This is a genomic window from Ruegeria sp. CI8, assembly GCF_056536865.1.
The window spans coordinates 55,908-277,538 of record NZ_JBQFQL010000004.1 but is presented as its reverse complement, the minus strand read 5'-3'; the positions used below and the strand labels follow the sequence as shown (position 1 = coordinate 277,538).

238 protein-coding genes, 1 tRNA gene and 1 riboswitch (2 of these 240 running past the window's edge) are annotated in these 221,631 nt (G+C 62.0%); of the genes, 101 read left to right on the top strand and 138 right to left on the bottom strand.

Annotated elements, in window-relative coordinates; genetic code table 11:
- The 8 genes from rimI to ACR0DA_RS16495 all read left to right on the top strand — a co-directional run.
- Nucleotides 1-335, top strand: partial view of a ribosomal protein S18-alanine N-acetyltransferase gene (gene rimI / locus ACR0DA_RS16530; RefSeq protein ID WP_170391890.1) — the 3' portion only. The gene continues 79 nt to the left of window position 1, outside the view; the window shows 335 of its 414 coding nt (coding positions 80-414); its start codon lies beyond the left edge, outside the window; the stop codon is at nt 333-335.
- Nucleotides 336-493: 158 nt separating this feature from the next.
- The gene (locus ACR0DA_RS16525; RefSeq protein ID WP_093963454.1) at nt 494-1,492 is read left to right on the top strand and encodes a BMP family lipoprotein; all 999 of its coding nucleotides are present in this window, start codon (nt 494-496) and stop codon (nt 1,490-1,492) included.
- A 112-nt stretch (nt 1,493-1,604) separates the two neighbouring features.
- A complete protein-coding gene (locus ACR0DA_RS16520) occupies nt 1,605-3,134 on the top strand; it encodes an ABC transporter ATP-binding protein (RefSeq protein WP_480754946.1) in 1,530 nt (509 codons plus the stop codon).
- 1 nt (nt 3,135) lies between these two features.
- Nucleotides 3,136-4,230 (top strand): ABC transporter permease, encoded by a 1,095-nt coding sequence (locus ACR0DA_RS16515; protein ID WP_170365357.1) that lies wholly within the window; start codon nt 3,136-3,138, stop codon nt 4,228-4,230.
- Entirely contained in the window at nt 4,230-5,198 is a 969-nt protein-coding gene (locus ACR0DA_RS16510; RefSeq protein ID WP_170365360.1) for an ABC transporter permease, read from the top strand. The genes ACR0DA_RS16515 and ACR0DA_RS16510 overlap by 1 nt, the downstream gene beginning before the upstream one ends.
- Before the next feature lie 90 nt (nt 5,199-5,288).
- Nucleotides 5,289-6,212: a sulfite exporter TauE/SafE family protein gene (locus ACR0DA_RS16505; protein WP_170343308.1), complete on the top strand. Its 924-nt coding sequence runs from the start codon at nt 5,289-5,291 to the stop codon at nt 6,210-6,212.
- 121 nt (nt 6,213-6,333) lie between these two features.
- Nucleotides 6,334-7,254: a sulfite exporter TauE/SafE family protein gene (locus ACR0DA_RS16500; protein WP_170343309.1), complete on the top strand. Its 921-nt coding sequence runs from the start codon at nt 6,334-6,336 to the stop codon at nt 7,252-7,254.
- 31 nt (nt 7,255-7,285) lie between these two features.
- On the top strand, nt 7,286-8,020 hold the full coding sequence (locus ACR0DA_RS16495) for a TIGR02186 family protein (RefSeq protein ID WP_254429443.1): 735 nt from the start codon (nt 7,286-7,288) through the stop codon (nt 8,018-8,020).
- A 3-nt stretch (nt 8,021-8,023) separates the two neighbouring features.
- Here ACR0DA_RS16495 and ACR0DA_RS16490 read toward each other — a convergent pair whose 3' ends face one another.
- The 6 genes from ACR0DA_RS16490 to ACR0DA_RS16465 form a co-directional block, all read right to left on the bottom strand.
- On the bottom strand, nt 8,024-8,752 hold the full coding sequence (locus ACR0DA_RS16490) for an SDR family oxidoreductase (RefSeq protein WP_480754943.1): 729 nt from the start codon (nt 8,750-8,752) through the stop codon (nt 8,024-8,026).
- Nucleotides 8,749-10,281 (bottom strand): ATP-dependent DNA helicase, encoded by a 1,533-nt coding sequence (locus tag ACR0DA_RS16485; RefSeq protein ID WP_480754942.1) that lies wholly within the window; start codon nt 10,279-10,281, stop codon nt 8,749-8,751. Before ACR0DA_RS16485 ends, ACR0DA_RS16490 begins: the two co-directional genes overlap by 4 nt.
- Before the next feature lie 51 nt (nt 10,282-10,332).
- Nucleotides 10,333-10,971, bottom strand: a complete 639-nt coding sequence (locus tag ACR0DA_RS16480; protein WP_170360153.1) for an acyl-homoserine-lactone synthase — start codon at nt 10,969-10,971, stop codon at nt 10,333-10,335.
- An 82-nt stretch (nt 10,972-11,053) separates the two neighbouring features.
- Entirely contained in the window at nt 11,054-11,773 is a 720-nt protein-coding gene (locus ACR0DA_RS16475; RefSeq protein WP_170342173.1) for a helix-turn-helix transcriptional regulator, read from the bottom strand.
- A gap of 362 nt (nt 11,774-12,135) precedes the next feature.
- Nucleotides 12,136-13,422 (bottom strand): crotonyl-CoA carboxylase/reductase, encoded by a 1,287-nt coding sequence (gene ccrA, locus ACR0DA_RS16470; RefSeq protein ID WP_170372225.1) that lies wholly within the window; start codon nt 13,420-13,422, stop codon nt 12,136-12,138.
- 112 nt (nt 13,423-13,534) lie between these two features.
- Nucleotides 13,535-14,920 carry a 1-acyl-sn-glycerol-3-phosphate acyltransferase gene (locus tag ACR0DA_RS16465; RefSeq protein WP_480754940.1) on the bottom strand — a complete coding sequence of 462 codons (1,386 nt, stop codon included), beginning with the start codon at nt 14,918-14,920 and terminating at the stop codon, nt 13,535-13,537.
- A gap of 146 nt (nt 14,921-15,066) precedes the next feature.
- Here ACR0DA_RS16465 and ACR0DA_RS16460 point away from each other — a divergent pair, with 146 nt between their 5' ends.
- The 3 genes from ACR0DA_RS16460 to deoD all read left to right on the top strand — a co-directional run bounded on the left by ACR0DA_RS16460 (nt 15,067) and on the right by deoD (nt 18,194).
- On the top strand, nt 15,067-17,034 hold the full coding sequence (locus ACR0DA_RS16460) for a protein meaA (RefSeq protein ID WP_170601279.1): 1,968 nt from the start codon (nt 15,067-15,069) through the stop codon (nt 17,032-17,034).
- 114 nt (nt 17,035-17,148) lie between these two features.
- Nucleotides 17,149-17,466, top strand: coding sequence for an H-NS histone family protein (locus ACR0DA_RS16455; protein ID WP_170342178.1), 318 nt, complete (start codon nt 17,149-17,151; stop codon nt 17,464-17,466).
- Nucleotides 17,467-17,483: 17 nt separating this feature from the next.
- Nucleotides 17,484-18,194 (top strand): purine-nucleoside phosphorylase, encoded by a 711-nt coding sequence (gene deoD, locus ACR0DA_RS16450; protein ID WP_170367636.1) that lies wholly within the window; start codon nt 17,484-17,486, stop codon nt 18,192-18,194.
- 29 nt (nt 18,195-18,223) lie between these two features.
- Here deoD and ACR0DA_RS16445 read toward each other — a convergent pair whose 3' ends face one another.
- The 11 genes from ACR0DA_RS16445 to ACR0DA_RS16395 all read right to left on the bottom strand — a co-directional run bounded on the left by ACR0DA_RS16445 (nt 18,224) and on the right by ACR0DA_RS16395 (nt 26,653).
- Nucleotides 18,224-19,069, bottom strand: a complete 846-nt coding sequence (locus ACR0DA_RS16445; RefSeq protein WP_480754938.1) for an urea carboxylase-associated family protein — start codon at nt 19,067-19,069, stop codon at nt 18,224-18,226.
- Nucleotides 19,070-19,385: 316 nt separating this feature from the next.
- Nucleotides 19,386-19,526, bottom strand: coding sequence for a hypothetical protein (locus ACR0DA_RS16440; protein ID WP_170601283.1), 141 nt, complete (start codon nt 19,524-19,526; stop codon nt 19,386-19,388).
- A 136-nt stretch (nt 19,527-19,662) separates the two neighbouring features.
- The gene (locus ACR0DA_RS16435; protein ID WP_170343321.1) at nt 19,663-20,442 is read right to left on the bottom strand and encodes a succinate dehydrogenase iron-sulfur subunit; all 780 of its coding nucleotides are present in this window, start codon (nt 20,440-20,442) and stop codon (nt 19,663-19,665) included.
- Nucleotides 20,443-20,454: 12 nt separating this feature from the next.
- Nucleotides 20,455-22,260, bottom strand: a complete 1,806-nt coding sequence (sdhA, locus tag ACR0DA_RS16430; protein WP_480754936.1) for a succinate dehydrogenase flavoprotein subunit — start codon at nt 22,258-22,260, stop codon at nt 20,455-20,457.
- Between the two features lie 19 nt (nt 22,261-22,279).
- Entirely contained in the window at nt 22,280-22,651 is a 372-nt protein-coding gene (gene sdhD, locus ACR0DA_RS16425) for a succinate dehydrogenase, hydrophobic membrane anchor protein (protein ID WP_093963475.1), read from the bottom strand.
- An 11-nt stretch (nt 22,652-22,662) separates the two neighbouring features.
- Nucleotides 22,663-23,049: a succinate dehydrogenase, cytochrome b556 subunit gene (gene sdhC / locus ACR0DA_RS16420; RefSeq protein WP_170343324.1), complete on the bottom strand. Its 387-nt coding sequence runs from the start codon at nt 23,047-23,049 to the stop codon at nt 22,663-22,665.
- Between the two features lie 215 nt (nt 23,050-23,264).
- Nucleotides 23,265-23,927, bottom strand: a complete 663-nt coding sequence (locus ACR0DA_RS16415) for a DUF1194 domain-containing protein (protein ID WP_480754935.1) — start codon at nt 23,925-23,927, stop codon at nt 23,265-23,267.
- 60 nt (nt 23,928-23,987) lie between these two features.
- The gene (locus ACR0DA_RS16410; RefSeq protein ID WP_480754933.1) at nt 23,988-25,016 is read right to left on the bottom strand and encodes a MaoC family dehydratase; all 1,029 of its coding nucleotides are present in this window, start codon (nt 25,014-25,016) and stop codon (nt 23,988-23,990) included.
- A complete protein-coding gene (locus ACR0DA_RS16405) occupies nt 25,016-25,222 on the bottom strand; it encodes a DUF1737 domain-containing protein (RefSeq protein ID WP_170343327.1) in 207 nt (68 codons plus the stop codon). Before ACR0DA_RS16405 ends, ACR0DA_RS16410 begins: the two co-directional genes overlap by 1 nt.
- Before the next feature lie 12 nt (nt 25,223-25,234).
- On the bottom strand, nt 25,235-25,789 hold the full coding sequence (locus tag ACR0DA_RS16400) for an NnrU family protein (RefSeq protein ID WP_480754931.1): 555 nt from the start codon (nt 25,787-25,789) through the stop codon (nt 25,235-25,237).
- A gap of 6 nt (nt 25,790-25,795) precedes the next feature.
- Nucleotides 25,796-26,653 (bottom strand): HpcH/HpaI aldolase/citrate lyase family protein, encoded by an 858-nt coding sequence (locus ACR0DA_RS16395; RefSeq protein ID WP_480754929.1) that lies wholly within the window; start codon nt 26,651-26,653, stop codon nt 25,796-25,798.
- A gap of 168 nt (nt 26,654-26,821) precedes the next feature.
- Between ACR0DA_RS16395 and ACR0DA_RS16390 the strand changes: the two genes are divergently transcribed.
- Nucleotides 26,822-27,127, top strand: a complete 306-nt coding sequence (locus tag ACR0DA_RS16390) for a hypothetical protein (protein WP_170456480.1) — start codon at nt 26,822-26,824, stop codon at nt 27,125-27,127.
- A gap of 3 nt (nt 27,128-27,130) precedes the next feature.
- On the opposite strand, the gene ACR0DA_RS16385 is transcribed toward ACR0DA_RS16390, so the two are convergent.
- Complete coding sequence (locus ACR0DA_RS16385; RefSeq protein WP_480754927.1) at nt 27,131-27,886, bottom strand: sulfite exporter TauE/SafE family protein; 756 nt, start codon at nt 27,884-27,886, stop codon at nt 27,131-27,133.
- A 160-nt stretch (nt 27,887-28,046) separates the two neighbouring features.
- On the opposite strand from ACR0DA_RS16385, the gene mdh reads away from it, so the two are divergent.
- Nucleotides 28,047-29,009 (top strand): malate dehydrogenase, encoded by a 963-nt coding sequence (gene mdh / locus ACR0DA_RS16380; RefSeq protein ID WP_170342201.1) that lies wholly within the window; start codon nt 28,047-28,049, stop codon nt 29,007-29,009.
- A gap of 104 nt (nt 29,010-29,113) precedes the next feature.
- Here mdh and ACR0DA_RS16375 read toward each other — a convergent pair whose 3' ends face one another.
- Nucleotides 29,114-30,106 (bottom strand): zinc transporter ZntB, encoded by a 993-nt coding sequence (locus ACR0DA_RS16375; RefSeq protein WP_480754925.1) that lies wholly within the window; start codon nt 30,104-30,106, stop codon nt 29,114-29,116.
- Between the two features lie 372 nt (nt 30,107-30,478).
- Between ACR0DA_RS16375 and sucC the strand changes: the two genes are divergently transcribed.
- The 7 genes from sucC (at nt 30,479) to lpdA (ending at nt 39,422) form a co-directional block, all read left to right on the top strand.
- Nucleotides 30,479-31,672: an ADP-forming succinate--CoA ligase subunit beta gene (gene sucC, locus ACR0DA_RS16370; protein WP_093963486.1), complete on the top strand. Its 1,194-nt coding sequence runs from the start codon at nt 30,479-30,481 to the stop codon at nt 31,670-31,672.
- Between the two features lie 84 nt (nt 31,673-31,756).
- Nucleotides 31,757-32,641 carry a succinate--CoA ligase subunit alpha gene (sucD, locus tag ACR0DA_RS16365; RefSeq protein WP_170342204.1) on the top strand — a complete coding sequence of 295 codons (885 nt, stop codon included), beginning with the start codon at nt 31,757-31,759 and terminating at the stop codon, nt 32,639-32,641.
- A 44-nt stretch (nt 32,642-32,685) separates the two neighbouring features.
- The gene (locus ACR0DA_RS16360; RefSeq protein WP_480754923.1) at nt 32,686-33,228 is read left to right on the top strand and encodes a DUF805 domain-containing protein; all 543 of its coding nucleotides are present in this window, start codon (nt 32,686-32,688) and stop codon (nt 33,226-33,228) included.
- Nucleotides 33,225-36,179 carry a 2-oxoglutarate dehydrogenase E1 component gene (locus tag ACR0DA_RS16355; RefSeq protein ID WP_170360118.1) on the top strand — a complete coding sequence of 985 codons (2,955 nt, stop codon included), beginning with the start codon at nt 33,225-33,227 and terminating at the stop codon, nt 36,177-36,179. Before ACR0DA_RS16360 ends, ACR0DA_RS16355 begins: the two co-directional genes overlap by 4 nt.
- Nucleotides 36,180-36,185: 6 nt before the next feature.
- Nucleotides 36,186-37,688 carry a 2-oxoglutarate dehydrogenase complex dihydrolipoyllysine-residue succinyltransferase gene (gene odhB, locus ACR0DA_RS16350; RefSeq protein ID WP_170367628.1) on the top strand — a complete coding sequence of 501 codons (1,503 nt, stop codon included), beginning with the start codon at nt 36,186-36,188 and terminating at the stop codon, nt 37,686-37,688.
- A gap of 2 nt (nt 37,689-37,690) precedes the next feature.
- Nucleotides 37,691-37,960, top strand: a complete 270-nt coding sequence (locus ACR0DA_RS16345; RefSeq protein WP_170342212.1) for a hypothetical protein — start codon at nt 37,691-37,693, stop codon at nt 37,958-37,960.
- A gap of 73 nt (nt 37,961-38,033) precedes the next feature.
- Complete coding sequence (gene lpdA / locus ACR0DA_RS16340) at nt 38,034-39,422, top strand: dihydrolipoyl dehydrogenase (RefSeq protein WP_480754922.1); 1,389 nt, start codon at nt 38,034-38,036, stop codon at nt 39,420-39,422.
- Nucleotides 39,423-39,440: 18 nt separating this feature from the next.
- Here the strand turns inward: lpdA and ACR0DA_RS16335 are convergent, their stop codons facing one another.
- Nucleotides 39,441-40,019 (bottom strand): TetR/AcrR family transcriptional regulator, encoded by a 579-nt coding sequence (locus ACR0DA_RS16335; protein WP_170436054.1) that lies wholly within the window; start codon nt 40,017-40,019, stop codon nt 39,441-39,443.
- Nucleotides 40,020-40,121: 102 nt separating this feature from the next.
- Here ACR0DA_RS16335 and ACR0DA_RS16330 point away from each other — a divergent pair, with 102 nt between their 5' ends.
- Nucleotides 40,122-40,715, top strand: coding sequence for an NAD(P)H-dependent oxidoreductase (locus ACR0DA_RS16330; protein ID WP_170456491.1), 594 nt, complete (start codon nt 40,122-40,124; stop codon nt 40,713-40,715).
- On the opposite strand, the gene ACR0DA_RS16325 is transcribed toward ACR0DA_RS16330, so the two are convergent.
- The 4 genes from ACR0DA_RS16325 to ACR0DA_RS16310 are packed head-to-tail and all read right to left on the bottom strand — an operon-like array spanning nt 40,716 to nt 43,621.
- On the bottom strand, nt 40,716-41,321 hold the full coding sequence (locus ACR0DA_RS16325; RefSeq protein ID WP_480754919.1) for a pyridoxamine 5'-phosphate oxidase family protein: 606 nt from the start codon (nt 41,319-41,321) through the stop codon (nt 40,716-40,718).
- On the bottom strand, nt 41,305-42,048 hold the full coding sequence (locus ACR0DA_RS16320) for a lysophospholipid acyltransferase family protein (RefSeq protein ID WP_170342928.1): 744 nt from the start codon (nt 42,046-42,048) through the stop codon (nt 41,305-41,307). Before ACR0DA_RS16320 ends, ACR0DA_RS16325 begins: the two co-directional genes overlap by 17 nt.
- Nucleotides 42,048-42,947 (bottom strand): cell division protein FtsX, encoded by a 900-nt coding sequence (locus tag ACR0DA_RS16315; protein ID WP_170342226.1) that lies wholly within the window; start codon nt 42,945-42,947, stop codon nt 42,048-42,050. Before ACR0DA_RS16315 ends, ACR0DA_RS16320 begins: the two co-directional genes overlap by 1 nt.
- Complete coding sequence (locus tag ACR0DA_RS16310) at nt 42,944-43,621, bottom strand: cell division ATP-binding protein FtsE (protein WP_480754918.1); 678 nt, start codon at nt 43,619-43,621, stop codon at nt 42,944-42,946. Before ACR0DA_RS16310 ends, ACR0DA_RS16315 begins: the two co-directional genes overlap by 4 nt.
- Nucleotides 43,622-43,802: 181 nt before the next feature.
- On the opposite strand from ACR0DA_RS16310, the gene ACR0DA_RS16305 reads away from it, so the two are divergent.
- A complete protein-coding gene (locus tag ACR0DA_RS16305) occupies nt 43,803-44,576 on the top strand; it encodes a zinc-ribbon domain-containing protein (RefSeq protein ID WP_480754916.1) in 774 nt (257 codons plus the stop codon).
- A gap of 9 nt (nt 44,577-44,585) precedes the next feature.
- Here ACR0DA_RS16305 and ACR0DA_RS16300 read toward each other — a convergent pair whose 3' ends face one another.
- The 3 genes from ACR0DA_RS16300 to ACR0DA_RS16290 all read right to left on the bottom strand — a co-directional run bounded on the left by ACR0DA_RS16300 (nt 44,586) and on the right by ACR0DA_RS16290 (nt 49,117).
- On the bottom strand, nt 44,586-47,129 hold the full coding sequence (locus ACR0DA_RS16300; protein WP_480754915.1) for a TIGR02302 family protein: 2,544 nt from the start codon (nt 47,127-47,129) through the stop codon (nt 44,586-44,588).
- Between the two features lie 36 nt (nt 47,130-47,165).
- Complete coding sequence (gene lysA / locus ACR0DA_RS16295) at nt 47,166-48,431, bottom strand: diaminopimelate decarboxylase (protein WP_170601137.1); 1,266 nt, start codon at nt 48,429-48,431, stop codon at nt 47,166-47,168.
- Nucleotides 48,432-48,529: 98 nt separating this feature from the next.
- Nucleotides 48,530-49,117, bottom strand: coding sequence for a TetR/AcrR family transcriptional regulator (locus ACR0DA_RS16290; RefSeq protein WP_480754913.1), 588 nt, complete (start codon nt 49,115-49,117; stop codon nt 48,530-48,532).
- A gap of 140 nt (nt 49,118-49,257) precedes the next feature.
- Here ACR0DA_RS16290 and ACR0DA_RS16285 point away from each other — a divergent pair, with 140 nt between their 5' ends.
- Together ACR0DA_RS16285 and ACR0DA_RS16280 are read left to right on the top strand one after the other, a co-directional pair.
- Nucleotides 49,258-49,689 carry a DUF8051 family protein gene (locus tag ACR0DA_RS16285; protein ID WP_480754912.1) on the top strand — a complete coding sequence of 144 codons (432 nt, stop codon included), beginning with the start codon at nt 49,258-49,260 and terminating at the stop codon, nt 49,687-49,689.
- A 93-nt stretch (nt 49,690-49,782) separates the two neighbouring features.
- Entirely contained in the window at nt 49,783-50,169 is a 387-nt protein-coding gene (locus ACR0DA_RS16280) for a glycine zipper family protein (protein ID WP_170461002.1), read from the top strand.
- Between the two features lie 242 nt (nt 50,170-50,411).
- Here the strand turns inward: ACR0DA_RS16280 and ACR0DA_RS16275 are convergent, their stop codons facing one another.
- The gene (locus ACR0DA_RS16275) at nt 50,412-50,594 is read right to left on the bottom strand and encodes a hypothetical protein (protein WP_170360096.1); all 183 of its coding nucleotides are present in this window, start codon (nt 50,592-50,594) and stop codon (nt 50,412-50,414) included.
- On the bottom strand, nt 50,591-51,982 hold the full coding sequence (gene argH / locus ACR0DA_RS16270) for an argininosuccinate lyase (RefSeq protein WP_480754911.1): 1,392 nt from the start codon (nt 51,980-51,982) through the stop codon (nt 50,591-50,593). Before argH ends, ACR0DA_RS16275 begins: the two co-directional genes overlap by 4 nt.
- A gap of 21 nt (nt 51,983-52,003) precedes the next feature.
- On the opposite strand from argH, the gene ACR0DA_RS16265 reads away from it, so the two are divergent.
- The 10 genes from ACR0DA_RS16265 (at nt 52,004) to yddG (ending at nt 60,004) form a co-directional block, all read left to right on the top strand.
- On the top strand, nt 52,004-52,570 hold the full coding sequence (locus ACR0DA_RS16265) for a TlpA disulfide reductase family protein (protein WP_480754910.1): 567 nt from the start codon (nt 52,004-52,006) through the stop codon (nt 52,568-52,570).
- Between the two features lie 81 nt (nt 52,571-52,651).
- Nucleotides 52,652-52,981, top strand: coding sequence for a hypothetical protein (locus tag ACR0DA_RS16260; RefSeq protein WP_170360091.1), 330 nt, complete (start codon nt 52,652-52,654; stop codon nt 52,979-52,981).
- Between the two features lie 59 nt (nt 52,982-53,040).
- On the top strand, nt 53,041-53,427 hold the full coding sequence (locus ACR0DA_RS16255; RefSeq protein ID WP_170391838.1) for a hypothetical protein: 387 nt from the start codon (nt 53,041-53,043) through the stop codon (nt 53,425-53,427).
- Nucleotides 53,424-54,395: a sterol desaturase family protein gene (locus tag ACR0DA_RS16250; protein ID WP_480754908.1), complete on the top strand. Its 972-nt coding sequence runs from the start codon at nt 53,424-53,426 to the stop codon at nt 54,393-54,395. The genes ACR0DA_RS16255 and ACR0DA_RS16250 overlap by 4 nt, the downstream gene beginning before the upstream one ends.
- Nucleotides 54,396-54,487: 92 nt before the next feature.
- Nucleotides 54,488-54,679: a hypothetical protein gene (locus ACR0DA_RS16245; RefSeq protein ID WP_093963509.1), complete on the top strand. Its 192-nt coding sequence runs from the start codon at nt 54,488-54,490 to the stop codon at nt 54,677-54,679.
- Between the two features lie 101 nt (nt 54,680-54,780).
- Nucleotides 54,781-55,614: an EAL domain-containing protein gene (locus ACR0DA_RS16240; protein WP_480754907.1), complete on the top strand. Its 834-nt coding sequence runs from the start codon at nt 54,781-54,783 to the stop codon at nt 55,612-55,614.
- A 196-nt stretch (nt 55,615-55,810) separates the two neighbouring features.
- A complete protein-coding gene (locus tag ACR0DA_RS16235; protein ID WP_093963511.1) occupies nt 55,811-56,986 on the top strand; it encodes an acetyl-CoA C-acetyltransferase in 1,176 nt (391 codons plus the stop codon).
- Nucleotides 56,987-57,172: 186 nt separating this feature from the next.
- Complete coding sequence (gene phbB, locus ACR0DA_RS16230) at nt 57,173-57,895, top strand: acetoacetyl-CoA reductase (protein ID WP_093963512.1); 723 nt, start codon at nt 57,173-57,175, stop codon at nt 57,893-57,895.
- Between the two features lie 298 nt (nt 57,896-58,193).
- Entirely contained in the window at nt 58,194-59,141 is a 948-nt protein-coding gene (locus ACR0DA_RS16225) for a transcriptional regulator GcvA (protein ID WP_480754906.1), read from the top strand.
- Nucleotides 59,138-60,004: an aromatic amino acid exporter YddG gene (gene yddG / locus ACR0DA_RS16220; protein ID WP_480754904.1), complete on the top strand. Its 867-nt coding sequence runs from the start codon at nt 59,138-59,140 to the stop codon at nt 60,002-60,004. Before ACR0DA_RS16225 ends, yddG begins: the two co-directional genes overlap by 4 nt.
- Here the strand turns inward: yddG and ACR0DA_RS16215 are convergent.
- The 3 genes from ACR0DA_RS16215 to ACR0DA_RS16205 form a co-directional block, all read right to left on the bottom strand.
- The gene (locus ACR0DA_RS16215; protein ID WP_093963770.1) at nt 60,001-60,165 is read right to left on the bottom strand and encodes a YdcH family protein; all 165 of its coding nucleotides are present in this window, start codon (nt 60,163-60,165) and stop codon (nt 60,001-60,003) included. The genes yddG and ACR0DA_RS16215 overlap by 4 nt on opposite strands.
- A 120-nt stretch (nt 60,166-60,285) precedes the next feature.
- The gene (locus tag ACR0DA_RS16210) at nt 60,286-61,059 is read right to left on the bottom strand and encodes a tRNA1(Val) (adenine(37)-N6)-methyltransferase (protein WP_170448524.1); all 774 of its coding nucleotides are present in this window, start codon (nt 61,057-61,059) and stop codon (nt 60,286-60,288) included.
- A complete protein-coding gene (locus ACR0DA_RS16205; RefSeq protein ID WP_093963516.1) occupies nt 61,056-61,271 on the bottom strand; it encodes a putative signal transducing protein in 216 nt (71 codons plus the stop codon). The genes ACR0DA_RS16210 and ACR0DA_RS16205 overlap by 4 nt, the downstream gene beginning before the upstream one ends.
- 56 nt (nt 61,272-61,327) lie before the next feature.
- Between ACR0DA_RS16205 and ACR0DA_RS16200 the strand changes: the two genes are divergently transcribed.
- Entirely contained in the window at nt 61,328-62,326 is a 999-nt protein-coding gene (locus ACR0DA_RS16200; protein ID WP_170529981.1) for a polyprenyl synthetase family protein, read from the top strand.
- On the opposite strand, the gene ACR0DA_RS16195 is transcribed toward ACR0DA_RS16200, so the two are convergent.
- From ACR0DA_RS16195 to soxR, 4 genes are all read right to left on the bottom strand, one after another.
- Nucleotides 62,319-63,140, bottom strand: a complete 822-nt coding sequence (locus ACR0DA_RS16195; RefSeq protein ID WP_170529980.1) for a 4-(cytidine 5'-diphospho)-2-C-methyl-D-erythritol kinase — start codon at nt 63,138-63,140, stop codon at nt 62,319-62,321. The two genes, ACR0DA_RS16200 and ACR0DA_RS16195, sit on opposite strands and share 8 nt — an antisense overlap.
- The gene (locus tag ACR0DA_RS16190) at nt 63,130-64,842 is read right to left on the bottom strand and encodes a tetratricopeptide repeat protein (protein ID WP_480754903.1); all 1,713 of its coding nucleotides are present in this window, start codon (nt 64,840-64,842) and stop codon (nt 63,130-63,132) included. Before ACR0DA_RS16190 ends, ACR0DA_RS16195 begins: the two co-directional genes overlap by 11 nt.
- Nucleotides 64,843-64,947: 105 nt before the next feature.
- Nucleotides 64,948-66,594: an electron transfer flavoprotein-ubiquinone oxidoreductase gene (locus ACR0DA_RS16185; protein WP_480754901.1), complete on the bottom strand. Its 1,647-nt coding sequence runs from the start codon at nt 66,592-66,594 to the stop codon at nt 64,948-64,950.
- Between the two features lie 136 nt (nt 66,595-66,730).
- On the bottom strand, nt 66,731-67,186 hold the full coding sequence (gene soxR / locus ACR0DA_RS16180; protein WP_480754899.1) for a redox-sensitive transcriptional activator SoxR: 456 nt from the start codon (nt 67,184-67,186) through the stop codon (nt 66,731-66,733).
- A gap of 89 nt (nt 67,187-67,275) precedes the next feature.
- Between soxR and ACR0DA_RS16175 the strand changes: the two genes are divergently transcribed.
- The 3 genes from ACR0DA_RS16175 (at nt 67,276) to ACR0DA_RS16165 (ending at nt 69,370) form a co-directional block, all read left to right on the top strand.
- Nucleotides 67,276-67,656, top strand: coding sequence for a VOC family protein (locus ACR0DA_RS16175; RefSeq protein WP_005978983.1), 381 nt, complete (start codon nt 67,276-67,278; stop codon nt 67,654-67,656).
- A 238-nt stretch (nt 67,657-67,894) separates the two neighbouring features.
- The gene (gene greA / locus ACR0DA_RS16170; protein WP_170448532.1) at nt 67,895-68,365 is read left to right on the top strand and encodes a transcription elongation factor GreA; all 471 of its coding nucleotides are present in this window, start codon (nt 67,895-67,897) and stop codon (nt 68,363-68,365) included.
- A 12-nt stretch (nt 68,366-68,377) separates the two neighbouring features.
- Nucleotides 68,378-69,370 (top strand): hypothetical protein, encoded by a 993-nt coding sequence (locus ACR0DA_RS16165; protein ID WP_480754897.1) that lies wholly within the window; start codon nt 68,378-68,380, stop codon nt 69,368-69,370.
- Here ACR0DA_RS16165 and ACR0DA_RS16160 read toward each other — a convergent pair.
- Genes ACR0DA_RS16160 through ACR0DA_RS16140 form a run of 5 tightly spaced genes read right to left on the bottom strand, consistent with a single transcriptional unit; the run spans nt 69,367 to nt 73,336 of the window.
- Entirely contained in the window at nt 69,367-69,963 is a 597-nt protein-coding gene (locus ACR0DA_RS16160; protein WP_367647312.1) for a GNAT family N-acetyltransferase, read from the bottom strand. The genes ACR0DA_RS16165 and ACR0DA_RS16160 overlap by 4 nt on opposite strands.
- Nucleotides 69,960-71,219, bottom strand: coding sequence for a molybdopterin-binding protein (locus tag ACR0DA_RS16155; RefSeq protein ID WP_480754895.1), 1,260 nt, complete (start codon nt 71,217-71,219; stop codon nt 69,960-69,962). Before ACR0DA_RS16155 ends, ACR0DA_RS16160 begins: the two co-directional genes overlap by 4 nt.
- Before the next feature lie 20 nt (nt 71,220-71,239).
- Entirely contained in the window at nt 71,240-71,749 is a 510-nt protein-coding gene (mobB, locus tag ACR0DA_RS16150) for a molybdopterin-guanine dinucleotide biosynthesis protein B (protein ID WP_170461030.1), read from the bottom strand.
- Nucleotides 71,746-72,402 (bottom strand): molybdenum cofactor guanylyltransferase MobA, encoded by a 657-nt coding sequence (mobA, locus tag ACR0DA_RS16145; RefSeq protein ID WP_480754894.1) that lies wholly within the window; start codon nt 72,400-72,402, stop codon nt 71,746-71,748. The genes mobB and mobA overlap by 4 nt, the downstream gene beginning before the upstream one ends.
- The gene (locus tag ACR0DA_RS16140) at nt 72,392-73,336 is read right to left on the bottom strand and encodes a formate dehydrogenase accessory sulfurtransferase FdhD (protein WP_480754892.1); all 945 of its coding nucleotides are present in this window, start codon (nt 73,334-73,336) and stop codon (nt 72,392-72,394) included. The genes mobA and ACR0DA_RS16140 overlap by 11 nt, the downstream gene beginning before the upstream one ends.
- Here ACR0DA_RS16140 and ACR0DA_RS16135 point away from each other — a divergent pair.
- On the top strand, nt 73,335-74,051 hold the full coding sequence (locus ACR0DA_RS16135) for an AzlC family ABC transporter permease (RefSeq protein ID WP_170365451.1): 717 nt from the start codon (nt 73,335-73,337) through the stop codon (nt 74,049-74,051). The two genes, ACR0DA_RS16140 and ACR0DA_RS16135, sit on opposite strands and share 2 nt — an antisense overlap.
- Nucleotides 74,048-74,380 carry an AzlD domain-containing protein gene (locus ACR0DA_RS16130; RefSeq protein WP_170342269.1) on the top strand — a complete coding sequence of 111 codons (333 nt, stop codon included), beginning with the start codon at nt 74,048-74,050 and terminating at the stop codon, nt 74,378-74,380. The genes ACR0DA_RS16135 and ACR0DA_RS16130 overlap by 4 nt, the downstream gene beginning before the upstream one ends.
- Here the strand turns inward: ACR0DA_RS16130 and ACR0DA_RS16125 are convergent.
- The 7 genes from ACR0DA_RS16125 to ACR0DA_RS16095 form a co-directional block, all read right to left on the bottom strand.
- Complete coding sequence (locus ACR0DA_RS16125; protein WP_170440261.1) at nt 74,369-75,001, bottom strand: hypothetical protein; 633 nt, start codon at nt 74,999-75,001, stop codon at nt 74,369-74,371. The two genes, ACR0DA_RS16130 and ACR0DA_RS16125, sit on opposite strands and share 12 nt — an antisense overlap.
- Nucleotides 75,002-75,017: 16 nt before the next feature.
- A complete protein-coding gene (locus ACR0DA_RS16120) occupies nt 75,018-75,152 on the bottom strand; it encodes an aa3-type cytochrome c oxidase subunit IV (protein ID WP_093963530.1) in 135 nt (44 codons plus the stop codon).
- Nucleotides 75,153-75,243: 91 nt separating this feature from the next.
- The gene (locus ACR0DA_RS16115; RefSeq protein ID WP_170529973.1) at nt 75,244-75,804 is read right to left on the bottom strand and encodes a hypothetical protein; all 561 of its coding nucleotides are present in this window, start codon (nt 75,802-75,804) and stop codon (nt 75,244-75,246) included.
- Nucleotides 75,791-77,629, bottom strand: a complete 1,839-nt coding sequence (locus ACR0DA_RS16110; protein ID WP_480754890.1) for a glycerophosphodiester phosphodiesterase family protein — start codon at nt 77,627-77,629, stop codon at nt 75,791-75,793. Before ACR0DA_RS16110 ends, ACR0DA_RS16115 begins: the two co-directional genes overlap by 14 nt.
- A 64-nt stretch (nt 77,630-77,693) precedes the next feature.
- Nucleotides 77,694-78,146, bottom strand: coding sequence for a DUF6173 family protein (locus ACR0DA_RS16105; RefSeq protein ID WP_170342276.1), 453 nt, complete (start codon nt 78,144-78,146; stop codon nt 77,694-77,696).
- 4 nt (nt 78,147-78,150) lie between these two features.
- On the bottom strand, nt 78,151-79,197 hold the full coding sequence (locus ACR0DA_RS16100; RefSeq protein WP_480754888.1) for an MBL fold metallo-hydrolase: 1,047 nt from the start codon (nt 79,195-79,197) through the stop codon (nt 78,151-78,153).
- The gene (locus tag ACR0DA_RS16095) at nt 79,197-80,900 is read right to left on the bottom strand and encodes an acyl-CoA dehydrogenase (protein ID WP_170342280.1); all 1,704 of its coding nucleotides are present in this window, start codon (nt 80,898-80,900) and stop codon (nt 79,197-79,199) included. Before ACR0DA_RS16095 ends, ACR0DA_RS16100 begins: the two co-directional genes overlap by 1 nt.
- A 135-nt stretch (nt 80,901-81,035) precedes the next feature.
- Between ACR0DA_RS16095 and ACR0DA_RS16090 the strand changes: the two genes are divergently transcribed.
- Complete coding sequence (locus ACR0DA_RS16090) at nt 81,036-81,986, top strand: L-threonylcarbamoyladenylate synthase (protein ID WP_480754886.1); 951 nt, start codon at nt 81,036-81,038, stop codon at nt 81,984-81,986.
- Here ACR0DA_RS16090 and ACR0DA_RS16085 read toward each other — a convergent pair whose 3' ends face one another.
- A complete protein-coding gene (locus ACR0DA_RS16085) occupies nt 81,987-82,541 on the bottom strand; it encodes a YqgE/AlgH family protein (protein ID WP_093963536.1) in 555 nt (184 codons plus the stop codon).
- A 141-nt stretch (nt 82,542-82,682) separates the two neighbouring features.
- On the opposite strand from ACR0DA_RS16085, the gene ACR0DA_RS16080 reads away from it, so the two are divergent.
- Together ACR0DA_RS16080 and ACR0DA_RS16075 are read left to right on the top strand one after the other, a co-directional pair.
- Nucleotides 82,683-83,495, top strand: coding sequence for a protein-disulfide reductase DsbD domain-containing protein (locus tag ACR0DA_RS16080; RefSeq protein ID WP_480754885.1), 813 nt, complete (start codon nt 82,683-82,685; stop codon nt 83,493-83,495).
- A 4-nt stretch (nt 83,496-83,499) separates the two neighbouring features.
- Nucleotides 83,500-83,931 (top strand): NUDIX hydrolase, encoded by a 432-nt coding sequence (locus ACR0DA_RS16075; RefSeq protein WP_170391794.1) that lies wholly within the window; start codon nt 83,500-83,502, stop codon nt 83,929-83,931.
- Here ACR0DA_RS16075 and ACR0DA_RS16070 read toward each other — a convergent pair.
- The 6 genes from ACR0DA_RS16070 to ACR0DA_RS16045 form a co-directional block, all read right to left on the bottom strand.
- The gene (locus ACR0DA_RS16070) at nt 83,898-87,299 is read right to left on the bottom strand and encodes an efflux RND transporter permease subunit (protein ID WP_480754883.1); all 3,402 of its coding nucleotides are present in this window, start codon (nt 87,297-87,299) and stop codon (nt 83,898-83,900) included. The two genes, ACR0DA_RS16075 and ACR0DA_RS16070, sit on opposite strands and share 34 nt — an antisense overlap.
- Before the next feature lie 5 nt (nt 87,300-87,304).
- Nucleotides 87,305-88,759, bottom strand: coding sequence for an efflux RND transporter periplasmic adaptor subunit (locus tag ACR0DA_RS16065; protein WP_480754877.1), 1,455 nt, complete (start codon nt 88,757-88,759; stop codon nt 87,305-87,307).
- A gap of 107 nt (nt 88,760-88,866) precedes the next feature.
- Entirely contained in the window at nt 88,867-89,409 is a 543-nt protein-coding gene (gene moaB, locus ACR0DA_RS16060; protein WP_260064020.1) for a molybdenum cofactor biosynthesis protein B, read from the bottom strand.
- 6 nt (nt 89,410-89,415) lie between these two features.
- Nucleotides 89,416-90,036: a LysE family translocator gene (locus tag ACR0DA_RS16055; protein ID WP_170456549.1), complete on the bottom strand. Its 621-nt coding sequence runs from the start codon at nt 90,034-90,036 to the stop codon at nt 89,416-89,418.
- Nucleotides 90,033-90,632 (bottom strand): metallophosphoesterase family protein, encoded by a 600-nt coding sequence (locus tag ACR0DA_RS16050; protein WP_480728419.1) that lies wholly within the window; start codon nt 90,630-90,632, stop codon nt 90,033-90,035. Before ACR0DA_RS16050 ends, ACR0DA_RS16055 begins: the two co-directional genes overlap by 4 nt.
- Complete coding sequence (locus ACR0DA_RS16045; RefSeq protein ID WP_170596143.1) at nt 90,629-91,396, bottom strand: uracil-DNA glycosylase; 768 nt, start codon at nt 91,394-91,396, stop codon at nt 90,629-90,631. The genes ACR0DA_RS16050 and ACR0DA_RS16045 overlap by 4 nt, the downstream gene beginning before the upstream one ends.
- On the opposite strand from ACR0DA_RS16045, the gene ACR0DA_RS16040 reads away from it, so the two are divergent.
- The 9 genes from ACR0DA_RS16040 to ACR0DA_RS16000 all read left to right on the top strand — a co-directional run bounded on the left by ACR0DA_RS16040 (nt 91,395) and on the right by ACR0DA_RS16000 (nt 97,592).
- Nucleotides 91,395-92,096, top strand: coding sequence for a scavenger receptor class F, member 2 (locus ACR0DA_RS16040; protein WP_480754875.1), 702 nt, complete (start codon nt 91,395-91,397; stop codon nt 92,094-92,096). The two genes, ACR0DA_RS16045 and ACR0DA_RS16040, sit on opposite strands and share 2 nt — an antisense overlap.
- Before the next feature lie 65 nt (nt 92,097-92,161).
- A complete protein-coding gene (locus tag ACR0DA_RS16035; RefSeq protein WP_480754873.1) occupies nt 92,162-93,097 on the top strand; it encodes an aspartate carbamoyltransferase catalytic subunit in 936 nt (311 codons plus the stop codon).
- Nucleotides 93,094-93,612, top strand: a complete 519-nt coding sequence (locus ACR0DA_RS16030) for a hypothetical protein (RefSeq protein ID WP_170360023.1) — start codon at nt 93,094-93,096, stop codon at nt 93,610-93,612. Before ACR0DA_RS16035 ends, ACR0DA_RS16030 begins: the two co-directional genes overlap by 4 nt.
- The gene (locus tag ACR0DA_RS16025; protein WP_367646321.1) at nt 93,597-93,983 is read left to right on the top strand and encodes a hypothetical protein; all 387 of its coding nucleotides are present in this window, start codon (nt 93,597-93,599) and stop codon (nt 93,981-93,983) included. The genes ACR0DA_RS16030 and ACR0DA_RS16025 overlap by 16 nt, the downstream gene beginning before the upstream one ends.
- Complete coding sequence (gene pyrC / locus ACR0DA_RS16020; RefSeq protein WP_480754871.1) at nt 93,980-95,260, top strand: dihydroorotase; 1,281 nt, start codon at nt 93,980-93,982, stop codon at nt 95,258-95,260. The genes ACR0DA_RS16025 and pyrC overlap by 4 nt, the downstream gene beginning before the upstream one ends.
- Nucleotides 95,260-95,865, top strand: a complete 606-nt coding sequence (gene plsY / locus ACR0DA_RS16015) for a glycerol-3-phosphate 1-O-acyltransferase PlsY (RefSeq protein ID WP_170360019.1) — start codon at nt 95,260-95,262, stop codon at nt 95,863-95,865. Before pyrC ends, plsY begins: the two co-directional genes overlap by 1 nt.
- Nucleotides 95,862-96,131, top strand: a complete 270-nt coding sequence (locus ACR0DA_RS16010) for a hypothetical protein (RefSeq protein ID WP_170360017.1) — start codon at nt 95,862-95,864, stop codon at nt 96,129-96,131. The genes plsY and ACR0DA_RS16010 overlap by 4 nt, the downstream gene beginning before the upstream one ends.
- Before the next feature lie 197 nt (nt 96,132-96,328).
- Entirely contained in the window at nt 96,329-96,802 is a 474-nt protein-coding gene (locus tag ACR0DA_RS16005; protein ID WP_170452187.1) for a YHS domain-containing (seleno)protein, read from the top strand.
- Between the two features lie 256 nt (nt 96,803-97,058).
- Complete coding sequence (locus ACR0DA_RS16000) at nt 97,059-97,592, top strand: outer membrane protein (RefSeq protein WP_093963551.1); 534 nt, start codon at nt 97,059-97,061, stop codon at nt 97,590-97,592.
- A gap of 48 nt (nt 97,593-97,640) precedes the next feature.
- Here the strand turns inward: ACR0DA_RS16000 and ACR0DA_RS15995 are convergent, their stop codons facing one another.
- Nucleotides 97,641-98,624: a quinone oxidoreductase family protein gene (locus tag ACR0DA_RS15995; protein WP_480754869.1), complete on the bottom strand. Its 984-nt coding sequence runs from the start codon at nt 98,622-98,624 to the stop codon at nt 97,641-97,643.
- 192 nt (nt 98,625-98,816) lie between these two features.
- Between ACR0DA_RS15995 and ACR0DA_RS15990 the strand changes: the two genes are divergently transcribed.
- Nucleotides 98,817-99,674, top strand: a complete 858-nt coding sequence (locus ACR0DA_RS15990; RefSeq protein ID WP_222457981.1) for a DUF2189 domain-containing protein — start codon at nt 98,817-98,819, stop codon at nt 99,672-99,674.
- Nucleotides 99,675-99,707: 33 nt separating this feature from the next.
- Here ACR0DA_RS15990 and ACR0DA_RS15985 read toward each other — a convergent pair whose 3' ends face one another.
- Together ACR0DA_RS15985 and ACR0DA_RS15980 are read right to left on the bottom strand one after the other, a co-directional pair.
- The gene (locus tag ACR0DA_RS15985) at nt 99,708-100,694 is read right to left on the bottom strand and encodes an NAD(P)H-quinone oxidoreductase (protein ID WP_480754867.1); all 987 of its coding nucleotides are present in this window, start codon (nt 100,692-100,694) and stop codon (nt 99,708-99,710) included.
- Nucleotides 100,695-100,758: 64 nt separating this feature from the next.
- Entirely contained in the window at nt 100,759-101,451 is a 693-nt protein-coding gene (locus tag ACR0DA_RS15980; protein ID WP_480754865.1) for a COQ9 family protein, read from the bottom strand.
- Nucleotides 101,452-101,562: 111 nt separating this feature from the next.
- On the opposite strand from ACR0DA_RS15980, the gene rpsU reads away from it, so the two are divergent.
- Nucleotides 101,563-101,769, top strand: a complete 207-nt coding sequence (rpsU, locus tag ACR0DA_RS15975) for a 30S ribosomal protein S21 (RefSeq protein WP_005614280.1) — start codon at nt 101,563-101,565, stop codon at nt 101,767-101,769.
- A 70-nt stretch (nt 101,770-101,839) separates the two neighbouring features.
- Here rpsU and ppk2 read toward each other — a convergent pair whose 3' ends face one another.
- Nucleotides 101,840-102,757 (bottom strand): polyphosphate kinase 2, encoded by a 918-nt coding sequence (ppk2, locus tag ACR0DA_RS15970; RefSeq protein WP_170360005.1) that lies wholly within the window; start codon nt 102,755-102,757, stop codon nt 101,840-101,842.
- Between the two features lie 150 nt (nt 102,758-102,907).
- Complete coding sequence (locus ACR0DA_RS15965) at nt 102,908-103,366, bottom strand: Lrp/AsnC family transcriptional regulator (protein ID WP_093963556.1); 459 nt, start codon at nt 103,364-103,366, stop codon at nt 102,908-102,910.
- 135 nt (nt 103,367-103,501) lie between these two features.
- On the opposite strand from ACR0DA_RS15965, the gene ald reads away from it, so the two are divergent.
- Nucleotides 103,502-104,620 (top strand): alanine dehydrogenase, encoded by a 1,119-nt coding sequence (gene ald, locus ACR0DA_RS15960; RefSeq protein WP_170342313.1) that lies wholly within the window; start codon nt 103,502-103,504, stop codon nt 104,618-104,620.
- Nucleotides 104,621-104,708: 88 nt separating this feature from the next.
- Here ald and ACR0DA_RS15955 read toward each other — a convergent pair whose 3' ends face one another.
- Nucleotides 104,709-105,515, bottom strand: coding sequence for a mechanosensitive ion channel family protein (locus ACR0DA_RS15955; protein ID WP_170367577.1), 807 nt, complete (start codon nt 105,513-105,515; stop codon nt 104,709-104,711).
- Between the two features lie 214 nt (nt 105,516-105,729).
- On the opposite strand from ACR0DA_RS15955, the gene ACR0DA_RS15950 reads away from it, so the two are divergent.
- Nucleotides 105,730-106,428, top strand: coding sequence for a glutathione S-transferase family protein (locus ACR0DA_RS15950; RefSeq protein ID WP_170360001.1), 699 nt, complete (start codon nt 105,730-105,732; stop codon nt 106,426-106,428).
- 48 nt (nt 106,429-106,476) lie between these two features.
- On the opposite strand, the gene ACR0DA_RS15945 is transcribed toward ACR0DA_RS15950, so the two are convergent.
- Both ACR0DA_RS15945 and ACR0DA_RS15940 read right to left on the bottom strand, forming a co-directional pair.
- A complete protein-coding gene (locus ACR0DA_RS15945; protein WP_170342319.1) occupies nt 106,477-106,926 on the bottom strand; it encodes a YtoQ family protein in 450 nt (149 codons plus the stop codon).
- Between the two features lie 89 nt (nt 106,927-107,015).
- On the bottom strand, nt 107,016-107,648 hold the full coding sequence (locus ACR0DA_RS15940; RefSeq protein WP_480754863.1) for a class I SAM-dependent methyltransferase: 633 nt from the start codon (nt 107,646-107,648) through the stop codon (nt 107,016-107,018).
- A gap of 84 nt (nt 107,649-107,732) precedes the next feature.
- Between ACR0DA_RS15940 and ACR0DA_RS15935 the strand changes: the two genes are divergently transcribed.
- Nucleotides 107,733-108,617, top strand: a complete 885-nt coding sequence (locus ACR0DA_RS15935) for a LysR family transcriptional regulator (protein ID WP_480754861.1) — start codon at nt 107,733-107,735, stop codon at nt 108,615-108,617.
- Between the two features lie 46 nt (nt 108,618-108,663).
- Here ACR0DA_RS15935 and pheT read toward each other — a convergent pair whose 3' ends face one another.
- The 7 genes from pheT to ACR0DA_RS15900 all read right to left on the bottom strand — a co-directional run bounded on the left by pheT (nt 108,664) and on the right by ACR0DA_RS15900 (nt 117,007).
- Nucleotides 108,664-111,060, bottom strand: coding sequence for a phenylalanine--tRNA ligase subunit beta (gene pheT, locus ACR0DA_RS15930; protein ID WP_480754860.1), 2,397 nt, complete (start codon nt 111,058-111,060; stop codon nt 108,664-108,666).
- Nucleotides 111,061-111,134: 74 nt separating this feature from the next.
- On the bottom strand, nt 111,135-112,208 hold the full coding sequence (pheS, locus tag ACR0DA_RS15925) for a phenylalanine--tRNA ligase subunit alpha (protein ID WP_093963563.1): 1,074 nt from the start codon (nt 112,206-112,208) through the stop codon (nt 111,135-111,137).
- A 73-nt stretch (nt 112,209-112,281) separates the two neighbouring features.
- Nucleotides 112,282-113,349 (bottom strand): Hint domain-containing protein, encoded by a 1,068-nt coding sequence (locus ACR0DA_RS15920; RefSeq protein WP_170461079.1) that lies wholly within the window; start codon nt 113,347-113,349, stop codon nt 112,282-112,284.
- 112 nt (nt 113,350-113,461) lie between these two features.
- Nucleotides 113,462-114,832, bottom strand: a complete 1,371-nt coding sequence (locus ACR0DA_RS15915; protein WP_480754858.1) for a glutamate--cysteine ligase — start codon at nt 114,830-114,832, stop codon at nt 113,462-113,464.
- Between the two features lie 77 nt (nt 114,833-114,909).
- Nucleotides 114,910-115,437, bottom strand: coding sequence for a hypothetical protein (locus ACR0DA_RS15910; protein WP_170448580.1), 528 nt, complete (start codon nt 115,435-115,437; stop codon nt 114,910-114,912).
- Nucleotides 115,434-116,282, bottom strand: a complete 849-nt coding sequence (locus ACR0DA_RS15905) for a GNAT family N-acetyltransferase (protein WP_480754855.1) — start codon at nt 116,280-116,282, stop codon at nt 115,434-115,436. Before ACR0DA_RS15905 ends, ACR0DA_RS15910 begins: the two co-directional genes overlap by 4 nt.
- The gene (locus tag ACR0DA_RS15900) at nt 116,282-117,007 is read right to left on the bottom strand and encodes a 16S rRNA (uracil(1498)-N(3))-methyltransferase (RefSeq protein WP_480754854.1); all 726 of its coding nucleotides are present in this window, start codon (nt 117,005-117,007) and stop codon (nt 116,282-116,284) included. Before ACR0DA_RS15900 ends, ACR0DA_RS15905 begins: the two co-directional genes overlap by 1 nt.
- 12 nt (nt 117,008-117,019) lie before the next feature.
- On the opposite strand from ACR0DA_RS15900, the gene ubiA reads away from it, so the two are divergent.
- The 3 genes from ubiA (at nt 117,020) to ACR0DA_RS15885 (ending at nt 120,289) form a co-directional block, all read left to right on the top strand.
- Nucleotides 117,020-117,982: a 4-hydroxybenzoate octaprenyltransferase gene (gene ubiA / locus ACR0DA_RS15895; RefSeq protein WP_480754852.1), complete on the top strand. Its 963-nt coding sequence runs from the start codon at nt 117,020-117,022 to the stop codon at nt 117,980-117,982.
- Nucleotides 117,983-118,047: 65 nt separating this feature from the next.
- Nucleotides 118,048-119,967 (top strand): OmpA family protein, encoded by a 1,920-nt coding sequence (locus tag ACR0DA_RS15890; protein ID WP_480754850.1) that lies wholly within the window; start codon nt 118,048-118,050, stop codon nt 119,965-119,967.
- A gap of 1 nt (nt 119,968) precedes the next feature.
- The gene (locus ACR0DA_RS15885) at nt 119,969-120,289 is read left to right on the top strand and encodes a hypothetical protein (RefSeq protein WP_093963571.1); all 321 of its coding nucleotides are present in this window, start codon (nt 119,969-119,971) and stop codon (nt 120,287-120,289) included.
- 4 nt (nt 120,290-120,293) lie between these two features.
- On the opposite strand, the gene ACR0DA_RS15880 is transcribed toward ACR0DA_RS15885, so the two are convergent.
- From ACR0DA_RS15880 to pgsA, 3 genes are read right to left on the bottom strand one after another with little or no spacing between them, the layout of a single operon-like run.
- Entirely contained in the window at nt 120,294-120,737 is a 444-nt protein-coding gene (locus ACR0DA_RS15880) for a molybdenum cofactor biosynthesis protein MoaE (RefSeq protein WP_170373118.1), read from the bottom strand.
- A gap of 4 nt (nt 120,738-120,741) precedes the next feature.
- Entirely contained in the window at nt 120,742-120,987 is a 246-nt protein-coding gene (gene moaD / locus ACR0DA_RS15875; RefSeq protein ID WP_170373119.1) for a molybdopterin converting factor subunit 1, read from the bottom strand.
- Nucleotides 120,988-120,990: 3 nt separating this feature from the next.
- A complete protein-coding gene (gene pgsA / locus ACR0DA_RS15870; protein ID WP_480754848.1) occupies nt 120,991-121,659 on the bottom strand; it encodes a CDP-diacylglycerol--glycerol-3-phosphate 3-phosphatidyltransferase in 669 nt (222 codons plus the stop codon).
- Nucleotides 121,660-121,850: 191 nt separating this feature from the next.
- Between pgsA and ACR0DA_RS15865 the strand changes: the two genes are divergently transcribed.
- A complete protein-coding gene (locus ACR0DA_RS15865) occupies nt 121,851-122,750 on the top strand; it encodes a DMT family transporter (protein ID WP_170359982.1) in 900 nt (299 codons plus the stop codon).
- Here the strand turns inward: ACR0DA_RS15865 and uvrC are convergent.
- The 8 genes from uvrC to ACR0DA_RS15825 form a co-directional block, all read right to left on the bottom strand.
- On the bottom strand, nt 122,735-124,609 hold the full coding sequence (uvrC, locus tag ACR0DA_RS15860; RefSeq protein ID WP_480754846.1) for an excinuclease ABC subunit UvrC: 1,875 nt from the start codon (nt 124,607-124,609) through the stop codon (nt 122,735-122,737). The two genes, ACR0DA_RS15865 and uvrC, sit on opposite strands and share 16 nt — an antisense overlap.
- Before the next feature lie 290 nt (nt 124,610-124,899).
- Entirely contained in the window at nt 124,900-125,679 is a 780-nt protein-coding gene (locus ACR0DA_RS15855; RefSeq protein WP_480754844.1) for an SDR family oxidoreductase, read from the bottom strand.
- 22 nt (nt 125,680-125,701) lie between these two features.
- A complete protein-coding gene (locus tag ACR0DA_RS15850) occupies nt 125,702-126,652 on the bottom strand; it encodes a calcium/sodium antiporter (protein WP_170365514.1) in 951 nt (316 codons plus the stop codon).
- A gap of 168 nt (nt 126,653-126,820) precedes the next feature.
- The gene (locus ACR0DA_RS15845) at nt 126,821-127,618 is read right to left on the bottom strand and encodes a S49 family peptidase (RefSeq protein WP_170365516.1); all 798 of its coding nucleotides are present in this window, start codon (nt 127,616-127,618) and stop codon (nt 126,821-126,823) included.
- 104 nt (nt 127,619-127,722) lie between these two features.
- The gene (locus ACR0DA_RS15840; RefSeq protein ID WP_093963579.1) at nt 127,723-128,484 is read right to left on the bottom strand and encodes an ABC transporter permease; all 762 of its coding nucleotides are present in this window, start codon (nt 128,482-128,484) and stop codon (nt 127,723-127,725) included.
- Nucleotides 128,481-129,410, bottom strand: a complete 930-nt coding sequence (locus tag ACR0DA_RS15835; protein WP_170343068.1) for an ABC transporter ATP-binding protein — start codon at nt 129,408-129,410, stop codon at nt 128,481-128,483. The genes ACR0DA_RS15840 and ACR0DA_RS15835 overlap by 4 nt, the downstream gene beginning before the upstream one ends.
- 91 nt (nt 129,411-129,501) lie before the next feature.
- A complete protein-coding gene (locus ACR0DA_RS15830) occupies nt 129,502-130,026 on the bottom strand; it encodes an SRPBCC family protein (protein WP_170359973.1) in 525 nt (174 codons plus the stop codon).
- Nucleotides 130,027-130,111: 85 nt separating this feature from the next.
- Nucleotides 130,112-131,386, bottom strand: coding sequence for a TAXI family TRAP transporter solute-binding subunit (locus tag ACR0DA_RS15825; protein ID WP_480754842.1), 1,275 nt, complete (start codon nt 131,384-131,386; stop codon nt 130,112-130,114).
- 185 nt (nt 131,387-131,571) lie between these two features.
- Here ACR0DA_RS15825 and ACR0DA_RS15820 point away from each other — a divergent pair, with 185 nt between their 5' ends.
- The gene (locus ACR0DA_RS15820; RefSeq protein ID WP_480755037.1) at nt 131,572-132,666 is read left to right on the top strand and encodes a CaiB/BaiF CoA transferase family protein; all 1,095 of its coding nucleotides are present in this window, start codon (nt 131,572-131,574) and stop codon (nt 132,664-132,666) included.
- 53 nt (nt 132,667-132,719) lie between these two features.
- On the opposite strand, the gene hemE is transcribed toward ACR0DA_RS15820, so the two are convergent.
- Nucleotides 132,720-133,754 (bottom strand): uroporphyrinogen decarboxylase, encoded by a 1,035-nt coding sequence (gene hemE, locus ACR0DA_RS15815; RefSeq protein ID WP_170372378.1) that lies wholly within the window; start codon nt 133,752-133,754, stop codon nt 132,720-132,722.
- A 106-nt stretch (nt 133,755-133,860) separates the two neighbouring features.
- Here hemE and hemC point away from each other — a divergent pair, with 106 nt between their 5' ends.
- The gene (gene hemC, locus ACR0DA_RS15810) at nt 133,861-134,823 is read left to right on the top strand and encodes a hydroxymethylbilane synthase (protein WP_170369880.1); all 963 of its coding nucleotides are present in this window, start codon (nt 133,861-133,863) and stop codon (nt 134,821-134,823) included.
- Nucleotides 134,824-135,056: 233 nt separating this feature from the next.
- Here hemC and ACR0DA_RS15805 read toward each other — a convergent pair whose 3' ends face one another.
- Together ACR0DA_RS15805 and ACR0DA_RS15800 are read right to left on the bottom strand one after the other, a co-directional pair.
- Nucleotides 135,057-137,291: a CHASE2 domain-containing protein gene (locus ACR0DA_RS15805; protein WP_480754840.1), complete on the bottom strand. Its 2,235-nt coding sequence runs from the start codon at nt 137,289-137,291 to the stop codon at nt 135,057-135,059.
- A gap of 38 nt (nt 137,292-137,329) precedes the next feature.
- On the bottom strand, nt 137,330-138,202 hold the full coding sequence (locus ACR0DA_RS15800; RefSeq protein ID WP_480754838.1) for a FecR family protein: 873 nt from the start codon (nt 138,200-138,202) through the stop codon (nt 137,330-137,332).
- 622 nt (nt 138,203-138,824) lie between these two features.
- On the opposite strand from ACR0DA_RS15800, the gene ACR0DA_RS15795 reads away from it, so the two are divergent.
- A tRNA-Ser gene (locus ACR0DA_RS15795) sits at nt 138,825-138,914 on the top strand.
- 130 nt (nt 138,915-139,044) lie between these two features.
- Here ACR0DA_RS15795 and ACR0DA_RS15790 read toward each other — a convergent pair.
- From ACR0DA_RS15790 to ACR0DA_RS15775, 4 genes are read right to left on the bottom strand one after another with little or no spacing between them, the layout of a single operon-like run.
- The gene (locus tag ACR0DA_RS15790; RefSeq protein ID WP_480754836.1) at nt 139,045-140,073 is read right to left on the bottom strand and encodes a FecCD family ABC transporter permease; all 1,029 of its coding nucleotides are present in this window, start codon (nt 140,071-140,073) and stop codon (nt 139,045-139,047) included.
- Entirely contained in the window at nt 140,074-141,027 is a 954-nt protein-coding gene (locus ACR0DA_RS15785) for an ABC transporter substrate-binding protein (RefSeq protein ID WP_170601071.1), read from the bottom strand. It abuts the gene before it with no gap.
- Nucleotides 141,024-141,830 carry an ABC transporter ATP-binding protein gene (locus ACR0DA_RS15780; protein ID WP_480754834.1) on the bottom strand — a complete coding sequence of 269 codons (807 nt, stop codon included), beginning with the start codon at nt 141,828-141,830 and terminating at the stop codon, nt 141,024-141,026. The genes ACR0DA_RS15785 and ACR0DA_RS15780 overlap by 4 nt, the downstream gene beginning before the upstream one ends.
- Nucleotides 141,827-142,225: a DUF1636 family protein gene (locus ACR0DA_RS15775; protein WP_170452149.1), complete on the bottom strand. Its 399-nt coding sequence runs from the start codon at nt 142,223-142,225 to the stop codon at nt 141,827-141,829. The genes ACR0DA_RS15780 and ACR0DA_RS15775 overlap by 4 nt, the downstream gene beginning before the upstream one ends.
- A gap of 103 nt (nt 142,226-142,328) precedes the next feature.
- Nucleotides 142,329-142,536: riboswitch (cobalamin riboswitch) on the bottom strand.
- Nucleotides 142,537-143,181: 645 nt separating this feature from the next.
- Here ACR0DA_RS15775 and ACR0DA_RS15770 point away from each other — a divergent pair.
- From ACR0DA_RS15770 to ACR0DA_RS15735, 8 genes are all read left to right on the top strand, one after another.
- The gene (locus ACR0DA_RS15770; RefSeq protein WP_480754832.1) at nt 143,182-143,481 is read left to right on the top strand and encodes a hypothetical protein; all 300 of its coding nucleotides are present in this window, start codon (nt 143,182-143,184) and stop codon (nt 143,479-143,481) included.
- A 61-nt stretch (nt 143,482-143,542) separates the two neighbouring features.
- Complete coding sequence (locus ACR0DA_RS15765) at nt 143,543-143,809, top strand: hypothetical protein (RefSeq protein WP_480754830.1); 267 nt, start codon at nt 143,543-143,545, stop codon at nt 143,807-143,809.
- Complete coding sequence (locus tag ACR0DA_RS15760) at nt 143,782-144,144, top strand: hypothetical protein (protein WP_480754828.1); 363 nt, start codon at nt 143,782-143,784, stop codon at nt 144,142-144,144. The genes ACR0DA_RS15765 and ACR0DA_RS15760 overlap by 28 nt, the downstream gene beginning before the upstream one ends.
- A 55-nt stretch (nt 144,145-144,199) precedes the next feature.
- Nucleotides 144,200-144,814 (top strand): hypothetical protein, encoded by a 615-nt coding sequence (locus tag ACR0DA_RS15755; protein ID WP_170440216.1) that lies wholly within the window; start codon nt 144,200-144,202, stop codon nt 144,812-144,814.
- Nucleotides 144,815-144,867: 53 nt separating this feature from the next.
- Nucleotides 144,868-145,173, top strand: a complete 306-nt coding sequence (locus ACR0DA_RS15750) for a hypothetical protein (protein ID WP_170391759.1) — start codon at nt 144,868-144,870, stop codon at nt 145,171-145,173.
- Between the two features lie 42 nt (nt 145,174-145,215).
- On the top strand, nt 145,216-145,389 hold the full coding sequence (locus ACR0DA_RS15745; protein ID WP_170372404.1) for a hypothetical protein: 174 nt from the start codon (nt 145,216-145,218) through the stop codon (nt 145,387-145,389).
- Nucleotides 145,390-146,219: 830 nt separating this feature from the next.
- Complete coding sequence (locus ACR0DA_RS15740) at nt 146,220-147,605, top strand: hypothetical protein (RefSeq protein WP_480754826.1); 1,386 nt, start codon at nt 146,220-146,222, stop codon at nt 147,603-147,605.
- A complete protein-coding gene (locus ACR0DA_RS15735) occupies nt 147,595-148,536 on the top strand; it encodes a metallophosphoesterase family protein (RefSeq protein ID WP_170372408.1) in 942 nt (313 codons plus the stop codon). Before ACR0DA_RS15740 ends, ACR0DA_RS15735 begins: the two co-directional genes overlap by 11 nt.
- Here ACR0DA_RS15735 and ACR0DA_RS15730 read toward each other — a convergent pair whose 3' ends face one another.
- Nucleotides 148,537-149,295: a DUF4956 domain-containing protein gene (locus ACR0DA_RS15730; RefSeq protein WP_170372410.1), complete on the bottom strand. Its 759-nt coding sequence runs from the start codon at nt 149,293-149,295 to the stop codon at nt 148,537-148,539.
- A 322-nt stretch (nt 149,296-149,617) separates the two neighbouring features.
- Here ACR0DA_RS15730 and ACR0DA_RS15725 point away from each other — a divergent pair, with 322 nt between their 5' ends.
- Nucleotides 149,618-150,382 (top strand): SdiA-regulated domain-containing protein, encoded by a 765-nt coding sequence (locus ACR0DA_RS15725; RefSeq protein ID WP_480754824.1) that lies wholly within the window; start codon nt 149,618-149,620, stop codon nt 150,380-150,382.
- Nucleotides 150,383-150,572: 190 nt separating this feature from the next.
- Here ACR0DA_RS15725 and gyrB read toward each other — a convergent pair whose 3' ends face one another.
- Nucleotides 150,573-152,990: a DNA topoisomerase (ATP-hydrolyzing) subunit B gene (gene gyrB, locus ACR0DA_RS15720; RefSeq protein ID WP_170420954.1), complete on the bottom strand. Its 2,418-nt coding sequence runs from the start codon at nt 152,988-152,990 to the stop codon at nt 150,573-150,575.
- A gap of 125 nt (nt 152,991-153,115) precedes the next feature.
- Nucleotides 153,116-153,688, bottom strand: a complete 573-nt coding sequence (locus ACR0DA_RS15715; RefSeq protein ID WP_480754823.1) for a TetR/AcrR family transcriptional regulator — start codon at nt 153,686-153,688, stop codon at nt 153,116-153,118.
- 96 nt (nt 153,689-153,784) lie between these two features.
- Here ACR0DA_RS15715 and ACR0DA_RS15710 point away from each other — a divergent pair, with 96 nt between their 5' ends.
- Nucleotides 153,785-154,351: a carboxymuconolactone decarboxylase family protein gene (locus ACR0DA_RS15710; protein WP_170365547.1), complete on the top strand. Its 567-nt coding sequence runs from the start codon at nt 153,785-153,787 to the stop codon at nt 154,349-154,351.
- A gap of 5 nt (nt 154,352-154,356) precedes the next feature.
- Here ACR0DA_RS15710 and recF read toward each other — a convergent pair whose 3' ends face one another.
- The 6 genes from recF to mutM all read right to left on the bottom strand — a co-directional run bounded on the left by recF (nt 154,357) and on the right by mutM (nt 160,982).
- Nucleotides 154,357-155,457 (bottom strand): DNA replication/repair protein RecF, encoded by a 1,101-nt coding sequence (recF, locus tag ACR0DA_RS15705; RefSeq protein ID WP_480754821.1) that lies wholly within the window; start codon nt 155,455-155,457, stop codon nt 154,357-154,359.
- Between the two features lie 59 nt (nt 155,458-155,516).
- Nucleotides 155,517-156,638, bottom strand: coding sequence for a DNA polymerase III subunit beta (gene dnaN / locus ACR0DA_RS15700; RefSeq protein WP_170342392.1), 1,122 nt, complete (start codon nt 156,636-156,638; stop codon nt 155,517-155,519).
- 221 nt (nt 156,639-156,859) lie between these two features.
- Entirely contained in the window at nt 156,860-158,251 is a 1,392-nt protein-coding gene (gene dnaA, locus ACR0DA_RS15695; protein WP_170372420.1) for a chromosomal replication initiator protein DnaA, read from the bottom strand.
- Nucleotides 158,252-158,793: 542 nt separating this feature from the next.
- Nucleotides 158,794-159,057, bottom strand: coding sequence for a 30S ribosomal protein S20 (rpsT, locus tag ACR0DA_RS15690; protein WP_093963612.1), 264 nt, complete (start codon nt 159,055-159,057; stop codon nt 158,794-158,796).
- 230 nt (nt 159,058-159,287) lie between these two features.
- The gene (locus tag ACR0DA_RS15685; RefSeq protein WP_480754819.1) at nt 159,288-160,064 is read right to left on the bottom strand and encodes an enoyl-CoA hydratase; all 777 of its coding nucleotides are present in this window, start codon (nt 160,062-160,064) and stop codon (nt 159,288-159,290) included.
- A gap of 66 nt (nt 160,065-160,130) precedes the next feature.
- Entirely contained in the window at nt 160,131-160,982 is an 852-nt protein-coding gene (gene mutM / locus ACR0DA_RS15680; protein ID WP_480754818.1) for a bifunctional DNA-formamidopyrimidine glycosylase/DNA-(apurinic or apyrimidinic site) lyase, read from the bottom strand.
- A gap of 86 nt (nt 160,983-161,068) precedes the next feature.
- On the opposite strand from mutM, the gene ubiE reads away from it, so the two are divergent.
- On the top strand, nt 161,069-161,821 hold the full coding sequence (gene ubiE / locus ACR0DA_RS15675; RefSeq protein WP_170343119.1) for a bifunctional demethylmenaquinone methyltransferase/2-methoxy-6-polyprenyl-1,4-benzoquinol methylase UbiE: 753 nt from the start codon (nt 161,069-161,071) through the stop codon (nt 161,819-161,821).
- Nucleotides 161,822-161,824: 3 nt separating this feature from the next.
- Nucleotides 161,825-163,354 carry a 2-polyprenylphenol 6-hydroxylase gene (ubiB, locus tag ACR0DA_RS15670; RefSeq protein ID WP_480754816.1) on the top strand — a complete coding sequence of 510 codons (1,530 nt, stop codon included), beginning with the start codon at nt 161,825-161,827 and terminating at the stop codon, nt 163,352-163,354.
- Between the two features lie 94 nt (nt 163,355-163,448).
- On the opposite strand, the gene ACR0DA_RS15665 is transcribed toward ubiB, so the two are convergent.
- Nucleotides 163,449-164,624 (bottom strand): acetyl-CoA C-acyltransferase family protein, encoded by a 1,176-nt coding sequence (locus tag ACR0DA_RS15665; RefSeq protein ID WP_170373225.1) that lies wholly within the window; start codon nt 164,622-164,624, stop codon nt 163,449-163,451.
- A gap of 117 nt (nt 164,625-164,741) precedes the next feature.
- Here ACR0DA_RS15665 and ACR0DA_RS15660 point away from each other — a divergent pair, with 117 nt between their 5' ends.
- The 6 genes from ACR0DA_RS15660 (at nt 164,742) to ACR0DA_RS15635 (ending at nt 170,392) form a co-directional block, all read left to right on the top strand.
- A complete protein-coding gene (locus ACR0DA_RS15660) occupies nt 164,742-165,308 on the top strand; it encodes a helix-turn-helix domain-containing protein (RefSeq protein WP_170343122.1) in 567 nt (188 codons plus the stop codon).
- A gap of 117 nt (nt 165,309-165,425) precedes the next feature.
- Complete coding sequence (locus ACR0DA_RS15655; protein WP_480633952.1) at nt 165,426-166,610, top strand: glycine C-acetyltransferase; 1,185 nt, start codon at nt 165,426-165,428, stop codon at nt 166,608-166,610.
- Nucleotides 166,610-167,560: a PLP-dependent cysteine synthase family protein gene (locus tag ACR0DA_RS15650; RefSeq protein ID WP_480633951.1), complete on the top strand. Its 951-nt coding sequence runs from the start codon at nt 166,610-166,612 to the stop codon at nt 167,558-167,560. The genes ACR0DA_RS15655 and ACR0DA_RS15650 overlap by 1 nt, the downstream gene beginning before the upstream one ends.
- A gap of 20 nt (nt 167,561-167,580) precedes the next feature.
- A complete protein-coding gene (gene tdh / locus ACR0DA_RS15645; protein ID WP_170367774.1) occupies nt 167,581-168,609 on the top strand; it encodes an L-threonine 3-dehydrogenase in 1,029 nt (342 codons plus the stop codon).
- A 64-nt stretch (nt 168,610-168,673) separates the two neighbouring features.
- On the top strand, nt 168,674-169,561 hold the full coding sequence (locus ACR0DA_RS15640) for a tryptophan 2,3-dioxygenase (RefSeq protein WP_170359924.1): 888 nt from the start codon (nt 168,674-168,676) through the stop codon (nt 169,559-169,561).
- A 3-nt stretch (nt 169,562-169,564) separates the two neighbouring features.
- Nucleotides 169,565-170,392: an alpha/beta hydrolase gene (locus tag ACR0DA_RS15635; protein ID WP_170367540.1), complete on the top strand. Its 828-nt coding sequence runs from the start codon at nt 169,565-169,567 to the stop codon at nt 170,390-170,392.
- A gap of 51 nt (nt 170,393-170,443) precedes the next feature.
- Here ACR0DA_RS15635 and infB read toward each other — a convergent pair whose 3' ends face one another.
- The 6 genes from infB to pip all read right to left on the bottom strand — a co-directional run bounded on the left by infB (nt 170,444) and on the right by pip (nt 177,766).
- A complete protein-coding gene (gene infB / locus ACR0DA_RS15630; RefSeq protein ID WP_170343127.1) occupies nt 170,444-172,924 on the bottom strand; it encodes a translation initiation factor IF-2 in 2,481 nt (826 codons plus the stop codon).
- 8 nt (nt 172,925-172,932) lie between these two features.
- Entirely contained in the window at nt 172,933-173,556 is a 624-nt protein-coding gene (locus ACR0DA_RS15625) for an RNA-binding protein (protein ID WP_170343128.1), read from the bottom strand.
- 22 nt (nt 173,557-173,578) lie between these two features.
- Nucleotides 173,579-175,198 (bottom strand): transcription termination factor NusA, encoded by a 1,620-nt coding sequence (gene nusA / locus ACR0DA_RS15620; protein ID WP_093963624.1) that lies wholly within the window; start codon nt 175,196-175,198, stop codon nt 173,579-173,581.
- Nucleotides 175,198-175,788, bottom strand: coding sequence for a ribosome maturation factor RimP (gene rimP, locus ACR0DA_RS15615; protein ID WP_170342422.1), 591 nt, complete (start codon nt 175,786-175,788; stop codon nt 175,198-175,200). Before rimP ends, nusA begins: the two co-directional genes overlap by 1 nt.
- Before the next feature lie 182 nt (nt 175,789-175,970).
- Complete coding sequence (locus ACR0DA_RS15610) at nt 175,971-176,792, bottom strand: ABC transporter substrate-binding protein (protein WP_170440201.1); 822 nt, start codon at nt 176,790-176,792, stop codon at nt 175,971-175,973.
- Complete coding sequence (gene pip, locus ACR0DA_RS15605; RefSeq protein WP_170359916.1) at nt 176,789-177,766, bottom strand: prolyl aminopeptidase; 978 nt, start codon at nt 177,764-177,766, stop codon at nt 176,789-176,791. Before pip ends, ACR0DA_RS15610 begins: the two co-directional genes overlap by 4 nt.
- Before the next feature lie 48 nt (nt 177,767-177,814).
- Between pip and ubiG the strand changes: the two genes are divergently transcribed.
- Nucleotides 177,815-178,561, top strand: coding sequence for a bifunctional 2-polyprenyl-6-hydroxyphenol methylase/3-demethylubiquinol 3-O-methyltransferase UbiG (ubiG, locus tag ACR0DA_RS15600; RefSeq protein ID WP_480754812.1), 747 nt, complete (start codon nt 177,815-177,817; stop codon nt 178,559-178,561).
- A 3-nt stretch (nt 178,562-178,564) separates the two neighbouring features.
- Here the strand turns inward: ubiG and ACR0DA_RS15595 are convergent, their stop codons facing one another.
- From ACR0DA_RS15595 to ACR0DA_RS15580, 4 genes are read right to left on the bottom strand one after another with little or no spacing between them, the layout of a single operon-like run.
- Nucleotides 178,565-179,005, bottom strand: coding sequence for a MarR family winged helix-turn-helix transcriptional regulator (locus tag ACR0DA_RS15595; RefSeq protein WP_170343133.1), 441 nt, complete (start codon nt 179,003-179,005; stop codon nt 178,565-178,567).
- Between the two features lie 14 nt (nt 179,006-179,019).
- Nucleotides 179,020-179,850: a carbon-nitrogen hydrolase family protein gene (locus tag ACR0DA_RS15590; protein WP_170367537.1), complete on the bottom strand. Its 831-nt coding sequence runs from the start codon at nt 179,848-179,850 to the stop codon at nt 179,020-179,022.
- The gene (gene grxC / locus ACR0DA_RS15585) at nt 179,850-180,107 is read right to left on the bottom strand and encodes a glutaredoxin 3 (protein WP_170342430.1); all 258 of its coding nucleotides are present in this window, start codon (nt 180,105-180,107) and stop codon (nt 179,850-179,852) included. The genes ACR0DA_RS15590 and grxC overlap by 1 nt, the downstream gene beginning before the upstream one ends.
- Before the next feature lie 37 nt (nt 180,108-180,144).
- Complete coding sequence (locus ACR0DA_RS15580; protein ID WP_480755035.1) at nt 180,145-180,849, bottom strand: double zinc ribbon domain-containing protein; 705 nt, start codon at nt 180,847-180,849, stop codon at nt 180,145-180,147.
- Between the two features lie 40 nt (nt 180,850-180,889).
- Between ACR0DA_RS15580 and ACR0DA_RS15575 the strand changes: the two genes are divergently transcribed.
- Complete coding sequence (locus ACR0DA_RS15575) at nt 180,890-181,720, top strand: methyltransferase domain-containing protein (protein ID WP_170343136.1); 831 nt, start codon at nt 180,890-180,892, stop codon at nt 181,718-181,720.
- A gap of 55 nt (nt 181,721-181,775) precedes the next feature.
- Entirely contained in the window at nt 181,776-182,825 is a 1,050-nt protein-coding gene (gene hemH, locus ACR0DA_RS15570; protein WP_480754811.1) for a ferrochelatase, read from the top strand.
- 74 nt (nt 182,826-182,899) lie between these two features.
- On the opposite strand, the gene ACR0DA_RS15565 is transcribed toward hemH, so the two are convergent.
- Together ACR0DA_RS15565 and ACR0DA_RS15560 are read right to left on the bottom strand one after the other, a co-directional pair.
- Entirely contained in the window at nt 182,900-183,082 is a 183-nt protein-coding gene (locus ACR0DA_RS15565; protein WP_005979327.1) for a hypothetical protein, read from the bottom strand.
- A 138-nt stretch (nt 183,083-183,220) separates the two neighbouring features.
- Complete coding sequence (locus ACR0DA_RS15560) at nt 183,221-183,820, bottom strand: L,D-transpeptidase (RefSeq protein WP_170365582.1); 600 nt, start codon at nt 183,818-183,820, stop codon at nt 183,221-183,223.
- A 169-nt stretch (nt 183,821-183,989) separates the two neighbouring features.
- On the opposite strand from ACR0DA_RS15560, the gene dalA reads away from it, so the two are divergent.
- Nucleotides 183,990-184,508: a divisome-associated lipoprotein DalA gene (gene dalA, locus ACR0DA_RS15555; protein ID WP_093963636.1), complete on the top strand. Its 519-nt coding sequence runs from the start codon at nt 183,990-183,992 to the stop codon at nt 184,506-184,508.
- A 60-nt stretch (nt 184,509-184,568) separates the two neighbouring features.
- Here the strand turns inward: dalA and ptsN are convergent, their stop codons facing one another.
- From ptsN to ACR0DA_RS15520, 7 genes are all read right to left on the bottom strand, one after another.
- On the bottom strand, nt 184,569-185,033 hold the full coding sequence (ptsN, locus tag ACR0DA_RS15550) for a PTS IIA-like nitrogen regulatory protein PtsN (RefSeq protein WP_170343139.1): 465 nt from the start codon (nt 185,031-185,033) through the stop codon (nt 184,569-184,571).
- A gap of 56 nt (nt 185,034-185,089) precedes the next feature.
- Nucleotides 185,090-185,653, bottom strand: a complete 564-nt coding sequence (gene hpf / locus ACR0DA_RS15545; protein WP_170342438.1) for a ribosome hibernation-promoting factor, HPF/YfiA family — start codon at nt 185,651-185,653, stop codon at nt 185,090-185,092.
- A 252-nt stretch (nt 185,654-185,905) separates the two neighbouring features.
- Complete coding sequence (lptB, locus tag ACR0DA_RS15540; RefSeq protein ID WP_093963638.1) at nt 185,906-186,664, bottom strand: LPS export ABC transporter ATP-binding protein; 759 nt, start codon at nt 186,662-186,664, stop codon at nt 185,906-185,908.
- Entirely contained in the window at nt 186,664-187,155 is a 492-nt protein-coding gene (locus ACR0DA_RS15535) for an LptA/OstA family protein (protein WP_170343140.1), read from the bottom strand. Before ACR0DA_RS15535 ends, lptB begins: the two co-directional genes overlap by 1 nt.
- A 3-nt stretch (nt 187,156-187,158) precedes the next feature.
- Nucleotides 187,159-187,758, bottom strand: coding sequence for an LPS export ABC transporter periplasmic protein LptC (gene lptC, locus ACR0DA_RS15530; protein WP_170359908.1), 600 nt, complete (start codon nt 187,756-187,758; stop codon nt 187,159-187,161).
- 12 nt (nt 187,759-187,770) lie between these two features.
- On the bottom strand, nt 187,771-188,739 hold the full coding sequence (locus ACR0DA_RS15525; RefSeq protein WP_480754810.1) for a KpsF/GutQ family sugar-phosphate isomerase: 969 nt from the start codon (nt 188,737-188,739) through the stop codon (nt 187,771-187,773).
- A complete protein-coding gene (locus ACR0DA_RS15520) occupies nt 188,736-189,350 on the bottom strand; it encodes a ribonuclease D (protein ID WP_170343143.1) in 615 nt (204 codons plus the stop codon). Before ACR0DA_RS15520 ends, ACR0DA_RS15525 begins: the two co-directional genes overlap by 4 nt.
- A 132-nt stretch (nt 189,351-189,482) precedes the next feature.
- On the opposite strand from ACR0DA_RS15520, the gene ACR0DA_RS15515 reads away from it, so the two are divergent.
- From ACR0DA_RS15515 to ACR0DA_RS15480, 8 genes are all read left to right on the top strand, one after another.
- Nucleotides 189,483-189,737, top strand: coding sequence for a metal-sensing transcriptional repressor (locus tag ACR0DA_RS15515; protein ID WP_170343144.1), 255 nt, complete (start codon nt 189,483-189,485; stop codon nt 189,735-189,737).
- On the top strand, nt 189,737-191,056 hold the full coding sequence (locus tag ACR0DA_RS15510) for an MFS transporter (RefSeq protein WP_480754809.1): 1,320 nt from the start codon (nt 189,737-189,739) through the stop codon (nt 191,054-191,056). The genes ACR0DA_RS15515 and ACR0DA_RS15510 overlap by 1 nt, the downstream gene beginning before the upstream one ends.
- A gap of 56 nt (nt 191,057-191,112) precedes the next feature.
- Entirely contained in the window at nt 191,113-191,541 is a 429-nt protein-coding gene (locus ACR0DA_RS15505; RefSeq protein WP_093963783.1) for an Lrp/AsnC family transcriptional regulator, read from the top strand.
- Between the two features lie 72 nt (nt 191,542-191,613).
- A complete protein-coding gene (locus ACR0DA_RS15500; protein WP_480754807.1) occupies nt 191,614-192,318 on the top strand; it encodes a lytic transglycosylase domain-containing protein in 705 nt (234 codons plus the stop codon).
- A 63-nt stretch (nt 192,319-192,381) separates the two neighbouring features.
- Nucleotides 192,382-194,409, top strand: a complete 2,028-nt coding sequence (gene flhA, locus ACR0DA_RS15495; protein WP_480755033.1) for a flagellar biosynthesis protein FlhA — start codon at nt 192,382-192,384, stop codon at nt 194,407-194,409.
- Nucleotides 194,406-195,179, top strand: a complete 774-nt coding sequence (locus ACR0DA_RS15490) for a flagellar biosynthetic protein FliR (RefSeq protein WP_480754805.1) — start codon at nt 194,406-194,408, stop codon at nt 195,177-195,179. Before flhA ends, ACR0DA_RS15490 begins: the two co-directional genes overlap by 4 nt.
- Nucleotides 195,176-196,264: a flagellar type III secretion system protein FlhB gene (gene flhB, locus ACR0DA_RS15485; protein WP_170601029.1), complete on the top strand. Its 1,089-nt coding sequence runs from the start codon at nt 195,176-195,178 to the stop codon at nt 196,262-196,264. Before ACR0DA_RS15490 ends, flhB begins: the two co-directional genes overlap by 4 nt.
- The gene (locus tag ACR0DA_RS15480; protein ID WP_480754803.1) at nt 196,261-196,647 is read left to right on the top strand and encodes a hypothetical protein; all 387 of its coding nucleotides are present in this window, start codon (nt 196,261-196,263) and stop codon (nt 196,645-196,647) included. The genes flhB and ACR0DA_RS15480 overlap by 4 nt, the downstream gene beginning before the upstream one ends.
- A gap of 27 nt (nt 196,648-196,674) precedes the next feature.
- On the opposite strand, the gene ACR0DA_RS15475 is transcribed toward ACR0DA_RS15480, so the two are convergent.
- From ACR0DA_RS15475 to ACR0DA_RS15435, 9 genes are read right to left on the bottom strand one after another with little or no spacing between them, the layout of a single operon-like run.
- Entirely contained in the window at nt 196,675-197,190 is a 516-nt protein-coding gene (locus ACR0DA_RS15475; RefSeq protein ID WP_170601027.1) for a flagellar basal body-associated FliL family protein, read from the bottom strand.
- Nucleotides 197,191-197,199: 9 nt separating this feature from the next.
- A complete protein-coding gene (gene flgH / locus ACR0DA_RS15470) occupies nt 197,200-197,928 on the bottom strand; it encodes a flagellar basal body L-ring protein FlgH (protein WP_480754802.1) in 729 nt (242 codons plus the stop codon).
- Between the two features lie 2 nt (nt 197,929-197,930).
- A complete protein-coding gene (gene flgA, locus ACR0DA_RS15465; RefSeq protein ID WP_480754800.1) occupies nt 197,931-198,347 on the bottom strand; it encodes a flagellar basal body P-ring formation chaperone FlgA in 417 nt (138 codons plus the stop codon).
- On the bottom strand, nt 198,347-199,132 hold the full coding sequence (gene flgG, locus ACR0DA_RS15460) for a flagellar basal-body rod protein FlgG (RefSeq protein ID WP_480754798.1): 786 nt from the start codon (nt 199,130-199,132) through the stop codon (nt 198,347-198,349). The genes flgA and flgG overlap by 1 nt, the downstream gene beginning before the upstream one ends.
- A gap of 24 nt (nt 199,133-199,156) precedes the next feature.
- On the bottom strand, nt 199,157-199,867 hold the full coding sequence (locus ACR0DA_RS15455) for a flagellar hook-basal body complex protein (RefSeq protein ID WP_480754796.1): 711 nt from the start codon (nt 199,865-199,867) through the stop codon (nt 199,157-199,159).
- Nucleotides 199,867-200,139, bottom strand: a complete 273-nt coding sequence (locus ACR0DA_RS15450) for a flagellar biosynthetic protein FliQ (RefSeq protein WP_093963653.1) — start codon at nt 200,137-200,139, stop codon at nt 199,867-199,869. The genes ACR0DA_RS15455 and ACR0DA_RS15450 overlap by 1 nt, the downstream gene beginning before the upstream one ends.
- 3 nt (nt 200,140-200,142) lie before the next feature.
- Nucleotides 200,143-200,433, bottom strand: coding sequence for a flagellar hook-basal body complex protein FliE (gene fliE / locus ACR0DA_RS15445; RefSeq protein ID WP_170372471.1), 291 nt, complete (start codon nt 200,431-200,433; stop codon nt 200,143-200,145).
- Nucleotides 200,434-200,445: 12 nt separating this feature from the next.
- The gene (flgC, locus tag ACR0DA_RS15440) at nt 200,446-200,832 is read right to left on the bottom strand and encodes a flagellar basal body rod protein FlgC (RefSeq protein WP_170372473.1); all 387 of its coding nucleotides are present in this window, start codon (nt 200,830-200,832) and stop codon (nt 200,446-200,448) included.
- A 10-nt stretch (nt 200,833-200,842) separates the two neighbouring features.
- Nucleotides 200,843-201,232, bottom strand: a complete 390-nt coding sequence (locus ACR0DA_RS15435) for a FlgB family protein (protein ID WP_170373273.1) — start codon at nt 201,230-201,232, stop codon at nt 200,843-200,845.
- An 87-nt stretch (nt 201,233-201,319) separates the two neighbouring features.
- Here ACR0DA_RS15435 and ACR0DA_RS15430 point away from each other — a divergent pair, with 87 nt between their 5' ends.
- The 6 genes from ACR0DA_RS15430 (at nt 201,320) to ACR0DA_RS15405 (ending at nt 208,562) form a co-directional block, all read left to right on the top strand.
- Nucleotides 201,320-202,657 (top strand): FliI/YscN family ATPase, encoded by a 1,338-nt coding sequence (locus tag ACR0DA_RS15430; RefSeq protein WP_480754794.1) that lies wholly within the window; start codon nt 201,320-201,322, stop codon nt 202,655-202,657.
- Between the two features lie 93 nt (nt 202,658-202,750).
- Nucleotides 202,751-203,590 carry a flagellar motor protein MotB gene (locus ACR0DA_RS15425; protein WP_480754792.1) on the top strand — a complete coding sequence of 280 codons (840 nt, stop codon included), beginning with the start codon at nt 202,751-202,753 and terminating at the stop codon, nt 203,588-203,590.
- A gap of 97 nt (nt 203,591-203,687) precedes the next feature.
- Nucleotides 203,688-204,983: a flagellar hook protein FlgE gene (locus ACR0DA_RS15420; protein WP_480754791.1), complete on the top strand. Its 1,296-nt coding sequence runs from the start codon at nt 203,688-203,690 to the stop codon at nt 204,981-204,983.
- 38 nt (nt 204,984-205,021) lie between these two features.
- Complete coding sequence (flgK, locus tag ACR0DA_RS15415) at nt 205,022-206,461, top strand: flagellar hook-associated protein FlgK (protein ID WP_480754789.1); 1,440 nt, start codon at nt 205,022-205,024, stop codon at nt 206,459-206,461.
- Between the two features lie 2 nt (nt 206,462-206,463).
- Nucleotides 206,464-207,471: a flagellin gene (locus ACR0DA_RS15410; RefSeq protein WP_480754787.1), complete on the top strand. Its 1,008-nt coding sequence runs from the start codon at nt 206,464-206,466 to the stop codon at nt 207,469-207,471.
- Nucleotides 207,468-208,562 carry a flagellar basal body P-ring protein FlgI gene (locus tag ACR0DA_RS15405; RefSeq protein WP_480754785.1) on the top strand — a complete coding sequence of 365 codons (1,095 nt, stop codon included), beginning with the start codon at nt 207,468-207,470 and terminating at the stop codon, nt 208,560-208,562. Before ACR0DA_RS15410 ends, ACR0DA_RS15405 begins: the two co-directional genes overlap by 4 nt.
- 50 nt (nt 208,563-208,612) lie before the next feature.
- Here ACR0DA_RS15405 and ACR0DA_RS15400 read toward each other — a convergent pair whose 3' ends face one another.
- The 7 genes from ACR0DA_RS15400 to ACR0DA_RS15370 form a co-directional block, all read right to left on the bottom strand.
- Nucleotides 208,613-209,257, bottom strand: a complete 645-nt coding sequence (locus ACR0DA_RS15400; RefSeq protein ID WP_170530167.1) for a DUF1523 family protein — start codon at nt 209,255-209,257, stop codon at nt 208,613-208,615.
- A gap of 10 nt (nt 209,258-209,267) precedes the next feature.
- On the bottom strand, nt 209,268-209,534 hold the full coding sequence (locus ACR0DA_RS15395) for a hypothetical protein (RefSeq protein WP_093963662.1): 267 nt from the start codon (nt 209,532-209,534) through the stop codon (nt 209,268-209,270).
- A gap of 1 nt (nt 209,535) precedes the next feature.
- On the bottom strand, nt 209,536-210,873 hold the full coding sequence (locus ACR0DA_RS15390; protein WP_480754783.1) for a DUF6638 family protein: 1,338 nt from the start codon (nt 210,871-210,873) through the stop codon (nt 209,536-209,538).
- Nucleotides 210,870-211,649 carry a hypothetical protein gene (locus ACR0DA_RS15385; RefSeq protein ID WP_170440180.1) on the bottom strand — a complete coding sequence of 260 codons (780 nt, stop codon included), beginning with the start codon at nt 211,647-211,649 and terminating at the stop codon, nt 210,870-210,872. Before ACR0DA_RS15385 ends, ACR0DA_RS15390 begins: the two co-directional genes overlap by 4 nt.
- The gene (locus tag ACR0DA_RS15380) at nt 211,646-213,577 is read right to left on the bottom strand and encodes an AAA family ATPase (protein ID WP_480754782.1); all 1,932 of its coding nucleotides are present in this window, start codon (nt 213,575-213,577) and stop codon (nt 211,646-211,648) included. The genes ACR0DA_RS15385 and ACR0DA_RS15380 overlap by 4 nt, the downstream gene beginning before the upstream one ends.
- A 21-nt stretch (nt 213,578-213,598) precedes the next feature.
- Nucleotides 213,599-214,717, bottom strand: a complete 1,119-nt coding sequence (locus tag ACR0DA_RS15375; RefSeq protein ID WP_480754780.1) for a hypothetical protein — start codon at nt 214,715-214,717, stop codon at nt 213,599-213,601.
- 251 nt (nt 214,718-214,968) lie between these two features.
- Nucleotides 214,969-216,048 (bottom strand): coiled-coil domain-containing protein, encoded by a 1,080-nt coding sequence (locus ACR0DA_RS15370; RefSeq protein WP_170583031.1) that lies wholly within the window; start codon nt 216,046-216,048, stop codon nt 214,969-214,971.
- Nucleotides 216,049-216,336: 288 nt separating this feature from the next.
- Between ACR0DA_RS15370 and ACR0DA_RS15365 the strand changes: the two genes are divergently transcribed.
- Nucleotides 216,337-217,812 carry an NAD-dependent succinate-semialdehyde dehydrogenase gene (locus ACR0DA_RS15365; protein ID WP_480754779.1) on the top strand — a complete coding sequence of 492 codons (1,476 nt, stop codon included), beginning with the start codon at nt 216,337-216,339 and terminating at the stop codon, nt 217,810-217,812.
- A gap of 142 nt (nt 217,813-217,954) precedes the next feature.
- Here ACR0DA_RS15365 and ACR0DA_RS15360 read toward each other — a convergent pair whose 3' ends face one another.
- The 5 genes from ACR0DA_RS15360 to glcE all read right to left on the bottom strand — a co-directional run.
- Nucleotides 217,955-218,422 (bottom strand): Hsp20 family protein, encoded by a 468-nt coding sequence (locus tag ACR0DA_RS15360; protein WP_170342492.1) that lies wholly within the window; start codon nt 218,420-218,422, stop codon nt 217,955-217,957.
- A gap of 124 nt (nt 218,423-218,546) precedes the next feature.
- A complete protein-coding gene (locus ACR0DA_RS15355; RefSeq protein ID WP_170365630.1) occupies nt 218,547-219,365 on the bottom strand; it encodes a trypsin-like serine peptidase in 819 nt (272 codons plus the stop codon).
- Nucleotides 219,362-220,153: a trypsin-like serine peptidase gene (locus ACR0DA_RS15350; RefSeq protein ID WP_367646623.1), complete on the bottom strand. Its 792-nt coding sequence runs from the start codon at nt 220,151-220,153 to the stop codon at nt 219,362-219,364. The genes ACR0DA_RS15355 and ACR0DA_RS15350 overlap by 4 nt, the downstream gene beginning before the upstream one ends.
- A gap of 119 nt (nt 220,154-220,272) precedes the next feature.
- The gene (glcF, locus tag ACR0DA_RS15345) at nt 220,273-221,595 is read right to left on the bottom strand and encodes a glycolate oxidase subunit GlcF (protein WP_170372493.1); all 1,323 of its coding nucleotides are present in this window, start codon (nt 221,593-221,595) and stop codon (nt 220,273-220,275) included.
- A 4-nt stretch (nt 221,596-221,599) separates the two neighbouring features.
- Nucleotides 221,600-221,631, bottom strand: partial view of a glycolate oxidase subunit GlcE gene (glcE, locus tag ACR0DA_RS15340; protein ID WP_480754776.1) — the 3' portion only. The gene runs 1,069 nt beyond the window's last position; the window shows 32 of its 1,101 coding nt (coding positions 1,070-1,101); its start codon lies off the right edge, out of view — the gene reads right to left on this strand; the stop codon is at nt 221,600-221,602.

Here is a 221,631-nt window from a genome sequence, read left to right as displayed (position 1 = left end):
ATCTGCTTGCCAGCCGCTTCACCCATGTCGTTGGAAACAAAACAGCATTTGCCCTGGTCCAAGTCATCGGCGACGAGGCTGAGCTGCTGACCATCGCGACGCATCCCGATCATCAGCGGCAGGGTCTGGGCCGCGCCTGCATGCAGGCTTGGCATGACAAGGCTCACGATCTGGGTGCGCGCCGGGCGTTTCTTGAGGTGGCATCGGACAACGCGGCCGCCATTGCACTCTACCAAAGTTGCGGCTATGCGCGCTGCGGTCTTCGGCCGGGATATTACCGGCGCGGCAAGGCTGACAAAGTGGATGCAATCTTGATGGAGCGCGCGCTACCCTGACGAAAGCCGGGCATTTCTGAGACCAAATGGTCAAAAAGCGGTTGACCATGACTGTTTCAGACGGCCTTAATTGCCGCTATCACAGCAGTTCTGCTCGCTCTGAGCGGGGCTGGGCAAAAGCCCCTGCCCCGAAGCCAAAAAAACAACGGGAGTATATGATGACCCTGATGAAATCCTTGATGGGCGCGGCCGCCGCGTTTGCACTGACCGCAGGTGCGGCGCTGGCCGAACCGGCGATCATCTTCGATCTGGGCGGCAAGTTCGACAAATCGTTCAACGAAGCAGCCCATAACGGCGCCAAGCGCTGGGCCGACCAAACCGGCAAATCCTATCGCGAAATCGAGCTGCAGTCGGAAGCGCAGCGCGAACAAGCCCTGCGTCGCTTCGCTGAAGCCGGTGCAAACCCGATCATCACCATGGGCTTTGCCATGGCTGATCCGCTGGCCGCCGTCGCACCTGACTATCCCGACACCAAGTTCGTTGCCGTCGACGTCAGCTGGCTGGACGCGCCTAACATCCGCCAGGTCTCGTTCGCCGAGCATGAAGGTTCGTACCTGGTCGGCATGATGGCCGCGATGGCATCCAAGTCGGGTACGGTCGGATTCATCGGTGGCATGGACATTCCGCTGATCCGGCACTTTGGCTGCGGCTACGCCCAGGGCGCGAAGGCCGTGAACCCTGACATCAACGTCGTAGCCAACATGACCGGCACCACCCCGGCCGCTTGGAACGACCCGGTGAAGGGCTCGGAGCTGACCAAAGCTCAGATCAGCCAAGGCGCTGACGTGATCTACGCTGCCGCAGGCGGTACCGGCGTCGGTGTTCTGCAGACCGCGGCCGACGAAGGCATCCTGTCGATCGGCGTGGACAGCAACCAGAACCACCTGCACCCGGGCAAGGTTCTGACCTCGATGCTCAAGCGCGTGGACGTGGCCGTTTATGACGCCATGAAAGCAGGCGAAGATGTCGAAACCGGCAAGTTCACCATGGGTCTGGCACAGGACGGTGTCGGCGTTGCCATGGATGAAAACAACGCCTCGCTGGTGAGCGACGAGATGAAGGCCGCCGTCGAAAAGGCGCGCCGCGACATCATCGACGGCAATGTCACCGTCGTCAGCTACTACGAGAACGACAGCTGCCCGGCACTGCAGTTCTGATATCGCGCGGGGCGGGGGAAACCTCCCGTCCCGCATCCACTCATGCCGCTGTTTCGCCACGACAGAATGATCGCGAAATCAGCGCAGCTTCTACGGCAATCGAGGACAAGACATGACAGTCCCCGCCATCGAGCTCAAAGGGATTTCCAAAGCCTTTGGGCCAGTTCAAGCGAACAAGGACATCTCGATCAGCGTCGCCCCCGGCACGATCCACGGGATCATCGGTGAAAACGGTGCGGGCAAATCCACGCTGATGAGCATTCTGTACGGCTTCTACAAGGCCGACAAAGGTGAAATCTGGATCAACGGCAAAAAGACCGACATCCCCGACAGCCAGGCCGCGATCACCGCGGGTATCGGCATGGTCTTTCAGCATTTCAAGCTGGTCGAGAATTTCACCGTTCTGGAAAACATCGTTCTGGGCGCCGAAGATGGCGGGCTGCTGGCCCCCTCGCTGGCCAAGGCCCGGAGAGAGCTGAAAGAGCTCGAGGAAGAATACGAGCTGTTCGTGGACCCCGACAAGCGCATCGACGAGATCGGCGTGGGCATGCAACAGCGGGTCGAAATCCTCAAGGCGCTGTACCGCAAGGCGGAAATCCTGATTCTGGACGAGCCCACCGGGGTGCTGACCCCGGCCGAGGCCGACCAGCTGTTCCGCATCCTCGACCGGCTGCGCGCCGAAGGCAAGACCATCATCCTGATCACCCACAAGCTGCGCGAGATCATGGAAGCCACCGACACCGTGTCGGTGATGCGCCGCGGCCAGATGACCGCCACGGTCAAGACCGCCGAGACCAACCCCGAGGAGTTGGCCGAGCTGATGGTCGGGCGCAAGGTTCTGCTGCGCGTCGACAAGGTGCCGGCCAAACCCGGCAAGCCCATCCTTGAAATCGAGAACCTGCGGGTGACGGATTCGGCGGGCGTCGAGCGCGTCAAAGGTATCGACCTAACCGTCCGCGCGGGCGAGATCGTGGGCATCGCAGGCGTCGCCGGCAACGGGCAGTCCGAGTTGCTCGAGGTGTTGGGCGGCATGCGCCCGGGATCAGGCGTGATCAAGCTGAATGGTACGCCACTGGCACTCAGCGGACCCGAGGCCGACGGTCAGGCGCGGCGCGCCCAAGGCATCGCCCATGTGCCCGAGGACCGGCAACGCGAAGGTCTGATCATGGACTTCCACGCCTGGGAAAACGTGGCCTTCGGCTATCACCGAGACCCCGCCTATCAGCGCGGGATTTTCATGAACAACGCCGCCCTGCGCGCCGACACAGAACGCAAGATCGAGAAATTCGACGTGCGTCCGCCGAATGGCTGGCTGTCGGCCAAGAATTTCTCGGGCGGGAACCAGCAGAAGATCGTCGTGGCGCGCGAAATCGAGCGGAACCCCGATTTGCTGTTGGTTGGCCAGCCGACCCGCGGCGTGGACATCGGCGCGATCGAATTCATTCACAAGCAGATCGTCGCCCTGCGCGATCAGGGCAAGGCGATCCTGTTGGTCTCGGTCGAGTTGGAAGAAATCTTCTCTCTGTCCGACCGGATTGCAGTGATGTTCGACGGACATATCATGGGCGAGCGTCTGCCCCATGAAACGGATGAAAAAGAACTGGGCCTGTTGATGGCCGGTGTTGCGGGGGAGGCCGCGTAACATGGATAAGATGCCCAAATGGGCCGACGTCATTCTGATCCCGCTCATCAGTCTGATCCTGGCCGCAATCCTGTCGACACTGGTCATTCTGGCCATTGGCGAAAACCCGGTCGAGGCGGTGAACCTGATGGTCACCGGCGCGCTGGGGTCGACCTATGGCTGGGGCTACACCCTGTATTACGCCACCAACTTCATGTTCACCGGTCTCGCGGTTGCGGTGGCCTTTCACGCGCGTCTGTTCAACATCGGCGGCGAAGGTCAGGCCATGTTGGGCGGACTGGGCGTTGCCATGGTGTGCCTCTATGTGCCTTGGCCGCATTGGAGCATCGCTCTGCTGGCTGCGATGGCCGCCGGCATGCTGTTCGGCGCGGCCTGGGCGGCGATTCCGGCCTATCTGCAGGCCAAGCGCGGCAGCCATATCGTGATCACCACGATCATGTTCAACTTCATCGCCGCGGCGCTGCTGAACTACATGCTGGTCAACGTAATGCGACCGGCCGGCTCGCAAGACCCGGCCACCGCCCGCTTTGCCGAGGCGGTACATCTGCCCACCCTGCACGAGATGCTGGCCCCGATCGGGATCACCTTCTCCAAGGCGGCTCCGGCCAACATCTCGCTGATCATCGCGGTCATCGCCTGCATCGTCGTCTGGGCGCTGATCTGGCGCACCCGATTGGGCTATGAAATCCGGGCCTATGGGCATTCGGAGACCGGTGCGGTCTATGCCGGTATCTCACCGGTGCGCATCACCATCGTGGCGATGCTGATCTCGGGCGCTCTGGCGGGCCTGATGGCGATCAACAACGTCATGGGTGAGGCCGAGCGGTTGGTTCTCAACTCGACCGAGGGCGCGGGTTTTATCGGCATCGCGGTGGCCCTGATGGGCCGCTCGCACCCGTTCGGCGTGTTCCTGGCAGCCATCCTGTTTGGTTTCCTCTATCAGGGGGGCGCGGAACTGGCCCTGTGGACGTCGATCCCGCGCGAGCTGATCGTGGTGATCCAGGCGCTGGTAATCCTGTTCACCGGAGCGCTGGACAACATGGTCCGCATGCCGCTTGAAAAGCTGTTCCTGGCCCTGCGGAAGGAGGCGAACTGATGGAGTTGTTCCTGACGATCGTCCAGGTTCTGGACTCGACCATTCGCCTGGCCACGCCGCTGCTTCTGGCCTGTCTGGCCGGCTTGTATTCGGAACGCGCTGGCATTTTCGACATCGGCCTGGAAGGCAAGATGCTGATGGCCGCATTCTTCTCGGCCGCCGTTGCCGCCGTCACCGGGTCGGTATGGCTGGGCCTGCTGGCCGGCATCGCATCGTCCTTGGTGCTGTCTGGCCTGCACGGGCTTGCCTCGATCACGTTCCGGGGCAACCAGCTGATTTCCGGTGTCGCCATCAACTTCCTGGCTGCCGGCATGACCGTGCTGGTGGCGCAGGACTGGTTCCAGCAAGGCGGCCGCACGCCGTCGCTGTTCGGGGGCGGCCGGTTCGAACCGATCAACTTCCCCTTCGCAGAAGCTTTGAGCGGTGTGCCGATCATCGGTCCCATCTACGCCGAACTGCTCTCAGGCCACTCGATTCTTGTTTACGTGGCGTTCCTGATGGTGCCCGCCACCTGGTGGGTGCTGTTCCGCACCCGCTTTGGCCTGCGCCTGCGCGCCGTGGGTGAAAACCCGGCGGCAGTGGACACTGCGGGCGTCTCGGTGGTGGGGCTTCGCTACGCAGCCGTCGCCATCTGTGGCGTGCTGTGTGGCATCGCCGGGGCCTATTTGGCTACTGCGTTGCAGGCAGGGTTCGTCAAAGACATGACGGCCGGCCGGGGCTTCATCGCACTGGCCGCACTGATCTTTGCCAAGTGGCGGCCATGGCACGCCATGTGGGCGTGTTTACTGTTCGGGCTGCTGCAGGCTGTCGCTCTGCGGTTCCAGAATATCGACCTGGGCGGCATCATAATCCCCGTTCAGGTCATGGACGCGCTGCCCTATATCCTGACCGTGGTGATCCTGGCAGGTTTCGTCGGCAAAGCGGTCCCGCCAAGGGCCGGTGGCGAGCCTTATGTGAAAGAGCGTTGATAAGGCCAGTTCAGGACTGCTTTTCAGTCCTGTTTGCTGCAAAGCGGCATGCAGAGTTGATTTTGCATGCCGCAAGCGCTCTAAGAGGGTATGCACGTCTACCTTCCCATAGCCGAAGTATCCGTTAGCCCGTTTGTCCTGCTGGCGATTGGTGTTTCCGTGGGCGTTCTGTCCGGCATGTTCGGAGTGGGAGGCGGCTTTCTGATCACGCCACTGCTGTTTCTGATTGGCATTCCACCTGCAGTCGCCGTGGCGACATCGGCCAACCAGGTGGTGGCATCCTCGTTTTCCGGGCTGATGGCACATCTCAAGCGCAGGACCGTAGACCTGAAGATGGGATCGGTTCTGCTGGGCGGCGGCCTGCTGGGCGCGACGCTGGGAATGCTCGTCTTCAACTATCTCAAGCATTTGGGGCAGGTCGATCTGGCGGTCCAGCTGTGTTACGTCGTGTTTCTAGGCCTCATCGGCACTTTGATGTTCATTGAGAGCCTGCGTGCAATTCGCCGGTCACGGGCAGCGGGCGGCACCGCACCGACCGCACGCCGCCAACGCACCTGGGTTCATGCACTGCCGTTCAAAATGCGGTTCCGCGAGTCAAACCTGTACATCTCGGTCATTCCACCCATCCTGGTCGGCTTTGGCGTCGGAATCCTGTCGGCCATCATGGGCGTTGGGGGCGGGTTCATCATGGTTCCGGCAATGATCTATATCCTGGGAATGCCGACAAAGGTGGTGATCGGAACCTCGCTGTTTCAGATCATTTTCGTGGCCGGGTTTACGACGATGATCCACGCTTCGACCAACTTCAGCGTGGATATCGTGCTGGCCTTGTTCCTGTTGATCGGGGGGGTCGTTGGGGCCCAGTTCGGCAGCATGGTCGGCGCTCGGTTGAAGGCTGAGCAGCTGCGGGTTTTGCTGGCGGTACTGGTCATGATCGTGGCCGGAAAAGTCGGGCTGGAACTGATCGTGGCTCCGACAGAATTCTATTCGCTTTCTGAATTGGCGGGGGTTTGATCGTGACCAGTTTATCCTTCGAAACCGCCATGTACCCACCAGTCCGTTTCTTCGCCCAACGCAGCGCGCCTGCCTTTGCTCGCATTAACCAGTCCACCGCAGTACGGATCGGCTAGACCACATGCATATCTACCTGCCTATCGCCGAAGTTTCCGTAAACGCCTTTCTGCTGCTTGGCCTCGGCGGCATGGTGGGAATCCTGTCCGGCATGTTCGGTGTCGGTGGCGGCTTTTTGATGACCCCGCTGCTGTTCTTTATCGGCATCCCACCCGCCGTTGCCGTGGCAACCGAGGCGAACCAGATCGTTGCCTCGTCATTCTCGGGGGTGCTGGCGCATTTCCGAAGAAAGACGGTCGACCTGAAGATGGGCACGGTCCTTCTTGTAGGTGGTCTGATCGGCGCCGCCGTTGGCGTTGTCTTCTTCAACTATCTCAAAAGCCTGGGTCAGGTCGATCTGCTGGTCAAGCTCTGCTATGTCGTCTTTCTGGGCGTCATTGGCGGGCTGATGTTCTTTGAAAGCCTCAATGCACTGCGCAGGTCCCGAAAGGCCGGTGGGGTCCCTGTCAAACGGCGCCAGAGGGGGTGGATCCACGCCCTGCCGTTCAAGATGCGGTTCCGGACCTCGGGGCTGTATATCTCGGTCATTCCGCCGGTGCTTGTCGGGCTGTTCGTCGGCGTGTTGTCGGCGATCATGGGTGTGGGCGGCGGGTTCATCATGGTTCCCGCCATGATCTATCTGCTGGGAATGCCAACCAAAGTGGTTGTGGGGACATCCCTTTTCCAGATTATTTTCGTCACTGGCTTCACCACCATGCTGCACGCCACGACCAACTTTACGGTCGATATCGTGCTGGCCGTCCTGCTGTTGGTTGGCGGGGTGATCGGAGCTCAGATCGGAACCGTGCTGGGGGCACGCATCCCGGCCGAGCAGCTGCGCGTCCTGCTGGCGGCTCTTGTCTTGGCGGTTTGCGGCAAGCTGGCCCTGGATCTGTTGTTGCAACCGGCCGAGCTCTACTCGCTTGGCACCGATGGGGGGCATTGACGTGTTGCGCTGGTTCATCGCCCTTGTATTCATGACCCTCCCCGTCCACGCCGCGGATGAGCAGGTTGTTCTTGGCCTCAGCCAGGATCGCGTAGCCATCACCGCTGATTTCGACGGATCCGAGATTCTGATCTTTGGCGCCGTCAAGCGCGAGGCGCCGATCCCGCCCGGCCCTCCGCTGGAGGTGATCGTGGCAGTCGCGGGCCCGTCCGAGCCGGTCATGGTGCGGCGCAAGGAAAAGAAATTCGGCATCTGGGTGAATACCGACAGCGTTCTGGTCGATTCCGCACCCAGCTTCTACGCAGTCGCCACAAGCGCACCGTTCACGGACATCATCACCGACACCGAAGACCTGCGCTATCGCATCTCGATCCGGCGCGCGATCCGGTCCGTCGGGGCAGCCATGCATATTCGGGAGGCTCAGGATTTCGCCCGGGCCGTCGTCAGGATTCGCGAGGATGAGGGCCTGTACTCGATCCGGGAGAACACGGTTGCCGTGGATGAGCAAACGCTATTCCGCACCTCCATCGAGATGCCGGCCGACCTGACCGAAGGCGACTACCTGACCCGCATCTTCCTGATGCGGAACGGCGAAGTCATTTCGCAGTTCGAGACGGTTATCGACGTTCGGAAAGTCGGGCTCGAGCGGTTTCTCTACAACATGTCGCGTCAACAGCCGGTCTGGTACGGGTTGATGTCCCTTGTCATTGCCATCGCAGCAGGCTGGGGCGCTTCGACGGCTTTCCGACTGTTGCGCGAAAACTGACCGCTACCCGCGCCCAATATACGGCATCGTCGTTGCCATCACGGTCATGAACTGGACGTTGGCTTCGGGCGGCAGGCTGGCCATGTGCAGGACCGAGCGCGCGGCATCTTCGACCGCCATCGTCGGATCAGGCTCTCGCCCTTCAGCAACCGCGCTATCGACCAGGGTCTGCACCATCTGGGTTCTGGCATTTCCGATGTCGATCTGCCCACAGGCGATACCATGGGCGCGGCCGTCAAGCGACAGGCTTCGTGTCAGACCGGTAATCGCGTGTTTGGTGGCGGTGTAGTGAACCGAATTCGGGCGCGGTACATGCGCCGCGATCGAGCCGTTGTTGATGATGCGGCCCCCCTGGGGCACCTGCCTGCGCATCGCGCCAAAGGCCGCGCGGGCACACAGAAACATCCCGTTCAGGTTCACGTTGACGCTCTGATACCAGTCGTCAAGTGCGATTTCGTCGATCGTGCCTGCGGGCGCGAAAATACCCGCGTTGTTGAACAGAACGTCCAACCGACCGGCCTGCACCTGAAACGCATCGAACGCCGCCGACACCGCTTGGGGGTCCGTCACGTCAGCCACCAGCGGAATGGCGGTTTCGCGCGTCGCGGCCATCTGGCTCAGCTTGTCCGCGCTGCGCGCCAGCAGGCCGACCTTCCAGCCCTGATCCAGAAACAGCTCGGCCGTCGCCCGCCCGATGCCCGAGCTGGCCCCCGTTACGATGATCGTCTTCATGGCTCTTCCGCCTCCAGCGTAAGTTTTGCGGCCGGGACCGCGCGCAGGTCATCAACCCGCAACGGGTGGCTTGGTTTCGACAGCCGGTTGCGCACCACCCAGATCAGCCGCTCTTGCGCCCGGGTGATGGCCACATAGGCCAGCCGTTTCCACAGGGGTTGCCCGGCCTCGGTCCGGCCCATGCGGGCGGCGGCGTAAAGGTCAGGGGCAAAGACCTGCACCGTGTCCCATTGCGAGCCTTGCGCCTTGTGGATCGTCACGGCGGCCCCATGCAGAAACGTGGCCCCCATGCGCGCGGCAAAGGGGATGAACGGCTCTTCCTCGTCCGGTTTTTCGATCTGCACGATCGACGCGGCGCTGACCTGCGGGTCCTCGGCCCCCATGACATGCAGCCGCGAGAACCCCGGCTTGCGCCCCGGCCCCAGATAGATCACCTGCGCGCCCTTGATCAGCCCGCGCGCCTCGAGATCCAGCCGTTTCTTGCGGTGCTTCAGCGGCAGCTCGATCCCGTCGCAGATCAACGGTTCGCCTTCCAACAATTCGGTCTCGGGCGCACCATGCACCTGACGGAAGGCCTGGATCAGCCGGATACGCGTCGCATTCCGCCAGACCAGAACCGGGCTTCGTGCCATTAGATCGACCTCGACCCGCTGGCCCCAGACCACGCGGTCATCCGTGCGGGCGGTCTGCTCGACAAGGCGTTCGAAATCCTCGAACCCCATGGCCGGATCGGCCAGCGCATGGGCCAGATCCAGAATGGGGTTGTCGGCCTCTTGCCGGTGCACCCGGTGCAGGATCAGCTTGCGCGGTTCGGGCAAAGCATCGAACACCATCGACCCGGACTGGTTCACCGGTGCCAACTGCGCCGGATCGCCGAACAGCAGCAAGGTGGGAAAGATCTCCTTGAGATCCTCGAACTGGCGGTCGTCCAGCATCGAGGCCTCATCGACGAACCCGATATCCAACGGCTCGTCGCGCCGTTTCCAGCCGGTGATAAAATCCGACCCGCGCAGGCCGGCGGCGGCCAGAGCGCCGGGGATGGACTTGTTGTTGGCATAAAACGCGGCCGCGCGGTCCAGCGCCTCGTCGGTCAGGCCTTCGATCTCGGGGCGGTCGTCGTTGCCCGCCAGCCACTCGGCGATCCGTTCGTATTCCGGATCATAGACCGGCGTGTACAGAATGCGGTGAATGGTGGTGGCCGGAACACCGCGCAACCGCAACACGCTGGCGGCCTTGTTGGTCGGGGCCAAAATGGCAAGGCTGCGCTTGTCCTTCGAATTGCGGCTTTCATAGTCGCCCGAGACGATCTGAACTCCGGTCTCGGCCAGTGCCTTGAAGAGTTCGGCCAACAGCAGGGTCTTGCCCGATCCGGCCTTGCCGATCACCGCCATGACCCCCGATTCGCCCTGGCCGGGCAGTTTGAGCAGCGCATCATCTTCCAGGTCCACGCCTGCGGTTTTCAGCATCTGGGCTATGCTGTCGAACGCGGCGGCCTGATCTTCGGAAAAAGTAACCTTGGGCAGAGACATGGCGCGACCCTACAGGGCCGCGCCAACCTGCGCCAGATGCGGAATTCAACGTCAGGCAGACAGTGCGAACCGATGCCGCGCGGCGGACCCGAACGCCGTCTTGAACCACAATCGCGACAGCTCGCGCGGGATGCCCGCCCGCTCGGCCACGCGGTTGCAATCGTCAGCGGAATAGGGCCAAAGACCGACCGAAATTTGGTCACGGCCCGCCCCCTCCGAGCCCAAGACCACCGGCGAGGAACCGATTAGCCGATAGATGCGGATCATCCTTGCATCAAAGACCCCGGCGATGTGGGTCAGACCGAAGCCTTCCATGATCTCCCCCCCGCTCAGCATGATTGCCCCGGCCGTGTGTGGATGAGCGGTGCGGGACAGGCAGAACCGCGTCACTTCCCAGATCAGCGGGCTGCGGATTGGGCTGCCGCCGGTCAGATGCCCGAACACCTCATTTACCATGACAGGGCCAGTCGTGGGCAATACCCGCATCGATCCGCCGTGACTGCCGTCCGGCTCTTCCCAGATGACATACAGCGGGTTCAGATCATCATACTGATCCCGTTCCTCTCCTTTGGAATTGACATGAACATCCCATCCGAGGCGGGTTTTGAATTGATCTGCGCGGTCGCGAAACATCCCCTCGGCCAATTTTGGAAATTTATGAAGCTCGTCAGCGTAAACATAACGCAGCATGACTTTTCCCCTTGTCGTCCAGTGCTGGAACGAAGGGGGTACAAAGTCGTGGTTAATTTACCGTGTGGCCCTCGCGCGGGCCTTAAACCACTATTAATCCTCTGCTGAGGGCAGTGGCGATGGCATGGGTTGTATTCAGAGCACCCAGCTTGGACCGGGCGCTTTCGATATAGACACGCAATGTGTGCTCGGAAATAGACAGGGAGTGCGCGACCTGCGCCCGGCTGTAGCCCAAGGCCAGCAGCGTCATCGCGTCGATCTCGCGCGGAGAGAGGCCGCGCGCGGATTCAGGTCTGCGGTCCTGCTCGAAATCCAAAGCTTTGCGGTTGAAGTAGTGGGCGAGCAGTATCAACTCGCGGCTGTAGGTCACGATGAAGGCTCCCCAAGCCTCGTCGCTGCAACTATGATTGACCGTAAAAAGCGCGAACTGGCCATTCGGCCCACGAATTGGGATCGAATAGCCCTGATTGCCGACACCATGATCCAAAGCATCTTGCAGAAAGGCTTTTGCGACCTTGCCGGACCAGTTCAGAGATTTCCAGTTGACCGGATGAAACCGCTGGAAGCAGCCCAGGATTACGGGATCTATTCGGTGATAGTTGCGTTCACGGTATCGGTCGGCCCAGGCATCCGGATAGGTGGTGTAGCCATATTGATCGCCGGCGCCATCGACCCAGTGATAGACGATGTGATCGACCTTCAGTTTGTCCCTGATGCGGACAGCAACCGCACCCAGCTCGTCAAGCGTGCTGGTGTTTTCCAAATCCTCCAGGACCTGGCTCAAATCGAACTGTGTTCCCATTCGACGGCGCTTTTGCCTCATCGTTCAGGGACGCAATTTCGGCCGCGGCGATCAGCCTGGTGTCGTCAAGCTGCTCGGCCAGCGCGGTCAACCCATTCGCAACGGCGAAGGCGTTGAGGTCCGACAATACGTCCAGTATCCACTCATTTCGCGCCATCATGGTCTCTCCGAAACAGTTAACGAAGGGTTAACACAACCATAACATGTACGCTGTTTTCTTGCCTATTCACTGCTTTCTACTCCCCAAAAACAGCGGGTCCCGAATTTGCATGGCATTGAAAAACAATATCCCATCTTCTGAACGCAAAACGCCCGCGAACCGTCTGAACGATTCGCGGGCGCTTGCTTTCAAAGCGCGGTGATCAACCGCGGGCGTCCAGAACCTCTTCCAAGGTCCGCATGCCCGTACGCGGGGCCTGAACCAAGACAGACATGTTGCCCGGCTTGTGCTCGTTCCGCATCATTTTCATGTGCGCCTCGGGCAGTTCTTTCCAAGTGAACACTTCGGACATGCAGGGATCGAGACGCCGCTCCAGCATCAGCCGGTTTGCAGCAGACGCCTGCTTGAGATGCGCGAAATGCGAACCCTGCAGACGCTTCTGGTGCATCCACATGTACCGAACATCAAAGGTCAGGTTGTAGCCGGTGGTCCCGGCGCAGATCACGACCATGCCGCCTTTTTTGACGACAAAGGTCGAGACCGGGAAGGTGCTCTCGCCGGGGTGTTCGAACACCATGTCGACGTTCACGCCCTTGCCCGTGATGTCCCAGATCGCCTTACCGAACTTGCGGGCTTCCTTGAACCACTCGGCATATTCAGGCGTGTTGACCGTGGGCAACTGGCCCCAGCAGTTGAAGTCCTTGCGGTTGATGACGCCCTTGGCGCCCAACCCCATGACGAAGTCGCGCTTGCTTTCGTCCGAGATCACGCCGATCGCGTTGGCTCCGGCTGTATTGATCAGCTGGATCGCATAGGAGCCCAGACCCCCCGACGCGCCCCAGACCAGAACGTTCTGGCCCGGCTTCAGATCATGCGGCTCGTGTCCGAACAGCATCCGATAGGCAGTGGCCAGCGTAAGCGTATAGCAGGCACTTTCTTCCCAGGTCAGGTGCTTGGGGCGCGGCATCAGCTGCTGTGCCTGCACGTTGGTGAATTGCGCAAATGACCCATCGGGCGTTTCATAGCCCCAGATGCGCTGGCTGGGCGAATACATCGGATCGCCGCCGTTGCACTCTTCATCGTCGCCGTCGTCCTGGTTGCAGTGGATCACGACCTCGTCGCCGACCTTCCAGCGTTTCACCTTGTCGCCCACCGCCCAGACGATGCCCGACGCATCCGAGCCCGCGATGTGATACGGGGCCTTGTGACCATCAAAGGGGCTGATCGGTTTGCCGAGCGAGGCCCAAACACCGTTGTAGTTGACGCCCGCCGCCATCACCAGAACCAGCACTTCGTGGCTGTCCAGCTTGGGCACATCGACCACCTCCAACTGCATCGCAGTGTCGGGCTCGCCGTGGCGCTCTCTACGGATGGCCCACGCATACATCTGTTTGGGCACATATCCCATCGGAGGGATTTCACCCATCTCATAGAGGTCTTTTTCCGGTGCCTCGTAGGACGCGATGCCGCCGTCGGTGTCCAAAGCCATTGTGGCCTCCTCTGTCAAACATGTTCGCCGCGACGCAGAATCGCGCGCTTCATAGGCTGGAATATTGACCCATGAGTAATTTTGCAACCCATTTCGGATCATTATTGAAATTTTATGACCCAGCGGCCGCAGAAATTTCTTTTGCAGTCGCAGAACCATCCGGGTCTTCGCTGATGGGCGCTGAGGCCGCATAATACTTCATCAGATCCAGCCGCTCGACCGATGGCGACAGCATACCGTTGTTTCTGCTCAGTATTCGCCGTTCGACCAGTTGTTCGATCGCTGGCGGGATGGCCTTCAGGTCTTCGTCCGTGGCGCCCTCGCGCCGCATCAGCTCGACGATCCGTGACTGAACGTCAGACTCGGAGATGGTGCCGTTTTCGCGAACGAGCCAGCACGCGGCGGGCGCTGGGACCAAAGGAATCGCCCGGCCAATCCGGCGCATCAACTCTCGAGCCAGATCCGTCATCAGGTCCGGGCCGGCTTGTTCGCGAAACTCCTGCAGCGAAATGGGCAGGCCGTATCGGACCGAGGCAAGACCGAACCGTTTGTAACGCCCGATGATACGGCGCCATATCTGTTTCAGGCTCCACCTTGTGATCACGCCGATCCGCGCGCGGAACCGCCGTTCGCTGCCCAAGGCGGCGGCGGTCAGAATCGTATCCTCCAGCACCCGGTCATAGTTCAGCGCAACCGGTACGAACACGACGTCGCGACCATCGGGACTGGTGCCGTCGATGATGTATTTCAGCAGTCCCAGTTTGGGTCGTCCCAAAGACCCGGTGAGGCTCAGACCGCCCTCGGGGAACATCGCCTGAGTCACACCGGCATTGGTGGCCAGGCGCACATAGCTGGCCAGAACCTGCCGGTAGAGTTCGCTGCCGGACTTGCGCCGGATGAAATAGGCCCCCATCGCGCGGATCAACCGGCTGAGCGGCCAGACCCGTGCCCACTCGCCCACCGCATAGGACAGCGCCGACTGTTGCGCGGCCAAATAGGTCACCAGAACATAATCCATGTTGCTCCGGTGATTCATTACAAAGACCACGGTTGCTTTGGGATCGATCTCCTTCAATGCGGCCTCGTCCTTGTGGCTGAGGCGGACATTGTAGAACGCGTTGCTCAACCATCGAGCCAACCGAATGGCAAAGCTGAAATACATGAAGGCCGAAAACGACGGGACGATTTCCCGGGCGTAGCGCCGGGCCTGCTCGAACGCGACCGCTTCGGGGATTCCATGTTCTTCGGCGTGGTGCTGAACAGCCTGACCAACCTGCGGGTCATAGATCAGGCGTTGGATCATGTCATGACGCTCGGCCAGTTTGAACGGCTGGATCGGCCGTTGCAGGCGCTGGTTCAACCGTTCAACAGCCCGTTCAAGCCGACGGCGAAAGAACCAGCGCACTGACGGGAACAGGAAATGCGAAGCAAAAGTGACCGCGGCAAACACCACGATCAGAACAAACAGCCAAATCGGTAACTCAACGGTCTGCGTCATGCCGGCACAGTGCCATCAAACCGCCGCGGTCACAATCGGCAGCACGCCTGACATGCCGCAACGCAGCGAATTGACATGTGCTGAAAATTGCGCTTTAGAACCCATGAGAGAAATATTGTTACCCATCGACGCATGAGGCTCTGACCATGACGCAGACGCAGAAAGACCGCCCCTGGCTCATCCGAACCTATGCCGGTCATTCCACGGCCAAGGCCTCGAACGCGCTGTACCGGTCAAATCTGGCCAAAGGGCAGACAGGCCTGTCGGTGGCCTTCGATCTGCCGACGCAGACCGGATACGATAGTGATCACACCTTGGCCCGGGGCGAGGTCGGCAAAGTCGGAGTTCCGGTCTGCCACCTCGGCGACATGCGGGTGCTGTTCGACCAGATCCCGCTGGAGCAGATGAACACCTCGATGACGATCAACGCCACAGCCCCCTGGCTGCTGGCGCTGTATATCGCGGTGGCCGAGGAACAAGGCGCCGATGTGTCCAAGCTGCAGGGCACGGTGCAGAATGACCTGATCAAGGAATACCTGAGCCGTGGAACCTATGTCTGCCCGCCCAAGCCCTCGCTCAAGATGATCGCGGACGTGGCCGAGTATTGTTATTCGAACGTGCCGAAATGGAACCCGATGAATGTGTGTTCCTACCACCTGCAAGAGGCCGGCGCGACGCCTGAGCAGGAGCTGGCCTACGCGCTGGCCACCGCCATCGCGGTACTGGACGAGCTGCGCCCCCGCGTTCCGGCCGAGGACTTTCCGGCGCTGTGCGGCCGCATCTCGTTTTTCGTGAATGCGGGCATCCGATTTGTCACCGAAATGTGCAAAATGCGGGCTTTCGTCGATCTTTGGGATGAAATCCTGCAACAGCGCTATGGCGTGGAAAACCCCAAGTTCCGCCGATTCCGCTATGGTGTTCAGGTCAACTCTCTGGGCCTGACCGAGCAGCAGCCCGAAAACAACGTCTATCGCATCCTGATCGAAATGCTGGCCGTGACCCTGTCGAAAAAGGCGCGCGCCCGGGCGGTGCAACTGCCCGCGTGGAATGAGGCCTTGGGCCTGCCGCGCCCCTGGGACCAGCAATGGTCGATGCGGATGCAGCAGATCCTCGCCTATGAGACCGACCTGCTGGAATACGACGACCTGTTCGATGGCAACCCGGTGGTCGACGCCAAGGTCGAGGAACTGAAGCAGGGCGCCCGGGCCGAACTGGCCAATCTGGACTCGATGGGCGGTGCGGTTGCGGCGATCGACTACATGAAATCGCGGCTGGTGGATTCCAACGCCGAGCGGCTGAACCGGATCGAGCGCAACGAGACCATCGTCGTCGGCGTGAACCGCTGGACCGAGGGCGAACCCTCGCCCCTGCAGACCGAGGATGGCGGGATCATGGTCGTCGATCCGGCGGTCGAACAGGAACAGATCGCGCGCCTGAACGACTGGCGTGCCGCCCGCGACGAGGCCGCCGTGGCCGCGGCTCTGGCCGATCTGCGCGCCGCCGCGCAATCGGGCGCCAACATCATGGAGCCGTCGATCGCCGCGGCCAAGGCCGGTGTCACCACCGGCGAATGGGCAGAAGAGATGCGCCGCGTCTTTGGCACCTATCGCGGTCCGACGGGCGTTTCGGGGTCGGTCTCGAACAAGACCGAGGGTCTGGACGATCTGCGCGCGGCGGTGGATGCGGTCAGCGACCGCCTGGGGCGTCGTCTGAAATTCCTGGTCGGCAAGCCGGGGCTGGACGGCCATTCCAACGGCGCCGAACAGATCGCGTTCCGCGCCCGCGACTGCGGCATGGACATTACTTATGACGGCATCCGCCTAACCCCCGAGGAAATCGTGAAGTCGGCCATCGAGCAGCAAGCTCATGTGATCGGCCTGTCGATCCTGTCCGGTAGCCACCTGCCGTTGGTACGGGACGTCATGACCCGCCTGCGCGAAGCTGGCTTGGGTGATATTCCCGTTGTCGTCGGGGGCATCATTCCCGACGAAGACGCGGATCGTCTCAGATCAATGGGTGTTGCCAAGGTCTATACGCCCAAGAATTTCGAGCTGAATGCCATAATGGGGGATATCGTTTTGCTGGCCGATCCAAAAACGCTGGCCGCGGAATAATCGCCCAGAATTAATTCTACTGCCCATTCCGTCTAAAGAATGGCCATTGATTGGGATTCTCCGTAACGTTGCCTGACGAGTAAAAAATGAATCAGGTGGGTACGGAGAACGACAATGGGCATAAATCTGGACAAGCTGTCGCGTAAGGAATTGCTTGAATTGCGCGATCAGGTCGACAAGGCGCTGGAAAACGCTGAGGCCAGAGAGCGTCAGGAAGCATTGATGGCCGCTGAAAAAGCAGCTGCCGCTTACGGGTTTTCCTTGTCCGACTTGGCGTCTCAGCCCACGCGGTCCGGCAAGGGATCGAAAGCCAAAGCAAAATATCGCAATCCGGCCGATCCGGCGCAAACCTGGACGGGGCGTGGGCGAAAACCGAAATGGGTCCACGAAGCGCTGAAAGCCGGGGCAGATATTTCCGATCTGGAAATCTGAACGGGAAAAGTATCAAAATGACAATTCACATTGGCGCCGAAAAAGGCGAAATCGCCGAGACCGTGCTTTTGCCGGGTGATCCGTATCGTGCGAAATGGGCCGCCGAAACTTTTCTGAGCAATGTGCGGCAAATCAACGATGTCCGCGGGATGCTGGGTTTCACCGGCGAATGGAAAGGAAACCCGGTCACCATTCAGGGCAGCGGAATGGGAATGCCGTCGCTGTCCATTTACGTAAATGAACTGATCCGGGACTACGGTGCAAAAACCCTGATCCGCATCGGGTCTTGCGGCGGCATGCAGGAAAACGTGAAGGTCCGGGATGTTATCCTGGCCATGACGTCAACGACGCTCAGCACCCCGTCCCGGGGCATCATGAAAGAGCTCAACTTTGCGCCTTGTGCAGATTGGGGCCTGCTGCAGGCTGCCGCCAAAGCAGCCGAGGCCAAGGGCACGGCAACCCATATCGGCGGCATCTACTCGTCTGACGTTTTCTATGACGAACGCCCCGACCTGAACGAACAGATGGTGCGTCACGGAATCCTGGGTGTCGAAATGGAGGCAGCCGAGCTGTATATCCTGGCCGCGCGGCACAAATGCCGGGCCTTGGCGGTTCTGACCGTGTCCGATCACCTTCTGACCGGCGAGGCTCTGCCCTCGTCCGAGCGCCAGAGCAGCTTTGGTGACATGGTGGAAATTGCGCTGCAGGCCGCCTTCCCGAACGCCTGACACAAACCGGCCCGGGTCACCCCCGGGCCTCAGCGCCCATGCGTACGGTCATAGCCATTGGGCGCTGGACTTTGCCATCCGCTCAGCGTGCCTTCGGCAGGTGCGAAAACCTCGACCAACAGCGGGTGACAGGCGGCCGTATCCGACGAATGCTCGGACGAGCAATCCCCACCCGGACAGGCGCTGAGGTCTCCCAGAAGGTCGATTTCCGCGAAGAACTCCAAGTAGTCACCCGGTCGAACCGGTGAAGCCTTCATGAAATACTGCCCCTTATCGCGGGTAAAGCCAGTGCACATGAATACGTTCAACACGTCGTGCACCAAACGCTCGGCTACCGGAATTTCCAGACCAGTATGGTCAGCCAGCGCCCGGGTCAGGTTGGAGTGGCAGCAATGATGGTATTGAGTGCCCGACAGCAAGTTTCCGGTATAGGGATCGCAACGCGTTCCGATCACGTCATGCACCGACCCGCCGTATTGATCGATTCCGTACCAGTCCAAGGTGTCCGCAACGATCGTGGCCATCGGGCGCAGAAAAGGAAAGCTGGACCATAGTCGCTCGCCGGTCGTGACATGGGTGCCATGCAATGCACGCGTCTTGCCCGAATAGAAACGTTCGTTCAGGTCGTGCAGGTTCCACAGGTTCAGGTCGCCGACCTGCGGGCCTTCGACCGAAGTGATCCGAAAGAAGTGTCCGGCCGGCACCTCAAAGCAACGGGCATCACGTGGCGGCACCAGAACTTCGGCTGTCTTTCGCGCGCTCTTTCGGGCGTCCAGCAGCAGGTCAAGGTCAACGCTGGGCAGGGTGTTATTTGGGTAGCAAATGACTGGAGCGATCCCGCGGCGGGCGGCGGCATCCGAAGGAGGATTTGGCATTCTGCATCTTTCCGCTGTTTTGCGCAGATTGACCCAGAATGACCTTTGGGAAAACCCCGTTTCCCTCAGGCAAAAAGGCTTATTTTCGTTCGCATCGCGTGGGCTGCGACTCGGAGACGGAAACCGCCCCGCAATACGCACAACTCCACGTGCCGGCTTGCCTGTGCTGCCGCCACCGGCAGTCCCGGGTCAAAGAAGACGTGCGTGAACGCCAGACGAAATAGGCGAACACGCCGGCGCCGAGCAGAAGCAGAAGAACAGGCATTTCCCTGCTTCGCGCAATATACGCCGGGACTCAAGACTTGGCTTGGTAAACTCAGGCCGCGTTGGCGTATTCAAACAGCTCCGGCTCTGCATCTTTTGCAGGCTTGACCCGCTCAGGCTCATAATAGGCCCAAGCTTGCTCAAGATATTCCAAGGCTTTGGCTGCGTCTGTTTTTTTGGATTCGTTCTTCATCGGAGTGATCCTGTTTCCAATCCGTCACTCCTCCCCGGTGCCGAACATAGTCTTGGCCGGGGCGGCACACATCCAATGATTTCGCATGTGGGCCATGCGCTTGCCGCAACGCGGCAAGCACGTTGGTCGTCATCGGTCAAACTGCGCGTTCGACCATCATCTTCTTGATCTCGGCAATCGCCTTGGCCGGGTTCAGACCCTTGGGGCAGGTCTTTGCGCAGTTCATGATCGTATGGCACCGATACAGCTTGAACGGATCCTCAAGCTGATCCAGACGCTCGCCGGTGGCCTCGTCGCGGCTGTCGATGATCCAGCGATAGGCATGCAGCAGCGCGGCGGGGCCAAGGTACCGGTCGCCATTCCACCAATAGCTGGGGCACGAGGTCGAGCAGCTGGCGCACATGACGCATTCGTAAAGACCATCCAGTTTTTTTCGGTCTTCGATCGACTGCTTCCATTCTTTTGCAGGGCGGTTGGTCTTGGTCTCCAGCCACGGCATGATCGAAGCGTGCTGCGCATAGAAATGTGTCAGATCCGGGATCAGGTCCTTGACCACCGGCATGTGCGGCAGCGGGTAGATTTTCACGTCGCCCTTGATCTCGTCCATGCCGTAGATGCAGGCCAACGTGTTGATCCCGTCGATGTTCATCGCGCAGGAACCGCAGATCCCCTCGCGGCACGACCGGCGGAAGGTCAGGGTCGGGTCGACCTTGTTCTTGATGTAGATCAGCGCATCCAGAACCATCGGCCCGCAATCGTCCATGTCGACGAAATAGGTGTCGACCCGAGGGTTCTGCCCGTCATCCGGATTCCAGCGGTAGATCTGGAACTTACGCACGTTGCTCGCGCCTTCCGGTTTCGGCCAGGTCTTGCCCGTCGTAATCCGGGAATTCGTAGGGAGGGTCAGTTGGACCATGTGTTCCTCTCCTCAGAATGTCCGCGCCTTGGGCGCGATCTTTTCAAGGCTGATACCGCCTTCAGCCTCGGTGCTCAGCGGATCCACGATGACCGGGCGATAGCTGAGTTCGACCTTGTTCCCGTCAACCCGGGACACGGTGTGAACACGCCAGTTTTTGTCATCGCGCTCGGTGAAGTCTTCGTGTGCATGAGCGCCGCGGGATTCCTTCCGCGCTTCGGCGCCGACGATTGTGGCAAGCGCGTTGGGCATCAGGTTGGTCAGTTCCAGCGTCTCCATCAGGTCGCTGTTCCAGATCAGGCTGCGATCCGTGACCTTGATATCCTCCATCTTGGCCGCGATTGCGGTCATCTTCTCGACCCCTTCGGCCAGGGTCTTGGCTGTCCGGAACACCGCAGCATCCGCCTGCATGGTTTTCTGCATTTCAAGCCGCAGATCGGCCGTCGGGATTGCACCGCTGGCATTGCGCACCGCATCGAACCGATCAAACGCCTTGTCGACCGAGGTCTGGTTCAGGACCGGGTTGGGCGTTTCGGGGTCGACGACCTTGCCCGCCCGGATCGCCGCCGCGCGGCCAAAGACCACAAGGTCGATCAACGAGTTCGACCCCAACCGGTTCGCTCCGTGAACCGACGCGCAACCGGCTTCGCCGACGGCCATCAGGCCGGGCACGACGGCGTTCGGATCGTCGGCGGTCGGGTTCAACACCTCGCCCCAATAGTTGGTCGGAATACCGCCCATGTTGTAGTGCACGGTCGGAAGAACCGGGATCGGTTCCTTGGTGACATCCACGCCGGCGAAGATCTTTGCGCTTTCCGAGATGCCCGGCAAACGCTCATGCAGGGCTTCGGCTGGTAGATGGCTCAGGTTCAGGTGAATATGGTCGCCTTCGGGACCGACGCCGCGCCCTTCGCGGATTTCCATTGTCATCGAACGCGAGACATAGTCGCGCGGTGCAAGGTCCTTGTATTGGGGCGCGTAGCGCTCCATGAACCGTTCACCTTCCGAGTTGGTCAGATATCCACCTTCGCCGCGGGCGCCTTCGGTGATCAGGCAGCCCGAGCCGTAGATGCCGGTCGGGTGAAACTGCACGAATTCCATGTCCTGCAAGGCCAGGCCGGCACGGGCCACCATGCCGCCGCCGTCGCCGGTGCAAGTGTGGGCCGAGGTCGCGCTGAAATAGGCGCGGCCGTAACCGCCCGTAGCCAGAACCACCATCTTGGCGTTGAAGACATGCATGGTGCCGTCGTCCAGCTTCCAGCAGACGACGCCTTGGCACTGCCCGTCTTCGGACATGATCAGGTCAATGGCGAAATATTCGATGTAGAATTCCGCGTTGTTCTTCAGTGACTGCCCGTACAACGTGTGCAGGATCGCGTGACCGGTCCGGTCGGCAGCGGCACAGGTGCGCTGAACTGCGGGGCCCTCACCGAATTCGGTCGTGTGGCCACCAAAGGGGCGCTGGTAGATCTTGCCTTCTTCGGTGCGCGAGAACGGCACACCGTAATGCTCCAACTCATAGACGGCCTTGGGTGCTTCGCGCGCCAGGTATTCCATCGCGTCGGTGTCACCCAGCCAGTCCGAGCCCTTGACGGTGTCATACATGTGCCACTGCCAATGGTCGGGGCCCATGTTCGACAGCGACGCCGCAATGCCACCCTGCGCCGCAACGGTGTGCGAGCGGGTCGGAAAAACCTTGGTTACGCAAGCGGTGCGCAGACCTTGTTCGGCCATGCCCAGCGTGGCACGCAGACCGGCCCCACCGGCGCCGACCACGACCACGTCATATTCGTGCGTTTCGTATTCGTAAGCAGCCATTTCATTCAGCTCCGGGGTGTTAGAGGGCAATGCGGGCGACGGCGAAGATACCTGCGGCCGCGGCGCCATATGAGAGACACTTCACGAGAATGATCAGAACCTTTTCCATTGTGCCGTGCACGTAGTCCTCGATCATCACTTGGGCACCATCAGCGAAATGCTTGAACCCAACGGCCAGCGTCAGGGCCGCCACGATCGCCGGGAATGGCCGCGAGTAATAGTCCAGCACCACGTCAAAGGGCTGTCCCAGCGTGGGGCCGAAAGTGAAGACAAAAAGCGGGACAAGGATCAGCAGCGCAACCGAGCTGACCTTCATCGCCCAAAAATGTTCGGTACCCGACTTGGCCGATCCCAGGCCTACGGCGCGTTTGCGGTCGGTAAGATAACGCATGTCAGCCTCCCTCAGGCAACGATCAACAGTGTCAGGAAAGTCAGCACAAAAGAGCCGATCACAACCGCCCAGCCCAGCTTGTAGGCTGTCGGGATATCCAGTCCGATCGCGTTGTCCCAGATCAGGTGCCGGATACCGGCCAGCGTGTGGTACCAAAGACCCCAAAGCGACAGTGCCATGACCAAGTCCCCGAGGAGCGACGTGATCACACCATTGGCGCGATCAAAGGCTTCGGGCGACGTGGCCGCGGCCAGGAACCACCAGACGATCAACAGCGCGGCCACCAACATGGCGTTGCCGGTGATCCGGGTCAGGATGGAAGTGACAGAGGTCAACTGCGGACGATAGATCGACAGATGCGGCGATAGCGGGCGGTTCCCCCGATTGACATCGGCCATGGCGGCTCCTTTTGAGGTTGGCTACCGAAGTTTTTACTCCATTTTGCGACCCTGTCACGCGCTGCGCGTGCAAAAAAGATCAAATCACCCGCAATTCGGTCGATAATTCGGAAACGTGATCACACAAAATATTCTCGTGATCACAAAATGCATTCCAACCCTCCAATGTTAGCGTTTTCAAGGGTCAAGCAATGTGATCACGAATCTTTCCGCGCTCAGCGCAGATCGGCAGTCTGCCGCGTGACTTCACGCAGAAGTTTTTTCCGGATCCGTTCGGGATAGTCCTTGAAACCGGCAGCCGATACGACGAAGGCCCCTTCGCCGACTATGACGTTTTCAAAGAAATAGGCCGTCAGGTCTGGTTCGCTCTCCTCGATCGCAATTGCGTTCACCGTGATCCCCTGACGGCGCAAAAGGTCCCGGATCTCGGTGGGTTCGACCCCTTCGTTCGAGACGCCGTCCCCCGAGATGTCAATCAGGTGACGCTTGCATTCGGGCACCTCGAGAAAGCTGTTCACGGTCATTTCCAGCGCCTCACCGATCGCGGTCGAAAAGTTCCGCCAGACACGCGGATCGGCAGACACTTTTGCGGCAAACGCATCCAGTGCGTCGAACCCGTCAATTTTGGTCCAGGGGATGGTGATCCGCTGCCGCGAGGTCCCGGTCCATTGCACCAGCATCAACCGGGCTTGGCCGCGCACCAGCGCCTCGGACACGACCGGATCGCGCAGTCCGGCCGCCAGGCCATCCATCTGGATGCGGTATTCCGAACTGTCGACCGAGCCGGACACATCCACGGCCAGCGCCAGCGCCAGATCGCAGGCCAGCGCCGGGCGGGCAAAGCAAAGTGCAGCAGCAAGGATACGCAGAAAACACATGAGCCGAACCTAGCACGGTTCGGCCCGGTCGGAATCACAAGACTGTGGGGGTCAGCCGGCTCAGGTCGGCATCAGCGCCCAATAGTCCAGATCCAGCAGGACGTCGGGGCTGTATTTTCCATCCGGGCCGCGCAGCGCAAAGGGCTCGCCGCCCTTGGTCGCCACCAGTCGCAACCGGATCGCACCCACGCCGGGCACGCCGGTTTCGGCCTTGTCCAGCACTTCGGACCACGCCTTGATGGTGTCGCCCGCGAAACAAGGGTTGGCATGGGCCCCGCCGTTCAAACCGACGATCATCTGCGCATTGGCCAGCCCGTTGAACGACAGCGCGCGCGCCATCGAGATCACATGGCCGCCATAGATCAGCCGCCCATCGGGGCGGAAGGTCAGGTCAAAATGCACTTTGGCGGTGTTCTGCCACAGGCGGGTGGCCAGCATGTGTTCGGCCTCTTCCACGGTCACGCCGTCGACATGGTCGATGGTTTCGCCGATCTGGTAGTCTCCCCAGCGGTGCGGTTCACCGGCCAGAGCAAAGTCGTATTTGCTGAAATCCAGCCCGCCCGGCACCACGAGGTCGCCGGGTTCCAGCGCTTTTTTCAGGTCCGGCAGCACGGTTTCGGGCGCCGGCACATCAAGGTTCGATTTCCGCACCATCACCCAGCGCACGTATTCGATGACCACCTCGTCGCGCTGGTTCAGCCCGCGCGTGCGCACCCAGACCACCCCGGTCTTGCCGTTCGAATTCTGCTTGAGGCCGATGACCTCGGATTCCGACCGCAAGGTGTCACCGGGATAGACCGGTTTCAGCCAGCGCCCCTCTGCATAGCCCAGGTTCGCGACCGCGTTCAGCGACACATCCGGCACCGTCTTGCCGAACACCACATGGAACGCCGCCAGATCGTCGATCGGGCTTTGCGGCAGGCCGCAGCTCCGAGCGAACTCGTCCGAGGAATAGAGCGCGTGGCGCGCGGGATAGAGCGCATGATAGAGCGCGCGCTCGCCCACCGTCACGGTGCGCGGCACCGCGTGGTGCAGCACCTGCCCGATGGAGTAATCCTCGAAAAAGCGGCCCGAATTGGTCTTTGCCATTATTGCTGTCCCAGTTTCATGTCGGGGGAATAGTCGGCCGCGACCTCCTTGGTCACAGCCTGCGCACAGCGCATCTTGCTGGTGGACGGGTCGAACGCATAGGCCGGAGAGCCGTGCAGCTCCCACCCTTTGGCCAGCGCCTCGGACACCTTGTGGCAGAAGTCCGAGGTGTCCTCTTCAGTCAGCAGTCGATAAAGTTTTGCCATCACATCACCTGCCTAGCCCGGGAAAGGGGAAGGGCCGACCAGCCCGTGAATGTAGCCGATGATGCCCAGCAGCACGATCGAGGCCACGAAGAACATCGCATCCTTGCCCAGCGTTCCGGGCTCGCCCGGGGTCCAGTCGGGCTCGGATTTGTTGATCACGATCACCTCGACCACCGCCCAAGTCAACAGGCCGCCGAACAGGATGATCGACGCCAGATCACCATTGACCAGCAGATGCGCAAAGGCCCAGAGCTTGAACCCGCCCAGCATCGGGTGACGCACCTTGTTCAGCAGTCGGCCCTTGGTTCCGGCAGGGCTCATCATCCAGATCGCGATCAGCACCAGCAGGTTGTTGATGTGGATCATGAAGCTGGGCGGCGCCCAGACATGGATGTAATCGGTCATGCGATAGCCGAAGATCATCAGCAGGATCGACAGGACCAGCGCGCCCGCGACGGCGCCCTTTCCGGCATCGCCCATGGCCGCGCGGCGCGCGGGCATCAGGCGTTTGAACAGATGCGCGGCCCACCAAAGCGCCACACCGAGAATGAGAAGAACGAAGCCCATGCTGGCTTACCCCGCTTGCAAAGCTGATATCGCCTCTGCTTTTGCCAGAATTTCGCTGGCAGTTACAACGTGCAGGTTTTCCACGATCTTGCCATCGACCACGGCAACGCCCTGCCCCTTGGCCTCGACCTCTTCGAAAGCGGCGATCTGGCGGCGGGCCAGGTCGATCTCGACCTCGGAGGGGGCGAAGGCGGTGTTGGCGGTCTCGACCTGCGCGGGGTGGATAAGGGTTTTGCCGTCAAAGCCCATGTCGCGGCCCTGCGCACATTCGACAGCCAGACCTTCGGTATCCTTGAAGGCGTTGTACACGCCATCGACGATCACCAACCCCTCGGCCTTGGCGGCCAGCAGGCACAGGCCCAGCGACGTCATCAGCGGCAGGCGGTCGGGGCGGAAGCGGGTCTGAAGCTCTTTGGCCAGATCGTTGGTGCCTATGACAAAGCCCGCCATCAGCGGATGCGCCGCGATCTCGGCCGCGTTCAGCATGCCGCGCGGGGTCTCCATCATCGCCCAGATCGGAAGGTCGCCGGTGATCGCGGCCAGCGCATCCACGTCGGCGGCCGAGTTGACCTTGGGCAGCAGAACCACGTCGGCATCCATCTGGCGCACGGCCTCGGCATCGGCGCGACCCCAAGGGGTGTCCAGACCGTTGATTCGCACGATCTTGACGCGCGGGCCATAACCGCCTGTGGCCAGAGCGGCCTTGAGCGTTTCGCGCGCATTGTCCTTTTCATCAGCGGCAACCGCGTCTTCCAGATCGAAGATAATGGCATCGACCGGCAGCGAGCGCGCCTTGTCGAGCGCCCGCTCCTTGGAGCCGGGGATATACAGAACAGAGCGGTAGGGGCGCTGGCGGGGGTCCATGGGAACCTCTCGTTGAAATAAAGTTGCGCAGAATGGGGCATTTTTTGCCGGAAACTTCAAGGCCAAAATCGCCGCATTGCAGCATGCGACGCAACGCGCGTTGGTTTTACCGCAATTGCAGAGGGTTCCGGCAGCTTTAGTCCAGTCAAAAGGCAAAGGGGGCCGGAGATGAATCAGTGGTTGTTTCAGATGACGATGGGGCTGGGCATCATGGTGCTGGCGGCGCAGCAGGTGCAGGCGCAGTCGCCGAACTGTGCGCCCCGGCCGGACGTGCTGCAGCGGTTGGCCGAGACCTATGGCGAGACCCGGCGCGGCATCGGCATGGCGCGGCAGGGGGCGGTGATGGAAGTCTTTGCCTCGGACGAAACCGGCACATGGACCATCACCGTGACCTTGCCGGATGGCATGACCTGCCTGATCGCGGCAGGCGAGGCCTATGAGGTGATCGCCGAGGCGCTGCCGCCCGATGCCTGAGGGTCAGGTCAACGCGTCCCAGATCAGTTTCGTGCCGGTCAGGGTCAGCAGAACGTAGGCGATGCCGAAGAACAGGCGCTCGGACATCATCCAGTGGGCGCGCACGCCCAGCCAGGCACCGAGGATGGCGAAGGGGGTCAGCAGCAGGTCGGCCCAGGCGGTCTGCAGGGTGAACATGCCCAGATAGGCATAGGGGACAAACTTGGCGATGTTGATGACCCAAAAGACCAGCACGGTGGTGGCCTGGAACTCGGTTTTCGTCAGGCGCTGCGACAGCAGATAGACGGCAGCGGGCGGGCCGCCGGCGTGGCTCACGAAGCTGGTGAACCCGGCGACCATCCCCGCGAACAGCCCGGCCGGGGGCGGCAGGCGGTTGGCGAAGCCACGCACCCAGCCGCCGGTTTGGGCGACGTGCCAGATCACGAAGCCCACCGAAATGCCCCCGATCAGCAGGCGCAGCAGGTCTTCGTCGGTCGCCCGGTACAGCAGCGCGCCCAGCACCACGCCCGGCACCGCGCCCAGCATCAGCAAGCGGGCGTCGGGCCAGCTCCAGCGTTTCCAGTAGGGGCGCAGCGTTGCCAGATCAATCACCATCAGGATCGGCAACATCAGCGCCAGCGCCTGCCCCGGGTCAAGGATCAGCGCCAGAATCGATGAGGACGCAAAGGCCACGCCCGAGCCGAAGCCACCCTTGGAGATGCCCGCAAAGATCACGGCCGGGATCGCCACGGCAAAAAACATCAGGTTCAATTCGACCATGCGGCGGCCCCGAAACGGCTTGTCCTGCGGGTGGTTTAGCGCAACCGGCGGGGGGCAGGCAAACGGTATGCGGTCGCATGCCGCGCTGCAGAACCCTTGCGCAACGGCGTTTTAACGACTAGCAAACCGTCGATTTCAAAACCGACCGGAGATATTCCAAATGGCCAGACCCAAGATCGCGCTGATCGGCGCAGGTCAGATCGGGGGCACGCTTGCCCACCTCGCAGCAATGAAGGAACTGGGGGATGTCGTTCTGTTCGACATCGCCGAGGGCATCCCGGAAGGCAAGGCGCTGGACATCGCCGAATCCGGCCCGTCCGAGGGCTTTGACGCCAAGCTGAAAGGCACCCAGTCCTACGAGGACATCGCCGGTGCGGATGTCTGCATCGTGACTGCTGGTGTGCCGCGCAAGCCGGGCATGAGCCGCGATGACCTGCTGGGCATCAACCTGAAGGTCATGAAGTCGGTCGGTGAAGGCATCGCCGCCAACGCACCCGACGCCTTCGTCATCTGCATCACCAACCCGCTGGACGCGATGGTCTGGGCGCTGCGCGAATTCTCGGGCCTGCCCCACAACAAGGTCTGCGGCATGGCCGGCGTGCTGGACTCGGCCCGTTTCCGCCACTTCCTGGCCGAAGAGTTCGACGTATCGATGAAGGACGTCACCGCCTTTGTTCTGGGCGGCCATGGCGACACGATGGTGCCGTCGGTTCGTTATTCGACCGTTGCCGGCATCCCGCTGCCCGATCTGGTCAAGATGGGCTGGACCACGCAGGAGAAGCTGGACGCCATCGTACAGCGCACCCGTGACGGCGGCGCCGAGATCGTCGGCCTGCTGAAGACCGGTTCAGCCTACTACGCGCCTGCAACCTCGGCGATCGAGATGGCCGAAGCCTATCTGAAAGACCAGAAGCGCGTTCTGCCCTGCGCCGCCTATTGCGATGGCGAGTTGGGCGTGAAGGGCATGTATGTGGGCGTCCCGACCGTGATCGGCGCCGGCGGCATCGAAAAGGTCGTCAACATCCAGCTCAACGAAGAAGAGCAGGCCGGTTTCGACAATTCGGTCAACGCGGTGAAAGGTCTGATCGAGGCCTGCAAGGGCATCGACAGCTCATTGGCCTGATACATTGATCGGATCTTTGGGTCCCACCAAAGATCCGGCCAAACGCATGACACCCTGCCCCGCTGTCTCCAACCGGCGGGGCATTTCTTTTGGTCCTTCGAGTTCTATCGGAACATCCCAAGCCACCTGGCAACGCCCAGAAGCATCCCGCCAAGTGCGACCAGCAAGGCGCAAACGACCCAGAACCCATGCGGACTTTCGGCGCCGGGAATGCCGCCGACATTGATCCCCAGCACTCCCGCCACCAGGCCCAGCGGCAGAAAGACAGCGCTGACCACTGACAGCACGAGCATACGGCTGTTCATACGTTCGGCCCGTTCATCCATCAGCTGATCGTGTATGATCTGAACCCGTTCCCGCACGGCCGCCAGATCTTCGCCGATCCGGTAGATGCGCTCCGAGGCTTCGCGCAACCGCGACCGGTCGTGAGACTGCAGCCACGGCACGTCTTCAATCTCGAGCGTCGTCAACGCGTCGCGCTGGGGTACCAGATAACGGCGCAGAACGATGGAGGATCTGCGGATCGCCGCCAGCTCGGCCCGGGAAATCTCGGCATTCGCCTCAAGAAGCGCCTCCTCGAGGTCATCCACACGTTCGTTCAGATCGGTGATCGCAGGTTCGGCCCTATCTGCCAGCCGCAAGGCCAACCGCGCGACGAAGTCACCCGGCGATTTCGATGCCTGCCCGCGGTCGATTGCCGCCAGCATGTCCGCAACCGCATCCAAGGGGCGGCGCCAGACACCGATGATCTTGTTCTCAGTCAACCACAGCCTGACCGAGATCATGTCTTCGGGCGGTTGCCCTTCTTGCAGGTTCACACCGCGCAGGTTCAGAATTACGCCATCGCCATGGACGGTACAGCGGGGCCGGGTCTCATCCGCCGTCAGAGCGTCGATCACGAACTCATCAAGCCCGCCGGCGCGTAGAAGGGGAACCGTGCCAGACGCTTCCAGCCTCAGGTGTTGCCAAGCGAACTGCCCCTCCGGTCCGGCCGGTATCCAGCTGGCAAATTCATCGGCGTCCAGTGATACGGCTTTGCCGGATCCGTCGAAGATCCAGGTCATGACATCGGGGAAATCTGGGTTCGGCACTGTCATCTGCTCGGAGCTTGTTCATGTTTGACCTGCCCGACCCAACCGGACCCGCACAGGCCCGGTCAGACTAGCCAGCCTGCGAGAATGCGCCAAGCCCCGAAGGCCTGGCAGGTCCGGTCCCGCCGCTTCGAACGCGACCGGAAATGTTGGCGCAAACGGGGTGCGAACACGGTCTTCGAATATGTTTTCAAAGCCTATTCTGACTCGCTCGAATCATTTTTTGGCACCGGTTTGTTTGTGATCACACCCCGAAAATGTGTGATCACAAATGCTGAAAATCTTCGGCAAATAGCGCGATCGCAGCAGAAAACCCTTTAATTTTTACCGCTAGACACCCCTATAACGATCTAATCGCAGTCAGACGGGACAGTTTCGATGAACATTCACGAATATCAGGCCAAGGCTCTTCTTCGCAGCTATGGCGCTCCGGTCTCCGACGGACGTGCAGTTCTGCGCGCCGAGGAAGCCAAAACAGCCGCCGGTGAACTGGACGGCCCCCTTTGGGTGGTCAAGGCACAGATCCACGCGGGCGGCCGCGGCAAAGGTCACTTCAAAGAGGCCGATGCCGGTGAAAAAGGCGGTGTCCGTCTGACCAAATCGGTGGAAGAAGCCGCCGAAGAAGCCAAGAAGATGCTGGGCCGCACGCTGGTCACCCACCAGACCGGCCCCGTAGGCAAGCAGGTCAACCGCGTTTACATCGAGGCCGGTTCGGGCATCGAGCGCGAGCTGTACCTGGCCCTGCTGGTGGACCGCCAGACCAGCCGCATCTCGTTCGTGTGCTCGACCGAAGGCGGTATGGACATCGAAGAAGTAGCCGCAGCGACACCCGAGAAAATCCTGTCCTTCTCGGTTGACCCGGCCACTGGGTACCAGCCGTATCACGGCCGGCGCATCGCCTTCTCGCTGGGTCTGGAAGGCGCGCAGGTCAAGCAATGCGTGCGTCTGATGGGCATCCTGTACAAGGCCTTCGTCGAGAAGGACATGGAGATGCTGGAGATCAACCCGCTGATCGTGGCCGAAGGTGGCGACCTCAAGGTGCTGGATGCCAAGCTGAGCTTTGACGGCAACGCGGTCTACCGCCACCCCGACATCGCCGAACTGCGCGACACCACCGAGGAAGACCCCAAGGAACTGGAAGCCAGCAAATACGACCTGAACTACATCGCGCTGGACGGCGAGATCGGCTGCATGGTCAACGGTGCGGGTCTGGCGATGGCGACGATGGACATCATCAAGCTGTACGGTGCCGAGCCTGCCAACTTCCTCGACGTCGGCGGCGGCGCCACCAAAGAGAAAGTGACCGAGGCGTTCAAGATCATCACGTCTGATCCTAACGTCAAAGGCATCCTCGTCAACATCTTCGGCGGCATCATGCGCTGTGACGTCATCGCCGAGGGCGTGGTCGCCGCGGTGAAAGAGGTCGGCCTGCAGGTTCCGCTGGTCGTGCGTCTGGAAGGCACGAATGTCGAAAAAGGCAAAGAGATCATCAACACCTCTGGCCTGGACGTGATCGCGGCGGACAACCTGAAAGACGGTGCCGAGAAGATCGTGAAGGCAGTCAAAGGCTGAACCCGATAACTCAGGGCGGGTCGCGGCCCGCCATTCCGATGAATGCTGGCGGGTCAGATCCCGCCGAAAACAGGAGAACGCCAAATGGCAGTCCTCATCGACGAAAATACCAAAGTGATCTGTCAGGGCTTTACTGGCTCGCAGGGCACGTTCCACTCTGAACAGGCCATCGCCTATGGCACCAAGATGGTCGGCGGTGTGACCCCGGGCAAAGGCGGTATGGAGCATCTGGGCCTGCCCGTGTTCAACTCGGTGCACGAGGCCAAGCACGTGACCGAGGCCAACGCGACCGTGATCTATGTGCCGCCGCCCTTTGCCGCGGATTCGATCCTCGAAGCCATCGACGCCGAGATGGAAGTGATCGTCTGCATCACTGAGGGCATCCCGGTTCTGGACATGATGAAGGTGAAGCGCGCGCTGGAAGGCAGCAAATCGCGCCTGATCGGCCCGAACTGTCCCGGCGTCATCACGCCCGACGCCTGCAAAATCGGCATCATGCCCGGCCACATCCACAAGCGCGGTTCGGTCGGCGTCGTGTCGCGTTCCGGCACGCTGACCTATGAGGCGGTCAAGCAGACCACCGATGTGGGTCTGGGCCAGTCCACCTGCGTGGGCATCGGCGGCGACCCGATCAAAGGCACCGAGCATATCGACGTGCTGGAATGGTTCCTGGCCGATGACGAGACCGAGTCGATCATCATGATCGGCGAGATCGGCGGCTCGGCCGAGGAAGAAGCCGCACAGTTCCTGGCGGATGAGGCCAAGAAGGGCCGCAAGAAGCCGGTTGCCGGGTTCATCGCAGGCCGCACAGCCCCTCCGGGCCGCCGCATGGGCCACGCAGGCGCGATCGTCGCCGGTGGCAAAGGTGGTGCCGAGGACAAGATCGAAGCCATGCGCTCGGCCGGCATCGTCGTGGCCGAAAGCCCGGCGCAGCTGGGCGAGGCTGTGCTGGAAGCAATCGGCAAGTAAACCGCCGGCCCCTTGCGTGGGCTGGCCTCAGCGGAGCGAAACACATGACCTTCAACGAAGCCGTCAAAACGTGTTTCTCCAAATACTTCACATTCTCGGGGCGGGCCTCTCGCCCCGAGTATTGGTATTTTTTCCTGTTCATTCTGGTCTGGAGCGCAATCGCCACGGTCATCGACTGGCATTTCTTCGGACGGGTCACGACCGTGCAATCCGAAGGCTCGGTCGAGGTGACCGCCACATCAAGCCAGCCGGTGCAGAGCATCGTGTCGCTGATCGTGTTCTTTCCGCATCTGGCCGTGGCGTGGCGGCGCATGCATGACACCGGGCGCAACGGTCTCTATGCGCTGCTGCCGATCCTTTTGATCCTTGGGGCTTTTGCCGTTCTGGTCTTCGGCATCGGCCTCGCCTCAAGCTTCCAGCATGGCGGAAGCCTCGACATCCTGTTCACGCGCGCCACGCTGCTGATCGTCATTCCGACACTGCTTGTTCTTCTGGTGTCGCCCCTCCTGGTTCTGTGGTGGCTGTCCCGCCACAGCCAGCCAGGCACCAACAAATACGGTCCCAACCCATATGAGGTAACCCAATGACCGAACACTCGCCCAATTCTGCCTTCCATGCCTCGAGCTTCATGCAGGGGCACAATGCCGAGTACCTGGAGCAGCTATACGCCCAGTACACCAAGGACCCCGGCGCAATCGATGCGGCCTGGGCCGAGTTTTTCCGGCAGATGGGAGACGCGGCACCGGACGTCCAGAAAGAGGCCGAAGGGCCTTCTTGGGCGCGCCCCGACTGGCCACCGATGCCGAATGATGACCTGACCGGCGCCCTGACCGGCGAGTGGATCGAGGTCGACGCCAAGGCAGCGGGCAACAAGATCAAGGAAAAGGCCGCCAAGGCAGGGGTTGATGTAAGCGACGAACAGATCAAGCGCGCCGTGCTGGATTCGATCCGCGCGCTGATGCTGATCCGGGCCTATCGGATCCGGGGTCACCTGGCCGCTGATCTGGACCCACTTGGCATGCGCGCCGCGACCAACCATCCCGAGTTGGACCCCAAGACCTATGGCTTTACCGATGCCGACATGGACCGGCCGATCTTTATCGACAACGTGCTGGGTCTGCAGATGGCCAGCATGCGCCAGATCGTCGAGATCGTGAAACGCACCTATTGCGGCACTTTCGCGCTGCAGTACATGCACATCTCGAACCCCGAGGAGGCCGCCTGGCTGAAAGAGCGGATCGAAGGTTATGGCAAGGAAATCTCGTTCACGCGGGAAGGCCGTAAAGCGATCCTGAACAAGATGGTCGAGGCCGAGGGCTTTGAGAAGTTCCTGCATGTGAAATACATGGGCACCAAGCGGTTCGGCCTAGACGGAGGCGAGGCGCTGATCCCGGCGATGGAACAGATCATCAAGCGTGGCGGCGCCCTGGGCCTGAGCGATATCGTGATCGGCATGCCGCACCGCGGACGTCTGAACATCCTGGCCAACGTGATGGGCAAACCCTACCGCGCCATTTTTAACGAGTTCCAGGGCGGCAGCTTCAAGCCCGAGGACGTGGATGGGTCGGGCGACGTGAAATATCACCTCGGTGCGTCCAGCGACCGTGAGTTCGACGGCAATACCGTGCACCTGTCGCTGACGGCGAACCCGTCCCACCTCGAGGCCGTGAACCCGGTTGTTCTTGGCAAGGTCCGGGCCAAGCAGGACCAGCTTGGCGACACCGATCGCAGCAAGGTCATGGGCATTCTTCTCCACGGCGACGCGGCTTTTGCCGGCCAGGGTGTCGTGGCCGAAGGCTTTGGCCTGTCCGGTCTCCGCGGTCACAAGACCGGTGGCACCATGCATATCGTCGTGAACAATCAGATCGGCTTTACCACAGCGCCGCATTTCTCGCGGTCGAGCCCGTACCCGACCGATATCGCGCTGATGGTCGAGGCGCCGATCTTCCACGTGAACGGCGACGACCCCGAGGCGGTGGTGCACGCGGCCAAGGTCGCGACCGAGTTCCGCCAGAAGTTCCACAAGGACGTGGTCATCGACATCTTCTGCTACCGCCGGTTCGGTCACAACGAGGGCGACGAGCCCATGTTCACCAACCCGATCATGTACAAGAAGATCAAGACCCACAAAACCACGCTGTCGCTGTACACCGAGCGGCTGGTCAAGGACGGTCTGATCCCCGAGGGCGAGATCGAGGACATGAAGGCCGCCTTCCAGGCGCATCTGAACGACGAGTTTGAGGCCGGCAAGGATTACAAACCCAACAAGGCCGACTGGCTGGATGGCCGGTGGTCGCATCTGGACAAGAACAAGGAAGAATATGTCCGCGGCGACACTGCAATCACGCCGGACACGCTGGCCGAGGTCGGCAAGGCGCTGGTGACGGTGCCCGAAGGATTTGCCCTGCACAAGACGGTAGGTCGCCTTCTCGAGCACAAAAAGCAGATGTTCGAAACCGGTGAGGGCTTTGACTGGGCCACCGGCGAGGCGCTGGCCTTCGGGTCGCTGCTGACCGAGGGCTATCCGGTACGCCTGTCGGGGCAGGACGCCACCCGCGGCACATTCAGCCAACGCCATTCGGGTTTCATCAACCAGGAGACCGAAGAGCGCTACTATCCCCTGAACCACATCCGCGCCGGACAGTCGCAGTACGAAGTGATCGACTCGATGCTGTCGGAATACGCGGTGCTGGGCTTCGAATACGGCTATTCGCTGGCCGAGCCCAACGCGCTGGTTCTGTGGGAGGCCCAGTTCGGCGATTTCGCCAACGGCGCGCAGATCATGTTCGACCAGTTCATCAGCTCGGGCGAAAGCAAATGGTTGCGCATGTCCGGTCTGGTCTGCCTGCTGCCGCACGGGTTCGAGGGGCAAGGCCCCGAGCACTCGTCGGCACGACTGGAGCGGTTCCTGCAGATGTGCGGCCAGGACAACTGGATCGTCGCCAACTGCACCACGCCTGCAAACTATTTCCACATCCTGCGCCGTCAGTTGCACCGCACCTTCCGCAAGCCGCTGATCCTGATGACGCCCAAATCGTTACTGCGCCACAAGCTGGCGATCAGCAATGCCGAGGACTTCACCACCGGATCCAGCTTCCACCGGGTGCTGTGGGACGACGCGCAAAAAGGCAATTCGGACACCCAGCTGGTGCCCGACGACAAGATCAAGCGCGTGGTGATGTGTTCGGGCAAGGTGTACTACGACCTGCTTGAAGAACGCGATGCGCGCGGGATCGACGACGTCTATCTGCTGCGGATCGAGCAATACTATCCGTTCCCGGCCCACTCGCTGATCAACGAGCTTGAGCGGTTCAAACAGGCCGAGATGGTCTGGTGCCAGGAAGAGCCCAAGAACCAGGGTGCCTGGGGATTCATCGAACCCAACATCGAATGGGTCTTGTCCCGCATCGGCGCCAAGCATACCCGGCCGATCTATGCCGGCCGCGCCACATCGGCCTCGCCCGCAACGGGTCTGGCCAGCCAACACAAAGCCCAACAAGAAGCGCTGGTGAACGAAGCGCTGACCATTGAAGGATAATTAACGATGACGATTGAAGTTCGTGTTCCCACGCTGGGCGAGTCCGTCACCGAAGCCACGGTCGCAACCTGGTTCAAGAAACCCGGCGATGCCGTCGCCGTGGATGAAATGCTGTGCGAGCTTGAGACGGACAAGGTCACCGTCGAGGTTCCGTCGCCCGCAGCCGGCGTGATGGGCGAGATCGTAGCCGCCGAAGGTGAGACGGTCGGCGTTGATGCGCTGTTGGCAACGATCCAGGCCGGTGAGGGTGCGGCCCCCGCTCCAAAAGCTGAAGCCGCGCCGGCAGCGGCACCTGCGGCCTCGGGCGGCAGCGTCGACGTGATGGTTCCGACACTGGGTGAGTCCGTCACCGAAGCGACAGTATCGACCTGGTTCAAGAAGGTCGGCGATACCGTCGCACAGGACGAAATGCTGTGCGAGTTGGAGACCGACAAGGTTTCGGTTGAGGTCCCAGCTCCGGCTGCGGGTGTACTCGCGGAGATCGTGGCCCCCGAGGGCGCGACGGTCGACGCGACCGCCAAGCTTGCCGTGATCTCGGGCGCTGAAGCAGGCGCCGCACCGGCTGCGCCAGCCGCGGCAGCCCCTGCCCCGGCAGCAGCCGCCACCGGCAAGGACGTGGCCAATGCGCCGTCGGCCGAAAAGGCCATGGCCGAAGCCGGTCTGTCGGCCGATCAGGTCACCGGCACCGGCCGCGATGGTCGCATCATGAAGGAAGACGTGGCCCGCGCCGTCGCAACCGCCGCCGCCCCTGCCGCGGCCGCTCCGGCACCGGCCGCAGCCCCGCGCGCACCCGTCGCCGCCGAGGACGCCGCCCGCGAGGAACGCGTGCGCATGACGCGCCTGCGCCAGACCATCGCCAAGCGTCTGAAGGACGCGCAGAACACTGCCGCGATCCTGACCACCTACAACGAGGTGGACATGACCGAGGTGATGGCCCTCCGCAACCAGTACAAGGACCAGTTCGAGAAGAAGCACGGCGTCCGCCTGGGCTTTATGTCCTTCTTCACCAAGGCCTGCTGCCACGCGCTGAAAGAGGTGCCCGAGGTCAATGCCGAGATCGACGGCAATGACATCGTCTACAAGAACTACGTCCACATGGGCGTCGCCGCCGGCACTCCGCAGGGCCTGGTGGTTCCGGTGATCCGTGATGCGGACCGCATGTCGTTCGCCGAGATCGAGAAAGCCATCGCCGAGAAGGGCAAACGCGCCCGTGACGGCAAGCTGAGCATGGCCGAAATGCAGGGCGGCACCTTCACCATCTCGAATGGCGGCGTCTATGGCTCGCTGATGTCCTCGCCGATCCTGAACCCCCCGCAGTCGGGCATTCTGGGCATGCACAAGATTCAGGAACGTCCGATGGTCATCAATGGCGAGATCAAGATCCGTCCGATGATGTATCTGGCGCTGTCCTATGACCACCGCATCGTCGACGGCAAGGGCGCGGTCACCTTCCTGGTGCGCGTGAAAGAGGCGCTGGAAGACCCGCGCCGTCTGCTGATGGATCTGTGATCATGGCGACGCACGTACTCTGGCAGGCCGACGTGGCCGATTTCGACGCCTGGCTGAAGGTGTTCCGCGAGGACAAGCCGATGCGCAAGGCGGCCGGGATTGTCGATCTGCACGTCTGGAAAGACCCCGAACAGCGCGATCATGCGGTTGCCCTGTTCGAGATTACCGATCTGGACCGGGCCCAGAGCTTCATCGAATCGGAAGAGCTGGCCATGCACCATGAACGTGGCGGCGTCGCGCATATTCAGGTGAAGGTTCTGACACCCGTCTGAACAGGCACCCAGGCGATCCACCCCGTGGGTCGCCTTTTCAAAAAAGAACACTCCGCGGATTTGGGAGAACAAAATGGCTAACTATGACGTCATCGTAATCGGCGCCGGTCCTGGCGGCTATGTCTGCGCCATCCGCTGCGCGCAGCTGGGCCTGAAAACCGCCGTCGTCGAAGGGCGCGAGACGCTGGGCGGCACCTGTCTGAACGTGGGCTGCATTCCGTCCAAGGCGCTGCTGCATGCCAGCCATCAGCTGCACGAGGCCGAGCACAATTTTGCCAAGATGGGCCTCAAGGGCAAAAGCCCCTCGGTCGACTGGAAACAGATGCTGGCCTACAAGCAGGACGTGATCGACACCAACACCAAAGGCGTCGAGTTCCTGTTCAAGAAGAACAAGATCGACTGGCTCAAGGGCTGGGGCTCGATCCCGGCGGCGGGCAAGGTCAAGGTCGGTGATGAATTGCATGAGGCCAAGAACATCATCATCGCCTCCGGCTCCGAGGCGGCGTCGCTGCCCGGCGTCGAGGTCGACGAAAAGGTCGTCGTGACCTCGACCGGCGCGCTGGAGCTGGGCAAGATCCCGAAAAAGCTGGTGGTGATCGGCGCAGGCGTGATCGGGCTGGAACTGGGCTCGGTCTATCAGCGTTTGGGCGCCGAGGTGACGGTGATCGAATATCTGGACGTCATCACCCCGGGCATGGACCCCGAGGTGCAGAAGACCTTCCAGCGCATCCTGAAAAAACAGGGCCTGAACTTCGTCATGGGCGCCGCCGTGCAAAAGACCGAGGCCACCAAGACCAAGGCCAAGGTGACCTACAAGCTGCGCAAGGATGACAGCGAGCACGTGATCGAGGCCGACACCGTTCTGGTCGCCACCGGGCGCAAGCCGTTCCATGACGGGCTGGGTCTGGAGGCGCTGGGGGTCGAGCTGACTCCGCGCGGCCAGATCAAGGTCGGCAAGGACTGGCAGACCAACGTGCCGGGCATCTACGCCATCGGCGACGTGATCGAAGGCCCGATGCTGGCCCACAAGGCCGAGGACGAAGGCATGGCCGCCGCCGAAGTGGTCGCGGGCAAGCATGGGCACGTGAACTATGGCGTCATTCCGGGCGTGATCTACACCTGGCCCGAGGTTGCCAATGTCGGCGAGACCGAGGCCACCCTCAAAGAGCAGGGCCGCGCCTACAAGGTCGGCAAGTTCAGCTTTATGGGCAATGGCCGCGCCAAGGCGAACTTTGCCGCCGACGGGTTCGTCAAGATCCTGGCCGACAAGGAAACCGACCGCATCCTGGGCTGCCACATCATCGGCCCCGGCGCGGGCGACCTGATCCACGAGGTCTGCGTTGCGATGGAGTTCGGCGCCTCGGCCGAGGATTTGGCTTTGACCTGTCACGCCCACCCGACCTATTCCGAGGCCGTGCGCGAAGCGGCGCTGGCCTGCGGCGATGGTCCGATCCACGCCTGATGAGTTCGGCTCCGGCGGTCAGGCCGCCGGAGTCAGCCACGCCCGCAGATAGGTTTCCAGCCGGTCGGTGAATGTCGTCGCCGAATGCAGGGCGCAGAATTTCAGTGACATGGCTTGGATGGCAAAGGCCTGCACGCCCTCGGCCAGCAGGTCAGTCGACACGTCCTGTCTAACCTCGGCCTGATCAAGCCACATCATCACGATCCGGAAGTATTTCTCGAAGCAATAGGCGATCGGCCCGATTTCAGAGATCGCGGCGGCACCGGAATAACGGATCAGCAGGTCGAACACATAGCGTTCGGACATCATGAAATCATGCACAGGGGCCAGGGCCACTATAATCTGCGGCACGGTATTCGGCGTTTCCGACGCCTGCGCCTGATCCAGACAGGAGTCCAGTTTTTCGCCGATCAGGATCTCCATCAGCGCGTCCTTGTCGTGGAAATGGGCAAAGAAGGTGCCCTTGGCCACACCGGCGGCCTGTACCACCTCTTCCACGCGCAACGCCTGGTATCCGTTTTTCTGCACCACGTCCGCCGCCGCCTGCAGCAGCTTGGCGCGGGTTTTCAAGGTTCGTTTCTGAATCGTCTTTTGCATGAGGCTTGTTCGCATGTTTTTTGACCGCGGTCAAATTTGATATTGACCGTGGTCATTTTTTGATTCTATAAACTGACCGTGGTCAATTTTTGGAGAATCCCGATGCACCCCAAGAAAATTCTCATCCTCGACGGTCACCCCGCCGAAAGCAGCCTGTCGCGCACCTTTGCCGACACCTATGCCGAAGCCGCGCGCGCCAAGGGCCATGAAGTGAAAACCGTTCACCTCAGCGATCTGGAGTTCGATTTCGATTTCGGACAGGGCAACTATCATGATTTCAAACCGCTGGAGCCGGTTCTGGAACAGGTTCTGCAGGATTTCGAATGGAGCGATCACCTGGTTCTGACCACGCCCATGTGGTGGGGCGGCCTGCCCGCCAAGCTCAAGGGGCTGATCGACCGGATGTTCATCCCGGGCCGTACGTTCGACACCCGCAATCCCAACAAACTGGGATTCCCGGCGCCGATGCTCGACGGCCGAACTGCGCGGGTCATCATCACCTCGGACACACCGGGCTGGTTCATGCGGTTGGTTTACCGCCGGGCGCTGATTCACCAGATGCGCGGTCAGGTTCTGGGGTTCGTCGGGTTCAAGCCGACGCGGTTCACCTGGTTTTCCGGTGCCAGCTACCCCAAACAGGACAGCGTTCAGAAATGGATCGCGCGGGTCACCCGGCTGGGCGCAGCGGCAGCGTGATCACCACATCGTCTTTGCGGCGCGCGCGCCCCATTCCCGATCATAGCGTGCGCCGCCTTCCTCACCCTGCGACACCTCGGCCAGAATCTCGCCCACCGTCGGCAACCCGGCGCTGAGATCGCCGCCGGTCCAGGTTTCGGCCCGCATCAGCGCGCGGGCGCATTGCGTGTAGATTTCCCCGATTTCGATAACGATCACCGTGGCCGGTTGCTTGCCCTTTTTCTCGAACCGGGCGCGCAGGTCGGCATCGGCCGTCAACCGGGCGGTACCGTTCACCCGCACCACGTTGTTCGAGCCGGGCACCATGAACATCAGCGCCACACGCGGATCGCGCACGATGTTGCGCAGGCTGTCCAGGCGGTTGTTGCCGCGCCAGTCGGGCAAGGCCAGGGTGCCGGGGTCCAGTTCCATCACCGCCGGGCCGTCATCGCCCCGGGGGCTGCCATCCACCCCTTCGGGCCCTACCGTGGACAGCAAGCACAGACGCGACGCCATGATCCACTTGCGATAGAGCGGCGTCAGTTGCCGCGCAACCTTCCGCATCGAGGCCGCGCCGGGGGTGCCGTACAGCGCCTCGAGCGCGGTGATGTCATTGATGAACTGCATCCGGATCAAACCCCACTTCGCGCATCAGCGCGTTCGAGCGCGTTTCGATCACCTCTTCCAGCCTGGCTAGGAACGAGTCGCGATTGACGCCCGGTTCGATCGGATCAAGGAATTCGACGATCGCGTGGCCCGGTTTGCGCAAAATCCCCGACCGGGGCCAGAAGACACCGACATTGGTGGCCGCCGGCACGCAGGGGAACCCCAGCCCCTCGTACAAAACGGCGGTGCCGACCTTGTAGGGCTTGTAGACCCCCGGCGCCACGCGGGTGCCCTGCGGATAGATCACCAGTTGCCCGGGCTCGGTAAACTCCTTGGAAACGTCCTTGACCATCTTGGCCACTGCCGCGCCACGCTTGCCGCGATTGACCGGAATACAACCCAGTCGACGGGCATACATACCGATGATCGGGGTCCACAGCAGTTCGCGCTTCATGATGAATTTGCCATGGGGGATCGCGTCGAAGATCAGGATGATGTCGAAGAAGGACTGGTGCTTGGCGGCGATGACCACCTCACCCGTGGGCACGTTGCCGCGCACCTCTCCGCGAATGCCCACCATCCAGCGCGCCAGCCATATGGTCGTGCGCGCATAGGTCTTGCAGGCGCGCAGCGCCCCGCGCTTGGAGAACAGCGCATAGGGCGCGAAGACCAGACCCAGAACCGCCATCCACGCGTAGATCGTGACCATGAAGATCAGCGAGCGCCCCCATTGGACCGCTATTGCCATCACGAAAGCTCCTTCAATTTGCGACGGGCCGCCGACCATGTGGCGGCAAAGGCCACGGCCGCGCCCAAAACGGGGATTACGGCGGGCAGCAGCCAGTCAGCACCCTGAAATCCAAGGCCGGTCAGGAAACCGCCTGCATCCGAGGCCTCGGGCAGCAGCAACACACCGGTCAGGCCCAGAACCGTCCCCACCACGGCACCGAAAAACGCGCGCCAGGTGAACCGACGCACGAAGGCACCGGCGATGAAACGGTCGCGTGCACCGACCTGGCGCAGCACCTCGATGATCTGGGCGTTGGCCGCAAGCGAGGCATTGGCCGCAAGCGTGATCATCGCCGCCGTGGCCCCACCGATCAGCAAGATCGAGATCCAGCCCAACCGTCGCAGCGAGGTGGCCGCGTCGACCAGCGGCTCGCGCCAGCGGGAATGGTCATCCAGAACCGCGCCGGGCACCTCGGCCGCCAGCCGCAGGCGCAGGCCCATCGTGTCCAGCCCCGGCTCGCCCTCGATGATTTCGATGAGCTGAGGCACCGGCAGCGTGTCCAGCGGCAGGTCCGGTCCAAACCAGGGGGCCAGCAGCGCGGCCTGTTCTTCGGCGCTGAGCGCGCGGGCCGAGGCCACGCCCGAGGTCTGTTTCAGAACCTCCAGAGCGGCCTCGGTCTGCGCGGCACGCTGTTCAGCAGGCGCATTGATCCGCAGAGTGGCCGCTCCGGCCAGCTCCGAGGCCCAGCGATCGGCCAATCGGCCCGAGGCCAGCGACAGCGCAAGCGCGAATACTGTCAGAAAGGCCATCGCACCTGACACGAAAAGGGTCAGGTGCGCCGTAAATCCGGTTGGCGGCACGACGCGGTCGGCCCGGGCGTCCCGGCGCAGCAGGGCGCGAATGTCATCGGCAATCATAGATCCGCCCCCGCCAGTTGCAGCCGCCGCTGCGAGATCCGAAGAACCCGGGCCTGCACATGGCTTTTGGCCGCCCGGATCAAGCTCAGATCATGGGTGGCGATCACCACGGTCTTTCCCATGTGGTTCAGCTCGATCAGCAGACGCAGCAGACGCTGGGACATCTCCCAGTCGACGTTGCCGGTGGGTTCGTCGGCCAACACCACGTCCGGTGACAGGATGACCGCCCGCGCCAGTGCAGCCCGTTGCCGCTCGCCGCCCGAAAGCTCCGGCGGAAGTGCGTCCAGGCGGCCACCAAGACCGACCCAGGACAGGAGTTCGGTCAGATCTTCCTGCTCGGACTCGACAGAGCGTCCCGACACCATCAGTGGCAGGGCGACATTCTCAGCCAGAGTCATGTGGTCCAGAAACCGGCAGTCCTGATGCACGACACCGATGCGACGGCGCAGCAGGGCCATCTGGTCCCGGTCCAATCGGGCAATGTCCTGGTCAAAGGCGCTGATCCGCCCCGAACTGGCCAGCAACGCGCCATAGCAGAGTTTCAACAGGGTCGTTTTGCCCGCTCCGGACGGGCCGGTCAGGAAATGGAACGACCCTGGCTGCAACTGGACCGAGACATTGCTCAGCAGTTCGCCGCCGCCATAGCTGTAGCTGACATTTTCAAGCTCGATCACGCCTGCCCTCAATATTGCTTGCGCCCTTCTTGCCCGAGCACGACCACGGTTTCAATGCCTGCACCGAGTCCATTTGGCGACACTTGATCCACCGGGCCGAAAACGCGCTTTGCTGTTTCGCCTTAACGGATTATCATTCTTGGAAAAACGACGACAGGCCGCTGGCGGCCGGGGAGGCAGTATGCGACTAACATGCCCGAACTGTAATGCCCAGTACGAGGTTCCGGATGAGGTAATTCCGGAAGAAGGCCGAGACGTGCAATGCTCGAGCTGCGAGCAGACCTGGTTCCAACCCAAACACCCGGAGGCTGAGCCTGTCGCGGCCGAAACCGATGACGGGCCGGCCGAAAGTGCGCCCTCGGATGCGTCTGAGCCGCCAGCCGCCGAAGCTTCTGCGCCGGAACCGGAGCAGGCAGAAGACGAACAGGTAGAAGCCGAACAGCCCGATCCCGAACCCGACGACGAAGCCCGGCCAGCCGCTCCAACCGGCAACGTCGATCCGGCCGTTGCGACAATCCTGCGAGAGGAAGCCGCGCGTGAGGCCGAACTGCGCGCCAAGGAAGGATCCGGCCTGGAAAGTCAACCGGATCTGGGCCTGGATCAGCAGCCGGAACCGGCCCCCAAGCCCAAACCTCCTGCGGCGACCGAAACCGCCTCGGGAACCGGTCAGAAAGAGGCGCTGCCGGATGTGGACAGCATCAACTCGACTTTGCGCAGCGACGACGCACCCGCCGAAGCAGAGCCCGCCGAGGCCCCGCCGCGGAAATCGGGCGGGTTCCTGCGCGGCTTTGCGCTGATCCTGATTATAGGGGTCATCCTTTTCCTGATCTACGGCAACGCCCGCCAGATCAGCGAGGCGGTTCCCCAGGCCGAGCCCGTGTTGCAGTCGTATGTCTCGATGGTCGATCAGGCCCGGGTCTGGCTGGAATCGCAGGCTGGCTCCGCGACCGAGTAACTCTGCCGGTCAGAACCGCTCGAGCAACCTTTTGAGGTATTCCAGTTCGATTCTGGGCCTGTCGGTTTCGCCCGTGCGGCGACGAATTTCATCCAGCAATTCGCGGGCACGGCGGTACACATCATCCCCCTGCAGCAGGCTCTCCTCGGTCGAGATCGAGCCCGCAGCACCCGGATTCCGACCCAGCGGATCGCGGTTGTTGGCCTGCATGTCGCCTTCCTGCGTACCCTGACCGGGCTGGTTCTGCTGGTTCTGGGCCATGGCCTCACCCAGCTCGCGCATCCCTTCGCGCAACGCTTCCATTGCTTCGGACTGGCGGTCGATCGCTTCGGCAAGGTCGTCGCTCCGCAGGGCATCTTCGGCCTCATCCATGGCACGACCTGCACGCCCCAGCGACTCGCGTGCGGCGTCGCCTTCGGGTGTTCCGGCGCCCGGCAGGTTCTGCTGCTGGCGATTCAGTTCATCGCGCAGCGCCTGTTGGCGGTCAGCCAGAGTCCCTTGCCCTTGCTGACCTTCGCCCGCCTGATCCGATCCTTGGCCCTCGCCGCCCTGACCCTCATGGCTCTGGCCGCGCCCCTGACCGCCCGAGCGGCCTTCATTGCCCTGGCTTTCACCGGCCTGCGCGCCGGGATTGAATTGCTCCTGCAAGTCACGGAAGGCCTCGTCGCTCAGGCCCTGCTGCTCACGCAGGGTTTCGGCCAATCCTTCCATGGCCTGCTGGCCTTCGGATTGTTGCCCCTGTCCCTGGCCCTGGGTCACCCGCATGTTTTCCATCATCTGCTGGAACTCCTCCAGCGCCTGCTGGGCCTCGGCCATGCGGCCCTGCTCCATCAGTTCCTGGATCCGGTCCATCATCCGCTGCAGGTCATCCTGCGTCATCTGCATGGATTCACCGGATTGGTTCTGCTGGCCCTGCTGGCCGTCCGGGTTTTCCTGCGCCAGCCGCTGCAGCTGACGAAGATACTCGTCGGTCGCTTCACGCAGTTCCTGCATCAACTCGGCGATCTCCTCATCGCTGGCACCGTTCTGCATCGCTTCGGTCAGACGTTCCTGAGCGCGACGCATCCGCTCCAGCGCGTCGGCGAGCGTGCCTTCTTCGATCAGGATGGCCAGATCCCACAAGGCTTGCGCGATCTCGGTCTGCTGTTCGGGGCCCAGGCCGAATTCCGCAAAGGTTTCCAACCGGCGCAGAATGTAGCGCAGTCGCAGATATGCGGTTTCCGAACGGAAGACATCTTCGGGCCGGTGCGAAACCGCCCGCAACAGCTGAGCCACCCTTTTGGCATTGTCGCGCGACCACAGCAGATCGCGGCGCTGTTCAATCACCGCTGCAGCCAGCGGATCAAAGAACCGGCGGGCGGGAAGGTCGGTCCGGTAGACATCCGACTCCGACACCTGATCAGCGGCATCGACGGCCGAAAGGGTAATCTTGACCGGCAGGTGCGCCCAAGGGTGTTCCGAAAAGTCCTCGATCAGGTCTTCCGTGAAATCGCTCCGGTCACCAGCGATCGGCATGGGCAGGTCGACGGTGACCGCGTCGCGAGGTTCGGGCTCAACGGCCAGACCATGGCGACGATCGACCGCAGACAGGTCCAACTCGATCAACGCGGTGCCTGACAGGATGCCATAATCGTCACGCGCCGAGAACGGCAGTTTCATCTGGCCACCAGCCTCGGCGGTGGCGGGTTCGGCCACGGCGATTACCGGCGGCGCGTCCGCAATGACCTCGACACCCCAATCACGCCCTGCAGGGCCCTCGATCGACAATCGGCCCGAACGCTCGACGACAAACTCCTGATCCGGATCGGTTGCTGTCGTGGTGGAAGCGGAGGAACTGGTTTCGGTCAAGCTGTGCGCGCCGACCTCGCCATAGAAGCGCAAAGTGACGCGGCTGCCTTGTGGCACTGTCAGCGTCGGACCGGATTGATCGGCCAGATACAGCGTCGGCAGGTCGGTATAGCGAGGCGGCTCGACCCAGCCTTCCCAGCTGGGGCCCTGGCCGGCTACGGCCGTGCCGGGTGTCATCTGGGCGACCGATCCAACTTTCCAGAACGATCCGAACAGCAATCCGACCACCAGCGCCAAAAGCGCCGCATAGCGCAGCGCGTAGGGGTCACGAGCGGCAAGGTTCAGGTCAGGCTTGACCGGTCCTGCCCGCGCGGCGCGGGCGGCCATGCGCGCCTGATGGGCCTGCCACAAAGCGCGCGAATCTTCGTCCATCGCCCCGATGGCCTGATCGTCCAGCAACGCCTGAATGGGACGGCCCGGCAGTGTCTCGTCCAGTCGGACAAGCGCCTGAGTGCGGGTGGGGAACCGAAACCTCCGCGCGCCCCAGACCAATGCAACCGTCAACGCCAGAATGGATGCGGCTCCGATGATCCAGACGGTTTCAACGCCGACGAGGTCGTGGAGGCCCAGCAGCAAGGCCGCCATGATCAGGGCCGCAATCGACAGGAACGGCCAAAAAGCGCGCATCACCTGCTCGGCCAGCATCCCCGTGCGCGTCAGCAACAGGGACAGTCTGGGGATCGGCAGGTTGCGAGTGTCGGTCACGTCAGGCCTCCGGGTCGGGCCCGCGCGGTTATCGCGTCACAGCCACTCAGGTATGGTATCGCGGTTTATGATTTCGTCAAAGGTTGGCCGTTCACGAATAACCGCGAATTGATCGCCATGAACCAGAACTTCGGGGATCAGGGGCCGGGTGTTGTATTCACTGGACATAACCGCGCCATAGGCGCCGGCACTGCGAAATGCGACCAGATCCCCCGGGTTCAACGGTGGCATCGCCCTTTGTTTCGCAAAGGTATCCCCGGTCTCGCAGACCGGCCCGACAATGTCATAGGGGCGTTGTTCGCCCCCCGGCGCGGGCTCGATGATGGGTACGATGTCATGATAGGCGTCGTACATGGCCGGGCGGATCAGGTCGTTCATCGCCCCGTCGAGGATCAGGAAATCGCGCCCTTCGCCCGACTTCACATAGATCACCTTCGACACCATCAGCCCCGCGTTGCCCGCGATCAGACGGCCCGGCTCGATCTCGATCTCGCAGCCCAGATGGCCCAGCGTTTCCTTGATCATCGCACCGTATTCCAACGGCAACGGCGGAGCCTCGTTCGAGCGCGCATAGGGGATGCCCAGCCCACCGCCCAGGTCCAGACGGTGAATGTCGTGGCCCTGTGCGCGCAGCTGTTCGGTCAGCTCGGCGACTTTGGAGTAGGCCAGACGGAACGGCTCCAGATCGGTCAGTTGCGAGCCGATATGCACGTCGATGCCCACCACCTTCAGCCCCGGTAGGCTGGCCGCATGGGCATAGACCTCGGGTGCACGGGCGATCGGGATGCCGAATTTGTTTTCGGATTTGCCCGTTGCGATCTTGGCGTGCGTCTTGGCGTCGACATCCGGATTCACGCGAACGGTGATCGGCGCGATCACGCCCAGTTCCTGCGCAACGGCGTTGATCACCTCCATCTCGGGCTCGGATTCGACGTTGAACTGGCGAATCCCGCCGGTCAGCGCGATGCGGATTTCCTCGGCCGTTTTGCCGACGCCCGAGAACACGATCTTTTCGCCCGGCACACCCGCTGCCTTGGCCCGCAGGTATTCGCCGCCCGAAACCACGTCCATCCCCGCGCCGGCTTGCGCCAGCGTTTTCAGAATGGCCTGGTTGCTGGCGGCCTTCATCGCATAACAGACCACGTGGTCGGTACCTGCCAACGCCTCGTCGAACAGGTTGTAGTGCCGCAGCAGCGTCGCCGTGGAATAGACATAGAACGGCGTGCCGACCGCAGCCGCGATCTCGGCAACCGGGACATCCTCGGCGCACAACACGCCATCGCGGTAGAGAAAGTGATCCATATCTGCGCGCTTAGACCAAAACAGGCCTGTGGATCAACGGGATTTGCGTCGCGGGCACGCAATCCGGTGCGAACCGCACAGAAGTCGGGCGCAATGGCTTATCCGCGCAGGCCGGCCTCAAGCAGCGAGAGGGTCGCATCGCGCCGCGCCTCAAAGTCGCTTTCATCGCCCCCGAAGATCGCCAAATGGATCACCAGCCCATCCAGCATCGCCGTCACCGCCTGCGCTGCGGCCTGCGCACTGAGATCGCCGCGGATTTCACCCGCGCGGATCAAGGGGGCGAACTGAGCCGCATAATGCTCGGCAAGCCAGGCGAAGAACCCGCCAATGATCTCGGCCGCGCGCGGGTCCTGAAATCCGGGGCCCAGCACGTCAAAGAACAACCGCGTCGCCGCCAGACGGTCGGCAGGCATGGACAGACGCAGCCCGGTCATGAACTGGTCCAGCGTCTGCGGGGCCGGGATGTCGCTGATGCGGGCGCGAATATCCTCGAAATACCGCTGCAGCAACGCCAGAAGCAGAGCCTCCTTGCTTTGGAAGTACAGATACAACGTGCCCTTGGCCATGCCGGCCTGATGGGCCACGTCCTGCATCTTGGTGGCGTGATAGCCCTGATCCAGAAAGCAGGCCATGGCGGCATCCAATATCCGCCCCTGCATCTCTTCGCGATCGACGATCTTCGGCATCTTGCCCCCCGATTTTCTTCCGGCGCGCCTCTCTTGACGCAGATTGGACGCGGCGTCACGCAAATTCAATCTTTTAATGACTTGACGGTCAGTAACGCCATCTCCATTTATGACCCGCCAGTCATTAAAAGGATTCTGTCATGGCGCATTCGTCACAAATCAACGCCAGCCCAACGCGGCCTATGGCGTCCCAACCCACGGCAACAGCCGCCAAACTGATGCTTGTCCTCGTTGCCAGCTTTGTCACGCTGGTCCCCGGTGGCCCGATCGAGACCCGGGACTTTTCCGGGCTGGGCGGAACGGTGTTCTGGGGCTTCAATGCCTTTCTGATCGCGCTTGCCCTGCTGGCCGTGGGGTCGGCGGTGGCCATGCTGCGCGGTTCGGCAACGGCAAGCTGGGGCGCCATCATGGCGGCCTGGGGGTACATTTTCGTGGTCCTGCTGGACCTGGGTCACGTCTTCCCCACATCACCCGACCCAATTCCGCTGATGCTGGGACTGATCGAGATTCTGGATTTCATCCTGGCTTTCTACATCCTGGCCTTGGCTCATCGTGGCCTGGGCCACATCTGAACCCGCCCGGCGCGCACTCGCATAGGGCCTGAAGCCACAGCAAAAGGAAGTGGCTCCGGCTCCCACCGGAATACCTACCAAGAAAGACAACTCATGCTGTTCAAGGAACGATTCACATTTACCGTCTGGCCGCTGGCCCTGGTCACAGCCGCATGCAGCGGCACCGGGGCCCAACACCAACCCGTCCTGTCTGCCGAGCCGGGCCCGGCTTACGCCGCTGATCTGGACCAGTGCCGCGCATTGGCCAAGTCTCAGGACCTGTGGAACCCGGAAACCCGGTCACAGGCCTTGATAGGCGCCGGGGTCGGCGCACTGGCAGGCATTTCGGACGACACGGTTGGAAACACAGAAGGCGCCATAGCCGGCGCAGCAGTGGGATCAACGGCAGGTGCATTCGCCGGAGCCGCCGAGATGCGCAACACCCGGCGTGACATTCTGATCGAGTGTCTGCGGCAGCGCGGGCACCCAGTGGCCGGCTGAACGCATCAACGGCTCATTCAGAAATTCGTCGACACCCCGGCCCGCGCGTATCCGGATACGGACACTCCAGCCCCCGAGCGCGCGGGCTCTTCTACTGGCTGCGAACGCGGCGGATTCGTGGTCTCACACGCCGCCAGTATGGCAAGCGACAGGATAAGGCCGAGTGGTTTCATTTCGCTGCCTTCATTTGTTGGATCACTTGCTAAATGGCGACTGGCACGTCGCTTTCAACCGCAGAGCGTTCAGATCCCCAGAAACACGCTGAGGGGGCCTCGGTGCAGGCCGACGCCCCCGCTCACATATGTGCCACTGGTCGAAACGCCTACATTGGCGTTCAGGGTCGGCTGGACGGGCTCTCCGTCAGCGCCGCAGGCCGCCAAGGTGAAGGCGGCCCCGATCAGGGCAATCACGCGCAAGATTGTCATTCCAGCATCTCCTTCCAGCGGGCGATCTGCGCCCGGACCTGGTCCGGGGCCGTACCGCCATAGGACTGGCGCGAGTTTACCGAATTATCCACGCCAAGGACAGAATAGACATCCTGCGTGATGCCCGCGTGGACCGATTGCATGTCCTCGAGCGTCAGATCGGGCAGGTCGCAGCCCTTCTTTTCGGCCATGGCGACCAGCGATCCGGTGACGTGGTGCGCATCACGGAAGGGCAGGCCCAGCACCCGCACCAACCAGTCGGCCAGATCGGTCGCGGTGGAAAAGCCCGAGCCGGCGGCAGCGGCCAGGCTGTCGCGGTTGGCGGTCATATCCTTGACCATGCCCTCCATCGCGGCCAGCGCCAGCATCCAGTTGTCGGCGGCGTCAAAGACCTGTTCCTTGTCTTCCTGCATGTCCTTGGAATAGGCCAGCGGCAGGCCCTTCATCACCATCATCAGCGCCGTGTTGGCGCCAAAGATCCGACCCACCTTGGCGCGGATCAGCTCGGCGGCGTCGGGGTTCTTTTTCTGCGGCATGATCGACGATCCGGTCGAGAACCGGTCGGACAGGGTGACAAAGCGGAACTGGGCCGAGGACCAGATCACCAGTTCTTCGGCGAACCGCGACAGATGCACCGCGCAGATCGAGGCCACCGACAAAAATTCCAGCGCGAAATCGCGATCGCTGACCGCATCCAGCGAGTTGGCGGCGGGCCGGTCAAAGCCCAGCGCCCGCGCCGTCATGTGGCGGTCGATCGGGAAGGACGTGCCGGCCAACGCCGCAGCACCCAGCGGGCATTCGTTCATCCGCACCCGCGCGTCGCGCACGCGGCTGAGGTCGCGGCCGAACATCTCGACATAGGCCATCATGTGGTGGCCCCAGGTCACCGGCTGCGCGGTCTGCAGGTGGGTGAATCCGGGCATGACCCAATCGGCCCCGGCCTCGGCCTGCGCCAAAAGCGCGCGGATCAGGGCCAGCAACCCGGATTCGGCGGCGTCCAGCTGATCGCGGACCCACAGTTTGAAATCGGTCGCCACCTGGTCATTGCGGCTGCGGCCGGTGTGCAGGCGGCCTGCGGGCTCGCCGATGATCTCTTTCAGCCGCGCCTCGACATTCATGTGGATGTCTTCCAGCGCGGTCGAGAACTGGAACACACCACGTTCAATCTCTGACAAAACGGTGAGCAGCCCTTCCCGAATGGCCTCGGCATCACTATCACTAATCACGCCCGTGGCGGCCAGCATGGCGGCATGGGCACGCGAGCCCGCGATGTCCTGGGCCGCCATCCGTCGGTCGAACCCGATCGAGGCATTGATCGCCTCCATGATCGCGTCTGGTCCGGCGGCAAAGCGGCCGCCCCACATCTGGTTCGAGGATTGTTCGGTCATGCTGGAAAACCCGGAGTTGATATGCGCCTGTTTCGTCTGATCCCCCTTTATATGGCCCTTGCGCTGGGTGCAAATGCCGCTTTGCCCGCCGACACGCAGGCCCTGGCCGACCTGCGCGACGGCAGCCTGAAACGCCTGATCCTGCATTCCGAGCCGAAACCGGTCTCGGACGCGGAATTCCTGCTGGAAGATGACGGCGGCACCGCCACGCTGGCAGATTATCGCGGCAAATACGTTCTGCTGAACTTTTGGGCCACCTGGTGCGCGCCCTGCCGAAAAGAGATGCCCCAGATCGCCGAGTTGCAGGAGGAATTCGGCGGAGACCAGTTCGAGGTTCTGACGCTGGCCACCGGGCGCAACTCGCCCGCGGGGATCAAGAAGTTCTTTGACGAAAACGGCATCACCAACCTGCCCCGCCACCAGGACCCGAAACAGGCCGTCGCGCGTGAGATGGGCATCGTCGGCCTGCCGATCACCATAATCATCGACCCCAACGGCCAGGAAATCGCGCGGCTGATCGGCGACGCCGAATGGAACTCGGACAGTGCCAAGGCGATCATCGCGGCCCTGCTGAACCCCGAAAGCTGACCACCTGACGGGCCTTTTGTGCTAGACTGGAACCGGCCTGAACAGGGCCGGTTTTTCATTGGCAACAGACAGGAGGCTGAGATGAAACCGGTGGTTTTACTGATCGGCCGGCTGCCCAACGTGATCGGCGACGTGGCGCGGCAACTGGAGCATCTTCCGATCCGGTGGCTGGGCGCGCATGATCCCGACGAGGTGCGGCGGCAACTGGACGCCGAACCGCGCATCGCCTGCGCGATTATGGGCGCGGGCCTCGATGACAAGGTGCGCGGCGAACTGGTGGGCATCATCGCGGCGCGGCGGCCGGATATCTGCATTCACCTCAAGGATCGCGCCTCGGGACCCGAAGGGCTGGTGCCCTTCGTCGAGCGCGTTGTCCGGCACGAAGTGCTTGAGCCGCACAACACCCCCTGACGCAACGCCACCTTTGACAGGGCCTGACCCCGCTTGCACTCTGTCCGCGGGAGGACATCATGCCGCTGGAAATCCTGCTGGTTCTGGTGGTCGGTGGCATTGCCGGCATCACCGCACTGCTGCATCTGACGGGCAAATCGCGCCAGCGCGTGCTGAGCGCCGATGTCGCGCGCGCCGAATGGCTGCGCCATTTCCCCGACGACACCATCATCGACGTCACCCTGGCCCATGACGGACACGCCGCATTGCTGCGCACCGAGACCGGGCCGGGCCTGTTGTGGTCCTTTGGCGCCGATACAGTGGCCCGCCACCTGCGCGATTTCGACTGGATCGACCACCCCGAGGGCATCGAGGTCCAGTTCCACGACTTCGCCACCCCCGGCGTCACCGTCCGCCTTGATGAAACCGAGCGCCGCCACTGGCGCCACCTGCTGGAGCCCGCATGACCGACCAGATCAGCTTTCCCGATGTCGTCCAATGGGCCGTGCCGTTCTTTATCGCCGCAATCCTGGCCGAATTTCTGTGGATCGCCATCAAGGGCCGTGGCGGGCGGTATGAAACCCGCGACGCCGTGACCTCGCTGATCATGGGAGCGGGCAACATCGCGTCCGGATTCCTGCTGGGCTTCATCGCCTATGGGTTCTTCATGTGGCTGTGGAACATTACGCCATTGGATCTGGGCACATCGATCCCGGTTATCATCCTGTGCTTTGTGCTGGATGACCTGCGATACTACTGGGTGCACCGGTTCGGGCACCGCATCCGCTGGGTCTGGGCCAGCCATGTAAACCACCACAGCTCGCAGCACTACAACCTGACGACCGCCCTGCGGCAGACCTGGACCTATACCTTCACCTTCATGATGGTCGTGCGCGCGCCGCTGATCCTGCTGGGGTTCCACCCGGCGATGGTGCTGTTCTGCGGCGGCCTGAACCTGATCTACCAGTTCTGGATCCACACCGAAGCCATCGGCAAGATGCCCCGCTGGTTCGAGGCGGTCATGAACACCCCCAGTCACCACCGCGCCCATCACGGCCGCAACGCGCGCTATCTGGATTGCAACTATGCCGGGGTATTCATCATCTGGGACAAGCTGTTCGGCACCTTCGTCCCCGAGCAGGAGCACGACCGGGTCGACTATGGCCTGGTGCACAATATCGGCACCTTCAACCCGCTGCGGGTGGCCTTTCACGAATGGGTGGCCATCTGGCGCGACGCGACCCAGCCGGGCCTGACCCTGAAACAGCGGCTGGCCTATTGCTTTGCCCCGCCGGGCTACAGCCATGACGGCAGCCGCGACAGCTCCGAGCAGATCAAGTCCAAGCACCTGGCCCGCCACCCCGAAGATCGCGGAACGCCCGGTTTCGAGCAATTTGACGAAAACCTGCCCAACCAACAGGCAAAACAGGCCTGAGACTGGCGGCGTCTGCCGGGCGGGCGCTTGAATTCCGGCGCGCGTGCTCCATATCCGGACAAGTGACAAGTTTGTTCGGTCGGAGTTCCACCATGTCCCGCGTTACAGCCATCTTCACCGCAACCGGCCTGTTGGGCCTGGTAATCGCGATGCTCAGCGCCCTTGGCCAGCAGCCTGCGCCGGCGGTGATGATGCTTGGAGTTGCTATGGTGGGCACAGGCTTCCTGGGCGCCGTGATTGGCGCCGTAGTCGAATTGCGCCACGCAGCCCAGACGACCCGCTGATCCCGCCGACTGTTTCCCGACGCGCATTAACCGCAAATTCACGGGTACGATCCGAAACTACGTGCTGACCGGTTTCGGAAACGTGCGGGGATTCGGCGTCGATGCGGAAAAAGGACTTTGCAGATCTGCCAGAGGGTGGGGACAGCCCGTTGAATTCGGCCGTCGCCGCGCGAGATACTTCGACCGTTCAAATGGCGACCGAGGCTGTTAAGCATCAGCAATGCCGCCTGGCGTTCCAGCCCGTCATGCAAGCACGAGACCCGCACGGCGTTGCCTTCTATGAGGCATTCATCCGCGTGCTGGACGAAACCGGCCGTGTGATCCCCGCGCGGGAGTTCATGCCGCAGGTGAAAAACACACCAATCGGCCGGGAATTGGACTGCATAGCATTGGAAAAAGGATTGCGCGCCCTGTCTCGCAATCCGGAAATCCGGCTTTCGGTCAACATGTCCGCACGCTCGATCGGATACGCGCGCTGGTCGCGGATCCTGGACCGGTTTCTCAAGCGGGACAAAACGCTGGGCGAGCGGCTTATCCTCGAAATCTCCGAAAGCTCGGCAATGCAGGTTCCCGAACTGGTGATCGATTTCATGGACCGGCTTCAGGATCGCGGGATCGCTTTTGCGCTGGATGACTTCGGCGCCAGCAACTTCAGCTTCAGGTATTTTCGCGAGTTCTTCTTTGACGCGGCGAAGATCGACGGGCAGTTCGTACGGGGTGTCAGCACCAACCCGGACAATCAGGCGCTGGTGCGCGCGCTGATCGCCGTCGCCCGTGAATTCGAGATTCTGGTCATCGCCGAATCGGTCGAAACGCGTGAAGATGCCGAGTTTCTGGTGGCCAGCGGTGTGGACTGTCTGCAGGGCTACCTATTCGGCGCTCCGACGGTGAAAGCCCCGTGGCAACCGGAAAAAGAAGCCAAAACAGGAAGTTGAACCCAATTCCCTTGGGCGCTATCCAGCCGAGGCTTTCTCATGAGACAAGCTGTCCGTTGCTGCACGTGCAGCATTGCGCTATGGCAGAAAGTGCTGGAGCGGGGGATCACGAGGCGCTCTTGCATCGCCAGAGAGGCTCTGTGCGACCTGCGCCGTCAGATTTCCCACAGGACCTTGACGGTAAAGGATTGACTGTATGACCAACGTAGTAATCGCATCCGCCGCACGCACGGGCGTCGGCAGCTTTGGCGGTTCCTTTGCGAACACCCCCGCACATGATCTGGGCGCTGCCGTCCTCGAAGCCGTCGTGGAACGCGCCGGGATCGACAAGTCCGAGGTGAGCGAAACCATCATGGGTCAGGTCCTGACGGCCGCCCAAGGCCAGAACCCCGCACGCCAGGCGCACATCAACGCCGGCCTGCCGCAGGAAAGCGCGGCCTGGGGCATCAACCAGGTCTGTGGTTCGGGCCTGCGTGCCGTCGCACTGGGCGCTCAGCATATCCAGCTGGGCGATGCCGAGATCGTCTGCGCAGGCGGTCAGGAAAACATGACCCTGTCGCCCCACGCCGCATCGCTGCGCGCAGGCCACAAGATGGGCGACATGAAATACATCGACACCATGATCCGCGACGGCCTGTGGGATGCGTTCAACGGCTACCACATGGGCCAGACCGCCGAGAACGTGGCCGAGAAGTGGCAGATCAGCCGCGATATGCAGGATGAGTTCGCGGTGGCCAGCCAGAACAAGGCTGAGGCCGCGCAGAAGGCCGGCAAGTTCAAGGACGAGATCGTGCCCTTCACCATCAAGACTCGCAAGGGCGACATCGTGATGGATAGTGACGAGTACATCCGTCACGGCGCGACCATGGAGGCGATGGCCAAGCTGCGTCCAGCCTTCACGAAGGATGGCTCGGTGACTGCGGCCAACGCCTCGGGTCTGAATGACGGCGCGGCGGCAACCCTGCTGATGTCAGCCGACAACGCCGAAAAGCGCGGGATCGAACCGCTGGCCCGCATCGCGTCTTATGCGACCGCCGGGCTGGACCCGTCGATCATGGGTGTCGGACCGATCTATGCCTCGCGCAAGGCGCTGGAAAAGGCCGGCTGGTCGGTTGACGATCTGGATCTGGTCGAAGCCAACGAGGCCTTCGCGGCACAGGCTTGCGCCGTGAACAAGGACATGGGTTGGGATCCCTCGATCGTGAACGTGAACGGCGGCGCGATCGCCATCGGCCACCCGATCGGAGCATCCGGCTGCCGGGTTCTGAACACGCTGCTGTTCGAAATGAAGCGCCGGAACGCGAAAAAGGGCCTGGCAACCCTCTGCATCGGAGGCGGCATGGGCGTCGCCCTGTGCGTGGAGCGCGTCTAAGTGCTTTGACAAGTCACGAATAAGGGCGTCCAATGGGCGCCCTTTTTTGTTACACTCCGAGAATATCCCTAGGATGCGACAATATCACCAAACGGAAAGAGCCAGCTCGCGACGAAACGATATTGCGCAACACAATCTCTCAGAGTAACAGAATTACCAACACGATTAAATTTGGAGGAGTCCTAAATGGCACGTACAGCACTCGTAACCGGCGGCACCCGCGGCATCGGCGCAGCAATTTCCAAAGCGCTCAAGGCCGAAGGATACAATGTAGCCGCCTCGTATGCGGGGAATGACGAAGCCGCGGCCAAGTTCACCGAGGAAACCGGCATTGCGACCTACAAATGGAACGTGGCCGACTATGACGAGTCCAAGGCGGGCATCGAAAAGGTCGAAGCCGAGCTCGGCCCGATCGACATCGTTGTCGCCAATGCAGGCATCACCCGCGACGCGCCGTTCCACAAGATGACACCGGAACAGTGGCACCAGGTGATCGACACCAACCTGACCGGGGTGTTCAACACCGTACACCCTGTCTGGCCCGGCATGCGCGAGCGCAAGTTCGGTCGGGTGATCGTAATCAGCTCGATCAACGGGCAAAAGGGCCAGTTCGCTCAGGTGAACTATGCCGCCACCAAAGCCGGTGATCTGGGCATCGTCAAATCCCTGGCGCAGGAAGGCGCGCGCGCCGGCATCACCGCAAACGCCATCTGCCCCGGATACATCGCGACCGAGATGGTCATGGCCGTTCCGGAAAAGGTGCGTGAAGCCATCATCGGTCAGATCCCTGCAGGCCGTTTGGGCGAACCCGAGGAAATTGCCCGCTGCGTCGCATTCCTGGCCTCGGAAGATTCGCAGTTCATCAACGGGTCGACGATTTCGGCCAACGGCGCGCAGTTTTTCGTCTGATCGCGGCTTAAATGAAAACGGGCCGACCCAACGGGTCGGCCCTTCTTTGATCCCGTAAGAACGCGCGCGCAGCGTTCAGCGGGAACCCAGAACCCACTTCCAGAAACTCCGGATCGCCTTGCCGCGCTCTTGATGAGCGCGCAGAATTGCCTTTTGTGCGGCAGGATTGGTCGTCATCTCGATCATGGCTTTTCCCTTCTACTAAAGGTGAACTTGACTTGCGCTCAACATGCCTGTTGTTTTCAATGGGTACAAACGAGAGTTTTTCCACATTCAGTTTAGAAAATCTTATGTGAAGATGAGCGACCGACTTCCCCCACTCACCGCCCTCAGGGCCTTTGATGCCGCCGCCCGCCATATGTCCTTCGCCAAGGCCGCGGACGAGTTGAACGTGACACCGGCCGCGCTGTCGTTTCAGATCAAGTCTCTGGAAGAGCATTTGGGCCAGCCGTTGTTCCGCCGATTGAACCGTGCGGTCGAGTTGACCGAGACCGGACGAACCCTGGCCCCGGGCACGGAAAAAGGGTTTGCTGCACTGCAGGCGGCCTGGTCGGCCACCCGCCGCCTGCAGGACAACACAACACTGACAGTGACCGCTGGGCCGGCCCTGACAGCCAAATGGCTGGCCCCCCGCCTTTACGAGTTCGCCCGCGCCCATCCCGAGATCGACCTGAGATTCTCAGCCACGCTGCGCAATCTCGATTTCGAGCGCGACGACGTGGATGTCGCGATCCGGTTCGGGTATGGGCAAGATGACAGGCTGTATTCAGTTCCCGTGCGGCAAGAGTGGTTGACGCCGGTCATGACACCCGAGCTTGCGGCCCGGTTTCCGACGCCACAGGACTTGACCAAAGCGCCGCTGATCCACGATGACTCGATCAACTTCCTGAATCCGCCCTGTGACTGGCCCGCCTGGTTTCGCGCGGTCGGGGTGGACTTCACGCCGACCCATGGCGCGCATTTCTCGAACGCGGATCACGCCATTGATGCCGCGGTGGCGGGTGTCGGCGTCGCGTTGGGACGGCGCCCGATGATCATCAAGGATGTGATCGAAGGCCGGCTGGTCATGCCCTTCAAAACCGCCATCGAAACCAAGGCCCGGTTCCGGTTCCTGTGCCGTTCGGGCGAAGAGACGCGCCCTCAGATTGCCGCCTTCCGGGATTGGTTCCTTGCAGAGATCGAAAAAACCGCGCACATATCCGACGGTCTTGAAATCATACCCGTCGAGGAAATTCCCCCCGCATGACAAAGAACCGCGCCACCGCCATCGGCTTTGTCGCCGTCCTTTTGTGGGCACTGCTGGCGCTGTTCACGGTTGGCTCGGCGCCGACCCCGCCGCTTTTGCTGAACGCCATCTGCTTCACGATCGGCGGAACCCTTGGCTTGATCTGGACATGGCACAGCGGTGGGCTTGCGCAACTGAAACAGGTCAGTTGGAAGGTGTTCGCGTTCGGCACGGTTGGCTTGTTCGGATACCACGCCCTGTATTTTTCGGCCCTGCGCATGGCACCTGCGGCCGAGGCCGGATTGATCGCCTACCTCTGGCCCTTGCTGATCGTTCTTTTCTCAGGGTTGCTTCCGGGTGAAACCCTGCGTCTCGGCCATCTGCTCGGGGCTTGTCTGGGCTTTTCCGGGGCCGCGCTGATCATCACCGGTGGCGGAACCGCAGGGTTTCAGGCCGAACACCTGCCGGGCTATGCGCTGGCGCTTTTCTGCGCCCTTACGTGGTCGGGGTATTCCGTATTGTCGCGCAGGCTGGGTCAAACGCCGACCAGCTCGGTAGCAGTGTTCTGCGTGCTGACCGCCATCGCCTCGTGGATCCTGCATTTCAGCCTTGAGCAGACAGTCTGGCCGCCCGACGCACTGGCCTGGATGTCGACCGTTGCCCTGGGGTTGGGGCCCGTTGGGCTGGCGTTCTATGTCTGGGATATCGGGGTCAAGCACGGTGACATTCAGATGTTGGGCACCAGCTCGTACGCGGCACCCCTGCTGTCAACTCTGGTGCTTGTGGTCGCCGGGATCGCCACGCCGTCCTGGACGCTGGCGATCGCGGCATTGCTTGTTACCGGCGGCGCTGCAATCGCGGCACGCGCCAGCCTACGACGTTAAGCCGACAGGCGTTCAATCTCTTCCTTCAGCTTCAGCTTCTTCTTTTTGAGTTGAGCAATGTGGAGATCGTCGATACCGGGCGAGCGCTGGGCTTGTTCCACTTCGAGACTGAGGGTTTCGTGCTTCTTCTTCAGTTCCGTCAGATGTGCGCTTACGCTCATGGCGATCCTCCTTCTCTGTTTCTGAATATCACATGGGAAGTTGATCACATCATTTCCAGCCTGTCACGCCGCAGACGCTCGGATTCTTGTTCAAATCCGACAATTTCGGCTGGTCATTGCCTATCGGGCGTCCGGCCAGGGCATTGGTCGGCCCTCGCGCAGGATGCCGGATACCGTGTCGGTGTAGCTGTCGCCGTCCCTTTCATGGCGGTCACCGCTGTGGAGAATCAGCGGCGCATGCAACCGAAAATCCGCGCGTCCCCCTTTGCGCGCCCGCAGGATCAGCAACTCGGCCCCGCGCCCCATGCGCGGCGCGATGGGCAGAACTTCTACCGAGCCCAACCGACCCGCGCAGGCCGTCATCATGTCGGGCAAGCGTTCCGCGCGCTGGATCATGTGCAGGTACCCGCGCGGTGTCAGCCTGCGCGCCGCCGCATCAAACCAGTCGGACAGCGGCGTCTGCTCGCTCAGCGCCGTTCGCCGACCAGCATCGACGGCCGCGCTATGTGCACCGGGCCGATAATAGGGCGGGTTTGCGATCACGTGGTCGAAGTGCTGCTGACGCAGATCAGTCGGCATATTGGACAGGTCGGCCACGTGGACGGACAAATCGATCTCGTTGCATTGCGCGTTTCTTGCGGCCAGATCGGCATAGTCGGCCTGAAGCTCGACCCCAGTCGGCCGCAGACCGGGCACGCGGGTCGCGAGACAAAGAACCGCAGCGCCCGCCCCGCAGCCCAGCTCCAGCACCGACTGCCCGGCTTTGGCCGGAACCGCGGCAGCAAGCAGCACCGGATCGACACCGGCGCGATAACCGTCTCGCGGCTGCCACAGCTTTAGGCGGCCACCCAGAAAGTCGTTGCAAGTCAGCGCGCTGTCTGGAAACCCGGTCATCTTCCCAGCGGAATGTCATTGTCACGCATCACCCGCTCTGCCCGCTCGAGGTCATCGGTCCGAACCATGAGGCGGCGCGGAAAGATTCCGATGCCTCCCTCGAGGACGCTCATATTTACGTCCATCTCAAAGCAGTCTATATCCTCGCCCTCAAGAAGAGCGGATGCAAAGGCGATGATGGTCGGATCGGTGCTGCGCAGAAGTTCTTTCATGGGGATGGATGTAAGGGCAAGGCAGGACGAAAGTCGAGCCTTGTATCAGGAGTGTGATGACGATCAGCACGATCTCGAAACCGCATGAGCGACTGGCCGAGATTTTGGCCGGTGAAATGGAGGCGGTAAACACTCTGATCCGCACCCGCATGGCCTCGGAACACGCGCCCCGCATCCCCGAAGTCACCGCGCATCTGGTCGAAGCGGGCGGCAAGCGCCTGCGCCCGATGCTGACACTGGCCGCCGCGCGGCTGTTCGGCTATGGCGGCGATCATCACATCCGTTTGGCCGCCACGGTCGAATTCATCCACACCGCCACGCTTTTGCATGACGACGTCGTGGACGAAAGCGCGCAGCGGCGGGGCCGGCCTACTGCCAACCTGCTGTGGGACAACAAGTCCAGCGTGCTGGTCGGCGACTATCTGTTTTCGCGCAGCTTCCAGTTGATGGTGGAAACCGGATCTTTGCGGGTTCTGGACATTCTGGCCAATGCCTCGGCCACCATTGCCGAAGGCGAGGTGCTGCAGATGACCGCAGCCACCGACCTGCGCACGGATGAGGCCGTCTACCTGCAGGTGGTGCGCGGCAAGACCGCCGCGCTGTTCTCCGCGGCAACCGAGGTGGGCGGCGTGATCGCCGGTGCGTCCGAGGAGCAGGTCCGCGCACTGTTCGCCTATGGCGACGCGTTGGGCATCGCCTTCCAGATCGCCGACGACCTGCTGGACTATCAGGGCGACAGCAAGGCCATCGGCAAGAACGTGGGCGACGACTTCCGCGAGCGCAAACTGACCCTCCCGGTGATCAAGGCCGTGGACCAGGCCACACCCGACGAGCGTGCGTTCTGGGAGCGCACGATCGAGAAGGGTCGGCAACAGGATGGAGACCTGGACCTGGCCCTGAACCTCATGCGCAAATACGGCACCCTGGAGGAGACCCGGACAGACGCTTTGGCTTGGGCTGCCAAGGCCAAAACCGCTCTGACCGCGCTGCCCGATCACGAACTGCGCGACCTGCTCGGCGATCTGGCCGATTACGTCGTGTCCCGCCTCAGCTGAGTACGCTGGCGCGACACCACCAGTCCGGCTGGGAAACACCAATCTCGTAGGCAGCAAAATGTGCGGCCTTCATGGACGGGTACAGCGCAAAGCAGGTCGAACCCGACCCCGACATGCGCACCAGCAGAACGTCCCGCGTTTCACCCAGCGCCTGCAACACGTCTGAAATCTGGGGCGCCAAGCCTATTGCCGCTTCCTGCAAATCATTGCGTTGCCCGGCCAGCCAGTCAGCGCAGGCCTCGGGCGTTTCGAATGCCGGGATCTCATCCGGCATCCCCGGATTGTCGCGCGAATCCAGCGCATTGAACACCGGCCCCGTCGGAACCGGCACACCCGGATTGACCAGCAGCGCGGGCAAAGCGGGCAATGCAGCCGGGGCGACACGGTCACCAATGCCCTGCATCCGTGCGGCTCTGCCCAGTACACAAACAGGAACATCCGCGCCCAGGGCCAAAGCCGTTTCCAGCGGAACTTCCGCGTCTTCCCCTGCGATGGCCCGCAAAGTCGCAGCCGCATCCGATGAGCCGCCGCCGATTCCCCCGCCATGCGGCAGAACCTTGTCCAACTGGATTTGCCCGCTCCATCCCATTGCCCGAGCAGCCCGCGAGACGAGGTTGCGGTCGTCGGTCGGCACCCCGGCGGAATGAGGTCCGGTCACGGTCAGGTGAATCTCGGGCCCGGGTGACAGGATCAACGTGTCTCCCACATCGGCAAAGGCGACCAGCGAGTCCAGCAGATGGTATCCGTCGACCCGCCGTCCGGTCACATGCAGGGAAAGGTTGATCTTCGCGGGCGCAAAGGCCTCAGTCGCCATTGGCGACCTTGAGGGGGGCCGCGCCTTCCTCGGCCAGCACCGCGTCCAGTCCGACCTCGAGTTTGCGACGGATCCGGTCGGGGTCGGCCTCGCCATCGGTGTCTTCGGGATCGATGAAGGACAACGCGCGCCGCCATTGGAAATCGGCCTCACGGGTGCGCCCGACGGCCCAGTAGACGTCGCCCAAGTGGTCGTTGACCACCGGGTCCACGGCCATCAGTTCAACTGCGCGCTCCATATGCTCGACCGCTTCGTCGTACCGGCCCAAGCGAAACAGGACCCAGCCCAAGCTGTCGACGATATAGCCGCTGTCAGGCTGGATCGAGACGGCGCGCTCGATCATGTCCAGTGCCTCTTCCAGTTTTTCCTGCCGCTCGACCAGCGAGTAACCGAGATAGTTCAAAACCTGCGGCTGATCCGGATTCAACTCCAGGGCACGCCTGAAATCCGCCTCGGCCTTGTCCCAGGCCTTGAGCCGTTCGTGGCAGATGCCGCGAGCGTAGTGCAGGAACCAGTTGCCACCCGAACCGGTTTCGGTCAGTTCGATGGCTCGGTCATACGAGGTGACAGCTGCGGCGTAGTTTTCCTGACGCCGCTGCAGGTCGGCCAAGGCGACATGGACACTGGGCAGATTGGGCTGCCGGGCCGCCAGATTTTCCAGCACTTCGATCGCCGCATCCGGTTTCCCCGACTGAGCCAGAATTTCGGCACGCCCCAGCTCGGCTGCGTGGAAATCGCTGCTATCCGTGGGAACCTTTCGATAGGCTTCGGCGGCCAGGTCGTACTGGCTCAACTGCTCAAGCAGTTCCGCGCTCAGCAGGATCGCATCGATGTGATCGGGCCGGAGGTAAGTCGCGATCCGCGCGTATAGCAGCACATAGTCATGTGCAGCCTCGGTGTTCAACGCCGCCCCGACCGAGAAAAAGACCTCGGCCAGGCCTTCGGTGGCCGATCCGACATGGGTGAATGGCAAAGTGCCACCGGCGCTGAGCGTGTCCACGTAGGACTCGATCGACGGATCGCTGCCCGCCGCAAACACGTTTTCCAGGAATTGCAGGGCTTCATCGTTGCGGTTGAGCTGCGACAAGACTTCGACCCGCGCCAGCGCTGCACGTCGCGAGAATCGCGCAACGATACTGTCGTCGGCCGCAAAGATCGCCTCGGCCCCCTCGAAATCGCCAACCGACGCCAGCGCCAACGCCTTGTGATACAGCGCGAATTCCCGCAGCCCGTCCTGTTGGGCGACCTCATCGAACTGCGCCATCGCCTTGGTCATTTCGCCCTTGCCCAGATGCGCCCAGGCCGTCATCAGCCCATCGACCAGCGGGCCGACGCCCTGGTTTTCCGGATCACGGGCCAGCAATTCGTCGAACTTTCCGTCAGATACCAGTTTGGCGGAAACAACCATACGTGCGGCCTGGTTGGGCTGCTCGTTCGCCTCCATGTCCTCGGCGATCGGCAATGCACGTTCCACATCGCCAAGCGCCACGCGCGCCAGAAGCACGCTTTCCTTGAGCTTGGTGTTGCCTGGATCGAAAATCAGGGCCTTGGAGTAGTACTCCTCGGCCGCCTTGTAGTCGCTTTCATAGATGGCCTGGCGTCCAGCCAGATAGGATCCCGCGCCGGAATCCGCGTGAACCGGAACGACAGCCGCTGTCGCAAGAAACACGGCCAGCGCCGTGCGACGAACCAGTGAAACCACCTAATACCTGCCTTGTCTGCCTATGATTGCAGAACAAGCTAGGGCCTTGGCCCGCCAGAGGCAATGGCCGAGCGTTCACGGCCCCGCCATTGCCCGGGTTTTTGCCTACATGTTGGGGTAGTTCGGTCCGTCCCCACCCTGCGGCGTGGTCCACGTGATGTTCTGGCTGGGATCCTTGATGTCACAGGTTTTGCAGTGGACGCAGTTCTGGAAGTTGATTACGAATCGCGGCTCGGCCTCGTCCTTCACCACTTCGTACACGCCCGCCGGGCAATACCGCTGCGCCGGTTCATCAAACTTGGGCAGGTTGACCTTCACCGGAATCTCGGGGTCGGTCAGCTTCAGGTGACAGGGTTGGCTTTCTTCGTGGTTGGTGAACGAAAACGCCACGTTGGTCAGACGATCGAAAGACAGCGTGCCATCGGGCTTCGGATAGTCGATGGGGGTGTGCTTGCTGGCATCCTCGGTCGCCTCGGCGTCGTTCTTGCCATGGCCCAGCGTCCCCAGCAGCGAGAAGCCCAGCGTGTTGGTCCACATGTCCATACCGCCCAGCACCAGCGAAGCGGTCAGGCCGTATTTCGACCACAGCGGCTTGACGTTCCGAACCTTCTTGAGGTCGCGACCGATCGCACCGTTGCGCACCTCGTCTTCATAGGCGGACAGCTCGTCGCCCGACCGGTCGGCCTTGAGGGCCTCGAACGCGGCCTCGGCCGCGGCCTTGCCCGACAGCATCGCGTTGTGGTTGCCCTTGATGCGCGGCACGTTGACCATGCCCGCCGAGCAGCCCAGCAGCGCCACGCCCGGCGCCACCAGCTTCGGCATCGACTGATATCCGCCCTCGGTGATCGCGCGGGCGCCATAGGCGACGCGCTTGCCGCCTTTCAGCAGGTCGGCCACCATCGGGTGATGCTTGAACCGCTGGAATTCCATGTAGGGGAAAAGATGCGGGTTCTTGTAGTTCAGGTGAACCACGAAGCCGACATAGACCTGGTTGTTTTCCAAGTGATAGATGAAGGATCCGCCCCCGGCATTGCCGCCCAGCGGCCAGCCCATCGTGTGGGTGACGCTGCCTTCCTTGTGCTTGGCGGGGTCGATCTCCCAGATCTCTTTCATGCCGATGCCGTATTTCTGCGGCTCTTTCCCGGCCTGCAGGTCATATTTGGCGATCACTTCCTTGGACAGCGACCCGCGCACCCCTTCCGACAGGAAGACGTATTTGCCGTGCAATTCCATGCCCGGCTCGGTGTTGGGGCCATAGGACCCGTCGGGTTCCAGCCCGAAGACACCTGCCACGACACCCTTGACCTCGCCATTGTCGCCATAGACCAGTTCGGAACAGGCCATGCCGGGGAAGATCTCGACGCCCAGTTCCTCGGCCTGTTCGGCCATCCAGCGGCAGACATTGCCCATCGAGACGATGTAGTTGCCGTGGTTGTTCATCAGCGGCGGCATCGGCCAGTTTGGGATGCGCAGCTTGCCGGCCTCGCCCAGCATACAGAAGTTGTCTTCGCGCACCGGCACGTTCAGCGGCGCGCCCTTTTCCTTCCAGTCGGGGATCAGCGCATCCAGACCGCACGGGTCCAGCACCGCGCCCGACAGGATATGCGCGCCCACTTCCGAGCCCTTTTCCAGCACGACCACGTTCAGGTCGGCGTCCAGCTGTTTCAGACGAATGGCCGCCGACAGGCCCGCCGGGCCTGCGCCCACGATCACCACGTCGTATTCCATCGCTTCGCGTTCAATTTCGGCCATCGTGGGCTCCTCCGCTAACTATCCGAATTGGCGCCTGGGGCGCGGGCTCGGCGAAATTTTGTTTCCCGGCTGATTACCTGCTGGAAAAGACCTTGGTCAATCAAAACACGGCGTAACATTGCTGCAATGCGGCAGATCAGCCCTCGGGCGCGTCACCCATCAGGTACCTGGGACCGCTACCATGCGCCTTGGCCCGGTCGTCGGGGTTGTAGAGCGCGCATTTCGGAAGGCTCAGGCAACCGCACCCGATGCAGCCGTCCAGATTGTCGCGCAAGCGCAGCAGAGTATCGATTCGCTGGTCCAGATGCGCGCGCAGGCGCTGACTGATCTGTTTCCAGTCCGCCGGCGTGGGGGTGCGGTTGTCGGGCAGGCTGGCCAGCACCTCGCGGATTTCGGGCAGGGTCAGGCCGAACTGCTGGGCAATCATCACGAAGCTCAGCCGACGGATGTCGGCGCGCTGATACCGCCGCTGACCGCCCGGATTGCGCCAGGGGGAAATCAACCCCTGCGCCTCGTAATAGCGGATGGCTGAGACCGCCAACCCCGTGCGGCGCGCCAGCGCACCGATGGAAAGGCCTTCGGATGCGGGCATGATCTCCTCCCGAAAAAATCTCTTGAGCTAAAGTTAGGTTTAGGAATTACGGTGAGTCGAAACAAGCCTGAACATGAGAAGGAGACCCCATGATGGCGACGCTGGAACACACGAACTTCACCGTCCGCAACCCGCAGGCAACCGCCGCCTGGATGCAGGACGTCTTCGGATGGAAAACACGCTGGGAGGGCCCGGCGATCGCGGGCGGCTATACCGTGCATGTGGGCAGCGCGCACACCTATCTGGCGCTTTACGCCCCGGCCGACCCGAAACCGTCGGGCGAAAGCAGCTATGACATCGTCGGCGGGCTGAACCATGTGGGCGTGCTGGTCGAAGACATCGACGCGACCGAAGCCAAGGTCCGCGCCGCCGGGTTCGAGCCGCACAACCACGCCGACTATGAGCCTGGCCGCCGGTTCTATTTCGACGATGACAACGGCATCGAATTCGAGGTCGTTCAATATGATTGAGATGCTCTGGTTCGGCGCCGAGGCGCATCGCTGGAAACGCGGTGATCTGCTGGGGCATCGGCACAATCGGAAACCCCCACCGGCCCGACGGCGTTAAGTTGCGGATTGCAGGGGCTAAACCCCTTGGCCTCTTGCATTTCACGCCATATTTGGGTCAGGTAATTGCCGACCCATCTTTCGCCCCGACGCTGGTCTCATGCGGCGGGGCGACTCAATTTGTGCGTGGAAAAAAGAAGATATGGAAAAGATCCCCATGACGCCTGCGGGCTTTGCCGCGCTCGAGGCAGAGCTCAAGCAACTCAAGTCCGTTGAACGCCCCGCCATCATCGAGGCCATCGCCTCGGCGCGCGAACTGGGCGACCTGAAGGAAAACGCCGAATACCACTCGGCCCGCGAAAAGCAGGGCTTCATCGAAGGCCGCATCAAGGAACTGGAAGGCGTTCTGTCGCTGGCCGAGGTGATCGACCCAACCAAACTGTCGGGCGCGATCAAGTTCGGCGCCAAGGTCACCCTGGTGGACGAGGACACCGACGAGGAAAAGACCTGGCAGATCGTGGGCGAGCATGAGGCCAGTATCGAAAAGGGCCTGCTGAACATCAAATCGCCCATCGCCCGCGCCCTGATCGGCAAGGAAGAAGGCGACAGCGTCGAGGTGCGCACCCCCGGCGGCGTGCGCTCGTATGAAGTGCTGAGCATCCACTACGCCTGATCGGAGCGCGCCATGTCGGGCCAAGACCCTGATCAGGACAGCAAACGCCCCACCTGGCTGGGCATCTATGACCGTCCGGGCCGACCGAGCGTCACCGGGATCGAGATTGCGGCCGCGGCCCTCAGCCTGATCTGGCTGGTGGTGGCCGTGGTCTTTCTGGTGCTGCCGGAACAGACGCAGGCCGGCAGTATCATCGTGATGCTGCTGGCGGTGTTCATGCCGGTGGCGATGATCTGGGTCGCGGCGCTGGCCATGCGCGCCAGCCGCATCATGCGCGAAGAAAGCGCCCGGCTGCAGACCGCGATCGACGCGATCCGGCAGGCCTATGTATCGCAGCAACAGCGCTCGGCCAGCACCTACGAACCCGCGGTGGCCCGGAAACTGGATGAAATCGCCGCGGCCGCCCGGCACACCCAAAGCACGCTGGCCACGTTCTCCAGCAAGCGGCGGGATCTTGCGCCGCTGGCAAGACCTGCGGCACCCTCGGGCCAGACCTCGTTGGAACTGGGCACCCCGGCCGAAGAGATAACGACTCCTCTGCCCACCGACATTTTCATCCGCGCGCTGAACTTTCCCGAAACCGCCGAGGATACCGAAGGCTTCAACGCCCTGCGCCGCGCGATGAAGGACCGCAAGACCGCGCAACTGGTGCAGGCCGCCGAGGACGTGCTGACTCTGCTCAGCCAGGAAGGCATCTACATGGACGACCTGCGTCCGGACATGGCCCGCCCCGAGGTCTGGCGCCAGTTCGCCAAGGGCGAACGCGGGCGTGCGGTCGCCGCGTTGGGCGGTATCCGCGACCGGTCGTGCCTGGCGCTGACCTCGGCGCGGTTGAAACAGGACCCGATCTTTCGCGATGCGGTGCATCACTTCCTGCGCCGGTTCGACACCATGATCGTCGAGTTCGAGCCTGTGGCCAGCGACGCCGACCTGACCGCCTTGGGCGACACGCGCACGGCGCGCGCCTTCATGCTGCTGGGCCGGGTGGCCGGAACCTTCGACTAGCCACCGTTGGGCAGGACCCACCGCATTTTCGTGGCCGAGCTGAATCCGAACAGGTGTTTGAACGGGCCGGTATGGTCCTGCCCGATCGCCTGAAACCCTTCGCGCTCGTACAGGATCCGCGCGCGCGGGTTGGTGTCGATCACGTCCAGTTGCACCTCGTGCATGCCCAGCCGCTGCGCCTCGTCCTTGATCGCCCGCAGCAGCAGGGTGCCGACACCCTGCCCGCGCGCCTCGGTCGCCACGCATATGCCATCCATCTGGAACACGCCCGGCTTCAGGTCTCGTTCCAGAACGCTCAGGAACAGGCCCCGCCACAGGGCGCCGAACCAGCCATAGACCCGGGCCAGATCCGCCAGCCCGCCCTGCGTCAGCCCGCCGTCGCGGGTCTTGTACCCGGCCAGCCCCAGCATCCGCCCATCCGCATCCCGCGCCACAAGCGCGAAATCGGGGTTCAGCGCCCGTTCGAAAAAGGCCAGCCCGCGCGCATCCGGCCCCATGACACGCGACAGCTTGCCCGAGAATGCCTGCCAGAACAGCGCGGCCGCCCGTGCGCGCTCATCGGGGTCAAACCCGCGAGAGACCGAAACCGTCACAGGCCGAAACTCCCATAGGGTATGAACCGAACCGGGTCTCCGGGCTGGATGTCCAGCGGGCCGTCCGGCAGTTCGACCAACCCTTCGGCCCAGCTGACCCCGCTGATGCGACCCGACCCTTCCGAGTGAAACACCGCGACCCGGCCGTCGCGGACCCGGGCGCGCAGGTATTCGCGGCGGCCCGGTTTCTTGCGCTTGGCGAACGCGGCGGGCAGGTCAAAGCCCTGCGGCTGCCGCCACCCCTCGCCCGCCATCAGGCCCAGCGCGGGCCGGGCAAAGATCAGGGTGCAGACCATCGCCGCCACCGGATTGCCCGGCAGGCCGAACACCGGCGTGCCCTGCCACAGGCCCAGCGCCAGCGGGCGGCCCGGCTTCAGCGCGATGCGCCATTCCTGCAAGGCCCCCGCCGCGCGCAACAGGGCCGAGACATGATCCTCGTCCCCCGCCGAAGCGCCGCCGCTGGTCAGGATCGCGTCGGTCTGTTGCGCGGCCTTGTCCAGTCGGTCCCGCAGCGCGGCCCGGTCGTCGCCCACGCGGCCCAGATCGACCGCCACAAAACCCATCCGTTGCAGCATCGCCAACAGCATCGGGCGGTTCGCATCATAGATCTGCCCCGGACCCGCGGCCTGACCCGGATCACGCAATTCATCGCCGGTGGACAGAACCCCCACGCGCAAGGGGGTGCGGACCGGGACCTCGGCCACGTCCACCGCCGACAGCAGCGCCAGATCGGCGGGCGTCAGGCGTCGCCCGCCAGGCAGAGCCAGGGCCCCGGCCTGCACGTCTTCACCCGCCTTGCGCGTGTTGGCACCGACCTTCAAAGGACCGTTGAAGGCGATGTGGCCGTCCTGCACGGTCACGTCCTCTTCCAGAATGACGGTATCCACCCCCTCGGGCAGCGGCGCGCCGGTCAGAACGCGCAGCGCCTGCCCCTCCGGCACGGCCCCCGCAAACGGCACGCCCGCCGCCGCGCGTCCCTCGGCCAGCGGCAGAACATGCGGGCCCTCGGGCCGACCACCGGCAAAGCCGTACCCGTCCACCGCCGTGTTGGGCAGCGGCGGATTCGACCGTTGCGCGATCACGTCCCGCGCCAGAACGCGCCCGCAGGCTTGGCCAACGGGCAGGGTCTCGACACCGGCTACCGGGTGCAACCGGTCGCGCAACAGGGCCAGCGCGTCGGCGACCGGGGTCCATTCGACCCCCGGCGGCAGGGCGAAACAGTCGTTTTTCAGCGGTGGAGGCGCAATCTTTGGCATGGTCCGGTCCTCGGGCATGGTCAGGGGCTGGGCCGCGGCCCCAAGCCGACCTCGGCCAGGATGAAATCGGCAATTGCAGGCGTGTCGTTCAAGTCAAAAACCGGACGGTCCAGATCCAGCGGCGTGTCGCTGGCCACCGCGCGGATCGTCGGATCGTCGGCGGCGATCAGCGGGTTTCTGGGCTGGGCGCGAAAGGCCTCGACCTTGGGGTGCGGCGCGCGCTTGTATCCCTCGACCAGCACCAGATCGACCGGGGACAGACGCGCCAGAAGGTCGTCCAACAGCGGCTCGGGCGCGCCACGCAGCTCTTGCATCACGGCGATGCGGCGGCTGGATGCCAGCAGAACCTCGGACGCCCCGGCGGTTCGGTGGCGGTGGCTGTCGGTGCCCGGCTGGTCCACGTCAACCGCGTGGTGAGCGTGTTTGACGGTCGAGACGCTGAACCCGCGCCCGGTGATCTCGGCCACCAGCCGCTCGACCAGTCCGGTCTTTCCCGCATTCTTCCAGCCGGTGACGCCGTAGACCCTCATGCCCGCTCCAACAGGTGCTGCGCCCGGATCAGATCGTCGGGCGTGTTGACGTTGAAGAACGGATCGAACGGGTCGGCCGGAAACAGCGCCTCGCGCCCGTCATGGCGGTCGGTCCACAGAACCACCTTGCGCAACCCGTCCGCCAGGGCCGCGCGCAGATCGTCGCGCAGAGCGACGGGCCACAGGCCGAAGGTCGGGTGCCGGTTCACCCGGCGGCCACCGCCCGATTTCAGCGCCTCGTCACCGGTGCGCGGCGTGGTGGCCAGAGCCAGCGGATGAGCCTGCCCCTGCGCCGCCCGCGTCAGCCGCTCGACCAGATCGCGCGGAAAGAACGGCGTGTCGGCGGCAGCGGTGACGATGCAATCAGCGCCCTGCCCCGCCGCCCAATCCAACCCGGCCAGAACGCCCGCCAACGGCCCGGCGTAACCCGCAATGCTGTCCGGCAGGGTCGGCAGGCCAAGATCGGCAAAGCGCGCCGGATCGCCATTGGCGTTCAGCGCCAGCCCGCCCACCTGCGGCGCCAGCCGGTCGATCACATGTGCCAGCAGGCTTTGCCCACCCAGTTGCAGCAACCCCTTGTCGCCGCCGCCCATCCGCGTGGCCAGACCTCCGGCCAGTATGACGCCGAGGGGGCGTGATGTTTCACCTCCCATCGGCGCTTTTCCTTCGATGCTTCTTGTCCTCGACCGGCACGGAGGCCGGGTCCACGTCGCGCAGCAGCCGGTCCTCGCCCGACAGGCACACAAAGCGCTGGCCGCGCATCCGGCCGATCAGGGTAAGGCCGACCTCGCGCGCGATTTCGACGCCCCAGGCGGTAAAACCCGACCGTGAGGCCAGAACCGGGATGCCCATCATCGCCGTCTTGATCACCATTTCCGAGGTCAACCGCCCGGTCGTATACAGGATCTTGTCGCCGGCCGTCTCGCCTTCGGACAGCATCCAGCCGGCGATCTTGTCCACCGCGTTGTGGCGGCCCACGTCCTCCATATAGACCAGCGGGCGACTCTCGCGGCACAGAACCGTGCCATGGATCGCCCCGGCCTGCAGGTACAGCGACGGCGTGCGGTTGATCTTGGCCGCCACATCATACAGCCACGAGGTGCGCACCTGAACCTGCGGCAGGCGCACGCCCTCCAGCCCCTCCATCATGTCGCCGAACACCGTGCCCACCGCGCAGCCGCTGGTGCGGGTCTTTTTCTTCAGCTTGTCCTCGTACGAGGTTTCGCGGGTCGTGCGCACCACGACGGTTTCCAGATCGTCATCGTAATCGACCCGCGTGATCTCGTCATCGGGGCGCAACATGCCCTGGTTGCGCAAAAAGCCCAGCGCCAGATATTCCGGGTAATCGCCGATAGTCATGGCCGTCACGATCTCTTGCGAATTGAGGAAGATCGTCAGCGGGCGCTCCTCGACAACCGAGATGCGGCTGACCTCGCCGTTCTGGTCCACCCCCTCGACCGCGCGGGTCAACCGCGCCGCGCCGGGATCGGGGGCGATGATGTATTCCGACAGATCGGTTTCGGTGGCCAATTGAAACCCTCTCGCTGACCCGCTACTGCTGCGCAGACCACCATAGGATCTAGCCATGGCAACCTCCACATCCAAGTCATACTATTGGCAGGGTTTTCGCGACGGGACCCCGTTCATCTTCGTGGCGGTGCCCTTCGGCACCCTGTTCGGCGTCTTCGCGACCGAGGCGGGCCTGAGCATTCTGCAGACCATGGTGTTCACCGCAGCCGTATTTGCCGGCGCCGCGCAGTTTGCATCGCTGCAGCTGCTGCAGGACGGCACACCCACGGCCATCATTCTGGTTTCGGCACTGGCCGTGAACCTGCGGATGGCCATGTATTCAGCGTCTTTGACGCCTTATCTGGGCGCGGCGCCCCTGTGGCAACGGGCCTTTGCCGCCTATCTTACGGTCGACCAATCCTATGCCTGCTCGATCGTCCAGTTCGAAAAGGAACCGGACATGTCGGTTCCGCAGCGCATGACCTATTTCATGGGGTCGGTTTCGCCGCTGGTGCCCATGTGGGTACTGGCCACCTTTATTGGGGCCTACCTGGGAACGCAGATCCCGGATAGCTGGGCACTGGATTTCGCGCTGCCGATCACCTTTCTGGCCATGATCGGCCCGATGATGCGCACTCCGGCCCATGTGGTCGCGGCTCTGGTCGCTATCGTCGTATCGCTGCTATGCGTAGCAATCCCCTACAATCTTGGCCTGCTGATCGCGGGCTGCGCGGGCATGATGGCCGGTGCGCAGGCCGAAGTGATGCTGGAACGCAGAAAGGTAGCGTCATGACCACCCCCGATCAGACAACGGTCTGGACGATCATCGTCGGGCTGGCGATCGGAAGCTATGCCCTGCGCTTCGTGTTCATCGGCTTTGTCGGAGACCGTCCGTTGCCGCCATGGTTGCTGCGGCATCTACGCTATACGGCGGTGGCCATCCTGCCGGCCCTGATTGCCCCTCTGGTCATGTGGCCCACGGCCACCGAGGGCCAGCCGGACCTGCCGCGCATGGCCTCGGCCGTGGTTGCCCTGAGCGTCGGGTTGATCACCAAGAACGTGCTGGCCGCCATCTTTGCCGGGGCCGGCACACTGTATGGTCTGCTGTACCTAGTTGGTTGAAGCCGCTTCCAGCTGGTTGAGCGCGGCGTTGTTGGCCGCCAGCCCCGCCTGCAGATCGGCGCTGTCGTTTTCACGGTATTCGGTCGTTACGACCCCCGGAAGCTGCCCGAACTGATCGGACAACTTGACCGGGTAGAAGGTGGTCTGGATCTGCTCGAACCCGGGAACCTGCTGCAGCAGCCGAGCAGTCGAGTTGGCGCAGTAGGCGCCCGCAACCGGTCCGGACTGCTTGGCCAGCTGATAGGCGATCTCGGCCTGTTGGGATGTCACCTGGATGGTCTGGATGCGCGCATAATGCGTTTCGCGTGCGTGCGAGCTGCGATAGGCACGCTCGACCGCGGGGGTGATGCCGTACAGCACGTCATCCTTGATCGGCACCACGTCGGCGCGGAACGACCCGGCGGGGTCGAAAATTACCCGCTCGCTGGCGCTGATCATCAGCGAGGTATGCGCGCCAGACCCCGTACGCGTGTTGATCATCGTGTACAGGGTCAGCGTTGAGGGCCCCGGGTCACGGTAGGATCGCGCAACGATCTCGGACTGGTCGGCCTGAGGGCGCTGCGACGTGGCACAGCCTGCGACGGTTACTGCCAGCAGGCAGGCAATCAAGATGCGAAACATGACCCGTCAGTCCGGCTTATGCCCCGAAGATCGCAAGAAACAGGGCAATGAAGCAGATCACCACGACGCTGTAGGTGGTGAATTTGATGAACCCGTTGAAGGTTTTGGTCTGGACGGTGATGTCCATCTCGCCGTGCTTGTGTTCAGCCATTTCGAAAGATTCCCAATTCGCGTGTTTGCCGGTTTGGATAAATCATATTTTCCGGCCTGTCACGACGTCAATCGCGCGCAGGTGCCCGAGTTCAGTTGCCCGCAGCCTCATCGGTGGCGAAAACCGAGCAGCCGGGATACCCGAAGCCCCACCGCCACGGCAGGCCGGTGCAGGGACCACCCCCGAATCGGACGGCCATGAACATCGCCTCGGCGGTGATTGACATGGCCGACTTCACCTGCTCGGGCGTCATGTCGTATTGCGTGGCATAGTCCTGCGCATGCACGGCTCCGAATTCCTTGACGCAGGCGCGCAGGGCGCGGTCAGCCTCCAGCCGGGCGTCGAAACTGGCGTCGGCGGACGTGGCACCCCCGGCGGTGTGATACGCGCGATCATGAGTCACACAGCATGACTCCCACGGCGGGTGGCTTTCGTAAACGGCGCGAAATCTGGGAAAGGTCTCTGCCACCAGCCGCCAGCTGGACGACATGCCCCCCGAGCAGCCATCGGTTTCAAACGCGCTCAATGGTTGCCCGACAGATTGCGCGATCAAAGCCCGATGCGCGGGCATCTCGACGCCGCGCATCAGATCCTGCGCCGAAGCCGACCCGGCAAGGCAGGCGAGCAAAAGACCGAAGCTAGGGGCTTTCATCGCGCATCGCCTCGGTATCGACCGACAGGCCGAAGGTCGTGGCCAGCCACAGCAGCAAGCGCTCGCCCGGCTCCATCTCGGCGCGGACACGCAGCACTTCACGCGCCATGGCCGGGCGGTCGGTGATCAGACCGTCGACACCCATCGAGGCCATCGACGACATCTGCAGCGGGTCATTCACCGTCCAGACATAGATATCCTTGCCTGCATCATGGACCGAGCGGATCAACCCGGGCGTGACCATCCCGGCATTCACCGCGACGAAATCGCCCTCCAGCCCGGTCAGATCGCCCACCGCCGTGGCAGCCAGAACGCCGGCGCGCCAGTCCGGGCGCAACGCTTTCATCTTCTGCACCGCCGGGTATTTGAGCGACATCGTGGCGATGTCCTGCTCCATCCCGAATTCTTCGACGATGGCGGCCACGCGGTTTTCAAGGTCGACATCATGGCCATAGTATTTCAGTTCGATGATGACCTTGGATTTGCCCTTCGCTGCCTCGAGAACCTCACGCAGGGTCGGGGTACGCTGATCGGCATATTCGGGGTCGAACCAGCTGCCGATATCGATCTGCGCCACATCCTCCATCGTGGCATCCCAGACCTTCAGATTGACCCCGCCCAGCTTCATGAAGTCGCTGTCATGGGCCACGATCACCTCGCCGTCGGCGCTTTCTTGTACGTCGATCTCGACCCAGTCGGCCCCGTCTTCGATGGCCTTCAGCACTGCAGCCATCGTGTTTTCCGGCCGCAGCGCCGCCGCGCCCCGGTGGCCGATCACGTCGGCATAATCGGGTGCCGAAATCTGGTCCAGCACGTCCTGGCTGAACCAGATACCGGCCAGCACGGCCACGATTGCCGCGGCAACGGTCACCAGAACCGGGGCGCGCAGGTTTCCAGCTTCGGGGTGAGGCAGCTCTGCCGCGCGAGGTTCAAAAAACCCATCCAGCAGAACCGCCAGCGCTCCCAGCGCCACCGCCGCCAGCACCAATCCGGCCAGAGACCACAGCCCGGCCACCAGCAGGCTGAGCGTCAGGGCAAACCGCAGGTTCGTGCCCTGTTCCAACGGAACAAGGTGAAACAGCAGGCTGGCCACGGCGGCAATCAGCGCAGCAATCGCCAGACGTACGACCAGCCATAGCGCCAGTTCGATCTTCAACCGGCCGCGTTTGCCCTCCATTCGGCGGGCGCTTTCGGCAAAGGCCTCCGAGGGCGCAATTCCCTCGAACAGCACCAGATGCAGGGCGAGCGCCCAAGCCGACAGGCGGCGGATCAGCACCCAGGCCAAAGCCAGCACCACCAGCCCGATCAGCGCGACGGCCACCTGGAAGGCGGGCGGATGGAAGGTCAGGTAATAGTTGATGTCGTATTCGGTCAGCGTCCACCACGCGATCAGGCCCGCGACCGCCACGAAGGGCACCGCCAGAACGAGTACCCGCAGAATGAAGCGCACCGCGAAGGAAAACAGCGTCGGCAGGCGCGACAGGATCAATCGCAGCGCCGACCCGCCGGCCCTCCACGGGTCGCTCTCGCCCATCCTGAGCGATCCGGCCATGACCGAAAAGACGAACACCTCGGCCAACAAGAACAGGCCCAGAATGACCACCGCCGCCACGAAACCAACCGGCGACAGGATGAACATGGCGATGTCCTGATCGGTCAGCGCGGTTTGGTCGGACAGCATCACCGCCAGGTTCACGGTGAAGGCCACGCCGGGTGCGATCAGCGCGATCAGCAGCAGACGCACCGCCATATAGATGGGAACAAAGGTTCGCCGTCGGGCCCAGGCCCCGCGATAGGCATCTGTTACGGTTGAGAAATGTGACACGCCGGCTCCCTTTGAATGCTGAATTCATTCAAGGCCGCGCAGATGTGAATTGCAAGCGTGACGCTCAGCTTTCCTCAAGCTTGGCGGCCAGGCGGAAGCCGATCCGGTTGGCGGGCTTGTCCTCGACCGTTTTGGGCAGGGCGCGCAGCATGACGTTCAGCTGGCTGACATGCTGCACCAGCTGGGTGCGTGCGCCCGAACCGTCCGAGCCGTAGAAGGTGATCACGTCGGGGTCAAAATATCCCATCCCCTCGATCCGCATCACCCCGGCGTCACCGCCGGTAAAGCCCATGGCGACCTCGTGATCGGCATCGAGGGTCTGCTCGAAGTTCTGGATGTACAGGATCAGCCGCTCATACGCCCATTGGGCGGGGCTTTTGCTGTCGACCGGCTGGCGCAGGGGTTCGGGCAGATCCTTGGTGCCCGACGTGCTGTCCGGGTCAGCATGAACCTCATAGCACCGGGGCAGAGCCGCCGCTTCGGCGGCCTCGGCCGAGGTTTCGATCTTGTCCTGCATCGTTTCAACCTTTGCGCTGATACACCCATGCGCCGTCCTCACGGCGCGCCCGGGTCACGGCTCCAGTGTGATAAAGATGGTTCAGATGCGCAACCGCCTCGACCAGCGCAAGCCCGTATTCGCCGTCGCGGATGGGGCGTTTGAACAGGGTCACGAAACAATCCGACGCCGCCTTGGGCGCGTCCAGATCGTCCAGCAGGCGTGCAAGAGCGCCGTGATGGTTCTCGATCAGTTGCTTCATGCGGATCGGCAGGCCGATGAAGGGCAGTTTGTGCCCTGGCAACACCACCTGATCGGGCCGCGCCAGCTGTTGCAGGCGCTCGCAGGCCTCCAGCCAGTCGGACACCGGGTCAGCCATCGGCTCGGTGGCATAGACGCCCAGGTTCGGGCTGATCGAACTGAGGATCTGGTCGCCCGAGATCACTAGGTTGTCGTCGCGGCTCCAGAACGTGGCGTGTTCGGGGGCATGGCCATTGCCCATATGCACGTCCCAGTCCCGCCCGCCCATACGGATCACGTCGCCCCGCTTGATGCGGACAAAGCCCAGAGGCATCGGATAGACCGTGTCGGCAAAATTGAAGGGCCGCTCGGACATGCGCTTGGCCAGGATCTCGGGGGCCATGCCGGCGCTGCGGTAGAATTCCAGCGTCTCTTCCGGCCAGCTCTCCTGCACGTCCAGCGTCAGCATTCGCGCAAACAGCCATGCGGTACGGCTCGAAACCAGATCGGCGCCGTGCTCCGACTGGAACCACCCGGCATTTCCGACGTGGTCGGGGTGGTGATGCGTAACCACCACCCGGGTCACCGGCTTGCCCGCAAGCGGCCCGGCCATCAGGTCGGACCACAGGCCGCGCGTCTTTTTCGATGAAATCCCGGTGTCGATCACCGTCCAGCCATCGCCGTCATCCAGCGCGTAGACATTGACGTGGTCCAGCGCCATCGGCAGCGGCAGGCGCATCCAAAGCACGCCCTCGGCGATCTCGGTGGCTTGTCCGGGCGCGGGCGGCTCGGGCCAGGGATGGCGAAACGCCGGAGGCCGCGCGCCGTCCATCACGCGGCCAGTTCGTCGGCGCTGAGCGCGAACAGGTCTTTGGCCCCGATCTGCGCCTGATCCAGCAGGCCCGCGTATTCCGGCAGGCGCGCGGTGATGTAGTACCGCGCCAGCTTGGCGCGCGGACCATCCGGATCGGCCAAAGCGGCGATCAGGTGGTAATGCGCACCCAGCACGCGGGCAAAGGCGTTCAGATAGGCCACGGCCCCGGCAAAGCGATTGTTCATGTCCTCTTGCGCCACCAGCCACTCGGTCGCCTCGCGCAGGGATTCAGTCGCCTCCCATACCGGGCCGGCCAGCTCGGGCACGGTGGCGCGGGCGCGCTCGGCATGATCTTCGATCTCGTCCAGCAGGCGGGCGGCGGCTTCGCCCCCGTCCATCATCTTGCGGCCGACAAGGTCCATGGCCTGAATGCCGTTGGTCCCCTCGTAGATCGCGGTGACGCGAACATCGCGGTAATACTGCGCGGCGCCGGTTTCCTCGACATACCCCATGCCGCCATGCACCTGCAGGCCGGTCTCGGCCACGCGCATGCCGGTCTGGGTGCCGAAAGCCTTGCAGATCGGGGTCAGCAGGGCCGCCCGCGCGGCCCAGTCGGCGTTGTCGGTGGCCTTGGCCATGTCGATGGCCGCGGCATTGGCCAGCATGATCGCACGGGCGGCGAACAGGTCGGCCCGCATGTCCATCAGCATCCGGCGCACATCGGCATGATCGATGATCGTGCCCGAAGGCGTCTTGCCCTGCTTGCGTTCCAGAGCATAGGCCAACGCGTGCTGATAGGAGCCCTCGGCCGCGCCCACGCCCTGCCCGCCGACGCCGAGGCGCGCGTTGTTCATCATCGTGAACATGGCGGCCATGCCCTTGTGTTCCTGGCCCACCAGCCAGCCCTTGGCGCCGTCATACTGCATCACGCAGGTGGGCGAGCCATGCAGTCCCATCTTGTGTTCCAACGACACCACCTTCAGGTCATTCGCCACGCCCGGATTACCGTTTTCATCGGGGATGAACTTGGGCACCAGGAACAGGGAAATCCCCTTGGTCCCCGGCGCGCCATCGGGCAGACGGGCCAGAACCAGGTGGCAGACATTCTCGCAGAAATCATTGTCGCCCCACGAGATGTAGATCTTCTGCCCGGTGATCGCATAGGTACCATCGCCGTTGGGTTCGGCCTTGGACGTCAGCGCGCCGACGTCAGACCCGGCCTGCGGTTCGGTCAGGTTCATCGTGCCCGACCATTCGCCCGACATCAGTTTGGGCAGGTACAGCGCCTTGAGCTCTTCGCTGGCGTGGTGTTCCAGCGCCTCGATCTGACCCTGGCTCATCAACGGGGCCAGCTGCAGCGACAGACAGGCGGCGCTCATCATCTCGTTGACGGCGGTGGTCACGGTCATGGGCAGGCCCATGCCGCCGTATTCAGGGTCACCGCTCATGCCGATCCAGCCACCCTCGGCGATCGCCTTCCAGCCATCGGCATAGCCGGGCGAGGTCCGCAAAACCCCGTTTTCCAGTCGCGCCGGCTCAAGATCGCCGGGGCGCTGCAGGGGGGCCATTACCTCTTCGCACATCTTGCCGGCCTCGGTCAGGATGGCGCTGACCACGTCCGGGGTGGCCTCGGCGAACTTCTCGGTCGCGGCGACGTCCTTGAACCCCACCACCTTGTCCATCAGGAACTCGTAATCAGTGACAGGAGCGCGATATGGCATGGTTTCCCCCGGAAATCGTGTGTCGGTCGCAATGGCGGGCTTGGAATCCATGGCCCGCGCCGGTATTCATCTAAGCTTGTTCGATTACCTATCCGTCCCCCTGTTGCAAGCAACCAAAACGCCGCGTCACCACCCATGATCCCCAACAGCACGCAATATCTGGATGCTGATCCCGCCGGGATTGCAGCCGCGGCCGACCTGCTGCGCCAGGGACTGCTGGTCGCCTTCCCGACCGAGACCGTCTACGGGCTGGGCGGCGACGCCCGCAAAGGCGAGGCAGTCGCCGCGATCTACGCCGCCAAGGGGCGACCCAGTTTCAACCCGCTTATCGCGCATGTCGCCTCGGTCGAGGCCGCCAAACGCTATGTCGAGTGGTCGGACCATGCCGAACGACTGGCGGCTGCGTTCTGGCCCGGTCCGCTGACGCTGGTGCTGCCGCTGCGCGCAGGGCATGGCGTGTCCTCGCTGGTGACGGCGGGGCTGGAGACGCTGGCCGTGCGGGTGCCCGCCCACCCAACCGCTCGCGCATTGCTGAGCGCAGTTGACGGACCCGTCGCTGCCCCTTCGGCAAACCCCTCCGGTCGGATCAGCCCAACCACTGCGGCGCATGTGCGCGCCGGTCTGGACGGTCGGATCGCCGCCGTACTGGATGACGGACCCTGTTCAGTCGGGTTGGAATCGACCATCGTGGGCTTGGCCGGCACCCCCGCTTCGCTGCGGCCCGGCGGTGTGGCACTGGAACAGATCGAAACGGTTCTAGGCACGCGCCTGACTCGCCACAAGCCCGGAGATCTGCTGACCGCTCCGGGGCAGTTGCTGTCACATTATGCTCCGGATGCACCGGTGCGGCTGAACGCCACCGAGCGGCGCGGGGACGAGCTGCTGCTGGGATTTGGCAATGTCGATTGCGACCGCAACCTGTCTGCCAGGGGTGACTTGATCCAAGCGGCGGCAAACCTGTTTGCGTATCTGCACGAACTGGACGGTACGGGGCGGCCGATTGCCGTCAGCCCGATCCCTTCCGAGGGCGTGGGGGCGGCCATCAACGACCGCCTGCGCCGGGCCGCGGCGCCGCGCAACTCCTGATCAGGCCCGACCGGCGCTGGCCGACAGCGTCAGCGGATCGACACCCAGCGTGGCCAAGGCGGCCTCCCACTTTTCGTCGTCGGCAACGTCAAAGACCAGTTTCGATGTAGCATCGGTCGTTAACCAGCCATTGGCCGCGATCTCATCTTCCAGCTGTCCAGGCCCCCATCCCGAATAGCCCAGCATCAGCATCGAGTTCAGCGGCCCTTTGCCAGAAGCGATATCTTCGAGCACGTCCAGCGTCGCCGTCATGCTGAAATCGCCGGCCACGTGCAGCGAATGCAGATTTGCGTCGTAGTCCGCGCTGTGCAGGACAAACCCCCGGGACAATTCGACTGGGCCACCGAAATGCACAAGGCGCTCTCCGACAACCGGGATGCGGCACGCGATGTTCAACTGTTCAAGAAGCGTCTTGATCCGCAAATCCGACGGTTTGTTCACGATCAGACCCATAGCGCCGTCATCGCCGTGGCTGCACAGATACACCACTGAATGATCAAAGCGCGGATCGCCCATGCCGGGCATCGCAATCAACAGTTTTCCAGTCAGATCCATCAAAAAACTCGTGCGGCTTATTCCCTTACAATGACCTTGCGGAACCCGGATTGGCAAGGGATCACGCCTGAAATCCCGCGATTTCTGCCGGTGACCAGAACGTGACTTGGCAAACCTGCCCGCAAGTCGCATGTATGGATCATGAGATCGCTGTTCAAACCCGTCCTGACCGTTGTTTCAGCTTGTCTGGCCCTGGCTGCGCCTGCGCAGGCGCAATCGATCGACTCGATCGTCCGGCTGGACGTGATCGATGGCGGCCAATCCGAGGATGGAACCTATCTCACCGCGATCCGATTGGATCTGGAACCCGGATGGAAGACCTATTGGCGGGCCCCCGGTGACGCCGGCATTCCGCCTGAATTCGACTGGCGCCGCTCCGGCAATGTCGGCGCGGTTGCGATCACGTGGCCCACGCCGCATGTCTTTGACCAGAACGGCCTGAAGTCCATCGGCTACGAAAAACAGCTGGTGTTGCCGGTTCGGATTACGCCCAAGGACGCATCCAAACCGGTCCGGTTGCGCGGCGAGGTCGATCTGGGGGTGTGCAAGGATGTCTGCATACCCGCTTCTTTGAAATTCGACCACGAACTGGACGCCGGCGCAGCAAGAAATCCGGCGATCGCGGCTGCGCTTGCGCAACGGCCCTTCTCTGCACGCGAGGCTGGCGTTACCGGCGCGGCCTGTCGCCTGAGCCCGACCGCGGACGGTTTGCAGGTTCAGGTACAGATCGACATGCCCTCGGCCGGTGGCGCCGAACTTGCGGTGATCGAACCGGGGAACCCGGCCCTGTGGGCCTCGCAGACTGAAACCAAGCGGCAAGGCAACCGGCTGACCGCCACGTCCGAGGTGATCAGCCCAGACGGTCAGCCCTTTGCGCTGGACCGGTCCGCCGTGCGGATCACGGTTCTGGGGACCAAACACGCGGTCGACATTCTGGGCTGCAGCGCGGGCTGAGCGGATGCAGCAGGTTCCCCGGATCGGCGCACTGGCGGTTGTCGTAGATCAGGGCCATGTCCTGCTGGTGCAACGCAGCAAGGCCCCCGATGCCGGTCTCTGGGGATTTCCCGGCGGCCATGTGGAGTGGGGCGAAACTGTCCTGCAGGCCGCCGCGCGCGAGTTGATGGAAGAAACCGGTATCGAAGCAACCCCGCAGGCGTATCTGGGCAACCTTGATCTGCTGGTCCGGGATGCGGCCGGACAGATCACCGCCCACTATTTGCTGGTCGGCGTGTCCTGCCGCTTCGGATCCGGCACTCCGGTCGCAGCGGATGATGCGCAGGATGCGCGTTGGTTCCCAATCCGGCAGGTGCTGGACCGCGACCTTGCCATGAGCGACCGGGTGCCCGACCTTCTGTCTCAGGCACTGGCCCGGGATGAAAGCCTGACATAAAGCGCCCCGGACACGATCAGGCTGACGGCCAGAATGGCAACCGCACCGGCCGCGAACGCTCCCAGCCCCATTCTCAGCAATGCCAGACCGTCCTCGCCGCCGTACAGCCCGGACAGCACACCCAGCGGCGCGCCGGCCAGAACCGGCCAGACCATCGTGACCAGCAGCCAGAGGATCATCGCCCCGCCCGTCCCCGCGGCCGCGACCCGGACCACCTTGTCCGGCGCCCGCAAGGCGCGGCGCATCGCCGTCATCGGGCGAGAAATATCACTCAGGATCGCCAGCAACGCGGGAACCAGGAGCAGCACCAGCACCATGCCGAACCCGAGCCCGTAGACCAGCGTGATCACCGTGGGTTTGAGGAATTGCGCCTGCTGCGACCCTTCGTACAGCAATGGGGCCAGCCCCATCACCGTCGTCAGCGTGGTCAGCATCACGGGGCGCAACCGGTCAGCGGTGCCTTCTATGATCGAGGGCACCAGCCCGCGATCCTGCTGATACCCATCAATGGTCGTTATCAAAACGATCGAGTCATTGATGATGATCCCGGTCATGCCCAACAGGCCGACGACCGTGAACATGCTTAGCGGAACGCCCCAGATGTAATGCCCCCAGATGGTGCCTACCAGACCAAAGGGAATGATCGCCATCACCACCAGCGGCCTTGTCCAACTGGCGAAGATCCACGCCAGAACAAGGTAGATTCCGGTCAGACACAGGATCAGACCGGTACGCGCCTCGGTCAGGAACTCGTCCTCCTGTTCGCTCAGACCGGCCATGCGCCACTCGACCTGATACTCGGCGGCGATATCAGGCAGGATTTCCTCGCGCATGGCGCGGGTGATTTCCGCCGCCTGGGCCGGGTCATCCTCGGAAATGTCCCCGTTCACTGCGATCACCCGCAGGCCATTTTCCCGGCGCACCGTCGAGAACCCCGACTCGCGCTTGACCGAGACGATGTCAGCCAGCGGGACATAAACCCCGTCCGGTGAACGCATCAACGTGTGTTCCAGGAAATCGGCGGTCAGCTCGCTTTCGGGCAGTTCGACCCGGATCTCGGCGCTGCGAGGACCGTCGGGGAATGTCGCCGCCTCGATCCCGTTCAGCCGGTGACGCAGAACCCGGCCCAATGTCTCGATGCGGAAGCCCAGCGCCTCGCCCTGTGCCGTCAGATCCAGAATGTACTCTTCCTTGTCATAGGCCAGATTGTCTTCCAGCGCTGAAACCTCGGGGTATTTCGACAGTTCCGCCTGCAGGGCCTCGGACGCGGATTTCAGTGTGTTCACGTCCGCGCCGAAAAGCTGCACGTCGATGGCATCACCACCCGGACCCGAGCGCCAGCCGCGGAACGTCAGCAATTCGACCTTGGGATGGCGCGGCACGAATTCCTGCAGCTCGCCCACGAATTCAAAGCTGGAATAAGGCCGCAGGTCGGCATCGATCAGCTCGATCGAGATACCGCCCAGCAAATCGCCATCCTTGCCATCGGCGGCGGACAGACCATAACCGGCGCTCCCCCCGATCTCGGCCAGAACATAGTCGATCGGGTTGCGACCGTGGCGTTCTTCGTAGATCTGACCCAGCTCTTCCGTGGCGCGCTGCAGAATGTGCATCATTTCGATCGTGTCGGCGCGGGTAGCGCCTTCGGCCATGATGAAATTGCCGGTGACCGAGCCCCGCTCGGGCGCGTTGAAAAACCGCCAATTGACGTCGCCCTTGATGAACAGCGCTATCTGGCTGGCCAGAATGGCGATCATCAGGGCCACGACCACGTATCGCGCCCAGATTGCCCACGCCACCAAAGGTCGGAAAAGAGTGTCGCGCACCCAGCGAAAACCCCGGTTCACAACCCGGTTGGGCCAGTCATACCAGTGTTCCTTGGCCGAATGTGCGATAGCATGCGCCATGTGGTTCGGCAGGATCAGAAAACACTCGATCAACGATGCGATCAGTACAGCGATCACCGTAAAGGGAATGTCCCGGATCAGCTCTCCGAACCGTCCGCCAATGGCGGTCAGACCGAAAAAGGCGATCACGGTCGTGACCGTGGCCGCAAAAACCGGCATCGCCATTCGCCGGGCGGCGCGCTCGGCGGCAACGACCGGTGGCTCGCCCAGACGGCGGGCCCGGAAATCGGCGTGTTCCCCCACCACGATCGCATCATCCACCACGATACCCAGCGTGATGATAAGGCCGAACAACGAGACCATGTTGATCGACAGCCCGCCGATATACATGAAGGCGATGGCCGCCGACATCGCAACCGGGATACCGGCCGCGACCCAGAAAGCGATGCGCGCATTCAAGAACAGGAACAGCAGGCACACCACCAAGCCCAGCCCGACCAGCCCGTTGTCGATCAGAATGTCCAACCGGTCGGTAATGGCCTGCGCCCGGGTACGGATCAGCTCGACCGAGATACCATCCGGCAGGCTCGCCTGCATCTCGGCCACCACATCCTCGACCGTGTGCTGAATGTCGATCGCATCACCGAGGTTCGACCGGTCCACCCGGACGGACATGGCCGGATTTTCGCCAACGAAATAGCTGCGATTGCGGGTAACGCCCTCGACCCGGATCTGCGCGACATCGCCGACCACCAGCTTGGACCCGTCCGGATAGGTGCGCAAAGCGATGCGCTCGATCTCTTCCGGGGTGCGCTTTTCGACACCGGTGCGGATCCGGGCGTTTGCGCCGGTCACGTCCCCGGCCGGATTGGCCGTGACCTCGGCCGCAACCGCCGAGGCGATCTCGGACAGGGTGATGTCGTTGGCGATCAACTGCGCGGTGGGAACCTCGACCACGATGCGTGGGGCCGCAAGGCCGCGGATCGTGGTCCGCGTCACACCGGCAGCGAACAGCCGATTGATCAACTCATCTGTGAATTTGGCCAGCTGCCCGGTCTCGATCGGGCCGGTGAGGACAACATCCGTTACCCGGTCTCGCCAAGCGGCACGCCGGATGGACGGTTCTTCGGCATCCTCCGGCAGGTTGGTCACGCTGTCGACCGCGGTGCGCACTTCTTCGACGGCGCGGCTCATGTCCCAGTTGGGTTCAAATTCCAGCGCGATGCGGGCCGATCCTTCACGGGAGGTCGACTCGGTGCTGGCAACGCCTTCGACCGCCAGCAATGCAGGTTCAAGGATCTGGACAATCCCGTTGTCCACATCCTCGGGCCCCGCACCATCCCATTCGACGTTGACATTGACCCGTTCCAGGATCACGTCCGGAAAGAACTGCGCCCGCATGTTCGGCGCCGAAGCCGCGCCAAGGACCAGCATGACCACCAGCAGAAGGTTGGCAATGGTCCGGTGACGCGTGAAATAGCTGAGGATGCCGCTGGCCGCGCCCGGGATCTCGCGCATCATGGCGCCTATCCCCCGGCCCGGTTTTCAAGCCGCCGCAACAGAGACGACGGCACCTTCGCCTCGCTCAACTGAGCAAGAACACGGGTCTTGGCGTCCTGGGACATGCGGTCGCTGGCCTCGACCTGCGCCACCAACCGCGCGCGGTGCTCGTCCGTCAGCTCGACCATGTCCGGCTCGACCGCGGCGCTGTCTTCGATGCGAACCGGGCGCACGCGGACCCCCGACCCCAGCAGCGGGGTCCGACCGACCACGACTTCGCGCCCTTCCAGCCCGGCGCCGCGCAGCAGCACTTCGTCCCCTTGCCGGCGCACCAGCTCGACCGGGAGCGTTTCCAGCCGGTCGTCGTCGCCCAGCACCAGCACTGTGCCTTGCGCATCCAGAACCGAAGACGGGAGACGCACGACATTATCCAGCGGCTGTTCCTCGACCGAAACGGTCACGAAATCGCCGGGCTTGAACCCCGGCGCGTCATCAAGTCGGGCATAGAGCAATCGGCCGGTCTGGCCCTCGCCGGCCGACCCGCTGTCGCGGCTTATCCGACCGGTGGCGCTCAGGTCCGTGCCCGTCACCTCAAGCGAGATGGTCACTGGTGCCGGGATCAGCTTGCCCTGATCGTCCAGCAACCGCACGTATTGCGCGGTCGAAACACGGAACGCGACCTCCAGCGCGAACGGGTCGACCAGTTCGGCCAGCTTTTCATTTGCCGTGACCAGGCGCCCTTCAACCAGCGTGACACCAGTCAGCGTCCCGTCGAACCGGGCGCGGATGGTCATGTCTTCCAGATCGCGTTCCGCCGATTCCAAAGCGATACGGGCCCGCGCCAGCAACGTCGTTGCCTGATCGACGCGGGACTCGGCCTGCGCCAAAGCTATACGGCGCGACAACACGGTTTGCCGGGCCGAGGCCGCGGCCAATTCGGCTTCTTCAACGCTGGCTGTCGCGCCCACGCCACGGTCCAGCAAATCCTTCTGACGCTGCAGGGCCCGTTCCCGCAGATCCGATTGGGACTCGGCGGCCTTCAATTCATCCTGTGCCAAAAGCAGGGCGCGTTCGGCATCGCGTTCTTCAAACTGGGCATCCAGCAGGTCCGACCGCGCACGGTCCAGCGCCGCCTGCGCATCGGCCGGGTCCAGCTCGACCAGAATTTCGCCTGCGCGCACAACCCCGCCATCCTCGAAGTTTTCCGCCAGCCCGATGACGCGGCCGCCCAGCGCCGCCCGCAACTCCAGACGCCGGCGGCTTTGAACTTCGCCGAATGCTTCCAGATAGGGGGTCGCGGTTTGTGGCTCGGCCTTCTGAACCGTGACGGCGAACACGCGTTCGCGCGCCTGCGGGGGTTTGTTGTCGCGGGTCATGACCTCTTGCACTGCGCCGGTGATCATCTGCGCCGCGACAATCAACAGCGCAAGCATCAGGGATGCCAGAAAGACACCGATGAGGCTCTGCCGCAGAAATCGCATAGATCTTTCACTCCGGTTGCAACGGGACGCCGTCTATAAATAGGTAGCCGGGCCGGAAAAAATACCAACCCACAAGGCGGTTATGAGCCGTTAAACGTACGACCAGTCTACTTCCGTCGCAGATGTTCGTCCAATCTGGGCATGATTTCCACGAAATTGCAGGGCCGGTGGCGATAATCCAGCTGTTTTTCCAAAATGCCGTCCCAGGCATCCTTGCAGGCCCCCGGGCTGCCCGGCAGCGCAAACAGATAGGTTCCGCCGGCGACGCCACCTGTGGCCCGCGACTGTACCGCCGAGGTTCCGATCTTCTCCATCGAAATCAGTGTGAAGACGGTGCCAAAAGCCTCGATTTCCTTTTCGTAGACATCGCGATGCGCCTCGACCGTGACATCGCGCCCGGTCAAGCCGGTGCCGCCGGTCGAGATCACCACGTCAATCTCGGGGTCGGCGACCCACGCCCGCAACCGCTCGGCGATCTGGGCGCGCTCGTCCTGAATGATCTTGCGGTCGGCCACGGTGTGCCCCGCACGCTCGATCCGATCGACCAACGTTTGCCCCGAACGATCTTCGGCCAGTGACCGCGTGTCCGATACGGTCAGAACAGCGATGCGGATGGGGATGAATTCCATGGTTTCATCAATTCGGGACATGTCGTGTCAGGCTCTTTCCATGATGGCCAGCCGGGCCGCCAGCGCGACGAACACGCCGCCACTGACCCAGCCGAGAATTCGCGAAGCCCGCGGGCTGGAAATCAGCGCTCGCCCGGCGCCGCCGGCAAATGACCCCACCAGGGCATTCACGACGAACCCGCCCACAGCGATGATCGCGCCCAGCAGCAGAAACTGAGCCAGAACCGATCCGTTGGCCGGCGAGACGAATTGCGGGATGAAGGCCAGAACGAACAGAATGATCTTGGGGTTTGTCATGTTGACAAGCATCCCCTCGCGAAAGGCATGGCCCGACGACTGCATTGGAGCGTCAGTCCGGACGGCACCGTTTCTGATGGTGCCCCAGGCCAGATACAGCAGGTAGGCCACGCCCAGCCAGCGAATGACGTCGAACAGCCAGGGCATAGTCGCGACCGCCGCGCCAAGTCCCAGCCCAGCCAGCAGAACATGAACCATCAGACCGGTCGAAACACCGGCGCTGGCCACGATGGCCGATCGAGCACCCGACCGCAGCCCAAGCCCGAAGCAGAACATCATGTCAGCCCCCGGCGTCATGTTCAGCGCTATGGCGGCTGGGATGAAGGTCAACAGCGTTGCGTATTCGATCATGGATCGACCTCAAACCAATTCACCTTGGGCCCCAGATTTGCGATCCGGGTGCGACCGATCTCGCCGCGATAACCCCAGCTGTCGTGGATATGACCGCACAGAGCAAAGTCAGGTTGAATCCGTTCCACCGCGTCGCGCACCGCGCTCGATCCGATCGATTGCCCCTGCGAGGTCCGATCGCCTTTGCCCTTGGGCGGGGCATGCGTGATCAGGATGTCGGCCGACGGGCAGCGATTGAGCAGCTCTGCGGCCTCGGCTTCGGTCAGGTCGCAGGACCAGTCACCAAATGGCGTGACCGGTACGCCATAGCCAAGTCCGAACAGGCGCAGCCCGTCCACGGTCATGCCTGTTCCGTGCAGAACATGCACGCCGTCCGGCACGGCCGCCGCCAGTTCCTCGGCGCTTTCGGCGTTGCCGGGAACCAGAACCATCGGCGCGGATATGCCGGAAAGCATATCCATCGCCTCGTCCAGCCCCTGACGCATGTTGCAGTAATCACCCGCGCCGATCACCAGGTCAGCGTCGACGCTGGCTGCCACCAGTTCCGCAGCCCGATTGCGGGCCATATGCAGGTCGGAAAAGGCCAGAACCTTCATCCCTTGTTCTCCAGATATGCGCGCAGATCCAATAGATCGGCCCAGGCCTGGCGCTTGGCATGGGGCTGGCGCAGCAGATAGGCGGGGTGCAGCATGGGCAGAACCGGCAGATTCAGCGCCTGATCCCACTGCCCGCGAAGCCGCGTGATGCCGCGCTTGTTCAGAACCGCCTGGCAGCTGATGTTGCCCATCACCACCAGGACCTTTGGCTTGGACAGGGCCACGTGCCGTTCCAAAAACGGCTGCATCATCGCGATCTCGTCCGGCCGCGGGTCCCGGTTCTGCGGCGGGCGCCAGGGCAGGACATTGGTGATGTAGACGTTCTGGGCGCGGTCCATATCGATCGCGGCCAGCATCCGATCCAGCAACTGCCCGGCGCGGCCAACGAACGGCTTTCCAGCGCGGTCTTCTTCACGGCCCGGGGCCTCACCGACGATCATGACAGGCGCACCGGGTGTCCCATCAGCAAAGACCAACTGTCGCGCGCCACGCTTCAGATCGCAGTGTTCGAACGCCTCCAGAGCGGCGCGCAGCTGATCCAGAGACGATGCCGCAGACGCAGCCTTCTTTGCCTCGACCACCGGATCCGCCTTGGCGGGCTTTTGCACCGCGGGCTGCGCTACGGCGGATTTTTTGACCTTTGGCGCGGTATCCGGCAATGCATAGCGGTCAACCGGCGCGTCGACGATCGCGTCGGTTACGCCCAGCTCAACCTGCCATTCCAGCAGGGCACGCGCGGTGTAGGGGTCAAGGGCCGATTCCATGACCATCAATCTACTCAGCTTTGCGGGAAGGGAAAGCAAATTGGCCTTGCCTTGGCGCATTGCCGGGCCGACGATGGTCCCCGTCATGACGCGAACCCTGGGCCTTCTGCTGATCACTCTGTTCGCCCTGCTGCCCGGCGGGTCGGAGGCGCAGTCGTTTCTCAACAATCAAGGCCAATGCCGTGGGGGCCAGTTTCAGTGCGGTCTGAAATGCTGCTCGGTCGGCCAGCGCTGCAGCTATGACGGGTTCTGCATTCAGGCCGGGGGCACCTATTGCGGCGGCGGGCGGTCCTGCGGACCGTTCGAGAAATGCGTGGCCGGAGGCACCCGATGCGCGCCGGCAGGGGCAAACAAATGCGCCTCGCGGCTGGATTGCCCCGGCGGGACCTTTTGCAACGGGCGCGGCGAATGCCAGCCCGTGACGCCCGAATTCGACCCCTCACCGAAACCGGCATCGCCCTGCGATGACGGGCGGACCTGCGCAGCCGGTTCGACCTGCCTGCCGGGCGGCGGCTGTACGCGCCCCGGCTGGTACCTGTGTGAAGAGACCGGATCGCAATGCCGCACCGGGTTTAAGTGCTCGGCCAATCAGGGCTGCGTGCCCAGAAAGGCCGTCGATTGCGGATACGGCAAGTGGTGCCGGCCCGGCGAGCAGTGCCTGCCCGAAGGCGGATGCGAGAAACTGCCCGATGGGGACTGACTCCAGTTGCCCCGACGCGCTGCGCTTTCTATAAGCGGCGCGACTGTCAGACAGGAGCCCGGCCCATGCGTTTCGCCCATCGTCACCTACTTGGCATCGAGCATCTGTCCCAATCCGACATCACCGCCATTCTGGACCTGGCCGAAAAATACGTCGATCTGAACCGGCAATCGGCCAAGCACTCGGACGTTCTGGCGGGGCTGACCCAGATCAACATGTTCTTCGAGAATTCGACCCGCACGCAGGCCAGTTTCGAACTGGCGGGCAAGCGTCTGGGCGCAGATGTGATGAACATGGCGATGCAGGCCAGCTCGATCAAAAAGGGCGAGACCCTGATCGACACGGCGATGACGCTGAACGCGATGCATCCCGACCTGCTGGTGGTGCGGCACCCGCATTCGGGCGCGGTGGACCTGCTGGCGCAGAAGGTCAACTGCGCGGTGCTGAACGCCGGCGACGGGCGGCACGAGCACCCAACGCAGGCGCTGCTGGATGCGCTGACCATCCGCCGGGCCAAGGGGCGGCTGCACCGGTTGAACGTGGCGATCTGCGGGGATGTCGCCCATTCCCGCGTGGCGCGATCGAACCTGATCCTGCTGGGCAAGATGGAAAACCGCATCCGCCTGATCGGCCCGCCGACGCTGGTGCCCGCGCAATTCGCTGAATTCGGGGCCGAGATCCATGACGACATGACCGAGGGCCTGCGCGACGTGGACGTGGTGATGATGCTGCGCCTTCAGAAAGAGCGGATGGATGGCGGGTTCATCCCGTCGGAACGGGAATACTATCACCGCTATGGTCTGGACGCCGCCAAGCTGGCGCTGGCCAAGTCGGACGCCATCGTGATGCATCCCGGCCCGATGAACCGCGGGGTCGAGATCGACGGGACGCTGGCCGATGACATCAACCGCTCGGTCATCCAGGAGCAGGTCGAGATGGGCGTCGCCGTGCGCATGGCCGCGATGGAACTGCTGTCCCGCAACCTGAAGGAGGAGGCATGAGCGATCTGGACATCTCGGCTGGCGAGCGCGGCGTGATCCGCCTGTTCGCGCTGGACATGCGCCCCGAAGAGGCGAAGTTCCTGCGCGAGCCCGGCGCGGCAGACCAGATCCTTGGCGTCACTGGGCTGGACCCCGAGCAGATCGACGTGTTTCCGGTGTCCGACCTCGAGGACCTGGGCCTCTACGGCTATCTCAGCGAGGGCTGCGGCGTGTCCGAGGACCAGCTGGACCGGGCCAAACTGGAGTCGGTCGACGGCTGGGTTTTGGTGCTGCGCAGCGCGGCCCTGAGCGCGCGCGCGGCCACGCTGAGCCCCGACCCGCGCCTGCGCCTGATAGGCCTTTACACCGAAGAGGCCACGAACTGGAGCGGTGGCGCCATCGAGACCGAAAGCGCCCGACCCTACTCGGCCGCGCAAAATCCAGTTTCGAGCGAGCAACCCCGCCGGACGGGATCGGCCTTGCTTGCCTTGATCATCCTGTTGGTCATCGGAGGTGCTCTGTGGCTGATCCTGTGACCTTTGCGCCGGACAAGGGCGCCTATGTCCGTACCAACGCCTGGTTGGCCGCGGGCGCGATGGCGGGGGCGATGCTCGTGCTGTGGCTGATCGGAAATCCCTATGTCTGGACCGGCGCCCCGGCCGGTCTGGCGGCGGTGGGCGTCCGGGCGTGGTACCTGGCCTCGGAGGAACTGGTGGCCAACTGGCAGATGACCTACACCACCCTGACCGGACCCGGCGGGCGCAGCGTGCCGCTGAACCAGATCGCGGCCGTGAATATCATGGGCAGCTTCGTGCAGATCGTCACCAAAGGCGGCGACAAGCACCTGATCAAGTACCAGGCCGACCCGGCCGCCACCAAAGCCGCGATTGAAAGGGCAATGGCATGACCAACCTGATCTTCACCAACGCCCGCCTGATCGACCCCGAAGCCGGAACCGACGCCCTGGGCTGGCTGCATGTGGCCGACGGGCGCATCTTGGCCAGCGGCGACGGTCTGGCGCCCGAGGCGGACGCGCAGGTGATTGATTGCGGCGGTCAGTGTCTGGCCCCCGGCATCGTCGATATCGGCGTCAAGGTCTGCGAGCCGGGCGAGCGACACAAGGAAAGCTACAAATCCGCGGGCCTTGCCGCCGCGGCCGGAGGCGTGACCACAATGGTCACCCGCCCCGACACCCTGCCTGCGATCGACACGCCGGAAACGCTCGAGTTCGTCACCCGACGCGCGCAGGCCGACACGCCCGTCAACGTGCTGACCATGGCCGCACTGACTAAGGGCCGCGACGGGCGCGAGATGACCGAGATCGGGTTTCTGATGGATGCGGGCGCGGTGGCTTTCACCGACTGCGACCATGTGGTGACGGACACCAAGGTATTTTCCCGCGCGCTGACCTATGCCCGGGCCTGCGGCGCGCTTGTCATCGCCCACCCACAGGACCCGGGGCTGAGCCACGGTGCTGCCGCCACCAGCGGCAAATTCGCCGCCCTGCGCGGTCTGCCCGCCGTTTCGCCCATGGCCGAACGCATGGGGCTGGACCGCGACATCGCCTTGCTGGAAATGACCGGCGCGGCCTATCACGCCGATCAGATCACCACGGCCCGCGCCCTGCCCGCACTGGAACGGGCCAAGCGCAACGGGCTGGACATCACCGCCGGCACCTCGATCCATCACCTGACGCTGAACGAGCTGGACGTGGCGGACTATCGCACCTTCTTCAAGGTCAAGCCGCCGCTGCGCTCCGAGGATGACCGGCAGGCGGTGATCGAGGCCGTGCGGTCCGGCCTGATCGACACGATCAGCTCGATGCACACGCCGCAGGACGAGGAAAGCAAACGCCTCCCGTTCGAAGAGGCGGCCTCGGGCGCAGTGGCGCTGGAAACCCTGCTGCCGGCCGCACTGCGCCTGTATCATGCCGATCAACTGGACCTGCCGACCCTGTTCCGGGCCATGACACTGAATCCGGCGAAACGACTGGGGCTGGACTGCGGCCGCCTGAGCGCGGGCGCCCCGGCCGATCTGGTTCTGTTCGACCCGGATGTGCCCTTCGTGCTGGACCGGTTCACGCTGAAATCGAAATCGCAGAACACCCCGTTTGACGGACAGCGGATGCAGGGTAAGGTCACCGCAACCTACGTTGCAGGCAAAGAAATTTTCCGGAGATCCTGATGCCCGTTTTCGACAGCTCGACGACCCAACTGATTATCTGGGCCGCGATCGGATACCTGATGGGGTCGGTACCTTATGGCATGATCGTTGCGCGGGTGATGGGACTGGGCAACCTGCGCCAGATCGGGTCCGGCAATATTGGTGCCACCAACGTGTTGCGCACTGGCAGCAAGGCGGCGGCGGCGCTGACTCTTCTGTTCGACGCCGGCAAAGGCGTGGTCGCGGTCCTGCTGGCCCGGGCACTGGCCGGCGACGATGCCGCCCAGGTCGCGGCGCTGGCGGCTTTTGTCGGCCATTGCTACCCGGTCTGGCTGAGCTTCAAGGGCGGCAAGGGCGTGGCAACTTTCCTGGGCCTGTGGCTGGCGCTGGACTGGCGGGTGGGCGTTGCGTGCTGTCTGACATGGCTGGTCGCTGCTGCGATCTGGCGGATCTCGTCCCTCGGCGCGCTGGCCGCGGCAGCCCTGTCGACAACATGGGTGATGATCCTGACGGACGGGTCGACCTTTTTGCTGGGCGTCGTTCTGACGCTGCTGATTTACTGGCGCCACCGCGAAAATCTGGCCCGCATCAAGGCGGGAACAGAGCCCAAGATCGGGAAATCGTGACCGCGCCGGCCGACTTTTTGGACTCATTCTTTGCCTTGCCGGCGGGTTCGTTCACCGGAACCGCAAACGGTCGAAGCTATTCGGTCACGCGGCTGGCGATGGCCGGCGGCAAATCGCACAAGCTGGTCGCCCATGAACGGGGTGGTGCGGACTACATCAGTATGAACCTGTACCTGACGGATCAAAGCGGCGCTTTGCTGCGCCCCTGCGAGATGCCTGCCGCCAAGGTCGTACGCTTTGTTCTGGCCCTGGTACCCGACAGCTGAACCGCAGACCGATCTGCGCTTGCGAACAGACCGCCTGGCATTTCCGCACATTCACGTTTGATTGCTTTGAACGTGATCGCCGCCTTTCCCACCTGAGTTTTCGTGACGCTCAATTACCGGGTGCACGAAACGCAATTTCGGTGCTGAAACGCCCGCGCTTGGACATGCCGGGCAGCCCGATCACGAAAGGTGGAACCATGAACAAGATCAAATCCCTGTTGGGCGGCGTTGCGCTGTCTGTGGCAATCGCAAGCTCGGCCCTGGCGGCCGGGGTAGAAATCAACGCTTCGTCGACCGGTTTGGCGATGCAGGGTTACGACCCGGTGGCGTATTTCACTGAAGGCGAGCCGACCAAAGGCAGCTACAAGATCACGGCGTTGCACAACGATGCGCTGTACCGTTTTGCCACCGAAGAGAACAAGGCCGCATTCGAAGCCAATCCCGAGGCCTACCTGCCGGCCTATGGCGGCTACTGCGCCTTCGGAGCGGCCATGGGGTTCAAGTTTGACGGCGATCCGACCTACTGGAAGATCGTGGACAACAAGCTGTACCTGAACCTGTCGGAAGACATCCAGGAACGTTGGGAAGGCGACATCCCCGGCTTCATCGAAAAAGCCAGCGTCAACTGGGAAACGATCGCCGACAAGGATCCGGCCGAACTGCAGCAATAATCTGCTGAATTGGCGGCAAGGATCGGCGGCAGAATGCTTCTGCCGCCGATCGTGATTTGAAGCCCCACGACCCCGAACCTATCTGATCAGAACAACACTCCAAAAGGGCGGCCAGGCGCCGACCTTGTGGAAATCCGGGTCGGAATAACAGCGAAAAACCAATGATCCGGTCCACCGACCGGAACGTAATGATCAATACAAACCTTCAGGCCAACCAAAGGCCGAGGCAGAAAACTTCCAACGAAAGGATAGCAAGATGACGAGCAAACTGGCACTTTTGACCACCGTTGCAACTTTTGCGGCTGGCACCGCCATGGCGCAGTCCTCGGGCGATTGGACCGGGTTCTATGCAGGTGCGCAGGTCGGCTACGCGGATATCGGCACCAGCCTGTCCGGTGTGGACGGAGACGGCGCCATCGGCGGTCTGATCCTTGGTTACGACTATGATCTGGGCGACTGGGTCGTGGGCGGCGGCTTTGACTATGACTGGTCTGATGTCGACCTTTCGGGTGCCGCAACGGTCGAAGACGTCTGGCGACTGAAAGCCCGCGCCGGCTACAAGGTCAACCCGCAGGGGCTGCTGTATGGTGTCGCCGGTTACGCGGATGCGGGAACCGACACGCTGGGCAGCGACGATGGATGGTTCATCGGCGCTGGCTATGAACAGATCGTCGCGCCGAACGTCAGCATCGCGGGCGAGCTGCTGTACCACGAGTTCGACAATTTCAACTCGACCGGTGTCGACGTGGATGCAACCACGTTCCAGATCCGGGCGGCATACCGCTTCTGATCCCTCGCGCAGAATCGAACGGGCCCGGCACAGCGTGCCGGGCCTTTTTCATGGCACCAGGATCGTGCTTCCGGTTGTCTGTCGCGCCTCCAGTGCGCGGTGCGCCTCTGCAACCTGATCCAGTTCGAAGCGTTGATCGATGTGAATCTTGACCTCGGCGCCCGCCACCTTGCCGAACAGCCGCCGGGCCATGGCCTGACACACGGAATGGTCCGCGATATGGGTGAACAGCGTCGGCCGGGTGATCTTCAACGACCCTTTCTGCCCAAGAATGCCGATGTTGAACGGTGGCACGGGTCCAGACGCATTGCCGAAGGAAATCATCATCCCCAATGGCTTGAGGCAGTCCAGCGAGCCTTCGAACGTATCGGCACCAACAGAGTCCATGACCGCATCGACCCCTTTGCCGCCGGTAATCTCGGCCACGCGGGACGCAAAATCCTCGGTCCGGTAGTTGATGCAGTGTGTGGCGCCGTTGAACTGGGCCAGACGGCACTTGTCATCGGTCCCGGCCGTGCCGATCAGCTTGATGCCTTCGGATTTGGCCCACTGGCACGCGATCAGGCCGACACCCCCGGCGGCGGCATGGAACAGAACCGTATCACCACGTTTCAGCGGCGTGGTGCGGTGAAACAAGTATTCAACCGTCAAGCCCTTGAGCATCATGGCCGCCGCGGTCTCGAATGAGATTCCGCCGGGCAAGGGGCACACCTGCGACGCGGGCATCACCCGCGCTTCGCAATAGGCACCGGCCGGCACCGCTGCATAGGCCGCCCGCTGGCCCGGTTTCAGATGCGTCACGCCTTCGCCGACCGCCTCGATCACCCCGGCGGCTTCCATTCCCAGCGCGTGCGGCAGTTCCATCGGATACAGACCGGTCCGCTGGTAGACATCAATAAAATTCAGACCGCAGGCGTGATGGCGGATCCGAACTTCACCCGGTCCCGGGTCACCCAACGGTCTATCCTCGATCCTCAGCACCTCGGGGCCGCCGGTTTCGTGAATGACTACGGTACGCGCCGTTTTCAGCATGCTGACCTCCTTTTGCCTGGATCCAAGCTATCACTTCGGCGCCGCAGGGCAATCCGGCGATCTCGCAAGGGTGAACCAGGATTGGAAAAAACTGTGGTACACTAGGGTCAGGCGTTGCCGGGTCATCCGGCCACGGGCAACTTTTCGCCGGATGCATCCTGCGGCGCACCTGCGCCAAGGAAAGGGATGACAATGGCAAAGACAATCGGAAACCCGATCAGTTGGACCGCGCAGCAACTCGGCGCGACCAGCGATCACATCGCTGAAAACGTAACGGGCATCGGCAGCGCTGACACCCAGCATCTGCCGACGGTACAAACGCTGACGTTGCAAGACTTGCGAGAATGCCTGCGCGCCGGATACGAAGACTTTCTGGCGATCCGGGCCGATGCCATTTTCATCGTTCTGATCTACCCGATCGCGGGGCTTTTGATGTTCGGATTCGCGATGCAAGCCAACATGGTGCCACTTCTGGCTCCTCTGGTGGCCGGGTTTGCGCTGATCGGTCCGGTCGCTGCACTGGGCTTGTATGAGATCAGCCGCAAGCGGGAACAGGGGCACGAGGTTCACTGGCTGGACGCGTTGGGTGTTTTTCGATCCCCCTCGTTCGGCGCCATACTGGCACTGGCCTTTTACCTTGTCATGCTGTTGCTGGTCTGGCTGATGGTGGCACACGGCATCTATATCGAAACACTGGGTCCGCAGCCGCCAGAGACGCTGGGCCAATTTCTGACACAGGCTCTGACCACCGGCCCCGGCTGGACCATGATCATCGTCGGATCGGCGGTTGGGTTTCTGTTTGCTCTGGTGGCCTTGGCCGTCAGCGTTGTCAGCTTCCCGTTGCTGCTTGACCGCAAGGTCGGCCTGCCCGTGGCCGTGGTCACCTCGGTCCGGGTCCTGCGGCACAATCCGACCGTGATCCTGACCTGGGGTTTCATCGTCGCCGCGCTGCTGGTTCTTGGTGCGATCCCGCTGCTGTTGGGCCTGATCGTCGCAATGCCTGTCTTGGGGCACGCGACATGGCACCTCTATAGACGCGCCATCGCCTGAGCAAGGCGCGGGGCAACCCCCGCGCTGACATGCCTAGCCTGATACTTTCAAGACGATCTTGCCAATGTGGCCGGAGCTTTCCATGCGGGCATGCGCAGCGGCGGCATCGGCCAGATCAAATTCGCTGTCCATGACCGGGGCAACTTTTCCAGCCTCAAGCAGCGGCCAGACCGCCTCGTGCAGATCCTGCGCGATGCGTGCTTTGGCCAGATCGCTCTGTGGCCGCAGTGTGCTGCCGGTCAGGGTCAGGCGTTTGACCATCATCATAGCAAAGTTCAACTCGACGACGGGTCCTTGCAGAAACGCGATCTGAACCAGCCTGCCATCTTCGGCCAGCGCCTTGACGTTGCGAGGGATGTAATCGCCGCCAACCATGTCGAGAATCAGATCCGCCCCACCTTCGGCCCGCATGGCAGCAACAAAATCCTCGGTCTTGTAGTTGATCGCCTTCTCGGCCCCCAGGTCCAGACAGGCCTGGCATTTCTCGTCCGAACCAGCCGTCACGAAGACCCGGGCTCCGAAAGCGTTGGCCAGTTGAATGGCCGTGGTACCAATCCCGCTCGATCCCCCATGTACAAGGAACCGTTCGCCAGCCTTCAGCCCGCCACGAGTGAACACGTTTGACCAGACTGTAAAGAAGGTTTCGGGCAGGCAGGCGGCCTGTTTCAGGCCCAGGCCCGAGGGCACAGGCAGGCAATGTGCCGCCGGTGTTACCACGTATTCTGCATACCCGCCGCCAGGCAACAACGCACAGACCTGATCCCCCAGTGCCAACCCCGAGACGCCGGACCCGATGGCCACCACCTCGCCCGAAGCCTCGAGCCCGGGAAGGTCGCTGGCCCCCGGCGGCGGATCATAGGCCCCGGCCCGCTGCAGAGCGTCTGGGCGATTGACGCCGGCATAGGCCACTTTCAAAACCACCTGACCATGACCCGGCTCGGGCATGGGGCGTTCCGTCAGCTTGAGAACGTCCGGACCTCCGGGCGTGGTGATCTCAATGGCGCGCATCATCTGGGGCATTGGCAAAACTCCTTTGCGCAATGGGTATCAGGCGAATCGGGAAAGGCCCAGCAGCAAGAGGCAGTTACTTGCGCGGGTTCAGAAGACCCGGCAGATCGGCCCGCATCCTGACTGGCGCCCGAACCTGACTTGCCAGCCAGTTGGGAACCGCAAGGAACGGTTTGAATAGCGGATTGTTGTTCACCTGCGCCTTGAGCTTCTCGAACTGCATCACATCCGCAATGCGGCGATCCAGGAATTCCCATGTCCGCTGGTGGTCCGGGCTGTCATCGCCCAACCAGAACAACAGGGTCGAGGAATACACACCCGACAGCGTCGCGCGTTTGGTGTACCAATTGACATCATCCGAAGTGTCGCCCAGCGCATCCCAGATCAGGTCACAGGTGCCCCAGACCGCCTTGGCGCCATCTGCTGCATATGACGGCAACGAAAACAAAGTCACACCTCGGCGCACCGCCTCCCGGTCGGAGACCGCCTGCAGGCGGAAGCGCACTGCGGCGGCAATCCTGTCGCGGAACTTCAGATCGCTCAGGTCCTCGGAGTTCAGCCGTTCAAGCATCTCGGCGTCCCCGCGGGCGTGAAATGCGAGCGCCAGATCCACGGCGCCCCGCGGGCAGATGACCCGGGCCAGACCTTCGTCCAGATTGCAGTCGGCAATGGCCGCGCGAAAGCTCTCTTCGGACCAACCATCAAAAGGAACATGGGTCAGAATTGCATCCAGCAATTGCTGTTTTGCATCTTCATAGGTCACGGTCATGGCGGTCCTCCGACTGTTGGGCCCAGTACTAGACAAGTTAGGTCCGCTTTGCTATACGGCCAACTCCTGCAATTTCCTTGCAACTCTATCTAGAAAGGTGGTGACAACCACATGCAGGTTAGTGTTCGCGACAACAATGTCGATCAGGCGCTTCGTGCCCTGAAGAAAAAGCTGCAGCGCGAAGGCGTGTTCCGTGAAATGAAGCTGAAGCAACATTTCGAGAAACCGTCCGAGAAAAAAGCGCGCGAGAAAGCTGAAGCGATCCGCCGTGCCCGTAAACTGGCACGCAAGAAAGCCCAGCGCGAAGGTCTGCTCTAAGATCTTCCTCGTCCAGCTTTGGATGACACTATTTGACGACCCCCGAGGCATCGCCCGGGGGTTTGTCGTTTCAGTAGATCTTGGGCACGTACAATTCGTCCGGCAGAACCCGCCGTTCGTATTCGGGATTGTATTTCCGATCCGGCAGAGTGACCTTTTCGTGGGGCACCTCTTCGTACGGAATCTTGGTCAGAATATGCTCCATGCAGTTCAACCTTTCCCGCTTTTTGTCGTTGCCTTCGACAATGTACCAGGGGGCCTCGGGAATGTTGGTTCGAAACAGCATATCTTCCTTGGCCTTGGTATAGTCTTCCCAGCGGATCCGCGATTCCAGGTCCATCGGTGACAGTTTCCACTGCTTCATCGGATCGTGGATTCGCATCAGAAAGCGCAGTTGCTGTTCTTCGTCCGTGATCGAGAACCAGTATTTCAGCAAGATGATCCCCGACCGAACCAACATGCGCTCGAATTCGGGAACGTCCTGAAAGAACTGCTCGACCTGGGCCTCGGTGGCGAAGCCCATCACCCGTTCAACGCCCGCCCGGTTGTACCACGACCGGTCGAACAGAACGATCTCACCCGCCGCCGGCAAATGCGGCACATAGCGTTGAAAATACCACTGGCTCTGCTCGCGCCGGCTGGGGGCCGGCAAAGCAACGACACGTGCAACCCGCGGGTCCAGCCGTTGGGTGATCCGCTTGATTACCCCGCCCTTTCCAGCGCTGTCGCGCCCTTCGAACAGGATGCAAACCTTGGCGCCGGTATGCTGCACCCAGTCCTGAACCTTGATCAGTTCGGCCTGCAGGCGCAACAGGTTGCGGAAATAGACCTTGCGATCCAGCATTTCAGGATGCTGTTCGCGATAGATCTTGCGGACCTCCATCGACAGCATGGGTTCACTGAACTCGATCTCAAAATCCTCGTCCAGTGTGTCCTGCAACTCGGCTTCCAGCCAATCGTCGACTGTGTTCTCATAGTCTTCAGCCAAGGGCCTGCTCCTTATCTTTCAACAGTCTCGGACCATATCGGGTGCGTGTAACCGGCCAATGTCATGCCGACCTGTTTCCCGCCCCGAAGGCCAATATTGAACCGGCTCAACGGCAGATACAACCGCATCGGCAAGACTGCCGCACTAGGGTCAAACAGGCAGTGCGGTCGTCTTGAAAACGGTCCGCAGGGCGAACGAGCTTTGCATTTGCGCAACTCCGGGCAGGCGCGACAGATACTGGCGGTGGATGCGCGCAAAATCCTCGGTGTTTTCGGCGACCACCTTCAGAACATAATCCGCCGACCCGGCCATCAGGTGACACTCCAGAACGTCCGGAATGCGCCGGACCGCCCGCTCGAAAGCCTCCAGCACCTCCTCGGCCTGACCCTGCAAGGTGATCTCGACAAATACGGTTGTCGGCACCCCCAGTTTGCGCGCATTCAACAGCGCGACATAATCCCGGATATAGCCTTCCGCCTCAAGCCGCTGAACCCGGCGATGGCAGGCCGACGGTGACAGGTTGACCTGCTCGGACAGTTCCGCGTTCGACATGCGCCCCTTGCGCTGAAGGGCCGCCAGAATCTTTCGGTCAGTCGCATCAAGTGACATTCACGCACATCCGTTGCAAGATTTTCTCATTTCATCGAAAAATTTCCCACATATTAGCGCAGTTGCGCACCGAGTTTCACAGAAATTGCACCGCTTTCTGCACATAATTTGTGCAGTTTATGAATGGAGAGCCCCATGAAAATCGGTTGCCCGAAGGAAATCAAACCGCAGGAATTCCGCGTCGGCATGACCCCGAACGCCGCGCAGGAAGCGGTTGCCCGTGGTCACGAGGTCATCATCGAAACCGGCGCCGGGCTGGGTTCAGGCTTTGACAACGACGCCTATGTTGCCGCAGGCGCGCGCATCGTGGACACCGCGGAAGAGGTGTTCGCGACCGCCGACATGATCGTCAAGGTCAAGGAACCGCAAGCGGTCGAGCGCAAGATGCTGCGCGAAGGCCAGCTGCTGTTCACCTACCTGCACCTTGCGCCCGACCCTGAGCAAACCCACGATCTGCTGGCCTCGGGCTGCACGGCGATCGCCTATGAAACGGTAACTGATTCCAACGGTGGTCTGCCGCTGCTTGCCCCGATGTCCGAAGTCGCAGGTCGCCTGGCCCCGCAAGTGGGTTCGTGGACCCTGCAAAAAGCCAATGGCGGGCGCGGCGTTCTGATGGGCGGCGTCCCTGGTGTGGGCCCGGCCAAGGTTGTCGTGATCGGTGGCGGCGTCGTCGGCACGCATGCGGCTCAGGTGGCGGCGGGCATGGGCGCTGATGTGACCGTTCTGGACCGTTCGCTGCCGCGCCTTCGTTATCTGGACGACGTCTTCGGTGGCCGGTTCAAGAACCAGTACTCGACCGCCGGTGCTACGGCCGAGCTGATCCAGTCGGCGGATATGGTGATCGGGGCCGTTCTGATCCCGGGCGCGGCCGCCCCGAAACTGATCACCCGCGAGCAATTGTCGACCATGAAGCCAGGCGCGGTGCTTGTCGACGTTGCCATCGACCAGGGCGGCTGTTTCGAAACCTCCAAGGCAACGACGCACGCCGATCCGATCTATGAGGTCGATGGCATCATGCACTACTGCGTGGCCAATATGCCGGGCGCGGTGGCACGGACCTCGACCATCGCGCTGGGGAACGCAACGATGCCGTTCATGCTGGCGCTGGCCGACAAGGGCTGGAAACAGGCATGTCAGGACGATCCCCACCTTCTGGCGGGCCTCAACGTGCACGCCGGCCAGTTGACCTACTATGCCGTAGGCAAGGCACTGGGGATCGACGTGGTTTCGCCCGCAATGGTCGTCAAGGCCTGATCGAAACGCAACAGCGCCGCGCATCTGCGCGGCGCTTGGCCCAACCGGAGAAGGGCATTTCTAATGCCCGACGGACGGGCGGGAGCATTCAGCCCTCTTTGTGGATTTCCACCGAGTGCGGGTAGGGGATCGAAATGCCCTTGCTGTCAAAGGCCTCCTTGACGGCCTTGGTCAGATCAAACTTGACGTCCCAATAGTCGGCGGCCGCGCACCACAACCGCGCGGTCAGGTCTACCGAGCTGTCTCCCAAGTTGGTCACACGCACCCAGGGCTCGGGGTCCGAGTGTATGCGCTTGTCCGCCTTGGCCACATCCAGAATGATCTTCATGGCCGCATCCGCACTGTCGCCATAGTCGATCCCGAACACCAGATCGACACGCCGCGTGTCGTGGGCCGAGTAGTTGGTGATAATCGACCCCCAGGCCTGACCGTTGGGAACGATGATCTGCACATTGTCGGGCGTGACCAGTTCGGTCGTGAACAGGTTCAGGTCCTTCACCGTGCCGGCTGTCCCACCGATATCCACGAACTGACCCAGCTTGTATGGCCGGAAAACCACCAGCATCACACCTGCGGCTAGGTCGCTGAGCGTGCCCTGCAGCGCAAGGCCGATGGCCAGCGAAGCGGCACCCAGAATGGCAACGATACTCGTCGCTTCGATTCCGAAGATGCCAAGCACAGCAACCAGGACAATGGCCAGAATCACCCATTTGACGGTGCTGGCAACGAAATTCCCCAAAGTCGGATCGATTTGCGGGGTCGAATTAATTCGACGGCGAACGATCCCTGCGATCATGCCAGCGGCTATCCAGCCGACAACAAGAACGATCAGGGCTTTGACCGCGCTCATGATCAATGGGGCAAATGCCCCTACCTGCGTCACGACCTCATCCACGGGCGTCTCCTTTCAAACAGCAACAAACCCGCGACTTTCGCGCGGGGTTTCCGCAACATTGGGCGATAAAACCGCACAGGTCTAGGTTTGAAATGTCCCGGATTTCCCCGCTGTGCTTCAGCAAACAGTCGCTGCCCGGGGTTGCACAGACCGCCATCTAACAATCCGCCCCTGAATGCCTAGCTTGCAATAGTACCCGAACAAGGAGCTTGCCATGCTGGACACCGCCACCTTCCCGATCATGACCAAATGGCCCCCGCATTCGCCGGAGCGGATCCAACTCTATTCCTTCCCGACGCCGAACGGCGTGAAGGTGTCCATCATGCTCGAAGAAACAGGCCTGCCCTACGAGGCGCACAAGGTCACCCTGTCAGACGCCGACGTCAAAAGCCCCGAGTTTCTGTCGCTGAACCCAAACAACAAGATTCCGGCGATCATCGATCCTGACGGCCCGGACGGACAGCCCTTGGCGCTGTTCGAAAGTGGTGCGATCCTGCTCTACTTGGCCGAGAAAACCGGCAAGTTCCTCGGCCAGAACACGGCCGACAAGTATCGGATCACGCAATGGCTGATGTTCCAGATGGGTGGCGTGGGTCCGATGTTCGGGCAGCTGGGTTACTTCCACAAGTTCGCCGGCAGCGCGATCGAAGACCCGCGCCCGCGCGAGCGGTATATAAACGAGGCCAAACGGCTGCTGAATGTCGTCGAGACCCAGTTGCACGGGCAGGACTGGATCGCCGGTGAGTACTCAATTGCCGATATCGCTTTGGCCCCGTGGCTGCGCGGCCTTGATTTCTACGGCGCCAAAGAGTTGGTCGGCTGGGACGATCATCGCAACACCATCGCCTATCTGAACCGGTTCCTGGACCGGCCCGCGGTCCAAAAGGGTCTGGTCACGCCTCCGCGCGGGTAGGGGATCACGCCGTCGCCGCCTTGCAAGCGGCGTCGGCATTCCGTGCCATCAACCGGGCAGTTTCCCGGTCAGCACATAGCGTAGAATCTCGACCACCTGACGGGGCTCCTCGGCCACCGCCAACGCGGCGGCATCGACCTCTTTCAGCGCATGTTGATGGTCGGGGCCGTGCAACACGATGATCGACTTGCCCAGGGCCGCGGCATAGCCCGCGTCGAAGGCCGCATTCCACTGCTTGTACTTGTCCCCGAACCGCACCACGACGACATCGGCATCTGCGATCCCCTTGCGGGTTCGGATCGCGTTGACCATCGCACCTTTGTGGTCGTGCCAGTACTTGTTCGGCTCGGCCCCCAGAATGGCGACACCGCAATCGTCGCTGGCCGCATGATCGGTCACTGGGCTGTTGAACGTGACATCCAGCCCCTGCGCGCCCTCGATGATCTGTTCGCGCCAATCCGTGTGGATCTCGCCCGACAGGTAGACATTCAAACCCATAGCAACCTCCGCATTTTGCTTCTGGCCCTGTTTACTGTCCAAACCCGCAAAGCCCAATGCGGAAGTTGCCTGCCGATGCTGCGCTGGCGTTACAACTTGCGAGCCACCAGATAGCGCGAGGGCGGTTTCGCCGGGAAGTTCCCGCTTTCGATGATCTCGAACCCGGCCTTTTCAATTGTCGTTTCCAGCGTCTTGATGTCGAACTGGCTGACGAATGGCGCCTTACCCAAAAGCTGCATGATCGGCAGCAGCAGCTTCAGCAAGCCGAACTTGAACCCCAATCCACCCTGGGCAAGACAGGGCGTTTTTGAAATGAACAGACCGCCGGGTTTCAACACCTCATGAACCCCGGCCAGCGTCGCCTCCAGATCCCGGATCAGGTGCAGCAGATTGAACGCCATCACCACATCATAGGCCCAATTCGGGGGGCGGTTCGCGTCGGCCTCGACAAAGACGACGTTTTCGATCTGCTCCTCTTGCGCCAGCCTGCGGCCCACGGCCAACATGCCCGTAGAGACATCGCTCGCCGTGATCGTATCCGCATGGCCGGACAGCCGCAGCGCGGTGCGCCCGGTTCCGCAGCCCAGTTCCAGCACCTGATCGGTTGGCTTCAGATAGGACACCGTGCGTTGCAACGTGTGCTCGTAGGACTCCATGTCCCGGATCGGCGATTTCGCGTATTTCTCGGCGATTCCGTCCCAGAATTTGGCTGTGGTGGTCATGTCGGCTCTCCTTTGAGCGCAAGCTAGTGATACGCGTTTCAAAGGTGAATTGCCGAAATTCGCAGAATCCTTATACATTCTTGCATGGATGATCCGCGCAAATTCGACTGGAACCATATCCGCGCCTTTCTGGCCACGGCCGAGACCGGCTCGCTTTCGGCGGCGGCGCGGCGATTGGACCAGACACAACCGACCCTCAGCCGCCAGATCGCCGCGCTTGAATCCGACCTGGGCGTGATGTTGTTCGAACGGGTCGGCCGATCACTTCAGATCACCACCGCCGGGATCGAACTGTTGGAGCACACACAGACCATGGGCGCAGCCGCAGATCGCATTGCGTTGGCGGCGTCCGGTCAGGCGCAGTCGATCGAAGGGCAGGTGCGGATCACCGCAAGCGACGTGATGTCGGCCTATATTTTGCCGGATCTGCTGCGCGAGATTCGCGCGCAGGCTCCGAAACTGCGGATCGACGTGATCGCCGCGAACGACATTCGCGATCTGATGCGGCGCGAGGCGGATATCGCCATCCGCCATGTCCGCCCCGACCAGCCCGACCTGATCGCAAAACTGGTTCAGGAGGCTGACGGGCATTTCTATGCCGCCACCGCCTACCTGAACCGGGCTGGACGCCCCAAGTCGCTGTCGGACCTGTCCCGGCACGAGTTCATCAGTTTCGGCGACACCGCGCAGATGATCGCCTATTTCGAACCGATCGGCCTGCATCTGACCGAAGAAAACTTCCGCCTGGGGTCGCAGAACGGCATCGTCTCATGGGAGTTTGCCAGGCAGGGCTTTGGCATCGCGCCCATGTCCGAGCCGGTGGGCGATGCCACACCGGGTATGGAGCGCGTCCTTCCCGACATGGAGCCGCTGCGGTTCCCGATCTGGCTGACCACCCATCGCGAGCTGCATACCAGCCGTCGCATCCGGCTGGTCTTTGACCTGCTGGCGGATTTCTTCGCAAACTGAAACACGCGCACCATCGGCGCGCGTGTCTCTTCGGGTTAGAGCCGCTTCAACCGCGCAGAACGCCGCCGGTTGCCTTGGTGACCTTGGCGATGATCTTTTCCGCCACCGCCTCGATGTCTTTTTCCTTCAGCGTGCTGTCGGTCGGCTGCAGGCGCACGGTGATGGCCAGAGATTTCTTGCCCTCACCCAGGCTGCCGCCGATGAACTCATCGAACACGCGCACCTCTTCGATCAGTGCCTTGTCGGCCCCGGCGGCGGCATTCACCAGCGTCAGCGCCTCGACATCGGCATCGACAACAAAGGCAAAGTCACGCTCAACCGCCTGCAGGTCGCGCAGTTCCAGTGCCGAGCGGGTGGTGCCGGATTTGCGCGGCAGCGGCACCTCGTCCGGCCAGATGGTGAAGGCCACGGCCGGGCCCTTGATGTCCAACTGCTGCAGCACGCGCGGATGCAGTTCGCCGAACACACCCAGCACCTTTTTGGGGCCCAGGCAGATCTTGCCGTGACGGCCCGGATGCCACCAGGCGTCGCCGTCGCGCAGGATCTGCACCTTGGCCGGGGCACCGATGGCGGCCAGCACGGCCTCGGCATCGGCCTTGGCGTCAAACACGTCGACCGCGCGGGCGGCGCCGTGCACATCCTTTTGTCCGGTCCGCCCGACCAGAAGGCCTGCGATCTGGGTGCGTTGCTCGCCGGGTTCCCCGTCATGAAAGACCGGGCCGACCTCGAACAGAGCTAGATCGGCAAAGCCGCGCGCCTGGTTGCGCGCCGCGGCCTGCAACAGGCCGGGCAACAGGTCGGGGCGCATGTGGCTCATCTCGGACGAGATCGGGTTTTCCAGCATCGTCGCGTCGTCGCCGCCACCGAACAGCGCGGCCGAAGCCTGATCGATGAAAGTATAGCTGACGCATTCATTGTACCCCAGCGCCGCGCAGGTGCGCCGCGCCATCGACTGACGCCGCTGGGCCGGGGTCATGACCGGCTTGGGAATACCATCCGTGACACGCGGCAGCGGCTTGCCCTGCAGCTTGGTCAGCGAGGCGATGCGGGCGACCTCCTCGACCAGATCGGCCTCGCCCTGGATGTCGGGGCGCCAACTGGGCACATGGGCCATGTCGCCTTCCAGACGGAAACCCAGCCGGGTCAGGGTCTGGCGCTGCTCGCTTTCGGGGATGTCCATGCCCACCAGCGACTGCACCCGCGCCGCATCCAGCCGATAGGCGCGCGAATGGTCCGGCGCCTTGCCGGCCTCGACCACCTTTGAAACCTCACCGCCGCAGATATCCAGGATCATCTGGGTCGCGTGCTCCAACCCTTCCAGCGTGTATGCCGGATCGACTCCACGCTCGAACCGGTAGCGCGCGTCCGAATTGATCTTGAGCGCACGGCCCGCCAGCGCGATCTGGACGTGATCCCAAAAGGCGCTTTCCAGGAACACGTTCACCGTGTCCTCGGTACAGCCGGTCTCTTGCCCGCCCATGATGCCGGCGATGGATTCCGGGCCGTTGTCGTCGGAAATCACCATCATGCCGGGCTGCAGCGTGTATTCCTTTTCATCCAGCGCCACCAGTTTCTCGCCGCCCTTGGCGCGGTGCACCCGCAGGTTGCCCTTGACCTTGTCGGCGTCAAAGACGTGCAGCGGGCGGTTGCTGTCGAAGGTCATATAGTTGGTGATGTCCACCAGGGCCGAAATCGGACGCAGGCCGATCGCCTTCAGCTGATCCTGCAGCCATTGCGGGCTGGGGCCATTCTTGACGCCACGGATCAGGCGGCCGGTGAAATGCGGGCAGCCATCCAGCGTGTCGTCGTCGATCGTCACCTTGATCGGGCTTTCGAAATCCCCGGGCACCGGGGCATAGTCGCGCTGCTTCAACGTGCCCAGACCCCGCGCCGCCAGATCGCGCGCGATGCCCGCAACGCCCAGCGCATCGGGACGGTTGGGGGTGATGGCGATCTCGATCACCGGGTCGATCTTGGCGGGGTCGTTCTCGGCCAGCCAATCGACGAACCGCTGGCCCACCTCGCCCGAGGGCAGTTCGATGATGCCGTCGTGTTCGTCCGACAGTTCCAGCTCGCGCTCGGACGCCATCATGCCAAAGCTTTCGACGCCGCGGATCTTGCCAACGCTGATCGTCAGATCCAGACCGGGAATATACATGCCCGGCTTGCAGACCACGACGGTGATACCCTCGCGCGCGTTGGGGGCGCCGCAGATGATCTGCAACTCGCCCTCGTCAGTGTCCACCTTGCAGACGCGCAGCTTGTCTGCATCGGGGTGTTTCTCGGCATGTTTCACATAGCCCAGAGTAAAATCCTTGAGCTTGTCGGCCGGGTTGATGACCTCTTCGACCTCGAGCCCGAGATCGGTCAGCGCCTCGGCGATCTCATCAACCGAGGCGTCGGTGTCCAGGTGGTCTTTCAGCCAGGAGAGGGTGAATTTCATTTCTGTTTTCCTGTCCGGTAAGGCGGGCCAGCCCGCCGAATTCTCTTGGGCAGCAGGGCAAGCCCCACGCTATTTCATCGTGACAAACCACCATGCAGGTTCGGCATGTCCAGCGCCGCAAACCCATAGTGGCGCAGCCAGCGCAGGTCGGAATCAAAGAACGCCCGCAGATCCGGGATGCCGTATTTCAGCATCGCCAGACGATCGATGCCGATGCCGAAGGCAAAGCCCTGATAGACCTCGGGGTCGATCCCGCCGGCGGCGATCACCTTGGGGTGGACCATGCCGCTGCCCAGAATCTCCATCCAGTCGTCGCCCTCGCCGATCTTCAGCTGGCCGCCTTCCCAAGAACAGCGGATATCGACCTCGGCCGAGGGTTCGGTGAACGGGAAATGCGAGGCGCGGAAGCGCAGTTCGACGTCGTCGACCTCGAAGAACGCCTTGACGAATTCCTCCAGCACCCATTTCAGGTTCGCCATCGAGATATCCTTGTCGATGGCCAGGCCTTCGACCTGGTGGAACATCGGCGTGTGGGTCTGGTCATAGTCGGCGCGATAGACACCGCCCGGACAGATCACGCGGATCGGCGCGCCCTGCTTTTCCATCGAGCGGATCTGAACCGGCGAGGTATGGGTGCGCAGCACATGCGGCGGGCGATTGTCGCCCGGCGCGCGGTGCATGTAGAACGTGTCCATCTCGGCCCGCGCGGGGTGGTGGCCGGGGATGTTCAGCGCGTCGAAATTGTACCAATCTGTCTCGATCCGCGGACCTTCGGCGACGGAAAAGCCCAGTTCGGCAAAGATCGCGGTCAGTTCCTCGGTCGCCTGGCTGACCGGGTGGATCGAGCCTTGGCGGCGCGGGCGCGCGGGCAGGGTCACGTCCAGCCACTCGGTCCGCAGACGTTCGTCCAGCGCGGCATCGGCCAATGCGGCCTTCTTGGCGGCCAGCGCCGAATTGATCTCGTCCTTCAGCGCGTTCAGCGCGGGGCCGGCGACCTGGCGTTCCTCGGGCGTCATCTTGCCCAGTTCGCGCATCTTCAGCGCCACTTCGCCCTTTTTGCCCACCGCGGCCACGCGGATCGCTTCCAGCGTGCTTTCGTCGCCTGCGTCAGCGATCTGACCCAGGTATTTTGCCTTAAGATCGTCCATGACGGTCCCCTGAATTCTGTTGCTGTCCTGCTATCACAGCAGCGCGCGAAAGCAAGAGGGCCGGGCCGCGCGATCAGGTCGCGCGCAGAACCGCTGCCTGTCGATCACACCGGACCGGGCGGATCGTGGGGCCATAGCCCTGCGGATGGGTCTGCAGTTCGGGGAACAGCGCAAACAGTTCGCGCGCGGCCTCCTGCTCCAGCCCCGAGAGCGCCTCCTGCCCCGGAAAGAAGCTCTCGGACACAAGACCTGAAGTGGTGACCAGCTGGTGCCGGTCGAAGAACAGGTGGACATAGCGGACAATGTCACAGGGCTGCACGGTGACGGTATCGCCGTTGACCAGCGATTTGGCGGGGACCAGAACCTCATCCTCGCCGAACAGAAGCTGGGCTTGCCAGCCTCCGACCAGAATGCGGTGCTGGGGCGAGACCAGAATGTCTGTCTTGGCGCCCAGAACACCCGCGCGGATGCGCACCGGCGCGAAACGACCCACGCCGCGCACCGTGCGGCCGCCGATCCAGCGAACCCGGCAGGGGCCGTCATCGACGGTCAGGACCGTATCGCCGGGCTGCAGCGTCTCGATCCGGCGCGGCCCCTCGGGGGTATCCACCAGGGTTCCGGCCGTGAAACAGGCGGCCCCGGTATCCCCGGGCGACAAGGGGCCATAGGTCAGCGTGTTAGGATCGGGTTGATTGAACTGCAGGGTCGTCGTGGTCTGGTTCGGCCCGACCAGCACCGGCAGGTTGACCGAAGTTTCCCCGGCCGCCAACCCGTCAACCGCGACGATGTTCTGCGTGCCGCCACCGATGTCGTAGAAATCTATTACCTCACCCGTGGCGGTGTTGGTCAGCGCATAGGCTTCGTAATTGGTTGGGCCGCCACCATCCGGATCGGTCAGGAAGATCGGAAAATCATCGGCCGAGATGACATAGACGATCTCGTTGTTGTCGGGGTCGACGGTGACCTGAACGGAGGGATCGTTGAGTGGGATCTCGATCCCAACCTGCCCGTTCGCCTGATAGAAGGACACGGTGAAATCCGCCGGATCTTCGCCGGGGCGAAGGGACACCTCCAAGAATTCGGACACGCCCGAATTCGCGGCATAGGCATTGGAATAATGCAACTCACTGATACGCGCCATGAAAGCACCACGACCGGAAAACCTGACCCGAATGTATCGCGCAAACGCCGCCGCCGAACAAGGCGCGATCCGGGAATGTGGCTAACAGGCCCCTAATTGCAACAGGTCGCGGTCAGTAGCTGTATTCGGGGTAGATCCGCGTCAGATCGCCCTGCCAGTCGCCGTGGTAATGCTCCAGCAGCTCGTCGGCCGGCACCTTGCCGGACTGGATGCTTTCCTTAAGCGCGTTCAGGAAATGGGTCTCGTCCGGGACCAGCCCGCCTGCACCCGGCCGCGCCCGCGCCTTCAGGCCGGACTCGGCGATGGCCACCACCTCGCGCGCCAGATCGTGCATGTTGATACCGCCGACCTGCGCCTGCAGCCCGTCCCGGGCCGCGGCGACGCGCAGCCCCTCGCGGGTTTCGGCGTCCCAGCCCTTGACCAGATCCCATGCGGCATCCAACGCGGACTGGTCATAGGTCAGCCCCACCCAGAAGGCGGGCAGCGCACACAGACGGCGCCACGGGCCACCGTCGGCCCCGCGCATTTCCATGAATTTCTTGATCCGCGCCTCGGGGAAGGCGGTGGTCAGGTGATCGGCCCAATCCGAAAGCGTCGGCGTCTCGCCCGGCAGCGCGGGCAGCTTGCCCTGCAGGAAATCGCGGAACGACATGCCCAGCGCGTCGATATACTTGCCGTCGCGATAGACGAAATACATCGGCACATCCAAGGCATATTCCACGTAGCGCTCGAACCCGAAGCCGTCCTCGAACACGAAGGGCAGCATGCCGGTGCGCGCGTCATCCAGATGCCGCCAGATGTAGCTGCGCCAGCTTTTGTGGCCGTTGGGCTTGCCCTCGAAGAAGGGCGAGTTGGCAAACAGCGCGGTCGCCACCGGCTGCAGGGCCAGCGCCACGCGCAGCTTCTGCACCATGTCCGCCTCGGACCCGAAATCGATGTTGACCTGAACCGTGCAGGTCCGGCGCATCATGGCGCGGCCCATGTCGCCGACCTTTTCCATGTAGTCATTCATCAGGACATACCGGCCCTTGGGCATCAGCGGCATGTCTTCGTGTTTCCAGATCGGTGCGGCGCCCAGCCCGATGAAGCCCACGCCGATCTTGTCGGCGATGTCCTTCACGTCGCGCAGATGTGCGTTCACCTCGTCGCAGGTCTCGTGGATGGTCTCCAGTGGCGCGCCTGACAGCTCCAGCTGCCCGCCCGGTTCCAACGAGACGTTGGCCCCGTCCTTTTCCAGCCCGATCAGCTTGCCCGCCTCTTCCACCGGGGTCCAGCCATGCCCGTCGCGCAGCCCCTGCAGCACCGCCAGGATCGAGCGTTCGCCTTCGTAGGGCAGCGGCTTCAGCGTGTCCTTGCAGTAGCCGAATTTTTCGTGCTCGGTCCCGATGCGCCATTCGCCTTTGGGCTTGCAGCCATCGGCCAGGTATTCGGCCAGTTGTTCGTGGCGTTCGATCGGCCCGCCGCCGGACTGAGGAATGGACATGAACCGTGCTCCGATCCTGAAGTGTCGAGTCGTGGGGGTCAGTGGTGGTCGCAATCTCCCCCGGTGTCAATGCACCGTCAATTCAACCGGATGTGTGCCGGGCGCGAGGGGTGGCGTTCCCAGATGACCACCGGATGCGACGCCCCGCCCTTGAGTTCCGACAGCATCCGCTCGGTCCGCAGCCCCGGCAGGGCCGAGAACACATCGAACAACGCCTCGGCGCCCTCGGCATTCACGGGAATGTGAAGCGGCGGCTGGCCGGGCTGCTGCAGCACCCAATGCGCGGGGCTGGCGGTAGGGTCCAGAGTCAGGCTCTCGATTTCGCGGGTGGCGACGATGCCACCTTCCAGCGGCCCCAGATAGGCAATCTGCCCTTCATCCACCGACACCACGCCCGGCCCGCCCGCGCCCAGCCGGAACCGCGCGCGCTGTACGCCGATCACGGCCAGCGCGACCGAGACCAGCACAAGCACCCAGCCCAGCCAGCCCAGCAACCCGCCCGGACCGCCGATCCAGCTGAGGCCAAGGATCAGAACGAACCCGGCGGCCAGCACCTCGCGCCAGCGCCACAGGGCCAGTTTGGCTTCGGGTCGGATGAAACTCATGACGCGGCCTCCATCTGATCGCTGAACAGGACCAGTGAAAAGGTCCCGGCAGGGGCAAACCCAATAGCAACATAAGCACGCACGGCGGCGTTTGAAGCCGCGAACAGAACGGCCTTGCGCACTCCGGCGGCCCGCGCCTCGGCCAGATGCAGGGCAACGGCGGTGCGGGCATAGCCCCGACCGCGCAGCGGGGGCGGGGTGAACACGCCGCCGATCTGGACGATCTCGGGCAACGTGGCATTGAAGCCTGTCATGCTGACGGGGTGGCCGTCGACCATCAACAGCCGGTGCGAGTCGCGCTGAATATATCCGTCGATGTCCTTCTGCGCAGCCGCGCGGGCCATGCCCGGGTCGGTGCCCAAAGATTCCAAGTGATAGGCCTCGCGCCAGCGGATCAGCAGGCTGCGGTCGCCGTCAGACAGAGGCACCAGCCTTGCGTTTTCCGTTGGTGGAACGATCAGGTCGCGCAAGTCCAGCGCAAAAGAGGGCTCATCCCGGTCCAGACGGGCGGCGCGGTCCTGCCATCCGGCCTGTCGCAGAAACCGGCGGGCTTGCGTGGCCTCGCCCGCCAACCCAATGACCGTGCGGCCCCGGATCAGGTCCGCTGCCTCGGACAGGCCGGCCTCGGGCAGATCCGGGCACTGCGGCAGGATCATGCCTTCGTTGGTGATGCCGAACACGCCGCGCAGCGGGTCGCCCAGCATCCACATGCTCATCGCGCGCGGCGCGGGTACGTTCAGGCCAAACTCTCGCAGGTTGGCCAGCGCGAACATCGAGCTTTGCACATGGTCCAGAAGAAACCGTTCGATCGCCGGAATGTCCTGTTGCTGCGCCAGCCGCCACATCAGGACCAGTCCCCTAGCGCCTGCTGCCACAGGGTCATCGCGGCCACCGCCGCCGTGTCTGCCCGCAAGATGCGCGGCCCCAGGCTGACCACATGCGTGAACGGCAGATCCTTCAACCGCTGGCGCTCGGCATCGGAGAACCCGCCCTCCGGGCCGATCAGAATGGCCCACGGCCGGCTCTTGGCCTGTTCGGCCAGGCGCAGGGCCGACCCGGCTTCGGCCTCATCGCAGAACATCAGTTGGCGGCCGTCGGGCCAGTTGTCCAACAGCTTGTCCAGCCGCTGCAGGTCGCAGACCTCGGGCACGAAGGTGCCGCCGCATTGCTCGGCCGCCTCGACCGCATGGGCCTGCAGCCGGTCCTGGCGGATGCGTTCGGAATTGGTGAAGGCAGTCTGCACCGGCATGATCTTGGCGGCCCCCATCTCGGCCGCCTTTTCGACGATGAAATCGGTCCGCGCCTTCTTGATCGGAGCAAACAGCAGCCACAGGTCCGGCGGCAGTTGCAGTGGCCGGGTTCGTTCAACACAGCTCAGAACGCCGCCCCGTTTGCCCGCCTCGGCCACCTGCGCCAGCCACTCGCCATCGCGGCCGTTGAACAGGCCCACCTGCCTGCCCACGGCCAGACGCATCACGCCGAACAGGTAATGGGCCTGCTCGCGCGTCAAAGGAACCGATTGCCCCGCACCCAAAGGGTGATCTACATACAGCCTGATCTTCGCACTCATGAGACCCTACATATGCAAGGCAATGCCCCAACACCAGACGGTCAGGTCGCCGACGCCGTTACCGGCAACTGGGTCGATACCCGCGCCCCGGCCTTTGCCCGCCCCTATCTGCGGCTGTCGCGCGCGGACCGGCCGATCGGGACGTGGCTGCTGCTGATTCCGTGCTGGTGGGGCCTGGCGCTGGCGATCCTGCATGACGGTCAGCCGCGGTGGGGCGATCTGTGGATTGCCGTGGGGTGCGCGGCCGGAGCCTTTCTGATGCGCGGCGCGGGCTGCACCTGGAACGACATCACCGACCGCAAGTTCGACGCGAAGGTCGCCCGCACGCGCTCGCGGCCCATCCCCTCGGGTCAGGTCAGCGTGCGGCAGGCGGTGATCTGGATGGGCATCCAATGCCTTCTGGCGCTGGCAATCCTGCTGACCTTCAACCAGGCGGCCATCGCGATGGGCGTCCTGTCGCTGCTGCCGGTGACGATCTATCCCTATGCCAAGCGCTTCACCTGGTGGCCGCAGGTGTTTCTGGGGCTGGCCTTCAACTGGGGCGCCTTGCTGGCCTGGGCGGCGCATCGCGGCACGGTCGAATGGCCCGCGATCCTGCTATACTTGTCCGGCATCGCCTGGACGCTATCCTACGACACGATCTATGCCCACCAGGACGCCGAGGATGACGAGCTGATCGGCATCAAGTCCACCGCGCGTCTGTTCGGGACCGACACCGCGAAATGGCTGAAGTATTTTCTTTTGGCGACCGTGGCGCTGATGGGGCTGGCCATCGTCGAAGCCGCGCTGCCCAATGCCAGCGTGCTGGCGCTGGTCGTGGCCATCGGTGGACCTTGGGCAATGGGGTGGCACATGGCCTGGCAACTGCGCGGGCTGGACATCGAAGACAACGCGAAACTGCTGCAGCTGTTTCGCGCCAACCGGGACACCGGCCTTATTCCGCTCATCTTCCTTTGCGTCGCATTGCTCCTCTGATTGCACCTCGGTACCGGTGCCTGTAAGAGTCCCGCCCAATGGCCCGAGGAGATAAGAAACCGCTCATGCGCTTGCCGTATTTCCTGACATCAGCCCTGATCTTTGTCGTGTCGGCGGGGGTCTGTCTGTTGGCCGCCGGATTCGCGGTGACCAAGATCGAAGAAACCTCGGAAACTGCCGTTCGTAATGCACTGAGCATGCAGGGCCATGAGTGGGCCGAAGTGCAGGCGGATGGGCTGCGCGTTGTGCTGACCGGTACTGCCCCGGACGAGGCCACCCGATTCAACGCGCTGACCGCGGCCGGTACACAGGTCGACACCTCTCGGGTGATCGACGAGATGGACATTGCCCCGACGGCTGACCTGACTCCGCCCAAATTCTCGGCCGAAATTCTCCGGAACGACAGCGGCATTTCCGTGATCGGGTTGGTTCCGGCCAGCGTGGATCGCAACGCTCTGATGGACCGGCTGCAGAAGCTGGACCCGCAGGCAAGGGTGTCGGACCTGCTGGAAACCGCAGACTACAAGAAACCCAAAGGCTGGGACGACGCGATTTCCTATGCCATCCTTGCCCTGTCCAAGCTGCCGCGAGCCAAGGTTTCCGCCAGCCCCGACCTGGTCAAGATCACTGCCATCGCTGACAGCCAGCAGGAAAAAGAACGGCTGGAACAAGAGCTGACACGCGCCGCGCCGCCCAGCTTGCGCATCGGTCTGGCGATTTCGGCACCGCGCCCGGTGATCACTCCGTTCACCCTGCGCTACCTGATTTCGGAGGAGGGCGGCCAGTTCGACGCCTGTTCGGCACAGGATGAAAAAGCGCGCGACACCATTGTAGCGGCCGCGCAGGATGCCGGGCTTTCAGGGCCCTATACCTGCACGATCGGCCTGGGTGTGCCATCGCCCCGATGGGCGCAGGCCGCTGAACTGAGTATCCGGGCTCTGTCCGAGATCGGGCAAGGATCGGTCACGATGTCGGATGCCGACATCACGCTGATTGCTGAACCGAACACCAGCCCGGCCACCTTCGACAAGGTCGTGGGTGAGTTGGAAAACGCCCTGCCCGAAGTGTTCGCCCTGCACGCGGTTCTGCCCGAACCAGAAAACAATGAACAAGCCGGACCTGTGGAATTCACCGCCACCCGCAGCCCGGAAGGTCTGGTACAACTGCGCGGCCGTCTGGGCGACGATTTGCAGCGCGACATGATCGACAGCTACGCCCGGGCTGCCTTCGGATTCGATCAGGTTCACAGTGCCGCCCGCGTGGTCGACCAGATGCCGCAGGACTGGCCCGTGCGCGTTCTGGCGGGGCTGGAATCCCTGTCCTGGCTGAACAACGGCGTGCTGACCGTAACGCCTGACAAGGTCGAGTTGACAGGCGTCAGCCATGATGAAGACGCCAAGGCACAGATCGCGGGCCTGCTGTCCGACAAGCTGGGCGATGCGCAGGACTTTGACCTGTCGATCACCTATCAGCCCCCGCCCGAACCCGAAGACGCGCTGCCAGACCCAGAGCAGTGCGAAAGTCGCATCGCCGAGGTTCAGGAAACCCGCAAGATCACGTTCGAGCCCGGGTCGGCTACGGTTTCATCAGAGTCCCGCGACAGTCTGAACCAGATTGCCGAGATCCTGCGCGAATGCGGACCGATCCGGATTGAAATCCAGGGTCATACCGACAGCCAGGGCCGTGAAGAGATGAACCAGCAGCTGAGCCAGTCACGCGCCCAGTCCATCCTTAACGAATTGCGCGCTCGCCGGGTGCCGACCAAAAGCTACTCGGCCGCAGGATATGGTGAGACGCAGCCCATTGCAGACAATGACACCGAAGACGGGCGCGAGAAAAACCGGCGCATCGAATTTCGCCTGATCCGGCCCGAGCCGGTCGCCAATCAGGAAACCGGTCTGGAAGCATTGGAGACCCAGACAAGCGCAACCGAACCTGCGCCAACAGAAGAAGAAGCATCCGAAACGGATGCAGGGGACCAGTAAGTTGAACAGAACCGAATTCATCATCGCCACCGCCGTCATCCTGTTCGCCGCCTTCTGCATGGGCTGGTTCGCCAACTGGCTTGTGCACCGCCTGTCGCGCGTGCGCCAATCCGACGTGGCCGATCTGGACCGCATGAGCCAGGAGCTGCACGAGGCCGAGGAAACCCGTGATCAGGCGATCACCTATCTGCAGCAGCGCGAGGCCGAGCTGACCAACCAGCTGACCCAAACCGAGGCCGAGCTGGCCGCGGCTATGGACGGGCTGCGCGCCGCCCGTCAGGAAGCCGAGGAATTGCGCGGCCGGATCAACAACGCCGACTGAGCGCCTACCAGCGCGACAGCGCGTCCTCGTCCTCGTCCTTGGCGGCAACCCACTCCGCGCCCAAACCTGTGATTTCCTTCTTCCAGAACGGGGCGCGGGATTTCAGGTAATCCATCAGGTATTCAGCGGCCTCGAACGCATCTTTGCGGTGCGGGGCTGCCGTTGCGACCATCATGATCCGGTCACCTGGGGCCAGCCGCCCATGGCGATGGATCACCAGCACGTCACCCAGCGACCACCGGCTCTTGGCTTCCTCGGCGATCTTGGCGATGGCGCGTTCGGTCATGCCGGGATAATGCTCGATCTCCATGCAGGCCAGATCGGTCTGCGCCAGATCTCGCACGACACCGGTAAAGGTGACGATGGCGCCATTGGCCGTGTCACCTGCGGCAAAGGCATTGGCCTCGGCCCCCAGATCGAACGGCTCTTGCTGGACGGAGATCCGCATTGCCTTATCCGCCGGTCATGGGCGGGAAAAAGGCCACTTCGCGGACGTCGGCCAGGGGCGCGTCGAAATCCGACAGCTCCTGATCCAGCGCGACCCGCAGGGCGGAGATGTCGGCAAAGGCCGCGGCATAGCGGTCTTCGCGGGCGCTGAGTTCCGCCACCAGATCGGAGACCGTGGCCGCAGTGGTTTCGACCTTTTCCTTTGGCACGCCGATCCGCTCGCGGACCCAGGCGAAATACAGGACATCCATGCGTCAGCCCTCCTTCAGATGGGGCATAGCTTTACGTAGGTAGTCGTAGCCGGTGATCAATGTCAGCGTCGCCGCAATCCACAGCAGCCACAAGCCGATGCGGCCCGACCAGAACATGCCATACAGCTTCCATTGCAGGCCCGAGATGTCCTCGACCTGGCCCGACAGGATCTGGTCGATCAGCGCGGCATCCATGCCGAAGGTGGACATGACGAAATAGTGCTCGAATATGCCCTGCGAAAACAGCACGGCGATCGCCACCATCTGCGCGGTCGTCTTCCATTTGGCCAGCTTGGTGACCTTGAGCGTTCCAGCCACGTCGCCCAGATACTCGCGCAGGCCCGAGACGAAGACCTCGCGGAACAGGATCACGGTGGCGGGCAGCACCAGCCAGGGCGTCCAGTGCTCGGTCGAATAGCCGACCAAGATCATCAGCGCGATCACCACCATCGCCTTGTCGGCGATCGGGTCCAGCATTGCACCCATCTTGGTTTCCTGCTTCCACGCGCGCGCCAGATAGCCGTCGAACCAATCGGTTATGGCCGCCGACAGGAACAGGATCAGCGCGAACCAATCCGCGTAGGGCCGTGTGAAATACAGAAACATCACCGCCAGGCCGGGCGCGGCCAGTAGGCGCAGCAAAGTCAGAATATTCGGCAGGTTCCACTTCATGCGCTGGACCCTACAACCATGGCCGGGAACAGAAAAGACGGCACAATAAAAAACTGCCAAGAACACAGGTGTTTGGACCACGACAGGTCAGACCGTCGCAGGCGGAGGATCGACGACCGTTTCCCCCTTGGCGCGGCGCGAAGAACGGGTCAGGTTGCGCGGGTATCGGCACATCAGGAAAGATCCGCCCCGTGACCTCACATATCAGAACCGATGCGCGCGCCAATCTGATCGGCAGCGCCTGGATGATCGCGGCCATGGCCGGGTTCGCCCTGGAGGACGCGCTGTTGAAAAGTGCCGCCAAGGTGCTGCCCATCTGGCAGGTTCTGGTGCTGTTCGGACTGGGCGGGGCGTTGATTTTCGCCGGGGTCGCGTTGATTCAGGGGCGGCGGTTGCTGCACCCCGATGTCCTGTCCAAGCCGATGAAGATCCGAGTGCTGTTCGAAGTCTTCGGCCGCCTGTTCTATGTGCTGGCCATCGCCCTGACGCCGCTGTCCTCGGCCACAGTGATCCTGCAGGCCACGCCGCTGGTCGTGGTAGCGGGTGCCGCGCTGTTTTTCGGGGAAACCGTCGGCTGGCGGCGCTGGAGTGCCATTCTGGTCGGACTGATCGGAGTGGTGATCATCATCCAGCCGACCGGAGACAGTTTCTCGGCCCTGTCCATTCTTGCGGTACTGGGAATGCTGGGCTTTGCCGGCCGCGATCTGGCCAGCCGCGCCGCCCCCGCCACGTTGGGCACCACCGTTCTTGGGTTTTATGGCTTTCTGTCAATTGTCGTCGCCGGTGGACTGTACCGGGCTTTCGAAGGCGCCGCCGCGGTGCCGGTGGACGCCCGAGCCGCCCTGCACCTGACTGGAGCCGTGGTGATGGGCGCGGTGGCCTATTCTTCGCTGATGCTGGCCATGCGGACGGGTGAAGTGTCGGCCGTAACTCCGTTTCGCTATACCCGCCTTCTGTTCGGCATCGGGCTGGGCGTACTGATATTCGACGAGCATCTGGACCAGACCATGTGGCTGGGCAGCGCGCTGATCGTGGCCTCGGGGCTTTACATCCTGTGGCGCGGGCGCCAGCGGCCTCAGCCCTTTTCGTGAAAGAAATCATAGACCTTCTGCGCCAGACCGGCCGAGATCCCGTCCACGGCCTTCAGATCCGCCAGATTGGCACGGCTGACCGCCTTTGCGCTGCCGAAATGCGCCAGCAGGGCGCGTTTGCGGGACGCGCCTACGCCGGGGATTTCATCCAGAGGCGTCGCTCCCATCGCCTTGGCCCGTTTGGCGCGGTGGGTACCGATGGCAAAGCGGTGCGCCTCGTCCCGTAGCCGCTGAATAAAATACAGCACCGGGTCGTTACGCTTCAGGGCAAAGGGGCGCTGGCCGATGCGGTGGAACTCTTCCTTGCCGTGGTCCCGATCGACGCCCTTGGCCACACCGACCATCGGGATGTCCTCGACCCCGTGTGCCTGCATGATCTCGTGCACGGCGCTCACCTGCCCCGCACCCCCGTCGATCAGCAACAGGTCGGGCCACAGGCCCTTGTCGCGGTCGGGGTCCTCTTTCAGCAGGCGGGTAAAGCGGCGGGTCAGCACCTCTTTCATCATGCCGAAATCGTCGCCCGGCGTCAGGTCGTCGCCGCGAATGTTGAACTTGCGGTAGGCGTTCTTCATGAACCCCTCGGGCCCGGCCACGATCATCGCGCCCACTGCGTCGGTGCCCTGGATATGCGAGTTGTCATAGACCTCGATCCGGTTCGGCGGCGCGTCCAGATCAAAGGCCTCGGCCAGGCCGCGCAGCAGCTTGGCCTGCGTCGCGCTTTCCGACATGCGGCGCGCCAGCGCCTCGCGCGCGTTTCGCAGCGCGCCCGAGACCAGCTCGAGCTTTTCGCCCCGCTGCGGCACCAATATCTCGACCTTGCGACCGGCCTTTTCCGACAGGGCTTGCTGCATCAGGTCCGCGTTCTCGATCGCGTCCGACAGGATCAGTTGGCGCGGCGGTTCCTTGTTGTCATAGAACTGGCCCAGAAAGGCCTCCATCACCTCGGCCGGCGAGACGTCGGGCCCGACCCGCGGATAGAAATCGCGGTTGCCCCAGTTCTGGTTGGCGCGGATGAAGAACACCTGAACGCAGGCCTGACCGCTGTCCATGTAGAGGCCGATCACATCCGCTTCGGCCACCCCCCGCGGGTTGATGCCCTGCGCCGTCTGCACCTGCGTCAGCGCGCGGATCCGGTCGCGCAGGGCGGCGGCGCGCTCGAACTCCATCGCGTCCGAAGCCTCCTGCATCTGCGCGGCCAGTTCCTCTTGGATTCGGGTCGAGCGTCCGGACAGGAACCGCTCGGCGTCGCGCACGCTTTCGGCATAGTCGGCCTGCGAAATCATGCCCACGCACGGCCCCGAGCAGCGCTTGATCTGATAGAGCAGGCAGGGCCGGGTGCGACTGTCGAACATCGAATCCGAGCAGTTGCGCAGCAGAAACGCCTTCTGCAGCTGGTTCAGCGTGCGGTTCACCGCGCCCGCACTGGCGAAGGGGCCGAAATAGGCACCTTTGTCTTTCTTGGCCCCACGATGCTTCTTGATCTGCGGAAATGGATGGTCCTTGGCCACCAGAATGTTGGGAAAGCTTTTGTCGTCGCGCAGCAGCACGTTGTACTTGGGCTTGAGCTGCTTGATCAGGTTCTGCTCCAGCAGCAGCGCCTCGGTCTCGGTCCGAGTGGTCAGGAACATCATCGACGCGGTCGAGGCGATCATCCGCTCGATCCGGCCGGAATGTCCCGGACGGGTGTAGTTCGACACCCGGGCCCGCAGGTTGCGCGCCTTGCCGACATACAGAACCCGGCTGTCCGCATCCAGCATCCGATAGACACCCGGCGAACTGTCCAGCGTCTTCACGTATTTCTGGATGCAGGCATAGCCGGTCGGCTGAGGCTGGGATTGAGGGGCGCTGTCGGCGGTCATGAGAGAGAGATACGATTCTCTGACCGTGGCTGCAATCTTGCGCGCCTCAGATCAAGAGAAAACAAATCCACGATTCTTGTGGATAACTGTGCGGACAACTTTCCCTGCACCGTGATTTTTCCTTGAATCCTTGTGTTTTCACTGCGTTGCACAATAAATAGGCACAAATTCAATGCATTGATTCTAAACGATATTTTTATTCTCGCTTTACAAGTGTATGAAAAAAAAGACATTTTTGTAACGAACCTGTAACAGGATCGAGAGCGGTGCAAAACTTGCAGGGGCAATACCTATTCAAGGCCCACTACATCAGGCGTTTGCCAGCCCAGATGCTGGCCGCCATCAACGCACAAAAGCTGGCCCGTGACCGCATGGGCGTCCAGAAAATACCCAAGAGCCGCGTTGATATCCGAGGGGTTTGCACCGCGTTCCAGGACCGTGTTTTCGCGTTGGGTCTTGAAGTGCTGGGGACTTTGCCGATGTCCCTGCAGGGTTGGACCCGGCCCAATGGCATTGACGCGAATGGCCGGCGTCAGTGCCTGGGCCGCCGTCCGGGTCAATGCCCATAGCCCCATCTTGGCGATGGTGTAGGACATGAACTCAGGCGTCAGTTTGCGCACCCGCATATCGACCATATTCACGATCAAGCCGGTCGCGACGGGTTCGTCATTCTCATCCATCTCGGGTTCCAGACCCTGGCTTGCCATGGCCTGCGTCAGCACGAAGGGCGCGCGCAGGTTGCTGTCCATGTGGCGATCCCAGCTTTGCCGGGTGGCAGTCCGGATGTTGTCGTATTCGAAGATCGACGCATTGTTGACCAGACAGGTGATCGGACCGCCCAGCGCCTCGGCCGCGCGCGGCAAAAGGGTCTGCACCTGATCCTCGTCCAGCAGATCGGCCTGCAGCGCCACGGCATTGCGGCCCATCGACTGGATCTCGGACACGGTCTCGGCGGCGGCTGCGCCCGAGGTTGCGTGGTGTACGGCAACATCCATGTCACGTTTCGCCAGGTACAACGCCATGGCCCGCCCCAGTCGAATGCCGGCGCCGGTCACCAGTGCTCGGGTCATGTAGGGGCTCCTTTCAGTCAGATCAGGCCAACAGGATCACGACGTATGTGACGTAAAGCAGCGTCAAGATGAACCCCCAGACCCGGGTGATGTCTTGCTTGAAGAAGACGAACGGGATCAGCAGCAGGGACGAGCCCAGCATGACCCAAAGATCGAATTGCAGGAATTCGGGGTCCACGGGGATGCGCCCGAACAGCGTGGCGATACCGACAATGCCCAGAAGGTTGAACATGTTCGAACCGATGACGTTGCCCAGAGCAACATCGGCCTGCCGGCGCAACGCGGCCATGACGGTGGTCGCCAGTTCGGGAAGCGAGGTTCCGACCGCGACCAGCGTCAGCCCGATCACCGTTTCACTGACCCCGTAGGTCCGCGCAATGATGGTCGCGTTGTCGACCAGCAGATGCGCGCCCATCGGCAGGCCAATCAGCCCCAGCACCAGATACAGCGACACCTTCCAGTACGGCATGTCCGGGTCGGCCTCTTCCAGCGCTTCCAGGTCCTGCTCTTCCGAGCAGGAGTTGCGATGCGCGTGCGCTTCTCGGAAGGCGTTGAGCAGGATCAGAGCCAATCCCGCCAGCAGGATTGCCCCGCTGAACAGGTTGAATTCCCCGCAAAAGGCCAAACCGATGAACAGAACCGAGGCCAGCAACATGAAGATGTAGTTTCTGCGCGTGTTGCATTCGCTGCTGTGGATCGTTGCCAGCAAGGCCGGCAAACCCAAGACCAGAAGGATGTTGGCCGTGTTCGAACCGACGACATTGCCCAGCGCGATACCGGGCGCATTTTCCTCGATGGCCTTGATGGCAATCAGAAGCTCAGGCGCCGAGGTGCCGAAGGCCACGATCGTCAGGCTGACGATCAAGGCAGGAACACCCAGACGCAGGCTGAGATTCACCGCACCCCGCACCAGCGCGTCACCGGCCAACAGCAGGATCAACAAGCCAAGACCGGAAAGCAGCCAGGCCGTCATCGACGCCCTCCTTGCTCACATTTGCAGGGGCCCTTGCCGATCCGGAACCGACCGCAGCGCGGACATTTCGCGGAATTCAATCGCTGTTGACCGGGAAAGCGCAGCTTTCCGAACATCGCCAGGACCCCCATGGCAACCAGAAACAGAATGACGACCTTGACGATCACGTCACATACCAAAGCGCGCGTAGGCCGCGCGCTCCTCAAGCAGGGAAATGGCATCCTGCGCCATGTCCGTTCCGAACCGCGACCAGATCGGTCGGCGCAACCCGTAGCGCCGGAATTTGACCTTGTCGCCAAACACTTCCTGCATCTTTGGCTTGAGATGCGCGATGCCGTCGATCAGCCCAAGTTCATGCGCACGCCGCGCCAGCCAGATTTCACCGGTAAACAGATCGGCGGCCTCGTCCAGACGACTGCCGCGCCGAGCTTTCACATAGGCAATGAAATTCTGGTGGATGTCCTCCAACAGCCCCTTGAGACGCGCGACATCCTCTTCTTTCTCCGGAGAGAACGGGTCCAGCATCGATTTGGATTTCCCGGCGGTGTGCACGCGCCGCTCGATCCCTTGCCGGGCCAGAAACACATGGGCTCCGAACCCCGAAGAGATGACCCCGATCGACCCCAGAACCGAGCTGTCATCCGCCCAGATCTCGTCCGCCGAAGCCGCAAGCCAATAACCACCCGACGCCGCCACATCCTCGACAAAAGCATGGACTGGCACCTTGAACTCGTCGGCCAACCGCCGGATCCGCGCACCGATCAGCGAGCTTTGCACCGGCGATCCGCCCGGCGAATTAATCTCGAGCGCGACGGCGGCAGGTTTTCCCTTGCGGAAGGCTTTTTCCAGAACCGGCGCCAAAGAGGCATCGTTCAGCGAGGCTCGGCCAGCCATTCCAATGGCTCCGGACAGGCGAACGACAGCCACGGTTGGCTGCTTGTTGAGAAACGGCAGGCTGAGTTTCATGGGTGCCGATGTAGAGTGCGTCCGCCCCTTAAACAAGGGACCCCACCTGCCATGAACGTGACGTGAACCAAAATCCTGTTCAGCCACGGCAAAAATGCAACGCCCTAGCTCCGGATGCGCCACCCGGTTTTGAAGATCCAACCGATGACCGCCAGGCAAAAGCCGGTAAAGGCCAGGATCGCCAGAAGGCTAAGCAGAATGGGCACGTCCGAAAGCCCGTAAAACGACCAGCGAAAGCCCGAGATCAAATAGACCACCGGGTTGAACAACGAGATCGTCTGCCACACCGGCGGCAGCATCGAAATCGAGTAGAACGTGCCGCCCAGAAAGATCAGAGGCGTCACAACCAGCTGCGGTACCAACGACATCTGTTCGAAATTGCTGGCCCAGATCCCGATGATGAAGCCCAGCAGGGAAAAGCTGAGGCAGGACAGGATCAGAAAGGCGGCCATCGCGAAGGGGTGCTCGATGCGGATGTCCACGAAGAACGTGGCGGTGGTCAGGATCACCAATCCCACGAACAACGCCTTGGTCGCGGCGGCGCCCACATAGCCGATCACGATCTCGATGAAATTCACCGGAGCCGAGAGCAGTTCGTAGATCGTGCCCAGGAACTTGGGGAAATAGATGCCAAAGGACGCGTTCGAAATCGACAGCATCACCACCGACAGCATGATCAGCCCCGGCACGATGAAGGCGCCGTAGGAGACGCCCTCGACCTCCTGGATGCGACTGCCGATGGCAGTGCCAAACACCACGAAGTACAGCGAGGTCGACAGAACCGGTGACAGAAAGCTCTGCGCGAGGGTGCGGAAGAACCGGGCCATTTCGAACCGGTAGATGGCGGCGATGGCGGACCAGTTCATGCGGCATCTCCGGACACGAGGTTGACGAAAATCTCTTCCAGGCTCGATTGCCGGGTCTGAACGTCACGCAACACCAGCCCCGCCTCGGCCACGTCATTCAGCAAAGTGGTGATGCCAGTGCGATCGGCATTGGTGTCGTAGGTATAGATCAGCGCATCGCCCTGCCCGTTCAGCACCAGATTGTGGTGGGCCAGACTGCCGGGAATGTCCGAGATCGTGCGGGTCAGCATGACCTCGATCTGCTTCTTGCCCATCTGCGCCATCAAGGTGTTTTTGTCCTGCACCAGCATCAGTTCGCCCTTGTCGATCACACCAATCCGGTCGGCGATGGCTTCGGCCTCTTCGATGTAGTGGGTGGTCAGAATGATGGTGACACCGGCAGCCTTCAACTCGTCGACGATGGCCCACATGTCCTTGCGCAGTTCGACATCCACACCGGCGGTGGGTTCATCCAGAAACAGCACCCGCGGCTCGTGCGCCAGCGCCTTGGCGATCAGCACCCGCCGCTTCATGCCGCCCGACAGTTCCTTGATCGCGTTCTTGCGCTTGTCCCACAGCGACAGCTTGCGCAGGATCTCTTCGATCCGGGCACTGTCCTGCCCATAGCCGAACAGACCGCGCGAAAACCGTACGGTGTTCCAGACCTTCTCGAACGGCTCCAGCGCAATTTCCTGCGGCACGAGGCCGATCATGCGCCGGGCTGCACGAAAGTCCGTGAGGATGTCGTGCCCCCCTACTGTGACGGTCCCAGACGTGGGCGTGGTAATCCCGCAAACCGTCGAGATCAGGGTTGTCTTTCCCGCCCCGTTCGGGCCGAGCAGGGCCAGGATCTCGCCCTCTTCGATGTCCAGCGATACGCCTTTCAGCGCTTCGAACCCGCCGGCATAGGTTTTGCGCAGATCCTTGATCGAAAGAATTGTCGTCATGCGTTTTCCCAGTTCTGGCCGGGACAGTATCGCGCCAAAGGATTGCCGAACAGACCAAATCCGCACAGTCCTCTGCGCGCAAACGCAGGTTTCACTCGCGCCCGGTCAGGCGACCCAGCCAGCCTTTCTTTTCCCCTTCGGGAGTGTCTTCGCCGCCCTCTTCCGGCTCTGCAGGGCCTTCGAAATGCTGCTGAAGGTTCGAGAAGAACTGGTCAGCCATCTTTTTGGCAAAGCCGTCGATCAAACGGCTGCCTAGCTGCGCCAGCTTTCCGCCAACCTTGGCATCCACGTCATAGGCCAGAACCGTTCCACCGCTGTCACTGGCGCTGAACGTGACACTGGCGCTGCCCTTTGCAAAACCCGCCGCCCCGCCTTTGCCCTCACCGGCGATGGTCAGGCTTTGACCCTCAACCATGTCGGACATCGTGACGGTGCCTTTGAACGTGGCCTTTACCGGCCCGACCTTCTGCACCACGGTCGCCTCGTAACCGTCCGTCGGATTGCCCGAAACCTCTTGCGCACCGGGCACGCAGGCTTTCAGCACCTCGGGGTCCAGCAGGGCCGCATAGACATCGGACGGCGCCGCCTGAATTTCACGCGTGTCACTCATTTGCATGGGACCACTCCCCTTTTTTGAAATGTCTGATATTCGACCAAAGACCTATCCACGAACTGCCGTTGCGGCAACCGTGTTCCACACATTATCCGCCGCCCCCGGAATCCTGAGCCCGCATGTCGGCAATCCGTTTCTGCACCAGTTCCAGATGCAGACGGGCATCATACTGCCCTTGCCGGTAGGCCGCTGGCAGCCGTAGGTCCGCCAGCTTTTCGTCCAGCACCTGCAATTGGCCTTGCATCCGCGCGAGGTCTTCCGCGGAAGGGTTGTCGGCCAGGTCCTGTTCGATCAGACGAATTTCCGGGTAGTGCTGCCAGACACGCCATCGTTGGAAATAGGCGTAGATGCGTGGCAACAATCGGACCAGCGGTAGGACAATGAAAAAGAACGGCAGGAACAGAAGGAAAACCCGATTGACCTGCGCCGCCACCCAATAGGGCAACCAATCATGCCAGGTGGATGGCCCTTCAAGTATCAGCTGCCGCGCGGTGTTGTTGAGAGGCAATGCGGTCCCTTCGATCCCCGGAAAGGCCCCGGGGTCATTGATGATGCCCTGAGCCTCGTGCAGGGCGATCGCCGCCATCGTCAGCCGGTTGACCAACGCCGGATGCAGTCCCGGCCGCACGACCAGTCGCGCCTCGAGAGCGATCAGATCAACCGGGCGCGGCGGTAAAACCGGGTTCAGCGACATGCCTCCGGTCGGTACGGTCACCACGGTGGCATAGGACAAACGACGCGAAATCGCCTCGACATGTTCAAGGTTCAGCACCTTCAGTCCCGGCACCTCGTACGCGGCCAGCAGGTAGGGGGCTTCGATCGGCGCAACAAAGACGGCGATGTCCAACGTTCCGTCCAGCAAGGCGTCGGCCGCCTGGTCATAGGGCAGTGCAACATGCACGTTATCCTCTTGGGCCAGCCCGACCGCGCGCTCGAAGTCGCGGAATGCGTCCGCGGTGCCGGACCCGGGCGCACCGCTGTTGATGCTCAACCCACGCCATAACGCGGGATTGGGCGGAATCCACGCATCCTCGCGCGCCATGAAAATCATCGGCTCGAAAAACACCGTCCCGATGGCCTGCGCCCGATCCGGGTCAACTTCGATGCCGCCCTGCAAGAAGGCCACATCCACAGCCCCGTCTTCCAGGAGACGCGCATTTTCGACCGACCCTGCGGTTTCGACGATCTCGAGCCGAATGTCATCCTCGGCAAGGATATCGGAATAGTCCTGCGCCACTTCGATATAGGCACCACCCGCCGGTCCGGCTGCCATGCGCAGGTCGCCGGGTGGGTGCAGCAGAAGGATGATTGCCGCCAGAACCGCCAAGACCATGGCGGCACTGATCGTGATCCAAAGACGCATCCTACCCCTCGCTGATCCACCCCGGACAGCACGCTACGCCGCTGGCCCCAAGCTGGCAAGTATTCCGATGTGTTTGTTGATTTTTCCCGTTCCGGATCAGACCGATGCCAGACGCCGCGTCGCTGCCGGTCGGTCTTGCATTCCTGCTGGGCCCCGGCCAGCATCGCCGCGAGGGAGTGCTGCTCATGCTGAACGGAATCCGTGTTGTCGAAATCGAGGGTCTTGGCCCCGGCCCGTTCGCCGCCATGATGCTGGCGGATCTGGGGGCCGATGTCGTGACCATCCACCGCAAGGGGGGCGCCGTCACACCCGGCATGCCGGACCGATCCGTGCTGGACCGGGGCAAGCGCTCGATCGCGCTCGACCTCAAGGACCCCGGCGACCTCGAAACCGCCCGGCGCCTGATCGCAACTGCCGATGCGTTGATCGAAGGCTTCCGCCCCGGCGTGATGGAGAAGCTGGGCCTGGGGCCCGAAGCCTGCCACGCCCTGAACCCGGCGCTGGTCTATGGCCGCATGACCGGCTGGGGCCAGGACAGCCCGCTTTCCGACACCGCAGGACATGATCTGAACTACATCGCCCTGTCGGGGGCACTCTGGTACGGCTCACCACCCGGCACCGAACCGATGACCCCGGCCACGCTGGTCGGCGATATCGGCGGCGGTGCGATGTATCTGGTCACCGGCATACTGGCCGGGCTGCTGAACGCGCGCGCAACGGGCACAGGCACGGTGGTCGACGCCGCCATCTACGACGGGTCCGCGCATATGATGAGCCTGCTGATGAGCTTGCGCCAGACCGGCAACCTGTCCGACACGCGCGGCCAGAGTCTGCTGGACGGCCCGCATTGGAGCCGCACCTACGCTTGCGCGGATGGCGGCTTTGTTTCGGTCCAATGCCTCGAACCGAAATTCTATGCCCAATTCCTCGAAATCCTCGGCCTGTCCCAAGACCCGGCGTTCCAGCAACAATATGACAGCACGCTCTGGCCAGACCTGACCCGGCGCCTGGCGGAAATCTTCGAAACCAAACCGCGCGACCATTGGGCCAAACTGTTCGAAGGCTCAGACGCCTGCGTCGCACCGGTGCTCAGCCCCGACGAGGCCGCAACCCATCCGATGAACACCGCCCGCCAAACCTGGCGCGCGGCCGACGGCACCCTGCAGGCCGCCGCCGCCCCGCGCTTCTCCGCCCATCAATGGCAGCCGAAACCCAGCCCGACCCGCGGCCAACACACGATCGAAATTCTGAACGAACTTCAGGCTCTCAAAAAGACCTGACACATCCTTCATCTGGCCAACGGCCAAGGGGGGCTGGCCCCCTCCCGCGCCGCCTACCCGCCGCGCACCGTGTCGATCATCAACTGCACGTTCTCCGGGTCGGCATCCGGCGTGATCCCGTGACCCAGATTGAAAATATGCGGCCCCTTGGAAAAGGCGCGCAGGATGCGGCGGGTCTCATCCACCAGCGCCTGCCCGCCGGTGACCATGTGCGACGAGGCCAGGTTGCCTTGCACGCAGCCATCCACCTGCACATGTTCGGCCGCCCATTCCGGCGCAACCGAGTTGTCCAGCGCCACGCAATCGACACCGGTGGCCTTTGCGAAACCGACATAACCCTCGCCCGCCTCACGCGGGAAACCGATGACGGGAATGCCCGGGTGGCGTTCCTTGAGCGCCTGGGTGATGATCCGGCACGGCTCGACCGCATATTTGGTGAAGGCCTCACCTTTCAGCGACCCGGCCCAGCTGTCGAAAATCTTGACCACCTCGGCCCCCGCTTCGATCTGAGCCGACAGGTATTCGATCGTGGCCGCGGTGATCCGGTCCAGCAACGCCTCGAACAGCGCGGTGTTTTCCTCACGCAGGGCGTGGGCAGGGCCCTGATCAGGGGTGCCACGCCCGGCAATCATGTATGTCGCAACGGTCCACGGAGCGCCGGCAAAGCCGATCAGGGTCGTTTCGGACGGCAGCTCGCGCGACAGGATGCGCACGGTTTCATAGACGGGCGACAGGGTCTCGTGAATCGCATCAACCGGCTTCAACGCATCGAAATCCGACTGCTGCGTGATCGTCGACAGGCGCGGCCCTTCGCCGGTGACGAACCAAAGATCGGCACCCAGCGCCTGTGGCACCAGCAGGATGTCGGCAAACAGGATCGCGGCATCGAACCCATAGCGGCGGATCGGCTGCAACGTCACCTCGGCCGCCAGATCGGGGGTGTAGCACAGCGACAGGAAATCGCCCGCCTGTTCCCGCGTCGCGCGGTATTCCGGCAGATAGCGTCCGGCCTGTCGCATCATCCAGATCGGCGGCGTGTCCAGTACCTCGCCCGCCAGCGCCCGCAGCAGTTTCTTGTTCTCGGCCATGTCAGCCCCCACTATTCCGGTTTGCGCAACGGGTCCGCCTTCAGCGGCAAAATGTCAAGCGTGGCCCCCATTGTCAGGGCAATGTGACGCGACTAAAGCTGTGCCCATGACTTTGACCCTGCCCACCCCCGCATCGCCGCTGAAGATCGGCACCCGTGGTTCGCCGCTGGCGCTGGCCCAGGCCCATGAAACCCGTCAGCGGCTGTGCGATGCCTTCGATCTGCCGGAACAGGCGTTCGAGATCGTGGTGATCAAGACCACCGGCGACAACCGCGCCATGATCGACGCGGACCGCCCGTTGAAAGAGATCGGCAACAAGGGTCTGTTCACCAAGGAAATCGAAGAGGCGATGCTGGCTGGCGATATCGACATCGCCGTGCACTCGACCAAGGACATGCCCGTCGAACAGCCGCAGGGGCTGGTGCTGGACACGTTCCTGCCGCGCGAGGACGTGCGCGATGCCTTCATCTCGCCCCGCCTCAACTCGATCCATGACCTGCCCGAAGGCGCGGTCGTCGGCACCTCGTCGCTGCGGCGGCGGGCCCAGTTGCTGCACCGCCGACCTGATCTGAACGTGGTCGAGTTCCGGGGCAACGTACAGACCCGCCTGAAGAAGCTGGCCGATGGTGTGGCCGAATGCACGTTTCTGGCCATGGCCGGCATCCGCCGCCTGAACATGCAGGACGTACCTGCCACTGCGATCTCGCCCGACGACATGCTGCCGGCCATCGCGCAAGGTACGATCGGCATCGAACGTCGCGCGGACGACCATCGGGCCGCCGAGATGCTGGAGGCCATTCATCACTCTGAAACGGCCTGTCGTTTGGCGGCCGAGCGCACGTTGCTGGCCGCGCTGGACGGGTCCTGCGAAACTCCGATTGCCGGTCTGGCCGAACTTGCCGATGGGCAGTTGCGCCTACGCGGCGAGGTCCTACGCCCGGATGGATCGGATGCCATCAGTGAGAGCGAGACCGGTTCGACGGAGGACGCAGCGGAAATGGGCCGGGCCATGGCGGCAAAACTGCTGCACCGTGCCGGGCCCGGATTCTTCGAGTGGAGAAATTTGTAAAAAAGTTTCTGCGAATGTGAACTGCTTCACTGTCGCCCCGGTTGAAATCGGGCATCAATGTGTCATCCCGATTGGGAATGTGGATCAGTCTCGAGTGTATCGAAGTTTTAGTTCGTGATTTTGTAGATAGTATTCGAGGGGGCGAGACTGAGAACCCTGTCCGATCGAAACGGGTCGTGCCTTTGAAAAAAGGCGCGGCCCGTTTTGACTCTGCGGCTCGCAATGGGTCCCTGTCATCCGGGAAACCGGTGCACGTTGCCATGATGACTGAACATCGCCTGGCCCGAGCGGATGTCGAACCGGAAATCAGCCGACCGTCCCGGCAAGGCCGCATAGAACGCGCGCAGGCCCGGTTCGACCAAGCCTGCTTGGGCGCCGCAGGCTTCGCTCAAGCGCTGTATTTCGTCGTGAGACCGCCGTGCACGTATCGCAGTGATCAGATCCTGATGCATCTCCTGCAGCTTCTGGAAATCCGCGCTATGGGCCAACACGCTGTCACCGACCAATGCAAAAATCGGCTCCAATTCGGTCTTGCCTTTCAGATGAACAAGCCCAGCTTCGAGCATCGCGAGATCGACGCCAGCGGCCTGTGAGACTGAGCTTGAGACCAGGATATCATATTCGACCTGGCGGCAACTCTGCTCGATTCGAGCGGCGACGTTGACCACATCTCCGATCACCGTGTAGTTGAATCGCCGCCGCGAGCCGATGTTGCCGACACAGGCCATTCCCGTGGCGCATCCTGTCGCCAATGCGATCGGAGGATGCCCGCGCATCGTGTCCGAAGCATTGAACTCGGCCAGAGCTCGCCGCATCTGCAACGCAGCCTGTGCCGCCAGAAGCGGGTGCCGCTCCACTGGAACCGGCGCGTTCCAAAACGCCATGACCGCATCCCCGATGAATTTGTCGATGGTGCCTTTTTCGTGCAGGATCCTGTCTCCGATGACCGAGAACAGTTCATTGAGCAGCGCGACCAGATCTGTGGCCGACACCCGCTCGGACAACGGTGTAAACCCGCGAATGTCCGAGAACATGACCGTGATTTCCTGCGTTTCACCGCCCAGTTGCAGTTGGTGCCCGGTTGCATCCATCTCGTCCAGGATCTCGGGCGCGACATAGTGCGAGAAGATCCGCCGGATCACCCGCTTTTCCCGCTCGGTCGATATGAACAGATAACCGGACAACAGCCCGAAATTGGCCATCCCGCCGGCAAGCGGGAAGGTTGCATCGAACAGCACGGACTGGTTCTGAAACGCCAACCAACTGACCCCGACAACCACGGCCGCCGCGATGCCGCCGGCCATGAACGAGGCAACCGCACCGAAACTGGACATGACGACCGTGACGACGACTCCAAGGATGATGAAAGCCAGAAGCTCGAGGGCGGCAGTGACATCCGACCGGGTCAGCATGTCGCCCAGCAGCGCCTGCTCGATGACTTGGGCGTGGATGGAGACGCCGGGAACGGACTCTCCCAACGCAGTCTGATGCATGTCGAACAGACCTGCCGCCGACGTTCCGATCAATACGATCCGGCCTTCGATCTGGCTGCGCAGAACCGGATCATCTGCGGATTGCAGTATGTCATTGGCCGACAGGTAGAGCCCAGGATCATCCGGTCTGTACCTGACCCAGACCTCTCCGTTTTCCGTTGTGGGCAGGACCAGACCCGCCAATTCGACCGACAGCACGATGCCGGCCTCGCCCTGAGCCCCTTCGATGAAGATCACCGGCTCGCCCGTCGCGACCCTCAGAGCCTCCAGCCCAAGTCCGGGCAGAACACCGCTTGGCCCCTGCCACAACACCGGAACCCGACGAACCACGCCCGTGCCGCCCAAAGGTGAAACATTCACACCGCCGATCCCGGTTGCATCCCGGTCCAGCGGTGGCGCCAGCGGAGTCCAGTGGGGCACGGACACCAGCCCGGCGGCCGGGTTTTCGCCGATCTCCACGATCCCGGCCTTCGGGGCAATGTCCTGATCCCCTCCGGTCAATCGCGCCGCCACACCCATCACGACGGGCCAGTTCGAAACCTCGGCCCCGAACAAGATGTCATTGTCCAGCTGGGCGGCTTCCTTTTTGGCGCTGAGAATGTCAGCCAGGGCCGGATCACTCAGCAGCCGCGACGGTGAGTACCGATCGGGCTCGGCGAACAACATGTCAAAAGCGATTGAAGCGGCGCCATACTCGCCCAAACGCTCGACCATCTGCGTCAACAGGGTCCGGGGCCAGGGCCATTGGCCCCAATTCTCGAGCGACGTTTCGTCGATATCGACGACCCGGACCGGCAAATCGGGATCGAAGGCGCGCGGGGACAACCGCTGCAACACGTCGAAAAAGATCAGCCGGGACATGCGGACCGGATAAGGGTCCAGTACCCGCAGCAGACAACCAAACAGGATCAGACCCAGGCCCACCAGCCGAAAAGCACGGCGCCGTCCGGCTTTCTCGTGCTGCCTGACACTCACGTCAACCTCTGCTCGCCGGCAACGACATGGACAACGCTCTAGCCATCGCCGCCGGACCCAAAGACACCGCCGCCAGTATCCCGCCGATCATCGACAGTTTCGGGCCGGTCGCCCGGCCTGTCGAACTGCCCGACCGGATCCGGTTGTTCGGGCGGCGCGGCAACCGCTGCCTTGACCTGCCTCTGCGGCGGAGCGGACCGGCGCGGTTCGGGCGCGTCCGATTTTGCGCGCGGCGCAGGTTGGGATTCACCCGAGCACCCTTCTACATCCACCTGCAAAGGCGGCTTGAGGTCTTTCTGCGACTGAATGAAAGGAAAACCGCTGACCACGGCCTTGTCATACATCGCCTGATCGACCGGGCGCCCGACCGCACCACGCTGGCTGGTTGCATACAAGCTGCAAATCCGACCCGTTGATCGGCAAGAGCCGCCGAGGCCACACATCTGAACCGTGCCGTGCAGCACGAGCATCGCGCTTTGGTTTCCCGGCGCGATCCACATGTCAAATACCGTGCCCCGCACCGCCATGGTGGCCGTCGGCGTCTTGATGGAGTAGGCGCCTTTCCTGCTTTTGCCCGAGATGAACCGGAAGCTTCCACCCAGCGCCTCGACAGCAAAGCTTTTAGCCTTGCGGTTGCCGCGCAACATCTTCACGTCCAGAACCATCCGCGCATTGGGACCAACCGCGATCTTCGTGTCATCCACAAAGACAAGCTGAACCACGCCATTCGCATCCGTGACGATCGAGTCGCCGGACAACACCTCCATCCCATTACGCAGGGGCAGCGTTTTGCCGCCACGGGTCACGTCCGCCCCCTGCTTCACGCTGATTACGGTTCCGATATTTGCCCAGCTGAGGGCAGGAACGCAAAGAACGAAAAAACCAACCAGAACAATCTTCAACCAAGCCAAAATGCCAGCCCTTCCCCCAAAGGTTACTGTCGAGCGCGGATGCGCTCACTGCCCGGCCAGCCTCTGAAACTGTTTTTTTGGATCAATCAAAATGACTAAAATCTTAGCAAATATGCATCCATTGGCATGTAATTGGCAAGTTTTCTGTTCTTATGCCTTTTCAGCGGAGAAGCTGAGCCGCCGAGTTCAGTCAAAAGAAACGGCCGTTTCTGCAACTCAAACCACCTGGCACTGGTGATCCAGCAGAGCGCGTTCCAACGCCAAAGGCAGGCAACCTCTCCAATTGGTTCAGCCGTTTGCGGCACCCATCATTTTGCAGATGCAGTTCCCTACCGCACCTGGCTCGCCCAAATTTTTGTGTCCGATTACGTACTCTGGCCGCGCGTACATTCTCAGGCCAACCGACGTTGGGACAGCGAAACCAAATCGAAGCAGAACGCGAATCCACGCATGGTTCTTGAAAATCCAACAGCAAGACATAGTGACCACGCCTTTGCCCAAGCGGGTGCAGACCCAAGCGATTCCAAGCGTTTTCAAGGGCTTCGCCCAATCCGGCAAAAATTTCCGATGGTGCAGGAATTGGCCTTGTATTTCCGTCGCTTGCACGGCTATACCCGTCGGCGGAGACGTGGCCGAGTGGTCGAAGGCGCTCCCCTGCTAAGGGAGTAGGCGGGAAACCGTCTCGAGGGTTCGAATCCCTTCGTCTCCGCCATTACCCATTAATACGGCTAAGATAGTGAAGGGCTTGCTTGCAAGTTCTACTCCTTTGCCGCGCGCCTTCGCCGGTGCTCCGCCAGCTTCAAGCACCGTTTGGCTGATGATCCGCCAACGGGCCCCAACACTCAGCGTTTCAACAACAGAATAAAGAAGATCCCTCCCAAAAGACCCGTGACGACGCCAACTGGGATGTCCTCCGGGGCCATTGCAGTTCTGGCGACCACATCCGCCCATAGAAGAAACAAACCACCCAGAATTGCCGACAGAGGGACGACGCGTCGATAGTCTCCGCCAACAAAGAACCGCACGATATGCGGAACCATCAGACCGACGAAGCCGATCATGCCCGAGAAGGCCACCATGACTCCGGTGATCAGCGCGCCAGCTGCAAAGACACCAAGCCGAAACCGCGCCACCGCAATACCCAACGAGCTTGCAGTCTCATCCCCGATGGTCATCGCGTTCAGCCTGGCGGCCTGAAGCCACAACCAGGTGCCGCATGGCAGCACGATCGCCAGCGGGTAGATCAGGTATGACCATTGAGCCAACCCCAACCCGCCCAACATCCAGAACACGACCGTATGGGCCGCCTTGGGATCGCCGAGGAAAATCAGAATGTTGGCGCCAGCCATGATGACGAAAGACACCGCCACACCGGTCAGGACCAGGCGGTCCGCGCTTGTGGCGCCGGCCCAGCGGGCAACGCTCAGGACCGTCAGCGTGGCCGCCAGGGCACCCAGAAACGCCATGACCGGCACGGTCAGAAGCCCCAGAAACAAGCCGGTATGCAACAAGGCAAGAATGGCTCCAAACGCGCCGCCGGCCGAAATGCCCAGCAGGTGCGGATCGGCCAGCGGGTTTCTTGTGACCGCCTGGAGGGTGGCCCCGACTATCGCCAGTCCGGCCCCGACCATGACGGCAAGCAAGGCGCGCGGAAAACGGATTTCCCAGATAATCGCGGCGCGGCCCTTTGACCATGTCGGCTCGTCCGAGGATAGGCCGGCTTCGTGCAGCAACACTCCCCAGACGGTCTTGGTGGGCACCGAAATGGCCCCCACCGAGATCGCAAAGGACAAGGACACGACCAACACGACCAGCCCCACCAGCATCGCTGCCCAGAGCGGAAGTACCCGGCGCGCCTGCACTACGCGCATTTAGTTGCCGACCGAGGCAGCCGGGCCCCAAAAGCCATGGGCGAGCTTCCGAACCGCCTTTATGTTGCGCGGTCCGGGTGTGGCCTCGACATATTCCAGGACCACGAAACGATCGTTCTTGACCGCGTCCAGATCTGCAAATGCAGGATTATTGACCATGAAGTCCCGCTTCTGCTCGGCGGCGACGTCGCCATAATTGACGATCACAATGACTTCGGGGTTGCGATCGACGACTTCCTCCCAGGTGACGGTCGCCCAGCTTTTCTCGAAATCATCCATGATGTTGACGCCGCCTGCGGCCTCGATCAGAGCGGTCGGCATGGCATAGCGGCCGGCAGTGAACGGCGTATCCTCGCCGCTGTCATAGACAAAGACACGCAGCGGTTCGTCCGAAGGATTCAGGCTGAATGTGATCTCAGCAAGTTCGGCCTTATATCCCTGGACCAGCTTTTGCGCCCTGTCTTCGACACCGAAGATACGACCGAGGTTCAGAAGATCGTTGTACATGTCGCTCATGCTGGCTTTGGGCTTGTCGCCGATATGGATGCAGCTTTCAGTCAGTTCGTAGACTTTGATCCCGAAAGGTTCGAGCGTCTCTGGCGTCACCTCGCCACCCACTTTCATCCCGTAGTTCCAGCCCGCGAAATAGAAATCGGCATCTGCGCCGACCAGCACCTCTTTGCTGGGATACTTGGCCGACAGCTCGGGCAGTTGCTGCACTCCGGCGCGCATGTCCTCGTCCAACGTCTTCCAGCCGGAAATGCCGGTATATCCCACCATTCGGTCGGCCAGGCCCAGCACCAGCATCATTTCCGTCAGGTTCACGTCGTTCGAGATCGCCGCCTTGGGCGGTTCGTCAAAGGTGACGGTTCGATTGCAACTTTGCACGGTGGTTTCCGCGATCGCGGTATTGGCGGCCAAAGCCAAGCCCAGGACTAGGGTGGTCGGTTTCATTCCAAGCTTCCTTCTGGTTGGGGATTGGGGAGTTGATAGGTCAGGTGAGGTTTGTGACTGAGGCTGAGTTGCTCTTGCCGGGCGGTGACATCGAACGTGTCAGAGACCAGCCTGTCACTCAGCACTGTCTGGGTTGGGCCAAAGCCGCAGGGTCGACCGTTCTTCAGAATCAGAACACGGTCGCAGACATCGGCGGCCAGGTTCAGATCGTGCAGCGAGGTGACGATCGTCAGGTCGAGGTCCCGGATCAGCCGCAACACCTCTAGCTGGTTGCGGATGTCCAGGTGGTTGGTAGGCTCGTCCAGCACAAGAATCCGGGGTTCCTGGGCAAGGGCGCGCGCGACCATCACACGCTGACGCTCGCCGCCGGACAGAGTGGCCAGCCCACGGTCGGCAAACCCTTGCAGATCCATTCGGTGCAGCGCGGATTCGATGATCTGGTGGTCACGACTGCCGGGCGTGGACAGGCCCAACCGGTGCGGCACCCGCCCCAACGCCACGATGTCGCGCACGGTCAGCGCGAAATCCGAGGGCTGCTCCTGCAGCACGGCGGCAACCTGACGCGCCAGCGCCCTGGGGGCCATTCTTTTGACGGACCCGCCGTCCACCAGAATGTCGCCCGAGGACGGACGGTGATAGCCGTAGATCATCCGCAGAAGGGTTGTCTTGCCGGCACCGTTCGGCCCCAAAACCCCCATGACCTGCCCGCGCATCAGCGCAAAACTGGTCTCGTGCAGCACCAACGGCGCTCGTTTTCGCGGCGCCCAGGTGACGGCATCCACCGACAGCAAAGGCGCACTCATGAGGCGCAATCCGCATTTTCCGAAGACGCAGCCATCGCGGCTGGAATGCGGGCCAGTGTTGCGTGGCGAAGCCCGGCCGGGCGGTCGACCGAGCTGCACCATCCATCGCGCAACTGCTCGTAGAGCCGCGCGAATTCCACGAATGCCCCGGTCTCTTCAGACGTCAGCCCGCCAAACAGGTAAGATGCCTTGCCCGGCCCGTGATAGGCGACGGTACAGGGTCGGGTGCACCCGGCCATGCAGGCGGCACCGGAAACGTCAAAACCTGCCAAACCGTCGTCTTCGGCCAGCGCGGCGCGCAATCGTCCGATCAGGTCAGGCCCGGGGCGTACGGCTGCGCCCTTAGGTCGGCAAGATAGGCAAACCGTGATGTGATGTGTTGATTGTCGGTTCATTTCGCCCTCCGCGAAATCGCGGGGCGGAAAGGGAACCAGTCATGTCAGCGGCGTAAGCCGAAAATGCCATCTTGGCCTCCTTCCGGGACACCCCGCCCGGGTTGAGTTGCGTTTGATGATGGCAGGTCTCCTGACTCGCGGTGTATGGCTTGCCCCGCCTTCCCAGACCTATCGGCCCAGTGGCATCCGGGGGTCGCACACCGCCTACAGTTGCGGGGGCAGTCACGGAGTTGGCGTCAGAACGGCGCCGCACCGTATTCCCTTTTACCCGACCGGCGAAACGATCGGGAACCATCAGCGCCAATCTCATCCATGAATCGGGTTGCACTGTCAACGACGTTCTGGGCGGGTGCGAAAGGGAGGCATCCTGGCGACCCTTCGGCACCACCTGAGCGACAGACCGGGCGGAGAATTATGTCGTTTTGACCAACTGGATTAAGATAGCTCGGAAGGTCCCGAAACACGGCGGCGCAAGCGGGCTGACTGCCAAGCCTCCGTGAACGGCCTCGCCTTTTCCCTTTGAATGCAGAAGCCTATCGTTGGCAAGCTTACAAAATTTACGCGCGGAAAAATCATTGATTTATCTTGTGATTGATTCAAACATACGAATTCGACACAACTTTAGCTTTACCTCCGTTGTTGTCGCTGTCGCCCGTTTCGTCGGGCCCTTCCGACTGCTGGAGTGAGTGCTGGCGGTCGGAAGGCATTTCACGAAGATCAGCGTTGGGAGGACGCGGTGCCCGGACTTAACGTACGAACCCTTCCTCGAAACTTCGCACCGGTTTTTACCCATGACGTCATTGCGTCAGCACGCTTTGTTCACGGTCCCGGGGATCGGCAGAATATCTGTCTGCCAGCCATGTCATTGGCCGCAAAATCGGGGACCGCATAGACGTGAGCGCGCAAAATAAGACCACCTGTTCCAAAAGTATCAACAAACCCAAGAGGAGAAGAAAGTGATTAACAAAGTCATGATGATTTCAGGCGCGACGTGTTTCGTACTGCTAGCGGCCTGTGACGACACCAGCACGTCAAGCACACCTGCCGAACTGACGCCCGCTCAAAAGGCGTGTCTGCGAGACGTGGCCAAAACAACCAACAATTCGCAAGTGGTCGTGCTCTCATCCGCGTTCAGCGAGGCTGGAACACAAGTCACCGTTGGGGTTGGCGAGGATCGGGCTCCGTGGAATTGTATTGCCTACAGTGATGGCGCGACAGCCGGTATTGAGTTCCTGGGCGACGAAGGCGCGTTGTGACCAGTTTGATGCGTAGCCGAAATCGGCTGCGCAGCGCTGGCTTGATACTCTGAGGTCCGGCATGGTCTGCAGAATAACCATCATCGCGTTTGCGACCCTTTACCTGCTGGCGTTGTTTGCGTTCCTGACCGGTACCTTTGGCTGGTTCGGACAGGAACGAGACCCGTTGTCCGGCGTGTTCCTTTTGCCGCTGGGACTGCCTTGGGTCCTTGCGGTGGACCTTTTCTCAGAGTCGGCCAAACCGTGGCTCGCGGCAACTGCACCGGTGCTCAACCTGTTGGCACTGGTTTTGATATGCAAATGGGCACGCGGCTTGCGCCAGGAATAAAGGCGGAACTCTTTCCCACCAAATGGGAGGAAAACATGGGTAAAGTGATCTTGGGGCTTGTGATCGGGCTCATCCTCGGCGTGGTTGGAGCGATGACCTTGGGCGGCGGGGCCGCGATGGGTGTCGGCGTTGCGACAGGCTTGTCCGCCGGTGTGTGCACCACATTGAAGGGAGCTCAGGCCGAGAACCTGATCACCGCCGAACAAGCAGATCAGATCCTCAATCGCGTGAACTCCGAGATTGCGTCATTGCAAGGAATTGAAACGACTGACGAGATCGTCGGCAGCGCACAGGCATGCGACGAGTTTCTGGCAGAATTGCGGGAAGCGCAGTGAGGTTCCCGCCGACAAGAAACACAACACTTAGGATAGATCGACAGAGGACCTGCTTATGAAACGCAGTTTTTTGAACCTTTTAATGCCCGCCCTTGCAATCAGCGGAACGGCCGCCCTGGCCATGTCAGACGCCGACGACGCGTGTATCGACCATCTGCGACAGGTCGGTGGACCGGACGGTCAATCCGGTACGATCGAAAGCTCACAGTTCTCGGAAGCCGGCACGCTCGTCATGCTGCGTGACGCCGGCGGAACACTTTGGCGCTGCATTGCGTACAAGGACGGAAGCATTGGCGAGATGTCGGTTGTCGAGGCGATGGATGATGGTGGCGGAGCCATGGACGGCGCTTCCGGGTCTACAGGTAGCCAGCGCGTCACATTCGATGCCGGATCCACCGGCGCCGAGCTCGTCGGCCAACTCGCGCCAGGGGAATCGCAGCAATACGTTCTTGGCGCGAAGAACGAACAGTTCCTTTACGTCCGCGTTGCTCCCCGAAATGGATCCTTGGACTACGTCATTCGCAACCCCGATGGGTCTGAATTGCTGGGATTGATGTCTGCGGACAAGGAGTATCGCGGACAGCTGTGGCAATCCGGCGATCATGTTGTCGAGGTCATCAACCGCGGCAGCTCTGCCGTCGACTACAACGTCATTTTTGGAATTGAGTAGGTGATCGACCTGAAACCCTGAACCGCATTTCCAAAACAACCGGGGAAAAACAGATGAAGTCCAAGACCCTAGTGGCGATCGGCGCGGTCAGTGTCTCTGTGCTTGCAGGATGCGGCGAAAGTGGCGGATCAGTGGAAGCAAGTGCACCGATTGTGGGCAGTTCCAGCGATCTGTCGTCATTTGAAGGCGCAAGAGCGGGTCAGGCTGAAATGGGCATTCAAAGTCTCGGGTTTGAACTCATCCGAAGCGAAGGGCTGACCTCGTACTGGTTCAACAAGGAGACCGGTGCTTGTGCTCGGATCACGACATCTGAGGGAAGATACTCGGACGTAGCGATGCTGCCGTCAGGTGACTGCTGACACACATTCATCAATCCCAAATCTGCAAAAAGGAGCTCCAACTTGCATTTCGACCTGGCACATGCGGCGATTACCGTTGTCGCCTTGATAATCACCAACCTGGCCTTGAAGTCGGCCGGCGTGATCACCGAAGACAACAAACACCAATGGAACTGGAAAGTTGTTCTGGCCTACTTCGTGGTCGTCTATATCATCAACATGGTGTGGCCGATTTAAAGCTGAAGGGCGAGATGCCAACCGCCGACCTGACCTGGTTACCGTGAACGCGCCTCTCCGCGGGATTTCCGGCAGGAAAAGCGTGAGCATCGCCGGCTGAAAACAGAAAGGAATACGCATGCGGTTTTTGACATCCCTCATATTCATCGGTGTTCTGGCAACTGCGGCGAATTCTGACGTCACCAGTCGAGCCGGTGGCCCAAGCAACAGCCAGATGCTCTCTAGGGGCAGCGACGGAGGCGTCGACGGCGTCGCTTTCTTTCGCCCAGTCCTAAGCGGCGTTTTGTACCGCTCTGGCTTCAAGGGCGGCGACAAGGGTCGAACGGGCTTGAGCAACGCTCAGCGCGAAACACTGTGCGATGAAGGGTTTTCGGCCGGATTTTATGCGGATTTCGGCAAGAACACCGAATACGGCCGCACCAGTTGTGGAAACGGAGCCTTTGACTATCAGAGCGCCAGATCGTCCCGACCCGGCAGTGTCATGGCCGCCGTACACGAGGTGATTGAGGACCCTGGAAAGGGTCCTGTCCTTGTGCACTGCATGTGGGGCGTTCATTCCTCAGGCGCATTGTCGGCAATGGCGCTTGTTCAGTTTTGCGGCTGGACGGAAGAAAGGGCCAAGGAATATTGGAATGATGCCCGAAACGGGGCCCCATGTTCGGGCGGGTGTGACCAGTGGATTGACTCGAAATTCTCAAACTTCAGCGTCGACCCCAGTTTGAAGATCTCCGCCGAACAACAGGCCGCGATTTGCCCCAAATGACATGCGAAGGACTATCCAAATGAGGTTCAATCTTCTGGGGTCACTGGCTTTCATTGCGCCCACTGCCTTGTGGGCGAGCGACGATGTTCGCGGAGAAGCCACGACATTTGCTAGTCCCAATGGTGTTACGGAACGCTGCATTCGGATCGAAAAAGTCCCAATGGGCGAGTACAAGAACAGCGATCTTGAGGAAGAAACTGCCTATTGCGAGATCGATTTCTATGCACCCGAAATCGCTATTTGTCCAAAAACCTGGAGCACCAGCCCAGGAATGGCCGTCTACGATATTTCGGAAGGACCCTACGTGGGGAACCGCTCTGAGTTCGAGAGAAACGCTTGCAAAGAGGGCAAGTCGGCAAAAGAACTGGCCAAGGGCAGAGTGGCCAAATTCAAATCCACCATGAACCAAAAAGGTACAAGCGGAACGTTTTCCACCTCGTCGCTGCTCTACTACCATTTCTCAAGGTATTTCGACGCGACGGTGAAAGTTCCGGTGGCGGTCTGGCGCAGCATGGACGATCAGGCGCATCTTACCGAGGTTGCGGAGCCTGGCCTTGCGATTTCCGGTGGATCTCATGGCGGGCGCATGAACCATGAAGGCTGGCGGGTCTTCGTGGCTGCGGATGCCGATCCGAACTCGTACCAGCCAACCGATGATCTGTTCACCGCGGATCGAACGCAGATATACGGAGTCCTGCTTGATAGCCCCGGTCATCGCTACGGCTCGGAAATCAACGGCACCCGCAAGTCCGGTTGGGGCAAAGGCCAAAATCGCGATTTTCAGGAAACACCCGCTTTCCTGGCCTTGCGGTCGTCAAAACCCTTGCCCGAGGCCATTGCAGAGGGTGTCAGGAAAGGCCGAAAGGATCGTCAGATCAACAAGGACCTCGGGCCCGATGTCAGCGACCGGCAGATGGCATTCTGGATGCAGGAGCTTACCGAGATTGTTCTGCTCGACTTCATCTTCAGCCAGCAGGACCGTGTGGGAAATATTGATTTCACGCCCTACTGGTATTGGGTCGAAGACGGAAAACTGAAGAACCAGAAAACGAAGCACCATCAGCCGAATGATGGAGACGTTCCCGCCGATGCAATATTGATCCGTCGCAGCAATCTGAACGACAACGATGCCGGTGGGCGGGTCGAATATGCCAACTTCGCGAAATCCACTCAGATGCTGGAGAAAATGCGGCATTTCTCTCCAAACACATACCGGCGGCTGGTTGCGTTGAACAGTGACCTTCAAACGCAAGGCCCGGTTTACGGCTGGTTGTCACAAAGCTTTGGGTTGTCGGACCGTCAGATTGCGCAGGTCGTCAAAAACACTGCGCTGGCAACATCCATCCTCAAGAGCAATTGTGCCAAAGGCGATCTGGTGTTTGACTTGGACCCTGTCACATTCTTTTTGAACAAAAATACCGAGGCGGAGGGCCTGGACTGCAATGATCCGTAAGCGTTCGATCACTGTCGCGGCGTTCGTTTGGACGGTCGTGCTCGCCTGCAAAGCGGCCGCTTTGGATGTGATCGTCATATCGGATCTGAACGGCAGCTATGGCTCGGTCAAATACGATGCCCGCATCGAAAAGGCGATCAAGCGGATAATCGAGATTGATCCCGATCTGGTGATTTCGACGGGCGATATGGTCGCCGGACAGCGTATCCCCAACCTTTCAGACAAACAGGTCAGAGAGATGTGGAAGGCGTTTCACATGACGGTATCCGACCCGCTGGAGGCTGCCGGAATTCCATTTGCGGTCACGCCGGGAAACCATGATGCGTCGGCCTATCGCGGGTTCGAGCGCGAGAGAAAGATATACGCCGAGGAATGGGGCCCGAGAAAACCAAACGTCAACTTCCTGATGTCGGATGACTATCCGTTCTTCTACGCGTTTGAAATGCAGGGGATAACCTTTGCATCTTTGGATGCCACGACCCTTGGGCCACTATCCGGCGATCAGCCGGACCAACTTGTGCAACTTGGGGCAGGTGGAGACCCGATTGTCACGTTCAGCCACCTCCCGCTGTGGCCGTTTGCGATCCAGCGCGAACGCGAAATCATCGGTGACCCGACGCTTGAAAGAATCTATCTGCAAAGCGGCGTCGTTCTGCACCTGTCTGGACACCATCATGCTTTTTACCCTGGCTGGAAAGACGGCGTGGCCTATGTTTCGCAAGCTTGCTTGGGTGGTGGCCCGCGGCGGCTAATCGGTGATCGCGCCAGGTCACCTCACAGTTTCACGCATGTAACCTTCCAGCCGAACGGAGAGTTTGGGATAGCAGTATATCGAGGGCCGGATTTCGAAAGGTCTGTCGACTTCAAGTCGCTCCCGAAAGAGATCAGATCCCCGAATGCGGTGTTGAAACGTTTAGACCTTGTGAAATGACTAGAAGCTGAGTTTCAACTCGACTTTTTCGGGGACCAAATCGTTTATCATTTCTTCGATGCGGGCCTCGGAAAGTCCACCAGAGGTAATGAAAAGCAATGAAATTCGGGATTTGCCGGGAACGTGGTGTTTTCTGATCAGCTTCCAGCCGGCGTCGGCTGCCATGGCTTCAATGGCGCTGCTGACGTTCAATGAGTGCTCTTCGTCCGAAGCCTTAAGCGATATTTCAACGCCCTTGTTTCGCCCTCCGAGCCAAATGAAACACCAACAGACAACCGCCACCAATGTGGCCATCAGCGGCAGGCCCAACCCGACCGCAAGCCCAAGTACGGTTACGACGATCAATTCGACAGTATCTATCGGATCATCCAAATTGGAGCGAAACCTGAGCAACGCTCCGATGCCGAAGATAACGAACCCGATCATTGACCCGTGCTGGACGACCAGGAACCCCACCGCCATGCCGATCAGCGCATAGAGGAAGAAGAGCCTGGGCATGACGATGTCGCCGACACTTCTACGGGCTTTGCGCCGCACCGGATGAAAGACGATCAAGCCGGCCAGAATGATTGTGACCAGCACATCAAGAGAAAAGAAATACAGTTCCTGTTTGCCGCGAAACTGCGTCCATCTGCGTTCGATCAGAATTTCCGATTCGGATGCCCCGGCAAGCATCGTCGCCGGGTCGATTTGCGACATCGCCGTACCGGGCAAAAGCAGCATCAACAACACAGTCACAAACGGGAAAATCGTATTCAACTCATCTTCCTTCCTGCTTGCGCCCAGACAGTGCCCGTCACAAGTGAATCCCAACACGCAGGATCAGGTAAAGAGTTCAAAGCGCTTTCTTCCGACATCACAGACAAGTTGTGATACGAATGCGATAAAGGGGTGTGTCACACACACGAAAATATCGAAGGGCAGAAAGCACGTGTTTCCGTCAAAACCTGAAGTTTCACGGCGCTTCTGCAAATTTGGGAGATCCGCTCTTGCGGCCAGCTTCCTAGCGGCAGCGTTTTTGCCTTGGTCTGGCTCTGCCCACGCCAAAAGTGCTGATCTGGTTCTGGTCGATAGATTCAAGGTGGCGGACGAATCAAAGGGATTCTCAGAACCTTCCGGTTTGTCGCTGTCCCACGCTGAAGGCTTCTTGTGGTCTGTAAGCGATGCTGAGCCGAAACTGCACCCACTTGGAGTCGACGGAGTATTGGGAAACTCCTTCCAGTTGCCGCCTTTGGCCGGATCAGATTTGGAGGGCGTCGCGTCGCGAAAAGATGGGTCGGTTTTGCTCCTTCAGGAAACCGATCGATCGATATTGGTCGTTCAACCAACCGACCCTATCCAACTGACAAGGGTCCCACTTGCGTCCCTCAAGGGGTACCCGGCCGCTGCCGAACTGCTTGTCGGCAACCCGCTGAACAAGGGGCCTGAGGGCATCACCGTCGACCCGGACACTGGGCGAGTATTCGTTGTCATTGAAGGACAACCGCGTCTGTTGCTGGTTGTCTCACCGGACCTGACTGAAATTCAGGAAGTCATCCCTTTGGATCGTGGATCTGGTTTTGTCTCGGATCGCGTGAATGACGATGAACTGGATGTAAGCGGTTTGGCTTGGTCCGTGTCGGGTGTGCTATGGATTCTCAGCGACAAGGGACGCCAGATCTTTTTGTACGATCCAGAGACGAGAAAAGCAGATACGATTGAACTGACGTATATGAAAAATGGAGACCGAAAGGTCGTGAAGCACCCCGAAGGGATCGCCTTGGATGAGGCCAAAGGGCTTCTCTACATCCTCACGGACGATGCCGAGAAGTCGCGCCTGTACGTTTTCAATATCCCTGAGTTTTGATCGCTACTGCACGGCACTCACCCCGCAGGGATGACTTGGCAAAGCAAACCCGCATTGGGTCCAACTTCCTTGACCCGCACCACCCAGAACCGCTCATTCAGGTCCGCTCCCAGGCCACGTTTTTTGGCCGTAGGAGCGTCCCGAGCAAAACTGCCGTCCGTTGGGCCGGTTCAGTCGTCTTGCGAAGCGACTAGAAATCCAGGTTTTCCACGCTCAGCGCGTTTTTCTGGATGAATTCACGGCGCGGCTCGACCACGTCGCCCATAAGCTTGGTGAACAAGTCATCGGCCTCGACCATGTCATCGACACGCACCTGCAGCAATGTCCGCGCATCCGGATCTAGCGTAGTTTCCCACAGCTGATCGGGGTTCATCTCACCCAGGCCCTTGTAGCGCTGGAGCGACAGGCCTTTTTCGCCCTCTTCCAAAATGGCGCGCAGCAGATCCAACGGGCCGTGGATGACCTGCGACCGGTCGCGGCGGACCAATGTGGCCGGCAGGTTGTAGACGTCCTGCAGGCTCTGGGTAAAGCTGCCTGTCTTGCGCGCTTCGCCGGAACGCAGCATCGGACCGTCCAGCGTGCGGACTTCCTCGACGCCGCGCAGGATGCGCGCCAGTCGGATACCGTGATCCTGAGTGATCCGGCCCTGCCAGCCGCGCTCGTATTCCAGCGCAATCAGGTCCAGCCGCGCCGCGACTTTGTCGGCCACACCCTGCAGGTCGGCATCCACCGCCCCGGGCACAAAAGCCCCGGCAACGGCGGCCTGTTCAAGGATGTGACGCGGGTAATGCGTCGGGAAGGCGTCCAATACGCGCTTGAGCTGGCGCGCCTCGTCCACCACACGGGTCAGATCCTGACCCACGATCTCTTCACCCGAGCCCAACTTGAGCACGGCGCCCTCGACACCCTGGTTGATCAGATAGTCGTCAAGCGCTGCCTGATCCTTCAGGTAAACCTCTGACTTTCCTCGTGAAACCTTATACAGTGGCGGCTGCGCGATGTAGAGATATCCACCCTCGATCAACTCGGGCATCTGACGGTAGAAGAAGGTCAGCAACAGGGTCCGGATATGTGCGCCGTCCACGTCGGCATCGGTCATGATGACGATCTTGTGGTAGCGCAGCTTCGAGATGTCGAACTCATCCCGCCCGATACCGGTGCCAAGCGCCATCACAAGGTTGCCGATTTCCTGGCTGGACAGCATCCGGTCAAAGCGCGCACGCTCGACGTTCAGGATCTTGCCGCGCAAAGGCAGAACCGCCTGCGTCAGACGATCGCGACCGGTCTGCGCCGATCCGCCGGCCGAGTCCCCCTCGACCAGGAAAACTTCGCTTTTGGCCGGGTCCTTCTCGGAGCAATCCTTGAGCTTGCCGGCCAGATAGTTGACGTCCATCGCCGTCTTGCGTCGGGTCAGTTCGCGGGCTTTCCTCGCCGCTTCGCGCGCCAAGGCGGCCTCGATGATCTTGCCGACGATGGTCTTTGCCTCATTGGGGTTCTCCTCGAACCACTCGGCCAGCTTCTCGTTCATCAACCCTTCGACAGCCGGTCGCACTTCCGAGCTGACCAGCTTGTCCTTGGTCTGGCTGGAAAACTTCGGGTCAGGGACCTTGACCGACAGCACGCAGGTCAGGCCTTCGCGCGCATCATCGCCGGTGAAGCTGACCTTTTCCCTTTTCGCGATCCCGCTGGACTGCGCGTAGTTGTTGATCGTGCGGGTCAGCGCTCCACGAAAGCCAGCGACATGCGTGCCGCCATCCCGCTGGGGGATGTTGTTGGTAAATGGCAGGACGGTTTCGTGATAGCTGTCGTTCCACCACATCGCGATCTCGACCCCGATATCGTCGCGCTCGCCCTTGATATAGATGGGCTCGGGCATGGCCGGAGTTTTCGACCGGTCGAGGTATTTCACGAACTCCTTGACGCCGCCCTCGTAGAACAGTTCGGTCTCAAGCCGCTCGGCCGGCCGCTCGTCAATCAGGATGATCCGAACGCCCGAGTTCAGGAAGGCCAGTTCGCGCAACCGCTTCTCCAGCGTCTCGAACGAATACTCAAGGTTCGAGAACGTATTGGTCGAAGCCAGGAACCGCACCTCGGTCCCGGTCCGGTCGCCGCATTCGCCGACCACTTTCAGATGCTCCGAGGTTTCGCCGCCTTCAAACCGGGCGAAATGCTCTTTGCCGTTGCGCCAGATGCGCAGCTCCAGCCAATCGGACAGAGCGTTCACCACCGAAACGCCCACGCCGTGCAGACCGCCCGACACCTTGTACGAGTTCGAGTCGAATTTCCCGCCGGCGTGCAGCTGGGTCATGATGACCTCGGCCGCCGAGACGCCTTCTTCGGGGTGGATGTCCACCGGAATCCCGCGACCATTGTCGCTGACCGAGACGCTGGAATCGGCGTGAATCTTGACGGTCACATGGTCGGCGTGACCGGCCAAAGCCTCGTCAATGCCGTTGTCCACGACCTCATACACCATGTGGTGCAGACCGGACCCGTCGTCGGTGTCACCGATATACATACCGGGGCGTTTGCGGACAGCCTCCAACCCCTTGAGAACCTTGATGGAATCTGCGCCGTATTCCTGATTTGCCTGTGCGTCTTCGGACATGCCGTCAGTACCTATATTATTTTGGTAAGTTATACGTTCTCTGGTGGGGAATGTCACGTCATCCCCCCAGATTTTGTGCCGGTTCTTTCGGGCGCAGGCCGAGCTGATCGGCCGACCTCAGACGGTCACAATCTATCCAGATCGGCGGCAATATCAGCAGCGATTTGGCGGGCATCGACATCGCCGCGCTCGGCCGACAGGCGCAGGCCCAACAAGTCGGACTGGTAGCGCGCCGCCAGCCGTTCGGGATCATGGTCAGCGCCGATCTGCCCCTGCGCCTGCGCTTGTCGGAACAGATCGGCGAAGCAGGTTTTCATCCGTGACAGATGGGCTGCAGCAAGTTGCGCCAAGTTATGATTCTTTGCGCTCAACTCGGCATAGGTCTTGGCCAGCATGCAGGCCTTTGCGGGCGCGTTCGCGGCCTCGACAACCAAACGCGGCTGGGCCTTCAGCGCACCCAGCGGCCCCAGTTCCCGGGCCAGGGCTTCAAGCCGGGCAACGCCTTCATCCGCATAGCGTTCCAGCGTCAGGGCATACAAGGCGTCCTTTGACCCGAAGGCGGCGTAAAAGCTGCCTGGCTTCAACTTCAGCGCATTCTCGAGATCCTTCAGGGACGTGCCCGCCCAGCCCTGGCGCCAGAACAGGTCTCTGGCCTGCGCGATCAGCGCGTCACGGTCATAGGCAGGTTTGCGGGGCATGTGATCACCAATTCTTGAACGATTACTCAAATATATACTTGAGTGATCGCTCAATAAAGCCTATTTCGGACTCAGCCGCCAAAAAAGGAGACCAAAATGGCCGATTTTCCCTCACATGACCTGAACACCGCACCTGAAGGTTCGAAACCCCTGCTCGAGAAATCGCAGGCCGCGTTTGGCCGCCTGCCGGGCCTGCACAAGGTCATGGCCGAAAGCCCACAGCACCTTGAGGCCTACCAGGTTCTGCACCACCTGTTCCTGCAGACCGATTTCGACAATGACGAGAAAACGGTCGTCTGGCAGACCATCAACGTGGAAAACGAATGCCACTATTGCGTACCGGCCCATACCGGCATCGCCAAGATGATGAAGGTGTCGGACGAGATCACCGAAGCGCTGCGCAATGAAACCCCACTGCCCTCGCCCAAGCTCGAGGCGCTGCGGACGTTCACGCTGCAGGTGATGAACCAGCGCGGCAACGTCACCGACGCGCAGTTGCAGGCGTTCTTCGATGCTGGCTATTCGCACCGCGCCGTTCTGGACGTGATCCTGGGCTTGGCGCAGAAAACCATGTCGAACTACGTCAACCACATGGCCCAGACGCCGGTGGACGAGGTGATGCGTCCCTTCCTGTGGGAACGCAAGGTCGGCGAGCCGGCCTGATCCGCTCAAGAGCGGGTGACGGTCGAGCCGTCACCCGCGTCATTGACCACGAAAGACTGCGCCCGGTCGCCCAGTTCGGCGAACAACTCGGGGCCTGTTCCGGTCATCCAGGCCTGCGCCCCCAGCGCGCAGATTTCGTCATACAACGCCGCCCGGCGGTCCGCGTCCAGATGGGCCGCCACCTCGTCCAGCAACAGGATCGGCGGTGCCCCGACCTGCGCGGCCAGCGCCCGCGCGTTGGACAGAATCAAGGAAACCAGCAGCGCCTTCTGCTCTCCGGTCGAACACTCACTGGCCGCAACGCCTTTGGCGGCAAAAACCCCGTACAGATCCGAACGGTGCGGCCCAACCAATGTGCGCCCCGCCGACAGGTCGCGGAACCGGCTTTCGGCCAGCGCCTCCAACAGATCCTGCGCGCTTTCGGGCATGTTCCCTTCGGACTGAACAAGTTCCAGTTCCGCCGAGGGAAATGCGGTCTCGGCTTGCTCCTGCGCCGCACGCAACTGCGCCAGAGCACCCAGCCGCGCGGTATGAATGCGATGCCCGGTTTCGGCCATCTGAGCCTCGAGCGCCGCGTACCAATGCGCGTCACGCACCTGCTCTTTCAGCAGGCGGTTTCGTTCGCGCATGGCCTTTTCATAGATCAACGCGGCCTCGGCATGGCTCGGATCGAAACTCAGCGTCACCCGGTCCAGAAAGCGCCGTCGGCCTTCGGCGCCTTCGATCCAAAGCCGGTCCATCGCGGGCATCAGCCAGACGACCCGCGCCAGCTTGCCCAGATCGATCTGGCTGGCTGCCTTTCCGTCGATCCGGACCTGCCGCGCTGCGCCCCCCTCGGACCAGGTTTCGATCTCGGACCGGCGGCCCTGAACGTCCAGAAGACCGCTCAGCTTCCAGCCCAGCGCCTCGGGCCGGCGCGTCATCTCGGCGGCACTGGCCCGGCGCATGCCGCGGCCGGGTGAAAACAGGGATACCGCCTCGAGAATATTGGTCTTGCCGGCCCCATTCGGCCCGTACAAGGCCACCGGCCGCCCGTCCAGCGCCATTCGCGCCAGCTTGTGCGACCGAAAATGCGAGACCGTCAATTCGGTCAGGGCCAAAGCCATGACCCCTCCCTTCATCCTTGCACAAAGACGCGCGCCGGACGCATCCCGCGCCCGCGCGATCAGACGCGCATCGGCATCACGACATAGACCGCGCTCTGGTCATTGCCTTCGCGCATCAGGGTCGGGTCGCCCGCCGAGTTGAACAGGAACACCGCGTTCTCGCGGTCCACCTGGCTTGCGATTTCCAGCAGGTACTTGGCGTTGAACCCGATTTCCAGCCGTTCGTCGCCATAGGCCACGGCCAGCTCTTCCTCGGCCGCGCCGCTGTCGGGCGCATTCACCGACAGGACCAGCTTGTCGCCGTCCAGCTGCAGCTTTACCGCACGGGACCGCTCGGACGACACGGTGGCCACCCGGTCGACAGCCTGGGCGAACTCGGCCGCGTCCACTTCCATCTTGCGGGTGTTGTTCTGCGGAATCACGCGGGTGTAGTCGGGGAAAGTCCCATCGATCACCTTCGAGGTCAGCGTGATGTCGGGTGTGGCAAAGCGCACCTTGGTTTCGCTGACCGATACCGCGATGTCCATGTCGTCATCTTCCAGCAGCTTGCGCAACTCGCCCACCGTTTTGCGCGGAACGATCACGCCAGGCATATCGGCGGCCCCGTCGGGGCAATCCGCGTCGATCCGCGCCAGGCGATGCCCGTCCGTGGCCACGCAGCGCAACACCTTGCCGCCCTCGGGGCCATCCGTCACATGCATGTAGACGCCGTTCAGGTAGTACCGGGTCTCTTCCGTCGAGATGGCGAATTTCGACTTGTCGAACAGCCGCCGCAGCAGAGCCGCCGAAGCGGTGAAGTTCGACTGGTATTCCGAGGACGCCATCACCGGGAAATCCTCTTTCGGCAGGGTCGCCAGCGAGAAGTTCGACCGCCCCGCCTCGACCGTCAGCCGGCCAGCCGCGCTGTCGGCGGTCAGCGTGACCAGCGCGCCATCGGGCAGCTTGCGCACGATCTCGTGCAGGGTCGTTGCCGCAACCGTGGTTGCCCCCGCCTTTTCGACCTGCGCGGGGGCCTTGTCGACCACCTCGATATCCAGATCGGTCGCGCGGAACAGAACCTGATCGCCCTCGGCCTCGATCAGCACATTGGCCAGGATTGGAATCGTGTTGCGGCGTTCCACAACGGATTGGGCCTGCGAAACGGCCTTGAGCAGCGTGCCGCGTTCGATGCTGATCTTCATACCCTCAATTCCTCTGATTTGAGTGCTTACATGGGCGGGACTGGCAAGTTAGCGGTTCAGCCCTGAGGCACAAGGATTTTTTACCGATTTCTGGGTCGGAACGCGCAAACCGTCAAGGTCCCGAGCGGCCCTGCGCCCCAGTTCCGTGGAAATCGTGGAAAAATGCGCACAGAAAAACCGCCCCCGCGCGGAGCCGGGACGGTTTTTAGAATTGCAGGGGCTCAGGCTTCGAGCGCCCGGCGCAGCATTTCCACATCTTCGGCGATCTGACCGTCGGTCAGCTTCAGCTCTTCGATGCGTTTGACGCCGTGCATGACGGTGGTGTGGTCGCGCCCGCCAAAGCGGCGGCCGATTTCGGGCAGCGACCGGCTGGTCAGCTGCTTGCACAGATACATCGCCACCTGACGCGGGCGGGCATAGGACCGCAGGCGTTTCGGACCGATGATGTCGGACAGGCGGATGTTGTAGTAGTCGGAAACCTTGCGCTGGATCTCTTCGACGGTGATCTTGCGTTCCGAGGCGCGCAGCACGTCGGCCAGACAGTCCTGCGTCAGCTCCATGTCGATCTCGCGGCCGACCAGCGAGGCAAAGGCGAACAGCCGGGTCAGCGCCCCTTCCAGAACGCGCACGTTGGTCGAGATGCGATGGGCCAGGAATTCCAGCACGCCATCGGCGATCTTCAGGTCGGGATAGGTCTTGGCGTATTGCTGCACCTTGTTCTGCAGAATGCCCAGGCGCAGCTCGTAATCGGTCGGGTGCAGGTCAACCACCAGTCCGCATTGCAGACGCGACTTGACCCGTTCCTCCAGATCCTTGATCTCACCCGGCGCGCGGTCGGCCGAGATGATGATCTGCTTGTTCTGATCCACCAGCGCGTTGAAGGTGTGAAAGAATTCCTCCTGCGTCGAATCCTTGCCGGCGATGAACTGCACGTCATCGACCATCAGCACGTCGACCGAGCGGAACAGGTGTTTGAAATCCATCATCCGGCGTTCGCGCAGGGCCTGTACGAAGCGGTACATGAACTGTTCGGCAGACAGGTACAGCACATTGAGCTCGGGGCGTTTGGTCTTCAGCTCCCAGGCGATGGCATGCATCAAATGCGTTTTACCGAGGCCAACACCACCGTACAGAACCAGCGGATTGAATGTGACGGGGCCGCCTTCGGAAACACGGCGCGCGGCGGCATGGGCCAGTTCGTTCGGCTTGCCGACGACGAAGGTGTCGAAGGTAAAGCGCGCGTCCAACGGTGCGGCCTGCAGCGACTCGAGCGCTTCATTGGTTCCGTTGCTTTCTGGTGCCAGCTCGAAATTGACCGGCTCGGGCTGGTCTTCGACCGGCTGGACCGCGGCGGCGGGACGCGCTGGTGAGTTGGCGGCCACCCGGAAGGCCAGGCGCTGAACCGACTCTCCGGCCGTGTTCAACTCGTACAGAATGAGGTCTGCAAAATTTTGACTGACGTAGTTCCCCATGAAGTTGGTCGGAACCGAAAATACGGCCACGCCACCCTTCAATTCCTGAAATTCCAAAGGTTCAATCCAGGTCGTAAAATTGTTCCGGCCCACGGCCTTCAGCAATTTGTTACGCAGTTGTCCCCATTTTTCTTGTGTCATCCAGCGCCTCACGCATCCCAATATTTTTGACCTAATCGGCCTTATGATTGTGACCGGTATCCCGGTTCTTATACGTTCACTCGCGCGCAGATATTCTGTCGCCGAAACCCCAAGAATCGGCGGGAATATCAGTGGTCACGACGCTTGCCTGTTTGACGACGACCAAAAAGTACAGCCGCCCAAACCGCGGTTTGCGCCACGCAGTTCCAGTTTTCGACAGGGCCAAGATCATCGGAGTAGCCGAGATCCGCAGCAGATCGTCAAACCGGTTGGCACCGGTTGCCGACATTCGCCCCTGGATCATTCTGATGCCCGTCAGTCCGATCGCAGGAACAGCCTGTCCCCCCAAGCGAGTGAATCGCTGAACCTGTCGTAGCAAGAGGCAGTGGGGCCGGGCAACGAAACTCTGATATTGACTCGGGTCTTTGGGCGAAAGAATCTCTCGGTTTCGTGAAGGCGCGGCATTCTGGCAACAACGCAAAAGGCGCCGCACGGGGCGACGCCTTCGAAACCGGAATGAACCAGCAAATGTTGACGCTAGGTCAACCCAGCGCTTTGACGCGCGCCGACAGGCGCGACATCTTGCGGGCTGCGGTGTTCTTGTGGAACACGCCTTTGGTGACGCCGCGCATCAGCTCGGGCTGGGCCGCGCGCAGAGCGGCGGTTGCCGCGTCCTTGTCGCCGGATGCGATTGCTTCTTCGACCTTGCGCAGGAAGGTGCGGATGCGCGAACGACGTGCTTTGTTGATTGCATAACGCTTCTCGTTCTGACGAGCGCGTTTCTTTGCCTGGGGCGAGTTTGCCATGTGTCTCTGACCTTTGTTCGGTACGTTTTTCTAGGGTTGCACGTCACGGAATTACCCGCACCGGATCAGAAATCACGAGTGTGAATCGGGCCAAGCGGGCCGCACGCGCATGTATGGTGGCGGTCAATAGCCAAGTTTTCAGACTTTGCCAAGCCGATTCTTGGCCTTGTTGCTCGCCACGAAAAAAGGCGGGCAACGCCCGCCTGATCCTACCGTCCTGTCGGCGCCGGTTATTTGTCGCGGAACTGGGCCGCGCGCTTTTCAAGGAATGCGGCCATGCCTTCCTTCTGGTCTTCGGTCGCGAACATCGAGTGGAAGACGCGCCGCTCGAACAGCATGCCCTCGCTCAGCGGAACCTCGTAGCTGCGGTTGACCGCCTCTTTCGCGGCCATCGCGGTCAGCAGCGATTTCTCGGCAATCTTCTGGGCCGCGCCGGTCGCCTCTTCGATCAGCTTCTTGGCCGGCACCACGCGCGACACGAGGCCCGAGCGCTCGGCCTCTTCGGCATCCATGAAACGCCCGGTCAGGTTCATGTCCATCGCCTTGGACTTGCCCACGAACCGCGTCAGGCGCTGGCTGCCGCCCATCCCGGCGATGACGCCCAGATTGATCTCAGGCTGGCCGAACTTGGCGGTGTCTGCGGCGATGATGAAATCGCACATCATGGCCAGCTCGCACCCGCCGCCCAGCGCATAGCCCGCGACCGCCGCGATGATCGGCTTGCGGATCGCGGTGATCCGGTCATTGGCGTCTGCGAAAAGGTTGGTGGTGTAGACATCGACAAAGCTAATCTCGGACATCTCCTTGATGTCCGCGCCCGCGGCGAATGCCTTTTCCGATCCGGTGATGACGATGCAGCGCACCTTGTCATTGGTGTCCGCGTCCTCGAGCGCCTCGCACAGCTCACCCAGAAGCTGAGTGTTCAGCGCGTTCAACGCATCGGGTCTGTTGAGCTTGATTAGGGCGACGTGGTCTTCGATTTCGACGATGATCGTCTCAAAAGCCATGAGGTCTGAGCTTTCGGTTGTTCCGTTCAGGTCCAATTCCTTACCACGCGGAAAACTCGGATCAAGCTATCTTTGGCATTGCGCGCAATAGAAGGTCGACCGCCCCGACTGGGTGATTCTGCGGATTTCGGCCCCGCAGCCCTCGGTCCGGCAGGGCTGCCCCTCGCGCCCGTAGACGTCGAATCTGTGCTGAAAATATCCAAGCTCTCCATCGGCTTGCCGGAAATCGCGCAGCGAGGATCCGCCGGCCTCGATGGCCTCGGCCAGCACCGTCCGGATCACCGGAACCAGGGCCTCGACCCGCCCGGCCGAGATCTGACCCGCCTTGCGACGTGGCGACACTCTGGCGCGGTAGAGCGCCTCGCAGACATAGATGTTGCCCAGCCCGGCAACGATTCTCTGATCCAGCAGCGCCGCCTTGACCGGTGTGGCCCGGCCGCGGAAGGCCTCGATCAGATAGGTCTCGTTGAAATCGTTGCCCAGCGGCTCCGGCCCCAGCACGGCCAGCAGCTTGTGCTGCTCGGCGGTGGCCGTGGGCATCAGGTCCATCGCCCCGAACCGGCGCGGGTCATTGAAAGTGATGCGCGCGCCGTTGGCCATATGAAACACCACGTGGTCATGTTTCTGCGGCATCGGGTGATGATGCACGAACTGTCCCAGCGGATCGCCCGACACAGTCATGCGGCCCGACATGCCCAAGTGAATCAACAGGGTTTCGCCTCCGCTCAGATCGGCCAGGATGTATTTCGACCGCCGCCGCAGACGCTCGACCCGCTGGCCGGTCAGCCGTGCGGCCATCCGCTCGGGGAAGGGCCAGCGCAGATCCGGGCGGTTCACGTCCGCCCTTTCGATCACAACACCTTCCATCGCCGGGGCAAGGCCGCGTCTTACTGTCTCGACCTCGGGCAATTCGGGCATTAGACGGCTCCTATTCCAAAGGGCCGCATTGTGCCCCGGTTTCCAGGCCCTATAACAGAGACGAAATTCGACGAACGGCAAGGCTTATGTCCGACAACAGCGACAAGACCACTCATTTCGGTTTCGAAACCGTCCCCGAGGCCGAAAAGGCCGGGCGCGTGCAGGGCGTATTCAACTCGGTCGCGTCGAAATACGACGTGATGAACGACGTGATGTCGATGGGCATCCACCGGGTCTGGAAAGACGCGATGATGGACTGGCTGGCGCCACGCCCCGGCCAGCGCCTGCTGGACGTGGCCGGCGGCACCGGTGACATCTCGTTCCGCTTCCTCAAGCGCGCGGGCCACGGCCATGCCACCGTTCTGGATCTGACCGAGCCGATGCTGATCGAGGGTCGCAAACGCGCCGAGGCCGCACAGATGGCCGACAGCCTGGACTGGGTGGTGGGCGACGCGATGGCCCTGCCGTTCGAGGACAACACCTTTGATGTCTACACCATTTCCTTCGGCATCCGGAACGTGACCCGCCCGCAAGAGGCCCTGAACGAGGCCTACCGCGTGCTCAAGCCCGGCGGCCGCCTGATGGTGCTGGAGTTCAGCCAGTTGCCCAATGACGGGCTGCAGAAACTCTATGACCTCTACAGCTTCAACGTGATCCCGCGCATGGGTAAGCTGATCGCGAACGACTACGACAGCTATCAATACCTGGTCGAGTCGATCCGCAAGTTCCCCGATCAGGATACCTTTCTGGGCATGGTGCGCGCCGCCGGATTCGAAAACGCGAAATACCGCAACCTCAGCATGGGCATCGCGGCCCTGCATTCCGGCTGGAAGATCTGACCCATGCGCGGCCCCCACAACATCATCCGCCTGATCCGCACGGGCGCCACGCTGGAGCGCACCGGCGCCATGAACGTGGTGCTGGACGCGTTCGAGGCTCCGCGCGCGTTGCGGATCCTGGCCCACACGCTTGGCAAACCGTTCCAGTGGCTGGGCTACAAGGGCGACCCGACCATGCCACCGGCCACCCGGGCGCTGACCGCCCTGGGCCCGGCCTACATCAAGTTCGGTCAGGTCCTGTCCACGCGCCCCGATGTCGTCGGCGAAGAGCTGGCCGAACAGCTGCGCGTCCTGCAGGACAAGCTGCCCCCCTTTCCACGCGACGTGGCCATGGCCGAGGTGGAAAAGGAGCTGGGCCAACCTCTGGATCAGATGTTCTCGGAGTTCAGCGAACCGATCGCGGCCGCCTCAATCGCGCAGGTCCACAAGGCGAAATTGGCCAGCACAGGCGAGGACGTGGCCGTCAAGGTCCTGCGCCCCGGAATCGAACGCGCGTTCCGCAAGGATGTGGATGCGTTCTATTTCGCCGCCCGGATCGTCCAGCTTTTCGCCCCCGGTGCGCGCCGACTGCGTCCGATGGAAGTGATCGAGCATTTCGACGGCGTCGTCCGCGGCGAACTGGATCTCAGGCTCGAAAGCTCGGCGGCCTCGGAATTTGCCGCCAACACGCAGAATGACGAAGGCTTCTGGCTGCCGCCCGTGGTCTGGTCGCTGTCCGCGCGCCGGGTCATGACGCTCAGCTGGGCTGACGGCATCCCCTTGGGCGACAACGACGCGCTGGACGCCGCAAATCACGACCGCCGCGACCTGGCCGAGCGTGTGCTGCGCCTGTTCCTGCTGCACGCCCTGCGCGATGGCTTCTTCCACGCCGACATGCACCAGGGCAACCTCAAGGTCGCCGCGAACGGCGACATCATCGCCTATGACTTCGGCATCATGGGCCATATCGACGAATACACCCGCCGCGTCTATGCCGAGATCCTCTTCGGCTTCATCCGCCGCGACTACAAGCGCGTGGCCGAGGTGCATTTCGAGGCAGGCTATGTCCCGGCTAACCAGGACGTCGATGAATTCGCCCGCGCCCTGCGCGCAGTGGGCGAGCCGATCTTCGGCATGGATGCGACCCATATCTCGATGGGCCGCCTGCTGAATTACCTGTTCGAGGTGACCGAACGCTTCGGCATGGAAACCCGCACCGAACTGATCCTGCTGCAACGCACGATGGTGGTGGTCGAAGGCGTTGCCCGCTCGCTCGACCCGCATATGAACATCTGGGAGGTCGCCCGCCCCGTGGTCGAGGACTATATCAAGCAGTCCATCGGCCCCCGCGCCGCCCTTCGTGATTTAGGAAAAACAGCGCTGGTTCTTGCACGGTTCGGGCCCCGCCTGCCTGATCTGGTCGAAAATGCCCTGATCGCTCAGACCCGCAAGGATGATCCCTCCGGGTCAGATTTCTGGCCCAAGGCCATTCCCGCCGCGATCGGAGCAGCCGCCGGGGCAGTGGCCGTCCTGATCCTTGCGGGCCTGGGCTGACAGACGCCGCCGCTTTATCTGGCCAAAAATATCCTCGGGGGGAATCGCGCCCCGGCGCGATGGGGGGCAGACAGCCCCCCGGCCCAGCCTCGGATCAGAGCCGTTCGATGGCGATGGCAATCCCCTGCCCGCCACCGATGCACATGGTGATCAACCCTTTCGACCCACCGATGCGCTCCAACTCGTACAAAGTCTTCAGCGTGATGATCGCCCCGGTGGCCCCCACCGGATGACCCAGGGCGATGGCCCCGCCATTTGGGTTCACCTTCGCTGGATCGAGCCCCAGTTCCTTGTTCACTGCCAGCGCCTGGGCGGCAAAGGCCTCGTTGCTTTCGATCACGTCGAAATCGCCCGCCGACAGGCCGGTTCGCTCCAAAAGGTTGCGCACGGCCGGAACCGGGCCGATCCCCATCACTTCGGGGCGAACGCCGGCATGGGCATAGCCTAGGATGCGCGCCTTGGGCGTCAGGCCGGCTTTCTCGGCGGCATCGGCCGTGGCCAGAACCATCGCCGCCGCGCCGTCATTGATGCCCGAGGCGTTGCCCGCGGTCACACGCCCGTCCTTCTGGAACACCGGGCGCAACCCGGCCAGGGCTTCGGCCGTGGTGGCCTTGGGATGCTCGTCGACCTTGAAATCGACCATGTCGCGCTTGACCTTGACCTGCACCGGCGCGATCTGGCTGTCGAAATAGCCCGCCTCGATCGCAGCCGCCGCGCGCTGCTGGCTGGCCAGCGCAAACGCGTCCATCTCCTCGCGCGTGATCTGGTGTTCATCGGCAACGTTCTCGGCGGTGACGCCCATATGCCCGGTGCCAAAGGGGCAGTTCAGCGCGCCCAGCATCATGTCCAGCGACTTGATGTCGCCCATCTTGGCGCCCCAACGCGCCTGCGGAACGATGTAAGGGCTGCGCGACATGCTCTCGGCGCCGCCGGCCACGGCAAATTCGGCATCCCCCAGCATCAGCGATTGAACTGCCGATACGATGGCCTGCGCGCCCGACCCGCACAGCCGGTTCACGTTCATCGCCGGGGTGCCGTTCGGAATGCCCGCCTGCATCGCCGCGACGCGGGACAGGTACATGTCGCGCGGCTCGGTGTTGATGACATGTCCGAACACCACATGCCCGATCCGGTCGCCTTCGACGCCGGATTTCTCAAGCGCGGCCTTGGTCACGACGGTGGCCAGATCAATCGGCGGGGTCGCGGCCAGCGACCCTCCGAACGTACCGATTGCGGTGCGGGCACCGTCCAGAATCACGATGTCGGTCATGTCTCTCTCCTCTTGGATTTGCGCGCAGTATGCACCCGCAGCATGGGCCTGTCGCGCGGGACGTTCCGTCATCGGCGGAATTGACAATTCACGCCCGGACGCGCAAGAAATTCCGCCATGACGGAAAACTCAGACGATATCCTGACACGCCTGCCCGCCCGCCTGAAAGAGGCCCGGCGCGCCAAGGGACTGTCACTGGAAGCGGTGGCCAATCTCAGCGGCGTGTCCCGGTCGATGGTCAGCCAGATCGAACGCGGCGAAAGCAGCCCCACGATCTCGACCCTGTGGAACCTGACCCGTGCGCTACAGGTCGATTTCGCCGGTCTTCTGGAAGAGTCCGAGACCACCGACCAGATCGAAGTGCTGCGCAGCGCCGAGGTGCCCAGCATCGACAATATGGGCCAATCCTGCCGGATCCGCATCCTCTCGCCACCCGAGGAGGCCGGCGGCCACGAGGTCTATGATATACGGTTCGACGCAGGTGGCGCACTGAACAGCCAGCCCCATGCCCGCGGTGCGCGCGAACAGCTGACCGTGCTGGAAGGGACCGTCCGCGTCACCTCGGGCGCCGCGACGATGGAACTGCGCCAGGGCGACACGGCCCGGTATGCGGCCGATGTGGCCCACGCCATCGCGGCGCCGGACGGACCCGCCCGCGTGTTCCTGATCGTCAAGAACGCCTGATCCGCACATATCGGCCAATTTCCGCCTTCACGGATTTTTTTCCGCCATACTGAAAATCTCCTATTTGGGAAGCGCGTCCGTTATGTTAGATACGCGACTCAGAAGAAGGAGATCGCCATGGCTGATGCATTCCTGTCCCACGTTTCGGACACCCTCTCGCAGATCAAGGCGGAAGGCCTGTACAAGACGGAACGAATGATCACCTCGCCCCAAAGCGGCGAGATCACGGTGGGCGGACGTCAGGTCATCAACCTGTGTGCCAACAATTACCTGGGTCTGGCCGACCATCCGGCGCTGATCGAGGCCGCGAAGAACGCGATGGAGCCCAAGGGGTTCGGCATGGCCTCGGTCCGGTTCATCTGCGGCACGCAGGACATCCACCGCGAGTTGGAGCAGCGGTTGGCCAAGTTTCTGGGCAAGGACGATTCGATCCTGTTCGCGGCCTGTTTCGACGCCAATGGCGGGTTGTTCGAACCCCTGCTGGGACCCGAGGATGCCATCATCTCGGACAGTCTGAACCATGCCTCGATCATCGACGGGGTGCGGCTGTGCAAGGCCAAACGCTATCGCTACATGAACAATGACATGAACGACCTCGAGGCCTGGCTGAAACAGGCGCGCGAGGACGGGGCGCGGCACATCATGATCGCCACCGACGGAGTGTTCTCGATGGATGGCTACCTGGCCAACCTGCCCAGGATCCGCGAACTGGCCGACAAATACGACGCGGTGGTGATGGTCGATGACTGCCACGCCACCGGCTTCATGGGGCCGCGCGGCGCGGGCACGCCGGATCATTTCGGCGTGGACGTGGACATTCTGACCGGGACATTGGGCAAGGCACTTGGGGGGGCAATCGGCGGTTACATCGCCGGGCCGCAGCCAGTGATCGACCTGCTGCGGCAGCGGGCGCGGCCCTATCTGTTCTCGAATTCGCTGCCGCCTTCCATCGTCGCCGCCGGGCTCGAGGCGATCCGCCTGGTCGAAGAGGGCGACATGCTGCGCAAGCAACTGTTCGGCAACGCGAAATACTGGCGCGCCGGGCTGGAGAGGCTGGGGTTCGACTTGCTGCCGGGTGAACATCCGATCATCCCCGTGATGCTGGGCGAGGCGCAGCTGGCGCAGGACATGGCCGCCCGCCTGTTCGACGAAGGCGTCTATGTCTCGGGCTTCTTCTTCCCGGTGGTCCCGCGTGGCCAGGCCCGCATCCGCACCCAGATGAACGCGGCGCTGACCCGCGACGAGTTGGACCGCGCTCTGGCCGCCTTCGGCAAGGTCGGAAAGGCGTTGGGGGTCATCTGATGGTTCTGAACTCGGTCATCGACGCGATCGGCGATACGCCCCTGATCGAGCTGTCCCGGGTTTGCCAAATTCTGGATCTGGACGGCCGTATTCTAGCAAAGCTGGACTATCTGCTGCCGGGCTTTTCGAAAAAGGATCGGGCCGCCCGGTCCATCATCGAACAGGCCCGCGCCGACGGCAGCCTGATCCCGGGGCAGACGGTGGTCGAGCTGACCTCAGGCAACATGGGCACCGGCCTGGCGATTGTCTGCGGCATTCTGGGGCACCCGTTCGTGGCGGTCATGAGCGCAGGGAACTCGGTCGAACGCGCCCGCATGATGCGCGCCTTGGGCGCCGAGGTGGTGATCGTCCCTCAGGCCGAAGGCGGCAAACCGGGCGAAGTCTCGGGCGCCGACCTGGCGCTGGTGGATGACGCCGCCCGCCGCATCACCGCCGAGCGCAACGCATTCCGCGCCGATCAGTTCGGCCACGCGGGCAACCCCAAGGCCCATGCCGCCGGGACGGGTCCGGAAATCTGGGCCCAATCAGCAGGTGCCGTGACAGCCTTTTGTGATTTTGCCGGCTCTGGCGGCACACTTGCCGGGGTCTCTGACTACCTGTCACCCCTTGGGGTGCGGTGCTATGCGGTCGAGCCCGACGGCGCTCGTGCCTTGGCCGGTGAACCCGTCCGTGCGCCCGATCATCCGATCCAGGGCGGTGGTTATGCGATGTCGGTTCTGACGCATCTGAACGGAGCGAAATTGGCCGGTCATCTGTCCGTCACCGGCGCATCAGCGCGCAACGCCGCCCGCCTGTTGGCCCGCACCGAAGGCATCTTTGCGGGCTTTTCCGCCGGGGCGAACCTGGCTGCCGCCATCGACCTGCTGCGTGGCCCCGAACGCGGTGGCTGCATCGCCATCGTGATGTGTGACAGCGGCTTGAAATACCTGTCGACCGATTTGTGGGAGTGATCCGGATGCGACCCAACACGATGAAAGCGCTGGAGAAGTCCAGGCCCGAAGAAGGGCTGTGGATGGTACAGGCCCCGGTCCCCGAGATCGGCCCCGACGAGGTTTTGATCCGCGTGAAAAAGACCGGGATCTGCGGCACCGACATCCATATATGGAACTGGGATGAATGGGCGTCGCACACGGTGCCCGTTCCCATGATCACCGGCCACGAATTCGCCGGCGAGATCGTCGAGCTGGGCCGCAACGTGACCGGGTTGAAGATCGGCCAGCGCTGCTCGGGCGAGGGTCACCTGATCGGCACCGACAGCCGCCAGAGCCGCGCGGGCAAGTTCCACCTTGACCCGGGCACGCGCGGGATCGGGGTGAACGAACAGGGCGCCTTTGCCCAATATCTCAAGCTGCCGGCCTTCAACGTGGTGCCCCTGCCCGACGACATCCCCGACGAGATCGGCGCGATACTCGACCCGCTGGGCAATGCCGTGCACACCGCGCTGAGCTTCGATCTGCTGGGCGAGGACGTGTTGATCACCGGCGCCGGCCCGATCGGGATCATGGCCGCCGCGGTGGCCCGCCACGCCGGCGCCCGGCATGTGGTGATCACCGACATCAACCCCGACCGGCTGGCGCTGGCGCAGCATGTCGTGCCCTCGGTCCGAGCGGTGAACGTGGCCAAGGAAGAGCTGCAATCGGTGATTTCCGACCTGGGCATGAGCCAGGGTTTTGACGTGGGGCTGGAAATGTCGGGCTCGCAGGCGGCGCTGGATCAGATGGTCGAGGCACTGGTGATGGGCGGCAAGATCGCCCTGCTGGGTATTCCGCCCGGAAAATCACCCGTCGACTGGAGCCGCATCGTGTTCAAGGCGATCACCATCAAGGGCGTCTACGGCCGCGAAATGTTCGAGACCTGGTACAAGATGATCGCGATGTTGCAGAACGGTCTGGATGTCAGCCGGGTCATCACCCATCGCTTTGCCGCCGATGACTTTGCGCAGGGCTTTGCCGCCATGAAGTCGGGAAAATCGGGCAAGGTGGTGCTGGACTGGGCCTGACCCTCTGGATAGTTGCAAACGCACCTTCTAGACAGGTGCGCACACATGCCGGGGAGGAAATGAAATGGCCGACAAAGCCAAGGGCGACCGCCCGCTGGAACGGGGAATCGAAGACACGCTGGTAACCGATTTCGCGGACACGCACCGCAAAAGCTATGGCGATTTCCTGCAACTCAAGACCCTGCTGAACTTGCAGAAAACCTTTCAGGACCCGGCCCAACCCGATGAGATGCTGTTCATCATCATCCATCAGGTCAGCGAGCTTTGGCTGAAACTGATGCACCATCAGCTGGTCGAGGTGCGCCGGTTTCTGCAGCAGGATGAGTTCGGCCCCGCGATGAAGAACCTGGACCGGATCAAGGCGATCCAGCGCCAGTTGATCGCCGCGTGGGAAACCCTGCTGACCATGACGCCCGCCGACTATATGACCTTCCGCAAGGCGCTGGGCAATTCATCCGGCTTCCAGAGCTACGGCTATCGCCAGATCGAGTTCATCCTGGGCAACAAGGACACCGCCACGCTGAAGGTGCATGAGCACGACCCCGAAGTGATGGAGATGCTGACCGCCGCTCTGGTCAAACCGTCGCTGTATGACGAGGTATTGCACATGCTGGCGCGGCAGGGGTTCGACGTGCCGCAGGACCTGCTGGACCGGGACTATTCAAAGACCTATTCCGGCGATCCGCGCATCGTGAAGATCTGGGCCGAGATCTACCGGAACACGGGCCGGTACTGGGACCTGTATGCGCTGGGCGAAAAGCTGATGGATGTGGAATCGCTGTTCCAGCGGTGGCGGTTCGACCATGCGACCGCCGTGGAACGTGTGATCGGCATGCAGCCAGGCACTGGCGGCTCCAGCGGCGTGGCTTTTCTGCGCAAGGCGCTGGAGCTGCGATTCTTCCACGACCTTTATGACGTGCGCACCGACCTGATGTACGGCGGACAGGGCTGAGCCATGCTGTATCGCGGATTTACCCAAGCCGAGCTGGAGCGCGAATACGCGCCCAGTTCGATGATCGGCGGCGACCTTGCCCCCTATCTGGCGGCCTATTCAGCGCTCAGCGCGCAGGCGCGGGCGCAACTGACGGTGCAAGAGACCCTCGGCTATGGCGACACTCCCGCGCAGGTGCTGGATTTCTTTCCCGCCCGCGCGCCCGGCGCACCGCTGCATGTGTTTATCCACGGCGGCTATTGGCAGGCGCTCAGCCAGCGCGACTCGGCGATGATGGCGCCCGCGCTGGTCCAAGGCGGGCAGGCCTTTGCGACGGTGAACTACACGCTCGCCCCCGACGCGCGGCTGTACCAGATGGTCGATGAATGCCGGACCGCGCTGATGTGGCTGGCCACTCGGGCCAAGTCGCTGGGGTTCGACGCCTCGCATGTCACCCTGTCCGGGCACAGCGCCGGCGCGCATCTGGCGGCGATGGTCATGGCGACCTCGGCCGACCAATTCGCCCGGATCGGCCTGCGGGTGCGCGAAGTCATCCTGATCAGCGGCGTCTACGACCTGGAACCGATCAGTCTGACCCCGGTCAACGATCCGCTGCAGTTGACTCCGGTCGAGCTGCACGACCTGTCCCCCATCCTGCGCCTGCCCGCGCCCGGGCCGCGTTATCGGGTCACGGTGGGCGAGCGGGACACGGGCGAGTTCATCCGCCAGAGCCGCGACTATGCCGAAGCGTTGCGCAAGGCCGGCCATGCCGTCAGCTTTGACCTGCAGCCGGGCACGCACCATTTCGACATCATCCTCAAGGACGGGACGTTTCTGAACGACCACCCCTGAAAACGAAAACGGCGGCCCTGGGGACCGCCGTTTCTTTCAATTTCGACCGGATCAATCCAGCGTGCGGGTGACTTCCTCACGCTCGAAGATCTCGATCACGTCGCCCGGGCGGATATCGTCGTAATTCTCGAACGCCATACCGCATTCCTGACCCGACTGAACCTCGGCCACTTCGTCCTTGAAGCGTTTCAGCGTCTTCAGCGTGCCTTCGTGGATCACCACGTTGTCGCGCAGCAGGCGCACGCCGGCCGAACGGCGGGCAACGCCCTCGGTGACCAGACAGCCGGCAACCTTGCCGACGCCGGTGACCTTGAACACTTCCTTGATCTCGGCATAGCCGATGAACTTCTCGCGGATCTCGGCGCTCAGCAGGCCCGAAGCGGCGGCTTTGACGTCATCCACCAGGTCGTAGATCACCGAGTAGTAGCGGATCTCGACGCCCTTCTGGTTGGCGGTGTTGCGCGCCGATGCGTTGGCCCGCACGTTGAAGCCAAAGACCGGAGCCCCCGACGCTTCGGCCAGGCCGATATCGGTTTCGGTGATGGCGCCGACGCCCGAGTGCAGCACGCGCACGCGCACCTCGTCGTTGCCGATCTTCTCCATCGCCTGCACGATGGCCTCGGCCGAACCCTGCACGTCAGCTTTGACCAGAATGGGCAGCTCGGCCACGTTCTCGTCTTCTTTGGCCTTCTGCATCAGCTGTTCCAGCGTGGTCGCGGCACCGGCGGCGGCGCGCTTGTCCTTGGCAACCTGCGCGCGGTACTCGGCGATCTCGCGGGCCTGCGCCTCGGTCTCGGTCACGTTCAGAACGTCACCGGCCTCGGGCGTACCGTTGAGACCCAGCACCTCGACCGGAACCGAAGGCCCGGCTTCCTGGACGCGCTCGCCCTTGTCGTTGATCAGCGCGCGGACCTTGCCGTACTGCTCGCCCACGACGAAGATGTCGCCCTGGCGCAGCGTGCCCTTCTGGACCAGAACGGTCGCGACCGGGCCACGGCCCACGTCCAGCTGCGCCTCGATCACGGCGCCTTGTGCGGCGCGGTTCGGGTTGGCCTTCAGCTCCAGAATCTCGGCCTGCAGCGCGATGGCTTCCAGCAGATCGTCTAGACCCTGGCCCGTGATGGCCGACACTTCGACATCCTGAACCTCGCCGGACATCTTCTCGACGATCACCTCGTGCTGCAGCAGGTCGGTGCGCACCTTGTCCGGGTTGGCCTCGGGCTTGTCGACCTTGTTGATCGCAACGATCATCGGAACACCGGCGGCCTTGGCGTGGTTGATTGCCTCGACCGTCTGCGGCATCACAGCGTCATCCGCCGCGACAACCAGCACCACGATGTCCGTTACCTGAGCACCGCGCGAGCGCATCGAGGTAAAGGCCGCGTGGCCCGGCGTATCCAGGAAGGTCAGCGTAGTGCCGTCGTTGGTCTGCACCTGATAGGCGCCGATATGCTGGGTAATGCCACCGGCCTCGCCCGCAACGACTTTGGCGTCGCGGATCGCGTCCAACAGCGAGGTCTTGCCGTGGTCGACGTGACCCATGATGGTAATGACCGGCGGACGGGGCTGCAGGTCTTCATCCTTGTCCTCGACATCCGAGATGACATCCTCGACATCCGCATCCGAAACCCGCACGACCTTGTGGCCGAATTCTTCGATGATCAGTTCGGCAGTGTCGGCGTCGATGGTCTGGTTTTGCGTGACCATCATACCCATGTTCATCAACGACTTGACGACATCGGCGACGCGTTCGGCCATACGGTTGGCCAGTTCCGATACGACGATCGCCTCGGGCAGTTGAACCTCGCGGATCACCTTTTCCCGTTCGACCGAGCCGCCCATGGCTTTCTGCCGCGCACGCTCCTGCTTGCGCTTCATCGACGCCATCGAACGCTGCCGACCACCTTCACCGCCCGACAGCGCCTGATTCAGGGTCAGCTTGCCCGAACGGCGGCCATCGTCACGGCCCTTGCCGCGGGTCTGACGCTGTTCGCGATCCGCCTTGCGCGGCGTTTCCGCTGGCGCAGGCTTGCTGGCCGCGGGGGCCTTGGCCTTGGGCGCCTCTTTCGCGGCCGCGGCTTCTGCTGCGGCGCGCTGAGCGGCTTCTTCGGCCTCTTTCTGCTTGCGCTCTTCTTCCTCGGCTTTCTGCCGGGCTTTCTCCTCGGCCTCGCGCTGTTCGCGCTCCTTGGCCTCCTGTTCGGCGCGGCGGCGTTCACGCTCTTCGGCGCGCGCCTTTTCCTCGGCCTCGCGGCGTTCGGCTTCCTCGGCCTCACGGGCCTTGGCCGCCTGCAACGCCTTCAGGCGCCGATTCATCTCGGCATCGGAAATCCCGGCCGGCCGGCGCGAAGGATCACCCGACGGCGCAGCGCCACCGCTGGGCTTGGACGCTCCCGGCTTGGGAACCACCACGCGCTTGCGTTTGGTTTCCACCACGACATTCTTGGTGCGTCCGTGGCTGAAACTCTGTTTCACATTCCCGGGGCGTGCCCCACCACGAAGACCCAATGTCTTTTTGCCGTCACTATCGCTCATAAAGCTTCTTACCCTTCCGCGCGGCCCTTGCCGCCGTCATCCATATCGCGCAAGCCACGCAGGCGCTGCGCTTCCTCTACAACACGTTTGGCGAGTCCGCCAGAGGCGAGCGCCGCATGAATCACCGTTTGGCGCCCAAATGCCGCCCCAAGCTCGTCTGCGGTCAGCCAGCCGATGTATTTCCCGAAATGCGGCGTGCTCAGCTTGGACTTGCCGCGCCCGGAACCATCGACCGCCTGAATCAGAACCCAGGCCTCTTCGCGATCAAGCCAGGACTTGACCTTTTCATACCCGGCGACCGCATCGCCGGACTTTCGCGCCAGGCTGATCAATTCGATCACGCGGCGCGACAATTGACGCTCCACCTCGTCCACAAGGTCCTGCGGTACAGTCACCTGCGCCTTGAACCCGCGTGCAAACAGCTTCTTGCCGACGGCCGTGTCCAGCGCCTTGCGATCCGCCGAGACATAAACGCCCCGACCCGGCAACTTGGACGCGACATCCGGGAAAACCTGCCCATCCGGGCCGGTTACAAAGCGGATCAGCCCGTACCGAGGCTGCACCTCGCCCGTGGCGATGCATTTCCGCTCTGGCCCTTCGGACCGTTCCTTATGGACGCCACCGCGACCCATGTGTGCCACCCGAGGCCTGGAATCAGGCCTCGGCCTCCTCGTCTGCTGCTTCGTCCTCGACGTCTGCCTCGGGCTGCTCCAGATCGGCGGGGTCGACCCAGCCCAACATGACCCGGGCGGTCATCACCAGATCCTGTGCCTCTTCCAGCGTCACGCCAAAGGGTTCGAGAATACCGTCATCCTTGACCCGCTGGCCATCAACCGTGGTCCAGCCTCCGGCCAGTTCCCAGTCAGCGCAGGTTGCAAAGTCTTCCAGCGTCTTGACGCCGTCCTTGGCAAGCGCCTCAACCATTTGGGGTGTCAGGCCCTCAAATTCAATAAGGCTGTCCTCGGCACCCAGGCTGCGGGCGCTGTCCAGCGCCGCCTTGGCCTGTGCCTCAAGGAATTCGCGCGCACGGGCCTGCAGCTCGTTTGCAGTGCCTTCGTCGACGCCATCGATCACCAGCAGTTCGTCCAGCTCGACATAGGCCACTTCTTCCAGGTTGGTGAAGCCTTCCGAGACCAGCAGCTGGGCAAAGAATTCGTCCAGGTCCAAGCTGTCCATGAACAGCTGCGTGCGGGCTTCGAACTCCTTCTGACGGCGCGCCGATTCTTCGGCCTCGGTCATGATGTCGATGTCCAGACCGGTCAGCTGGCTGGCCAGACGCACGTTCTGACCACGGCGACCGATCGCCAGAGACAGCTGTTCCTCGGGCACGACGACTTCGATCTTGCCTGCTTCCTCGTCCAGAACCACCTTGGAAACCTCGGCGGGTTGCAGCGCATTCACCAGGAAGGTCGGCTGGTCTTCGTTCCACGGGATGATGTCGATCTTTTCGCCCTGCAGCTCGTTCACGACGGCCTGCACGCGGCTGCCGCGCATACCAACACAGGCGCCGACGGGGTCGATCGAGTTGTCATACGAGATGACCGCGATCTTGGCACGCGAACCGGGGTCACGGGCCACGGCCTTGACCTCGATGATGCCGTCATAGATTTCCGGCACTTCCATCTTGAACAGCTCGGCCATGAACTCGGGCGCGGTGCGCGACAGGAAGATCTGGTGACCGCGCGTTTCGCGGCGCACTTCCTTGATGTAGGCGCGCACCCGGTCATTGGGGCGATAGCTTTCGCGGCCGATCTTGTCGTTGCGGCGCAGAACCGCCTCGGCCCCGCCCAGATCGACGATCACGTTGCCGAATTCCTCGCGCTTGACGGCACCGTTGATGATGGTGCCGACACGATCCTTGAAGTCTTCGTACTGGCGGTCACGCTCGGCCTCACGAACCTTCTGCAGGATCACCTGCTTGGCCGACTGAGCGGCGATCCGGCCCATTTCCACCGGCGGGACCTCTTCCACGAAGACGTCACCGATCTCGGGCGATTCCATGTATTGCTTGGCCTGCTCGACGGTCATCTCGGCCTGATAGTTCTCAAGCTCGTCATCCGCGACCACGGTGCGGACCCGGGTAAAGGTCGCCTTGCCGGTCTTGCGGTCGATGGACACACGGATGTCCATTTCCGCGCCGTAGCGGCTCTTGGCGGCACGGGCGAGCGATTCCTCCATCGCTTCGACGACCAGACCGGGGTCGATCATCTTTTCGCGGGCCACAGCCTCGGCGGTCTGCAACAGCTCAAGCTGGTTTGCTGAGGTGATTGCCATCAGTTCGTCTCCTCTTCGGACCCTTCGGTCTCAATCTCGTCGAAAGCGTTTTCGTTCAGGGCGCCGGCGTCTTTGCGCTGGCGCAGCATTTCCTTGATCAGGTCATCGGTCAGGACCAGCTTGGCGTCGCTCAGCCAGTCGAATTGCAGACCGATGGTCACGGTTTCTTCGCCGTTGGGGATGTTGATCAGAACCTCATCCCCTTCGACACCGGCCAGTTCCCCCTTGAAGCGGCGGCGGCCGTCGATCAGTTCGGTGGTTTCCAGCTTGGCTTCGTAGCCCTCGAACATCTCGAAATCCTTCAGCCGCGTCAGCGGCCGGTCGATGCCGGGACTGGACACCTCGAGCGTATAGGCGTCAAGGATCGGGTCCTCGACGTCCAGCGTGGCGCTGACCGCGTTCGAGATCTCGGCGCAGTCATCCACCTCGATGCCGCCATCGGGCTTGTCGGCCATGATCTGCAGCGTGGTCTGCTTGCCGCTCATCAGGCGGATGCGGACCAACTCATATCCCAGATCCTCGATCACCGGAGTGATGATCTCGGCCAGTCGTCGGTCGATCGCCGCCTTGGCTATCAGGTCGTTTGTCATATGGTGCTCTACCCTTCAATCGGGCACAAAAAAACGGGCGCGCGGCCCGTCGAATTTTCCGGTGGAGCCTCGGACCAGAAGTCCGACACGCCGCTGTTGCAACTGCATATACGCAGGACGCCCCGAGTCTGCAACCCCTGCCGTCAACCAACGGACAATCCGCGTCAGTTTTCAGGTCGGTCTCAGGCCATCCACCAGCGTTCCGCGATGCGCCCATCGTCCAACGGCGCGCCCCGCCCGATCCGGCGTGGCAGACCCACGGTGCCGGAGATTGCCAGCGACATCTCTGATTCGTTGGGGAAGAACCGCACGCCACCCAGACCGCGCAGCCCTTGCGCCGCCGGCAGCACCGACACGTCCACATAGCGGTCACGCAGCGCCTCGGCCCGCACGGCCGGGTCGGGGATCACGATGATGTCGACCGCCTCCAGCCAGCCGGCACGGCCATCCTTGTAGTGGCCCGCGACCCGGCGGCCGCGGAAATGGCGCCCGTCTTCGGCCCGTTCGACCCGGTAACTCCCGGTGCCGTTCGCCTGCCGCAGCGGCGAAACGCTCTGCCCGTCGCGGGTAATGACGAACCGGGTATCGGCCAGCAGGAAAGGCAGGCCGGGGTTGGGCTCGGCCAGTTCGATCCGTATGCGGTCCGGCGCCAGGGCTTCGGCGCGCCCGACCTCGGACATGACCGCCAGAACATCCCCGGCCGTCAGCGCCGCACCGTCGTGAAACACTGCATCCGCACGCAGGTCGAAGGTCCAGACCCGGGCCTCGGAATCGGTCTGCCATGCGGTCGCCAGCTCGCCGCGCAGAGTGCCGTCCGGCGCGATCTCGGTCAGGGTGTCGAACACCGCACCCCGGGCCAGCCGGTCCAGGCTGTCATCGCGCGGCACGGCGATGCGCAGCACGCCGCCCGATTTCGGCGTATCCGCCAGCGAGGCCCCCGTCGCGGCCAGCAGGGCTGCGGCGGCACCCGAGGTGAACAGAGCACGGCGGTCGATGCGGGTCATGCAACCTCCTGCGCGGTTCGGTCCATGATGCGCACCAGTTCGGCGCTGATCCCAGGCTCCGACAGGGCGTGACCGGCCTGCCGCACCATCTTCAGCTCGGCCTCGGGCCATTTCTCGGCCAGGCTCCAAGCCGCCTGCGGGGGGCAGATCATGTCGTACCGGCCTTGCACGATATGGCCGGGGATATGCGCGATCCGGTCCATCCGGTCCAGAATCTGGCCGTCATGTTCCAGAAACGCCTTGTTGATGAAATAGTGATTCTCGAGCCGCGCGAAGGTGCGCGCATATTCGCCGGGGCTTTCACCGACGGCCCCGTTCGTGTGGATCGAGGCCAGCGCGTTTTCCCAGTGCGACCAGGCGCGGGCGTACAGGATCTCAGTCGCGCGATCGCCCGAAAACAGCCGCTTGTTGTAGGCGCCGATTGTGTCGGACAGTTCCGAGTCGCGCAGCAGGGAGGTGAAGCGCGCCCATTGCTCGGGCCAGAACTTGCCGGCCCCGCCGCCATAGAACCAGTCAAGCTCCGCCTGCGTGGCCAGAAACACGCCGCGCAGAACCAGGCGGGTCACCCGGTCGGGGTGGGTTTGGGCATAGATCAGCGCCAGCGTGGCGCCCCAGCTGCCGCCGAATACGATCCAGTCGTCGATCTCGAACAGTTTCCGCAGGCGCTCGATATCGGCCACCAGGTGCCACGTCGTGTTGTTCTCGACCGAGGCCGTGGGCCGCGACCGGCCGCAGCCGCGCTGGTCGAACAGAATCACCCGGTAGACCTCGGGGTCGAAATAGCGCCGCATGGCCGGGCTGCAGCCGCCGCCGGGGCCGCCATGCAGAACCACCACCGCAATCCCGTCGGGATTGCCGCATTGTTCCACATAGATGCGGTGCCCGTCGCCCATATCCACCACGCGCTGGTCGAACGGATCGACCGGCGGGTAAAGATATTGCACTGCGCGCTTTTGGTCCGGGTACTTGTCCATTATGGCCCTATATAGTCCTACAGCGTAAAAGAGCACACGGAGACAGGAATGCAAGCGCATCCGAACACGGTGGACCCGTCCGAGATCGCAAAATTCGAGGCCATGGCCGCCGAATGGTGGGACCCGCACGGGAAATTCAAACCTCTGCACATGCTCAATCCGTGCCGTCTGGACTATATCACACAGCAGATCGCGGGCGAATTTGACCGGGACCTGACGGCGGCGAAACCGTTCGAGGGCCTGCGCCTGCTGGATATCGGCTGCGGCGGCGGATTGCTGAGCGAGCCGATGGCGCGGCTGGGGGCCGAGGTCGTGGGCGCCGACGCGGCCGAGCGCAACCTGCCCGTCGCTCGAATCCATGCCGAGCAATCCGGCCTGCAGATCGACTATCGCCACACCACCGCCGAGGCATTGGCCGACGCGGGCGAGCAGTTCGACGTGGTCCTGAACATGGAGGTGGTCGAGCATGTGGCCGATCCGCTGGCCTATCTGACAGCCGCGCAACAGCTGTTGAAACCCGGCGGGTTGGAAATCTGTTCCACCATCAACCGCAACCCGAAATCCTATGCGATGGCGATTTTCGGGGCCGAGGTCGTGATGCGCTGGCTGCCGCGCGGCACGCATGAATGGTCCAAATTCATCACCCCGGACGAGCTGTTCGACCTGCTGCGCCAAGCCGGTCTGGACCCGGTGGACCGCAAGGGATTCGTCTTCAACCCGATCACCTGGAGCTGGTCGATCTCGGACCGGGATCTGAGCGTGAACTATGTCACCGCCAGCGTGAAGCCGGGCTGAGGTCTATTCCTCTTCCAGCTTCATGCGCAGGTCGCGCAGAACCGGCAGGGTCGTGCGCACACGCTCAAGGCCCAACTCGCCCACGACCCGGTTGATCAGAGGCGCGATGGCCGAGATCGCCTGATCCCGCGCCCGGCGGCCGGCCGGGCTGATCGCCACCATCTTGCGGCGGGCATCGTCCCAATCGGGGCGGATGTGGATGTATCCGGCCCATTCCAGCTTGGCCAAAGTGTTGGTCATCGCCCCACGGGTCACATGGAATGTGCTGGCCAGTTGGGCAGGCGTCCGCTCGCCCCCCACGAACACCAGGTGGTTCAGCACCGAGAAATGCGAGATTTCCATGCCCTTGGGCAGCACCCGGCTCAGCCGGTTCCGCAGCAATTGGTCCGCGGTCAGGATCTCGCTGAACAGCGCGACCGCAAGGGCGTTGGTTTCGTCAGTCATTACCCGGTTCTGGATCAGGGCCCGTCGAACGGGCGAACATGTGTCAAGGACGGCACGCGCCGCCGTGCCTCTGTAACAGACCTATCATCCAGATCAAAAAAGTGAATGCCGGTCTGAGTGCCTGCGTCGATCAGCACCTCGCCCCAGGGCGACACGACCATGCTGTGCCCGTGGGTATGGCGCGTCTTGCCGCGGGTCTTGGGGTGTTCCCCGGTCTGCGCGGGGGCAATGACCCAACAGCCGGTCTCGATGGCGCGGGCGCGCAGAAGCGGCTCCCAATGGGCCGCGCCGGTCACCGGAGAGAACGCAGCCGGAACCGTCAGGATCGTGGCCCCGCCCTGTGCCAGCGCGGCGTGCAGATGCGGGAACCGGATGTCATAGCAGATGGTCATGCCGACCTTGCCGAAGGCGGTCTCGGCAATCACCGCCCGCGACCCGGGCCGATAGCTGGCCGATTCGCGAAAAGTCTCGGTCTCGGTGACCTGCACGTCGAACATGTGGATCTTGTCATAGCGCGCGACGATCCCGCCCTGCGGGTCGATCATGTAAGACCGGTTGGCGAACCGCCCGTCGGCGTCATGAGTCTTCAGCCCCAACGATCCGATCAGCAGCCACACGCCCAATTCCGCCGCCTGTTCGCGCAGGCCCGCCAGTGTGATGTCGTCTTCCTCGTGCTGCAGCACCTCGCGTTGGCGCGTTCCGCTGGTCGAAACGCAGTTGGTGACCTCGGGCGTCAGGATGAACGTCGCGCCCTTGCCCGCGGCCTCGTCCATCATGGCGCGCACCATGTCCAAGTTCGCGGCCGGGTCGTCCGACGAGGTGATCTGCAGCAGGGCGGTTCTCATCAGGCGGCCAACAGCGGGTCCAGCTTGCCGGCCTGTTCGAGTTCGTACAGATCGTCGCAGCCACCGACATGGGTGTCGCCGATGAAGATCTGAGGCACCGTGCGCCGCCCGCCCGCCCGCTGGATCATCTCGGGCTTGCGTTTGGGGTTCATCAAAACGTCGATTTCCTCGAAGGCGACGCCTTTCTGATTCAGCAGCCGTTTGGCCGCGTGGCAAAAGCCGCACAGCGGCGAGGTATATATGACAACCGGTTTCATGGTCCGTTCCCTTGGATTTCGCGCAATCTAGGGGGAATTAGGCATCCTTGGCAACGCGCGCCAGTACCAACACGGAAATATGAGCCGCACCGGCCTCTTGGCAGGCATGGGTGCAGGCCGCCAGGGTCGCACCCGATGTCATCACGTCATCGACCAGCAACACATGGCGCCCCTTCAAGCGGTCCGCCCGGCGCGGATGCACGGTGATCGCATCGCGCAGCGTATCCGCACGCTCGGCCGCCGTTTTGCCTTCCAGCGGTGGGGTACGCCGCTTGCGTATCAACAGATCCGGACAGACCGGCAGGCCCGCCTCCTTTCCCAGTTGGAGCGACAAAAGAGCGGACTGGTTGTATCGGCGCTTCAGCAGCCGCGACCAATGCAGCGGCACCGGGGCGATCACCGTATCCGGTCGAAACAGGGTGCGACCCGCCTGCGCCATCCAACGCGCCGCAGGTTTTGCCAGTTCGGAACGATCCCCGTGCTTCAGGGCCAGAACCAGTGACCGCGCCCGTCCCTGGTACAGCAATGCCGCGCGCCCCTCGGCCCACGGTTGTGGGCGGCGCAAACAATCGTCGCAGTCGATTCGGTGACCATCATCGCTGCCAGGCACCGGCGCACCGCAACTGTGGCAGACCGTCCCGCCGATGAACGGGGTCTCGCGCCAGCACGGCCCGCACAGGCCGAAATCCGAGGCCGCCATCTCGCCGCAGCCGATGCAGCGTGGCGGATACACGACCTCGATCGCGGTTTGAATCCGCTGCCATATGCGATAATTGCGGCTTATGGATTTGCCAGCACCCAATGCACCCTCGCTGTTCGATCGCAAAGCGCTTGCGGCACACCGCGCGCGGATCAGCGACGAAGCCCTTTTTCTGCACCACGCCGCCATGGACGAGGTGCAGGATCGCCTTTCCATGGTTAACAAATCCTTTACTGCGCCAGCGATCGTAGCCCCCTACCCCGAGATTTGGGCGCCGGTCCTGCCGGGCGCCCGGGTCGTGGCCGATGCCGACGTGCTGGACCTCAAACCCGCTGCGCATGATCTGGTGGTCCATGCGATGGCCCTGCATTGGGCCAACGATCCGGTGGGACAGCTGATCCAATGTGCCCGCGCGCTGCAGCCCGACGGGTTGTTGTTGGTGGTGTGTCTGGGCGGTGAAACGCTATACGAATTGCGGGCCGCGCTGGGTCAGGCCGAGGTCGAGGTGACCGGCGGTCTCAGCCCCCGTGTCGCGCCGATGGCCGAGTTGCGAGATCTTGGCGCGCTGCTGCAGCGTGCGGGTTTTGCATTGCCTGTTGCGGACAAAGTGCCCCTGACGGCGACGTATCGCGACCTGTGGCACCTGATGCGGGACCTGCGCGCGATGGGTGAAACCAACGCCATGACCCAGCGGTTGAAACACCCGTCGCGCCGCGCGGTCTTTTCCCGGGCCCAAGAGATTTACGCCGCGCATTTCACATCTCCCGAAGGCCGGCTGAGTGCCACGTTCGAGCTGATCTGCCTGACGGGCTGGGCGCCGGATGCCAGCCAGCCCAAGCCGTTGCGCCCTGGCTCGGCCCAGATGAGACTGGCCGACGCCCTTGGCACGAAAGAAGGCAAACTGTCCGATTGACCCGCTGACCGAACCGATTATTTCAGCCTCTAAACCAGAATTCAGGAAGCTCACCATGTTCGATGCCACCCGCCCGGAACACGCTCCGGCAGACCACCCAAAAGTGAAGATGGGCCGTGTCGGCGTTCTTCTGGCCAATCTCGGCACCCCGGACGACTACAGTTATTGGCCGATGCGCCGCTATCTGAACGAGTTCCTGTCCGACCGGCGGGTGATCGACTATCCGGCCTGGAAATGGCAGCCGATCCTGCAGGCGATCATCCTGACCAAACGTCCCTTCAGCTCGGGCGCGGCGTACAAGTCGATCTGGAACCACGACAAGGGCGAAAGCCCGTTGATGACCATCACCAAGGACCAGACCGCCAAGATGCGTGCGGCGATGCAGGAACGCTATGGTGACAAGGTCATGGTGGATTTCTGCATGCGTTACGGGAACCCCTCGACCAAGTCGAAGGTCCGCCAGATGGTGGCCGAAGGCTGTGACCGCATCCTGTTCTTCCCGCTCTATCCGCAATATGCCGGCGCTACGACCGCCACCGCGAACGACCAGTTCTTTCGCGCACTGATGGACGAGGCTTGGCAACCCGCCAGCCGCACGGTGCCCGCCTATTTCGACGAGCCGGCCTATATCGACGCCCTCGCGCAGTCGGTCGAGACGGCCTATGCAGCGATGGAGACCAAGCCGGACGTTTTGGTGTGCTCCTATCACGGCATGCCGGAACGCTATCTGATGCAGGGTGATCCGTACCACTGCCAGTGCGCCAAGACGTCACGCCTGTTGAAAGAACGGCTGGGCTGGGCGGATGATCAACTGGTGACCACCTTCCAGTCGCGATTCGGGCCCGAGGAATGGCTGAAGCCCTACACCGTCGACCACGTCGCGGAACTGGCTCGGCAGGGCAAAAAGAACATAGCCGTCATCGCCCCGGCATTTTCGTCGGACTGCATTGAAACGCTGGAAGAGATCAACGAAGAGATCCGCGAAAGCTTTGAGCACGCCGGCGGCGAAAGCTTTACCTACATTCCCTGCCTCAACGACGAGGACGCGCATATCGCGGCCTTGGGCAAGGTTGTCGAGGACAACCTCAAAGGCTGGCTGGACTGAACCGGCCCGGAAACAAGCACGAAAAAAGGCGGTGGAAATCCACCGCCTTTCTTTTTTGTCGTAGTCCGTTGGACTTAGCCTGCGGCAACAGCTGCGGCAACAACGACCAGCAGGATCAGCGGCAGGATGATGCCCTGCGACGAGCCCTGGGTTTCTTCGACGACAACAGGTGCCTCAACAACCGGCTCTTCCAGGTTGCCAGCATATGCGGTCGAAGCAGCAGCGGTCAGTGCAGCAGCGAGTACAAGTTTCTTCATATTAACCTCCAGAGTTTGCGCGATCCCAATTGCGGAACCACACACCTAAGACTTACCTCGTGGTTTTTTCTAATCAGCAAAGCAGAACGAATGCAATTGCAACTTGCAGTGCAAGCGGGTTGGCGCGCGAAAATGTCGTCAAATTAGCAACACTTGCGTCCCGACCTTCGCCATGGCGTACAGCTCTGCGATGTTCTCGTTGAACAACCCGATGCACCCGTTCGACGACCGGCGGCCGATTTTCCGCGTATCGTGGGTTCCGTGGATCCGGTAATACTTCCAGCTGAGATACAACGCGTGCGTTCCCAGCGGGTTATCGGGCCCCGGAGGGATGTAATCCGGCCATTCCGGGTTTCTTTTCTTCATCGACGGCGTCGGCGACCAGCTGGGCCCTTCGACCTTGCGGATGACACTTGTGCGACCGCGGCGGGTCAGCTCTTCGGTCAGCGGAACCGAGGACGGGTACAGCTTGTAGACGGTCTGATCTTCCGACCAGTAGTGCAAAGCGCGGGAAACGGTGTCGACCAGAATCGCCCCGTTCCGGGTGTTCGAGAAGTAGGGCTGCCACTGCTGCGCCTTGAACCCCGACACGTTGCGGCGAACGGCCGGTTCAGGCTCGGGTGCAGGGCGCAATGGGTCGCCCGGGATGTATTGGGCGATCGCCGGGCTGGCGAGCAAAGACGATGCGCCTGCGAGGAATCCGCGGCGGGACGAAGAGAAAACGCGTTTCTTGACCATGGTGACAGGTCCTCTGCGAAAGATGTGCAAGAATCCGCTCTATGTTATTGCCAGAATGCTTCAGTCGCAAATCAAACCGGCAGAATCATGCGGGTTCGTGCATTTGAGCCTTTGCTCATGGGCCGCTGGCAGGGTATTGCCAATTGGAAACAAGCAAACCGGACTCATCATGACGCGCATATTTTCCCTGCTCTTGATTTGCCTTGTCGCGCTGGCGGCATGTACCGACGTGAGCGGCACTTCAACCCTTGGTGCGGATGGGCGCCCGCTGCCCAAAGCCTACAAGATCCGGGGAAATCCCGAAAAACTGCAGTTCCGCATGCTTGATTCCGTAAACGCCCTGCGGCAGGCGTCGGGACTGCAGTCGGTGCAGTTGAACGCGCAGTTGAACGCAGCGGCGGCGACGCACGCCAAGGACATGTCGCGGCAGAACCGGCCCTGGCATTTCGGCTCGGACGGATCTTCGCCGCTCGACCGGGTGGCCCGTGCCGGTTATGCGGGGCGTTTCCTGGGTGAAGCGATTTCCGAGACCTACGAGACCGAAACCGAAACCCTGGCCGCGTGGATGCAGGAACCGGGTCCGCGATCGGTGATCATGGACCCGCAAGCAACCCAGATGGGGTTTGCATGGCACCAGGAAAACGGCGGGAAGATCTGGTGGACGCTCGAGATGGGAACCGGCGGTTAAGCATGGCCCCAGACGAAAAAAGCCCCCGAAAACCGGGGGCTTTTTTCTTTCTAACAGGTCTCAGGCAGCTTGCATGGACTGGGCTGTGGTCAGGATCGCATACAGCTTGACCGGATCCGGGTTGGCCCGAAGCTTCGAGCAGACCGCGCCGTCGCGCAGCGTGCGCGATACCAGCGCCAAGGCCTTGAGGTGCTCGACACCGGCGTCTTCCGGGGCGAACAGCGCAAAGGCCAGATCCACGGGCTGACGGTCGACCGATCCGAAGTCGATGGGCTTTTCCAGCATGACGAACACGCCGGCAACCGAATCGATCTCGGACAAACGGGCGTGTGGCAGGGCAACACCATGGCCAACGCCGGTCGGCCCAAGGCTTTCCCGCTCCAGCAGGCAGTCTACGATGGTCTGCGGATCAAGTCCGAGTGCGCCCGCGGCGACGTCACCGATTTCCTGAAACAACCGTTTTTTGCTGGACGCTGCAGATAGCACGCGCACCGCTTCGGGCTTCAGTATGCTCGACAAATCCATGTTTTGCTCCACGGCGACGCCCCCAAAATCCGGGGGCCCCGCCCAATTCTTGCCTGTTACGGATCGATCCAGCCGATATTGCCGTCATCCCGGCGATACACGACGTTCAATCCGTCCTTGTTTTCATTCCTGAACACCAGCACCGGGGCGCCGGCCAATTCCATTTGCATGACAGCTTCGCCGACACTCAACGATGGGATCTTGGTTTCCATCTCAGCCACGATGATGGGCTGCAATGAGTCGGGTTCGTCGGCCACGTCCGATTCGTTCGAGGCGAGGATATAAGATGACGCTCCGAAGAGTTCAACCGGCTGAGCCCGTTCACGATGGTGGTCCTTGAGGCGACGCTTGTAGCGACGCAGCTGTTTCTCCATCTTTTCGCAGCACGCCTCGAATGCTGCATAGATTTCGGTTGCATGTGCCTTGGCCTGGGCTGTCAGGCCCGTGGACATATGTATGGTGGTTTCGCACACATACTCATGCGCTGAACGGGAAAAGACGACGTTGGCATCCGTCGGTCGCTGAGCATATTTGCTCACGACCTCGCCCAATGCGTCCTGCACGTGTGTCTGCAAGGCTGCACCAATGTCGATCTGTTTGCCGCTGATTTGGTAACGCATGTGATCTCCTTCACAATTCACACCCATTATGACGTCACGTCAGGTGACATGCTTGTTTTTATCGGGTGGGGGGTAGAGACATGTTTCGCGGTTGTCCTCGGTAGGGCCCTTCGGAGAAGGGAGATCGAGATCCAGTCTGGAACCGCGAAAATGCCATGTCCCAATTGAGCCAAGAGGCGGCAGAAGAGTCAATCAAAACAGGAGTGTATATACGCGAATTCTGTCATGCGCCTGGCGCAATGAAAGCTAAGCCTATGAAATCTTGAAGTTTTCACCCAGATACACGCGGCGGACATTTTCGTTTTCCACCACCTCGTCGGGCGATCCGGACATCAGCACCTGCCCGTCGTGCAGGATGTAGGCGCGGTCCACAATTTCCAGCGTTTCCCGCACGTTGTGGTCGGTGATCAGTACGCCGATTCCACGCTTCTTCAGATCCGCCACCAGATGCCGGATATCGCCCACGCTGATCGGGTCGACGCCGGCAAATGGCTCGTCCAGCAGCAGGTACTTGGGGTCGGCGGCCAGACAGCGGGCTATCTCGACGCGACGGCGCTCACCGCCCGACAATGCAAGGGCAGGCGCCCGCCGCAAATGCTCGATCGAAAAATCCGAAAGCAGCTCTTCCAGACGTTCCTTGCGGCGGTGCACATGCTTCACCGCAATGTCGAGCACGGCCGAGATATTGTCCTCGACACTCAAGCCGCGAAAAATCGACATTTCCTGCGGCAGATACCCGATGCCCATGCGAGCCCGGCGATACATCGGCAGAGTGGTCACATTCTGACCGTCCAATGTGACCGTTCCGGCCTCGGGGAACACCAGCCCGGCAACGGAATAGAAGGTCGTCGTCTTGCCCGAGCCGTTAGGCCCTAGCAACGCCACGACCTCGGACCGGTCCAGCGTCATCGACACGTCCCGGATCACGGTCTTTTTGCGATAGGATTTGCGCAGTTTCTGAATCTTCAGACCCTGAGACCCTTCGGCAACGGACAGTTGCGGGCCCGCCATCAATTGCCGCCCTGCTGAAGGATCGTCTTGACCCGCCCCGACATGGTCGCGGTTCCGCTTGTCAGGTTCGCAATCATCTGGTCGCCGCTGATCGTGCTGGGCCCCTGCGTCAGCAGAACGTTGCCCTTCATCACGATCACACCCGAGTCGATGGTGTATTCCGCCCAATCCCCTTCGGCGGCATCCGGCGGGCTGACAAGCACGACGTTTTCCGAGGCCTCCATGCGTTCGATCCCAGACCGATCCTGGTTGTAGATCACCAGCACGCGACCGGCGGACAGGCGCATTTCGCCCTGCACGACAATGACGTTGCCAAGAAACTCGGCCGAACCGTCCTCTTGATTGACGTTCAGTGTCTCGGATGTCACTTCGACCGGCAGACTGGGATCGGCCTTCACCGACCCAAAGGCCACCTGCGCTTCCTGCGCGGACGCTGGCACCGAACCCACGGCCAGAGCGAAACAAACGAGGACGAAACGAAAATCAAACACAGTCTATCTTTCGGCTTTTTTCGGCTCATATAACAGCTTAACGCCATCTGTAAAAAGAATATGGACCGGTCCACCGTCTTTTTCAGCGCCGAATGTCATCCGCCCAGCCGAGAAATTGCCGATTGGTCCCGTTCCCTGCACCTGACCGGGCGTATCGCCCCGGATCTCGTCCAAAGAAGTATTCAATAGGTCTGTCGTCACCCGGATCCCGTCCGTAGTGGTGATCACCACGTCCCCCGTGAAGGTGGCCGTCGCCTTGTCCGGTCTGATCGACCCCGAGTTGGAGTCCAGTGTGATCACCCCACCGTTCAGCAGGCCGAACCGGCCACGGAATTCGGTTGCTCTTGGATCGCTGTCGGCAGTTCCCTGGCTGGCCCGCACCGCCTCGACCTGGACATCTTCGCCCTTGCGGGTGGTCCCCCGATAGTTCGGGCGGGTTACAAGCTGCCCCTCAAGCCGTTCGTCGATATCCTGCTGGGTGAACGGACCCGAGACGTTGGTTTCGATGCTGCGCGACAGCAGGAATACCGTGGACAGCAGCAGAATCGCCGCCAGCGGCAACAGAACCTTCAGGAACTGCACCATTCGGGAATAGCGGTCCACCTGCGCCTCCTGTCAGCCCAGCCCGACGCGCAGGCAATCGTGAATATGCAGAAGGCCCTGCGCCAATCCCGGCTGTTCGGGGTCGACCACGAACAACGAGGTGATCTTGCGCGCGTTCATGATCGCCACGGCTTCTTCGGCCAGCGAATCCGGTGCGATCGTGGTCGGATTGCGGGTCATGACCCGAGCGGCTGTATTGTTCAGCAGCCCCTCCATGTGGCGCCGGAGGTCGCCGTCGGTGATGATGCCGGCAAGCTTGCCATCCGCGTCCGTCACCCCGACCACGCCAAAGCCTTTCTGGCTGATCTCGATCAACGCGTCGCTCATCGGTGTATCGGCAGAAACCAGCGGCACCGCATCGCCACTGTGCATCAGATCACGTACGGCGCTCAGCTGCGCGCCCAGTTTGCCGCCCGGATGGAAGGCGCGGAAATCTTCTGGCTTGAAGTCACGATATTTCATCAGCGCAATCGCCAGCGCATCGCCCATGGCCAGCGTCAGCGTGGTCGAAATCGACGGCACCATCCCATAACCGCAGGCCTCGCCAAGAGAGGGGATCAGCAAATGAACGTCTGCCTGTTTCATCAACGAACTTTCGGGCTTGCTGGACAGGCCGATCAACGGAATGCCGAACCGCCGGGTAAAGGCCAGAAGATTGGCCAGTTCCGGTGCTTCGCCCGAATTTGAGATAGCCAGAACCACGTCTCCTTTCGACACCATCCCCAGATCGCCGTGGCTGGCCTCGGCCGGATGAACGAAATAGGCCGGCGTGCCGGTGCTGGCCAGGGTTGCGGCGATCTTGTGGCCGATGTGTCCCGACTTGCCGATGCCGCTGATGATGATCCGCCCTGTGGCCTGCAGGATCAGCTGAACGGCTTCGGCAAACCGGTCGTCAAGGCTGTCGGCCAAAACATCCAACGCCCGGGCTTCGTCGGTGATTACCTGACGGGCAACCTTCAGAAAGGATTCATTGTCTGTCATGAGTGCGCAAAAATATCCGTTTCAGGCCATCCGGCCAGATCCAGTCTGGCACGCATCGGCAGGAAGTCAAAACAGGCCTGCGCCATCTCGGTGCGCCCTTCACGCGCCAACCGCGCGTTCAAGGCATCACGCAGACGGTGCAGATACAGGACGTCGGAGGCCGCATAATCTAGTTGGGCCTCGGTCAGGGTCTCCGCACCCCAATCGCTCATCTGTTGCTGTTTCGAGATATCGACGCCCAGCAACTCCTGACACAGGTTCTTGAGTCCATGACGATCGGTATAGGTGCGCACAAGGCGGCTGGCGATCTTGGTGCAATACACCGGAGCGGCCAACGCCCCGAAGGCATGATACATCGCGGCAATGTCGAACCGCCCGAAATGAAACAGCTTCAGCACATCCGGGTTTTCCAGCATGGCACTCAGGTTCGGCGCCGAGGTTTGGCCCTTTTCGACCTGCACGATATGGCAATCGCCGTCACCCCCGGACATCTGAATCACGCACAGGCGATCCCGGTGCGGGTTGAGCCCCATGGTCTCACAATCAATGGCCACGATCGGACCCAGATCCAGCCCATCGGGCAGGTCGTTCTTGTACAGATGGTTCGCCACACGTGCTTCCTTCGTTCGGTATCGTCCCCGAAATAGGGTGTTTGGCCTGCAAACTCAACGCCATCCGGACCGATGCCGCGATTGATCTCCCGCAGGCTTGATGCATCCCCATGGGGGGGATAGGGTTAATGCATGAACCCTCACAAGCATTCAACTCACCCGCAGATCATCGCGCGCCTGAAACGCGCACATGGGCATCTGGCCAAGGTCATCGCCATGCTGGACGACCAGGAGCCCTGTCCGGACATCGCCCAGCAGCTTTTTGCCGTGGAAAAGGCGATCACGAATGCCAAGCGGACACTGATCCATGATCATGTCGACCATTGCCTGGCATCGGGCGACGCCGACTCGGTCGACGCCTTCAAGGCCATCACCAAGTACCTGTGATGCTCAGCGTTCTGCGAAACCGGGTCTATCTTCACCTGCTTGCTGCGCAAATCGTGGCCTTGACGGGCACCGGTCTTGCCACGGTGGCCCTGGGGCTTCTGGCCTACGATCTTGCCGGAAGCTCTGCGGCCCTGGTTCTGGGTACGGCACTGACGATAAAGATGGTTGCCTATGTTACGGTCGCACCGGTAGCGGCGGCCTTTGCGGAACGGCTGAACCGGCGAAAACTGCTTGTGACGCTGGACCTCGTCCGCGCCGCAGTGGCGCTGTGCCTGCCGTTCGTGACCGAAATCTGGCAGGTCTACGTTCTGATCTTCGTTCTGCAATCTGCTTCGGCCGGGTTCACCCCGGCGTTTCAGGCCACGATACCAGACGTTCTGACCGACCAGCAGGACTATACCAAGGCGCTGTCGTTGTCGCGCCTGGCCTATGATCTGGAAAGTCTGGTGAGCCCGATGCTGGCCGCGTTCCTGCTGATCTTCGTCAGCTTCGACAGCCTGTTTCTGGGAACAAGCCTCGGCTTTGTCGCCTCGGCCTTTTTGGTCATGTCGGTTACCCTTCCCTCTCCCACGCCCGTCCGGCCGCGCGGGATCTTCGACCGCACGACCCGCGGTCTGCGGATTTATCTGGCCACACCGCGCCTTCGGGGGTTGCTTGCTTTGAGCTGGAGCGCCGCAGCGCTCAGCGCGATGGTCCTGGTCAATACCGTCGTCATCGTGCGTGCAAGCCTGGGGTTGTCCGACAGTGCCGTGGCCATCGCGCTGGCCGGATTCGGCAGCGGGTCCATGCTGGCGGCATTTGCCTTGCCGGCGGTTTTGCGGCGGTTCGAGGACCGCAAAGTGATGCTGGCGGGTGCGACAATTGCCACCGCGGCCATGGCGTTTGCTGCGATCCTGTCTGCAGCTGTACCCATGAGCCTTGCCGGGCTGTCCGCAATCTGGGCACTGGTCGGCTTCGGATACTCGGCAACCCTGACCCCGTCGGGGCGCCTGCTGACCCGGTCGGCCCACGCCGAAGACCGCCCGGCCGTCTTCGCCGCCCAATTCACCCTGTCGCATGCCTGCTGGTTGGTTCTCTACCCGCTGGCCGGATGGGTCATGACAGCGTTCGGTGCGACAGTGGCCATGGCTTTGTTGACCGTTCTGTCACTGTGCGGTCTGGTCGGAGCTCTGTTGGCATGGCCTCGCGCCGAGCCGGGCGCGGTCATCCACCAGCATCCGGACCTGCCGGTCGACCATCCGCACCTGTCCGGATCGGCAGAGCACGCCCACCCGATCATCATCGACGACCTTCACCCCCGATACCCGCATCAGCCTTGAGCGCAGACGCCAAACTGGCATACACCCGAACCATCCCTTCGGAACACGGAGCATCGATGGACCAGCTTGATCGCCGCATCATTGCCGCGCTGCAACACAACGCGCGCGCCTCGACCACCCATATCGCGGCAACGCTCGGGGTGGCCCGGACTACGGTGCATGAACGTATCAGCCGGATGGAGAGAAACGGTGTGATCGCCGGATATTCGGTGATCCTGCGCCAGGCCGAGGACACGCCCAAGGTCCAGGTCGTTGTCCTGCTGGAGGTACAGCAGAAAGAAACCGCCCGCATCATCAAGCGGCTGGAAGCCTATCCAGAGGTCAAGCTGTGCCTGTCGATCAATGGAGAATTCGATCTGTTGCTGTCCGCCGAAGCGCCGCGGATCGAGGATCTGGACATTCTGGTTGATGAGCTAGCGGCGATCCCGGGAGTGCTGCGGACCAACACCAGCGTTGTGTTCGGCCGCCGAATCGATCGGGGCTGAGGTCCCGATAACCCTCTGTAAACCCAAAACTGGCTAGCTTGGCCCGGACACAAGAATCCCCGGACCGGCAGAATGCCAGAGCTCAAGTTTTTCATCTCGATCGCCGTTTGGCTAACCGCCGCCGCGCCTGCCGCCCTAGCATGGTCGGATGGCCACGCGACTGACGTCTGCGACCGGGCCGCGCGTCGGGCGGCAATGGCCGAAGGTGTGCCGCAGGATATCCTGTTGGCCGTTACCCGAACCGAGACCGGGCGCACGATGAAGGGCCGCCTGACACCCTGGCCCTGGACCGTCAATGTCGAGGGCAAAGGGTACTGGTTCGCCACCGAGACCGAGGCCAAGGCCTTTGTCTTCGACGTGTTCAAAGCGGGTGCGCGCAGTTTTGATATAGGCTGCTTCCAGATCAACTACCGCTGGCATGGCAAAGCCTTCCGGTCCATAGACGCTATGTTTGATCCGGATCAGAACGCAGCCTACGCGGCGCAGTTCCTGAAGACGCTTTTTGCCGAACAGGGTTCGTGGGGGCATGCGGTTGGCGCCTATCATTCGCGCACGCCGGACCTCGCACAGGCTTATACAGACCGGTTTGAAACCATCCTCGCCAATCTCGACGGTGTGCCGCCGGCGCAGCCGGGTCCCACGGGGCGCGATCCGTTTTCCCGGGCGGCCGCGCCTTTGATCCCGCACGGTCGTGGCCGAACCGGGCCGGGCCGCTTGGGCTCATTGGTTCCCGCTTCCGCCGCTGCTGCTGCCTTCATCGCGTTCGATCAGGAGTGACGCGTGCCAAAGCTTGACCCCCGATCCTTGTTTTCACCCACCGTTCTACTGGCGTTGGCCTTGATGACGGTGATCGTCATGATGATCCTGCCAATGCCATCCTGGGTACTGGACATTGGCCTTGCGGCCTCGTTCGCACTGGCCATCCTGATTTTCACCCTGACCTTGTTCATTGAGCGGCCGCTGGATTTCTCGTCTTTCCCAACGATCTTGCTGGCCTCGCTGATGCTGCGCCTGTCGCTCAACGTGTCTTCGACCAAGCTGATCATCGGGCAGGGTCATACCGGCCCGAACGCCGCCGGTGACGTCATCGAGGGCTTTGCCCAATTCGTCATGAGCGGCAGTATCTTCCTGGGTCTCGTCGTGTTCGGCGTGCTGCTGATCGTGAATTTCATGGTGATCACCAAAGGTGCGGCGCGCATGGCCGAGGTCGGAGCCCGCTTTGCCCTTGACGGTATGCCGGGCAAACAGCTTGCCATCGATAGCGACATGTCTGCCGGCGCCATCGACCATCAGCAAGCCAAGGAACGGCGCGAGTTTGAGCAACAGGAGACCACCTTTTTTGGGTCGCTGGACGGGGCATCCAAATTCGTCAAGGGCGACGCGATTGCCGGGTTGCTGATTACCCTGCTCAACCTGGTGATGGGGTTGATCATGGGGGTGATCGTGCACGGTATGCCGGTCGCCTCGGCGTTTGAAACCTATGCGATCCTGACTGTTGGTGACGGGTTGGTCACGCAGATACCGGCGGTCATCATCTCTATCGCATCCGCCCTGTTGCTGGCCCGCGGTGGTACGCAGGGTGCAACCGACACCGCCTTGTTTTCGCAACTGGGGCGTCATCCAGCTGCGCTGGCAACCGTTGCGATCCTGATGGTGCTGTTTGCGCTGGTGCCCGGGCTGCCTTTTCTGCCGTTCATTCTCGGCGGCGTGATCCTGGGTTATGCGGCCTTTGTTGTTCACAAAAAACAATCGGCTGCCACAGAGGCGGCGCAGATGCCGGCTTCGGACGCCGAGCCCAAGGCTTCACAAGGCATCGGAGACGTCCTTGACCTCGACGACGTTCACCTCGAATTTGCCCCGGATCTGGTCAGCATGGTGTTGAACCCCGGCTCCGGATTGGACGCTCGGATCGCCAACATGCGGACCTACGTCGCGTCGAGCTTTGGATTGATCCTGCCAGAGATCCGGCTGACAGACCGGGCCGACTTGCCGACGGGCACTTACGTCATTCGTGTTCAGGGCGTCGAACAGGCCCGGGGAGTGCTTCACCCCGACCTGATCCTGGCGCTGGTGCAGGACCGGCTGGATCTGTTGCCGGAAGGCAATGACGTCACCGAACCCGTCTACGGCGCGCCCGCCCGATGGATCCTGCCCAAGGATCAAGAGGCCGCCGCGCTGAGCGGCGCAACCATCGTAACCCCGCCCGAGATTCTGGCCACCCATCTGCTGGAAATCATCAAGCAGAACTTCCCGCGCCTGCTGACCCTGAAATCCCTGCGTCGGCTCCTGTCCGAGATGACCCGCCTCAGCGACCCGGCCCGGGCCGAGGCAAACCGAAAGCTGCTGGATGAGCTGATCCCCGACAAGGTTCCGATCGGCACCCTGCACGCGGTTTTGAGGCTGCTGCTCGAAGAACGGGTTTCGATCCGCAACATGGCGCTGATCCTGGAAAGCGTGGCCGAAGCGCGGATGACCACGACGCAGCCTGAGGCGATCTGCGAAATCGTGCGTCAGCGACTGGGCTTCCAACTGGTGGCGGACTTGAAGCGTGGCGACGGCTCGATTCCCCTGATCCAGTTGGCGCCGGAATGGGAGGAGACGTTCTCCACCTACCAGATCGACACTCCGAATGCTGGATTGGATGTGGCGCTGCCCCCCAATCTGTTCAACAAACTGGCCGATGGCGTCGTCACGACGATAACACGCAGCGCGGATCAGGGTGTGTTCCCGGCGTTGGTAACCTCGACGCGGCGGCGCAGGTTGCTGCGTACCATCATGCACGCGCGGGGAATTTCGAATCCTGTCCTGTCGTTCGAGGAAATTGGGCTCGAAGCGCGGCCGGCTCTGGTCGGAACGGTGCCGGCGTGATTGGGCTGCCGCCGGACTTGCTGGCTCAACTGGGGGGCGTCCTGTGGTCCTCGTTTGCGGTTTTTCTCAGGGTTTCAGCGCTGGTTTCCCTGCTGCCAGCTTTCGGGGAGCGCAGCATTCCAACCCGCGTAAAGCTGGGAGTCGCAATCGCATTCACGCTGGTCGTCGCGCCGTCGGTTTCCATTGCCGAGCCCGACAGTGGCCTGATGCCGCTGGTTCAATTGATACTGACCGAAATCCTGATCGGCCTGACCTTGGGGATCGGACTTCGGCTACTGGTACTCGCCCTTCAAACCGCCGGGTCGATGGCCGCGCAAGCCACGTCGTTATCGCAGATCCTGGGTGGCGCCGCTGCGGACCCGGCCCCGGCGATGGGTCATTTCTTGACCCTGTCCGGGTTGGCCCTTGCCACACTGATGGGCGTTCACATCCGGGCGGCCCAATTCCTGATCGACAGCTATTCACTATTCCCGGTGGGTGCCGCCCCGATGGCGACCGATCTGTCACGTTGGGGGGTGTCGCAGGTATCGCGCAGCTTTGCATTGGCCTTTGGGCTGGCCATGCCGTTTGTCATTGCATCATTGATCTACAACCTGGCCCTGGGTGTCATCAACCGGGCCATGCCTCAACTGATGGTCGCCTTTGTGGGCGCGCCGGCAATCACCTTTGCCGGTTTGTTCCTTCTGTTCGCGGGAGCGCCGGTCATCCTTGCGGTCTGGTCTGACGTTCTGTTCCAGTACTTGCTTGATCCGATCGGAGCACCGGAATGAGCAGCACGGACGACGACACCGACAAGTCCTTCGAGGCGACACCGCAGAAACTGCAGAAGGCTCGGGAAAAGGGTGAGGTCGTCAAATCAAATGACCTGTCCGCTGTTGCCGCCTATTCCGGCCTGACAATCGCTCTTTTGGCGGTCGGGCAGTTTTCGACCGAACATTTGGGATCATCCCTGATGGTTCTGATTGATCAGGCCCCGGAACTGTCACTGTTGTTGACGTCTGGCAGCTCGGCTGCACCGGTCGGCGGGCTGATAGCAAAGGTTGCCGTTTCCGCGGGCATTCTGTTGGCGGTTCCAGCGGCGTTTGTGTTGCTGAACCTCTTGGCACAGCGCGCCCTGGTGTTTGCCCCAAGCAAACTGACGCCGAAGATGTCCCGCATTTCAATCCCATCCAATGCCAAGAACAAGTTCGGTCGTGCCGGACTTTTTGAGTTCCTCAAAAGCTTCATCAAGCTGGTGATCTACAGCATATGCCTTGCCGTGTTTTTGAAATCCAACCTGGCGGACATCCTGACGGCTGCAGCCAGCCCCGCACGAGCCTCCATCCCGCTGATGATGAACCTACTGTTTCGGTTCCTGTTCATCGTCGTCGCCGTCACGCTGACCATCGGGGTCATCGACTACCTGTGGCAGTATTCCGAGCACATGCGCAAAAATCGAATGTCGCGCAAAGAACTGCAGGACGAGACGAAGGACTCGGAAGGCGATCCGCATGTCAAACAGCAAAGACGCCAGCGCGCGCAAGAGATTGCGACCAACCAGATGATGGCCGAGGTTCCAAAGGCCGACGTGGTCATCGTCAACCCCACGCATTTTGCGGTGGCATTGAAATGGACCCGCGCCCGTGGAACCGCACCCGTCTGCGTCGCAAAGGGCGTTGACGAAATTGCCGCGACAATCCGCCGAACGGCGATGGAGTCAGGAGTTCCGATTCATTCGGATCCGCCGACGGCGCGGGCCCTGCATGCGACCGTCGAGATCGGAAAGGAGATAACGGAAGACCTGTATCGCCCTGTCGCTGCGGCCATCCGATTTGCCGAAGCCATGCGAAAACGCGCGAAAGGAGCGGTCGGATGACACGCGCGAAGCTAAGGGATCTAGCGGCGGTCACGGCGGCTTCATTCGAAAGAGAGTTTCAGAAACTGAATCCGATACTTGAGGCCGAAAGCCGCATTCAGGCACAGATCAGCGCGCTGAACGCGCAGGTTGCCCAAACGGCGTCGGACGCCGCGCAAACCCTTGGGTACCAGATCGCTGGCGCGGACGTCTTGTGGCACGGGTGGGAGTCCAGAACCCGGCGTAACCTCAACACTGAATTGGCGCGCGTCAGATCCCGGAAACTGGCAATGATGGAGGACCTTCGCCGAGCATTCGGCCGCAAACAGGCGGTTGAGTCGTTGCAGCGCGATCAAGAAACCGCGCTGCGCATTGCACGCGCCAGGAAACTGATGAACCAGTAAACCGAAGCTGAAGCCCGACCTTTGGCGTCAGGTGTCCTGGCGGCTCACGCTCATGATCAAAACACGGGACACGTCATCGCCAAGGTCCTTTCGGGCAACCTCCAACAGAGACCTTCGCAGCACCTCAAGATTGTCCGATTGCGTGAATTCGCCGTCGAACCCACCAATATTCGCGTGATCAAACAGCACTTGAAGAAACCCGTCCCGCAGTTTCGGTTCGATTTCGTAGAACTCCTCCGAGATGCCCGGCCGGGTTTCCAGGCTCAGCGACATGGTCACCAGAGCAGAGATTTCGTTTTCTTCGACGACCGGAACGACGAACTGTTTGGTCAACTTGAGATACTCATAGGGACCGGCCTTGACGGACGTCTCACTGTGGCCGGAGGTTTTGTTCGCCTTGTCTGTTGTCTCCTTGGCGTGGCGCTCCGGCGCTTTGGCATCGGCCTCGGTATCCGCTGGTCCCGGTGTCAAAAAAAGCCCAGCCGCAGCGCCGGCCCCGAGACCTGCAATCAACAAGAGAACGGGGAGCAGTTTCTTCATCATTTGAACACCTTAGAACGGCAACAGCGCGTCCAGCACCTGTTGCCCGTATCGTGGCTGCTGAACATCCGTGATCTGGCCGCGGCCGCCATAGGACACCCGTGCAGACGCAATCTTGTCGTAGGTAATCTCGTTCTGGCGCGAGATGTCCTGCGGACGCACATAGCCAGACACCAGCAGCTCGCGAAGTTCGAAATTCACCCTCAGTTCCTGTGTTCCGGAAATCGACAGGACGCCGTTCGGCAGGACATCGATCACCGTTGCGGCGACGCGCAGTGTCAGCTTTTCCTTGCGTTTCACCGACCCCTTGCCCTTGCTGACTGACGCGGAATCGATCGAAACCGCCTCGTCCAGTGACGCACCATCTGGCAGGTGTTTCGCTGCGCGCTGGGGCAATCCCAAGAGGCCGGGAACCTTGAGATCTTCCGAGCTGCCGCGCGACCGGTTTGTATCGTTCGAGATTTCGGCCTTTTCATCAAGCTCGATCACGACAGTCAGAATATCGCCCTTCTTGATAGCGCGCTGATCACCCAGCAGAGACTGCTGACCCCCACTCCACAAAGACGCGCCGTCCACGGCGCGCTGAGATTGAGTGTGCAACGGCAAACCCGGCCACAACATCGCCACGTGTTCCGGAGTTTCCGTAGTTGGCGACAGGCTGGGCGGTTTGCCCAGATGGTCCAAACGCCCGCAGGCGGAAAGGGACAGGATGGCCAGCAACAGGGGTCTGGACAGTTTCATGATCAAAATACCTCGATTTGGCCGTCGGGACGGATTTTTCCGGTTACCGTCGTTCGTGACGACAGGTTCATGACTCGGATGCGATCACCGGCGGCTCCGCGGCCCAGCGCGCGCCCTTCGACCGCGATGGACAGTCCGCCTTTCACGAAGACAAGCGTCACCAGATCGTTCCGATCGACCAGGGCGGGAGGGCCGACACTTGCCATCAGAATTGGCCGACCGGGATACAGAGCGGTCTTGGCTTCCTGCCCGATCAGGTCTGCAGGATCATTTACCGCGCCGGGTGCCTCACCGGATTTCACCTGAAGATCAGCGGATTCAATGATCTCCTTGGCCCGGATCGTTCTGGTCGGCACGACTATGTCAGCAAACGCGGCAACCGGAAGAAGCCACAGCGATATGAAGCCCACGACCCGCATCAGCGTACCTGTGTCGTCGCGCCCATCATCTGGTCGACGGCCGAAATCACCTTGGCATTCATTTCATAGCCGCGCTGCGCCTCGATCAGATCAGTCACCTCGCGTACCGCATCGACCGAGCTGTCTTCCAAATAGCCTTGACGCAGCATTCCGAGCCCGTCCTCGCCTGGGGTGCCCACGATCGGAGCGCCCGAAGCCTCGGTTTCCTTGAACAGGTTGCTGCCGATGGCCTCGAGGCCCTTGGCATTGGAAAAGCTGGCCAGCGTGAATTCCCCCAGCAGTTGCCCTTCCGCTGTGTCGTCAAAATAGGCGTAGACCTCGCCGGACGCGTTGATGGAAATCGACCGCGCGTCGTCCGGGATGGTGATTTCGGGGGCGACCGCAAACCCGCCCGACGTGACGATGAGGCCTTCGGCCGATCGCTTCAGACTGCCGTCACGGGTATAGGCCGACTGGCCGTTTGGCAGAACCACCTCGAGATATCCGCGCCCTTCGATCGCGATGTCCAGGTCACTGCCCGTCGCGGACAACGCGCCTTGGGCCAACTCGACAGTCACGGCCGCGGGACGCACACCCAGACCAAGCTGTATTCCCGTCGGCAGGACAGTCCCGTCCGCGGCGTTCACCGTGCCGGCGCGAGCCATCTGCTGATAGTGCAGATCCGCAAATTCAGCCCGCCGGGCGTTGTAGCCCGTGGTCGACATGTTCGCCAGGTTGTTCGAGATCGTCTCGACCCGCATTTGTTGCGCCGCCATTCCAGTCGCGGCAATTTTCAGGGCTCGCATTTCGGTTTCTCCTGCAGTTTCAGATCAGCGCATCAAGGTCTTCAAGGCGCCGCGGACCCTTTCATCTTCGGCGTCAAGAAAACTCTGACCCAGTTCGTAGGCACGCTGGATTTCGATCAGCCGGGCCACCTGGCCGATGGCGTTGACGTTCGAACCCTCCAGAAACCGGTTCAGAACCACTGGCTGCTCGACCGGCTCGACCTCGCCTTCCGGTTTGAACAGGGTTCTGCCTTCCCGCACCAACTCGGTGCCTTCCGCGGGCTGAACCACCCCGATCTGGCCCAAAGCCTGTCCATTCACGCTGAGCGTCCCGTCGCCGCCCACACCAATGGTTGCTGCGTCCGGTGGGATGAAGACCGGGGCCCCGTTGCTGTCCAGCACGCGGTGCCCATCCATCGTCACCAGATCGCCATTGGCGTCCGGTGAAAAGCTGCCCGCCCGGGTCAGACGGTTGCCGGACGGAGTTTCAACCAAGAAAAACCCACTGCCTTCGATTGCAAAATCGAATTGCCCACCGGTTTCCGTCAGCACGCCCTGTGCAAAAGACGTGTTGCGCGCCTGAGCACGGCTCATGGACAGAGAGGGGCTGCCGGGAAGGTCCCGCACAAACTCGGAAAACACCAAACCCTGCTGGCGGTAACCCGTCGTGTGCGCATTGGCGATATTGTTCGCGACCAGGCGCATTTCGTTCATCAGCCCGGTTTGACGGGACAAGGTGACGTAGACTGTATCCATCAGCGGCCTCCTGCAATCAGCGGAACCAGTGTCGAGGTGAAGAATGTGACCAGCGTCTGCGTCATGAACCCCATCGAGACCCAGAACACGATGACGATGGCCACCAACTTGGGAACGAAGGTCAGGGTCATCTCCTGGATGGACGTCAGGGCCTGGAACAGGCCCACGGCCAAACCCGTGACCAGCGCAACCGTCAGAATCGGAACTGAAGTGATCACGGCAATCCACAGGGCCTGACGTACGACGTCATAGAACAGACCTTCGCTAAGCATCGTTCAGACCGGCATCCGCAGAATTTCCTGGTAGGCCTCAACGACCTTGTTGCGCACCACAACCGCTGTTTCGACCGCAAGTTCGGTCTGGGCCAGTGCCTGCACGAGGGCATGTGGGTCGGCCAGACCAATCATGGCCGCACTGGCGACCTCTTCGCTGTGTTTCAGGGTTGCCGCAAAGTCCTGAAAGGTTGCGCGCAGCCCTTGTGCCGCGCCACTTGTTCCCGGATCTGCTTGGGTGGCCGGGCGGGCATGCGCATAGCTCTGAGCCGCGGTGATCGATCGGATATCCATTCTGGCTTTCCTTTATTTTTTCAACAATTCCATGAGGCTGGCCGACATCTGTCGGGTCTGGTCGAACATCTTGAGGTTTGCTTCGTAACTGCGTTGCGCCTCACGCGCGTCGGCGATCTCGACCATCAGATCGACATTGGACCCTGCGTAGTATCCGCTGGCGTCCGCCATCGGGTGGCCGGGATCATAGATCCGAGGCAACGCCCGCCGGTCCAGCCTGACCCGACCGGCCTGAACCAGATCAGTGCCGTCCTTTTGCACCGTCTCGAAAGGGACCGATTTGCGCCGGTAACCCGGAGTATCCGCGTTCGAGATGTTTTCCGAAACATGGCGCAGGCGCGCGGCCTCCGCCCGCAGCGCGCTGGCGGTGACGGCAAGGGACTTGGAGAAATCGCTCATGACGGCCTCCTTACGCTTTGCCCAGACCGGTGCGCAGGATCCCGATCGAGGACTTGTAGATGGCCAGCGCGCGGTCATGCTGTCGCTTGACCTCGACCGCATTCAGCATTTCTTCTTCAAGCGAAACTCCATTGCCGTTGGGATCGACGGCGCCGCCGCGCATATGCTCGGCCCAAGTCATGCCGCCCGGCCCGACACCGTTCAAATGACCGTCGCGGGTCGCGCTCATTGCGCTGGTGGCACTGGATTTTTCAAAGGCTTCCGCAAACGGCTCAATATCGCGAGCCCGGTAGCCGGGCGTATCCGCATTGGCCATGTTGCGCGAGATGACCGCCTGCCGTTGTCCGGCGTGGGTTGCCAGGGCGTACGCAACTTTAAAGACGTTCAGGTCCGAGAACATCGGGGCTTCTCCCTCGATCAATTTCAATCAAGGCTTAACCCCGATTCCTTTAGAAACCGTTTTCAGAAACCAATTGGAGCCGACGCCATGTCCGACCTCGATCCCTCGATTCTGAAGTGCCAGTTCGAACGGCTTTCTCCGGTGCGGCACATGGGTCTGGTCGCTGGTGTTTCCGGTGGGGTGATCGAGGTCGAAGGGCTGGCGGAACACACGCGCATCGGCGACCATCTGATTTTGCAGCGACGCGACGACCAGCCGTTGGCCGGCGAAGTGCTGCAGGTCGAGGCCGGGGCTGTTCACATGCTGCCTGGCAGAGCCCCTGACGGCGTGCGCTTGGGGGACCGGGTCTATCTTGAGCCGACTCCGGTTTTTGCACCCGGCTTGCATTGGCTTGGTCGCGTGGTCGATCCCTTCGGCAAACCGCTGGACGGCAAACCGCTTCTGCCCGGGAGGCAGGCCCGCAACGTGATGTCCGCGCCCCCCCGGGCCGTCGACCGCAAACCGCTGGGAGACCGTATGGCCACCGGGTTGGCGATTTTGAACACCCTGCTTCCGATCGTCCAGGGGCAGCGTGTCGGCCTTTTTGCGGGGTCGGGTGTGGGAAAATCAAGTTTGCTGGCAACGCTGGCCAGATCCATGCAAGCCGATACAGTGGTCGTCGCGCTGGTGGGCGAACGCGGGCGCGAAGTGAATGAATTCGTCGAGACCGCGTTGGGCGCCGAAGGTATGGGGCGCTCGATCGTGGTTGCGGCCACGTCCGACCAATCAGCTCTGGCCCGCCGGCGCTGCGCCTGGTCTGCGATGACAGCGGCCGAGTTTTTGCGGGATCAGGGTCTGAGCGTTCTGTTCCTGTGCGACTCTGTCACCCGGTTCGCCGAGGCGCATCGCGAGATCGCCGTCGCCATGGGTGAGGCCCCGTCCCTGCGGGGTTTTCCGCCTTCGGTCACACCGATGATCGCCGGCCTTTGTGAACGCGCCGGCCCGGGAACCGCCGATCAGGGCGACATCACCGCCGTGTTCAGCGTTCTGGTCGCGGGTTCGGACATGGATGAACCGGTGGCCGACATCCTGCGCGGCGTTCTTGACGGGCATATCGTGCTAAGTCGCGAGATCGCCGAGCGAGGGCGCTTTCCAGCCATCGCGCTCAGCCGTTCGGTCTCGCGCTCTTTACCGGCTGCGGCGACACCCGAGGAAAACAAGCTGATCACCGAAGCCCGCCGGTTGGTCGGAAGCTACGAGCAGTCCGAAGTGATGATCAAGGCGGGTCTGTACACGCCGGGCACGGACCCGCTCCTGGATCAGGCGGTTCGCATCCATGACGAGCTTGATGGCTTTTTCGGCAAACTCGATCCGGACGGAGTCCAGAACAGTCTCAACCGCCTTTCGGTCATCCTGCGCCGGGCCAACGCCGGGATGGTCCAATGATGGGTCGGCAAAGGTCTGAACAGTTTTAGATATTAAGCCGCCCTTAATCCCCGCGCTGTTAATCCAATGGGTGGGTGAAAAAGGGTGGTTTAGATGGGTGCGCAATCAAATGCGGCGCCGATCATCATCAAGAAGAAGCGCGTTTCGGGTGGCGATGGCCATCACGGCGGCGCCTGGAAGGTCGCGTATGCGGACTTCGTGACGGCCATGATGGCGTTCTTCATGTTGATGTGGCTGCTGAACGCAACGACAGAAAAGCAACGCAAGGGTTTGGCGGACTACTTCTCACCGACAATTCCGATCAATCCCGTTTCCGGCGGGGGCGACGGGGCCTTTGGGGGCGACAATATGTTCTCGGAGAAAACCATGGTGATGGACGGCTCGGGAGCGACGAACAAGAACCCGACCGAGGCCAAGCGCGCGCGGGGTTCGACCGGTGTGGATGCCGATGGCGGCGGGCGCGGCGCGTTCGAAGGCTTCTCGTCGCTCGAGGCGCGGCTGCTGGGGCGGTCAGGCGAAAGCATGGTGTCCAAAAAGGCCTTGAAGCATATTGTCACTCGGGTGACGGACGAGGGTCTGATCGTCGAGCTGTTCGATACCGAAGATGAGCCGTTGTTCGAGAGAGGTTCCGATTCTCCAACGCAGATGATGCGTGCACTGGTACTGCTGGTTGCACGTTCATCGGACATGGTGATGAATTCCATCTCGGTCGAGGGTCACGTGCATTCCTCTCCGGTGGTTCTGGCCCGAAATCCGTCGTGGGATCTGTCGACTTCGCGCGCGCAGGTGGTACGGCAGATGCTTCAGGACAAGGGGGTCGGCGCCAAACGGCTTGAACGGGTCACGGGTCATGCCGATCGCAAGCTGGCGGTGAAAAACCCGATGGCGGCCCGCAACAACCGGATCGAGATCGTGTTTCTACGCAATCCCTGAGATCGGAGGATATCTGGCATTTTACTTGTTAGCGCGCTGTTAAGGCCCAGCGCGTTAGCTGTTGCGGGAACGATTGACGCAACAGAAGGGCGTGCCGATGACAATTTCCTCTTCGCTGAATGCCGGTGTGGCCAGCTTGAAGGCCAACGCGAACAGGTTGGCGACCATATCGGACAATATCGCCAACTCTTCGACCTACGGTTACAAGCGGGTTGAGACGGATTTTCATTCGATGGTGACGTCGGGCCAGGGCGGAAGCTATTCGGCCGGCGGCGTCCGGACCACCAGCCAGCGACTGATCGATCAGCGCGGCTCGCTGGTTACCACCAACAACTCAACCGACCTGGCCGTGCGCGGCCGGGGCATGCTGCCGGTTCGCCCAAGTTCCCAGATCGGAACAGATTCAAACGAAATGCTTCTGACCACCACCGGATCCTTCAGAACCAATGCGGAAGGATATCTGGTTACCGAGTCCGGACTTGTGCTGCTGGGCTGGCCTGCCAACGCCGATGGGTCCATTCCCAACGTTTCGCGCGACACACCCGCAGCGTTGCAGCCGGTTCAACTCAGCGTCAATCAACTGTCCGGCTCGCCGACCACCGCAATGAACCTGCGCATGAACCTGCCCGCCACGGCCACCGATGCCGGGGCACCTAGTGACACGCAGCCCTTGTCCGTCGAATACTTCGACAATTTGGGCAAACCCGAGAATGTCGATATCGAGCTTATCCCGACGGTGCCGGCTGCCGGGTCCAGCAACGAATGGACGATGATCTTGCGCGATTCCGCTTCGGGCGGTGCCGTGATCGGTGAATATACGCTGACATTTACCGACAGCAGAACCGCAGGCGGTACCCTTGCCAGTGTGACCACCGTGTCCGGTGGCACCTATGATCCGACCACCGGCAGCTTTGTCGTCAACGTCGCCGGCGGCCCGATGGAGGTCAATATCGGCCTGATCGGTGACAGCGATGGAATCACTCAGCTTTCTGACACGTTTGCGCCGGTATCGATCACCCGGGACGGATCCGCAGTCGGAACCATGTCCAGCGTTCAGGTCGATGAAAACGGATACGTCTACGCGCTGTATGACACGGGCGTCACCCGTCGGATGTACCAGATACCGCTGGCGGACGTCCCCAACCCGAATGGACTGACCGCACTCGACAGCCAGACATATGCCCCGTCACGCGACAGTGGAACTTATTTCCTGTGGGCTGCCGGCGAAGGTCCGACGGGCGAATTGATTTCCTTCGCGCGCGAAGAATCGACGACCGACGTTGCGACTGAACTGACGTCGATGATCCAAACCCAGCGCGCCTATTCGTCCAGCGCGAAGGTGATCCAGACAGTCGACGAAATGTTGCAGGAAACAACCAACATCAAGCGCTGATCTGAACCTGCAAAGCGGAAAGGAACGGCCTCATGAGCATGTCAACGGCCCTGAGTAACGCGCTGGGTGGGCTGGGCGCGGCAAGCCGCGGCGCCGCAGTCGTCTCGGGCAACATAGCCAATGCGCTGACGCCCGGCTACGCCAAGCGGACGTTGGAGCTGACCACCAACTCTATTTCCGGCAACGGCGTCAGGGTCGTGGGAATCACCCGCCATCAAGATCCTGTTCTGATGGCGAACCTGCGCGCGGCAACGGCGGATAGCGCGGCGGCCTCCGCAATCTCGGAGTTTTACTCGCAATTCGAAGCATTGGTCGGTACCCCCGATGACGGCAGATCGATCGCGGTATCTTTGAGCGCATTCGAGAACAGCTTGATCACGGCCGCAAGCAATCCCGGCTCGGTCGAGCGTCTGGATCTCGCGGCGCGCGCAGCTGGGGATTTGGTTGCCGATTTGAATAAAGCGTCCGACGGCCTCAGCAAGATGCGTTCTGACGCGGACCGAACAATCGGGACGTATGTCGAAACACTGAATACGACCCTGAAAGATATCGAAGCGTTGAATGCCAAGATCCCGGCTGTTGAGAACGCGGGCGGCGATATCAATGGGTTGCTGGATCAACGCCAGGTTCTCATTGACCAAGTCAACCAGCTGGTTCCGGTCAATGTCGTGACGCGCGACAACAACCGCGTCTCACTGTATTCCGACGGTGGGCTGATACTTCTGGAAGGATCAGCCGCAGAGTTCGCGTTCTCGGTCACCGGTGATACCAAACCGCACATGACCGTAGGGAACGGACTGCTCTCCGGGCTCGAGCTCAACGGACGGCCAGTCCGCACATCCGGTGATTCCGCACAGATTCGCGGCGGCGCTCTGGCAGCCCAGTTTGACATTCGCGACGTGTTGGCCATCGACGCGCATGAGGACCTGGACGCAGTCGCGCGCGATCTGATCGAACGGTTCGAGACTGCCGGCCTTGACCCGACCGCGATGCCGACTGATCCAGGCTTGTTCACCGATGCCGGCGCCCGTTTCGATGCCACGGCGCCGGCGGGGCTCGCGTCCCGTCTTGAGCTCAACCCGAGTGTCGATCCTGATGCCGGCGGCGACAGTTGGAAACTGCGCGCGGGGTTGGGAGCCGTTGCACCCAACGACCCCGGTGAGGCAACCCAGCTGCAGGTTTTTGGCGCCGTATTGACCACGCCGCGCCCTGCCCCGGCTTTCGGCACAGGGGCCCTACGGGCCAGTGAGGTGTCGGCGGCGCTTTTGTCCAAAGCTGGCGCCGCTGCCCATACCGCTCAATCGCGCCTAAGCTACGCATCCAACGCGCAACTTCAAATGGAACAGTTAGTGGCCGAGCAAGGCGTGGACAGTGACACCGAGTTGCAGCGCATGATGCAGATTGAACAGGCCTATGCCGCCAATGCGCGGATCATCGCCGTTGTCGACGAATTGATGGATTTGCTGCTGAGGATGTAACCATGACCTTGAACTCGATTGGTGATCTGGCCCGTGGTCTGACCTTGCGCGCGCGCAGCACCGAGATCAAAACGCAGATCGAAACCCTGTCCTATGAGATGTCTACGGGTCAAACAGCTGACATTTCTGGGCGTCTCAATGGCGATTACTCGCATCTGCTGGACCTGGATCAAAAAATTGCACAGCTGGACGCCTTCTCTACGGCGACCGCCGAGGCAAATCTGTTTGCTGATGCCATTCAGATCAGCCTCGAGACATTTGAAACCTCGATCGGCGAGGTTTCGGCTTCTCTGCTCGCGTTTGGGACGTCCAACCAAGCGACTTCGCTTGCTCAGGCCTCGGCTCAGGCGCGCAACGAACTGGACACGATGATTTCTTCCCTGAACACGCGGGTCGGTGGCCGCAGCTTGTTCGCGGGAAGCGCCACGGACGCCTCTCCGTTGCAGTCGACGGACACGCTACTGGCTGCGCTGCGAACCGAATTGTCAGGGCTGACAACCCTGACCGATATCCGCCAGGCGGCCGAAGATTGGTTCAATGATCCTGCTGGATTCGAGGCGGTCATGTACAACGGGTCCAACACGACCCTCGCACCAATGCAGATTTCGGAGACCGAGCGGGTGAACATGCAGTTCACGGCCAATGATCCGAAACTTCGGGATGGATTGCGCGATGTCGCGCTTGCGGCCTTGGCGACGGAGGGCGCGCTGGGATGGCCACCAGACCTGCAGACTGCCTTGTTCACCGATCTGGGCGTGGCTCTGGCCAACACCAAAGATGACGTCGTGACGATGCGCGCTCAGATCGGATCGGTGCAAGCCCGCATCGAACAGGCCGAAACACGAAATGCGGCGGCCAGGACCAGTTTTGAATACGCGCGCAACGAACTTGTCGCCGCCGATCCCTACGAAACTGCGGCACACCTGCAGACCGTGCAGTTCCAGCTCGAAAGCCTCTATTCGGTCACTGTCCGCAACTCGACGCTATCATTGGTGAATTTCCTGAGATGAGACTTCTGGCCTTCCTTCTGATCATGCTGCCTTCGGTGGCGGTTTCCGGGGCTGTCCGGCTCAAGGATCTGGTGAATTTTGACGGTGTACGCGGCAATGATCTGGTGGGATATGGCCTTGTCGTCGGACTGAACGGAACCGGTGACGGGCTGCGCAATTCCCCGTTCACCGAAGAAATCATGTCGAACATACTGGAACGGTTGGGCGTGAACGTCACTGGCGAGGACTTTCGCCCCAAGAACGTCGCCGCCGTTCTTGTCACCGCCACCCTTCCGCCCTTTGCGCGGGTGGGTGGGCAGATCGATGTGACCGTTTCGGCGATCGGAGATGCCAAAAGCCTGCTGGGCGGCACCCTCGTCATGACACCGTTGAACGCCGCGGATGGGCAGATCTACGCAGTTGCACAGGGCACCGTTCTGGCAGGCGGTGCAGTCGCCGAGGGCGACGCTGCATCGGTTGTTCAAGGAGTCCCGACATCCGGTGTCATCCCCGCCGGGGCCCGGGTCGAGCAGGAGATCGACTTTGAATTGTCAGGTCTTTCCCAATTGCGGTTGGCCCTGCGCGAGCCGGACTTTACGACCGCCGGTCGGATCGAAGCGGCCATCAACCGCGAGTTCAATCGCGCCGTTGCGGTCATGCGCGACTCGGGCACGGTGGAATTGAGCATCCCGGAAACGCGGGCTCCTTCCACCGCGCATGCGATCGGCCGGATCGAAAACATCCTGATTGAACCCGAAACCAAGGCTCGTGTGGTTGTAGATCAGCGCTCCGGCACGATCGTCATGGGGCAGGAGGTCCGAATCTCACGTGTCGCGGTTTCCCAAGGCAACCTGACACTTCGGGTAGAGGAATCTCCGATCGCCGTTCAGCCCAACCCCTTTGCCAGAGGGGAGACCGTTGTTGTGCCGCGAACCATCGCAGGGATTGAGGAGGACGCCGGCACCGGGTTGGCAGAAATACCCGAAGCGACGACGCTGTCGCAGGTGGTTGCGGGCCTGAACGCGTTGGGCGTGTCTCCGCGGGATATGATCGACATCCTCAAAACCATCAAAGCCGCCGGAGCCCTTCACGCCGAGTTTGTCGTCAGATAGCGGTCCGCATAGGCAGGAAGCCGACATTCAGACAAATTCCCGGTTTCGCTCTATTTTGACTTCCAACTGTCCAGCCAGCGCCGGAAGCTGGACCTTCGTTCGTCGATCGCATCCCCAGCGGCGTAGAGACCATCCTCGACGCTTTCAAGCATGGGGTCGATGCGGGCTTCGCGGAACCTGCGCCAACGCACCCAAAGCGCCCAGACGACGGCAAAAAACACGGTCAGGAAAATGATATTGAACCAGGGAATGATGCGGACGTCCGGTCCTTCGACATGTTTGATGAAGATGGCATTCGGGAAGATCGACAGAAACTCGTTGCGCCAGCCGTAGTGGGTCACGACAACCCAATCCGGATCATCCTTGTCCGAGATCGCGTCGTTGGCTTCGGTGTAAAGGTTGGCGGTATCGAACTTGAAATAGGGTGGCCAACCCCAGCTGGTATCTTCGTTCCGATAGACGATCGGCTTGCCGTTCGCCCGCACGGCTTGGATGAACTGCACATCGCGGTTCGAAAGGCTGGTCGACTGATCATCGGGCTCAGACCAGAAAATGCGGGTCCAATCCGTCAGATCCTGCCGCTCTTCGTAGGTGTTTACGATGCGGACAATGTCGTGCTGCGGCAGCGAGTATTGCAGGATCGCACCCAGCGTGATCCAGAAAATCAGGATGAACGCCCATTTGATGTAGACCATTCCCAAAACCTCACATGTAGTTCACGACATAGATCAGCGCGGCGATCGCCACCCAAGGCACGATATAAACACCCAGGATCAGTTTGCGACGGAACGAATTGTCATAGACATGCAATCCGCGTTCGACAAAGGCTTCCTTGTTGCCGGTCTTGCCTTTCTCTTCCCACCACGTCTCAAGTTTTTGTCGCCGGACGCGACGCGAGTAAAGAGACAAGGCAAAGTAGGCAATCGTCTGAACGACAAGCAGACCGAGAAACAGGCGCATTGCTCCGAACATATCACTCTTTCCTTACCGCGCCCCAAGGGCCGACCCGTGCGATCACCGCCTCGCTGACCCGGTCTTCGCCACTCATGTCGGGTTCATGCCCGAACAGTGCGGCGCGGGCCCCGGCCTTGTCCACTTGATATTCACGGGCAAGAAACTCGGCCACATAGGCCTTTTTCGGCTCCGGCCAGCCACCATACGTGCGGTAGAACAGTTCCTTGTGGCAAATGAACATCTGGCGCGGGTCCAGCGGGGCAAGCTCGGCCAGCAGCATATTCACAAGATCGCGGTTTGGGGTATTGGCGGCGCGCAGCGAATAGAAATAGGCCGGATGATCCGAAGTGATACGCGGCCAAGGCCCGCCATCGGTCGCCCAGCGCAACAATTGCGCGAGGCCATGATAGGCTTCGGGCAAGCGATCCGCGTGGTTGCGCGCCAAACGCCGCATGTCGCTGCGGTCCAGCCCGGTCAGATCAATGCCCGCATCCGCGGCGGCGTCAACGGTCAGAAAGTCCATCTTCTGTTGCAGAATCGCGGCGGCATCCACGCCGCGGGCCTTGACGATCGGCTCGACCAGATCGTTGTAATTCAGAAATTTGGCAATCTGGTTTCGCTGCGACGGATCAAAGACATATTTGATCGGCAAATCCTCTGGCCTTTCACCCATGCAGATCGCCGCCGGGTGATCCAGATCCGGGAACAGATACATGCCGCCGAAATGCGCCGTCCAGAAGTTGCGCTGTTCAAACACCGTGTGGCGCAGCCGGACAGGGTTGCGGGTGACGTCACCGGTCTCCCTGGCGGTTTCGATCATCCTGGCGATCAGCACATCGTCGAACCAGGCGTCCTCTTCGGTTTTGAACCGTTCGACCATGCCTGCCAGTTGCTCGGCCTTGCGCAGGGTGCCGCCCACGGTGTCGGCCTCGATTTCAATATTGCGCAGGTTCAGCAGGTCGCGCGGCGTCGTGAGTTTGAAGACCGAGTTCACCAGCTCTCCGGCCACCGCATCGGTGGCGGTCAGGGCGAACAACTGCGCCTCGTTCATCTCGATGAATTCGCGTAGGATATCGCGCGAGGTCGAGAATTTGACGTTCAGCAGCGGCGCGCGTTTCTGTTCGGTCGTCAGCAGAATGAACTGCCGGTTGACCCCGTTGGGGTTGAGGTAAAGCTCATCCTCCAGCTCAATCCCCACCTCCGGCGAATAGCCCGAGATATCGACATGGAAATCCGTCAGCGCCGTGGTCTTGCCCGCCAGATGCTGCAGCGCGCGGTTATATCGCTCGACCAGAACCGGGCTGGAGATGTGGACAAGGTTGCCGAACATCAGGCCTTTTTCGATGAGGCGGATCATTGCTCTTCATCCCATATATCGCTTTGCTTCAATAGTGCAGACCAATCGTCGGCCGCAAAATCCAATCCAAGGTCTTGAGCTCGAATTTGTTGAGCTTGAGATAGATTAGGCAGTACTTTTTTTATTTGCTGCAATGTGCTTGCAATGAAACTGGCACTCCGGGGAACGACTGGTTTTCTCAGAAAATTGAGCTGAAAAGATGTTTCAGCGGGCAAGAAATATCCTTGTGCCTGATGTAATCTCAGACAAAACATGTCAATCCGTTCTTCTCTATCGTGTTCCCGGCATTCGATGCCGAGCTCGCAACTCCCTTCGTCTCCACTCCAGTTCCACCTTAGGGGCGTTTCTCCAAAAACTTCCAATTGCCGAAACAGTCTCTGCTTAAGGCTTTCTAGCTCTTCTTTTGCTTCTATTTCTTCACGTTGCTTCTGCTCCTTTAAAAAGATGTCCTTTTGAACATCCATTATTTCGGCCTGCTCTCTTTGAGCATCCGCCATTTTGATGAATTCTTTTCGTTGCTCTTGTAGTTCTTCGGCTTGCAACCAAACCGTCACGACAATCCAAATAAACGCTAGTGTCCCGGCAAACCCAGCAAGAGTGTCTCCTATTTCATTGGGAGAAGCATTCTGCAGATACTGCCATTTCGTCTCGCAGACGCCCGCCCAATTGCATACCTCACCAACCGACAAGAAATAAGCAAATACCCCAAATACTAAGACCGAAAGAGAACCACCAACAAGAAATGGTTTTTGCTTGTATAGCTCCTCCTTCTTCACCCCTTCCCCTCCAGATACCGCCGCTTGGCCTCTTCCATCCGGCCCATCTCACGGACGGCGTTTTCGATAGCGACCTCATCGCTCTTGTCGGCATAGCGGAATTCGCTGTCGGCGTAGCGGTTGATTTCCTGGATCACCATTTCGACCGTGATCGGCTGGCGCAGGTCCTCGATCATCGCCTTCTTGGTGTCGTAGTCGCGGAACAGGAACAGGTCGGGGTTTTCCATCCATTCGTCGGGCAGTTCGAAATCCATCGCGCGGACCTTGACCGCGTCGGTGATGTTCTTGATCGCGCGACCGGTGAAGCGCTCATCCGCCTGTTGGATCGCCTTGAGATAGGTGCCCAGCTTGGCGATCGTGTCCATCTGGCCGATATCGCCCGACACCCGGTCATAGACCTGCAACAATGCATCCTCATGCGGGCGGGAATGGCTTTCGAAACTGGCAGCGACGGCTTTCTTGATTTCCTGCGCAGCATAGGCCTCGTGTTCGCCCAGCGGAATGTCGTGGTTACGGCCCATCAGCAGGTGCAGGATGTCGATGTAATCCTCGCGCGTTTGCGGCCCATCCACCAGAAACCGCGCACCGGCCCGCTGGCGCAGGGCGTCGTCCACATTCTCGGGGTAGTTCGAGAACATGCCAAAGGTGCAGTTGCCGCGCACGACGGTGTTGGCGCCCGCAAAGCTCTCCATCAGCACGGCGGTGATCTCCAACTGCCCGGCGCTGGACTGCCGGTCGCCGCGTTTGCCGGCCAGCTGATCGATATCGTCGATCGTGCCAAAACCGATGACCGAGGGGTCGATGATCGTGTTGATGAACGCCTTGGCGTTCTGGCCGGATTTGCCCTGATAGCTGTCGATATTGTCGGTGCTCAGGTTCTGATAGCGGAACGGATAGCCTGCATTCTGGCAATAATCATTGATCAGCCCGGCCATCATCTGGATCAGAGTGGTCTTGCCGGTGCCCGGTTTGCCGTCGCCCATGAAGGTAAAGATAAACCCGCCAAGCTCCGCGAACGGGTTCAGGCGACGGTCAAAATCATAAGCCATCAGCATTTTGGCCAGCTTCATGGCCTGATATTTGGCGATATGGTTGCCCACCACCTCGTTCGGTTTCTTGAACGTCATGGTGAGCGTGGTGGATTTGGCTTTCGACGCGGGCTCAAATCCCCGGATCGTCAGATCGTCGGCCTCGATATGCCAGGCGGCGTTCTGGAACGGGGCCAGATGGCCAGCCGTTTGCGCGCGCAGAGCAGCTTTGTCCATCAGTTGCTCTGCATAGGCACTGGTGGCCGCGATCAGATGGGCATCATCGGGCGCGTGCTTGGCCAGAACCTGATCCAGCTCCCAAAGGGCACCGTGCAGGGCGAGTTGGCCGTTGTCTGTCAGGACCTCTTCGATTTCACCGATTTCGACCGTGGTCTCACCCAGATGCGAGGACATCAAATAGGCCAACGCATTGCCGAAGGTGTGCAAGGTGATCAACGCTTCGGCGGTCAGCAGATCCGAGAATTCGGTCTTGCGCGCGGCGGCAAGATCTCCGGCCAGATTGGCGCGTTTCAGATCGGCCAGCGGGGTCTGGTCCGCATAGGTTTCGGCCACGGCAAAAGAGATGGCAATCGCCCGGCGGGTCGCCTGCTGTGTGGTCGCCTGCTGTGGGGACACCAGCGCGTCGCCGTCATCCGCGGCCTCGATCCGTTCGACCAGATGCACCCCATCGGCCCGCGCAGTGCGGCGGGTTACCAACCCCGGCGTGGTCGACCGGAACCGCCGCCCCGTCGACACACCCGGTGACCGTTCGACGGCGGCCTCGGCGGGTTTGGCTATGCGCGGCGCATGCTCGAACCCGTTCAGCAATGCGGTAGCGGCAGGATAGTGCTTGCGAATATCGTCTTCGCGCAATTCCATCTGGTCTGACGTCAAACTCATTTCAAAATCGCCTTTGTATTATCAATATCGCAACACCTGCCCGGACTTGCTGACCACAAACTTGCGCACATCCGCAAAGCCCGGCGGATTGCGTTCGGCCAGAACCTGGAACGGACGCTGGGGAAGGATGATCGAGCGCTGGGTGCGTGTGGCCCCGGTCTCGGCCCCCTGTCCGCCGAAGGGGTCCAACGCAAAGACCTCGCGCTCGACGGTCGAGAACCATCCGGCGCGTTCTTCGATGACCTCTTCGCTGTGCAGCTCTTCGGTGGTCCAGGCCAGAGCCCAATCCTGCCCCTCGGGGGCCTGCGCGTCCTCCAACACCTGCCGCAGGGGGCCGGATTGCTCGGTATAGGCCGAGGAATACATCGGACCCACATGAATGCGGCGCAGGTGTTTGGGGTGCAGGTCGTCGAAATCCTGATCGAAGCCCTTGGCGATGGTCACCAGTTTCAACCCGCCAAGCGACTGCGCCATCAGATGCGCCTGCACTTCGGGCCAGCGGCGTTGATCCTTGGGCAGGGCCGTTTTGCCGCTGTCCTCCAACTGCATCAGGTAGATGACCGGCAGGTTGATCTGGCTGTCATAGACCGCCCAATGAATCAGGAATTTCCGCCGCTCGCCCTCGGTCTCGATCCAATGGCATTCCGGGTCATTGCGAGCCCAGAACAGCTGACCTTTCAACAATTCCTCGTAATAGAGCCTTTGAGACAGCGCGAATTGCAGCTTGGTGGGGATTTCCCTGTCACTGATGATCGTCCGCACCATCTCGGTTTTCAGGTCATCTTCCGAGGGCATATTCGCCAGATGTACCTGCGCCTGCTGCGCGTCATTGGCCATGGTCAGCAGTTCGGCCGCCACCGGAAATCCGCTGTCGCGCTTGTCCATGGCGAGGCTGCCAAAGAACCGTCCCGTATCGCGCCCGACCAGCAGGTATTTCATGCTGAGCGCTCGGAACGTGTAGAGCAACCCCGAAAGGTAGCGCGACACGATCCGCACCTCTTGCTTGCTGATCGCGCCCTCAGCCTCCATCGTCGCGGCCACGCGCAGAAGGTGGACAGTGATTACCTCGAATTTGCGGAAATAGCGGCGCGAGGCGAAGGTGTCGGTCAGGCCAACATGGTCTTGGGTGGGGTTAGTCATTTAGCTTATCGACCAATAGAAGGAATACCTCGAATGCCAACCAAAGTGCGCCCCAGACTGCGAACACGGCTGAAACTCCAAATGAGCCGAGCGCGAAGACCAATGGCACGAAGAACATCATCAATCTCAGATCGGGACCAAGGTATGCTGGAATCAATTGGGTCAGGTACCCGAACAGGATGAGAAGCGCCCCAAAGAGCGCAACGCCCACCGCGGAACTTAGCATCTTTAGCGGCGAACGGATCGCGTCCTCACCCCCCATACAAATTCTTATCATGCTTCTCAACAATCGAGGCGAACCGGCGGGCAAAGCGTTCGTCTGCCTTGGCTTTTTTCTCCAGTACGTCGCGGGCGAAGACCATGTGGTCCTCATGCGCCTCAAGCATGTCGGCCATTTTCTGATTGGTCGCGGTGCCGATGGCGGCCATGGCAGTCTGCGCCTCTTGGTCTGTCTGCACACCGATCTCGTTGATGCGGTGGGCCACGTCCTGCTGCTGCGCGGTTTTCAGCGATTTGGTCAGGGCGTCATACAGCACCACGCGTTGCTGCGTGTCTGTCTGCAGCTTGTTGATCAGCACCATCTGCGTCGCCGCCTGGTTCTGCAGTGAATCGACCCAGGTCTTGCCCTTTTCGATATAGCGCTCAAGCGTCTGGGACTTGGCCAGCTTCACCTGTTCTTCCTGAACCTTGGCGTTGTATTGCTTGTTCAGCTCGGCCAATTCAGACTCAAACTGGGTGCGCGCGGCGGCGTCCTGTTCGACGCTGATCTTGTTTTCCAGCGTGATGATCGTCGGATCCATGCCCTGAATCTCTGCGCGCAGCGCCTCGAGTTCCGCCACGGTCGCCTCGCGGTCATCCAGCGTGACGGTCAGGTTGTTCTCCACCTTCACGCGCTGCTCTTCAAGCACGGCCAGTTGTCCTTCCAGCAGCTTCACGATCACGTCGGATTTGGCGATCAGGTCCTGCAGCTTGTCGTCGATATTGGCTGAGCGCATCCGTTCTTGGCGCATGGACTCGGATTTACCCTTCGAGAAGATGCCCACGAACGATTCCCACCCGGTCTTCGAGCGCATCTCGTCGAAATCCTTGGAAAACGCGCTGGTGACGTCGTCCAGCCCCATGATCAGTTCGGCGATGTTTGCGTTCATCACCTCGGTATGGGCGTGCACGTCTTCAAGCGTGGCATTTTCGATGTCGATATCCGCTTCGGCCGTTCCGATCTTGGCGCGTGCGGCCTCGATCCGCGAGGTCAGCCCTTCGATCTGCGACTGGCTTTCACGCACCTTGGCCTGGGTTTCCTCGATCAATGCTTCGAATTGCTGGTTCGACATCTGTCCAATCCTTGTTTTCTTATCTACCCAACAAGATAGGAAATGTTATAACGATTTACATCCCCCTGGGTCTCTCAAATCACCGGAACTTTGGCAAAACCCTATCGAAAAAGATAGGCGTCAAAACCAACAGCTGGCTGGCTTTTGATGCTTTCCGGCCCTTGCATCGCACGCCGATCTATTTTTTGATCAAATCTGGATTGATTGACGCCCCCGGGTGGCCCTAGACATGTTCTGCGCCACCTGATTGGGTACGCGCAAATTCTTTCCCTGCCCGGAGGCCGACCCATGCTGGATACCACGACCGACCTGAAATCGCTTTTGAAGAACCCCGACCTTCTGGTCACCAAGGCCTATATCGGCGGGCAATGGGTCGATGGTGACAACGGCACCTTTGCCGTCACCAATCCGGCCCGCGGCGACGTGATCGCCGAGGTCGCGGATGTCAGCCGCGCCCAGGTGGCCGGTGCCATCGCGCAGGCCGAGGCCGCACAGAAGGAATGGGCCAAGCTGACCGGCAAGGAGCGCGCTGCGATCCTGCGCCGGTGGTTCGACCTGATGATGGAAAACGCCGAGGATCTGGGCAAGATCCTGACCGCCGAACAGGGCAAGCCCCTGGCCGAGGCGGTGGGCGAGATCGCCTATGGCGCCTCCTTCATCGAATTTTTCGGCGAAGAGGCCAAGCGGGTCTATGGCGAGACCATCCCCGGCCATCAGCGCGACAAGCGGATCATGGTGCTGAAACAGCCGATCGGGGTGGCGGCCTCGATCACGCCGTGGAACTTCCCCAACGCGATGATCACGCGCAAGGCAGGCCCGGCACTGGCCGCTGGCTGCGCCTTCGTCGCGCGCCCGGCCACCGAAACGCCCCTGTCGGCGCTGGTGCTGGCGCTGCTGGCCGAACAGGCCGGCGTTCCGGCGGGCGTGTTCAACGTGGTGCCTTCGTCACAGGCCAGCGAGATCGGCAAGGAGTTCTGCGAGAACCCCGGCGTGCGCAAGCTGACCTTTACCGGCTCGACCGAGGTGGGCCGGATCTTGCTGCGTCAGGCCGCGGACCAGGTCATGAAATGCTCGATGGAGCTGGGCGGCAACGCGCCGTTCATCGTGTTCGACGACGCCGATCTGGATGCCGCCGTCGAAGGCGCGATGCTGTGCAAATTCCGCAACAACGGCCAGACCTGCGTCTGTGCCAACCGCATCTATGTGCAGGCCGGTGTCTATGACGCCTTTGCCGCCAAGCTCAAGGCCGCGGTCGAAGCATTGAAAATCGGCGACGGCCTGTCCGATGGCACCACGACCGGCCCGCTGATCAGCGACGAGGCGGTGGCCAAGGTGCAGGAACATATCGCCGATGCCACGGCCAATGGCGGCGCGATCCTGACCGGAGGCCTGCCGCACGATCTGGGCGGCACCTTCTTCCAGCCCACGATCATCACCGACGTGACCCAGGACATGAAGGTCGCGCAGGAAGAGACCTTTGGTCCGCTGGCGCCCCTGTTCAAATTCGAGGACGAGGACGAGGTCATCGCCATGGCCAATGACACGGTCTTCGGCCTCGCCTCGTATTTCTACGCCAAGGATCTGAGCCGCGTGTACAAGGTGGCCGAGGCGCTGGAATACGGCATCGTCGGCATCAACACCGGCATCATCAGCTCGGAACTGGGCCCGTTTGGTGGTGTCAAGCAATCCGGCCTTGGCCGGGAAGGCAGCCACCACGGCATGGAAGACTATCTCGAGATGAAATACATCTGCATGGCGATCTGATCGGACGGACCATGAGACCAGGGCGCCTTTGGGCGCCCTTTTTCTTTGCAACCGTCATGAAAAAACCCCGCGTCCGGAGGAACGCGGGGTTGTGCGACAACCGAGGGAGGAGACGATCATCGCCGCTTGGGCGGTCTCAGCCTCAGTTCACGGGCTTGGCGTCAACCACGTCCTTTTCGATCGCCTTGGTCGAGGTGATCTCGATCCGGCGCGGTTTCAGCGCTTCGGGCACCTCGCGCTTCAGGTCGATGTGCAGCATGCCGTTTTCCAGGCTGGCGCCGGTCACGCGGACGTGGTCGGCCAGAGCAAAACGACGCTCGAAGGCGCGGGTGGCGATGCCGCGATGCAGATAGGTGCGCTTGGTGTCTTCGGTGGCTTTCTTACCGGCCACGACCAGCGCGTTTTCCTTGACTTCGATCGTCAGGTCATCTTCGGCAAAGCCGGCGACTGCGATCGAAATGCGATACGCATCGGCATCGGTTTTTTCGATGTTGTACGGGGGATAGCTGGGTTGTGACACTTCGCTGGTCATGACCCGATCCATGATGTCGGCAATCTGGTCAAAGCCGACGGTTGCACGGTGCAGTGGTGCAAAATCAAAGCTACGCATGTTCGTTATCCTCATGTTCAGAGCGATTTACGAGTTTTGCCCTCCGATTGGACGGGCGTTGGTCATCGTCGGACCCCGGTTTGGCTGCCCGACACACATGAAATGGGAAAGGATCTGGCTGAGTTCAAGACCCGCCGGAGCTGATGAATTTCGCGCCTGAGCTGGACTTGCCCGAGCCGACCTGCAGCCGCCGGATCTTGGCCTTTGGCTGCGGCGCATCCCGCCGCATGATGGCCTTGAGGTCCGAGACGATCCCCTCAAGTTCCATGCCGAACCCGACCTTCCGACGGCCGTCGGTACCAACCGCAGATACCACAGAAAGGATCTGCCAACGCGGCCCATTGCGGGCCAGAATTGCCGAACCGGAAGATCCAAACGTGACATCGCAATTGAAGGTAATCAAACCTTGGCGCCGCTCCAGAATCCGGCAGGACCGCTGGCGCGTGATTGCCTCGGATCGGCCGCGCCCGTACGAAGCGATGCTGATCTCATCCCCGGCGACCCGGCCACTGTGCAATGCAAATGGGTTGGCGACGGTATACGGGATCGGTTGATCCAGTCGCATCAGGGCGACATCGACCCGGACCATCTCGGGTGACAGGCCAACCCGGGGGTCATAGTCGGGAAGGACGGCGATCTGCACGACCGTGCCTTCTGCAAGCGCATGTCCATCGCTCAAACCTGCGCGAAAGGTGACTTCGCCGGGTGCATAGGTCCGACCGGTGGCCTTGTCCGTCGCACAATGGGCTGCGGTCAGAACAAGATCCTGCGCGATCAGCGTACCCGTGCAGAACGAGCGGTCTCCGATGTCCAGCCGTCCGATCGCCTCCCAACCATACAGGTCGTCCCGATCGGTCAGCCGGCGCTTGCCACTGTCCTGGGCCAGCGCCGACGCGGCAATCCCGGCCAAAATCAGAGCCAATGTCACGATACGGCAGGTCATGGCCGGACAAACCTTGCGCCAACGTTCTTCCCAGGCTCGATCGTCTTGCCGGACGCGCCAAATCCATTCCCTGCGGACAGCTCGGTACGCAGCACCTCCAGCGACTCTTCCAGCGCTGTTCCCAACGATACCCGCCGGCCTTCCAATTCGGCCTTTGCGGACACGACCGATACGATCCGGGGGTGATCCCCTGAGAACGAGAAGATCGGCGCGCCGGACGCACCCAAATCCACGTCACAGGACATGACCAGCACCCCCGATTGCTGCGCCATGACTGAGCAGACCTGTTGCAGCGAAGGGGCTTCTGCGCGGTTGTGGGCGTACGAAACCACTCCGACATCCTCGCCACGCGTTGGCCTGTAGCCGGTTTCAAACGGGATCACGGTCGTATTTCGGATCGGCTGCCACAACTCGATCAGCGCGACGTCGTGGCGCACGCGGCTGACAGATGCGGCGCGGTCATACTCGTATTCCGGATGAATGACCGCCTGGCGCGCCGTGCGATAGGCCGATGCGCGGCCATGTCGCCACCCCGCCAGAAACTCGATTTGGCCCGGATCAATTCGTTGGCGGGTTGCTTGGTCGAACAGGCAATGCGCTGCGGTCAGAACAAGGGTGGGTGAGATCAACGCGCCAGTGCAGAAGCCGGTGCCGTTGATGTTCAGCCGTCCGACCGCCATCCATTCGCGTCCGGAATCCGAGGTTTCAAGGCTTTGCAGCCCAGTATCCTGCGCCGTGGCTGCCAATGGCAGAACACATAACGCTATCGCCCTGATCCATGTGCGCACGCGGTTCTCCGGCATGAGGTATCGGCCAATCTACTTACGCGTGGCGTTTGGCGAAAATAGGGCAGAGCCGGACCGGGCCTAATCCGCACCAGACTGATGCGTCGGCGCATCAGGCCCGATCACCGCAGGATCGGCACCGTATCCGCAGGCTGTCCGGCCCGATCCAGCGCAAGGGGCCGAGGCCCGCCCGTGGCCCAATCCAACAGCTCGACCGTATGCACGATGGGCAGTCGGGTGCCCGACCCGATCTGCATCATGCAGCCGATGTTCCCGGCCGCAATCAGATCGGGGTTCCTGGCCTCGAGCGTACGCACCTTGCGCTGTTTCAGCTTGGCCGAGATCTCGGGCTGCATCAGGTTGTAGGTGCCCGCGCTGCCACAGCACAGATGGCTGTCGGCGGGTTCGACCACCGTGAACCCCGCCTTTTTCAGCAGGTCCTTGGGATAGGTCTTGATCTGCTGCCCGTGTTGCAGCGAGCAAGCCGCGTGATAGGCCACCGTCAGCCCCTTGTCGTCACCCTGTGGCAAGTCCAGCTGCATCAGGATCTCGCTGACATCCATGGCAATGCCCGACACCCGGGCCGCGTCCTCGGCCAGCGGATCGTCGCGGAACATGTGCCCGTAATCCTTGACCGTGGTGCCGCAGCCCGAGGTGTTGATGACGATTGCATCCAACCCCTTGCCGTCCATCTCGCGGGTCCAGGCGCGGATATTGGCGGCGGCGGTGGTATGGCTTTCGCGGGTCTTGCCCATGTGATGGGTCAACGCCCCGCAGCAGCCGGCGCCCTCGGCCACAACGACCTCGCAGCCCAGCCGGGTCAGCAGGCGGATCGTGGCATCGTTGATGTCGGTGTTCAGCGCCTTTTGCGCACAGCCCGTCATCAGGGCCACGCGTTTGATCGCCTGCCCCTTGGGCGCAAAGCTTTGGGGGTCGTCATTGCGGCTGACGGGCGGGATGTGTTTCGGCGCCATGTCCAGCATCGCCCGCAGGCGCGCGTCGGGCATCAGAAAGCGGAACGGCCGCCCCAGCTTGGCCCCGATCAGCGCCCAGCGGAACCGCATCGGATAGGGCAGGATCCGCGCCAGAACCCACCGCAGCGCCCGGTCCGAGAAGGGGCGCTTGTAGCGGTTTTCGATATATTCGCGGGCGTGATCGACAAGATGCATGTAATGCACGCCCGACGGGCAGGTCGTCATGCAGGCCAGACAGGACAGGCAGCGGTCGATATGCTTGACGGTCTTTTCATCCGGCACACGCTCGTTTTCCAGCATGTCCTTGATCAGGTAGATACGCCCGCGGGGGCTGTCCAATTCGTCGCCCAACACCTGATAGGTCGGGCAGGTGGCGGTGCAGAACCCGCAATGCACGCAGTTGCGCAAAATCTCGTTCGCGCGGCGGGTGCCGGGGTCTTTCAACTGGTCTTCGGTGAATGTGGTCTGCATCGCCCTATCCCATTAGCCCGGGGTTGAACACGCCGC

Bases quoted from the DNA above. Each gene is read 5' to 3' on its own strand.
- ACR0DA_RS16525 (WP_093963454.1), top strand. From the start codon at position 494: ATGACCCTGATGAAATCCTTGATGGGCGCGGCCGCCGCGTTTGCACTG.
- ACR0DA_RS16520 (WP_480754946.1), top strand. From the start codon at position 1,605: ATGACAGTCCCCGCCATCGAGCTCAAAGGGATTTCCAAAGCCTTTGGG.
- ACR0DA_RS16515 (WP_170365357.1), top strand. From the start codon at position 3,136: ATGGATAAGATGCCCAAATGGGCCGACGTCATTCTGATCCCGCTCATC.
- ACR0DA_RS16510 (WP_170365360.1), top strand. From the start codon at position 4,230: ATGGAGTTGTTCCTGACGATCGTCCAGGTTCTGGACTCGACCATTCGC.
- ACR0DA_RS16505 (WP_170343308.1), top strand. From the start codon at position 5,289: ATGCACGTCTACCTTCCCATAGCCGAAGTATCCGTTAGCCCGTTTGTC.
- ACR0DA_RS16500 (WP_170343309.1), top strand. From the start codon at position 6,334: ATGCATATCTACCTGCCTATCGCCGAAGTTTCCGTAAACGCCTTTCTG.
- ACR0DA_RS16495 (WP_254429443.1), top strand. From the start codon at position 7,286: ATGACCCTCCCCGTCCACGCCGCGGATGAGCAGGTTGTTCTTGGCCTC.
- ACR0DA_RS16490 (WP_480754943.1), bottom strand. From the start codon at position 8,752: ATGAAGACGATCATCGTAACGGGGGCCAGCTCGGGCATCGGGCGGGCG.
- ACR0DA_RS16485 (WP_480754942.1), bottom strand. From the start codon at position 10,281: ATGTCTCTGCCCAAGGTTACTTTTTCCGAAGATCAGGCCGCCGCGTTC.
- ACR0DA_RS16480 (WP_170360153.1), bottom strand. From the start codon at position 10,971: ATGCTGCGTTATGTTTACGCTGACGAGCTTCATAAATTTCCAAAATTG.
- ACR0DA_RS16475 (WP_170342173.1), bottom strand. From the start codon at position 11,773: ATGGGAACACAGTTCGATTTGAGCCAGGTCCTGGAGGATTTGGAAAAC.
- ccrA (WP_170372225.1), bottom strand. From the start codon at position 13,422: ATGGCTTTGGACACCGACGGCGGCATCGCGTCCTACGAGGCACCGGAA.
- ACR0DA_RS16465 (WP_480754940.1), bottom strand. From the start codon at position 14,920: ATGACGCAGACCGTTGAGTTACCGATTTGGCTGTTTGTTCTGATCGTG.
- ACR0DA_RS16460 (WP_170601279.1), top strand. From the start codon at position 15,067: ATGACGCAGACGCAGAAAGACCGCCCCTGGCTCATCCGAACCTATGCC.
- ACR0DA_RS16455 (WP_170342178.1), top strand. From the start codon at position 17,149: ATGGGCATAAATCTGGACAAGCTGTCGCGTAAGGAATTGCTTGAATTG.
- deoD (WP_170367636.1), top strand. From the start codon at position 17,484: ATGACAATTCACATTGGCGCCGAAAAAGGCGAAATCGCCGAGACCGTG.
- ACR0DA_RS16445 (WP_480754938.1), bottom strand. From the start codon at position 19,069: ATGCCAAATCCTCCTTCGGATGCCGCCGCCCGCCGCGGGATCGCTCCA.
- ACR0DA_RS16440 (WP_170601283.1), bottom strand. From the start codon at position 19,526: ATGAAGAACGAATCCAAAAAAACAGACGCAGCCAAAGCCTTGGAATAT.
- ACR0DA_RS16435 (WP_170343321.1), bottom strand. From the start codon at position 20,442: ATGGTCCAACTGACCCTCCCTACGAATTCCCGGATTACGACGGGCAAG.
- sdhA (WP_480754936.1), bottom strand. From the start codon at position 22,260: ATGGCTGCTTACGAATACGAAACGCACGAATATGACGTGGTCGTGGTC.
- sdhD (WP_093963475.1), bottom strand. From the start codon at position 22,651: ATGCGTTATCTTACCGACCGCAAACGCGCCGTAGGCCTGGGATCGGCC.
- sdhC (WP_170343324.1), bottom strand. From the start codon at position 23,049: ATGGCCGATGTCAATCGGGGGAACCGCCCGCTATCGCCGCATCTGTCG.
- ACR0DA_RS16415 (WP_480754935.1), bottom strand. From the start codon at position 23,927: ATGTGTTTTCTGCGTATCCTTGCTGCTGCACTTTGCTTTGCCCGCCCG.
- ACR0DA_RS16410 (WP_480754933.1), bottom strand. From the start codon at position 25,016: ATGGCAAAGACCAATTCGGGCCGCTTTTTCGAGGATTACTCCATCGGG.
- ACR0DA_RS16405 (WP_170343327.1), bottom strand. From the start codon at position 25,222: ATGGCAAAACTTTATCGACTGCTGACTGAAGAGGACACCTCGGACTTC.
- ACR0DA_RS16400 (WP_480754931.1), bottom strand. From the start codon at position 25,789: ATGGGCTTCGTTCTTCTCATTCTCGGTGTGGCGCTTTGGTGGGCCGCG.
- ACR0DA_RS16395 (WP_480754929.1), bottom strand. From the start codon at position 26,653: ATGGACCCCCGCCAGCGCCCCTACCGCTCTGTTCTGTATATCCCCGGC.
- ACR0DA_RS16390 (WP_170456480.1), top strand. From the start codon at position 26,822: ATGAATCAGTGGTTGTTTCAGATGACGATGGGGCTGGGCATCATGGTG.
- ACR0DA_RS16385 (WP_480754927.1), bottom strand. From the start codon at position 27,886: ATGGTCGAATTGAACCTGATGTTTTTTGCCGTGGCGATCCCGGCCGTG.
- mdh (WP_170342201.1), top strand. From the start codon at position 28,047: ATGGCCAGACCCAAGATCGCGCTGATCGGCGCAGGTCAGATCGGGGGC.
- ACR0DA_RS16375 (WP_480754925.1), bottom strand. From the start codon at position 30,106: ATGACAGTGCCGAACCCAGATTTCCCCGATGTCATGACCTGGATCTTC.
- sucC (WP_093963486.1), top strand. From the start codon at position 30,479: ATGAACATTCACGAATATCAGGCCAAGGCTCTTCTTCGCAGCTATGGC.
- sucD (WP_170342204.1), top strand. From the start codon at position 31,757: ATGGCAGTCCTCATCGACGAAAATACCAAAGTGATCTGTCAGGGCTTT.
- ACR0DA_RS16360 (WP_480754923.1), top strand. From the start codon at position 32,686: ATGACCTTCAACGAAGCCGTCAAAACGTGTTTCTCCAAATACTTCACA.
- ACR0DA_RS16355 (WP_170360118.1), top strand. From the start codon at position 33,225: ATGACCGAACACTCGCCCAATTCTGCCTTCCATGCCTCGAGCTTCATG.
- odhB (WP_170367628.1), top strand. From the start codon at position 36,186: ATGACGATTGAAGTTCGTGTTCCCACGCTGGGCGAGTCCGTCACCGAA.
- ACR0DA_RS16345 (WP_170342212.1), top strand. From the start codon at position 37,691: ATGGCGACGCACGTACTCTGGCAGGCCGACGTGGCCGATTTCGACGCC.
- lpdA (WP_480754922.1), top strand. From the start codon at position 38,034: ATGGCTAACTATGACGTCATCGTAATCGGCGCCGGTCCTGGCGGCTAT.
- ACR0DA_RS16335 (WP_170436054.1), bottom strand. From the start codon at position 40,019: ATGCAAAAGACGATTCAGAAACGAACCTTGAAAACCCGCGCCAAGCTG.
- ACR0DA_RS16330 (WP_170456491.1), top strand. From the start codon at position 40,122: ATGCACCCCAAGAAAATTCTCATCCTCGACGGTCACCCCGCCGAAAGC.
- ACR0DA_RS16325 (WP_480754919.1), bottom strand. From the start codon at position 41,321: ATGCAGTTCATCAATGACATCACCGCGCTCGAGGCGCTGTACGGCACC.
- ACR0DA_RS16320 (WP_170342928.1), bottom strand. From the start codon at position 42,048: ATGGCAATAGCGGTCCAATGGGGGCGCTCGCTGATCTTCATGGTCACG.
- ACR0DA_RS16315 (WP_170342226.1), bottom strand. From the start codon at position 42,947: ATGATTGCCGATGACATTCGCGCCCTGCTGCGCCGGGACGCCCGGGCC.
- ACR0DA_RS16305 (WP_480754916.1), top strand. From the start codon at position 43,803: ATGCGACTAACATGCCCGAACTGTAATGCCCAGTACGAGGTTCCGGAT.
- lysA (WP_170601137.1), bottom strand. From the start codon at position 48,431: ATGGATCACTTTCTCTACCGCGATGGCGTGTTGTGCGCCGAGGATGTC.
- ACR0DA_RS16290 (WP_480754913.1), bottom strand. From the start codon at position 49,117: ATGCCGAAGATCGTCGATCGCGAAGAGATGCAGGGGCGGATATTGGAT.
- ACR0DA_RS16285 (WP_480754912.1), top strand. From the start codon at position 49,258: ATGGCGCATTCGTCACAAATCAACGCCAGCCCAACGCGGCCTATGGCG.
- ACR0DA_RS16280 (WP_170461002.1), top strand. From the start codon at position 49,783: ATGCTGTTCAAGGAACGATTCACATTTACCGTCTGGCCGCTGGCCCTG.
- ACR0DA_RS16275 (WP_170360096.1), bottom strand. From the start codon at position 50,594: ATGACAATCTTGCGCGTGATTGCCCTGATCGGGGCCGCCTTCACCTTG.
- argH (WP_480754911.1), bottom strand. From the start codon at position 51,982: ATGACCGAACAATCCTCGAACCAGATGTGGGGCGGCCGCTTTGCCGCC.
- ACR0DA_RS16265 (WP_480754910.1), top strand. From the start codon at position 52,004: ATGCGCCTGTTTCGTCTGATCCCCCTTTATATGGCCCTTGCGCTGGGT.
- ACR0DA_RS16260 (WP_170360091.1), top strand. From the start codon at position 52,652: ATGAAACCGGTGGTTTTACTGATCGGCCGGCTGCCCAACGTGATCGGC.
- ACR0DA_RS16255 (WP_170391838.1), top strand. From the start codon at position 53,041: ATGCCGCTGGAAATCCTGCTGGTTCTGGTGGTCGGTGGCATTGCCGGC.
- ACR0DA_RS16250 (WP_480754908.1), top strand. From the start codon at position 53,424: ATGACCGACCAGATCAGCTTTCCCGATGTCGTCCAATGGGCCGTGCCG.
- ACR0DA_RS16245 (WP_093963509.1), top strand. From the start codon at position 54,488: ATGTCCCGCGTTACAGCCATCTTCACCGCAACCGGCCTGTTGGGCCTG.
- ACR0DA_RS16240 (WP_480754907.1), top strand. From the start codon at position 54,781: ATGCGGAAAAAGGACTTTGCAGATCTGCCAGAGGGTGGGGACAGCCCG.
- ACR0DA_RS16235 (WP_093963511.1), top strand. From the start codon at position 55,811: ATGACCAACGTAGTAATCGCATCCGCCGCACGCACGGGCGTCGGCAGC.
- phbB (WP_093963512.1), top strand. From the start codon at position 57,173: ATGGCACGTACAGCACTCGTAACCGGCGGCACCCGCGGCATCGGCGCA.
- ACR0DA_RS16225 (WP_480754906.1), top strand. From the start codon at position 58,194: ATGAGCGACCGACTTCCCCCACTCACCGCCCTCAGGGCCTTTGATGCC.
- yddG (WP_480754904.1), top strand. From the start codon at position 59,138: ATGACAAAGAACCGCGCCACCGCCATCGGCTTTGTCGCCGTCCTTTTG.
- ACR0DA_RS16215 (WP_093963770.1), bottom strand. From the start codon at position 60,165: ATGAGCGTAAGCGCACATCTGACGGAACTGAAGAAGAAGCACGAAACC.
- ACR0DA_RS16210 (WP_170448524.1), bottom strand. From the start codon at position 61,059: ATGACCGGGTTTCCAGACAGCGCGCTGACTTGCAACGACTTTCTGGGT.
- ACR0DA_RS16205 (WP_093963516.1), bottom strand. From the start codon at position 61,271: ATGAAAGAACTTCTGCGCAGCACCGATCCGACCATCATCGCCTTTGCA.
- ACR0DA_RS16200 (WP_170529981.1), top strand. From the start codon at position 61,328: ATGACGATCAGCACGATCTCGAAACCGCATGAGCGACTGGCCGAGATT.
- ACR0DA_RS16195 (WP_170529980.1), bottom strand. From the start codon at position 63,140: ATGGCGACTGAGGCCTTTGCGCCCGCGAAGATCAACCTTTCCCTGCAT.
- ACR0DA_RS16185 (WP_480754901.1), bottom strand. From the start codon at position 66,594: ATGGCCGAAATTGAACGCGAAGCGATGGAATACGACGTGGTGATCGTG.
- soxR (WP_480754899.1), bottom strand. From the start codon at position 67,186: ATGCCCGCATCCGAAGGCCTTTCCATCGGTGCGCTGGCGCGCCGCACG.
- ACR0DA_RS16175 (WP_005978983.1), top strand. From the start codon at position 67,276: ATGATGGCGACGCTGGAACACACGAACTTCACCGTCCGCAACCCGCAG.
- greA (WP_170448532.1), top strand. From the start codon at position 67,895: ATGGAAAAGATCCCCATGACGCCTGCGGGCTTTGCCGCGCTCGAGGCA.
- ACR0DA_RS16165 (WP_480754897.1), top strand. From the start codon at position 68,378: ATGTCGGGCCAAGACCCTGATCAGGACAGCAAACGCCCCACCTGGCTG.
- ACR0DA_RS16155 (WP_480754895.1), bottom strand. From the start codon at position 71,219: ATGCCAAAGATTGCGCCTCCACCGCTGAAAAACGACTGTTTCGCCCTG.
- mobB (WP_170461030.1), bottom strand. From the start codon at position 71,749: ATGAGGGTCTACGGCGTCACCGGCTGGAAGAATGCGGGAAAGACCGGA.
- mobA (WP_480754894.1), bottom strand. From the start codon at position 72,402: ATGGGAGGTGAAACATCACGCCCCCTCGGCGTCATACTGGCCGGAGGT.
- ACR0DA_RS16135 (WP_170365451.1), top strand. From the start codon at position 73,335: ATGGCAACCTCCACATCCAAGTCATACTATTGGCAGGGTTTTCGCGAC.
- ACR0DA_RS16140 (WP_480754892.1), bottom strand. From the start codon at position 73,336: ATGGCTAGATCCTATGGTGGTCTGCGCAGCAGTAGCGGGTCAGCGAGA.
- ACR0DA_RS16130 (WP_170342269.1), top strand. From the start codon at position 74,048: ATGACCACCCCCGATCAGACAACGGTCTGGACGATCATCGTCGGGCTG.
- ACR0DA_RS16125 (WP_170440261.1), bottom strand. From the start codon at position 75,001: ATGTTTCGCATCTTGATTGCCTGCCTGCTGGCAGTAACCGTCGCAGGC.
- ACR0DA_RS16120 (WP_093963530.1), bottom strand. From the start codon at position 75,152: ATGGCTGAACACAAGCACGGCGAGATGGACATCACCGTCCAGACCAAA.
- ACR0DA_RS16115 (WP_170529973.1), bottom strand. From the start codon at position 75,804: ATGAAAGCCCCTAGCTTCGGTCTTTTGCTCGCCTGCCTTGCCGGGTCG.
- ACR0DA_RS16105 (WP_170342276.1), bottom strand. From the start codon at position 78,146: ATGCAGGACAAGATCGAAACCTCGGCCGAGGCCGCCGAAGCGGCGGCT.
- ACR0DA_RS16100 (WP_480754888.1), bottom strand. From the start codon at position 79,197: ATGGACGGCGCGCGGCCTCCGGCGTTTCGCCATCCCTGGCCCGAGCCG.
- ACR0DA_RS16095 (WP_170342280.1), bottom strand. From the start codon at position 80,900: ATGCCATATCGCGCTCCTGTCACTGATTACGAGTTCCTGATGGACAAG.
- ACR0DA_RS16090 (WP_480754886.1), top strand. From the start codon at position 81,036: ATGATCCCCAACAGCACGCAATATCTGGATGCTGATCCCGCCGGGATT.
- ACR0DA_RS16085 (WP_093963536.1), bottom strand. From the start codon at position 82,541: ATGGATCTGACTGGAAAACTGTTGATTGCGATGCCCGGCATGGGCGAT.
- ACR0DA_RS16080 (WP_480754885.1), top strand. From the start codon at position 82,683: ATGAGATCGCTGTTCAAACCCGTCCTGACCGTTGTTTCAGCTTGTCTG.
- ACR0DA_RS16075 (WP_170391794.1), top strand. From the start codon at position 83,500: ATGCAGCAGGTTCCCCGGATCGGCGCACTGGCGGTTGTCGTAGATCAG.
- ACR0DA_RS16070 (WP_480754883.1), bottom strand. From the start codon at position 87,299: ATGATGCGCGAGATCCCGGGCGCGGCCAGCGGCATCCTCAGCTATTTC.
- ACR0DA_RS16065 (WP_480754877.1), bottom strand. From the start codon at position 88,759: ATGCGATTTCTGCGGCAGAGCCTCATCGGTGTCTTTCTGGCATCCCTG.
- moaB (WP_260064020.1), bottom strand. From the start codon at position 89,409: ATGTCCCGAATTGATGAAACCATGGAATTCATCCCCATCCGCATCGCT.
- ACR0DA_RS16055 (WP_170456549.1), bottom strand. From the start codon at position 90,036: ATGATCGAATACGCAACGCTGTTGACCTTCATCCCAGCCGCCATAGCG.
- ACR0DA_RS16050 (WP_480728419.1), bottom strand. From the start codon at position 90,632: ATGAAGGTTCTGGCCTTTTCCGACCTGCATATGGCCCGCAATCGGGCT.
- ACR0DA_RS16040 (WP_480754875.1), top strand. From the start codon at position 91,395: ATGACCATCAATCTACTCAGCTTTGCGGGAAGGGAAAGCAAATTGGCC.
- ACR0DA_RS16045 (WP_170596143.1), bottom strand. From the start codon at position 91,396: ATGGAATCGGCCCTTGACCCCTACACCGCGCGTGCCCTGCTGGAATGG.
- ACR0DA_RS16035 (WP_480754873.1), top strand. From the start codon at position 92,162: ATGCGTTTCGCCCATCGTCACCTACTTGGCATCGAGCATCTGTCCCAA.
- ACR0DA_RS16030 (WP_170360023.1), top strand. From the start codon at position 93,094: ATGAGCGATCTGGACATCTCGGCTGGCGAGCGCGGCGTGATCCGCCTG.
- pyrC (WP_480754871.1), top strand. From the start codon at position 93,980: ATGACCAACCTGATCTTCACCAACGCCCGCCTGATCGACCCCGAAGCC.
- plsY (WP_170360019.1), top strand. From the start codon at position 95,260: ATGCCCGTTTTCGACAGCTCGACGACCCAACTGATTATCTGGGCCGCG.
- ACR0DA_RS16005 (WP_170452187.1), top strand. From the start codon at position 96,329: ATGAACAAGATCAAATCCCTGTTGGGCGGCGTTGCGCTGTCTGTGGCA.
- ACR0DA_RS16000 (WP_093963551.1), top strand. From the start codon at position 97,059: ATGACGAGCAAACTGGCACTTTTGACCACCGTTGCAACTTTTGCGGCT.
- ACR0DA_RS15995 (WP_480754869.1), bottom strand. From the start codon at position 98,624: ATGCTGAAAACGGCGCGTACCGTAGTCATTCACGAAACCGGCGGCCCC.
- ACR0DA_RS15990 (WP_222457981.1), top strand. From the start codon at position 98,817: ATGGCAAAGACAATCGGAAACCCGATCAGTTGGACCGCGCAGCAACTC.
- ACR0DA_RS15985 (WP_480754867.1), bottom strand. From the start codon at position 100,694: ATGCCCCAGATGATGCGCGCCATTGAGATCACCACGCCCGGAGGTCCG.
- ACR0DA_RS15980 (WP_480754865.1), bottom strand. From the start codon at position 101,451: ATGACCGTGACCTATGAAGATGCAAAACAGCAATTGCTGGATGCAATT.
- rpsU (WP_005614280.1), top strand. From the start codon at position 101,563: ATGCAGGTTAGTGTTCGCGACAACAATGTCGATCAGGCGCTTCGTGCC.
- ACR0DA_RS15965 (WP_093963556.1), bottom strand. From the start codon at position 103,366: ATGTCACTTGATGCGACTGACCGAAAGATTCTGGCGGCCCTTCAGCGC.
- ald (WP_170342313.1), top strand. From the start codon at position 103,502: ATGAAAATCGGTTGCCCGAAGGAAATCAAACCGCAGGAATTCCGCGTC.
- ACR0DA_RS15950 (WP_170360001.1), top strand. From the start codon at position 105,730: ATGCTGGACACCGCCACCTTCCCGATCATGACCAAATGGCCCCCGCAT.
- ACR0DA_RS15945 (WP_170342319.1), bottom strand. From the start codon at position 106,926: ATGGGTTTGAATGTCTACCTGTCGGGCGAGATCCACACGGATTGGCGC.
- ACR0DA_RS15940 (WP_480754863.1), bottom strand. From the start codon at position 107,648: ATGACCACCACAGCCAAATTCTGGGACGGAATCGCCGAGAAATACGCG.
- ACR0DA_RS15935 (WP_480754861.1), top strand. From the start codon at position 107,733: ATGGATGATCCGCGCAAATTCGACTGGAACCATATCCGCGCCTTTCTG.
- pheT (WP_480754860.1), bottom strand. From the start codon at position 111,060: ATGAAATTCACCCTCTCCTGGCTGAAAGACCACCTGGACACCGACGCC.
- pheS (WP_093963563.1), bottom strand. From the start codon at position 112,208: ATGGACGATCTTAAGGCAAAATACCTGGGTCAGATCGCTGACGCAGGC.
- ACR0DA_RS15920 (WP_170461079.1), bottom strand. From the start codon at position 113,349: ATGGCGCGTATCAGTGAGTTGCATTATTCCAATGCCTATGCCGCGAAT.
- ACR0DA_RS15915 (WP_480754858.1), bottom strand. From the start codon at position 114,832: ATGTCCATTCCTCAGTCCGGCGGCGGGCCGATCGAACGCCACGAACAA.
- ACR0DA_RS15910 (WP_170448580.1), bottom strand. From the start codon at position 115,437: ATGAGTTTCATCCGACCCGAAGCCAAACTGGCCCTGTGGCGCTGGCGC.
- ACR0DA_RS15905 (WP_480754855.1), bottom strand. From the start codon at position 116,282: ATGTGGCGGCTGGCGCAGCAACAGGACATTCCGGCGATCGAACGGTTT.
- ACR0DA_RS15900 (WP_480754854.1), bottom strand. From the start codon at position 117,007: ATGAGTGCGAAGATCAGGCTGTATGTAGATCACCCTTTGGGTGCGGGG.
- ubiA (WP_480754852.1), top strand. From the start codon at position 117,020: ATGCAAGGCAATGCCCCAACACCAGACGGTCAGGTCGCCGACGCCGTT.
- ACR0DA_RS15890 (WP_480754850.1), top strand. From the start codon at position 118,048: ATGCGCTTGCCGTATTTCCTGACATCAGCCCTGATCTTTGTCGTGTCG.
- ACR0DA_RS15880 (WP_170373118.1), bottom strand. From the start codon at position 120,737: ATGCGGATCTCCGTCCAGCAAGAGCCGTTCGATCTGGGGGCCGAGGCC.
- moaD (WP_170373119.1), bottom strand. From the start codon at position 120,987: ATGGATGTCCTGTATTTCGCCTGGGTCCGCGAGCGGATCGGCGTGCCA.
- pgsA (WP_480754848.1), bottom strand. From the start codon at position 121,659: ATGAAGTGGAACCTGCCGAATATTCTGACTTTGCTGCGCCTACTGGCC.
- uvrC (WP_480754846.1), bottom strand. From the start codon at position 124,609: ATGACCGCCGACAGCGCCCCTCAATCCCAGCCTCAGCCGACCGGCTAT.
- ACR0DA_RS15855 (WP_480754844.1), bottom strand. From the start codon at position 125,679: ATGACCCGAGCACTGGTGACCGGCGCCGGCATTCGACTGGGGCGGGCC.
- ACR0DA_RS15850 (WP_170365514.1), bottom strand. From the start codon at position 126,652: ATGACGGCCTGGCTGCTTTCCGGTCTTGGCTTGTTGATCCTGCTGTTG.
- ACR0DA_RS15845 (WP_170365516.1), bottom strand. From the start codon at position 127,618: ATGAAACTCAGCCTGCCGTTTCTCAACAAGCAGCCAACCGTGGCTGTC.
- ACR0DA_RS15840 (WP_093963579.1), bottom strand. From the start codon at position 128,484: ATGAACTGGTCCGCCATCGCCGCCATCTACCGGTTCGAAATGGCCCGG.
- ACR0DA_RS15835 (WP_170343068.1), bottom strand. From the start codon at position 129,410: ATGACGACAATTCTTTCGATCAAGGATCTGCGCAAAACCTATGCCGGC.
- ACR0DA_RS15830 (WP_170359973.1), bottom strand. From the start codon at position 130,026: ATGCAAATGAGTGACACGCGTGAAATTCAGGCGGCGCCGTCCGATGTC.
- ACR0DA_RS15825 (WP_480754842.1), bottom strand. From the start codon at position 131,386: ATGCGTCTTTGGATCACGATCAGTGCCGCCATGGTCTTGGCGGTTCTG.
- ACR0DA_RS15820 (WP_480755037.1), top strand. From the start codon at position 131,572: ATGCTGAACGGAATCCGTGTTGTCGAAATCGAGGGTCTTGGCCCCGGC.
- hemE (WP_170372378.1), bottom strand. From the start codon at position 133,754: ATGGCCGAGAACAAGAAACTGCTGCGGGCGCTGGCGGGCGAGGTACTG.
- hemC (WP_170369880.1), top strand. From the start codon at position 133,861: ATGACTTTGACCCTGCCCACCCCCGCATCGCCGCTGAAGATCGGCACC.
- ACR0DA_RS15790 (WP_480754836.1), bottom strand. From the start codon at position 140,073: ATGCGCGTAGTGCAGGCGCGCCGGGTACTTCCGCTCTGGGCAGCGATG.
- ACR0DA_RS15785 (WP_170601071.1), bottom strand. From the start codon at position 141,027: ATGAAACCGACCACCCTAGTCCTGGGCTTGGCTTTGGCCGCCAATACC.
- ACR0DA_RS15780 (WP_480754834.1), bottom strand. From the start codon at position 141,830: ATGAGTGCGCCTTTGCTGTCGGTGGATGCCGTCACCTGGGCGCCGCGA.
- ACR0DA_RS15775 (WP_170452149.1), bottom strand. From the start codon at position 142,225: ATGAACCGACAATCAACACATCACATCACGGTTTGCCTATCTTGCCGA.
- ACR0DA_RS15765 (WP_480754830.1), top strand. From the start codon at position 143,543: ATGGTCTGCAGAATAACCATCATCGCGTTTGCGACCCTTTACCTGCTG.
- ACR0DA_RS15760 (WP_480754828.1), top strand. From the start codon at position 143,782: ATGGGCACGCGGCTTGCGCCAGGAATAAAGGCGGAACTCTTTCCCACC.
- ACR0DA_RS15755 (WP_170440216.1), top strand. From the start codon at position 144,200: ATGAAACGCAGTTTTTTGAACCTTTTAATGCCCGCCCTTGCAATCAGC.
- ACR0DA_RS15750 (WP_170391759.1), top strand. From the start codon at position 144,868: ATGAAGTCCAAGACCCTAGTGGCGATCGGCGCGGTCAGTGTCTCTGTG.
- ACR0DA_RS15735 (WP_170372408.1), top strand. From the start codon at position 147,595: ATGATCCGTAAGCGTTCGATCACTGTCGCGGCGTTCGTTTGGACGGTC.
- gyrB (WP_170420954.1), bottom strand. From the start codon at position 152,990: ATGTCCGAAGACGCACAGGCAAATCAGGAATACGGCGCAGATTCCATC.
- ACR0DA_RS15715 (WP_480754823.1), bottom strand. From the start codon at position 153,688: ATGCCCCGCAAACCTGCCTATGACCGTGACGCGCTGATCGCGCAGGCC.
- ACR0DA_RS15710 (WP_170365547.1), top strand. From the start codon at position 153,785: ATGGCCGATTTTCCCTCACATGACCTGAACACCGCACCTGAAGGTTCG.
- recF (WP_480754821.1), bottom strand. From the start codon at position 155,457: ATGGCTTTGGCCCTGACCGAATTGACGGTCTCGCATTTTCGGTCGCAC.
- dnaN (WP_170342392.1), bottom strand. From the start codon at position 156,638: ATGAAGATCAGCATCGAACGCGGCACGCTGCTCAAGGCCGTTTCGCAG.
- dnaA (WP_170372420.1), bottom strand. From the start codon at position 158,251: ATGACACAAGAAAAATGGGGACAACTGCGTAACAAATTGCTGAAGGCC.
- rpsT (WP_093963612.1), bottom strand. From the start codon at position 159,057: ATGGCAAACTCGCCCCAGGCAAAGAAACGCGCTCGTCAGAACGAGAAG.
- ACR0DA_RS15685 (WP_480754819.1), bottom strand. From the start codon at position 160,064: ATGGCTTTTGAGACGATCATCGTCGAAATCGAAGACCACGTCGCCCTA.
- mutM (WP_480754818.1), bottom strand. From the start codon at position 160,982: ATGCCCGAATTGCCCGAGGTCGAGACAGTAAGACGCGGCCTTGCCCCG.
- ubiE (WP_170343119.1), top strand. From the start codon at position 161,069: ATGTCCGACAACAGCGACAAGACCACTCATTTCGGTTTCGAAACCGTC.
- ubiB (WP_480754816.1), top strand. From the start codon at position 161,825: ATGCGCGGCCCCCACAACATCATCCGCCTGATCCGCACGGGCGCCACG.
- ACR0DA_RS15665 (WP_170373225.1), bottom strand. From the start codon at position 164,624: ATGACCGACATCGTGATTCTGGACGGTGCCCGCACCGCAATCGGTACG.
- ACR0DA_RS15660 (WP_170343122.1), top strand. From the start codon at position 164,742: ATGACGGAAAACTCAGACGATATCCTGACACGCCTGCCCGCCCGCCTG.
- ACR0DA_RS15655 (WP_480633952.1), top strand. From the start codon at position 165,426: ATGGCTGATGCATTCCTGTCCCACGTTTCGGACACCCTCTCGCAGATC.
- ACR0DA_RS15650 (WP_480633951.1), top strand. From the start codon at position 166,610: ATGGTTCTGAACTCGGTCATCGACGCGATCGGCGATACGCCCCTGATC.
- tdh (WP_170367774.1), top strand. From the start codon at position 167,581: ATGAAAGCGCTGGAGAAGTCCAGGCCCGAAGAAGGGCTGTGGATGGTA.
- ACR0DA_RS15640 (WP_170359924.1), top strand. From the start codon at position 168,674: ATGGCCGACAAAGCCAAGGGCGACCGCCCGCTGGAACGGGGAATCGAA.
- ACR0DA_RS15635 (WP_170367540.1), top strand. From the start codon at position 169,565: ATGCTGTATCGCGGATTTACCCAAGCCGAGCTGGAGCGCGAATACGCG.
- infB (WP_170343127.1), bottom strand. From the start codon at position 172,924: ATGAGCGATAGTGACGGCAAAAAGACATTGGGTCTTCGTGGTGGGGCA.
- ACR0DA_RS15625 (WP_170343128.1), bottom strand. From the start codon at position 173,556: ATGGGTCGCGGTGGCGTCCATAAGGAACGGTCCGAAGGGCCAGAGCGG.
- nusA (WP_093963624.1), bottom strand. From the start codon at position 175,198: ATGGCAATCACCTCAGCAAACCAGCTTGAGCTGTTGCAGACCGCCGAG.
- rimP (WP_170342422.1), bottom strand. From the start codon at position 175,788: ATGACAAACGACCTGATAGCCAAGGCGGCGATCGACCGACGACTGGCC.
- ACR0DA_RS15610 (WP_170440201.1), bottom strand. From the start codon at position 176,792: ATGACCCGCATCGACCGCCGTGCTCTGTTCACCTCGGGTGCCGCCGCA.
- pip (WP_170359916.1), bottom strand. From the start codon at position 177,766: ATGGACAAGTACCCGGACCAAAAGCGCGCAGTGCAATATCTTTACCCG.
- ubiG (WP_480754812.1), top strand. From the start codon at position 177,815: ATGCAAGCGCATCCGAACACGGTGGACCCGTCCGAGATCGCAAAATTC.
- ACR0DA_RS15595 (WP_170343133.1), bottom strand. From the start codon at position 179,005: ATGACTGACGAAACCAACGCCCTTGCGGTCGCGCTGTTCAGCGAGATC.
- ACR0DA_RS15590 (WP_170367537.1), bottom strand. From the start codon at position 179,850: ATGAGAACCGCCCTGCTGCAGATCACCTCGTCGGACGACCCGGCCGCG.
- grxC (WP_170342430.1), bottom strand. From the start codon at position 180,107: ATGAAACCGGTTGTCATATATACCTCGCCGCTGTGCGGCTTTTGCCAC.
- ACR0DA_RS15575 (WP_170343136.1), top strand. From the start codon at position 180,890: ATGGATTTGCCAGCACCCAATGCACCCTCGCTGTTCGATCGCAAAGCG.
- hemH (WP_480754811.1), top strand. From the start codon at position 181,776: ATGTTCGATGCCACCCGCCCGGAACACGCTCCGGCAGACCACCCAAAA.
- ACR0DA_RS15565 (WP_005979327.1), bottom strand. From the start codon at position 183,082: ATGAAGAAACTTGTACTCGCTGCTGCACTGACCGCTGCTGCTTCGACC.
- ACR0DA_RS15560 (WP_170365582.1), bottom strand. From the start codon at position 183,820: ATGGTCAAGAAACGCGTTTTCTCTTCGTCCCGCCGCGGATTCCTCGCA.
- dalA (WP_093963636.1), top strand. From the start codon at position 183,990: ATGACGCGCATATTTTCCCTGCTCTTGATTTGCCTTGTCGCGCTGGCG.
- ptsN (WP_170343139.1), bottom strand. From the start codon at position 185,033: ATGGATTTGTCGAGCATACTGAAGCCCGAAGCGGTGCGCGTGCTATCT.
- hpf (WP_170342438.1), bottom strand. From the start codon at position 185,653: ATGCGTTACCAAATCAGCGGCAAACAGATCGACATTGGTGCAGCCTTG.
- lptB (WP_093963638.1), bottom strand. From the start codon at position 186,664: ATGGCGGGCCCGCAACTGTCCGTTGCCGAAGGGTCTCAGGGTCTGAAG.
- ACR0DA_RS15525 (WP_480754810.1), bottom strand. From the start codon at position 188,739: ATGACAGACAATGAATCCTTTCTGAAGGTTGCCCGTCAGGTAATCACC.
- ACR0DA_RS15515 (WP_170343144.1), top strand. From the start codon at position 189,483: ATGAACCCTCACAAGCATTCAACTCACCCGCAGATCATCGCGCGCCTG.
- ACR0DA_RS15510 (WP_480754809.1), top strand. From the start codon at position 189,737: ATGCTCAGCGTTCTGCGAAACCGGGTCTATCTTCACCTGCTTGCTGCG.
- ACR0DA_RS15505 (WP_093963783.1), top strand. From the start codon at position 191,113: ATGGACCAGCTTGATCGCCGCATCATTGCCGCGCTGCAACACAACGCG.
- ACR0DA_RS15500 (WP_480754807.1), top strand. From the start codon at position 191,614: ATGCCAGAGCTCAAGTTTTTCATCTCGATCGCCGTTTGGCTAACCGCC.
- flhA (WP_480755033.1), top strand. From the start codon at position 192,382: ATGACGGTGATCGTCATGATGATCCTGCCAATGCCATCCTGGGTACTG.
- flhB (WP_170601029.1), top strand. From the start codon at position 195,176: ATGAGCAGCACGGACGACGACACCGACAAGTCCTTCGAGGCGACACCG.
- ACR0DA_RS15480 (WP_480754803.1), top strand. From the start codon at position 196,261: ATGACACGCGCGAAGCTAAGGGATCTAGCGGCGGTCACGGCGGCTTCA.
- ACR0DA_RS15475 (WP_170601027.1), bottom strand. From the start codon at position 197,190: ATGATGAAGAAACTGCTCCCCGTTCTCTTGTTGATTGCAGGTCTCGGG.
- flgH (WP_480754802.1), bottom strand. From the start codon at position 197,928: ATGAAACTGTCCAGACCCCTGTTGCTGGCCATCCTGTCCCTTTCCGCC.
- flgA (WP_480754800.1), bottom strand. From the start codon at position 198,347: ATGCGGGTCGTGGGCTTCATATCGCTGTGGCTTCTTCCGGTTGCCGCG.
- flgG (WP_480754798.1), bottom strand. From the start codon at position 199,132: ATGCGAGCCCTGAAAATTGCCGCGACTGGAATGGCGGCGCAACAAATG.
- ACR0DA_RS15455 (WP_480754796.1), bottom strand. From the start codon at position 199,867: ATGGATACAGTCTACGTCACCTTGTCCCGTCAAACCGGGCTGATGAAC.
- ACR0DA_RS15450 (WP_093963653.1), bottom strand. From the start codon at position 200,139: ATGCTTAGCGAAGGTCTGTTCTATGACGTCGTACGTCAGGCCCTGTGG.
- fliE (WP_170372471.1), bottom strand. From the start codon at position 200,433: ATGGATATCCGATCGATCACCGCGGCTCAGAGCTATGCGCATGCCCGC.
- flgC (WP_170372473.1), bottom strand. From the start codon at position 200,832: ATGAGCGATTTCTCCAAGTCCCTTGCCGTCACCGCCAGCGCGCTGCGG.
- ACR0DA_RS15435 (WP_170373273.1), bottom strand. From the start codon at position 201,232: ATGTTCTCGGACCTGAACGTCTTTAAAGTTGCGTACGCCCTGGCAACC.
- ACR0DA_RS15430 (WP_480754794.1), top strand. From the start codon at position 201,320: ATGTCCGACCTCGATCCCTCGATTCTGAAGTGCCAGTTCGAACGGCTT.
- ACR0DA_RS15425 (WP_480754792.1), top strand. From the start codon at position 202,751: ATGGGTGCGCAATCAAATGCGGCGCCGATCATCATCAAGAAGAAGCGC.
- ACR0DA_RS15420 (WP_480754791.1), top strand. From the start codon at position 203,688: ATGACAATTTCCTCTTCGCTGAATGCCGGTGTGGCCAGCTTGAAGGCC.
- flgK (WP_480754789.1), top strand. From the start codon at position 205,022: ATGTCAACGGCCCTGAGTAACGCGCTGGGTGGGCTGGGCGCGGCAAGC.
- ACR0DA_RS15410 (WP_480754787.1), top strand. From the start codon at position 206,464: ATGACCTTGAACTCGATTGGTGATCTGGCCCGTGGTCTGACCTTGCGC.
- ACR0DA_RS15405 (WP_480754785.1), top strand. From the start codon at position 207,468: ATGAGACTTCTGGCCTTCCTTCTGATCATGCTGCCTTCGGTGGCGGTT.
- ACR0DA_RS15400 (WP_170530167.1), bottom strand. From the start codon at position 209,257: ATGGTCTACATCAAATGGGCGTTCATCCTGATTTTCTGGATCACGCTG.
- ACR0DA_RS15395 (WP_093963662.1), bottom strand. From the start codon at position 209,534: ATGTTCGGAGCAATGCGCCTGTTTCTCGGTCTGCTTGTCGTTCAGACG.
- ACR0DA_RS15390 (WP_480754783.1), bottom strand. From the start codon at position 210,873: ATGATCCGCCTCATCGAAAAAGGCCTGATGTTCGGCAACCTTGTCCAC.
- ACR0DA_RS15380 (WP_480754782.1), bottom strand. From the start codon at position 213,577: ATGAGTTTGACGTCAGACCAGATGGAATTGCGCGAAGACGATATTCGC.
- ACR0DA_RS15375 (WP_480754780.1), bottom strand. From the start codon at position 214,717: ATGACTAACCCCACCCAAGACCATGTTGGCCTGACCGACACCTTCGCC.
- ACR0DA_RS15370 (WP_170583031.1), bottom strand. From the start codon at position 216,048: ATGTCGAACCAGCAATTCGAAGCATTGATCGAGGAAACCCAGGCCAAG.
- ACR0DA_RS15365 (WP_480754779.1), top strand. From the start codon at position 216,337: ATGCTGGATACCACGACCGACCTGAAATCGCTTTTGAAGAACCCCGAC.
- ACR0DA_RS15360 (WP_170342492.1), bottom strand. From the start codon at position 218,422: ATGCGTAGCTTTGATTTTGCACCACTGCACCGTGCAACCGTCGGCTTT.
- ACR0DA_RS15355 (WP_170365630.1), bottom strand. From the start codon at position 219,365: ATGACCTGCCGTATCGTGACATTGGCTCTGATTTTGGCCGGGATTGCC.
- glcF (WP_170372493.1), bottom strand. From the start codon at position 221,595: ATGCAGACCACATTCACCGAAGACCAGTTGAAAGACCCCGGCACCCGC.